Source organism: Streptomyces sp. PKA51, from assembly GCF_057552455.1.
Window position 1 is genome coordinate 171,918 of the sequence record NZ_BAAJPZ010000003.1, and the last position, 230,686, is coordinate 402,603.

The following is a 230,686-nucleotide window of genomic DNA, read 5'->3' on the forward strand; positions in this document are numbered from 1 at the left end:
ACCGTCCGCAGCACCGTCGAGGCATGGGCGGGGGAGACGGCCACCCGCACCGCCCGCATCAAGGTGCGCGCCGGCCACGGTTACCCGCTGCGCGAGCGCGCCACCGCCACCCGTGAGCTGGGCGACGGCTGGGACGAGCTGGAGATCCCCTACGGGCACGGCCTGGACGCCTGGCTGGTGGAGTTCGGGCCCGACGTGATCGTGCTGGAACCCGCCGAGCTGCGCTCGGACGTGATCGACCGGCTGCGCGCCGTCGCCAAGGGCTGAGAGGAACGGGACGAACCCTGATGGCCGGAAACGCCATTGACCAGACACGCCGGATGCTGTCCCTGGTCACCTACCTGAGGGAACGCCCCGGCGCCCGCGTCGCCGACGTGGCCCGCGCCTTCGGCATCACCGAGGACGAGCTGATCGGCGACCTGGACGTGCTGCCCATGTGCGGCACCAGCTTCCGCGGCGGCGACCTGCTGGACATCGACACCGACGGCGACCGCATCTGGTGGCACAACCCCGACGCCTCGGGCACCTCCGCCGGCGAGCCGCTGCGGCTGGCCGCCGACGAGGCCACCGCGCTGCTGGTGGCCGCCCGGGCCGTGGCCACCCTGCCGGGGCTGCGCGAGAGCGACCGGCAGGCGCTGCTGCGGGCCACCGCCAAGGTGGAGGCCGCCGCCGGCGAGGCGGCGGGCGCCAGCTCCCGGCTGTCGGTGAGCTTCGAGTCCGAGGGCGGCGTCTTCGCCGACCTGGACCGGGCCATCTCCGAGCGCCGCCGGGTGTGGATCCGCTACTACTCGCCGGCGCGCGACGAGCTGACCGAGCGCGAGGTCGACCCGATCCGGCTGTTCGTGGTGGGCCACACCTATATGGAGGCGTGGTGCCGGCTGTCCGAGGCCAGGCGCACCTTCCGCCTCGACCGGGTGGCGGAGATCCGGCTGCTCGACGAGCCCTCCGACCCGCCGCCGGTGGAGCTGCGCGACCTGTCCGAGGGGCTGGTCCAGCCGGCCGCGGAGGACCCCGAGGTCATCGTCGAGGTCGGTCCGGGCGGCCGCTGGGTCGCCGAGTACTACCCGCACGACAGCGCCGAGGAGCTGCCCGACGGCGGTCTGCGGATCACACTGCGCACCCCCGACCCTGCCTCCCTGCGGCGCCTGGCGCTGCGCCTGGGCCGGGACGGGCGGATCGTCTCGCCGGAGGCGCTGGCCGGCAGCGCCCGCGAGGCCGCCCGCGAGGCGCTGGTGGCATACGGAGAGTGACGGTGAGCCGGACTGTGCCGGGGACAGCTCTGCCAGGGGAAGGAACAGGTCAGATGAGGGACGCGACGGTACCGGCCGCGGTCTTCAAGGCGGCGTGCCCCGACTGCCGGGGCCGGTTCGAGCTGGGCGCGGGCGCGCTGCGGCTGGCGATCGGGGCCAGCGACCGGACCACGTTCTACTCCTTCACCTGCCCCGAGTGCGGCTCCGCGGTCCGCAAGCCCGCCGGCGAGCGGATCGTCGAGCTGCTCGTGGGCGGCGGGGTGCGGACGCTGCGGCTGCACGTCACCGCGTGACCGCTTTCCGGCCGTTTCCGTCTGTTCCCGATTCCCCTCGATAGGCTCGTTCCATGTTCTGGCCCATGCTCGCCATCGCCCTCGGCTTCTGCGGACTCGCCGTGCTGGCGGTCCTCACCGCCCGCGTCTTCGTGGAGACCCGGCGGCTCGCCCGGCAGGTGGCGCAGGCCACACGGAACATCACCCGGGCCGCGGAGGAGCTGGAGCGATCGGCCGCGCCCCTGGCCGCGCAGGGCGCCCGCGGCGTGCCCGGTGAGTAGCCGGTGAGCAGCCGCAGAGCCGGGTCGCGGCCGGCCGCCGGTACGCTGGTCGGACCGGCCCTGTGGAGAGGCGGAGGGCCGCGACCGGGAGTATGCACAGGGATTGCCGAGCGTTTACCCCTGCGCGTTACGATCCCTGCCGTACGACTGAGCGACAAATGTCCGATCAGTCGGCCGGCCCCACCACCAATATCCCGCTTCGGTGAGAAGGTACACGCTTATGTTCGGACGGCTCGGAGCGCCCGAGATCATCCTTCTGCTCGTCGTCATCGTCCTGCTGTTCGGTGCGAAGAAGCTCCCCGACATGGCGCGCTCGCTCGGCAAGTCGGCCCGCATCCTCAAGAGCGAGGCCAAGGCGATGAAGGCCGAGAGCACGGACACCGCCGCCGCCCCCGCCGACCCGCCGGCCGGTGAGTCCGCCCCCCGTACGATCAAGGCGGCCCCCGGTGACGTCACCTCCCGCCCGGTGAACGAGCCCACCGACCGTACGACCCAGCGCTGACCCAGGACAGACCCGAGACGGACGCCGCCGGCGCCCGTCGGCCGCACGAGATAGGGACGTGGGTTGCTCAAGTCTGCCCGCAAGAAGGAGAAGGACCCCGAGGGGCGGATGCCGCTCGCGGAGCACCTGCGCGAGCTGCGCAACCGGCTGGCCAAGGCCGTGCTGGGCATCGTCGTGGTCGCCGTCGTCGCGGCGTTCTACAACAAGCAGATCATGGACTTCCTGGCGAGCCCCGTGCCCCAGTGCCCCAGTCGTGATCTGTCCCAGAGCCACGGCGGCAACTGCGCCGTGCTCCTGTTCGGCAACCTGATGTCGCCCTTCACGACCATCGTGAAGGTCTGCCTCCTGGTGGGCGTCACCTTCTCCGCCCCCATCTGGCTCTACCAGCTGTGGGCGTTCCTCGCCCCCGGCCTGCACAAGAACGAGAAGAAGTACACGGTCGCCTTCGTCTCGACGGCGGTCCCGCTCTTCCTCGCCGGCGCCTACCTGGCGTACCTGATCATGCCCACCAGCATGAAGGTGCTGCTGAGCGTCACGCCCGAATCCGCGGCCAACACGCTGGCGCTCGACGACATCCTGGACTTCAGCGTCCGCATGATCCTCGTCTTCGGCCTGGCCTTCGAGCTGCCGCTGCTGCTGGTCATGCTGAACCTCGTCGGCATACTGAGCGGCCGGAGCATGGCCAAGGCCTGGCGCGGCGTCGTCATGGGCGTCTTCGTCTTCGGCGCGGTCGCCACCCCCAGCACCGACCCCTTCGGGATGTGCATCCTGGCCGTCCCGATCATCATCCTGTACTTCGGTGCGGTCGGCTTCGCCCTGCTCAACGACAAGCGCCGCGAGGCCCGCAACCCCGACCGGCTGCTCTCCGACGACGAGGCGGCCCCGCTCGACCTGACCCCGCACTCCATCGAGTCCGAGCCGACGGAGAGCCTGCCGGGCCAGTCCAAGCAGCACGCGGGCTACGACGACGCCACCTGAGCGCACCCGACGAGGTGATCCCTCCGGTCACCCGGCGGACCCTACCTACCGGTAGGGTCCGCCGGGTGACCAGCGACATCACGCTCTTCGTCAACCCCACCGCCGGCCGCGGCCGCGGCGCCCGCGCCGCCCTGCCCGCCGCCCGGGCCCTGCGCGAGGCCGGCTTCCGCGTGCGCACCCTCGTCGGCCACGACGCCCCCGACGCCCTGGCCCGGGCCAAGGAAGCGGTCCACGGCGGAACCGGCGCACTGATCGCCGTCGGCGGGGACGGCATGGTCTCCCTCGCCCTGCAGGCCGTCGCCGGCACCCCCACCCCGCTCGGCGTCGTCGCCGTCGGCACCGGCAACGACTTCGCCCGCGCCGCCGGCCTGCCCGTCCGCGACCCGGCCGCCGCCGGCCGCCTCGTCGCCGCCTCCCTCAAGGGCGACGGCGGCCGCCCCGTCGACCTCGGCCGGGTCGGCGCCACCTGGTTCGGCACCGTCCTCGCCTCCGGCTTCGACTCCCGCGTCAACGACCGCGGCAACCGCATGCGCTTCCCCACCGGCCGGCTGCGCTACGACGCCGCCCTGCTCGCCGAGCTCGCCGCGCTGCGCCCCATCCCGTACCGCATCCGCCTCGACGACGGCCCCGAGCAGCAGCTGGAGGCCACCCTGATCGCCGTGGGCAACGGCGCCTCCTACGGCGGCGGCATGCGCATCTGCGCCGGCGCCCGCATCGACGACGGCCTCTTCGACGTCACCGTCGTCGGCCCCTGCAGCCGCTCCACGCTGCTGCGGGTCTTCCCCCGGGTCTACCGCGGCACCCACCTCGTCCACCGCAGCGTCACCGTCCACCGGGCCTCGCGCGTGACCCTGACCGCCGAGGGCATCACCGGCTACGCCGACGGCGAACCCCTCGGCCCGCTGCCGCTGACCGCGACGATCGTCCCGGCCGCCGTACGCCTGCTGGGAGCCCGCTAAAGATCGGTGGCTGTCACAGGCGGCCGGTAGGCTCGTCATCAAGATGACCGAGGACCTCTCCCCTGCTGAGCGCTACGCCCTCTCCCGGCAGCGCGCCGCCGAGCAGGCCACCGCACTCGCCCCCTTCCGCGAGATGTACGACTTCGAGCTGGACCCCTTCCAGATAGAGGCCTGCAAGGCCCTCGAAGCCGGCAAGGGGGTGCTGGTCGCGGCGCCGACCGGCTCCGGCAAGACCATCGTCGGCGAATTCGCCGTCCACCTGGCCCTGACCCAGGGCCGCAAGTGCTTCTACACGACGCCGATCAAGGCCCTGTCGAACCAGAAGTACAACGACCTCGTGGCCCGCTACGGGCCCGCCAAGGTCGGCCTGCTCACCGGCGACAACAGCGTCAACCCCGACGCGCCGGTGATCGTGATGACCACCGAGGTCCTGCGCAACATGCTCTACGCGGGATCCCAGACCCTCGTCGGCCTCGGCTACGTGGTCATGGACGAGGTGCACTACCTCTCCGACCGCTTCCGCGGCGCGGTGTGGGAGGAGGTCATCATCCACCTCCCCGAATCCGTCACCCTGGTCTCCCTGTCCGCCACCGTCTCCAACGCCGAGGAGTTCGGCGACTGGCTCGACACCGTGCGCGGCGACACCGAGGTGATCGTCTCCGAGCACCGGCCCGTGCCGCTGTGGCAGCACGTCCTCGCCGGCCGCCGGATGTACGACCTGTTCCAGGAGAAGACCGGCCCCGACGGCGGCCGCGGCCGCCGCGAGGTCAACCCCGACCTCGTGCGCCTCGCCCGCATGGAGAACGGCCGCCCCTTCGCCGCCGGCCGCCGGGCCCGCGCCCTGCGCGACGCCGACCGCGAACGCGAGCGCCGCCAGCGCACCCGCATCTGGACGCCCAGCCGCGTCGAGGTCATCGAGCGGCTCGACGCCGAGGGCCTGCTGCCCGCCATCACCTTCATCTTCAGCCGCGCCGGCTGCGAGGCCGCCGTCCAGCAGTGCCTGTACGCCGGGCTGCGCCTGAACGACACCGAGGCCCGCGCCAAGGTGCGCGCCATCGTCGAGGAACGCACCGCCGCCATCCCCGACGAGGACCTGCACGTCCTCGGCTACTTCGAGTGGCTGGAGGGCCTGGAGCGCGGCATCGCCGCCCACCACGCGGGCATGCTGCCGACCTTCAAGGAGGTCGTCGAGGAGCTCTTCGTCAAGGGCCTCGTCAAGGCCGTCTTCGCCACCGAGACCCTCGCCCTCGGCATCAACATGCCCGCGCGCTCGGTCGTGCTGGAAAAGCTCGTGAAGTGGAACGGCGAGCAGCACGCCGACATCACCCCCGGCGAATACACCCAGCTCACCGGCCGCGCCGGGCGGCGCGGCATCGACGTCGAGGGCCACGCCGTCGTCCTGTGGCAGCGCGCCATGGACCCCGCCGCCCTCGCCGGCCTCGCCGGCACCCGCACCTACCCGCTGCGCTCCAGCTTCAAGCCGTCCTACAACATGGCGGTCAACCTCGTCTCCCAGTACGGCCGGCACCGCTCCCGGGAGCTGCTGGAGACCTCCTTCGCCCAGTTCCAGGCCGACAAGTCGGTCGTGGGCATCTCCCGGCAGGTGCAGCGCAACGAGGAGGGCCTCGCCGGCTACCGCGAAGCCGTCGAATGCCACCTCGGCGACTTCCACGAGTACGCCCGGCTGCGCCGCGAGCTGAAGGAACGCGAGAACGAGCTCGCCAAGCAGGGCGCCGCCCAGCGCCGCGCCCAGGCGGCCGCCGCACTGGAGCGCCTCAAGCCCGGCGACGTCATCCACGTGCCCACCGGCAAGTACGCCGGCCTCGCCCTCGTGCTCGACCCCGGGGTCGCCCCCGGCCGCACCGACCGCCAGCGCGGCTTCGACCACTACGACGGGCCCCGCCCCCTGGTCCTGACCGCCGAACGCCAGGTCAAGCGGCTCGCGCCCATCGACTTCCCGGTCCCCGTCGAACCCGTCGAGCGCATGCGCATCCCGCGCTCCTTCAACGCCCGCAGCCCCCAGTCGCGCCGCGACCTCGCCTCCGCCCTGCGCACCAAGGCCGGGCACATCGTCCCCGACCGGCACCGCAAGCAGCGCGCCGCGGCCGCCGACGACACCGAGATCACCCGGCTGCGCGCCGAGATCCGGCGCCACCCCTGCCACGGCTGCGACGAGCGCGAGGACCACGCCCGCTGGGCCGAGCGCTACCAGCGGCTGCAGCGCGACACCCAGCAGCTGCAGCGACGCATCGAAGGCCGCACCAACACCATCGCGCGCACCTTCGACCGGATCTGCGCGCTCCTGACCGAACTGGGCTACCTGCGCGGCGACGAAGTCACCCAGGACGGCCGCCGCCTCGCCCGCCTCTACGGCGAACTCGACCTGCTCGCCTCCGAATGCCTGCGCGAAGGCGTCTGGGAGGGCCTGCAGCCCGCCGAACTCGCCGCCTGCGCCTCCGCCCTGGTCTACGAGGCGCGCGTCGCCGACGACGCGGCCCCGCCCAAGCTCCCCGGCGGGCCCGCCAAGGACGCCCTCGGCGAAATGGTCCGCATCTGGGGCCGGCTCGACGCGCTGGAAGAGGCACACCGCATCAACCAGGCCGAAGGCGTCGGCCAGCGCGAACCCGACCTCGGCTTCGCCTGGCCCGCCTACCGGTGGGCCTCCGGCCACGGCCTCGACGAGGTCCTGCGCGAAATCGACATGCCGGCGGGCGACTTCGTGCGGTGGTCCAAGCAGCTCATCGACGTGCTCGGACAGATCGCGGCGGCGGCGCCGGAGGGCAGCGGGGTGGCGCGCAACGCGCGCAAGGCCGTTGACGGGTTGCTGCGGGGTGTCGTGGCGTACTCGTCGGTGGGCTGAGGCCGTTGGCCCTGCGGGCGGACCGGGCTTCGCCCGGTGTCCTCAATCGCCGGACGGGCTGACTTTGTCAGCCCGTCCGGCGATTGAGGACACCGGGGTCCGGGGCGGAGCCCCGGGATATGGGGAGAGGGCGGGGCCGGGGATCACCTCCGGCGGCGCACCACGAGGTACGTCGCCGTCGCTGCCAGGGCCGCCGACAGGGCGGCCGTGGCAGCGATGGCGACGGCCAGTTGGGCCGTCGTCACGCCCCCGTCGGCCTCCTCGCCGTCGTCCTCGTCGTCCGGCGCCGTCTCGCTCGTGCGGTCCACCGCTTCCCCGTACCCGCGCGGGCTCGCGCAGAACTCGCGGTTGCCGGGGTCCATTTCGGGCACGACCGTCAGGTCCAGCGAGTCCACAGGCTCCTTCTCGCCGTCCCGTTTCAGTTCCACCACGTACGTGCCCGGCGCGATGTCGCACAGGACCATGCCGGCCACGTCCGTGTAGCGCGAGCCGTCCTTGCCCTCGTGGAAGCGTTTCGGCTTCAGCAGCAGCGGTTTGGCGAACGCCGGTGATGCGACCGTGAGGGGGCCGTCGACCTCCTCCAGGGTCACGTGCAGGACCGTCTCACGGCCCCGCTGGGCGGGGCCGTCGGTCGAGAGGGCGGGGCCCGGGGCGAGGGCTGCCACGGCGGCGAGGGCTACCGGTACGGTCGGCATCGCCCGTCAGGCCGCGGCTTCCTGCTCGGCCTCCACCTGCTGGTTCCAGGCGCGCTTGGAGGCCTGCCAGCCGTCCTCGTCGTGGCCGCGCCGCCAGTAGCCGGAGATGGACAGCCGTTCGCGCGGGACGCCGCGCTCCGTGCGCAGGTGCCGGCGCAGTTCCTTGACGAATCCGGCCTCGCCGTGGACGAAGACGTGGGCGTCGCCCGCGGGGAAGTCCATCGTGCGCACCGCCTGCACCAGGGCGTCGCCCACCGGTGCGCCGTCGCGGTGCAGCCAGGTGATCGCGATGCCGTCGGGCAGGTCGAGGGGCTGCTCCTCGGCGGCGTCGGCGACCTCCACCAGGGCCCGGACGCGGGCTCCGGCCGGCATGCGTTCCAGCGTGGCGGCGATCGCCGGCAGGGCGCTCTCGTCGCCGGCCAGCAGGTGCCAGTCGGCGGCGGGGTCGGGGGCGTAGGCGCCGCCGGGGCCGAGGAAGAGCACCTCCTCGCCCGGCTGTGCCCGCAGCGCCCAGGGGCCGGCCAGGCCCTCGTCGCCGTGGACGACGAAGTCGATCACCAGCTCGCGCGCCGTGGCGTCGAAGGAGCGCACGGTGTAGGTGCGGGTGCGCGGCCACTGCTCGCGCGGGAAGTCGCGGCGCACGGCCTCGATGTCGAGCGGTTCGGGGTAGGCGACCCCGGGGACGGGGAAGAGCAGCTTGACGTAGTGGTCGGTGTATTCGCCGGCGCCGAAGCCGGCGAGGGCCTCGCCGCCCAGGACGACGCGGACCATGTGCGGCGTCAGCCGCTCGGTGCGCACCACCTGGGCCCGGTGGACGTGGGTTTTCCTGCGTGCGGGACGCTCTGCCACGGCTGTCTCCCCTGATCCCCTGAATAGCCGGAAATAAGTTAGGTCTACCTAACCTAACACTGTTCGAGTGTGGTCAGCAGTCGCTGCAGCGAGCCCCCCAGCCCCCAGCGCTCCGCCAGCTCGCCCACGGCCCGCCCGTCGCGCGGCGCGGCCGGCAGCGCCGCGTCGAAGGGCGCCAGCGGCACGTCCGAGGCCACCCGCACCACCTTCGGCGCCACCGCGAGGTACGGCGCGGCCTCCGTCAGCCGCTTGCGCTGCGCCGGGGTCAGCTTCGCCGCGGGGTCGCCGGCCGCGGCGACGATGCCCGCCAGGTCGCCGAAGGAGGCCAGCAGCTTGGCCGCCGTCTTCTCGCCGATGCCGGGCACGCCCGGCAGGCCGTCGCTGGGGTCGCCGCGCAGCAGGGCGAGGTCGGCGTAGCCGGGGCCGTCCACGCCGTACTTCTCGCGCAGCAGCGCCTCGTCCACCGTCTGCAGGGTGCCCACGCCCTTGACCGGATAGAGCACCCGCACGCCGCGCCGGTCGTCGACGAGCTGGAAGAGGTCGCGGTCGCCGGTGACGATGTCGACCGGCCCGGCGGCCCGTGCCGCGAGGGTGCCGATCACGTCGTCCGCCTCGTAGCCCACCGCCCCCACGCGCGCGATGCCGATCGCGTCCAGCACGGCCTCGATGACCGGGACCTGCGGGGAGAGCGTGTCGGGCGTCTCCTCCTCGTCCGGGCCGCCCTCGATCTCCTCCGCCACGCGGTGCGCCTTGTACGAGGGGATCAGCTCGACCCGCCACTGGGGGCGCCAGTCGAAGTCCATGCAGGCGACGAGGTCGTCGGGCCGGTGGTCGGCCACCAGGCGGGCGATGAAGTCGAGCAGGCCGCGCACCGCGTTCACGGGCGTGCCGTCGGGGGCCTTCACGGACTCCGGCACGCCGAAGTAGGCGCGGAAGTACAGCGAGGCGGTGTCCAGGAGCATCAGGCGTCGCGTCACGGATCGATGATGCCGCACGCCACCGACAAGCGGAGTGCGGTGTGTGAGGTGGCTCACTGTTCCGTTTGCCCTGAATGGCCCGGGGCAGGCGCGAGGCCGGAGTGGCTCGTGCGACCGGGGGGACCGCTGGAGTCTGAGTTCGATCCGAGAGGTTTATGTGTCCAGGCTGAAGGCCGAGCATCTGTACAAGGTGTTCGGCAGACGACCCGAAGCCGCCGTCCGCCGACTCGAGGGCGGCGCCGACCGGGACGAGCTGCGTGCCGACGGCGCCACCGCAGCCGTCATCGACGCGTCCTTGGAGGTCGAGGCCGGCCAGATCTTCGTGGTGATGGGGCTCTCCGGCTCCGGCAAGTCCACGCTGCTGCGCATGCTCAACGGCCTGCTCGACCCGACGGCCGGCAGCGTCCTGTACGACGGCCAGGACCTGACCTCGCTCTCCCCGCGCGAACTGCGCGAGGTGCGCTCGCGCCACATCAGCATGGTCTTCCAGCACTTCGCCCTCTTCCCGCACCGCAGCGTGCTGGAGAACGCCGCCTACGGCCTGGAGGTGCGCGGCGTGGCCCGCGAGGAGCGCGAGGCCCGCGCCGCCGAGGCGCTGGAGCTGGCCGGCCTCAAGGGCTGGGAGAGCTCCTGGCCCGACGAGCTGTCCGGCGGCATGCAGCAGCGCGTGGGCCTGGCCCGTGCGCTGGCCACCGACGCCGACCTGCTGCTGATGGACGAGTCCTTCAGCGCCCTGGACCCCCTCATCCGCCGCGACATGCAGGACCAGCTGCTGGACCTGCAGAAGCGGCTGAAGAAGACCATCGTCTTCATCACCCACGACCTCAACGAGGCCATGCGCCTCGGCGACCGCATCGCGGTGATGCGCGACGGGCGCATCGTGCAGAACGGCACGGCCGAGGACATCCTCGTGCGGCCCGCCAACGACTACGTGGCCTCCTTCATCCAGGACGTCGACCGCTCCCGGGTGCTGACCGCCGGCTCCATCATGGAGCCGCCCGCCGGCCGGTCCGCCGGGGCGGCCGCCACCGTCACCGCCGGTACACCCGTCGCCGAGCTGTTCACCGCTCTCTCCCACGGTGAGGCGCCCGTCGCCGTCACCGGCGAGGACGGCACGCCCGCCGGCGTCGTCACGCGCGACGGCCTGCTGGCCGCCCTGGGCGAGCAGCCGCGGCCGCAGCCGGGGGCCGCCACGCCTGCCGCGCCCCGCAAGCAGCAGGAGGTGACGGCCGGTGCCTAGGCTCCCTCTCGGCAGCTGGGCGGAGAGCGCCGTCGGCTGGCTGCAGAACCACCTCTCCTGGCTCTTCGACGCCGTCAACACCGTGCTGACCGGCATGTACGACGGGGTCAACGCTGTACTCGGCGCCCCCCAGCCCCTGCTGACGGCCGGCATCCTCGCCGTCCTCGCCTGGTGGCTGCGCGGTCTGCTCGCCGCCGTCCTCGCCTTCGCCGGACTCGCCCTGATCGACTCCTTCGGCCTGTGGCACGAGGCGACCGCCACCCTCTCGCTCGTGCTCGTCGCCAGTGTCATCACGCTGGCCGTGGCCGTGCCGCTGGGCATCTGGGCGGCCCGCGACCGCCGGGTCGGCGGGGTGCTGCGGCCCGTCCTGGACGTCATGCAGACGATGCCCGCCTTCGTCTACCTGATCCCGGGCGTGATGTTCTTCTCCATCGGGCCGATCCCCGGCCTGATCGCCACCATCGTCTTCTCCATGCCGCCGGGCGTGCGGATGACGGAGCTGGGCATCCGCCAGGTCGACGGCGAACTCGTCGAGGCGGCCACGGCGTTCGGCACCACGCCGCGCCACACGCTCCTGCGCGTCCAGCTGCCGCTGGCCGTGCCCACCATCATGGCGGGCGTCAACCAGGTCATCATGCTGGCCCTGTCCATGGTCGTCATCGCCGGTATGGCGGGCGCCGGCGGCCTGGGCGAGGCCGTGTACGCGGCCGTGACCCAGGTCGACATCGGCGGCGGCGTCGAATCCGGTCTGGCCGTCGTGGTCCTGGCCATGTACCTGGACCGGATGACGGGCGCGCTGGGCACCCGGGTCTCCCGCCTGGGCCGCCGCGCCTCCGCCAAGGCCGCCGCCACCGCGCGCGGCCCGGTCGCCTCCCGCGTCCTGGCCCACCGCCCGGCCACCGCCGTCGCGGCCGTCGGCGTCGTCGTCCTCGCGCTCGTCGCGGGCGGTATGCGCCTCGTCGACGGCGGCGACAAGCAGGCCGTGGCCGCCGGCGCGAACGTCGGCCGGGGCCAGCAGGTCCGGCTCGGCTACTTCCCCTGGGACGAGGCGGTCGCCGCCACCTACCTGTGGCAGAACGTCCTGGAGGCGCGCGGCTACAAGCCCGAGGTCAAGCAGCTCGACCCGGGCCCGCTCTACACCGCCCTCGCGCAGGGTCAGATGGACGTGCAGTTCGACTCCTGGCTGCCCACCACGCACCAGCAGTACATGGAGCGCTACGGCGACAAGCTCAGCGACCTCGGCACCTGGTACGGGCCCACGTCGCTGGAGCTGACCGTGCCCTCCTACGTCAAGGACGTGAACTCCCTGGCCGATCTGAAGGGCCGCAGCAAGGAGTTCGGCGGGAAGATCGTGGGCATCGAGTCCAGCGCCGGCATGATGGGCAAGCTGAACGACAAGGTGCTGAAGGAGTACGGCCTGGACGGCGAGTACAAGGTCGTCTCGTCCTCCACCTCCACGATGCTCGCCGAGCTCGACCGGGCCCTGAAGAAGAAGGAGCCCATCGTCACCACCCTGTGGTCGCCGCACTGGGCCTACGGCACCTACGACCTGAAGAAGCTCAAGGACCCCAAGGGCGCCTGGGGCCAGGGCGAGCAGATCCACGCCGTCGGCAAGAAGGACTTCGCCAAGGACTTCCCGCGCATCGCGCAGTGGGTGAAGGACTTCAAGATGTCCGAGAAGGACCTCTCCTCCCTGGAGGCCGAGATCCAAAAGGGCGGCAAGGGCAAGGAGAAGCAGTCCGCGGGCCGCTGGCTCGACGCCCACCCGGGCCTGCTGGACAAGATGGCACCGGCCGGCGCCTGACGCACCGGGCGAACGGGCGTACGGTGGGGCGGTGAGCTCGTCGAGCGGCCGCCCCGCCGTACGCCGCGTCGTGTCCCTGGTGCCCTCGCTGACCGAGGCCGTGGCCACCACGGCCCCCGGGCTGCTCGTGGGCGCCACCGACTGGTGCGAACACCCCGCCGGCCTGGACGTGGTGCGCGTCGGCGGCACCAAGAACCCCGACGTCGCCCGCATCATCGCGCTCGCCCCCGACCTCGTCCTCGCCAACGAGGAGGAGAACCGCGCCCCCGACCTCGGCGCGCTGCGGGCCGCCGGCCTCGATGTGCTGGTCACCGAGATCCGCACGCTGGAGCAGGCGTTCACCGAGCTGGAGCGGGTCCTGGTGCGCGGCTGCGGGCTCGCCCGGCCCGCCTGGCTGGAGGAGGCCCGCGACGCCTGGCACGGCCTGCGCCCCACCGGGCCGCCGACGCCGGCCGTCGTCCCCGTCTGGCGCCGCCCGTGGATGGTGCTGGGCCGCGACACCTTCGCCGGCGACGTCCTCGCCCGTCTCGGCGTCGCGAACGTCCACGCCGGGCACGCCGAGCGCTACCCGCGCATGCCCCTGGACGAGCTCAACGCCTGCGGCGCCGAGCTCGTCGTCCTGCCCGACGAGCCGTACCGCTTCGGCGCCGACGACGGCCCGGAGTGCTTCCCCGGGCTGCCGTCGGCGCTCGTCAGCGGCCGTCACCTCACGTGGTACGGGCCATCTCTCGCAGCGGCGCCGCGGGTGCTGGGCGCGGCGCTGCGAGCAGCCGCCCGCTGACCAGCCCGGCCGCGGTACGGACCCCGGCGACCGCCCAGGCGCCCACCAGCAGCGCGTACAGCCCCACCGCCAGCCAGGTCAGGGCGGTCAGCCCGGTGCGGTGGGCCAGCGCGGCGCTGCCCGTCACGCAGGTGCCGACGGGGAAGGTGAAGGCCCACCACGTCATCGCGAAGCCCATGCCCCGGCGGGCGGCCCGGACGACCATGGCGGTGGCCAGGGCCAGCCACAGCAGGGCGAACCCGAGGACGGGCATGCCGTAGAGCACGGCGAAGCCGGCCATGGCGTGCGCGTACGGCTCGGCGACGACGCCCGGCGCGGCGGCGGCGACGGCGTTCACGGCGGTCGTGGACTGGCCCAGCGGGCCCAGGACCAGGAACAGGGTGGGCGTCAGCGCGAGCGGCAGCGGGCCGTGGTGGACGAGCCGGGCGAAGAGCAGCGGCAGGATCAGCAGCGTCGCCAGCAGGCTCATGCCGAACAGCCCGTAGCAGCCCAGCAGCAGCGCCTCGCGCCACTGGCCGGCGGGCAGGTGTGCCACGAGCGCGGGGCCCAGAGCGGCGGAGACCATGGGCGCGACGACCGGCAGCAGCCACACGGGGGAGGCGTCCCCGGCGGCGATCCTGTGCCGGGTCACCATCAGGTACGGGATCGCGGCCGCGGCACCGAGGCCGACGACGGTGCCGGCCGTCCACAGCACGGCGTCCGCGGCGACGGCCGCGCTCTCGCCGACGACGGCCGTGCCCACCGACAGCGTGCTGCCGCCGACCGCCAGCAGGGCCATCGCCAGACAGCCGTAGAAGGGCGCGACGGCCGGGTCGCCCAGGTGCCGCCTGGCCTGGTCGGGGTGGTGCGCCCAGTGCAGGGCGCGGGCGGTCAGGAGGGCGAGCAGCAGCAGCGCGGCCAGGGCCCACACCGCCTCGCACGCGCCCCGCAGCCCGGGCACGGTCACCGGCAGGGCCGCACCGGCCGAGGCGACGATCGCCGTGCCCATGACGGTGGCGTACCAGTTGGGGCCGAGGTGACGTATGGGGCTGGTCGGGCTGGCGGAGGCTTCGGTGCTCATGGTTCCACGATGATCGGTGCGAGAAGGTGCCGGTAGAGAGTACGCGGCTATGAGCTCATAAACTGGATTTATGAGCTCGACGCCGCCGACACCGCTCTCGCACCGGGTCCCCGACCTGGCCGCCCTGGAGCTGCTGCTGGCCGTCGCCCGCCTCGGCAGCCTGGGCCGGGCGGCCCGCGAGCTCGGCATCACCCAGCCCGCGGCGAGCGGCCGGGTGCGCGCCCTCGAACGCCTCCTCGGCGTCGCCCTCGTCGACCGCTCCCCGCGCGGCTCGCGCCTGACCGAGGCGGGCGTCCTGGTCACCGACTGGGCCCGGCGCATCGTCGAGGCCGCCGAGGCCTTCGACGCCGGCGCCCGCGCCCTGCGCGAGCGCCGCGACGCCCGGCTGCGCGTCGCGGCCAGCATGACGATCGCCGAGTACCTGCTGCCCGGCTGGCTGATAGCGCTGCGCGCCCGGCGCCCGGACACGGCCGTCTCCCTGCACACCGGCAACTCCGCGGCCGTCGCCGAGCGCCTGCTGGCGGGCGAGGCCGACCTCGGCTTCGTCGAGGGCCTGGACCTGCCGCCCGGCCTGGACGGCGCGGTGGTGGCCCGCGACCGGCTGGTCGTCGTCACCGCGCCCGACCACCCCTGGGCCCGCCGCCGCGCCCCCCTGCCGGTCGCCGAACTGGCCGCGGCGCCGCTGATCCTGCGCGAGCGCGGCTCGGGCACCCGCCAGGTCCTCGACGCGGCCCTCGCCGCCCACGACGGCGCCACCGCGCCCCTGCTCGAACTGGCCTCCACCACCGCCGTCAAGGCCGCCGTGGTCAGCGGCGCGGGCCCCTCCGTCCTCAGCGAGCTCGCGGTGACCGAGGAGCTCGCCGCCCACCGCCTGGTCGAGGTGCCGGTGTCCGGCGTCCGCCTGCACCGCACGCTGCGCGCGGTCTGGCCCGCGGGCCACCGTCCGGCCGGGCCGGCCCGGGAGCTGCTGGGGCTGACCGCCGGTCAGGACTGACCGGCCGCCGCCCTGACCAGTGCCTTCGCCAGCCGCAGGTCGTCGCGGGCCTCCGGGTGCCACTGGACGCCGAGCGCGAAGGCACGGCCTTGGTACTCGACGGCCTCCACCGTGCCGTCGTCGGCATGGGCCGAGACCACGAGGTCCTTGCCGACGTCGGCGACCGACTGGTGGTGATGCGTGGCCACCTCCAGGCGCGTGGGCAGCAGGGAGGCGGTGAGGGTGCCGGGGACGGGGACGACGGCATGGTCGTGGAAGACGCCGGGGCCCGGGTTGTGACCGGTGTGGCCGACCTCGTCCGGCAGGTGCTGGCACAGGGTGCCGCCCGCCCGGACGTTCATCAGCTGCATGCCCCGGCAGACGCCCAGCACGGGCACGCCGCCTTCCAGGGCCGCCTCCAGCAGGGCCAGCTCCCAGCGGTCGCGCTCGGGCACCGGTGCGCCCGTGCGCGGGTGCGGCAGCGCGTCGTACAGGGCCGGATCCAGGTCGTCGCCGCCCGCCAGGACCAGGCCGTCCACCGCGCCGAGGAGGTCCGCGGCGTGCGCGGGATCGTCGGGCGGCAGCATGAGCACCGCACCGCCGGCACGCTGGACGTGCGCGGTGTACAGGGCCGGGAGCAGGGCCGCGGGGCAGTCCCAGGCTCCCCAGCGGGCACGGGTGAGATAGGTGGTGATGCCGATCAGGGGGCGCGTCCGGCGCATCAGTCGTCCTTTCGCTCCAGTTCCGCCTCCGCCGCCGCGAGCGCGGCGAACTCCTCCTCCGGTGCGCTCGCCACCAGGTGGTGCCGGCTGTAGAGGCCGAAGTACGCGGCGGCGACCGTGTAGACGGCCAGCGCGATCAGCGCCGCGGTCACGTCCACCAGGAACGTCGCCACCAGGGCCGCACACGCCAGGACCAGCGCGACCGAGGAGGTGAGCGTCCCGCCGGGGGTACGGTACGGCCGCGCGAGCCCGGGTTCACGGCGGCGCAGCACGATGTGCGACAGCGACATCAGCGCGTAGGAGATGGTGGCGCCGAAGACGGCCACGTTGAGCATGCGCGCCCCGTCGCCCGTGGCCGCCGCGAGAGTGAAGCCGATCGCACCGGGCACCAGCAGCCCCAGCCAGGGGGCCTTGCGGCGGCTGGTGAGGGACAAAAAGCGCGGCAGGTAGCCGGCGCGGGAGAGGGCGAAGAGCTGGCGGGAGCCGGCGTAGATGAGGGAGAAGAAGGACGCCACGAGGCCCGCGAGACCGGCGTAGTTGACGATCCGGCCGAGCACGGTGGCGTGCCCGTCCGGCTGCACGGCGGCGACCAGGGGGTTGCCGGCGTCCCGCAGGGCGTCGGCGCCGCCCGCGCCGGTGGCGGCGAGGAAGGCGAGAAGGGCCAGGAGCAGCAGGATGCCCATCGAGGTGGCCATCGCCCTCGGCAGCGTCCTGGCCGGGTCACGGGTCTCCTCGGCGGCCAGCGGCACGCCCTCGACGCCGAGGAAGAACCACATGCCGAAGGGGAACGCCGCCCAGATGCCCAGCAGCCCGAACGGCAGCCAGGAGGAGGACGCGAAGGCGTGCGGGTCGGCCGGGATGTCGTTCAGGCGACCGGCGTCGAAGCGGGCGAACGCGCCGACGGCGAAGACGAGCAGCGCCGCCACCGCCACCCCGGTGACCACGAAGCTGAAGCGCAGGGCCTCGCCCACGCCCCACAGGTGGATGCCGATGAAGACGACGAAGCACGCCAGGTACACCGGCCAGGAGGAGGTGAGCCCGAACAGGTGCAGCGAGGCGACGTAGTCGCCGATGAACAGGGAGATCGCCGCGGGGGCGAGGACGTACTCGATGAGGATCGCGGTGCCCGTCAGGAAGCCGCCCCAGGGGCCCAGCGCCCGCCGGGCGAAGCCGTAGCCGCCGCCCGCCGTGGGCAGGACGGCGGCGAGTTCGGCGAGGGAGAAGACCATGCACGTGTACATCAGGCCCATCAGGGCCGCGGCCGCGGCGAGCCCGCCGAACCCGCCCTCGGCCAGGCCGAAGTTCCAGCCGGAGTAGTCGCCGGAGACGACGTAGGCCACCCCCAGGCCGGTCAGCAGGAGGGGGCCCGCGCTGCCCCGGCGCAGCGAGCGCTTCTCCAGATAGGAATCGTCGGGGCCGGCGGAGGCCGGTGGTGCGCCGGGGGACTGGGTGCGTTCGGGCATGGGCCGCTCCTGCCTGCCGCGGGCGAGGTAAAGGTAATGCGCCATACCTTTGCCCCGCCGATGGTCGCAGGGCAACCCCCCGGCCGGTTAAACCCGCGTAACCACAGGCGCGTTATGCCAGAAACCCCCGCAACAGGGCCGCCGTTCCGCAGCAGTGCTCGCGCATCACCTCGCGCGCCCCGTCCGCATCGCCGTCCAGCACCGCCTCGACGAGGGTCGTGTGCTGCTGCTGCGAGTGCTCCAAGTTGCGCACGAGCAGCGGGATGCAGTCGAGCAGGTCGTTGACCGAGGCGCGGACGGCGGCGTACTGCGCGGCCAGTGACGGGGAGCCCGACAGCTCGGCCAGCGTCAGGTGCAGGAGCGTGTCACGGCGCCGGTAGTCCGCCAGCGGCGCGTCGTGCGTGGCGGCGAGCGCCGCGCGCAGCCGCTCGGCGTGCTCCCCGGACAGGCCGTGCGCGGCGCACAGCCCGGCGGCCCCCACTTCGAGCACCTCGCGGAAGCGCAGCGTGTCCTCCAGGTCGGTGCCCGCAAGGCGGCGCCGCAGCTCCTCCTCGCCCGCCGTCGCGGGCCTGGCCAGCACGAACGTACCGCCGTAGCGGCCGCGCCGGCTCTCCACCAGGCCCTGCTCCTGCAGCACCTTCAGCACCTCGCGCAGCGTCACCCGGCTCACGCGCAGCCGGTCGGCCAACTCCCGCTCGGCGGGCAGCCGTTCGCCCTGGGCGACCAGGCCCAGGCGCATGACCTGGAGTATCTGCTCCAGGGCCTCCTCGAAGCCGTTGCCGGCCCGTACCGGGCGCAGCACGGGCGACAGCCGGTCCGCAGCCGAAGATCCCTGCGGTGCGCTTCCGTTCATCCCTCCCCCTTCCCAATCAATGGTCTGCACCCCTACCTTAAGACCTCCGGTCGTACCCGACAGGAGGCCCCGCTGTGGCAGACCGCATACCCCCGCTCCCGGTCGACGAGCTGCGCCGGCTCGTGGACTCGGGGGAGATCGACACCGTCGTGCTCGCCTTCACGGACATGCAGGGGCGGCTGCAGGGCAAGCGGTTCGCCGCCCGGTTCTTCCTCGACGACGTCCTCGCACACGGCACCGAGGGCTGCAACTACCTCCTCGCCGTGGACGTCGACCTCAACACCGTGGACGGCTACGCCATGTCGTCCTGGGAGCGCGGCTACGGCGACTTCGCCCTGCACGGCGATGCGGCCACCTTGCGCCGCACCCCCTGGAACCCCGGCACCGCGATGATGACCGCCGACCTCGCCTGGCACGACGGCTCGCCCGTGCTCGCCTCCCCGCGGCAGATCCTGCGCCGCCAGCTGGACCGGCTGGCCGAGCACGGCTGGAGCGCGTACGTGGGGACGGAGCTGGAGTTCATCGTCTTCCGCGACACCTACGAGGCCGCCTGGAACCGCGGCTACCGCGACCTGACCCCCGCCAACCAGTACAACTGCGACTACTCCGTCCTCGGCACCGGCCGCGTCGAACCCCTGCTGCGCCGCATCCGCAACGAGATGGGCGCCGCCGGCATGACGGTGGAGTCGGCCAAGGGCGAGTGCAACCTCGGCCAGCACGAGATCGCCTTCCGCTACGACGAGGCCCTCGCCACCTGCGACCAGCACGTCGTCTACAAGACGGGCGCCAAGGAGATCGCCGCCCAGGAGGGCATGGCCCTGACCTTCATGGCGAAGTTCAACGAGCGCGAGGGCAACTCCTGCCACATCCACCTCTCGCTGCGCGACGAGGCCGGCCGCCCCGTGCTCGCCGACGCCTCCGACCCGTACGGCATGTCCCCGGTGATGCGGCACTTCCTGGCCGGACAGCTCGCCGCCCTGCGCGACTTCACCCTCCTGTACGCCCCCAACATCAACTCCTACAAGCGCTTCCGGCCCGGATCCTTCGCCCCCACCGCCGTCGCCTGGGGACCGGACAACCGCACCTGCGCCCTGCGGGTGGTGGGCCACGGCCCCTCGCACCGCTTCGAGAACCGCCTTCCCGGCGGCGACGTCAACCCCTATCTCGCCGTCGCCGGCATGGTCGCCGCCGGGCTGTACGGCGTCGAGCACGAGCTGGAGCTGCCCCGCCCCAGCACCGGCAACGCCTACGCCGGCGACGCCCCGCACGTGCCCGGCACGCTGCGCGAGGCCGCCGAGCTGTGGGAGGCCAGCCCCCTGGCCCGGGCCGCCTTCGGCGACGAGGTGGTCGAGCACTACCTGAACATGGCCCGTGTCGAGCAGCAGGCGTACGACACGGCCGTCACGGACTGGGAGCGCTTCCGCTCCTTCGAGCGCATGTGAGGCTGCACGTGCACGAGTACGGACACGCATCCGACGACACCCACCCGCACCGGCACGACGTCGTCAACCCCGCCACCGAGGAGGTCCTCGCCACCGTGCCGGCCACCTCGCGGCCGGAGGTCGACGCCGCGGTCCGGCGGGCCGCCGCCGCCCAGCAGCGCTGGGCGGCCCTGGCCCCCGGCGACCGGGCCCGCCAGCTGCGCCGCTTCGCCGCCGCCGTCGACGAGCACCTGGAGGAGCTCGCCCGGCTGGAGGTGCGCGAGGCAGGCCACCCCATCGGCAACGCCCGCTGGGAGGCGGGCAACGCCCGCGACCTGCTGGAGTACGCCGCCGGCGGCATCGAACGGCTCACCGGCAGCCAGATCCCCGTCGCCGGCGGCCTCGACGTCACCTTCCACGAACCCCTCGGCGTCGTCGCGGTCATCGCCCCCTGGAACTTCCCGATGCCCATCGCCGCCTGGGGCCTGGCCCCCGCCCTCGCCGCCGGCAACGCCGTCGTCGTCAAACCCGCCGAGACCACTCCGCTGACCGCCCTGCGCCTGGCGGAGCTGGCCCTGGCGGCCGGCCTGCCGGAGGGCCTGTTCCAGGTGCTGCCGGGGGCCGGGCCCGTGGCGGGCGACGCCCTGGTGCGCCACCCGGGCGTGGCCAAGGTCGTCTTCACCGGCTCCACCGCCGTCGGCAAGCGCATCATGGCCGCCTGCGCGGACGACGTGAAACGCGTGACCCTCGAACTCGGCGGCAAGAGCCCCAACATCGTCTTCGCCGACGCCGACCTGGAGCGCGCAGCGGCCGCCGCACCGGGCTCCTTCCTCGACAACACCGGCCAGGACTGCTGCGCCCGCAGCCGCATCTTCGTCCAGCGGGACGTGTACGACCGCTTCCTTCAGCTGCTGGAGCCGGCGGTGAAGTCCTTCGTCGTGGGCGACCCCGCCGACCCCGCGACGCAGATGGGCCCGCTGATCTCCGCCGCGCACCGCGAGCGCGTCCGCTCCTACGTGCCGGAGTCCGCGCCCGCGGCCATCCGCGGCGAAGCACCCACCGGCAAGGGCTACTGGTACCCCGCGACCGTGCTGGAGGCCGACCCCCGGGACCGCGTCGCCCGCGAGGAGGTCTTCGGCCCCGTCGCCGTCGTCATCCCCTTCGAGGACGAGGACGAGGCCGTACGGCTGGCGAACGACACCGCCTACGGGCTCGCCGGCTCGCTGTGGACCCGCGACGTCTCCCGCGCCCTGCGGATGTCCCGGGCCGTCGCCGCCGGCAACCTCTCCGTCAACTCCCACTCCAGCGTCCGCTACTGGACCCCCTTCGGCGGCTTCAAGCAGTCCGGCCTCGGCCGCGAGCTGGGCCCGGGGGCGCTGGCCGCCTTCACCGAGACCAAGAACGTCTTCATCAGCACCCAGGAGGACTGAGTGACCGACCGGACCGCAGTGTGCCGCCGCCTGGTGGGCCGTACCGCCGTCGTCACCGGAGCCGGCAGCGGCATCGGCCTGGCCACGGCGCGACGGCTCGCCGCCGAGGGCGCCCACGTCGTGTGCGCCGACATCGACGAGAGCGCCGGCAAGGCCGCCGCACAGGAGACCGGGGGACTGTTCGTCCAGGTCGACGTCACCGACCCCGAGCAGGTGGAGGCGCTGTTCCGGGCCGCCCACGACACCTACGGCTCGGTCGACGTCGCCTTCAACAACGCCGGCATCTCCCCGCCCGACGACGACTCGATCCTGGAGACCGGACTGGAGGCGTGGAAGCGCGTCCAGGAGGTCAACCTCACCTCCGTCTACCTGTGCTGCAAGGCCGTCCTGCCCTACATGCGCCGCCAGGGCAGGGGTTCCATCATCAACACCGCCTCCTTCGTCGCCGTGATGGGCGCGGCCACCTCCCAGATCAGCTACACCGCCTCCAAGGGCGGCGTGCTCGCGATGTCGCGGGAGCTGGGCGTGCAGTTCGCCCGCGAGGGCATCCGCGTCAACGCCCTGTGCCCGGGGCCGGTGAACACCCCGCTGCTGAAGGAGCTGTTCGCCAAGGACCCCGAGCGGGCCGCGCGCCGCCTGGTGCACGTGCCGGTGGGCCGGTTCGCCGAGCCGGAGGAGATCGCCGCGGCGGTCGCGTTCCTCGCCAGCGACGACGCGTCCTTCGTCAACGCCGCCGAATTCCTCGTCGACGGAGGCATCGCGGGGGCGTACGTCACCCCGCTGTAAGGTCCATGATCACAGAGCCGGGACCGGAAGGCCGCAGCCGTCGCCTGCCGGTCCCGGCGCGGAACCGCCGTCCATGCACCGAAGAGAGCACATGCGCAAGAAGTCCGCCATAGCCGCCGGTCTCGCCGTCGCCGCCGCCCTCATGGCCCCCGTCCCCGCCACCGCCGCGCCCGCCCGCCACACGCCGCGCGCCACCTGCCCGCAGCTGGACGCGAACCTCCCCTGGGCCGGCGACAACCGCGCCCGGCTGCAGAAGATGATCGACGAGCGCGGCACCTGCTCCGGCAAGGGCGGCCCCCGCCCCGTCGCCGCCTTCGACTGGGACAACACCGTCGTCAAGAACGACATCACCGACGCCACGCTCGCCTGGGCGCTCCAGCACGACAAGATCCTGCGGCCGAAGCGCTGGACCGACACCAGCGCCTGGCTCACCCCCGCCGCCGACAAGGCGCTGACCAAGGCGTGCGGCACCGCCGTGCCCGCCGGCCGGCCGCTGCCGACCTCGAAGAACACCGCCTGCACGGACGAGATCTTCGAGATCCGGGAGAAGTCGCAGACCATGGCCGGCGAGCCGGCCTTCGCCGGCGAGTGGAACCACCGCCGCACCGTCCCCGCCTACGCCTGGATCCCGCAGCTCTTCGCCGGCCACACCCCGGCCGCCCTGACCTCCTTCGCCCGCTGGGCGCGCGCCGAGCAGCTCGCGGCCCCCGTCGGCGCCAAGCAGACGGTCGGCACCCACACCATCGCCGGCTACATCCGCTACTACGACCAGCAGAAGAACCTCATCGGCACGCTCAAGAAGGCCGGCTTCGACGTCTACATCGTCTCCGCCTCCTCCGAGCCCATCGCCGAGGCGTGGTCGAGCGGCGTCGGCCTGGACCGCAAGCACACCATCGGCATCCGCACCATCACCGAGCACGGCAGGCTCACCACCCGCATCAAGGGCTGCGGCGGCGTCGAGACCGGCCGCGGCGACGCCCTGCCGTACATGGACGGCAAGCGCTGCATGATCAACCAGGAGATCTTCAAGATCAAGGGCGCCGCCGCCTGGCAGCAGCAGGACGCCGACCACCGCATCGCGCTCGGCGCCGGCGACGCCGACACCGACGTGACGTTCGTGAACGACGCCACCGGCGCCCACGTGGCCATCAACCGCAACAAGTCCGAGCTGATGTGCCGCGCGTACGACGACGCCGACGGCCGCTGGGTCGCCAACCCCATGTTCATCGACCCGATGCCGCGCAAGTCCGGCACCTACCCCTGCTCCACGACCGGTGCCACGGCCGAGGACGGCACGCACGTGCCCGTACGGCGCGCCGACGGCAGCGTGATCCCCGACCAGGTGGACAAGGCGTTCTGACGTCTCATCGGTCCGACGCCCCATTGATGTGACATCCCGTCAGCCGGGGCCGGTGGACATCGGTACCACCGGCCCCGGCGCCCCCTTGCGTCACGGCGCCGGGCTCGGCGAAGCTCCGCTCATGACCGACACCATGCAGGCCGCACGACTCGACCTGAGAACCGGCACCTTCGCCGTCGAGGACGTCCCCGTGCCCGAGCCCGGCCCCGGCCAGGTCCGGATCGAGGTCAAGGCCGCCGGCATCTGCCTGTCCGACGTCCACCTCATCGACGGCAGCCTCACCCCGGTGCACGCCACGGCGGACAAGGTCACCCTCGGACACGAGACCGCCGGCGTCATCGACGCCCTCGGCCCCGACGTGCCCGGCCCCTGGACCGTGGGCCAACGCGTCCTGCTGCAGGCCGGCGAGCGCTGCGGCTCCTGCGCCGCCTGCGCCCGCTTCGAGCCCTGCCCCGCCGTCCGCACCCGCGGCGTCGACTACGACGGCGGCTGGGCCCACTACGCCCTCGCCTCCGCCCACACCCTCGTCGCCCTGCCCGACGACCTGCCCTTCGCCCAGGCCGCCGTCATCCCCGACGCCGTCTCCACCCCCTGGGCCGCCATCACCACCACCGGACAGGTGCGCCCCGGCCGCCCGGCCGGCGTCTGGGGCATCGGCGGGCTCGGCACCCACGCCGTCCAACTCCTGCGCCTCGCCGGCGCCGCACCCGTCGTCGCCGTCGACCCGCTGCCCTCCGCCCGCGACCGCGCCCTCGCCGCCGGCGCCGACCTCGCCCTCGACCCCGCCGACCCCGCCCTGCGCGACCACGTCCTGGCGGCCACCGCCGGCCGCGGCCTGGACCTCGCCCTCGACTTCGCCGGCGTCGCCGCCGTCCGCGACCAGGCCGTGCGCTGCCTGAACCACGGCGGCCGGCTCGTCCTCGTCGGCCTGGGCCGCGAACCGCTGACCGTTACCAACAGCATCGCCTTCAGCTACCGCGAACAACACGTCCTCGGCCACTACGGCTCCGCCCCCGGACACGTCGAGGAACTCGTCGCCCTCGCCCGCCTGCACCGGCTGGACCTGCGCGACTCCATCAGCGCCACCCTGCCGCTCGCCGAAGCGGCGCAGGGCGTGGAGCGGCTGCGGACGAAGACGGGCGACCCGGTACGCATCGTCCTGGTGCCGTAAGGCCCTCCAACACAAGGCCCTCCCACATAAGGCCCTACAAGAAGGTGTGGCCCTCGCCCCGGTACGTGGGCACCGTCCGCACCACCCGGTCGCCGTCCACCAGGTGCAGGGCGGCGAACCGCTCGCACAACTCGCCCGCCTTCGCGTGCCGGAACCACACCTTGTCACCGATCAGCAGGTCGTCGGCGGGCGCCCCCAGCAACGGGGTCTGCACCTCGCCCGCCCCCTCCCGCCCCACCAGCCGCAGTCCCTCGGGCAGGTACGGCACCGGCAACCGGTCCCGGCCCGCCGCCCCCGACGCCGGATAGCCCCCGCCCAGCACCGTCACCACGCCCACCCCGGGGCGGCGCACCACCGGCAGGGCGAACAGGGCGGCCGGGCGGCCGCGGAAGGAGGAGAAGTCGTCGAACAGCCGCGGCATATACAGGCCGGACCCCGCGGCGACCTCCGTCACCACGGCCTCCGCCGCCGTGTACTGCACGCTGCCCGTACCGCCACCGTTGACGAACTCCAGCTCCGCGACCTCCCGCACCGCCCGCACCGCCCGCGCCCGCAAGGACGCCAGCCGGTCACGCGCCACGGACTGCATCCACCGCACCGCCCGCGACCGCAGCGGATGCCCCGCCACCGCATCCCCCACGCCGGCCACGTGCGCCTCATAGGCCATCAGCCCCACCAGACGGAACCCCGGCCGGCGGGCCACCGCCCCCGCCAGCTCCGCCAGCCGCTCCGCACTCGCCACCGGCGACCGCAGCGCACCGACACGCACCCGCCCGCCCAGCAGCCGCAGCGAGGTGTCCAACTCCAGGCACACCCGCACCTCTTCGCCCCCCGTACGGGCCGCCTCCATCCACGCCAGCTGCGCCGGATCGTCCACCATCACCGTCACCGCACCCGCCAGCTTCGCATCGCCCGTCAGCTCCGCGAACCCGGCGCGATCGGCCGACGGATAGGCCACCAGCACGTCCTCCACCCCCGAACGCGCCAGCCACAGCGCCTCCGCGAGCGTGTAGGCCATCACCCCGGCGAACCCCTCGCGCGCCAGCACCCGCTCCAAGAGCGCCCGGCAGCGCACCGACTTGCTCGCCACCCGCACCGGCTTCCCACCGGCCCGGCGCACCAGATCGGCGGCATTCGCGTCGAACGCCCGCAGATCCACCACCGCGAGCGGAGCGTCCAGATGTGCGGTGGCCTTGTCGAGACGTGCTCGCTCGGACGACATGGCGCGCAGCCTGCCAGAGCGTGCCGAGCCTGGGTAGAGGCGGCGCCTCGGGTGAATGGCAGGCCCCGTACCGGGCACCGTAAAGTGGCGCGCACGCCGCGGCCTTGCCAGGCCGGGGCGCATGTCCGGCATAGGGCGGTTCCGTACTCATTTCAGGGGTTGCGACGAGCCGGCTGACGAGGGGAAGCGCAGGGTGAGCACCGAAGCGGAGCCGTCTGCCGTGCCGTCTGCCCCCGGGCTTCCCGTACGACCGGCACCGGCGGCGCCGGTGGCACCGTCCCCGGGGCGTCCCCTCGGTGCCGTTCAGGCGGTTGCCCCACCTTCGGCGCGCACGGCCGCACCCGAGGCGGTTCCCCACGCTGCGGCGCCGCCCGCCGCCATGGCCGCGCGGCCGGTGCACCCCGCAGGGATGCCCGCTGTCGCCGGAGTCGCGGTGCCGCCGCAGCCCACCGTCGCGCCCGCGGTGTACGGGCAGCCGCACCCCGCCCCCGCCCAGCCCCCCGCAGGGGAGCGGCGGCGCGGGGCTCTCGGGGTCGCCTTGTGCCTCGTCCTCGGACTGGGCCTCATCGCCGGGGCCGTCGCCGGGAGTTGCCTCGCCGCCGACGACGTGGGCGGCTCGGCCGAGGAGCAGGCGTACGCACGAGGCGCCACCGTCTGGCGCGACGTGCCCGTCGACCGGCTCTTCCCGCCCGCCGTGCACGCCGAGGCGGCCGGGCCCGGCGGCGCCCCGCGCGACTGGAACCGCGTGGGAGTCGCCCCCGACAGCGGCTGCGCCAAGGTCTTCGACCCCCTGCTCGCCAAGGCCCTCGCGCCCGTCGGCTGCAAACGGCTGCTGCGCGCGACCTACACCGACGCCACGTCGTCGACCGTCACCACGGTCGGCGTGCTGGTCACCGAGGCCGACGCGCCGGCCATGAACGCGCTGCGCGACCGCTTCGCCGGCGAGCACCTCGACCGGCGCGCGGACCTGATGCCCCGCCCGTACGCCGTACCGGGCACGCCGGCCGCCGGCTTCGCGGACGCCCAGCGGGCCAGCTGGCACATCAGCGTCCTGACGGACGTCCCGGCCGTCGTCTACGCCGTCTCCGGCTTCGCCGACGCCCGCACGGGCGTGGTCCCCCAGCCGGCGTCCGGGGCCGTCGAACCCGGTGCCACCGAGGTCCCCGCCCAGGCGGGCCTGGGACACGACGCACGCGCCCTGGCCGACGCGGCCGAACGCGCCTTCCGCGACGCGGCCCACGGACGCGAGCCGGAGAACCCGTGACCGCCCGCCGCCGCGCCCTCGCGGCCCTCGCCGGCACCCTCGCCGTGGCCGTACTGGCCGCACCCCCCGCGCGGGCCGACGCCATACGCACCCAGGAGTGGGCCCTGGACGCGCTGCGCGTGCAGGACGCGTGGCGCACCACCAAGGGCGCCGGCGTCACCGTGGCCGTCCTCGACACCGGCGTCGACGAGACCCACCCCGACCTGCGCGGCCGGGTACTGCCCGGCAAGGACCTGGTCGGCTTCGGCGCCGAACCCGGCGAGCGGGCCTGGGCCCGGCACGGCACGGCCATGGCCGGCATCATCGCCGGCCGCGGGCACGGCGACGCGGACGCCGACGGCGTCGTCGGAGTGGCGCCGCAGGCCAGGATCCTGCCGGTGCGCGTCATCCTGGAGGACGGCGACCCGGCCCGCTCACGGGCCCGCGGGGCCCGCGGCAGCGCCCTCGCCGACGGCATCCGCTGGGCCGCCGACCACGGCGCCGACGTCATCAACCTCTCCCTCGGCGACGACAGCGACACCGCCCACCCCGAGCCGCGCGAGGACGCCGCCGTGCAGTACGCCCTGCGCAAGGGCGCCGTGGTCGTCGCCTCGGCGGGCAACGGCGGCGAGAACGGCGACCACGTCTCCTACCCGGCGGCCTACCCCGGCGTGATCGCGGTGGCCGCCGTCGACCGCTACGGCAACCGCGCCCCCTTCTCCACCCGCCGCTGGTACGCCACCGTCAGCGCCCCCGGCGTCGACGTCGTGATCGCCGACCCGGACCGCCGCTACTACGAGGGATGGGGCACGAGCGCGGCGGCCGCGTTCGTCTCCGGCACGGTGGCCCTGCTCAAGGCGGCACGCCCCGGACTGACGGCGGCGCAGGTGCGGCGCGTCCTGACGGCGACGGCCAAGAACGCCCCCGACGGAGGCCGCAGCGACGACCTGGGGGCGGGCCTGATCGACCCGGCCGCCGCCCTGGCGCGCGCCCGCGCCCTGCCGGCGGATCCGCCCCCGCCGCCCGCACCCCGCTACTTCGCCGACGGCCCCCACGCCGGCGGCCCCGCGACCTCGGCGTTCCGCCTCACGGCGCCGGCACTCGCGGCCGGCACGGCGGGCGTGCTCCTGCTCTGCACGGCGGCCCTGCTCCGGCGCCGCCGCGCCTAGGGCCCGCCCGGCGGGTGCAGTGTCCCGTCAGGGGCGCGGGGAACTGCGCGCTCAGCCACCGGCGGCCCGCAGACGAGGTGCTACCCCGGGCCCCGGGCGCAGCACGGCAGCCACCTGCGGGTGCGTGGTGGCTTGTCGCGCAGTTCCCCGCGCCCCTGACGGGGCCGCCGTCGAGCAGCGGTTGCGCCCCGTAGGGGCGCGGGGCAGTGTTGATCTGCGGCTGCCGCCGCGTGGGCGCGCTCAGCCACTGCCGGCCCGCAGTCGAACGCGGCACGGCAGCCGCCTGCGGGTGCCCTGCTGGCTTGCCGCGCCCACGCGGCGGCGGTAGCCGCAAGCGCACCGGATACCCTCGGGGCGTGGCGCTCAAGAACATTCCCGATCCCGGTTTCTCCGACGACGACGGCTCCGCCGATCCCGCACTGGCCGCGGCGCTGGCCGCGTGGGGGGCCGAGCGGGGGGCGGGGGCCGAACGGCGGGTGCTGGGGGCGTTGCGCGGGGCGCGGCTGCTGGTGCCCGTGGTGGCGGTGCTCGGGGAGGTCGAGGAGGGCCCGGACGGGCTGAAGCGGGAGAAGACCAGCGACATGGCCGTGCCGACGCTGCAGGCGCCGGACGGCCGGCGGGCGCTGCCCGCGTTCACCTCGATGGAGACGCTCCGGCGGTGGCGCGCGGACGCGCGCCCCGTGGCGGTGCCGCTGCACCAGGCGCTGCAGGCCGCCGCGCACGAGAAGGCGGACACGATCGTCCTCGACCTGGCCGGCCCCGTCGCCTACCCGCTGACCGGCCCGGCGCTGCTGGCGCTGGCGGAGGGCCGGGAGAGTGCCGATCCGCTGGCGGATCCGGCCGTGACGGAGGCGCTGCGGGCGGTGCTGGCGGGGTGTCCGGGGGTGCTGCGTGCGTTCCTGGTGGCCTCGGCGGAGGCGGACGGCACGCTGGCCGTCGAGGCGGATCCGCAGGCCGCCGCCCAGGAGGTGCTGCGGGCGGTCGCCGAGGGGCTGGCGGGGGACGAGGTGCTGCGCGCCCGGCTCGTACGGGGCCTGGATCTGGCGCTGCTGCCGCCGGGGGCCGGTGCGGCCGGCGGGGCCGGGGAGGCGTTCTACCGCCGCTGACCGGCAAGGGCTCGGCAGGCGCCCGGAGGGGGATCGTCCGACAATGCGAGGTGGACGGTCCACGAGATCCTCGGGAGGACGCCATGGACGCCCTGAAGAACGTGAAACCGGCCTTTGAGCGCCTCGACCCGGTCACGACCCGTACGATCGGCGCCGAGTTCCTCGGTACGGCGCTGCTGGTCTTCTTCGCCGTCGGATCGGTGGTCCTCGCCGCCGACTACATCGGCGTGCTCGGTATCGCGCTGGCCTTCGGCTTCACTCTTCTGGCCCTCGCGTACGCCGTCGGCCCGGTCTCGGGCTGTCATCTCAATCCGTCCGTGACGCTGGGGATGCTGCTGCAGCGCCGGATCTCCCTGCACACGGCGATCGAGTACTGGATCGCGCAGCTGGTGGGCGGGATCGTGGGCGCGGCGGTGCTCTTCCTGCTGGCCAAGCAGGTGCCGGGGCTCAAGACGGACGGCGCCTTCGGCAGCAACGGCTACGGGGACCGCTCGGCGGTGCACCTGGGGGCCGGGGGCGCGTTCCTGGCGGAGGTCGTGATGACTTTCCTGTTCGTCTTCGTGTGGCTGTCGGTGACCCACCGGGTGGCCATGGTCGGCTTCGACGGGCTGGCCGTCGGCCTGGCGCTGGGCGTGGTGCACATCGTGGGCGTGCCGCTGACGGGCACCTCGGTGAACCTGGCCCGCAGCCTGGGGCCGGCGCTCTTCGCGGGTGGCGCGGCGCTCTCGCAGCTGTGGCTGTTCATCGTCGCCCCGCTGATCGGTGCCGCGCTGGCCGCGGGCGCGAACCGGGTGACGCACCCGCCGCACGGCCGGGCCAATGTGGCGGACGACGTCGCCGAGCCGGAGCCGCTGGCCGGCCCGGGCGAGGGGCGGCCGGACCGCCCGCACTTCGGCGGGCGGGCCAATGACGAGGGCGGCCCGGCGACCGGGTCCGGGGGCGACCGCGGTCAGGCGTAGACCGGGCCGGTGAACTTCTCGCCGGGGCCCTGGCCCGGCTCGTCCGGGACGACGGAGGCCTCGCGGAAGGCCAGCTGCAGCGACTTCAGGCCGTCGCGCAGCGGGGCCGCGTGGAAGTTGCTGACCTCGGTGGCGCTGGCGGTGACCAGCCCGGCGAGGGCGGTGATCAGCTTGCGGGCCTCGTCGAGGTCCTTGTGCTCCTCGCCCTCCTCGGCGAGTCCGAGGTTGACCGCCGCCGCGCTCATCAGGTGCACGGCGACCGTGGTGATCACCTCGACGGCGGGCACGTCCGCGATGTCGCGGGTCATGGCGTCGAAGTCGGGGGCCGTGTCCTGGGCCGGGGGCTCGTCGTGGTTGCCCGTGGGGCCGGTGGGCGTCGTGTCGCTCATGGGCGACACGATACGTCCCGTAGCCGTATCGGTTCGCCACTGGTTCGCATGCCCGCTCACCAGCTGATAGAGTTGTGCAACGACCGGCTGGACACGTGTGTGACCCACACGGGCCCGGCCCACAAGTGGAGCTCCGATCTCCCACCTCGCCGACCACGGGTCGGCAGGTCTTCCGGTCAGACGGCCGCCATCGTTCCGTACGGACGATGGAGCCGTCCGATGCGCCCCGCGGCATGCCGTGGCGGTGTTCCGGTTTCATGGAGCCCCGCCTGTGCCCGTCGGGGCATTTTTGTTGTGCCGGCGCGGTTGGTCTACGTAAAGACGTGACGTGGCTCCCGCGAGGGCGCCGCGTGGTGCTACCGAGGAGGCCCCATCAGCGCCGAGCCCCGCATCAACGACCGGATCCGCGTCCCCGAGGTGCGACTTGTCGGTCCCAGTGGCGAGCAGGTCGGCATCGTGCCGCTTGCCAAGGCACTGGAGCTTGCGCAGGAGTACGACCTCGACCTGGTCGAGGTGGCGGCGAACGCACGCCCGCCGGTCTGCAAGCTCATGGACTACGGGAAGTTCAAGTACGAGTCGGCCATGAAGGCCCGTGAGGCGCGCAAGAACCAGGCGCACACGGTCATCAAGGAGATGAAGCTCCGGCCGAAGATCGACCCGCACGACTATGACACCAAGAAGGGTCACGTCGTCCGGTTCCTCAAGCAGGGCGACAAGGTCAAGATCACGATCATGTTCCGTGGCCGTGAGCAGTCCCGCCCCGAGCTGGGCTACCGACTGCTGCAGCGCCTCGCGGAGGACGTCCAGGAGCTGGGTTTCGTCGAGTCGAACCCCAAGCAGGACGGCCGCAACATGATCATGGTTCTCGGTCCGCACAAGAAGAAGACCGAGGCGATGGCCGAGGCCCGCGAGGCGCAGGCCGCCCGCAAGGCGGAGCGCCAGGGCGGTTCCGCCGCCGAGGAGCCCGCAGACGCAGAGGCGTGATCCCGGGGCCGGTTTTCGGCCCCGGATCGCCCCGGGGCGGTAACGCTCCGGGAAGCAACCCGAACAAGATGACGCTCCAGTGCGCCCCCACCCGGGCCCGGGAGTGCCACCGACGAGGAGAGAACGGCGCTATGCCGAAGAACAAGACGCACAGCGGTGCCAAGAAGCGCTTCAAGGTCACCGGCTCCGGCAAGGTGCTGCGTGAGCGCGCTGGCAAGCGCCACCTGCTCGAGCACAAGTCGTCCCGCCTGACGCGTCGCCTCACCGGCAACGCCGAGATGGCCCCGGCCGACGCCGCGAAGATCAAGAAGCTTCTCGGCAAGTGACGTCCGGCGCCACGGCGCCTGAACGACACACCGGGACCCAATCGTTTCCGGGCCGTGTGAGAACGCACCACGGCCCCGCTACAAGGAGTTAATCAAGTGGCACGCGTCAAGCGCGCAGTCAACGCGCACAAGAAGCGCCGGGCGATCCTCGAGCAGGCCAGCGGCTACCGCGGTCAGCGCTCCCGCCTGTACCGCAAGGCCAAGGAGCAGGTCACCCACTCGCTGGTCTACAACTACAACGACCGCAAGAAGCGCAAGGGCGACTTCCGTCAGCTGTGGATCCAGCGCATCAACGCCGCTGCCCGCCAGAACGGCATGACGTACAACCGCCTCATCCAGGGTCTGAAGGCCGCCAACATCGAGATCGACCGCAAGATGCTGGCCGAGCTCGCTGTCAACGACATGAACGCGTTCGCCGCGCTCGTCGAGGTGGCCCAGAAGGCGCTGCCGGCCGACGTCAACGCCCCGAAGGCCGCCGCCTGATCCGGCGCCCGCGAGGCGTCCAGCGGACCCGCAGGCCCCCGCGGCCTGCGGGTCCGCTGGCGTTTGGCCCCTCCCCGGGCCCCCTCCCCGTACCCGTTCGTCCCAGTGAAGTGAGCCGCCGCCCATGGGCACCCCCGAGCTGATCTCCCCGCGCTCCCCCCGCGTCGTCGCCGCGCGCAAGCTGGCCAAGCGCAGTTCCCGGGTCAAGGAGCGCCGGTTCATCGCCGAGGGCCCGCAGGCGGTGCGCGAGGCCATCGCCCACACCAGCGGCGGCGAGCCGACCCTCGTCGAGCTCTTCGCCACCGTCGAGGCCGCCGAGCGCCACACCGAGATCGTCGAGGCCGCCCGCGCCGCCGGGGTGCGCTTCCACCTCGCCTGCGACGACGTGATCGCCGACCTGTCGCAGACCGTCACCCCCCAGGGCCTGGTCGGCGTCTGCCGCTTCCTGGACTCGCCCTTCGACGAGATCCTCGCCGCCCGCCCCCGCCTGGTGGCCGTCCTGGCCCATGTGCGCGACCCCGGCAACGCCGGCACCGTGCTGCGCTGCGCGGATGCCGCCGGCGCCGACGCCGTCGTGCTCACCGACGCCTCGGTCGACCTGTACAACCCCAAGTCGGTACGGGCCTCCGTCGGCTCCCTCTTCCACCTGCCGGTGGCCGTCGGCGTCCCCGTCGAGCAGGCCGTGCGCGGGCTGAAGGCCGCGGGCGTGCGCATCCTGGCCGCCGACGGCGCCGGCGACCGCGACCTGGACGCCGAGCTCGACCGCGGCGCCATGGGCGACGCCACCGCCTGGATCTTCGGCAACGAGGCCTGGGGCCTGCCCGAGGAGACCCGGGCGCTGGCCGACGCGGTGGTGCGGGTGCCGATCCACGGCAAGGCCGAGTCTCTGAACCTCGCCACCGCCGCCGCGGTGTGCCTGTACGCCTCCGCCCGTGCGCAGCGCGCGTCCGGAGGGTGCCGCTCCGTGACCTCCAGCTAGTAGGGTGGCGCTCCGGGGGCTCGGGAGGGGGTGCGGTATGAGGAACGTCAGGACTTCCGGGAGCGCGGTGGTCGGCACCTGTCCGACCGCCTCGTCCGGCGCTCACGGGTCCCTCACGCCTGCCGTCGTCAGCGCCGACGACCTGCCCGACGGGCTGGTCGTCGCCGACGCCGCCGGCCGCGTGACCTGCTTCAACGCCGCCGCCGCGCGGATCACCGCGGTGCGCGCCGCCGACGCGGTCGGCCGGCAGCTGGAGGCCGTGCTGCCCCTGGAGGACCTCGACGGCCGCCGCTGGTGGGCGCTGACCGACCCGTACGGGGGCCTGGCCACCCGCACCGGCCAGCCCGAGCGCAATCTGCTGCTGCCCGGCGGCCGGCAGGTGCTCGTCTCCGCCCGCTACGTGCGCGAGCACCCCGGCGGCCCCGTCGTCCGGCTCGTGGTCCAGCTGCGCGGCACCGAGGCACGCCGGCGCACCGAGCGCAGCCACGCCGAGCTGATCGCCACCGTCGCGCACGAGCTGCGCTCGCCCCTGACCTCCGTCAAGGGCTTCACGGCCACGCTGCTGGCGAAGTGGGAGCGCTTCACCGACGATCAGAAGCAGCTGATGCTGCAGACCGTCGACGCCGACGCCGACCGCGTCACCCGGCTCATCGCCGAGCTGCTCGACATCTCCCGCATCGACTCCGGGCGCCTGGAGGTGCGCCGGCAGCCCGTGGACATGGCCGCCGCCGTGCGCCGGCACGTCGAGGCCTACACCCGCGCCGGGCTGCGCCCCGACCGCTTCCGGATCGAGGTCACCGAGCCGCTGCCCGAGCTGTGGGCCGACCCCGACAAGGTCGACCAGGTCCTCGGCAACCTCCTGGAAAACGCCGTGCGCCACGGCGAGGGAGTCGTCACCATAGAGGTGTCACCAGCACAGCTGAAGGCCCGCGCCGCAGGGACGGCGGTCACCGTGAGCGACGAGGGCCCCGGCATTCCGGAGGAAGCCATGGCCCGCGTCTTCACCCGCTTCTGGCGCGGGTCCAAACGCGGCGGCACCGGCCTCGGGCTGTACATCGTCAAGGGCATCGTGGAGGCCCACGGCGGCACGATCACGGTGGGGCGGGCCGCCCGGGGCGGCGCCCAGTTCCGCTTCACGCTGCCCGTGGCCGCCCCGGCGTTCTTCACCCAGGCCTGAGCGGAGGCGCGGGCGGGGCCGCGAGCGACGGCCCGCGGGCCCGCCCCACCGCATGGGACCCTTAGACTCGACCTTTGGCACCTTTGGCACCACCTTTGGCCAAGGAAGGGCCGAGCCGCGCAGCGCAGCCAAGCTCCACGCCAGCTAATCGGAAGCACGGGAAGAGATGTCGGCACCCAATAAGTCGTACGACCCTGTCGAGGTCGAGGCACTGAAACCGGAAGAGATCGAGCGCATGCGGGACGAGGCGCTCGCCGCCTTCGCCGCGGCCGCCGACCTCGAAGCCCTCAAGGAGGCCAAGGCCGCCCACATGGGCGACCGGTCCCCGCTCGCCCTCGCCAACCGCGAGATCGGCGCCCTGCCCCCGCAGGCCAAGGCCGACGCCGGCAAGCGCGTGGGCATGGCCCGCGGTGCCGTCACCAAGGCCCTCGCCGCCCGGCAGGCGGAGCTGGAGGCGGAGCGCGACGCGCGCGTCCTGGTCGAGGAGGCGGTGGACGTCACCCTGCCGTACGACCGCCTGCCCACCGGCGCCCGGCACCCGATCACCACGCTCTGCGAGCGCATCGAGGACATCTTCGTGGCCATGGGCTACGAGGTCGCCGAGGGCCCCGAGGTCGAGGCGGAGTGGTTCAACTTCGACGCCCTGAACTTCGAGCCGGACCACCCGGCCCGCGCCATGCAGGACACCTTCTTCGTCCAGGGCAAGGACGCTCGTGCCGATAGCGGCTCCGCCGCGGGGGCGGAATCCGGCGTGGTCATGCGCACCCACACCTCCCCGGTGCAGGTCCGCTCCATGCTCGACCGCGAGCCGCCCGTGTACGTGGTGTGCCCGGGCCGCGTCTACCGCACCGACGAGCTGGACGCCACCCACACCCCCGTCTTCACCCAGGTCGAGCTCCTCGCCATCGACGAGGGCCTGACCATGGCCGACCTCAAGGGCACCATCGAGCACATGGTGCGCTCGCTGTTCGGCGAGGGGCTGACCACGCGGCTGCGCCCGAACTACTTCCCCTTCACCGAGCCGTCGGCCGAGCTCGACATGCAGTGCTACGTCTGCCGCGGCGAGTCGGTGGGCAACCCCGGGCGCCCCTGCCGCACCTGCTCCAGCGAGGGCTGGATCGAGCTGGGCGGCTGCGGCATGGTCAACCCGCGCGTGCTCATCGCCGCGGGCATCGACCCGGAGAAGTACAGCGGCTTCGCCTTCGGGTTCGGCATCGAGCGGATGCTGATGTTCCGCCACAACGTCGAGGACATGCGAGACATGGTCGAGGGTGACGTGCGCTTCACCCGGCCGTTCGGGATGGAGATCTGATGCGCGCCCCGCTTTCCTGGCTGCGGGAATACGTCGACCTGCCGGCGGGCGAGACCGGCCGCGACGTGCAGGCCAAGCTCATCGCCGCCGGCCTGGAGGTCGAGCGCGTCGAGCAGCTCGGCTCCGACATCACCGGCCCCCTCGTCGTCGGCAAGGTCGCCACCATCGAGGAGCTGGAGGGCTTCCGCAAGCCCATCCGCTTCTGCACCGTCGACGTCGGGCAGGCCAACGGCACCGGCGAGCCGCAGGAGATCGTCTGCGGCGCCCGCAACTTCACCGTCGGCGACAAGGTCGTCGTGGCGCTGCCCGGCGCCGTGCTGCCCGGTGACTTCGCCATCGCCGAGCGCAAGACCTACGGCAAGGTCTCGCGCGGCATGATCTGCTCCGGCGACGAGCTGGGCATGGGCGACGACGGCACCCACGGCATCATCGTGCTCTCCCCGGAGCACGAGGTCGGCACCGACGCCATCGAGCTGCTGCAGCTCGTCGACGAGGTCCTCGACATCGCCGTCACCCCCGACCGCGGCTACTGCCTGTCCCTGCGCGGCATCGCCCGCGAGGCCGCCACCGCCTACGGCCTGCCGCTGCGCGACCCGGCCCTGCTGGACGTGCCCGCGCCCAACAGCTACGGCCACCCGGTCACCGTCGCCGACCCCTCCGGCTGCGACCGCTTCACCGCCCGCACGGTCACCGGCATCGACCCCGAGGCCCGCTCCCCGATCTGGCTGCAGCGCCGCCTGCAGAAGGCCGGCATGCGCCCGGTCTCCCTCGCCGTCGACATCACCAACTACGTGATGCTCGAACTGGGCCAGCCGCTGCACGCCTACGACCGCTCCCGCCTGGACGGGGCGATCGGCGTGCGCCGCGCCGAGGCCGGCGAGAAGCTCACCACCCTCGACGGCACCAAGCGCGTGCTGGACGCCGAGGACCTGGTCATCACCGACCAGCGCGGCCCCATCGGCCTCGCCGGCATCATGGGCGGCGCCGACACCGAGATCGCCGACCACGGCGCGACCCAGGGCTCCACCGAGGTCGTCATCGAGGCCGCGCACTTCGACCCGGTCGCCATCGCCCGGGCCGCCCGCCGGCACAAGCTCTCCACCGAGGCATCCCGCCGCTTCGAGCGCGGCGTCGACCCGCAGGCGACCTCCGCGGCCGCCCAGCGCGCCGTCGACCTGCTGGTGCTGCTCGCCGGCGGCACCGCCGAGGCCGGCGTCACCGAGGTCGTCGCGCCCAGCGGCCCCCGTACGATCCCGATGCGCGCCGACCACCCCGACCGCGTCGCCGGCGTCGAGTACGGCCGCGAGACCGTGGTGCGCCGCCTGCAGGAGGTCGGCTGCGACGTCTACGGGCAGGACGAGCTGATCGTCACCGTGCCCAGCTGGCGCCCGGACCTCACCGACCCCAACGACCTCGCCGAGGAGGTCATCCGGCTGGAGGGCTACGCCGCCCTGCCGGCCACCCTGCCCAAGCCCCCTGCGGGCCGCGGCCTGACCCACCGCCAGCGGCTGCACCGCCGCACCGGCCGGGCGCTGGCCGGCGCGGGCTACACCGAGGTGCTCAACTACCCCTTCATCGGGGACTGGGCCCTGGACCACCTGGGCCTGGAGGCCGACGACGCGCGCCGGTCCACCGTGCGCCTGGCCAACCCGCTCTCCGAGGCCGAGCCGGCGCTGCGCACCACGCTGCTGCCGGGGCTGTTCGCCGCCCTGCGCCGCAACGACAGCCGCGGCGAGCACGACCTCGCGCTCTTCGAGACCGGCCTGGTCTTCCTGCCCACCGGCGAGGAGGGCGCCGCCGTCCGGCTGCCCGTCGACCGCCGGCCCACCGACGAGGAGGTCGCGGGGCTGAACGCCGCGCTGCCCCGGCAGCCGCGCCACGCGGCCGTCGTCCTCGCCGGCGCCGGTGAGCGCGACGGCTGGTGGGGCAAGGGCCGCCCGGCCACCTGGGCGGAGGCGATCGAGGCCGCCCGCATCGTCGCCCGCGAGGCCGGTGTCGAGCTGATCGTCCGCCAGGACCAGCAGGCGCCGTTCCACCCGGGCCGCTGCGCCGCGCTGTTCGTCGCCACCGGCGGCGAGGAGGTGCGCGTCGGCGGCGCCGGCGAGCTGCACCCGCGCGTCGTGAAGGCCTTCGGCCTGCCGGAGCGCACCTGCGCGATGGAGATCGACCTGGATGTGCTGGAGCGCGCCGGCACCGGTGCGGTGCAGGCGCCGAAGGTGTCGGCCTTCCCCGTCGCCACCCAGGACGTCGCGCTCGTCGTCGACGCGTCCGTCGCCGCCCGGGACGTCGAGGCCGCCCTGCGGGCCGGCGCCGGCGAGCTGCTGGAGTCGCTGCGCCTGTTCGACGTCTTCACCGGCGCCCAGCTCGGCGCCGGCAAGAAGTCGCTGGCCTACGCGCTGCGCTTCCGCGCCGCGGACCGCACGCTGACCGCCGACGAGGCCAGCGCGGCCCGTGAGGCGGCCGTGCAGGCCGCGGTCGAGCGCACCGGCGCGGTGCTGCGCGGCGCGTAACCGCCGCACCCACCGCCCGAGGGGCGCCCCGGATTCCCGGGGCGCCCCTCGGCGTCTCACACCCCATCAGCGAGGCAGCGACAGGGCATCACTCAATGGGGTGGAATCGCTCCCTCAGGTCGTTACTTCCTCCCGCCCCCTCCGCAAGAATCGGGCGCGTCATTGCTGCTTTGGGGGGCCGCCGGCATGATCCGTACGGGAGCACATCGCTGCTGGCGGGGCCTGGTGTTCGCCCTGCCCGGCCTGTGGGTGCTCGGCGTCGTCGCCTGGGAGCTCGCCAGCCCCCTCGGGGCCCGCTTCCTCCAGCTCCTCGCCGCAGCCCCCGCCATCGCCTGCGCCGGCACCGGCCGCCGGCAGTGCGTCGTCCTCGGCGGCGGCTGCGCCCTGTTCGCCCTCGTGCCGCTCGGCCCCACCGGCCGGGCCGACGGCGGCAGCCGGCTCGGCACCTGCTGCGCCATCCTCGCCGTCATCGCCGCCAGCTACCTCACCACCGGCCGCAGCCGCCGCCTGGCCCAGGAGCTGGAGCGCGTCCGCGAGGTCGCCGCCACCGCCCAGCACGCCCTGCTGCGCCCGCTGCCGCCTCACCTGGAGGGCATCGCCCTGGCCGGCGGCCACCTCTCCGCCAGCCGCGGTGCCCTGATGGGCGGCGACCTGTACGAGGTGCAGGCCACCGCCCACGGGCTGCGGGTGGTGATGGGCGACGTCCGCGGGCACGGCCTGCCCGCCCTGGCCACCGTGGCCGCGCTGCTCGGCAGCTTCCGCGAGGCCGCCCACGACGAGAGCTCCCTGCGCGGGGTGCTGCGCCGCCTGGAGCGCGCCCTGCACCGTCACCTGCGCGACCGGGCCCGTACGGAGCAGGCCGCCGCCGACGCGCACCCGGCCGAGGACTTCGTCACCGTCCTGCTGCTGGAGGTCCGCGAGGACGGCGGGCTCGCGCTGCTCAACTGCGGCCACCCCTGGCCGTACCGGCTGACCCCCGCCCCGCCCCGGGCGGTCGCCCTCGCCCCCGGCGACCCGCTGCCCCCGCTGGGCATGTTCCCGCTGCCCGCCGAGCCGCCGGTGCACGCCGCCGAGCGGTTGCTGCCGGGCGAGGTGCTGGTGCTGCACACCGACGGCGCCGAGGACGCCCGCGACGCCACCGGCGCCTTCTTCCCGCTGCCCGACGCGCTCGCCGAGGCCGCCCGGGGCACGCCGGCCGCCCCGGCCGCGGTCGTCGACCACGTCCAGGGCGCCCTGCTGCGGCACACCGGCGGCCTGCTCGCCGACGACTTCGCCCTGCTGGCCCTGCGCAACGACCGCGAGCCCGTGCCCGCGTACGAGCCCGTGCCGCTCGGCCACGAGCCGCCGGCCCGGCCCTGCCTGCGCGGCTGAGCCGCGGGCCCGCACGGGCCCCTGGCCTGTTCACACCCCGTGCGAACCGATCAGCACTACGCTGATCCCATCGAGCGCACCGGAGGGCAAGCATGGAGCCCAACACACTCCTCGACGCCGTCCTCGACGAGGCGGGAATCTCCCACGCCGGCCTGGCCGCCCACATCAACGCGGCCGGCCGGGCCCGGGGCCTGGCGTTGCGGTACGAGCACACGGCGGTGGCCCGCTGGCTCAAGGGACAGCGGCCCCGCGGCCAGGTGCCCGACCTGATCTGCGAGGTGCTCTCCGAGCGGGTGCACCGCCCCCTGACGCTCGACGACATAGGGCTGGGCACCCCCGGCACCCCGCGCCCCTCCGGCACCCCGCTCTCCGGCTTCGTCGACCGCGCCACCGCCCTGTGGCGCTCCGACGAGCAGCAGCGCGAACACGTCGTCCGGGCCCGGGCCGTGACCGGCACCCCCGCCGTCATCCCCGTGTGGGAGTGGGAGAACCCGCCCGAGGACGCCGACGTCTCGCGCCGCGGACCGACCCGCGTCTCCATGGAGGACATCGAGATGCTCCGGGCGGCCCGCACCCACTACGAGCAGATGTACCGCAAGGCCGGTGGCGTCGCGACCCGTTCGCGCGTCGTCGGCTTCCTCAACGCCGAGGCGGCGCCCCTGCTGCGCGGCAGCTACTCCGACCCGATGGGCCGTCAGCTGCACCGGGCCACCGGCGGGCTGGTGGCCGTCGCCGGCATCTGCGCCTACGACTCCGATGCGCACGGCCTGGCCCAGCGCTACTTCCACCAGGCCCTGCGGCTGGCCAAGGCCAGCGGCGACCGGGGCCTGGGGGCCTATGTGATCGCGCTGCTGGTCAACCAGTCGCTGTTCATGGGGGAGTACCGGCAGGCGGTCGCCTTCGCCGAGTCGGCGGTGCGCGCCGCCGGCTCCTGTCTGACCCCGGCGCTGGCCGCCGACCTCTTCGCCATGCAGGCCAAGGCCTACGCCCGGCTCGGCGACGGCGCCGGCGCGCTGGCCTGCATCCGGCGGGCCGAGACGGCCGCCGAGCGCATCCACCGCGGCCGGGAACCCGCCGAGACCGGCTACGTCCAGCCCGGCCTGGTGAACGTACAGGTCGCCGAGGCCCTGCTGAGCCTCGGCGACCTCGGGCCCGCCCGTGAGCACGCGGACCGGGCCGTCGACACCCCCGCCCACGACCGGGGCCGTGTCCACCGGCTCGCCATGCTCACGCACATCGAGCTGCGTCAGGGAGACGCGGACAAGGCGGTGGCCACCGCACGGGAGATGACCGAGCAGGCGAGAGGCATGGAATCGCAGCGCTTACGGGACCGGCTCCGTGCGGTGCGCGAGCACCTGGTCGAAAGCGGGTGCGCTGCCACGGCCGAGGCCGCCGAACTGATCGACGGAGCGTTGCGCGTGCCGTTGTGAGAGGTGCTGTTCGAGACAGCGCCCGGACGGTGGCCACCTCGGCGGAAGGTGGCACACACGTGCGTTGGAAGAATCTCAAGGAGCTGACCGTCTACGAGAACCGCTGGTTCCAGGTCAATCTCGCCGACGTCGAGCTCCCCGACGGCCGCCATCTCGACCACTTCCTCATCCGGCTGCGGCCCGTCGCCGTGGCCACCGTGGTCAACGCGGCCAACGAGGTCCTGCTGCTGTGGCGGCACCGGTTCATCACCGACAACTGGGGCTGGGAGCTCGCGGCCGGCGTGGTCGAGGACGGCGAGGACGTCGCGTGCGCCGCGGCCCGGGAGATGGAGGAGGAGACCGGCTGGCGGCCGGGGCCGCTCAGGCACCTCATGTCCGTGGAGCCGTCGAACGGGCTCACCGATGCCCGGCACCACATCTACTGGGCCGACGAGGCGGAGTACATCGGTGACCCGGAGGACGGCTTCGAGTCGGACCGCCGCGAGTGGGTGCCGCTGAAACTGGTGCCGGACCTGATCGCTCGTGGCGAGGTGCCCGCCGCCAACATGGCGGCGGCACTGTTGCTGCTGCACCACATCCGGCTGGGCTGATCCATCGCCCGCGGGCCGTCCGTGGCCGAATCGCGCAGTTCCCCGCGGCCCTTGTGGCTACCGCCCGACGGCGGCCTGCCAGACGGCCAGGGCCAGCGCGGCGACGCCCGTCAGCGCCGCCAGCGACGGCAGGGGCCACCGGGCATGCTCCAGGGCGCGGACGCGCTCCGTCACGTCGGTGAGGTCACGTTCCGCCTGTTCGCTGCGCTGTGTGAGGAGAGCCAGATGGCCGTCGATGCGCATGACGCCGACATCGAGGCTGCGGCGGAGCTCCGCGAGCTCTGCCGACCTGGCGGCGTGCCCGGGATCGATGGTCACGGTGCGTACCCCTTCCGAAGAGTCCGTGCGTGGTGCCGATGAGGCGAGTCAACCGCGCGGAGCGACGGAACGGGAGCGTGTGCGGGTGGAATGTGCGGGTCACCGGTGCACACCCCGTGTGAAGGCGGGGGTGCGCCGGTGACCCGGTGTGTCCGGCGCGGACGGCTCAGTAGGTGTAGAAGCCGGAACCGGTCTTGCGGCCGAGGCGGCCGGCGTCGACCATGCGCTGCAGCAGCGGGGGAGCGGCGTACAGCGGCTCCTTGTACTCCGTGTACATGCTGTCGGCCACCGAGGCGACCGTGTCGAGGCCGATGAGGTCGGCCAGCTTGAGCGGGCCCATGGGGTGGGCGCAGCCCAGCTCCATGCCGTTGTCGATGTCCTCGCGGCTGGCCATGCCCGACTCGAACATCCGGATCGCGGACAGCAGGTAGGGGATGAGCAGGGCGTTGACGACGAAGCCCGAGCGGTCCTGGGCGCGGATGGCGTGCTTGCCCAGCACCTTGCCGACCAGGGCCTCGGCGCGCCGCAGGGTCTCCTCGCCGGTGGTCAGGGCGGGGATCAGCTCGACGAGCTGCTGCACGGGGGCGGGGTTGAAGAAGTGGATGCCGAGCACCTGGTCGGGGCGGGAGGTGGCCACGGCCAGCTTGACGAGCGGGATGGAGGAGGTGTTCGAGGCCAGGATGGCGTCCGGCCGGGTGACCACCTGGTCGAGGACCTGGAAGATCTCCGTCTTGACCTGCTCGTTCTCCACGACGGCCTCGATGACGAGGTCGCGGTCGGCGAATTCGCCGAGGTCGGTGGTGAAGCTCAGGCGGCCCAGGGCGGCGTCGCGCTCCTCCTCGGTGATCTTGCCGCGTTCGGCGGCCCGGCTCAGGGAGGTGGTCAGGCGGGTCCGGCCCAGCTCCAGCGCCTCGCCGGTGGTCTCCGCGACCTTGACCTCCAGCCCGGCGCGGGCGCACACCTCCGCGATGCCCGCGCCCATCTGGCCGCAGCCCACCACTCCGACGCGTTCGATGTCGGTCACCACATCGTGCCTTTCGCTGATCTTGTCGACCGGCGGGTGGCCGAAGGTCGTCCGGCAGCCGCCTTTGGAAAAGACGTTACTCCGCGGGGCGCGGTGCGCAGGGTGCCGGGTCGGGCATGCTCTGTTCGAACCGATGTGACTCACATGACAACGACCGGAGAGGACGTGGCCGCATATGGGGCGTATGAGCCGAAGAGGGTTCACGGTGGCCGCCGCGACCGCGATGACGGCGATGCTGGCGAGCGGTGAGGCGGCCGCGCTCGGCGCCCCGGAGGGGAGCGGACGTACGGCGCCGCGGCGGGAGTTCCGCGGGATGTGGGCGGCGACGGTCGTCAACGTCGACTGGCCCTCCAGTCCCGGCCTGCCGCCCGAACGACAACGGGCCGAGCTGCTGGCCCTGTTCGACGCGGCGGTGGCCCGGCGGCTGAACGCGGTCCTGCTGCAGATCCGCCCGACGGCCGACGCCTTCTGGCCCTCGCGCTACGAGCCCTGGTCGGAGTACCTGACCGGCACTCAGGGCCGCTCGCCCGGCTGGGACCCGCTGGCCTTCGCGGTGCGCGAGGCGCACAAGCGCCGCCTGGAGCTGCACGGTTGGTTCAACCCGTACCGCATCGCCAACCACACCGACCCCAGCCGCCTGGTGCCCGCCCATCCGGCCCGGGTGCACCCCGAGTGGGTGGTGCGCTACGGCGGCAAGCTCTACTACAACCCCGGCCTGCCCGAGGTGCGCCGCTTCGTGCAGGACGCGATCCTCGACGCCGTGTGGCGCTACGACCTCGACGGCGTGCACTTCGACGACTACTTCTACCCCTATCCCGTGGCCGGGCAGACCTTCGACGACACCGCCGCCTGGCAGCGCTACGGCCACGGCTTCCCCGACCGGGCCGCCTGGCGCCGCGACAACATCGACCGCCTGATCCGGGAGACCGGCCGCCGCATCAAGCAGCGCAAGCGGCACGTGCGCTTCGGTGTCAGCCCCTTCGCCGTCTGGCGCAACCGCACCACCGACCCGCGCGGCTCGGACACCCGGGCGGGCGTGCAGACCTACGACGACCTGCATGCGGACACGCGCACCTGGGTCCGCGAGGGCTGGATCGACTACATCGTGCCCCAGTGCTACTGGCACATCGGCTTTCCGGCCGCCGACTACGCCCGCCTCGTGCCGTGGTGGGCCGAGACGGTGCGCGGCACCGGCGTGCAGCTGTACATCGGCGAGGCGCTGTACCGGGCGGGCGATCCGGCGCAGCCGGCCCCCTGGCAGGACGCGGCCGAGCTCTCCCGGCACCTGACGCTGGCCCGCAAGCACCCCGAGGTGCTCGGCAACGTCTACTTCTCCGCCAAGAACGTGGTCGCGGACCCCATCGGCGCGATGGCGCGCGTGGTGCGGGACCACTACCCGCACCGCGCGCGGCCACCGCGCTGAGCGGCTGCCCGTGCGGCCGCTACTTCTCGGAGTGCTTGCGGTGGTCCACCACGCAGTCGGGTCCCGGCGTCATGATCGTCTCGTGCCCGTTCTCCGCGCGGACGCGGTAGGGCGGATTGCCGTTGGTGCCCAGCACCTCGACGACCTCCACGATGTGGTCGTGCTCGCCGACCACCCTGCCGTGCCTGACCAACCGGTCGCCCTTGCTCGCATGCATCGGCGGTGCCCCTTCCGTGAGACACGTCCTCTCGGTCTCTCCCCAGCCTAGGGCGACCGGCGGTGCGCGGCGCGTCCGCGGACGGGCGCAATCCTCACGAATCCGCGCGCTGGGTCACCACGATGCACACCAGCACCGCCACCGCGGCCAGCGGCGCGGCCGGCGTCAGATGCTCGCCCAGCAGGGTGACGGACCACAGCAGGGTCAGCAGCGGCTGGGCCAGCTGCAGCTGCCCCGCCCGGGCCACCCCGATCATGGCCATGCCGCGGTACCAGACGGCCATGCCCAGCAGCGTGGAGCCGCCGACGGCCCACAGCAGCCCGGCCACGCTGCGCCCGGTCAGGTGCACCGGCTCGGTCCACAGCGCCGCACCCGCGCCCACGGCGGCCAGGGGCAGGCAGGCCGCCGCCGCCCAGCACACCACCTGCCAGCCCGGCATCGTCCGGGCCAGCCGCCCGCCCTCGGCGTAGCCGGCCGCGCACACCACCAGGGCCAGCAGGAGGTAGAGGTCGGCGGTGCTGGGCGCGCCGCCGCTCTGCTGCAGGGCGAAGCCGGCCACGACGGCGGCCCCCGCCAGGGCCGCCGCCCAGAACGTCCGCGAGTGCCGGGTGCGAAAGCGCACCGCCGCGTACGCCGCCGTGGTCAGCGGCAGCAGGCCCACCACCACGGCCGCGTGCGCGGTGGAGGAGGTGTGCAGCGCGAGCGAGGTCAGCAGGGGATAGCCGAGGAACACCCCGCCGGCGACCACCGCGAACGGCCCCCACAGCCGGCGGTCGGGCACCGGCGGGCGGGTGACGAGCAGGACGACGGCCGAGGCCGCGCCGGCCAGCGCGGCGCGCCAGGCCGCCGCCGACCAGGGGCCGAGGCCCTCCATGGCCCAGGAGATGGAGGGGAAGGTGAAGGAGAACGCGACCACGCCGAGCGCGGCCAGCAGCGTGCCGGCCCGCACTCCGGGGGCGGCGGGGCTGCGCACCGCTATCGCATCGGGGAGAGTAGCGCTATCTTGTGCTGTCATGCGAGACAGTAGCACCGTGGCGGAGCTGGCAGACATCCTGCGAAAAGAGCTCGACCGCTACTCGGTGGGCGAGAAGCTTCCGTCCAGCCGGGCCCTCGTCGAACGCTTCCGGGCGAGCCCGGTCACCGTCTCCCGGGCCCTGGCCGTCCTCGCCGGCGAGGGCCTGGTCGTCACCCGCCCCGGCGCCGGGGCCTTCCGCGCCGCACCCCGCCCGGCCGCCGTGCGCCCCGCCGACACCCAGTGGCAGCATGTCGCCCTCAGCGCCGAGCCGGGGGAGGAGGTGGTGCCGCGGTCCGTGGACTCCTCCGGGGTCCGGCCCTTCCTCGCCGAACCGCCGGCCGGCGTCATCGAGCTCAGCGGCGGCTACCTCCACCCCGGCCTGCAGCCCGAGCGCGAGCTGGCCGCCGCCCTCGCCCGCGCCGGCCGCCGCCCCGGCGCCTGGGGCCGCCCGCCCCTGGAGGGCCTGCACGACCTGCGGGCCTGGTTCGCCCGCGAGATCGGTGGCCCCGGCGGCACCCTCGCCCCCTCCGACGTACTGATCACCGCCGGCGGCCAGAGCGCCCTCACCGTCGCCCTGCGCGCCCTCGCCCCACCCGGCGCCCCCGTCCTGGTGGAGTCGCCCACCTACCCCGGCATGCTCGCCGCCGCCCGCGCCTTCGGACTGCGCCCGGTGCCCGTGCCCACGGACGGCCACGGGGTGCGCCCCGACCTGCTCGACGAGGCGTTCCGCGCCAGCGGCGCCCGGGTCTTCGTCTGCCAGCCCCTCTACCAGAACCCCACCGGCACCGTGCTCGCCGCCGACCGCCGCCGCGAGGTCCTGCGCATCGCCCGCGCCGCGGGCGCCTTCGTCGTCGAGGACGACTTCGCCCGCCGCCTCGCCCACGAGGACGCCCCGCCGCTGCCCGCACCGCTGGCCGCCGAGGACCCCGAGGGCGTCGTCGTCCACGTCTGCTCGCTGACCAAGTTCACCTCGCCCAGCCTGCGCGTCGGCGCCCTCGCCGCCCGCGGGCCGGTCCTGGAGCGCCTGAAGGCCATCCAGGTCGTCGACAGCTTCTTCGTCGCCCGCCCCCTGCAGGAGGCCGCCCTCGAACTCGTCGGCTCGCCCTCCTGGGCCCGGCACCGGCGCGCCCTCGCCACCGAACTGCGCTCCCGCCGGGAGACACTGCTCGCCGAACTGGCCCGGCAGCTCCCTGCTTTCACGCCCGAATTCGTGCCACCGGGCGGCTTCCACGTCTGGATCCGGCTGCCCGACGGCACCGACGAGGTCGCCCTGGCCGCCGCCGCGCTGCGCGCCGGCGTCGCCGTCACGGCGGGCCGCCCCTTCTACGCCGCCGAATCCCCCGCCCCCCACCTGCGCCTGTGCTTCGCGGCGGCGGCGGGCGCCGCCGAACTGGTGGAGGGGGTACGCCGGCTGGCGCTGGCCCACGCGGGCCGGTGACACCCGGCCGGTGCCGCCCGACCCCGTACCCGTAGTACCAGGGAGCCACCCGCAAGATGGCTCCCCGGCGGGGCGCCGGCCGCACGGCCTGCTTCCTACCTTCCGTACCGCACTCGAACGTCCGGTACGGAAAGGACCCCGCCGTGCACGCACTCGTCCGGCACATCGACGCCGCCACCCCGCCCGGCCGCGACCGGGCCCTGGACGCCGTGCGCGCGTGGGGCATCCTCGGCGTGGTGCTCGGCCACTGGCTGGTCACCGCCCTGGTCGCCGACGGCGGCACGCTGCACGGCGCCAGCCCCCTGCAACACCAGCCGTACCTGGTGCCGCTCTCCTGGATCTTCCAGACCCTCGCCCTGTTCTTCCTCGTCAGCGGCCAGGTCGCCGCGACCGGACACGCCCGCGCCCGCGAGCGCGGCCTGTCCTACCGGCAGTGGCTGGGAGCCCGCACGGCCCGCCTGGCGCGGCCGGTCGGCGTGCTGGCGGCGGTCTGGGGCGTCGCCGCGGCGGCCATGACGGCCGGCGGGGTGGATGCGGAGACCCTACGGACCCTGCTGCAGCTGGTCCTCTCGCCGCTGTGGTTCCTACTGGTTCTGACGGGCCTGACCGCGGCGACGCCCCTGGTGGCCCGGCTGCACCCGGTGTGGCCCCTGCTCGTCGTGGCACTCGTGGACCTGGTGCGGTTCGGGCTCGGTGGCCCGGCGTGGCCCGGCTGGCTCACCGTGGCGGCCGGCTGGCTCGTGCCGTACTGCCTGGGCGCCGCCCGCGCCCGGGGCCGGCTGTCCGGGCGGGCGACCGGCTGGACGCTGCTGATCGGCGGCACCGCCACCACCGTGGCGCTGGTGCTGTGGGCCGGCTACCCGGCCTCCATGGTGGGCGTGCCGGGCGCGGCCGTCTCCAACCTCAACCCGCCCACCCTGGCGGCCGTCGCCTTCGGTGCGGCCCAGTGCGGGGCCGCCCTGCTGCTGCTCGGCCCGCTGCGCCGCGCCCTGCGCCGGCCCGCCGTCTGGGCGGCGGTGGCCCTGCCCAATCTGCGCGCGATGACGATCTTCCTGTGGCATCAGACGGCCATGATGGCCGTCACCCTCCTCGGCCTCCTCGCCGCCGGGCCGCTGCCCGGACTGCACACCGCGCCGGACGGCGCCGCCTGGGTGCTCGCCCGTCTGCTCTGGCTGCCGGTGTTCGCCCTCGCCCTGCTGGCCTGCTGGGCCGTCTTCCGTTCGTACGAGGTCCGCGGCGCCCTGCGCGGCCTCCGTTTGTGGCGGCGCCGGGTGGGTTCCGAAAAGCTGATTGCATAGATCTGCTGCTACTTGTATATTCATGCCATCACGGAGGAGGACACCGATGACGGCGATACGGGCGGCAGTGGCCGGTGCGAGCGGATACGCGGGCGGCGAGGTGCTGCGCCTGCTGCTGGGACACCCCCGGGTCCGCATCGGCGCGCTCACCGGCAACTCCCAGGCCGGCCAGGCGCTCGGCACGCTCCAGCCCCACCTGCCGGCGCTCGCCGACCGGATCCTGGAGCCGACCGACACCGCGGCGCTCGCCGGGCACGACGTCGTCTTCCTCGCCCTCCCGCACGGCCACTCCGCGGCCGTCGCCGCCGAACTCGGCGACGACGTGCTCGTCGTCGACTGCGGCGCGGACTTCCGGCTGAAGGACGCCGGCCAGTGGGAGCGCTTCTACGGCACCCCGCACGCCGGCACCTGGCCCTACGGGCTGCCCGAGCTGCCCGGCGCGCGCGCCGCCCTGCGCGGCGCCCGGCGCATCGCCGTGCCCGGCTGCTACCCCACCGCCGTCACCCTCGCGCTCTTTCCCGCGTACGCCGCCGGCCTCGCCGAGCCCGAGGCCGTGATCGTCGCCGCGTCCGGCACCTCCGGAGCCGGCAAGGCCGCCAAGACGCACCTGCTCGGCAGCGAGGTCATGGGCTCCATGAGCCCCTACGGCGTCGGCGGGGGCCACCGCCACACCCCGGAGATGGGCCAGAACCTCACCGCCGTCGCCGGCGAGGAGGTCACCGTCTCCTTCACCCCCACCCTGGCCCCCATGTCCCGCGGCATCCTCGCCACCTGCAGCGCCAAGGCCCGGCCCGGCGTGAGCGCCGACGACGTACGGCAGGCGTACGCCAAGGCGTACGGGGACGAGCCGTTCGTCCACCTGCTGCCCGAGGGCCGCTGGCCCGCCACCGCCGCCGTCCAGGGCGCCAACACCGCCCTGGTCCAGGTGGCGCTCGACGAGGCCGCCGGCCGCATCGTCGCCGTCAGCGCCATCGACAACCTCACCAAGGGCACCGCCGGCGGCGCGGTGCAGAGCATGAACATCGCCCTCGGCCTCCCGGAGGAGCTGGGACTGCCGGCGAACGGGGTGGCGCCATGACCGTGCGCCGGGCACTCGCCACCCTCCTGGCACGGCTCGCGCCGTGCCCGGCCCCCCAGGACACGACGACGGACAAGGAGCATCACCAGTGAGCGTCACGGCAGCCAAGGGCTTCACGGCGGCGGGCATCGCCGCCGGGATCAAGGACAGCGGCAGCCCCGACCTGGCCCTCGTGGTCAACCAGGGCCCCCGCCTGGCCGCCGCGGGCGTCTTCACCGCCAACCGCGTCAAGGCCGCGCCCGTCCTGTGGTCCCAGCAGGTGCTCAAGGGGGGCCGGGTCTCCGCCGTCGTCCTCAACTCCGGCGGCGCCAACGCCTGCACCGGCCCCGCGGGCTTCCAGGACACCCACGCCACCGCCGAGAAGGCCGCGGCCGTCCTGGGGCACAGCGCCGCGGAGATCGCCGTCGCCTCCACCGGACTGATCGGCGTCCGGCTGCCCATGGACGCCCTCCTGCCCGGCATCGAGAAGGCCGCCGCCGAACTGTCCGCCCACGGCGGCGAGAAGGCCGCCATCGCCATCAAGACCACCGACACCGTGCACAAGACCGCCGTCGCCGAGGGCGAGGGATGGACGGTCGGCGGCATGGCCAAGGGCGCGGGCATGCTCGCACCGGGCCTCGCCACCATGCTCGTCGTCCTGACCACCGACGCCGACGTCGATGCCGCCGGACTGGACACCGCCCTGCGCGCCGCCACCCGCACCACCTTCGACCGCGTCGACTCCGACGGCTGCATGTCCACCAACGACACCGTCCTGCTGCTGGCCTCCGGCGCCTCCGGCGTCGCCCCCGAGCCCGGCGCCTTCGCCGAGGCCGTACGCACCGTGTGCGACGACCTGGCCCGCCAGCTGATCGGCGACGCCGAGGGCGCCACCAAGGACATCCGCATCGAGGTCGTCGGCGCCGCCACCGAGGACGACGCGGTCGAGGTCGGCCGCTCCATCGCCCGCAACAACCTCCTCAAGTGCGCCCTGCACGGCGAGGACCCCAACTGGGGCCGGGTGCTGTCCGCCATCGGCACCACCTCCGCCGCGTTCGACCCCGACAAGCTCAACGTCGCCATCAACGGCGTGTGGGTCTGCCGCGACGGCGCCGCCGGTGAGGACCGCGACCTGGTCGACATGCGCTACCGGGAAGTGCGCATCACCGCCGACCTGGCCGAGGGCACCGAGTCCGCCGTCATCTGGGCCAACGACCTGACCGCCGACTACGTCCACGAGAACAGCGCCTACTCCTCATGACCACGACCGACGCGACCACGACCGACGCGACCCCCACCGACGCGGCGGGCACGACCCGCAAGCACACCGCCCTGCCCAAGGCGCGCACCCTCGTCGAGGCCCTGCCCTGGCTCACCCGGCACCACGGCAAGACCGTCGTCATCAAGTTCGGCGGCAACGCCATGGTCGACGAGGAGCTCAAGGCCGCCTTCGCCCAGGACGTCGTCTTCCTGCGGCATGCCGGCCTCAAGCCCGTCGTCGTGCACGGCGGCGGCCCCCAGATCAGCGCCCACCTCGACCGGCTGGGCATCCCCTCCGAGTTCAAGGCCGGGCTGCGGGTGACCACACCCGAGGCGATGGACGCCGTGCGCATGGTGCTCGCCGGCCAGGTGCAGCGCGAACTCGTCGGACTGCTCAACCGGCACGGCCCCCTCGCCGTCGGTCTCACCGGCGAGGACGCCCAGCTGATGACGGCCGTCCAGCACTACGCCCACGTCGACGGCGAACGCGTCGACATCGGGCGGGTCGGCGAGATCAGCGCCATCGACACCGGAGCGGTCACCGCGCTCCTCGACGACGGCCGCATCCCCGTCATCTCCTCCATCGCGGGCGGCGCCGACGGCGTCTACAACGTCAACGCCGACACCGCCGCCGCCGCGCTCGCCGCCGCCCTCGGCGCCGAGACCCTCATGGTCCTCACCGACGTCGAGGGCCTGTACGCCGACTGGCCGCACAGCGACGAGGTCATCAGCCAGCTCACCGCCGGCGAACTCGAGCGGCTGCTGCCCGAGCTGTCCAGCGGCATGGTGCCCAAGATGCAGGGCTGCCTGCACGCCGTACGCAACGGCGTCACCACCGCGCGCGTGATAGACGGACGGGTCCAGCACGCGATCCTTCTGGAGATCTTCACCGACGAAGGAATCGGCACGATGGTCGTGCCGGACCCGAAGCCGGACCCGCAGAAGCCGGACCCGGAAAAGGGGGACGCATGAACAACGCCGACCTGACCGCGCGCTGGCAGGGCGCGCTCATGGACAACTACGGCACCCCGCGCCTCCCGCTCGTGCGAGGCGAGGGCAGCACCGTGTGGGACGCCGACGGCAAGCGCTACCTCGACTTCGTCGGCGGCATCGCCGTCAACGCCCTCGGCCACGCCCACCCCGCGATCGTCCGGGCCGTCTCCGACCAGATCGCCACCCTCGGCCACGTCTCCAACCTCTTCTCCGCCGAACCCACCGTCCGCCTCGCCGAACGCCTGCTGGAACTCGCCGGCCGCCCCGGCCGCGTCTACTTCGCCAACTCCGGCGCCGAGGCGATCGAGGCCGCCTTCAAGATCGGCCGGCGCACGGGCCGCACCCACATGGTGGCCGCGAGCGGCGGCTTCCACGGCCGTACGCTCGGCGCCCTCGCCCTGACCGGCCAGCCCGCCAAGCAGGAGCCCTTCCTGCCGCTGCCCGGCGACGTCACTCACGTGCCGTACGGCGACGCCGACGCGCTGCGCGCCGCCGTCACCACCGACACCGCGCTGGTCGTCCTGGAACCGGTGCAGGGCGAGAACGGCGTCGTCGTCCCCCCGGCGGGCTACCTGGCCGCCGCCCGCGAGATCACCACGCGGACGGGGACGCTGCTGGTCCTGGACGAGATCCAGACAGGTGTGGGCCGCACCGGACACTGGTTCGAACACCTCGCCCAGGGCGTGCAGCCCGACGTCGTCACCCTCGCCAAGGGCCTCGGCGGCGGCCTGCCCATCGGCGCCGCCCTCGCCTTCGGGCCCGCCGCCGACCTGCTGACGCCTGGTCAGCACGGGTCGACCTTCGGCGGCAACCCCGTCGCCTGCGCCGCCGCTCTCGCCGTCCTCGACACCCTCGCCGCCGACGGCGTCCTCGACCACGTCAAGCGCGTGGGCGCGCTCCTGCGTGACGGAATCACGGCCCTCGGCCACCCGCTGGTCGACCACGTCCGTGGTACGGGCCTGCTGCTGGGTATTGTCCTTGACGAGCCCCTCGCACCGCAGGTGCAGCAGGCGGCCCAGGAAGCCGGCCTGCTGGTGAACGCGGTCGCGCCCGACGTGGTGCGGCTGGCCCCGCCGCTGATCCTCACCGAGGACGAGGCGGAGACGTTCTGCCGGGCGCTGCCGGGCGTCCTGGACGCCGCCGGGGGAGGGGCACACGGGGAACGACGATCCGGAGACTGACGAAAAAGATGACCGAGGCGCAGGAGACCGAGCCGGTCCACGGCGGACAGGCCGTGCCGCAGACCCGCACCGCACGCCACCGCCGGATCGTGGACATCCTCGGCCGGCAGGCCGTCCGGTCGCAGAGCCAGCTCGCCCGGCTGCTCGCCGAGGACGGGCTGTCCGTCACCCAGGCCACCCTCTCCCGCGACCTCGACGAACTGGGCGCCGTCAAGATCCGCAACACCGGCGGCGAGCTGATCTACGCGGTCCCCTCCGAGGGCGGCGACCGCACCCCGCGCGCCCCCCTCGGCGAATCCGCCACCGAGGCCCGCATGGCCCGCCTGGCCGGCGAGCTCCTCATCTCCGCGGAGGCCTCGGCCAACCTCGTGGTCCTGCGCACGCCCCCGGGCGCCGCCCAGTTCTTCGCCTCGGCCATCGACCAGGCGGGCGTGCACGAGATCATCGGCACCATCGCCGGCGACGACACCGTCCTGCTCATCAGCCGCGACCCGGTCGGCGGCCAGGCCCTGGCGGACCACCTGCTGCGTCTGGCCCAGAAGGAACGCTGAACCCCACCGAGGGCTCCGGACCGCGAAGTGCGGACCGGAGCCCTCGGCGCATGGTCCCCGTCAACGGAAAGAAGCCCCTGACCTGTGGTTTCCCATAGGTCAGGGGCTTCTTTCGCACCGTGTCGGGACGGCGGGATTTGAACCCACGACCCCTTGACCCCCAGTCAAGTGCGCTACCAAGCTGCGCCACGTCCCGGTGCCGCGTCCCTCCGGGCGTTTCTTCCCGGTGGGGCGTGCAGGAAGAAAATATCCTGTCCGGCGCCGTGATCCAAATCGGGGGGTCCGGTGGGGGTCAGCTGCGGCGCTTGAAGGTGTCCGTCGGGATGGTGATCTCGCGACCGTTGGCCAGGTGGAGGGTGATGGTGTCGCCGTACTTGTACGTCTCGCGGGAGGCGTAGGCGTCGTTCCGGGGGTTGGTGAGCAGGTCGCACTCGCCGCGGAACGGGTCGATGATCAGGTAGAGGGGGACGCCGAAATGGGCGTACTGCCGCACCTTGATCGCATAGTCGTTCTTGTCGTTCTTCGACGAGACGATTTCGATCGCCGCCAGAAGGTCCTCGTAGGTGAACGGGTCCGTGGCGTCGTCCTCGACGATCGACACGTCCGGGCAACGGTCGGGTTCTCCGGGGAAGGCGAACTCCACGTCGGAGAAGACGCGGTCTCGCCGCACGCCGGACGCCACGGCGGCGTCGCGGACGTCGAAGATGGTCAGGCTCTGGACGCTGCTCTGCGGCGTCATGATGATCCGGTCCCCCACTGCTTCGATCTTGAAGCCCTTTATCACCGACGCCGCGCGGTCGATGGCGTTGTGCAGCCGTTCGGTCTGCGCGGTCATGGACAACCTCCCTGGCTGGGCCCATCGATAGTCGCATCGTAGTCCGGCCTGCCGCCATCCACTCCTGACCGATTCACTCTCACGCGCTATTGACGAAACATACGGCAGAGCGCATAGTCATACCCATCAGCGCATGACAGCACCAGCGCAGCGCACACGCACCGCACCGTGAGGAGAACCCCGTGACCGAGCGCGTCGTACTCGCCTACTCCGGCGGCCTTGACACCTCCGTCGCCATCGGCTGGATCGCCGAGGAGACGGGCGCCGAGGTCATCGCCGTCGCCGTGGACGTCGGCCAGGGCGGCGAGGACCTCGACGTCATCCGCAAGCGCGCGCTCGCCTGCGGTGCGGTCGAGGCCGAGGTCGCGGACGCCAAGGACGAGTTCGCCGAGGAGTACTGCCTGCCGGCGATCAAGGCCAACGCCCTGTACATGGACCGGTACCCGCTGGTCTCCGCCCTCTCGCGGCCCACCATCGTCAAGCACCTGGTCGCCGCCGCGCACAAGCACGGTGCGAGCACCGTGGCGCACGGCTGCACCGGCAAGGGCAACGACCAGGTGCGGTTCGAGGCGGGCATCTCCTCGCTGGCGCCGGAGCTGAAGTGCATCGCCCCCGTCCGGGACTACGCCATGACCCGGGACAAGGCGATCGCCTTCTGCGAGGCCAAGGGCCTGCCGATCGCCACGACCAAGAAGTCGCCGTACTCCATCGACCAGAACGTCTTCGGGCGGGCGGTGGAGACCGGCTTCCTGGAGGACATCTGGAACGCCCCGATCGAGGACGTCTACGACTACACCGCCAACCCCGCCACCCCCCGCGACCCCGACGAGGTGGTCATCACCTTCGACAAGGGCGTGCCCGTGGCGATCGACGGCAAGGCCGTCACCGTCCTGCAGGCCATCCAGCAGCTCAACGACCGGGCCGGTGCCCAGGGCGTCGGGCGGATCGACATGGTCGAGGACCGGCTGGTGGGCATCAAGTCCCGGGAGATCTACGAGGCGCCCGGCGCCATCGCGCTGATCACCGCGCACCAGGAGCTGGAGAGCGTCACGGTCGAGCGCGAGCTCGCCCGCTTCAAGCGGCAGGTCGAGCAGCGGTGGAGCGAGCTGGTCTACGACGGCCTGTGGTTCTCCCCGCTCAAGCGGGCCCTCGACGGCTTCATCGCCGAGGCCAACGAGCACGTCAGCGGTGACATCCGGATGACGCTGCACGGCGGCCGGGCCACGGTGACGGGCCGGAAGTCGGCGCAGTCGCTGTACGACTTCAACCTCGCCACCTACGACACGGGCGACACCTTCGACCAGTCCATGTCCAAGGGCTTCATCGAGATCTTCGGCCTGTCGTCGAAGATCGCGGCCAAGCGGGACCTGGCGTGAGCGAGCAGCAGGACGTACGCCTGTGGGGTGGCCGGTTCGCCGACGGGCCGGCCGAGGCCCTGGCGAAGCTGTCGGCCTCCGTCCACTTCGACTGGCGGCTCGCCCCGTACGACATCGCCGGCTCCCGGGCCCACGCCCGGGTGCTGCACAAGGCCGGGCTGCTGACGGACGACGAGCTCACCCGCATGATCGAGGGTCTGGGGCTGCTGGAGGCCGACGTGGCCGCCGGCACGTTCACCGGCACCGTCGCCGACGAGGACGTGCACACCGCCCTGGAGCGCGGTCTGCTGGAGCGGCTGGGCCCGGAGCTGGGCGGCAAGCTGCGGGCGGGGCGTTCGCGCAACGACCAGGTGGCCACGCTCTTCCGGATGTACCTGCGCGACCACGCCCGCATCATCGGCGGTCTGATCGCCGACCTGCAGGAGGCGCTGGTGGGCCTGGCCCAGGCGCACGCGGACGTGGCCATGCCCGGGCGCACGCACCTGCAGCACGCCCAGCCGGTCCTCTTCGCGCACCACGTGCTGGCGCACGTGCAGGCGCTGTCGCGGGACGCCGAGCGGCTGCGGCAGTGGGACGAGCGCACGGCGGTCTCGCCGTACGGCTCCGGTGCGCTGGCGGGCAGCAGCCTGGGCCTGGACCCGGAGGCGGTCGCCGCCGACCTCGGCTTCGAGCGCGGCAGCGCGGGCAACTCGATCGACGGCACGGCCGCGCGCGACTTCGTGGCCGAGTTCGCCTTCATCACGGCGATGATCGGCGTCGACCTGTCGCGGATCGCGGAGGAGGTCATCATCTGGAACACGAAGGAGTTCTCCTTCGTGACCCTGCACGACGCCTTCTCCACCGGCTCGTCGATCATGCCGCAGAAGAAGAACCCCGACATCGCCGAGCTGGCGCGCGGCAAGTCGGGCCGGCTGATCGGCAACCTCACCGGGCTGCTGGCCACCCTCAAGGCCCTGCCGCTGGCGTACAACCGGGACCTGCAGGAGGACAAGGAGCCGGTCTTCGACTCCTGCGACCAGCTGGAGGTCCTGCTGCCGGCCTTCACCGGGATGATGGCGACCCTCACCGTCCACCGCGAGCGCATGGAGGAGCTGGCCCCGGCCGGTTTCTCGCTGGCCACCGACATCGCCGAGTGGCTGGTGCGCCGGGGTGTGCCGTTCCGGGTGGCGCACGAGGTCGCCGGTGCCTGCGTCAAGGAGTGCGAGGCGCGCGGCATCGAGCTGGACGAGCTCACCGACGAGCAGTTCGCGGCGATCTCCCCGCACCTGACGCCCGAGGTCCGCTCCGTGCTGAACGTGCCGGGCGCGCTCGCCTCCCGCAGCGGCCGCGGCGGCACGGCGCCCTCGGCGGTGGCGGTGCAGCTGCAGGAGGTCAAGGCGGACCTCGCGGTGCAGCGCGCGTGGGCGGAGGCCCGCCGGGGCTGACCCCCGACCGTGTGACATCGATGACCCGTTTGAGACATTCGTGTCTCATTCGGGTTATCGTTGTTGCATGAGCCTCGACAGAGCACGCGTACTGAAGGAGGCTGCCGCCCTGCTCAGCCGCAAGGGCACCGCCTCCATGGACGAGATCGCCAAGGCGGCCGGAATCAGCCGGGCCACCCTCCACCGCCACTTCGCCGGGCGCGACGCGCTCGTACGGGCCCTGGAGCAGCTGGGCATCGAGCAGTTCGAGCAGGCCCTGGAGCGGGCGCGGCTGGAGGAGGGGGACGCCGCCGAGGCGCTGCGCCGCCTGGTGGTGTGCGCCGAGCCCGTCGCGGGGCTGCTGTCCTTCCTCTACACCGAGAACCAGCTCTTCGAGCTCGACGTCAACGAGGGCTGGAACCGCCTGGACGCCCGGGTCCAGGCGCTGTTCCTGCGCGGCCAGGAGGAGGGCGCCTTCCGGGTGGACCTCTCACCCGCCTGGCTCACCGACGCGCTGTACGGGCTGATCGCCTCGGGCGCGTGGGCCGTGCACGATGGGCGGGTGGCCGCCAAGGACCTCACGCGCGTGATCTGCGAGCTGCTGCTGGGCGGCGCTCGGCGGAGGGCGGAGCGATGAGCGGCGAGACCGGCACCGCCGCCCGCGGCGAGCGCCACGACGCCCCCGAGCGCCGGCCGGGGCGCTGGCTGGCCCTGGCCGTCCTGGCCCTGGCCGTGCTGCTGGTCGCGGTCGACGCCACCGTCCTGGGCCTGGCCACCCCCTTCCTCAGCGAGGACCTGCGCCCCTCGGGCACGCAGCTGCTGTGGATCGGCGACGTGTACTCCTTCGTGATCGCCGGTCTGCTGGTCTCCATGGGCAGCCTCGGCGACCGCATCGGCCGCAAGCGGCTGCTGCTGTGCGGCGCGGTGGCCTTCGGCGCGGTCTCCGTGCTGAACGCCTACGCCTCCAGCCCCGAGATGATGATCGCCGCCCGGGCCCTGCTGGGCGTGGCGGGCGCGACGCTGATGCCCTCGACCCTGGCCCTGATCCGCAACATCTTCACCGACCCGCAGGAGCGCAGCCTCGCCATCGGCATCTGGGGCGCCATGGCCTCCGCGGGCGCGGCTGTCGGCCCGGTGGTGGGCGGCTTCCTGCTGGAGAACTTCTGGTGGGGCTCGGTCTTCCTGATCAACCTGCCGGTGATGGCCGTGCTCGTCCTCGTCGGCATCAAGCTCCTGCCGGAGTCGAAGGACCCCGCGCCGGGGCCGTGGGACCTGCCGAGCGTGCTGCTGTCCATGACCGGCATCGTGGCCGTGGTCTACGCGATCAAGGAGGGTGCCACGCACGGGGTGTCGTGGCAGGTCGCCGGCACGGCCGCGTGCGGCGTGCTGGCCCTGACCGGCTTCGTCCGCCGGCAGCTCTCGCTGGACGCGCCGCTGCTGGACATGCGGCTCTTCCACCACCGGGGCTTCTCCGCCGCGGTCCTGGCGGACCTGCTGACGGTGCTGGGGCTGTCCGGGATGGTCTTCTTCCTCTCCCAGTTCCTGCAGCTCGTGCAGGACCGCAGTCCGCTGGAGGCCGGCCTGGCCGAGCTGCCGGCGGCCATCGGCGCGGTGACGGCCGGCCTGCTCGCGGGCCAGGCCGCCCGCCGGTGGTCGGTGCGCTCGGTGGTGGCCGGCGGGCTGGGCGCGATCGGGCTGGCGCTGGCGGCGCTGATGTGGCTGAGCGCGGACACCGACTACCCGGTGCTCGGGGCGGTGCTGCTCGTCGTCGGCGTCGGGGCGGGCCTGTCGTTCACCGTCACCGCCGACGTCATCCTCTCCAGCGTGCCCAAGCAGCAGGCCGGTTCGGCCGCGGCGGTCTCCGAGACGGCGTACGAGCTGGGCGCGGCGCTCGGCATCGCGGTGCTCGGCTCGATCGTCACCGGGGTGTACCGGGACTTCACGGTGCCCGCCGGCATCCCGTCGGCCTCGGCCGCCGAGGCCCGCGAGTCCCTGGGCGGCGCCGTGGAGTCGGCGGGCGCCCTGCCGGCCGACCTGGGCGACGCACTGCTGGGCTCGGCGCGCGACGCCTTCGTCGACGGCCTGCAGATCGCCTCCGGCGTGGGCGCGCTGGTGCTGCTGGCGACGGCCGTCGCGGCCTGGTTCCTGCTGCGTGGGCAGCGGCTGGAGGAAGGGTACGGCGGCTGAGCCGACCGCGATGAGCGGCGCTCGGCTCAGCTGAGCAAACACCACAGGGGCCGGGGTGGGCAACCCCCGGTCCCTGTGACGTTTACCAGCCGGTAACTCTCTTGACGCGATCCTGACGACCCGGAGAGCATCACGTCCACCGGTCGACAATGTCGAACGCGGTTCGTGACCACTCGTCCCCACTCGTGGCCCGTCCACGCGCCCGAAGGAATCCCCCATGCGTCTGCGCACCACAGCCCGGCTCCTGGTCGCCGCGGCGGCGGCCGCCGCCCTGAGCCTGCTGGGCCCCACCGCCGCCCCCGCCTCCGCCTCCGTCCTGGACGTGCCGCCCTCGGGCGCCAACGACTGGTCCTGCAAGCCCGACTCCGCGCACCCGCAGCCCGTCGTCCTGGTCAACGGCACCTTCAAGCTCATGGCCGAGAACTGGGCGAAGCTCTCCCCGAAGCTCAAGGAGGCGGGCTACTGCGTCTTCGCCTTCAACTACGGCCACCTGGAGACCGACCCCGTCCCGCAGTCCGCCGCCGAACTGCGCGACTTCGTCGAGGCCGTGCGCGGCGCGACCGGCGCCGCGAAGGTCGACATCGTCGGCCACAGCCAGGGCGGCATGATGCCCCGCTACTACGTGAAGTTCCTCGGCGGCGCCGACAAGGTCGACGACCTCATCGGCATCGTGCCCTCCAACCACGGCACCAAGAATCCGCTGGCCGTCCCCACCGGCTACACCTTCTGCCCCGCCTGCCTCGACCAGCGCTGGGGCTCGGGCCTGCTCGCCGAGCTCAACGAGGGCACCGAGACGCCGGCCGGCCCCGACTACACCGTCGTCACCACCCGCCACGACGAGGTCGTCATCCCCTACACCAGCGCCCTGCTGACCGGTCCCGCCGAGCACCTGACCAACGTCGTGCTCCAGGACGCCTGCCCGCTCGACCCCTTCATGCACGACCAGGCCACCAAGGACCCGGTCGTCGCCCAGTGGGTCCTCCACGCTCTCGGACGCAAGGGCCCCGCCGACCCGGGCTTTCGGCCTCGGTGCTTCGGCGGGGCGTGACGCGGACTGCCGCGCGGCGCGTCAGGCGGCCTTGGCCTGGCGCGCCTTGGTGGCGTACATGTCGACGTACTCCTGACCCGACAGGCGCATGACCTCGCTCATCACCTCGTCGGTGACGGCCCGCAGCACGTAGCGGTCGCGGTCCATGCCCTCGTAGCGGGCGAAGTCCAGCGGCTCGCCGAAGCGCACCGTCACCGGCGCGATGCGCGGCACGCCCTTGCCCGAGGGCTGCACCTTGTCGGTGCCGATCATCGCGAACGGCACCACGGGCGCCCCCGTCATCAGCGCCAGGCGCGCGATGCCCGTCCGGCCGCGGTACAGACGGCCGTCGGGGGAGCGGGTGCCCTCCGGGTAGATGCCGAAGACCTTGCCCTCCTCCAGCACCCGGCGGCCCGTCATGAGCGCGGCCACACCGCCGCTGCCGCCGTCCCGGTCGACCGGGATCATGCCGGAGGTCGTGAAGAACCAGGCCATCAGCCGGCCCTTGAGGCCCGTGCCCTTGACGTACTCGTCCTTGCCGATGAAGTACACCTGCCGCTCGACGATGAGCGAGAGGAACAGCGAGTCGATGAACGTCGTGTGGTTGCCCGCGAGGATGACCGGCCCGCTGCCGGGGATGTGCCGGGCCCCCTCCACCGTGGGGCGGTACAGGACGCGCATCAGCAGTCCGAGGAAAGCCTTGAGCAGGATGCGGGACAACGGACCCTCCGGTCGTGGTGTTCGGTCGGGCGCACACGGGCGCGGTCGAAGACGATACTCGCGGGTACCGTCGGTGCGCACACCTGGTTGACCGACTTGAAACGCAGTGTTGACGTGAGTTTTCACTCCGTTCCGTTTCTCGTCCCCTGAGAAGAAGCCGTACGTACATACGATCAGCCGGCGATGGCAACGGCTGGACAAGGAGAGTTCATGCATCAGGAGCAGCGGCCGGGCAGGCGCACGGTGCTGGGGGCCGCGGCGGCCCTGGGCGCGGGAGCGATGACCCTGGGCGGCGGGGTGGCCCCGGCAGCGGCAGCGGCGCCGGCCCCGGCGTCCACAGGCGGTGGCGGTTCGTACAAGGACCTGCCCGTGCCCACCGTCATCGGCCATCGCGGCGCCTGCGGCTACCGGCCCGAGCACACCCTCGGCTCGTACGAGTACGCCCTCGCCATGGGGGCCGACGTCATAGAACAGGACGTCGTGCCCACCAAGGACGGGCACCTCGTCTGCCGCCACGAGAACGACATCACCGCCACCACCGACGTCGCCTCCCGCCCGGAATTCGCCTCCCGCAAGACCACCAAGACCGTGGACGGCGAGCAGCACACCGGCTGGTTCACCGAGGACTTCACGCTCGCCGAGCTCAAGACGCTCCGGGCCAAGGAGCGCATTCCCGGCAACCGGCAGCACAACACCCTCTACGACGGGTACTGGCAGGTACCCACGTTCGAAGAGGTGCTGAAGTGGGCCGAGGAACAGGGCCGCAGGCGCGGCCGCCGCATCTGGCTGCACGTCGAGACCAAGCACCCCACCTACTTCCGCAAGGCCGGCCTCGGCCTCGAGGAGCGCCTCGCCAAGCTGCTGCGCCGCTACAACCGCTCCGGCCGGGGCGGCTACACCTTCCTGCAGTCCTTCGAGCCCAGCAGCCTCCAGCGCCTGGGCCGGCTCGGCATCGACTGCCCCAAGATCCTCCTCCTCGACGACCTGCCCACCCGCCCCTGGGACTTCGTCGAGTCCAAGGACCCGCGCACCGTGGCCGACCTCGTCACCCCCGCCGGCCTGAAGTGGGTCTCCGGCTTCGCCCAGGGCATCGGCCCCTGGCTCAACCTCGTCATCCCGCGCGACGCGGCCGGCAAGCTCACCAAGCCCACCACCCTGGTGCGCGACGCCCACGCGGCGGGGCTGATCCTCCACCCGTACACGATGCGCAACGAGAACTCCTTCCTCCCGGCGGACTTCCGGCGCGGAACGGACCCCAACGCGTACGGCGATGCGTTCGGGGCGTTCACGACGTACTTCGCGACGGGCATCGACGGCATCTTCTCCGACAACCCCGACACGGCGGCACTGGCGCGCGACGCGCACCGGCGCGGCTGAGCAGCCGGGGGTGCCCCTTCGGTTCGGCACCCCGAACGGGTGAACCCGGTGGCCGGTGGAAACCGGCCACCGGCCGGCCGCGTCACCGCCCCCGTGAACGCCCAAGATCTTCTGACCCGCTACGGCCCGCTGCTCAAGGCGGAGTGCGCCGCCGAAGCCCCCGCGGCCGGCGTCGACGCCGCCGACCTGGAGCACGACGTCTGGGTGCGGCTCCTGGACGCGAAGGCCGCCGTCTCGGCGCACGGTTTACGGGCCACCGTCCGCGCCGTCGCCCGCCGCGCCCGGCGCCGGGCACGGCGCGAGGTGCCGTATCCCGTTCCCGATGCCGCCGCGCCCGGGGTGGAGCAGGCGGTGCTGGACGCCGAGTCCGGCCGGGAGCTGCGGGCGGCCGTGCGCCGGCTGCCCGGCCGCTGTGCGGGTTTGCTGTCTGCGATGTTGTCCCGGAAGGACCCGACCTACCGCGAAATCGCAGGGAAGTTGGGAATCTCACAAGGCTCTTTGGGGCCCATCCGTTCCCGTTGCCTGGGATGCCTGCGCAGAATGCTCATCGCGGAGATTGCCGCTCCTGGCCCTTGGGGAAAGGAGCGTTAACGAACCGAAACAGGGGAGGCAGGCGCACATGGGCATGAGCGTGACCATCTCGGCCGCGGCCGAGGCCGATGCCGAGCGGATCCTCAAACTCCAGTACTTGTGCTACCAGAGCGAGGCGGAGCTCTACGGGGACTATTCGATCGAGCCCCTGACCCAGTCCCTCGACGACCTGCGCGCCGAACTGGGCCGCGGCTGCGTGCTCGTGGCCCGGCTCGGCGAGGAGGTCGTCGGTTCGGTGCGTGCCTCGGTGGGCGCGGACGGCACCGCGGACATCACCGGTCTCATCGTGCACCCGCGGATGCAGCGGCACGGCCTGGGCGGCCGGCTGCTGTCGGCGATCGAGGAGCGGCTGGCGGGGGAGTGGTCCGCCAAGCGCTACCGCCTGGCCACGGGGCAGCGCAGCGAGGGCCATCTGCGGCTGTACCGCCGGTGGGGTTACGAGCGCACCGGCGCCGAGCAGGTCTCCGGGGCGCTGACGCGCATCACCCTGGAGAAGGACGCCCCGGCCGCCCTTGCCACCACGGCCTGATCCTCAGCGCGGCGCCCGGCGCAGCCAGATCATGGCGGTCACCGGCAGGATGACGGGGATGAAGAGGTACCCCATGCCGTAGTCGGACCAGACGGTGGCGTCGGGGAAGGACGCGGGGGCCAGCAGGGTCCACGTCCCCACGATCAGCACTCCGGCCAGCTCGGCGGCGCAGCACACCAGCGCCGCCCTGCGGGCCCGCCGTCCGCCGCGCACCAGCGAGTAGGTGATGAAGGCGTAGACGACGGCGGCCGCCGCCGACAGGACGTAGGCCAGCGGCGCCCGCCCGAAGTCCAGGATCATCTGGACGACGGAGCGGGAGGCGGCCGCCACGGTGAAGACGCCGTAGAGCCAGACCAGCAGCCGGCCGGGGCCGTGCCCGAGGTCGAATCCGGTGTTCTCGGCGGCCTCGCCGGCGCGTACGGGCTCTGCCATGTCAGCCTCCCCAGATGTCGTAGAGCCGCACTTCGAGCACGGCGAGGACCACGGCGCCCGCGGCCACGGTGGCCGAGCCCCAGCGGGTGCGCTCGGCGAGCGACATGAAGCCGGCGGCCGGTACGGCGGCGGCCGCGCCCAGCAGGTAGGCCACGAAGATCGTGGTGCCCTGGGCCGGCCGGTCGCCGCCGGCGAGGCGGACGACGCCTATGACGAGCTGCACCAGGGCGAGCACGGCCACCACGGCCATGCCGATGAAGTGCCAGTCCTTGGTGGGTTCGTCGCGCGCGAAGGCGAAGCCGCACCAGGCGGCCAGTGCGAGGGCGGCCAGGCCGGCCGCGAGAGTCAGCGCGTCGATCACCGCGGCCCCCCGGCGGCGCGGGCGTGCGAATGGGGCATGACAGGCATGGGACGACTGTAATGGCCCGGTGCGCCCGGTCCGCGCGCGGGCCCGCGCGTGCCCGTGGTGTTCAGGAGGTGAGCAGTGTGGTGTCCATGAGGTGAGCAGTACTGTCCGGTATTCGGACAGGCGTGGCCTGTTCGCACACGCTTCTGTTTTACTTGCCCGCATGACCGCGACGAGCACCCGCATGATTGCGACCGAGGCGAAGACGACGCCCGGCGCTGCGCGTCGCATGTGTCGAATGTGTGACTGCTGAGGGCCCCTGTGCCTCGCGCCCCGAAGCGAGACCCCGTCGATCCCGCCCGGCGACACCCCGGACCCGGATCGCACCGCCCCGCGTCACACGGACCCCCGAGCCCGCGCCCCCGGCGCCCGCAGGGACCGCCCGATGTCGCGTTCCGCAATGCATGCCCGTGCCGGCGCCGTCGTCGCCGCGCACTCGAACAGTGACGGAATCCCTCTGTGATCACCACACAAGGCCTGAGCAAGGTCTACCGCTCACGCGGCCGCGAGGTCACCGCCCTCGACGGCGTCGACCTCCACGTGCGCGAGGGCGAGGTGTACGGCGTCATCGGCCAGAGCGGCGCCGGCAAGTCGACCCTCATCCGCTGCGTCAACCTCCTGGAGCGCCCCACCTCCGGCACGGTCACCGTCGCCGGCCAGGACCTCACCGCGCTCGCCGGCCGCGGCCAGCGCGCCAACGCCGCACTGCGCACGGCCCGCAGCCGCATCGGCATGGTCTTCCAGCACTTCAACCTGCTCTCCTCGCGCACCGTGCAGGCCAACGTCGAGCTGCCGCTGGAGATCCTCGGCCTCGACCGCCGCGAGCGCGAGCGCAAGGCCGTGGAGCTGCTCGACCTCGTCGGCCTCGCCGACAAGGCCCGGGCCTACCCCGGCCAGCTCTCCGGCGGCCAGAAGCAGCGCGTCGGCATCGCCCGCGCCCTGGCCGGCGACCCCAAGGTGCTGCTCTCCGACGAGTCGACCTCCGCGCTCGACCCGGAGACCACCCGCTCCATCCTCCAGCTGCTGCGCGACCTCAACCAGCAGCTCGGCCTGACGATCATGCTCATCACCCACGAGATGGACGTCGTCAAGACGATCTGCGACTCCGCCGCCCTGATGAAGGCCGGCCGCGTCGTGGAGTCGGGCACCGTCTCCGAGCTGCTCGCCACCCCCGGCTCCGAGCTCGCCGCCGAGCTGTTCCCCGTCGGCGGCGAGCCCTCCGGGCCCGACCGCACCGTCGTGGACGTCACCTTCCACGGCGAGGCCGCCACCCAGCCGGTCATCTCCCAGCTGTCCCGCACGTACAACATCGACATCTCGATCCTGGGCGCCGCGATGGACACCGTCGCCGGCAAGCAGATCGGCCGGATGCGCATCGAGCTGCCCGGCCGCTTCGAGGAGAACGTCGTCCCCATCGGCTTCCTGCGCGAGCAGGGCCTGCAGGTGGACGTGGCGGACGTGCAGAGCCCGCCCCCCGCCGCCCCGCTCCTGAAGGAAGGTGCCAAGTGACCTGGGCCGAGATGCAGCCCCTGCTGCGCGACGCATGTCTGGACACCCTCTTCATGGTGGGGTGGTCCACCGTCTACGCCGTCATCGGCGGCCTGCCCCTGGGCCTGCTGCTCGTGCTGACCGACCGGGGCGCGCTGCTGCAGAACGCCGCCGTCAACAAGGTGCTCGGCGCGATCCTCAACCTCGGGCGCTCGCTGCCGTTCATCATCCTCATCGTCTGGCTGATCCCCTTCAGCCGGCTGGTCGTCGGCACCTCCATCGGCCCCAGCGCCGCCGTGGTCGCCCTCGCCATCGGCGCGATCCCCTTCTTCGCCCGCCTGGTCGAGACCGCGGTCCGCGAGGTCGACCACGGACTGGTCGAGGCCGTCCAGTCGATGGGCGGCGGCACCTGGACGATCATCTTCAAGGTGCTGCTCCCGCAGGCCCTGCCCTCCCTGATCGCCGGCCTGACCACCACCGTCATCACCCTCATCGGCTACTCGGCCATGGCCGGCGCCGTCGGCGGCGGCGGCCTGGGCAACCTCGCCATCACCTACGGCTACCAGCGCCGCGAGGACGCCCTGATGAACATCACCATCGTGCTGCTCATCGTCATCGTCACCGTCGTCCAGATCGCCGGCGACCTCGCCGTACGCCGCCTGGCCTCCCGCGGCGGCCGTCAGGCCGCCCCCGTGGGCCTGCGCCGGCTGCTGCCCGCCCAGCGCACGGCGACGACCACCCCGGACCAGGCCGCCCCCGAGGCCGCGACCGCCCCCACCGAGGCGGCCTGACCGGACCCACCCCCCACAGACCCGCGAGAGCCCGGACCCTTTGCCGGGCGCACACACCTCCGGAACACCAGAAACACCAGCAAGGAAGGCACTCTTCGTGCGTACCACCGCCAAGCTCACCGCCGCCCTCGCGGCCGCCGCCGCCCTCACCCTGGGCGTCACCGCCTGCAGCGCCCCCTCCGACACCTCCTCCGGCTCGTCCAAGAAGGGCAAGGACGCCGACCCCGCGGCCAAGCTCGTCGTGGCCGCCAGCCCCACCCCGCACGGCGACATCCTCAACTTCGTCCGCGACCACCTCGCCGCGAAGGCCGGCCTCAAGCTGGAGGTCAAGGAGTTCAACGACTACGTCCTGCCGAACACCGCCACGCAGAACGGCGAGGTCGACGCGAACTTCTTCCAGCACAAGCCGTACCTCGACGACTTCAACAAGAAGAACAAGACGGACATCGTGCCCGTCGTCAACGTCGAGATCGAGCCGCTCGGCCTGTACTCCAAGAAGGGGAAGAAGGTCGCCGACCTCGGCTCCGGCTCCACCATCGCCGTCCCCAACGACGCCACCAACGAGGGACGCGCCCTGAAGCTCCTCGCCGACAACGGCGTCATCAAGCTCAAGGACGGCGTTGGCGCCGCGGCCCGGCTCTCCGACGTCGAGGACAAGAAGGGCGTCGAGTTCACCGAGCTCGAAGCCGCCCAGATCCCCTCCCGCCTCGCCGACGTGGACGCCGCCGTCATCAACGGCAACTTCGCCATCGGCGCCAAGCTCAGCCCCGCCAAGGACGCCATCGCCCTGGAGAAGGCCGACGGCAACCCCTACGCCAACTTCCTCGCCGTGAAGAAGGGCAACGAGGCCGACCCCCGCATCGCCAAGCTCGCCCAGCTGCTGAACTCCGACGAGGTGAAGAAGTTCATCCAGGAGAAGTTCAGCAACGGCGCCGTCATCCCCGCCTTCGGCCCCGTCAAGAGCTGACACCTTGTAACCTCGGCCCTCCGTACGGTCGTAAGGCCCCGCGCACACAACACCCCGTGCGCGGGGCCCTGCGCTTGGCGCACCCGCCCGCCGATGCTGCATGCTGGTGCACCCGGGCCCCACCCGTACACCCCGAGCCCACCCGCCCCCGGCGTTGGAGCAGCGCATGACATCCACCTTTCCGGACATCTCCATCAGTACGGACCGGCTGGTGCTGCGCCCGTTCGAGGCAGGCGACGTCCCCGCGCTCGCCGAGATGATGAACGACGAGCTCATCACCGCCTGGACCGCCGCCCCCCACCCCTACACCACCGCCGACGCCCGCGACTGGGCCCTGCGCCGCGCCCCCGCCGAACGCTCCACCGGGCGCGGAATCGTCTTTGCGGTCACCGAGTTCCTCACCCACCGCCTCGTGGGCACCCTCCACCTGCGCAACACCGACTGGCGCACCCTGACCACCGAGGTCTCCTACGTCACCGCCCCCTGGGCCCGCGGCGAGGGCTACGCCTGCGAATCCCTCCTCGCCGTCGCCGAATGGCTCTTCCGCGACCAGCGCTTCCAGCGCCTGGAACTGCGCACCGCCGCCGACAACACCGCCGCCCAGCAGGTCGCCCAGAAGGCCGGCTGCGTCAGCGAGGGCGTCCTGCGCAACGCCTGGATAGGCCGCAGCCGCACCGAGGGTGCCGGCTGGACCGAGATCCGCACCGACCTCATCCTGTGGAGCCTGCTGCCGGAGGACCTCGACGACGGCGAGGACCACCACCCCGCCGACTGGGACCGCTCCGGCCACCCCTCCCACGCCGCACCCGCCTTCCCCGTCTGGCGCTGACCGGCACCCACGCCGCGCAGCCCCGGCCGCCACCGGCCGGGGTACGCTCGGTGCTGCCCGCCCCCACGGGGGCCCGACCTGCGACAAGCCCAGGAGACAGACGACGATGGCCGACCGGGTCACGGTGATCGGCTGGGACGGCTCACCGCTGACGGCCGGGGCCCGTTCGGCCCTCGCCGCCGCCACCCTCGTCGCCGGCGCACCCCACCACCTGGCCCTGCCCGAGGTGCCCGCCGACGCCGAGCGCATCCGCCTCGGCAGCCTCGACCTCGCCGCCCGCCGCATCGCCGCCCACCGCGGCTCCGCCGTCGTCCTCGCCGACGGCGACCCCGGCTTCTTCGGCGTCGTGCGCACCCTGCGCGCCCCCGACTACGGCCTGGAGATCGAGGTCGTCCCCGCCGTCTCCTCCGTCGCCACCGCCTTCGCCCGGGCCGGCATGCCCTGGGACGACGCCCAGGTCGTCGTCGCCCACGCCCGCGACCTGCGCCGCGCCGTCAACGTCTGCCGCGCCCACCCCAAGGTCGCCGTCCTCACCTCCCCCGGCGCCGGCCCCGCCGAACTCGCCCTGCTGCTCGGCGACGTCCACCGCACCTTCGTCATCTGCGAGGAACTGGGCACCGCCCGCGAACAGGTCACCGTCGTCACCTCCGACCGGGCCGCCGACCACGCCTGGCGCGACCCCAACGTCGTCATCGTCATCGGCGGCTCCGGCACCCCCCTCGGCCGCGGCGGCACCTGGATCGCCGGCCGCGACCCCGGCCAGCCCCCGGCCGTACGCGGCTGGGCCCTGCCCGCCGCCGCCTACGACACCACCCTCGGCGAGGGCGAGAGCACCGAACTGCGCGCCGCCCAACTCGCACGCCTCGGCCCCCGCGTCGGCGACCTCGTCTGGGACATCGGCTCCGGCAGCGGCGCCGCCGCCGTCGAGGCCGCCCGCTTCGGCGCCGCCGTCATCGCCGTCGACCGCGACCCCGACGCCTGCCGCCGCGCCGCCTCCCTCGCCCGCCGCTACGGCACCCAGCTGCACGTCGTCCACGGCACCGCCCCGCAGATCCTGGAGGAACTCCCCGAACCCGACGTCGTCCGCGTCGGAGGCGGCGGCCCCGACGTCGTCGCCGCCTGCGCCGACCGCCGCCCCGAACGCATCGTCACCCACGCCGCCACGCGCGACGACGCCGAAGCCGTCGGCCGCGTCCTCGCCGAAGGCGGCTACACGGTGCACTGCACACTGCTCCAGGCAGTGGACTTGGACACAGGCGACTGGACGGAGCGCGAGCGCGCCGTAGCCTTCCTCCTGAGTGGCCGTCGCACCCACCCCTGAGGGCCCCCGGGCCCGGTCGGGGTAGGCTGGCGGATCGTTGTGCCGCCGGTCAGCGGTGTCCGACACCACACCCGTCAATGCCCCGAACGCCTCACCCTTTTGGCGCGTACAGGGCAGGGTGGCATCGGTGGCACACAACGTGCCGCGAGGCATGGACGCTCGTTGTTGTCTGTGGGCGGCAGCGGTTGGAAGGAGCACTACCGATGGGCGAGGGGTACGCATGACCGACACCGGCCGGTTCCCGGGCGAGGGACAGCCGGAGAACGCAGGCGCACTGCCCGGGCACACCGCAGACCCTGCCGACACCGCAGCCCCAGGCCCCTACGCCTACCTCGACACGGACGCCACGGACGAGGACGACCTGCTGCTCATGCCCGGCGCCCAGGGCGCCTGGAGCGAACAGCCCCCCGCCCAGGGCGGCACCCACGAGACCGGCGGCCGCGACACCGGCTCCGTCGACTTCACCGAGGTCCGCACCCCCCCGGCCGCCGCCCCGCCGCGCCGCCCCCTCCACATGGGCCCGCCCGTCCCGGAGCCCAACAGCGGCGTCGTCCGCTCCCTCGCCGACCGCGGCCCCGCCGCCCCGCAGCAGCCCGTCGGCACCCCCGCCCCGCCCGTCGGCGGCGTCGAGTACGCCGAGCCCGGCGCGGAGGCGTTCGTACCGCCGCAGCACGCGGGCGACACGCCCGGCGCCCCCGCCGACGCCACGGCCGGAGCCGGCCTGCCCGCCCAGCGCGCCGCCGAGGTCCCCACCGTCGCCCCGGGCGCCGCCCAGGCCCTCGTCGACCGCGTCCTGCCCACGGTGGCCCAAGCCGCACCCGCCCCCGGGCCGGATGACGCCCCGTCGGCCGACACCTTCGCCGCCCCCGCCGAACCGGCCGCAGCCCTGCCCCAGGAGGACCCCACCCCGGCGGCGCCCCCCGCCGCCTCCGTCGCCCGGGGCATGGGCGTGGGCGCCTTCCTGGACGACCCCGTCGAGCCCGCGGCTGTGCACGCTGCGCCCCCTGCGGAGGCTGTCGCCGCCCCGACCCCCGCCCCGACCCCGGCCGAGCCCGCCGTTGTTACGGCCGCCGAACCCCAGGCCGCAGCCGCGCCGCAAACCGAGCCCGTCGCCGTCGAGGCCGCTCAGCCGGCCGAGCCGCAGGCGCCGGCCGAGCCCGTCGAGCCGCAGGCAGCGGCCCCCGCGCCGGCGGAGGCGCAGCCGGCAGCGCCGGTACCGGCACCGGCCGAGCCGGTTGAGTCCGTTGCCGCGGAGCCGCAGGCGGTGGCCCCGGCCGAGGCGCAGGCTGCAGTCCCGGCTCCGGCGGAGCCGGTCGACTCCGTCGCGTCCGCCGAGGCGCAGGCTGCGGTTCCGGCTCCGGCCGAACCGCAGGCCGCGGCCCCGGCCGAGGCCCAGGCTGCCGTCGCGGCCCCGGCCGAGCCCGTCGAGGTTGCTGCCGTTGCTGCGGCGGAGCCGCAGACCGCTGCCGCCGCCGCGCCCGTCGAGCCGCAGGCCGTGGCCCAGGCCGAGGGCACTGTCGCCGAGCCGCAGGTCGCGGCCGCTGCGGAGGCCCCTGTCGCACCCGCCGTGTCCGACCCGGCGTCGGCAGACGCTGCCCCGGCGGACGTGCCCGCCCCGGTCGCCGCTCCCGCCCCGGCGGAGGTGCCTGCCCCGGACGCTGTTGCCGCACCGGCGGACGCGTCTACCCCGGTCACCGACCCCGCGTCGGCAGACGCGGGTGTCCCGGCGGACGTGCCCGCCCCGGAGGCCGTTCCCGCAACGGCGGAGGCGCCCGCGCCGGTCACCGACCTGGCGTCGGCAGACGCAGTTGTGCCGGCGGAGGTGCCCGCCCCGGACGCTGTTGCCGCACCGGCGGAGGCGCCCGCGCCGGTCACCATCCCCGCGTCGGCGGACGCAGCCGTACCGGCGGAGGTACCCGCCGCGGACGCCGCTCCCGCACCGGTTGCCGAGGCCACCCCGGCCATTGACACTGCGTCGGCAGAGGCACCCGTGCCGGCCGAGGCGCCCGCGCTGGTCGCCGAGGACGCTCCGGTCACCGACCCCGCGTCGGCAGACGCAGCTGCCCCGGCCGCCGAGGCTCCGGCCGACGTGCCCGCCACGGGTGCCGCTCCCGCCCCGGCGGAGGCGTCCGCACCGGTCGTCGAGGCCGCTCCGGCCTCCGACCTTGCGTCGGCAGACGCACCTGCCCCGGCCGCCGAGGCCCCGGCCGACGCGCCCGCCCCGGCCGCCATGCCCGCCCCCGCCACTGACCTCGCGTCGGCAGACGCCTCCGCACCGGTCGCCGAGGCCGCGGTCGATGTGCCTGCCGCGGCTGTCGAGCCCGCCCCGGCCGTCGTCCCCGCGTCGGCAGACGCCCCCGCTCCGGCCGCCGAGGCCGCGGTCGATGTGCCTGCCGCGGCTGTCGAGCCCGTCCCGGCCGTCGACCCCGCGTCGGCAGACGCCCCCGCCCCCGGGGCCGAGCCGTCCATGCCGGCCGCCGAAGGCCCCCGCGTGCGGCTCATCGACGAGCCGGACGCCGACGTCACCGCCCAAGCCGGGCCGGAGGCCACAGCCGCCGAACCCGCGCCGGAGGCGGCACCGCCTGCCGGCCCGCCGGCCGAAGGGTTCGGGGACGCCGAGCGTGCGGCCGTGCACCGGGTGATGCGCGAGCGGCGCGACATCCGCAACGGCTTCCGTCCCGACCCCATCCCGCACGAGGTGCTGCTGCGGGTGCTGGAGGCCGCGCACACCGCGCCCAGCGTCGGGCACTCCCAGCCGTGGGACTTCGTCGTCATCCGTTCGGCGGAGACCCGCCGGGCGATGCACGAGCTGGCGACCCGTCAGCGCGAGGCGTACGCCAAGTCGCTGCCCAAGGGCCGGGCCAAGCAGTTCAAGGAAATGAAGATCGAGGCGATCCTCGAGACGCCCGTCAACATCGTCGTCACCGCCGACCCCACCCGGGGCGGCCGGCACACGCTGGGCCGGCACACCCAGCCGCAGATGGCGCCGTACTCCTCCGCGCTGGCCGTCGAGAATCTGTGGCTCGCCGCCCGTGCCGAGGGCCTCGGCGTGGGGTGGGTCAGCTTCTTCGACGAGCGCGAGATGGTGCGCGCCCTCGGTCTGCCCGAGCATCTGGAGGTCGTCGCCTACCTGTGCGTCGGGTACGTCGACGAGTTCCCCGACGAGCCGGAGCTGATGCAGGCCGGCTGGTCGAAGCGGCGCCCGCTGTCGTGGGTGGTGCACGAGGAGGAGTACGGGCGCCGGGCCCTGCCCGGCGAGGAGCCGCACGACCTGCTGGCCGAGACCCTGCGCGGCATCCGTCCGCTGGACGCCAAGGCGCTCGGCGAGGCGTGGGAGCGGCAGAAGCGCATGACGAAGCCGTCGGGCGCGCTCGGCATGCTGGAGATCATTTCGGCGCAGCTGTGCGGCCTGTCCCGCAAGTGCCCGCCGCCGATCCCCGAGCCCGCGGCCGTCGCGATCTTCGCCGGTGACCACGGCGTGCACCACCAGGGCGTCACGGCCTGGCCGCAGGAGGTCACCTCGCAGATGGTGGCCAACTTCCTGGGCGGCGGCGCGGTGTGCAACGCCTTCGCCAACCAGGTGGGGGCCGAGGTGTGCGTGGTCGACGTCGGTGTCGCCTCGGAGCTGCCGACGACGCCGGGGCTGCTGCCGCGCAAGGTCCGGGCCGGTACGAACGACTTCACCACCGGCCCCGCGATGACCCGCGAGGAGGCGCTGCGCGCGGTCGAGGTGGGCATCGAGACCGCCCGCGACCTCGTCACGGCCGGCAACAAGGCGCTGCTCACCGGTGAGATGGGCATTGCCAACACCACGGTGTCCGCCGCGCTCATCTCCGTCTACACGGGCGCCGACCCGGCGGAGATCACCGGGCGGGGCACCGGCATCAACGACGAGATGCACGCCCGCAAGATCGACGTGGTGCGCCGGGCCCTGGAGCTGCACCGGCCCGACCCGGCGGACCCCATCGGCGTCCTCGCGGCCATCGGCGGCCTGGAGCACGCGGCGCTGGTCGGCCTCATCCTCGGCGGCGCGTCGCTGCGTACGCCGGTGATCCTCGACGGCGTCAGCGCCGGTGCCGCGGCCCTCGTGGCGCGGGCCGTCGCGCCGGAGGCGCTGGCCGCGTGCATCGCGGGCCACCGCAGTGCGGAGCCGGGGCACGTGGCGGCGCTGACGAAGCTGGGCCTGCGCCCGCTGGTGGACCTGGACCTGCGCCTCGGCGAGGGAACGGGTGCGCTGCTGGCGCTGCCGGTCGTGCAGAGCGCTGCGCGGGCGATGCACGAGGTGGCGACGTTCGACAAGGCCGGGGTCAGCGAGAAGGGCTGACGCCGGGGCACCGGCCGGTGGGCGGTCGTTCTGTCGTGCCGTTCCGGCACACGGAACGATTGCCCACCAGCGCGCCGGGCCCTTTAGGGTGTCCCCACCAGCGCATTTGTCAGAGGAGCCCGCACCATGGCAGAGCCTTTGCCCTATCCCGTCGGACTGCGTCTCGCCGGTCGCCGCGTCGTCGTGCTCGGCGGCGGTCAGGTCGCCCAGCGCAGGGTGCCGGGCCTGGTGGCCGCCGGAGCCGACGTGCTCCTCGTCTCGCCCTCCGTCACCCCCTCCGTCGAGGCCATGGTCACGGCGGGCGAGGTGCGTTGGGAGCGCCGCCGGTACCGCGAGGGCGACCTGGACGGCGCCTGGTACGCGCTGATCAGCACCGACGACGCCGACGCCAACGCGGCGGCCTCCGCCGAGGCCGAGGCCCGCCGGGTGTGGGCCGTGCGCAGCGACGACGCCGAGGCGGCCACGGCCTGGACGCCCGCCACCGGGCGCGCCGCCGGGGTCACCGTCGCCGTCCTCACCGGGCAGGACCCGCGCCGTTCCGCCGCCGTGCGGGACGCCGTCGTCGAGGGCCTGCGCGACGGAACGCTCGCCGCCCCGCACCACCGGGCCCGGGCCAAGGGTGTCGCCCTGGTCGGCGGCGGTCCCGGCGACCCCGACCTGATCACCGTGCGCGGCCGCCGGCTGCTGGCGGAGGCGGATGTCGTCATCGCCGACCGGCTCGGCCCGCGCGACCTGCTCGACGAACTGCCCCCGCACGTCCTGGTCATCGACGCCGCCAAGATCCCCTACGGCCGCTCCATGGCCCAGGAGGCCATCAACGAGGCGCTGATCGAGCACGCCAAGGCGGGCAAGGCCGTGGTGCGCCTCAAGGGCGGCGACCCGTTCGTCTTCGGCCGCGGCATGGAAGAGGTGCAGGCGCTCGCCGAGCACGGCATCCCCTGCACCGTCGTGCCCGGCATCTCCAGCTCCATCAGCGTGCCCGCCGCGGCCGGGATCTCCGTCACGCACCGGGGCCTGGCGCAGGAGTTCACCGTGGTCAGCGGCCACGTGGCCCCCGACGACCCGCGCTCGCGCGTGGACTGGGCCGCGCTGGCCCGGCTCACGGGCACGCTCGTGCTGCTGATGTCCGTCGAGAACATCCCCGCCATCGCCGACACCCTCATCGGCCACGGCCGCCCCGCCGGCACGCCCGTCGCCGTCGTCCAGGAAGGCACCACCGCCGCCCAGCGCCGGGTGGACGCCACCCTCGCGACGGTGGGGGAGCGGGTACGGACCGAGGGCATACGCCCGCCCGCCGTCATCGTCATCGGCGAGGTGACGGCGGTCGGCCCGGACGGACCGCACAGCTGATCTCCCCCCATCACCCCACGGACAGACCGGGAAAGCACCACAGCATGGCCGAGCTCATCACCATCGACGACCCCGACGACCCCCGCCTGCACGACTACACCGGCCTGACCGACGTCGAACTGCGCCGCCGCCGCGAGCCCGCCGAGGGCCTGTTCATCGCCGAGGGCGAGAAGGTCGTCCGGCGCGCCCTGCAGGCGGGGTACGCCATGCGGTCGATGCTGCTGTCGGCCAAGTGGGTCGAGGTGATGCAGGACGTCATCGAGGAGTCCGAGGCCCCGGTCTACGTCGTCACGCCCCGGCTGGCCGAGCAGGTGACGGGCTATCACGTCCATCGCGGTGCCCTGGCCTCGATGCAGCGCAGGACCCTGCCGGCCGCCGGCGACCTGCTCACCACCGCGCGCCGCGTGGTGGTGATGGAACGCGTCAACGACCACACCAACATCGGCGCCATCTTCCGCAGCGCCGCAGCCCTCGGCATGGACGCCGTGCTGCTCTCCCCGGACTGCGCCGACCCCCTCTACCGGCGCTCGGTGAAGGTCTCCATGGGCGCCGTCTTCTCCGTCCCCTACGCCCGGCTGGAGGACTGGCCGCGCGACCTGGAGGCCGTGCGCGAGGCGGGCTTCAAGGTCCTGGCCCTGACCCCCGACGAGCGGGCCACCTCCATGGACGACGCCGCCCCGCACCGCCTGGAGCGGGTGGCCCTGATGCTGGGCGCCGAGGGCGACGGCCTGACCCCCCGCGCGCTGCGCGCGGCGGACGAATGGGTGCGCATCCCGATGGCCCACGGCGTGGACTCCCTCAACGTGGGCGCCGCGGCGGCGGTGGCCTTCTACGCGGTCACAGCGGGCCGCGCCCCGGCCTGACGGCGCCCGTAGGGGCGCGGGGAACTGCGCGATCGGCCACGGACGGCCTGCAGCCGACACCGCACCTGCGGGAGCGTCGTGGCTTGTCGCGCCCACGCGGCGGTAGCCGCAGATCGATACCGCCCCGCGCCCCTGACGGGGCGCCCCGCATGACGGAGGTCCGCCGGAAGGCGCGGGCTACGGCGTGCCGGCGACCGCCGTCCGGTGGGGCTTGCCCTGGGAGTGGGAGGGGCCCTGGCAGCCCTGGGCCGCCGCGATGCCCAGCGCCACCAGCAGTGTGACCACCACGAAGACGATCAGCCGCTGGCGCAGCAGGCCCCGGTCCGGGCCCGGGCGGCGGGGCCCCGCGCCCGTCCGGGATCCGGCGCGGTCGGCGCCGCGGCGCGGCATGGGGCGCGTGGGTACCGGCCGGCCGCGGCCGGCCGGGGCCGCCTGCGGTGCCGGGCGGCCCGCCGCCGGGCCGGGGCGGGGCGTCGGCGAGCTGCCGGGGCGGCGCTCGGTGCGCTGGCGCTCGTAATCCGCCGCCCGGCGGGCCGAGGGCCGGTCGGGTTCGCGGCGCGGCGACGGCGGCCGGCCCTCGCCGATGCCGTGCGCCTCGCGGGCGGCGATCTCCTTCAGCCGCAGGGACAGCTGCAGTGTGCTCGGCCGCTCCTCGGGGTCCTTGGCCAGGCAGGCGTGGATGAGCGGGGCGAGCGCGTCGGGGACGGCCATGAGCTGGGGTTCCTCGTGGACCACCCGGTAGAGCATGACCTCGGAACTGCCCTGCCCGAAGGGGGAGTCGGCGGTCGCCGCGTAGGCGAGCGTGGCGCCCAGGGCGAAGACGTCGGTGGCCGGGGTCACCGCGGCGCCCCGGACCTGCTCGGGCGCGAGGAAGCCCGGCGAGCCGACCGCCGTGCCCACGTGCGTGAGCGTGCTGGCCCCGGTGGCCCAGGCGATGCCGAAGTCGATGATCCGCGGGCCCTTGGGGGACAGCAGGATGTTGGAGGGCTTGAGGTCGCGGTGGACGACGCCCGCGTCGTGCACGGCCAGCAGTCCCTCGGCCAACGCGGCGCCGATGGAGGCGGTCTGAGCGGCCGACAGGGGCCCCTCCTCGTTGACCTTGTCGTGCAGCGAGGGCCCGGGCACGTACTGCGTCGCGAACCACGGACGGTCGGCCTCCAGATCCGCGGCCACCAGCCGCGCCGTGCAGCCGCCGCGAATCCGCCGGGCGGCGGAGACCTCGCGGGCGAAGCGGGAGCGGAACTCCTGGTCCTCCGCCAGGTCGGGGCGGATCACCTTCAGCGCCACGCGCTGTCCGCGCCGGTCGGATCCCAGGTAGACCACGCCCATGCCGCCCGCGCCGAGCCGGCGGTGCAGCCGGAAATTGCCGACGACACGCGGGTCCTCGCGCCGGAGCCGCATCATCGTCATCTTCGTCCCCTACCTCCGGTGGGGCTGCCCCACACAGCTGCCCGGCCTCTGACGTGGCACAGCTTACGGATTGACGGACGGTCGTGCTGCGAGGCCGCGCATGCGTCGGCGACCGGATTGCCCGCCACCGGCCGGTGGCGGCCACGGCCGCGCCCGGCCCCGTCCGGGTCGTCGCGCCGGGAACGGCCGGGCCGGGGCGGTCCGGTGTTCAAGCGCCCGGCGGGCCAAGGGTTTTGGCCGGTTCCGGCCCCTGCGCGGGGCCGTCCGGCCGGGCGGCCGGCCGGGGGAGTCGAACGTATGACGCGAGCAGGTACGGGCCCGGCCCGGCACCACCGCACGGGCGGCCGCCGGTGCGGCCGGGAAGTGATCGAATTCACCGGGGGAGGGGCCTCTCCACCCCTGGGAGTACCTCGCCGGGCCGCTGTCATCCTCTCGGAGAACGCCGAGGGGTACGCGGGCATGACGCCGGGCCGGGGCGCTCGCGCCTAGGGTGAGGGCAAGCGACGGGCACGCACACTCGTCCCCCGAGGTCAGGTGCCCGTCGCCCCACACGACGTACGGGAGACGGAAGGAGCGGAGGATGCCGGACGTGGCGGGGCGCGGGAGCGCCCGGGCGCACGGCCAGCGGGCCGTGGACGCCCTCGGCGACGGCTTCCCCCCGCCTTCCGCCCCGACCCGGCACCCGCTCGTCGCGGCCGCCATGGTGCTGCCGCTCGCGGCACTGCTCGCGGTCGTCTTCGGCGGCTGGGACGCCGTGGTCGCACAGGCGTCGTCCGTGGCCGGATTGCTGGGGCGCTGAGCGCCCCGCGGCCCGGGAAGAGCGGCCCGGGCCGGGCAATGCGGCCGGACCCCGTGGGGACGGGGGTGCGGCGGACGGCACGACGGGCCGGGTACCTGGGGAGGTACCCGGCCGTCGAGTTTCCATGGGCTCATCGGATACGCAAAAGGCCCGGGCCGGAGCATGGATGCTCCGGCCCGGGCCGAGGATGGTGCGCGATACTGGGATTGAACCAGTGACCTCTTCCGTGTCAGGGAAGCGCTCTCCCGCTGAGCTAATCGCGCGGGGAGGCCGGTGAGGGCCTCGGTGGACGATACTGGGATTGAACCAGTGACCTCTTCCGTGTCAGGGAAGCGCTCTCCCGCTGAGCTAATCGTCCGGGATGCTGCTGGTGCCGCGTGCGCGATACTGGGATTGAACCAGTGACCTCTTCCGTGTCAGGGAAGCGCTCTCCCGCTGAGCTAATCGCGCGGGTAGATCCATTACGGACCTGGTGGACGATACTGGGATTGAACCAGTGACCTCTTCCGTGTCAGGGAAGCGCTCTCCCGCTGAGCTAATCGTCCTTGGAGGTGGAGACGGGATTTGAACCCGTGTAGACGGCTTTGCAGGCCGTTGCCTCGCCTCTCGGCCACTCCACCAACGGAGTGGGGGTTCGGGAAGATCCCCCACATCGAGCGGACAACGAGACTCGAACTCGCGACATCCACCTTGGCAAGGTGGTGCTCTACCAACTGAGCTATGTCCGCAGGTCTTGCATCTCCGGAGCGCTTCCGCGTCCCGGCGACGTGTTGAACTTTAGCGGATTCCGGCGCCAGCTCAAATTCCGTTTGCCCAGCATGCTGCGCTGATCCTTCCCGGAACGCTCCCCACGGCCCCCGCGCTGCGCCGCCCGGACCCGCCCCAGGGGTGCCCCATAGACTCGATGACGTGCACAGCCTCCCTACTGCGCTCTCCCAGGCGGCCTCCCCGATGGCCCGCTTCGGCGGCCTGCTCGCCACCGATCTGCGCGACGTCACCAGCGACCCGGCGGCCCTGGAATCCAGCGGCTGGTGGGCCGTGGTCGCCGACTTCGAGGGCGGACTGCGCTGCGCCCGCTTCGGCGACGTGCGCCCCGCCCCGCCCCTGCCCGACGCGCGGGCCTGGCACGGACCCGCGCCCGAGCAGTGGACCAGCTCCCTGGACCGGGACGGCTACGTCGCGGGCGTCCGCCGCATCCGCGAGCACATAGCCGCCGGCGAGGTCTACCAGGCCAACCTCTGCCGCGTGCTGAGCGCGCCCCTGCCCGACCCCGACCGCGCCGACGTCGACGCCCTGACCGCGCTCCTGGCCCACGGCAACCCCGCCCCGTACGCGGGCACCGTGCGGCTGCCCGCCCACGGCATCGAGATCGCCACCGCCTCGCCCGAGCTGTACCTGCGCCGCACCGGCCGCACGGTGGAGTCCGGCCCCATCAAGGGCACCGGTCGCACCGCCGCGGACCTGCTGGAGAAGGACCACGCCGAGAACGTGATGATCGTCGACCTGGTCCGCAACGACCTCGGCCGCGTCTGCGCCACCGGCTCGGTGACCGTGCCCGAGCTGTGCGCCGTCGAACCGCACCCGGGCCTGGTCCACCTCGTCTCCACCGTCCGCGGCGAGCTCGCCGACGGCGCCGGCTGGCCCGAGCTGCTGGCCGGCACCTTCCCGCCCGGCTCCGTCACCGGCGCACCCAAGGCCAGCGCCCTCGACATCATCGAGGCCCTGGAGACCGCCCCCCGCGGCCCCTACTGCGGCGGCATCGGCTGGGTCGACGCCGACCGGGGCACCGGCGAGCTGGCGGTGGGCATCCGCACCTTCTGGATCGAGCGCACCGCCCCCGGCGGCCCCGTCCTGCGCTTCGGCACCGGCGCCGGCATCACCTGGGGCTCCGACCCCGAGCGCGAGTGGGCCGAGACGGAGCTGAAGGCCGCCCGCCTGCTCGCGATAGCGTCGGGCCGACACCAGCCGGCAGGAGGGACGACACGGTGATGATCTGGTACGACGGCCAGCTCCGCGACGCGGACAGCGCCCATGTCTCGGTCTTCGACCACGGGCTCACGGTGGGCGACGGCGTCTTCGAGACGCTCAAGGCCACCGACGGCCGCGCTTTCGCGATGACCCGCCACCTCGACCGGCTCGCCGCCTCGGCCCGGCTGCTGGGCCTGCCCGAGCCCGACCGCGACGAGATCCGCCGGGCCGCCGACGCCGTCCTCGCCGCCAACCCCATGCCGCTCGGCCGGCTGCGGATCACCTACACCGGCGGCGTCGCCCCGCTCGGCTCCGACCGCGGCACCCTGCGCCCCACCCTCGTCGTCGCCCTCGCCGAGCACACCCCCCGGCCGGGCAGCACCGCGGTCGTCACCGTCCCCTGGACCCGCAACGAGCGCGGCGCCCTGGCGGGGGCCAAGTCCACCTCGTACGCCGAGAACGTCGTCGCCCTGGCCCAGGCCCACCGGCACGCCGCCAGCGAGGCCCTGTTCGCCAACACCGTCGGCGCCCTGTGCGAGGGCACCGGCTCCAACGTCTTCGTCGTCCTCGACGGCGAGCTGCACACCCCGCCGCTGTCCTCCGGCTGCCTGCCCGGCATCACCCGCGCCCTGCTGCTGGAGTGGACCGGCGCCAAGGAGACCGACCTGCCCTTCGACGTCCTGGAGCGGGCCGAGGAGATCCTGCTGACCTCCTCCCTGCGCGACGTCCAGGCCGTGCACACCGTCGACGGCCGCCACCTGCCCGGCACTCCGGGGCCGGTGACCGCCAAGGCCGTGCGGACCTTCGCCGAACGCTCGGCCGCGGACATCGATCCGTAAATCCCCATGACGCGCAGCCCCCGGGCCGGTACAACACCAGCGTGACCACCACGCTGCGCCCCACCGCCCCGGAACTGCGCACCGAGGACGGCGGCAGGTCCCGCCCCTACGAGGTGTGCGTCAACAGCCGGCCCGTCGGCAGCCTCACCATCGCCACCGACCCGTGCTTCGGCCCCCGCTTCGGCCGCATAACGGGGCTCGTCATCGACGAGCGCGACCGGCACCGGGGGCGCGGCACCGTCGCCGCGCTGGCCGCGGAGGAGGTGCTGCGCGGCTGGGGCTGCACCCAGATCTCGATCGACGTCCCGGCGCCCGCCACCACCGCCCTGGGCCTGGCGGGCGCCCTCGGCTACGTCGAGCGCAGCCGCTCGCTGAACAAGCCGCTCGCCGCCCCGCCCGCCCTGCCGCCCGGCAGCACCGCCCGGCCCCTGGCCGAGGAGGAGTTCGCCGCCTGGCAGGCGGCGGGCCGGGCGCAGTGCGCGGCGGAGTGGGCCGGGCGCGGGGTGCCCGCGGAGCAGGCCGCGGCCAAGGCCGAGCGCGAGCAGGCGCTGCTCCTGCCGCACGGGAGCACCACGCCCGGCGTCGTCCTGCGCGTCCTGCGCCACGAGGGCACCGACGTGGGCACGCTGTGGCTGGCCCTGCGGGAGGAGGAGGCGTACGTCCACGAGGTCCGGGTGCCCGCGGAGCACCGCGGCCGGGGTCACGGGCGCACGCTGATGCACCTCGCCGAGCGCGAGGCCCTGGCGGCGGGCGGCCGTGCGATCGCGCTCAGCGTCTTCGCCGGCAACACCCCGGCCCTGCGGCTGTACGAGTCGCTCGGCTACCGGGCGACCCGGTTCCACCTGTACAAGATCCTGCACTGACGGCCCGGGGCCGCCTGGGGCTCAGCCCTGCGCCAGCAGCCGGTCGGCGATCTCCTCGACGCGCTCGCGCAGGCCATCCTGGCTCTGCCCGCCGTCCAGCCGCTCGTCGCCGATGACGTACGTCGGCGTCCCCGTCACCCCGATCGCCTTGCCCTCGGCGTGGTCGGCGTCCACGGTCAGCGTGTGCCGGCCGTCGATCAGCGCCGTGTCGATCTCCTCGGCGTCCAGGCCCAGCTCCCGGGCCACCTCCAGCAGCACCTTCTCGCCGTGCGAGGCCAGGTCGGCGGTGCGGGCCAGCACCGCCTCCGCGTACGCCCAGCCCTTGCCCTGCTCGGCCGCCTCCTCCGCGGCCTGCGCGGCGGCGTAGGAGTGCTTGTGCTTCTCCAGCGGGAAGTGCCGCAGCCGGATCTCCAGCCGGTCGCCGTAGCGGGCGCGCAGCGCGCGGATGTCCTCCAGGGCCTGGTGGCAGTCGGGGCACTGCAGCTCGCACCAGACGTCCAGGACGACGGGGGAGGTGTGGGTTTCGCTCATGGGGCCAGTCTTCCAGCCCCCACCGGCCGTCGCCGCCGCGGCCTGCGCGGCCGCTCGGCCCCGGTGCGCCCCTTAAGGGTCCGACGGATATTTCCCCGGCTCGCCCGCGCATCGTGGCCCCCCGGCCGGCGGCAGGTGCACGATGGAAGGACAGCGCCCCCGGGCAGGAGGAGAGACGATGCTGACCTCGACCGTATGCGCCGCGATCTCCGCGGCCGGCCTGGGCATCGCCCTGCTGACCGCCTACCGCCGGCGCTTCCTGGCCGCCACCCGCATCGCGGCCTGGGCCCTGATCCCCGTCGGGCTCGTGCTGACCGGGATCACCGACTGGCTCACCGACCTGGTGCTCAAGCCGACCGTCTGGGCCGGCTTCGGCGTCCTCGCGCTGTCGGCCGCGCTGTTCGCGATCAGCCGGGCCGCAGGTCGCCGGCGCTCCCGCCGGGCCGCGGCCACCGGTGCGCAGCCGCCCGCCGTACCGCCCGCCGCCTCCGCGCCCGCCGTCTCCGCACCCCGCGGCACACGGCAGTCCGGGGCCGCTCCCGCCGAGGACTTCTCGGACATCGAAGCGATCCTCAAGAAGCACGGAATCTGACGAACTCCTCCTCACGAGTGACACGTTGGGCCTGCGCCCGACGTGGCTGCGTCATGATCTGGCGGCGATGAACGACGACCCCGCACCGATCGACGACCCTGCACAGCACCTCACCGACGAGCCCCGCGGCTGCCTGTTCGCCCTCTCCCAGCCACCGCTGATGTTCTTCCTGACCTTCATCGCGACGCTGATCCTGCTGACCGCCGTGCACGACCTCTACCGCTGGTGACGCCGACCCGCCCGGGCTTCAGTCCCGGCCGGCCTCGCGGCGGCGCGCCCGGTAGGCGGCCACGTGCAGGCGGTTGCCGCAGGTGCGGCCGTCGCAGTAGCGGCGCGAGCGGTTGCGCGAGAAGTCGACGAAGGCCCGCCCGCAGCCCGGGGCCACGCACCGCCGCAGCCGCTCCCGCTCGCCCTCCACCAGCAGGAACGCCAGCGCCATGCCGCCGTCCGCCGCCAGGTGCTCGGCGAGCGAGGCGCCGGGGGCGAAGTAGTGCACGTGCCAGGGGTGACCGTCGTGGTCGGTGAGCCGGGGGGTGGTGCCCGCCCCGGCCACCAGGGCGTTGAGCTGCTCGGCCACCGCGGCGTCGTCCGGCGCGTCGAACGCGCGGGCGAAGCGTTCCTGCACGGCCCGTACGGCCGCCAGCTCCGCCTCGCCGAACGCGTCGATGCCGTCGATCCCGTGCCGGGCGACGAACTCCCGCAGCACGGCCGGGCTGTCCGGGCCGGGGCCGGGCTCCGCACCGAGGTCGGTGTTGAGCAGGTCGACGACGCAGTCGAGCGTGCGCCGGGTGTCGTGGTTGACGATCACGGATCGTTCGCTCCCCTGGCCGGTCCGAGACGGGGCGGCAAATGTTCGACCGCGGGGAGCAGACTCTAGCGGCTCCACAGCGCCACGGCGCCGCCCTCACGCTCTTCGCGTGACGACGGCGCCGTGGCGGGCCGTGAAGCGATGTCCTCCGGCGGAATCCGCCGGCTTCCTCTCACGTCCTGCGCGCGGCCTCCCCGAGTGGGCCGGCGCGCCCTCGATCAGCTCCTGCCCGGCATCAGCTCTCGGCCAGGATGTGCGAGAGCTCGGTGTCCAGGTCGAAGTGACGGTGCTCGGTGCCCGGCGGGACGGCGGCGTCGGTCCGCTTCAGGAACGACTCCAGGGCCCGCGCCGGGGCTTCCAGGAGCGCCTCGCCCTCCGGGGAGCTCAGCGCGATGCAGACGACGCCCTGGCCGTGGCTGCGGGACGGCCAGACCCGGACGTCTCCGGTGCCCGTGGGCCGGTGCAGGCCCTCCGCGAGGAGGTCCCGGGCGAAGACCCACTCGACGGTCTCCTCGGCTCCGGTGTGGAAGGTGGCGTGCACGGCATACGGATCGGCCGTGTCGTACCGCAGGCCTGCGGGGACAGGCAGTGACGATTCGCTCGACACAACGAGGCGCAGGTGCAGCTCGCAGCTGACCGTGGTGTTCATAAGCGCCATGGCCTTTCGCTCAGTGTGCGCTCGGGGATTCGCACGTCGGCGAAATCGACATGCCACCTACGGTGCCGTTGTAAACCCCTCTGACCGTTTTGAGGCTGTTCGGATACCTCGGACGGCCCAGTCGCCGCGACGCCGGTACCGCCGATCCGGTGAGATCCGGCACGTCCGGGTACGTTGGGCGCCATGAACGCGGAGAGTGACCAGCATCAGGCCCCCGCCCCCGAGGGCCCCGGGGAGCCCGCCCGGGGGCTCGGCTCCCGTGCCCCGCACTTCGTCAGGAGTTCCCGGCCCCTGCACCTGAGCTGGCAGGTCGGCGTCTTCGTCGTCGGCCTCGCCGTCGTCGTCGCCGGCGTGATCATGCTGCCGCTGCCGGGCCCCGGCTGGCTGGTGATCTTCGCCGGCATGGCCATCTGGGCGACCGAGTTCGTCTGGGCCCAGCTCGTGCTGCGCTGGACCAAGCGCAAGGTCACCGAGGCGGCCCAGCGCGCCCTCGACCCCCGGGTGCGCCGCCGCAACATCATCCTGACCGTCTGCGGCCTGGTCGTCGTCGGCGTCCTGGCCGGCTTCTACATCGCCGCCTACGGCCTGCAGCCGCCCTGGCGCGCGATGCGCTGACCGCGCAGGGGCGGTTCTGTGCACCCTCTGACATGCGGTAATGTTTGCGGTGCGCCCGGGCGATTAGCTCAGCGGGAGAGCGCTTCGTTCACACCGAAGAGGTCACTGGTTCGATCCCAGTATCGCCCACCACCGACCGAGGGTCCGCAAGGGGAAGACACCCCCTTGCGGACCCTCGGTCCATTGGTGTGCCCTGGCGTCATGCCGCCCCCGCGCCGCCTGCCCTCACCCCACCACTACCGCTTCCGCGGCCGGTGGATCCTGCCCGCACCCCCCGACGCGGTCTACGCCGCCCTCGAAGACGCCGACGGCTACCCCGCCTGGTGGCCCCAGGTCCGCGAGGTCCGCCGCCTCGACGCCGTCACCGGCATCCTGCGCATCCGCTCCGTCCTGCCCTACGACCTCGTCCTCACCGCCCGCGAGACCCGCCGCGACCCCGGCGAGCGCGCCCTGGAGATCGTCATGTGCGGCGACCTCGACGGCTGGGCCGCCTGGAGCGTCGTCCCGCACGGCACCGGCGGCAGCGCCGCCCGCTTCGAGGAGGACGTCGAGGTGCGCAAACCCTCGCTGCGCCGCCTCGCCGTGCCCTGCCGCCCCCTGTTCACCGCCAATCACGCCTGGATGATGCGCGCCGGACACCGCGGCCTGCGCGCCCTGCTGGCGGGCCCGGGCCGGGGGATTTGATGATCGGCCGCCGCGACCTGTATTGTTCACTGCGTTGCCGGGGGAGACCACGGCAGCGGATCCCGGGCGATTAGCTCAGCGGGAGAGCGCTTCGTTCACACCGAAGAGGTCACTGGTTCGATCCCAGTATCGCCCACCGCCACAAGGCCGGTCCGTCAACCGACGGACCGGCCTTGCGCGTTGTCCCACTCCACAAGATCTGCTCCGGGCAGCCCCGCTCAGGCCGCGGCCGGCATCAGCGGACGCAGCGGCCACGCCGGATCGCACTCCTCCTCCGAACCGTTGCGGGCGAACCACGCCTGCAGCCCCCGCGCCTGCGCCGCATGCCACACCGCCTGCCGCGCGTGCAGCTCCGCCGGGCTCAGCCGCTCCAGCCGTGAGGCGAAGCGCCGCCCCACCGTCCGCACCACCTCCAGCGCGGCCAGCGCGTCGGCCGCCGCGTCGTGCGCCCCGTGCAGCTCCACCCCGTAATGGGCGCACAGATCCGTCAGCGTACGGCGGCCCTTGCGGTAGCGGTCCAGGTGGCGGTCCAGCACCCACGGGTCCAGCACGCACAGCGGCGCACCCCCCAGATACCCCGCCAGCGACGACGCCCGGTGCCGGCGCAACTCCCGGTCCAGCAGCGTCAGGTCGAACGGCGCGTTCATCACCACCAGGGGTATGCCCCGGGCCGCGTGCGCCGCCAGCCCCCGGGCGACCTCCTCCATCACCGGCGCCGGCCAGCGCCCGTGGTGCTGCAGGTGCTCCTCGCTCAACCCGTGTATCGCCGTGGCCTCCTCCGGCACCGGCACCCCCGGGTTCACCAGCCACCGCGTGGTCACCGGAGCGGCCCCGGCCTGCGACTGCGTGACGAACGCCGCCGAGACGATCCGGTCCCGTTCCACGTCCACACCGGTCGTCTCGGTGTCGAAGGCGGCGAGCGGCCCCTCGAACCAGCACGGCATGACCCAACTCCTCGCATCTGTACCGAACATGGCGTGATTCCCCCTCCCCGCCAGGTGATACCCGGCCGCCACGCCCGGCGAACCGCCGCCGTTTGCCGGGGAGTTCGTCTGGAGACAACACAGATGTACGACCTGCACGAGACAAGGACCGGCGAGCCCGGAAGGCTTTTCGGACATGGCGCTCGCTCAGCCCGACCCCGCCCCCGACCGGGCGGCCCCCGGGCACCCCGACGTCCCCCGCGGCAGCCTCGCCACCACCGCCTGCATGGAGATCCTCCAGGTCGGCTACCTGCACGCCGTGGCGGCCGCCGCCGGCTGCTCACTCGCCCAGCCCTACCCCGACAACGGCATCGACTGGCACGTCAGCCACAGCGCCCCCGGGCACACCACCGACGACGAGGTCACCATCAAGGTGCAGCTCAAGAGCACCTACCAGGTGCCGCCCCGGCCCGGCCGCACCTTCCCGCTGACCCTGGACAACGACCACCTGGCCAAGCTCGCCCGCACCCCGGTCTCCGTCCACAAGATCCTCGTCGTGATGATCGTGCCCCGCGCCCGCCACGACTGGCTGCACGCCGGCCACGACCACCTCGAACTGCGCCACTGCTGCTACTGGATCAACCTCGCCGGCCACCCCGTCACCGGCCGGCGCAGGACCACCGTGCGGATCCCGACCACGCGCGTCTTCGACGACCGCGCCCTGTGCGAGATCATGACCCGGGTCGGGGCGGGAGGGAGACCCTGATGCGCCCCAGCGACGACGCCCGTCCCCGCCCCCCGGACCCCGCGGTCCTCGCCGCCCTCCTCGCCCGGCACGGCTGGCACCGGCGCGGCGGGCAGCCCGGGCGCTACACCCGCTGGACGCCGCCCGCCGGACCCGGCGCCGGCACCAGCCTCCTCGTACCGGACGGCCGCGCCTACCCCGACAGCGCCGACCTGCTCACCGAGGCCCTGGCCGCCCTGGAGCACAGCGCCGCACCCTCCGCCCGCGCCGTCCTCGCCGCCCTGCACCGCACCGCCGACGAGATCCACTGGTGGCGCGAGATCCCCGGGACCCGCGCCCCCGCCACGGCCTGGAGCGCCCAGGAGGAGCTGCGCACCGGCGCCCGCGCCCTGCTGCTCGCCGCGGCCCGCACCGCCGCCGCCCGCGCCGCCGGCACCCGCACCGGCTTCCACGGCGCCCGCCACCGCCGCCGCGCCGAGGCCGTCCTCGCCGGCCTGCTGACCGGCCCCGTCGACGACGGCCGCGAGCTCGTCGTCCACGTCCCCCTCGCCGACGCCCCGCCCGAGGGCGGCCGGACCCTGGCCACCACCGTGCTGCGCGCCCTGCAGGCCGCCCGGGACGCCACCGACTACCGCCGCGCCACCGGCCGCGGCGACGCCTTCGACGCCGCCGTCGAGGCGGGCGTGTGCCGCGAGCTCACCGACGCTCTCGTCACCCTGGTCAGCGGCACCCAGGGGGTGCGCATCGCCGTCGAGTGGGCCCCGGCCGCCGGCCCGCCCCCCGGCTTCGCCGCCCGCCCCGAACCCGTCGAGTTCTCCCCCGGCGACCTGCCCGCCCTGCGCGAGGCCGGCGCCCGCTACGTCCGCGCCGAACCCCCGCTGCCCGTCCACCTGACCGCCGCGGTCGTCAGGCTGCGCCGGGAGGGCCCGGACGGCGCCGGCACCGTACGCCTGCGCGTCCTGGCCGGCGCCGAGGTCGACCGGGTGCGGGCCACCCTCGGCGAGGACGACTACCGCCTCGCCGGCCACGCCCACCTCGCCGGGGTCCCCATCACCGTCCGCGGCCGCCTGGAGAGCCGCGGCGGCTTCCGCCGCCTGGCCGACGCCCACGACCTGCTGCCCGCCCGGGTCGACGCGGCCGAGCGGGACCGGCTGCTGAAGTCCCTGCACTCCCTCCACGACAACCTCGACGCCGACTGACCCCGCGGATCCCCGCCGGGCCACCCCGTAACCGTTTAGCGACCACGGCGCCGGGCTCGGTACGATTCAGGCGCGCAGCGACCGCTGCCGCGCCTCATACGTCAGGAGAGTCCGGTGTCAGACGTCCGTGTGATCATCCAACGCGATTCCGAGCGGGAAGAGCGCGTGGTGACGACGGGCACTACGGCCGCCGACCTCTTCGCCGGCGAGCGCACCGTCGTGGCCGCGCGGGTCGCGGGCGAGCTGAAGGACCTCACCTACGTCGTCGCCGACGGCGAGGAGGTCGAGCCCGTCGAGGTCTCCTCCGAGGACGGCCTGAACATCCTGCGCCACTCGACCGCCCACGTCATGGCCCAGGCCGTGCAGGAGCTCTTCCCCGAGGCCAAGCTGGGCATCGGCCCGCCGGTCAAGGACGGCTTCTACTACGACTTCGACGTCGAGAAGCCCTTCACCCCCGACGATCTCAAGCTCATCGAGAAGAAGATGCAGGAGATCGTCAAGCGCGGCCAGAAGTTCGCCCGCCGCGCCGTGACCGACGAGGCCGCCCGCGAGGAGCTGGCCGACGAGCCGTACAAGCTGGAGCTGATCGGCCTCAAGGGCTCCGCCGCCCAGGAAGAGGGCGCGAACGTCGAGGTGGGCGCCGGCGAGCTCACCATCTACGACAACCTCGACCCGAAGACGGGCGAGCTGTGCTGGAAGGACCTCTGCCGCGGTCCGCACCTGCCCACCACCCGCCTGATCCCGGCGTTCAAGCTGATGCGCAACGCCGCCGCGTACTGGCGCGGCAGCGAGAAGAACCCGATGCTCCAGCGCATCTACGGCACCGCCTGGCCGTCGAAGGACGAGCTCAAGGCGTACCTGGAGTTCCTCGCCGAGGCCGAGAAGCGCGACCACCGCAAGCTCGGCTCCGAGCTCGACCTCTTCTCCGTCCCCGAGCAGATCGGCTCGGGCCTCGCGGTCTTCCACCCCAAGGGCGGCATCGTCCGCCGGGTCATGGAGGACTACAGCCGCAAGCGGCACGAGGAGGAGGGCTACGAGTTCGTCTACACCCCGCACGCGACCAAGGGCGCGCTGTTCGAGACCTCGGGCCACCTGGACTGGTACGCCGACGGCATGTACCCGCCCATGCAGCTCGACGAGGGCGTGGACTACTACCTCAAGCCCATGAACTGCCCCATGCACAACCTGATCTTCGACGCGCGGGGGCGTTCGTACCGTGAGCTGCCGCTGCGGTTCTTCGAGTTCGGCACGGTCTACCGGTACGAGAAGTCGGGCGTCGTGCACGGCCTGACCCGGGCCCGCGGCTTCACCCAGGACGACGCGCACATCTACTGCACCCGCGAGCAGATGGGCGAGGAGCTCGACCGCACCCTCACCTTCGTGCTGGACCTGCTGCGCGACTACGGCCTGAACGACTTCTACCTGGAGCTGTCCACCAAGGACCCGGAGAAGTTCGTCGGCTCGGACGAGGCGTGGGAGGAAGCCACCGAGACGCTGCGCAAGGTGGCCGAGAAGCAGGGCCTGGAGCTCGTCGCCGACCCGGGCGGCGCGGCGTTCTACGGCCCGAAGATCTCGGTGCAGGCGAAGGACGCCATCGGCCGCACCTGGCAGATGTCGACCATCCAGCTCGACTTCAACCTCCCCGAGCGCTTCGACCTGGAGTACACGGCGGCGGACGGCAGCAAGCAGCGGCCGGTCATGATCCACCGCGCGCTGTTCGGCTCGATCGAGCGCTTCTTCGCGGTGCTCCTGGAGCACTACGCGGGCGCCTTCCCGGCATGGCTGGCCCCGGTGCAGGCGATGGGCATCCCGGTCGGCGACGCCCACGTCGAGTACCTGCAGGAGTTCGCCGCCGAGGCGAAGAAGCAGGGCCTGCGCGTGGAGGTCGACGCGTCCTCGGATCGCATGCAGAAGAAGATCAGGAACGCGCAGAAGTCCAAGGTGCCGTTCATGATCATCGTCGGTGACGACGACATGAACGCGGGCACGGTCTCCTTCCGCTACCGCGACGGTTCGCAGGAGAACGGCGTCCCGCGTGACCAGGCGCTGGCGAAGCTTGTCGACGTGGTGGAGCGTCGCACGCAGGTGTGACCCGATCCCCGCGCCCGCGGGGCTCTGAGGGGCGGTCCATTCGGGCCGCCCCTCGCCGCTGTGCGCCCGCCGCCGGGGCATATGCTTCCCCCATGACGAGTGAGCCGGAGCAGCAGTTCGGAGTCGGGGCGCCCGATGCGTTCCAGCGCCTGTGGACCCCCCACCGGATGGCGTACATCCAAGGGGAGAACAAGCCCACCGGTCCCGGCGCCGGGGACGGATGCCCGTTCTGCTCGATCCCGGCCAAGAGCGACGAGGACGGGCTCGTCGTCGCCCGTGGCGAGCGCGTCTACGCGGTGCTCAACCTCTACCCGTACAACGGCGGGCACATGATGATCGTGCCGTTCCGTCATGTCGCCGACTACACCGAGCTGGACGACGACGAGACCGTCGAGCTCGCCGACTTCACCAAGCGCGCGATGCAGGCGCTCCGAACGGCTTCCGGGGCCCACGGCTTCAACATCGGCATGAACCAGGGGACGACCGCCGGCGCCGGCATCGCCGCCCACCTCCACCAGCACATCGTTCCCCGTTGGGGCGGCGACACCAATTTCATGCCCGTCGTCGGCCACACCAAGGTGCTGCCCCAGCTCCTCGCCGACACCCGCAAGATGCTCGCCGACGTCTGGCCGAGCGCGTAGACGGGCAGGAATCGGTCATGGCCCCGACGGGACAGGACACGCCCTACCCAAAAACGGGCAAATCGCACTGATTATTTTTAAAAGGGCTCTAATGGGACGGTGACCTTCCTCCACCGTCGCACCGTGCTGCGCGCGGCCATGGGCAGTGCCCTGGCCGGGGCCGCCGGGGCCGCTGCCGCGGGATGCGGCGGTGACCGTCCGGCCGCCGGCCACCGGCCGGGCGTGCCGGCGCCCTCCGGTTCGAAGGCCGGCGGCACGGGGGCCGCCGCGCTGCCGGGAGCGCCGCTGACGCTGCCCCGGCTGCCGCCGGGGCTGCCCGCGCAGATCGACCATGGCCCGCGCGGGGCGCGGGCCGTGGCGCTCACCTTCCACGGTGCGGGTGACGCGAAGGCGGCGACGGCCGTGCTGTCGGAGGTCGAACGGGCCGGCGCGCGGATCACCGTGCTGGCCGTGGGCACCTGGCTCGACGCCGAACCGCAGCTGGCCCGGCGGGTGCTGGACGGTGGGCACGAGCTCGGCAACCACACCATGCGCCACCTGAGCATCTGTTCGATGTCGGAGAAGGCCGCCTACGCCGAGATCACCGAGTGCGCCGAGCGGCTGCGCAGGCTCACGGGGGGCATCGGCCGCTGGTTCCGGCCGTCGCGCGCCCGGCGGGCGACCGATCAGGTGGTCCGGCTGGCCCGCCGGGCCGGGTATTCGCACGTCCTGTCGTACGACGTGGACTCGCTCGACTTCACCGACCCGGGCGCCGAGGCGGTCCGGCGTACCGTGTTGAACGCGGTGCGGCCGGGTTCGGTGGTCAGTCTGCACTTCGGGCACGCCGGCACCCTCGCCGCACTGCCCGCGATCCTCGACGGCCTGCACCGCCGCGGCCTGCGTGCGGTGACGACTACGGAGCTGCTGACCCGATGATCCAGTTCTCGCATCACCGCACAGGACGCCTCCGTCCCGGTTACTCTTCCCGCTCCCGCCGCGTCCGCGGGGCCGTGCTGCTCGCGACCGTGTGCGCCCTCCTGGCGGCGGGCTGCGGCAGCGGGGACGACGGGCCGCCGGCGGGGGAGCGGCGGGGCTCGCGCGGCCAGGGCGCGGCCCGGGGCGTCGCCCAGGGGCTGCCGGGCATGCCGCCGCTGCTCGACCCCAACGACCTGTACGCGGCGGACCGGCCGAATGCGCTGTCGCCCGTGGTGAAGGACTTCCCGTCGCGGGTGTACGTGCCGAACACCGAGTCCGACACGGTCAGCGTCATCGACCCCAAGACGTACAAGGTCATCGAGACGATCCCGGTGGGCAACCAGCCGCAGCACGTGGTGCCCTCGTGGGACCTGAAGACGCTGTGGGTCAACAACGACCGGGGCCACACGCTCACGCCGATCGATCCGGCCACCGGCAAGGCGGGCAAGACGGTCGAGGTGCACGACCCGTACAACCTCTACTTCACTCCCGACGGGAAGTACGCCGTGGTGATGGCGTCGATGGACCGGGAGCTGGTCTTCCGCGACGCGCACACCATGAAGCGGGTCCGCACGGAACACGTCAACTGCCTCGGGGTCAACCACGCGGACTTCTCGCCCGACGGGCGGTACTTCATCGTCTCCTGCGAGTTCTCCGGTGAACTCCTGAAGGTCGACACGGCGAAGATGAAGGTGATCGACCAGCAGAAGCTGCCCTTCGACGGGGCCATGCCGCAGGACGTGAAGATCTCGTCCGACGGAAAGACCTGGTACATCGCGGACATGATGGCCGACGGGGTCTGGGTGCTGGACGGGGACAAGTTCGGCGAGCCGTGGCTGATGCCCACCGGCAAGGGCGCGCACGGGCTGTACGTCAGCCGCGACTCGAAGTCGATGTACATCTCCAACCGCGGCGAGGGCTCCATCTCGGTGCTCGACCTGCCCAGCCGCAAGCTGGTGAAGAAGTGGGAGCTGCCGGACGGCGGCAGCCCCGACATGGGCGGCGTCTCCGCGGACGGCAAGGTGCTGTGGCTGTCGGGCCGTTACAACAGCGAGGTGTACGCCATCGACACCACCGACGGGCATCAGATCGCCCGCATCAAGGTGGGCGACGGCCCGCACGGCCTTGCCGTCTATCCGCAGCCGGGCCGCTATTCGCTCGGCCACACGGGCATCTTCCGCTAGCCGTACGCCCGTTGCGGGCTCGCCCCTTACGGGGCGCTACGCGTTGTAGACGTCCGCCCGGCGCGGCGTCGGGTCCTGGACGGCGCCGCTGAGCGTGCCGGCGCGGTTGACGAAGCGCTCGGTGTTCACGCCGTGGTCGGCCAGGACGCGCAGCGCCGCCTGGTGCACGACGCGCAGGACGGGGGTGGCGGCGCGCAGCGCGTCGTCGGCCATGAAGCGGTGCCGCCAGGGCTGGTCCGCCCAGGCGTGGCGCAGCCCGAACGGCTCGGGCAGCACCAGCTTGCCGCCCCAGTACTCCAGCAGCGGCGGGTACCAGGTGAGGGGGGCGCGGGCGGCGAGCCGTACGACTTCCTTGGGCGGGACGACGGCGAGCGTGCGGGTGCGGCTCTCCCAGAACTTCAGCACCTTGCGGTAGGTCTGGGTGCGGTTCTTGGGCCCGCTGTTGAAGAGCGAGTGGGTGGGGCCGAGGGCGTGGCCGGTGACCTCGATGCGCAGCGTCTTGTGCAGGACGGTGACGTTGACCAGCAGGGTGATGACGAGCTGGCCGTCCCACAGGACGAACTGCACGCCCAGGTAGTGCCGGTCGCCGCTGCCGAAGTGCTGCTTGTCGCAGATGTCCTGCAGCTGGGTGCCGCGTATCTGGTAGGCGGCGTCGGTGCCGGCGGGCCGGGAGACGGCGCCGGCGCCCTCGCCGATGGGGACGACGACCCAGTGCTCGACCTGCGGGGCGGTCAGGCCGCCGCTGTTGATGGGGGTGCGCTCCAGGAGCTTGAGGTCGTCGTGGACGGCGCGGACGATGTCCCAGCTGCGGAAGGGGGTGATGTCCTTGCCGGGGGTGGCGGGGACGAGGTCCTCGGCGAGCTGCCAGCTGCCCCAGCGGGTGCCCATGCCGAGGATGCCCTTGGGGCCGGCGTAGAAGGCGACGTTGCTGCGCTGTTCGGCGGAGAGCTTGACCAGGTTCTGGCGCAGGGTCTCGGCGGTGCTGTGGCCGGGGTCGCGGGGCACGGCCTCGGGGATCTTGGCGGCGACGGCGCTGCCGCCGACGAGGCCGCTCCAGCGGTCGCGCAGGTCCCTGGCGGTGCGCTCGCACACCGTCTTGGCCAGGTAGCCGCCGATGACGGGCACGATCACCATGGCGCGTACGTACAGGTTGAGCAGGCCCCCGAAGGGCAGCTTGATCAGCAGGACTGCGACGACGATGCCCAGCAGGGTGAGCACGGCGGTGCCCAGCGCGCCGGCGCGCTTGTCCTGGGCGCCGGCGAGGCTGCGGCGCAGCTGGAAGGCGCCGAGCCAGAGCAGGACGCCGGGCAGGAAGAGCAGCCCGCAGACGACCATGATGATCGTCAGCCGGGTGTCGCGCTCCTTGCGGATGCGGTTGGCCGCCAGGCAGTGCTCGACGATGACCTGTGGCTCCAGTCCGAAGGACTGGATGAGCGGTTTCCGGCCGCCGCCCAGCATGCGGGTCTGCACGGCGCGGGCGAATGCCTCGCCGAAGTTGGGCTCGAAGAGGGAGATGCGGGCCTTCTTCACTTCCGAGGAGGCCCAGTCGGAGTTGGCCTTCAGCAGCTCGTCGACGGGGCCGTCGCGGTAGGCGGCCGAGGCCAGGGCGAAGGTCGCCGCGGTCTGGCCGGCCCCGCCGGACACCGGGACCTGTGCACCCGGGCTGAAGTCGAACGCGTCCCCTGCTGCCACTGCCGCCCCCAATACCGTGCGCTCCGGTTGCGCCGGTCTTCTCCCGACTGCGGCCCAGGTGTTGCGTCATGGGCCGCACGCTCAGCGTAACCGGGCCGGGCGGTGCGTGTCGTGGAGATCCCGAAGCAGTCCGGAAGCCGCCCGCCCCGACAGGGGAGTTGGAGCGGGCGGCCGGCGCCTTTCTCCGGTGGCGCCGGCGAACTACGCGCTGTCGTCGGCCTGTTCGCGCACGCGCTCGGCGACCTGCGGCGGCATGGGCTCGTGCCGGGCGTAGGAGCGGCTGAAACGGCCCGTGCCGTGCGACAGCGAGCGCAGGTCCACCGCGTACCGGCCGATCTCGATCTCGGGCACCTCGGCGCGTACCAGGGTGCGGCCGGAACCGGACTGCTCCGTGCCCACGACGCGGCCGCGGCGGCCCGACAGATCGCTCATGACCGGGCCGACGTACTCGTCCGCGACGAGGACCTGGAGCTCGGCGACGGGCTCCAGCAGGTGGATGCGTGCCTCGGCCGCCGCCTCGCGCAGCGCGAGCGCGCCCGCGGTCTGGAACGCGGCGTCGGAGGAGTCCACGGAGTGCGCCTTGCCGTCGAGGAGGGTGACGCGGACGTCGACCAGGGGGTAGCCGGCGGCCACGCCCTTGGCGGCCTGGGCGCGCACGCCCTTCTCGACGGAGGGGATGAACTGCCGGGGCACGGCCCCGCCGACGACCTTGTCGACGAACTCGATGCCGGAGCCGCCGGGCAGGGGCTCCACCTCGATCTCGCAGATCGCGTACTGGCCGTGGCCGCCGGACTGCTTGACGTGCCGGCCGCGGCCGGCCGCCTTGGTGGCGAAGGTCTCCCGCAGCGAGACCTTGTGCGCGACGACGTCGACCTGGACGCCGTAGCGCGAGCGCAGCCGCTCCAGGGCGACGTCGCGGTGCGCCTCGCCCAGGCACCACAGGACGACCTGGTGGGTGCCCGGGTTCTGCTCCAGCCGCATCGTGGGGTCCTCGGCGGCGAGGCGGGCCAGGCCCTGGGAGAGCTTGTCCTCGTCCGCCTTGCTGTGCGCCTGGATGGCGACGGGCAGCAGGGGGTCGGGCATCAGCCAGGGCTCCATCAGCAGCGGCTCGTCGCGGCCGGAGAGGGTGTCGCCGGTCTCGGCGCGGGTGAGCTTGGCGACGCAGGCGATGTCGCCGGCGACGGCCTGGCTCAGCTGGCGCTGCTGCTTGCCGAAGGGGGAGGACAGCGCGCCGACCCGCTCGTCGACGTCGTGGCTCTCGTGGCCGCGCTCCTCCAGGCCGTGGCCGGAGACGTGCACGGTCTCGTCGGGCCGCAGGGTGCCGGAGAAGACGCGCACGAGGGAGATGCGGCCGACGTAGGGGTCGGAGGCGGTCTTGACGACCTCGGCGGCCAGCGGGCCGGCCGGGTCGCAGGTCAGCCGCGGGCGCGCCCGGCCGTCGGGGGTGGTGACGTCGGGGGCGGTGCGCTCCAGGGGGGTGGGGAAGCCGCCGGTGATCAGCTCCAGCAGCTCGACGGTGCCCAGGCCGTGGCGGGCGCCCTCGGCGGCGGGGGCGGCGGCGAGCACGGGGTGGAAGCTGCCGCGGGCGACCGCGCGCTCCAGGTCCTCGATGAGCGTCTTGACGTCGATGTCCTCGCCGCCGAGGTAGCGGTCCATGAGGGTCTCGTCCTCGCTCTCGGCGATGATGCCCTCGATGAGCCGGTTGCGGGCCTCCTCGATGCGCGGCTGTTCCTCGGGGCCGGGCCCGGACTCGGTCCGGGTGCCGGTGGAGTAGTCGAAGACGCGGCCGGTCAGCAGCCCGATGAGGCCGGTGACCGGGCGGTGGCCGTCGGGGCCCTCGGGCCCGTGCACGGGCAGGTACAGCGGCAGCACGCTCTCGGCGGACTCGCCGCCGAACGCGGTGCGGCAGGCCTCGGTCATCTCCTCGAAGCCGGCGCGGGCCGTCTCCAGGTGGGTGACGACGATGGCGCGCGGCATGCCCACGGCCGCGCACTCCTCCCACACCATGCGGGTGGGGCCGGAGATGCCCTCGGTGCCCTCGGCGGCGGAGACCACGAAGAGGGCGGCGTCCGCCGCGCGCAGCCCGGCGCGCAGTTCGCCGACGAAGTCGGCGTAACCGGGCGTGTCCAGCAGGTTGATCTTGATGCCCTCCCACTCCACGGGCACCAGGGAGAGCTGTACCGAGCGCTGCTGACGGTGTTCGATCTCGTCGTAGTCGGAGAGCGCCGAGCCGTCCTCGACCCGGCCGGCCCGGTTGACCGCGCCGGTGGTCAGGGCCAGCGCCTCGACCAGTGTGGTCTTGCCGGAGCCACTGTGGCCGACCAGCACCACGTTGCGGATGCTGCCGGGCCGGTCGGCCGTCACCGCCCTGCCGGCGGCCCCTGGATGCGTACTCGTCTTCTCGCCCATGTGTCTCGCCTTCCGGTCGACACCTGCGGTCCTTCGAGCTTTCCACCGTGGTCACGCTGCGTCCATACGTCGCACGTGGCGCGGCAACCGGGTGTGCACCGGTGCGGTGTCCCGGGGGCGCGTGTGACCTGGGAGGAACGGCGGGGGAGCGACGTGTGCGCGGCGGGGACCGGCCTGCTGGCTACGATGGGCCAGCCGGTGGCCCTCAAGACCACTTGGCCCGCACACGACCCTCCGGGAAGGCCATGCTGAACAAGTACGCGCGTGCGTTCTTCACGCGTGTTCTCACGCCGTTCGCCGCACTGCTCATCCGCCTCGGCGTCAGCCCCGACGCGGTGACCCTCATCGGCACCGGTGGAGTGGTGGCGGGCGCGCTGGCGTTCTATCCCCGGGGCGAGTTCTTCTGGGGCACGGTCGTCATCACGCTGTTCGTCTTCTCCGACCTGGTCGACGGCAACATGGCCCGGCAGCTGGGCCGCTCCAGCCGGTGGGGCGCCTTCCTGGACTCGACCCTGGACCGGGTGGCCGACTCGGCCATCTTCGGCGGCCTGGCCCTGTGGTACGCCGGGCGCGGGGACAGCCTCACGCTGTGCGCGGTGGCGATCTTCTGCCTGGCCAGCGGACAGGTCGTGTCGTACACCAAGGCGCGCGGCGAGAGCATCGGTCTGCCGGTGAACGTCAACGGCCTGGTCGAGCGGGCCGAACGCCTGGTGATCTCCCTGGTGGCCTGCGGCTTCTCCGGTCTGCACGCGTTCGGCGTGCCCTACATCGACAAGCTGCTGCCCATCGCCCTGTGGATCGTGGCCGTCGGCAGCCTCGTCACGCTGATCCAGCGCGTGGTGACCGTGCGCCGCGAGTCCGCCGAGGCGGACGCCGTCACCGCGGCGGCCGGCGGGGGCGAGGGCGTGTGAAGGAGGAGCTGACCGACGCGCTGTACGGACTGGGCTGGGCGACGGTCAAACGGCTGCCCGAGCCGGCGGTCGCCGCCCTGGGCCGGCAGATCGCCGACACGGCCTGGCGTCGGCGCGGGCGGGGCGTGCTGCGCCTGGAGGCCAATCTGGCCCGGGTGGTCCCCGACGCGGGGCCCGAGCGGCTCGCCGAGCTCTCCCGGGCGGGCATGCGCTCGTACATGCGGTACTGGATGGAGTCCTTCCGGCTGCCGGTGTGGAGCCCCGAGCGCATCCGCGCCGGGATCTCCGTCCAGGGCGTCGAGCGGCTCGAAGAGGCCGTGGCCGCCGGCCGCGGCGTGGTGCTGGCCCTGCCGCACATGGGCAACTACGACCTCGCCGGGGCCTGGCTGACCACCGCCATGGGCATTCCCTTCACCACCGTCGCCGAGCGGCTCAAGCCCGAGAAGCTCTACGACCGCTTCGTGGCCTATCGCGAGGGCCTGGGCATGGAGGTCCTGCCGCACGCCGGGGCCGGGGCCTTCGGCACCCTGGCCCGGCGGCTGCGGGCGGGCGGGGCGGTGTGCCTGGTGGCCGACCGCGACCTGTCCTCCTCGGGCATCGAGGTCGACTTCTTCAAGGAGCGGGCGAAGATGCCGGCCGGACCGGCCGCCCTCGCCGTGCAGACCGGCGCCGTCCTGCTGCCAGTCACCCTCTGGTACGACCGCTCGCCGGTCATGCGCGCCCGGATACACGAGGCCGTCGAGGTGCCGGCCACGGGCGGCCGGGGCGAGAAGGTCGCCGCGATGACCCAGCGGCTGGCCGACGCCTTCGCCTCCGGTATCGCCGAGCACCCGCAGGACTGGCACATGCTCCAGCGGCTCTGGCTCGCCGACCTGGAGCCGCGCCCCCGCACCGACGAGAGCTCCGGAACGGAGAAGCCGTGAGGATCGGGATCGTCTGCCCCTACGCCTGGGACGTGCCCGGCGGCGTCCAGTTCCACATCCGCGACCTGGCCGAGCACCTGATCCGGCTCGGTCACGAGGTGTCGGTGCTGGCGCCCGCCGACGACGACACGCCCGTGCCCCCCTTCGTGGTGCCCGCCGGCCGTGCCGTGCCCGTGCCCTACAACGGCTCGGTGGCCCGCCTGAACTTCGGCTTCCTCTCCGCCGCCCGGGTGCGCCGCTGGCTGCACGAGGGCAACTTCGACGTCATCCACATCCACGAGCCCACCTCCCCCTCGCTGGGACTGCTGGCCTGCTGGGCCGCCCAGGGCCCCATCGTGGCGACCTTCCACACCTCCAACCCGCGCTCGCGCGCCATGATCGCGGCCTATCCCATCCTCCAGCCCGCCCTGGAAAAGATCAGCGCCCGGATCGCGGTGAGCGAGTACGCCCGCCGGACCCTGGTCGAGCACCTGGGCGGTGACGCGGTCGTCATCCCCAACGGCGTCGACGTCGACTTCTTCGCCCGGGCCGAGCCCCGCCCCGAGTGGCAGGGCGGGACGATCGGCTTCATCGGCCGCATCGACGAACCCCGCAAGGGCCTGCCCGTCCTCATGCGCGCCCTGCCGGCGATCCTCGCCGCCCGCCCCGGCACCCGGCTGCTGGTCGCCGGCCGCGGCGACGAGGAGGAGGCGGTCGCCGCCCTGCCCCCGCAGATGCGCGACAGCGTCGAGTTCCTCGGCATGGTCAGCGACGAGGACAAGGCCCGCCTGCTGCGCAGCGTCGATCTGTATGTCGCGCCCAACACCGGTGGCGAGTCCTTCGGCATCATCCTCGTCGAGGCGCTCTCGGCCGGGGCACCCGTCCTCGCCAGCGACCTGGACGCCTTCGCCCAGGTGCTCGACCACGGCTCGGCCGGGGAACTGTTCGCCAACGAGGACGCCCAGGCCCTGGCCGACGCCGCGGTGCGGCTGCTGGGCGACGCGGACCGGCGCGCCGAGCTGAGCGAGCGGGGCAGCCGGCACGTACGCCGCTTCGACTGGGCGACCGTGGGCGCCGACATCCTCGCCGTCTACGAGACGGTCACCGCCGGGGCGGCCTCCGTGGCCACCGACGAGCGCTCGACCCTGCGGTCCCGCTTCGGCCTGGCCCGCGACTAGCGCCCGCCGGCGGATCAGGCCGCGCCCCTGACGGGGCCCTAGCCGCTGGTGGTTGGGTGGGCGGCGAACAGGGATATCCCGTGCCGCGCCCGGAACGCCTTGCTGCTGCGCACGGTCACGACCACGACCACGGCCAGCAGCGTCAGCGACTGGAACCTGCCGATGACCGGCACCGCGTCCACGGGCAGGGTCAGCGCCTCCAGGGTGCTCAGCACCGCGTCCAGGAGCTGGCCCGCGGCCCACAGCAGCGTCAGCCGACGCAGCGCGGAACGGAACTCCGGGCGCTCCTGCCAGGCCAGCTCCGCGGCGCAGGCGCCGTCCGGCCCGCGCAACCGCTCCCCGAACCGGTAGGCGAAGGGGCGCGCCGCCCACAGGGTGCCCAGGATCCACAGGCCCAGCACGGCGGGCAGACCGGCGTCCTTCAGCAGCAGCACCCGTGGGCTGCCGCTGATCAGCGACGTGCCCGCGGAGACCAGCAGCAGGGCCACGATCAGCAGGTCGAAGACCTCCGCGCGGCGTGTGCGCACGGCCTGCGCCACCGCGTGCCCGGCCGGCACGACACTGCTGAGCAGCAGGGCCTGCCACTGGGCCATGCCGCCGGCGCGCAGGACGTAGTACAGGGCGAGCGGCAGCGCGATGCTGATCGCCAGCGGGGCGAGCAGCGGACGCAGCGTGCGCGTCAGGGAGCCCGGCGCCGCACCCGGCGAGGTGCCCGGGGCGGTGCGCGGCGCGGTGCCATCCGGCGTGGTGTCGTCCGGTGTGGTGCGGGGCGTGATGGGCGGTGACATGAGTGCCTCCCGGCGGTCCGGCGTCCTGCCCACGACGCTAGGTGCCGGGCGGGTGGAGCCGGATCGGCGCACGGGTGGAGCACAGGGTGGAGACCGCCGCCCCGCCCCTGTCCACCCCTCTCCGTCCCCGGGTGGAGCACCGCGCCCGGAGGGTAACGTGACCCGCCGTGACCACAATGATCTGGATCGCGGTGGCCCTCGTCGTCATCGGCATCTACCTGAGCTGGACCGCCGGCCGGCTCGACCGGCTGCACAGCCGTATCGACGCCGCGCGGGCCGCCCTGGACGCGCAGCTCCTGCGGCGTGCCTCGGTCGCCCAGGAGCTCGCCACCGCCGGCGTCCTCGATCCGGCCGCCTCCATCGTGCTCTACCAGGCCTCGCACGCCGCCCGGCAGGCCGAGGAGGAGCACCGCGAGGTCGCCGAGAGCGAGCTCAGCCAGGCCCTGCGCGCGGTGTTCGCCGAGGCCCAGCAGGTCGACGAGGTGCAGCGGACGCCCGGCGGCGACGAGTCGCTGCAGGAGCTGACGCAGGCGGTGCGCAGGGTGCCCATGGCCCGCCGGTTCCACAACGACGCGGTCCGCGCGGCCCGGGCGCTGCGCCGCCACCGCAAGGTCCGCTGGTTCCGCCTGGCCGGTCACGCGCCGTTCCCGATGGCCTTCGAGATGGACGACGAGCCGCCTCTGGCGCTGACCGACCGGACCGGTCGCTGAGCCGGGCCGGGCGCCCGGGGAGCCACCGACCTCGAATTGGCCCTTTTTCCCCGGTCGAGCAGGCCGCTTTCATGAGGCTGCAGCATTAACGGCCCTTGAGTAGCGAGGTCACATCGTGTCCACCACCAGCACGTCGTCCATTGCCCCCGGCGCCCCGGAGACCGGCACCGCGCGCGTCAAGCGCGGCATGGCCGAGCAGCTCAAGGGCGGCGTGATCATGGACGTCGTCACGCCGGAGCAGGCGAAGATCGCCGAGGACGCCGGCGCGGTCGCGGTCATGGCCCTGGAGCGGGTCCCCGCCGACATCCGCAAGGACGGCGGCGTCGCCCGCATGTCCGACCCGGACATGATCGAAGGCATCATCGACGCCGTCTCGATCCCGGTCATGGCCAAGTCCCGCATCGGCCACTTCGTCGAGGCCCAGGTCCTGCAGTCCCTCGGCGTCGACTACATCGACGAGTCCGAGGTCCTCACCCCGGCGGACGAGGTCAACCACTCCGACAAGTGGGCGTTCACCACCCCCTTCGTCTGCGGTGCCACCAACCTGGGCGAGGCCCTGCGCCGCATCGCCGAGGGCGCGGCCATGATCCGCTCCAAGGGCGAGGCCGGCACCGGCAACGTCGTCGAGGCCGTCCGCCACCTGCGCCAGATCAAGAACGAGATCGCCAAGCTGCGCGGCTTCGACAACCACGAGCTGTACGCGGCCGCCAAGGAGCTGCGCGCCCCCTACGAGCTCGTCAAGGAGGTCGCCGAGCTCGGCAAGCTGCCGGTCGTGCTGTTCTCCGCGGGCGGCGTGGCCACCCCGGCCGACGCGGCGCTGATGCGCCAGCTCGGTGCCGAGGGCGTCTTCGTCGGCTCCGGCATCTTCAAGTCCGGCGACCCGGCCAAGCGTGCCGCCGCCATCGTGAAGGCCACCACCTTCTACGACGACCCGAAGGTCATCGCGGACGCCTCCCGCAACCTGGGCGAGGCCATGGTCGGCATCAACTGCGACACCCTCCCCGAGGCCGAGCGGTACGCCAAGCGCGGCTGGTGACACAGCTCTTCCTCCGGTGGGCGGTCCGCGGCACGTCGCGGGCCGCCCACGGTCCGTACCACCGGCGCGTAGCCGTCCCCATGTGAGAGGTAGCCCCACCGTGTCCACCCCCACCATCGGTGTCCTCGCCCTGCAGGGCGACGTCCGCGAGCACCTGGTCGCCCTCGCCGCCGCCGACGCGGTGGCCCGGCCGGTGCGCCGTCCCGAGGAACTCGCCGAGGTCGACGGCCTGGTGATCCCCGGTGGCGAGTCCACCACGATGTCCAAGCTCGCCGTGATCTTCGGCATGCTCCAGCCGCTGCGCGAGCGGGTGCAGGCGGGCATGCCCGTCTACGGCACCTGCGCCGGCATGATCATGCTCGCCGACAAGATCCTCGACGGCCGCGAGGACCAGGAGACCCTCGGCGGCATCGACATGATCGTGCGCCGCAACGCCTTCGGCCGCCAGAACGAGTCCTTCGAGGCGTCCATCGAGATGGACGGCATCGAGGGCGGCCCCGTGGAGGGCGTCTTCATCCGCGCCCCCTGGGTCGAGTCCACCGGCGCCCGCACCGAGGTCCTCGCCACCTACGACGGCCACACCGTCGCCGTCCGGCAGGGAAACGTGCTGGCCACCTCCTTCCACCCGGAACTCACCGGCGACCACCGGGTGCACGGGCTCTTCGTGGAGATGGTGCGCGCGGCCCAGTCCTGAGATCCCGGTAGGATCTCTGTCATTCGTTACGCAATCGGTTACGCGAAGAAGGAGACAGGCGGATGTCCGGCCACTCTAAATGGGCTACGACGAAGCACAAGAAGGCCGTGATCGATGCCAAGCGCGGCAAGCTCTTCGCGAAGCTGATCAAGAACATCGAGGTCGCGGCCCGCATGGGCGGCGTCGACCTCGACGGCAACCCGACGCTCTACGACGCCGTCCAGAAGGCGAAGAAGCAGTCGGTCCCGAACAAGAACATCGACTCCGCGATCAAGCGCGGTGGCGGTCTCGAGGCCGGCGGCGCCGACTACGAGACGATCATGTACGAGGGTTACGGCCCCAACGGCGTCGCGGTGCTCATCGAGTGCCTCACCGACAACCGCAACCGCGCCGCCTCCGACGTGCGCGTCGCCATGACCCGCAACGGCGGTTCCATGGCCGACCCGGGCTCGGTCTCCTACCTGTTCAACCGCAAGGGCGTCATCATCGTCCCCAAGGGCGAGCTCACCGAGGACGACGTCCTCGGCGCCGTCCTCGACGCCGGTGCCGAGGAGGTCAACGACCTCGGCGAGAACTTCGAGATCCTCAGCGAGGCCACCGACCTCGTCGCGGTGCGCACCGCGCTGCAGGAGGCCGGCATCGACTACGACTCCGCCGAGGCCAACTTCGTCCCCACCATGCAGGTGGAGCTCGACGAGGACGCCGCGCGCAAGATCTTCAAGCTGATCGACGCGCTCGAGGACAGCGACGACGTCCAGAACGTCTTCGCCAACTTCGACGTCTCCGACGAGGTCATGGCGAAGGTCGACGCCTGATCCGGCCGACACGGCCGGCTGCGACGGGCCGACGGGACACCCCCGTCGGCCCGTCGCTTTGTCAGTGCCGGCCGATAGCCTGCTCCCGCAGGTGAACGGCCAATCGGAGGGAGGGGCACGATGAGGGTGCTGGGCGTGGACCCGGGCCTGACACGATGCGGCATCGGCGTCGTCGAGGGCACGGCCGGCCGGCCGCTGCGCATGCTCGGCGTCGGCGTCGTGCGCACCGACGCCGACGCGGACACCGCCGAGCGCCTCGTCCTCATCGAGCGCGGCATCGAGGAATGGCTCGATACCCACCGGCCCGAATACGTCGCCGTGGAGCGGGTCTTCAGCCAGCACAACGTCCGTACGGTCATGGGCACCGCCCAGGCCAGCGCGGTCGCCATGCTGTGCGCCGCCCGGCGCGGACTGCCCGTCGCCCTGCACACCCCCAGCGAGGTCAAGGCCGCCGTCACCGGCTCCGGCCGGGCCGACAAGGCCCAGGTCGGCTCCATGGTCACCCGCCTGCTGCGGCTCGACGCGCCCCCGAAGCCCGCCGACGCCGCCGACGCCCTGGCCCTGGCCATCTGCCACATCTGGCGGGCCCCCGCGGCCGGCCGCCTCCAGCAGCTCGCCGCCGCCCAGCGCCGCGCCGGCGCCCCCGTACGACTCCCGAAGGGCACCCGATGATCGCTTTCGTCACCGGGCCGGTCGCGGCCCTCGCCCCCGACACCGCCGTCGTCGAGGTCGGCGGCATCGGCATGGCCGTCCAGTGCACCCCCGGCACGCTCGCCCAGCTGCGCATCGGCGAACCGGCCCGGCTCGCCACGTCCCTCGTCGTCCGCGAGGACTCGCTGACGCTGTACGGCTTCGCCGACGACGACGAACGCCAGACGTTCGAGCTGCTGCAGACCGCGAGCGGGGTCGGGCCGCGGCTCGCGCAGGCCATGCTGGCCGTCCACAGCCCCGACGCACTGCGGCGCGCCGTGGCGAGCGGGGACGAGAAGGCGCTGACCGCTGTGCCGGGCATCGGGAAGAAGGGTGCGCAGAAGCTGCTGCTGGAGCTGAAGGACCGGCTGGGGGCGCCGGTGGGGACGGCGCCGTCCGCCGCTGCGGCGACCGCCGCGAGCGGTTGGCGGGAGCAGCTCCATGCGGCGCTCGTGGGCCTGGGTTACGCGGCGCGCGAGGCGGACGAGGCGGTGGACGCCGTGGCGCCGCAGGCGGAGGCGGCGCAGGGCACGCCGCAGGTGGGGCAGCTTCTGCGAGCGGCCCTTCAGACGCTGAACCGGGCGCGCTGACCGGGGCACCGGCCCACCGCAGGCGCACCCTCCGCCCACCCGCACCCGCACCCCTGACCAAGCAACCGTGAGGAACCTCGTGAACTGGGACGACGATCGTCTCGTCGGCACCGTCGCCGACGGGGAGGACCGGGCCGTCGAGGCCGCGCTGCGGCCGAAGGACCTGGGGGAGTTCGTCGGGCAGGAGCGCGTGCGCGAGCAGCTCGACCTGGTCCTCAAGGCCGCCCGAGCGCGCGGGGCCACTGCCGACCACGTCCTGCTCTCCGGCGCGCCGGGCCTGGGCAAGACCACCCTCTCCATGATCATTGCGGCCGAGATGGGGGCGCCCATCCGCATCACGTCCGGCCCCGCCATCCAGCACGCCGGCGATCTGGCCGCGATCCTGTCCTCGCTCACCGAGGGCGAGGTCCTCTTCCTGGACGAGATCCACCGCATGTCCCGGCCCGCCGAGGAGATGCTGTACATGGCCATGGAGGACTTCCGCGTCGACGTCATCGTGGGCAAGGGCCCGGGCGCCACGGCCATCCCCCTGGAGCTGCCGCCCTTCACCCTGGTGGGTGCCACCACGCGGGCCGGGCTGCTGCCGCCGCCGCTGCGGGACCGTTTCGGGTTCACCGGGCACATGGAGTTCTACGCTCCCGCCGAGCTGGAGCGCGTCGTGCACCGCTCGGCCCGGCTGCTGGACGTGGAGATAGAGGGTGAGGGCGCCGCCGAGATCGCCGGCCGCTCCCGCGGCACGCCCCGCATCGCCAACCGGCTGCTGCGCCGGGTGCGCGACTACGCCCAGGTCAAGGGCGACGGTGTGATCACGCAGCGGACGGCCGCCCAGGCGCTGGAGGTGTACGAGGTCGACGCCCGCGGTCTGGACCGGCTGGACCGTGCCGTGCTGACCGCGCTGCTCAAGCTGTTCGGCGGCGGCCCGGTGGGCCTGTCCACCCTGGCCGTGGCCGTGGGGGAGGAGCGCGAGACGGTGGAGGAGGTCGCCGAGCCGTTCCTGGTGCGGGAGGGGCTGCTGGCCCGTACGCCCCGTGGCCGCATCGCCACACCGGCGGCCTGGGAGCACATGGGGATGACGCCGCCGCAGCAGTCCGGCCCCGGCGGAGGCGGCGCGGGGCAGCAGGGCCTCTTCGGGGAGTGACGGCGCGGGGGCTGGTCCGGTCAGGAACCGGGGTGCCATGCTGGGCGTTGTTCCATTCGTGCGGACTCGCTTAGACTCCGCCGATGCCGTCCGAATGGGCACGGCATTACCACCCCCGTAGACCAGGCCGCACCCCCAAAGCGGTCGTGTGAAGGAAACCCCGTCCCGTGAATATCGTGAGTCTCCTGCCGTTCATCGTGCTCATCGGGGCCATGTTCCTGATGACCCGGTCGGCCAAGAACAAGCAGCGCCAGGCCCAGCAGATGCGCAACCAGATGCAGCCCGGCACCGGTGTCCGGACGATCGGCGGGATGTACGCCACCGTCAAGGAGATCCACGAGGACACCGTCCTCCTCGAGGTCGCCCCGGGCGTCCACGCCATCTACGCGAAGAACGCCATCGGCGCCGTCCTCGAGGACGCCGAGTACAACCGCATCGTCCACGGCCTGGAGCCGGAGGACACCCCGGTCGTGCCCGACGACGCCTCCTCGCTGACCGAGGCCGTCGAGACCGGCGAGCCCCAGGTCGAGGGGAAGATCGACCTGCACAAGGGCGCCGAGGAGAAGGCCGAGGGCAAGGCCGTCGAGAAGCCCGGCGACGCCGGCGAGGCGGAGAAGAAGGACACCAAGGGCGACGGCGACGCCAAGTAACCCCTTTCCGGAACCGCGGAGCACCTCCCCGACGGTGCGCCGCGGTTCCGTTACGGTCTAGGCTCCGGCGGGGGGCAGGTCCCCACAACATTTCGTGGCCGCCCGGCGAAACCCGACGCCGGGCGGTTGGACAGGGAGAAACGACAAGGTGGCAGCACCGAAGAAGGGCCGTAGGTCCCCGGGCGGCCAGGGCAGGCCGGGCAGAGTCCTGGCCTTCATCCTGATTGTCATGGTGGCGCTCACCGGGGGGATGTTCGCCTCCGGGCACACCACGCCGCGCCTGGGCATCGACCTGGCGGGTGGTACCAGCTTCACGCTGGAGGCCAAGAACCAGCCGGGCAAGCCCAACGCGATCAACGAGACCAACCTGAACACCGCCGTCGGCATCATCGAGCGGCGTGTCAACGGTCTCGGCGTCTCGGAGTCCGAGGTGCAGCGGCAGGGCAGCAAGCACATCATCGTGAACATCCCGCGAGGGACGAACGCGAAGCAGGCCCGTCAGCAGGTCGGCACCACCGCCCAGCTCGGCTTCCGGCCCGTGGTGACCACGGCCCCCGGCATCAAGGTGCCCACGCCCACGCCCAGCCCCAGCGCCTCCGGCAACGGCAAGGCCAAGGACAAGGCGGCCGACAAGACCGGCGACAAGGCGGCCGACAAGGCCGGTGACGACGCCGCGTCCGACGACAAGACCAAGTCGTCCGGCAAGCCCTCCGCCCCGGCGAGCCCGCAGGGCCGCCCCGTGACCGACGCCCTCAAGGCCGACGGCACCCCGTCGCCCAAGGTCACCGCCACCGCCACGGACGGCAAGAAGGCCGACGACGGCAAGAAGGCCGGCGACGCCCCGAAGGACGCCAAGCAGACCCCGGCGCCCACGCCCGCCCCGGCCACGGGTGACATGGCCACCCTGCAGAAGAAGCTCGACGCCCTGGACTGCTCCACCAAGGAGAGCCGCGCCCTGGCGAACGAGGCCGCTTCCGGTGCCAAGCCCACCGACTCGATCGTCGCCTGCCGCAAGGACGGCACCGTCAAGGAGATCCTCGGCCCGGTGGCCGTGGAGGGCGTCACCGTCGACAGCGCCAGCGCCGTCTTCGACAGCCAGAGCGGCAAGGGCTGGATCGTCCAGCTGAAGTTCAACTCCACCGGTGCCAAGAAGTTCGCGCAGGTCACCGGCCAGCTGGCCGCCAAGCCGGCGCCGCAGAACCAGTTCGCGATCGTCCTGGACGGCGAGGTCGTCTCCGACCCGTCCGTCAGCACCTCCATCGGTGGCGGCCAGGCCGAGATCTCCGGCGGCTTCACCCAGCAGAGCGCCCAGGACCTGGCCAACGTGCTGTCCTACGGTGCCCTGCCGCTGTCCTTCGACGTCGTCACCGAGACCACGGTCTCCCCGGCGCTCGGCGGCGAGCAGCTGCGCGCGGGCCTGATCGCCGGTGCGATCGGCCTCGCCCTGGTCATCGTCTACCTGGTGGCCTACTACCGCGGCCTGGCCATCGTGGCCCTGGCGAGCCTCGCGTGCTCCGCGGTGCTCACCTACACGATCATGGTCCTGCTGGGCTCGGCCATCGGCTTCGCGCTGAACCTGCCGGCCGTCTGCGGTGCCATCGTGGCCATCGGTATCACCGCCGACTCCTTCATCGTCTACTTCGAACGCATCCGGGACGAGATCCGCGAGGGCCGCACGCTGCGCCCGGCGGTGGAGCGGGGCTGGCCGCGCGCCCGCCGCACCATCCTGGTCTCCGACTTCGTCTCCTTCCTCGCCGCCGCGGTGCTCTTCATCGTCACCGTCGGCAAGGTGCAGGGCTTCGCGTTCACCCTCGGCCTGACCACGCTGCTCGACGTCGTCGTGGTCTTCCTCTTCACCAAGCCGCTCATGACGCTCCTCGCCCGCCGCAAGTTCTTCGCCAGCGGCCACCCCTGGTCCGGTCTCGACCCCAAGCGGCTCGGCGCCAAGCCGCCGCTGCGGGCCTCCCGCCGCCGCCCCTCCGCCACCGTCGACCCGAAGGAGGCGTGAGATGTCGCGACTCGGCACTCTCGGCGCCCGGCTGTACCGCGGCGAGGTCGGCTACGACTTCGTCGGCAAGCGGAAGATCTGGTACGGCATCTCGATCCTCATCACCATCACGGCCATCGTCGGCCTGGCGGTGCGCGGCCTGAACATGGGCATCGAGTTCTCCGGTGGCGCGGTCTTCACCACGCCCAAGACCTCGGTGAGCGAGGTCCAGGCCCGGCACACGGCGGAGGAGGCCTCCGGCCACACCGCGGTGGTCCAGAAGCTCGGCGACGGCACCCTGCGCGTCCAGGTCAGCGAGCTCAGCACCGACCAGTCGCGCAAGACCCAGGACGCCCTGGCCAAGAAGCTGGGCATCTCCACCAACAAGGTCAACACCGACATCGTCGGCCCCAGCTGGGGTGAGCAGATCGCCAACAAGGCCTGGTGGGGCCTGGGGATCTTCATGATCCTTGTGGTCGTCTACCTCGCCATCGCCTTCGAGTGGCGCATGGCGCTCGCCGCCCTGGTCGCCCTGATCCACGACCTCACCATCACCGTCGGCATCTACGCGCTCGTCGGCTTCGAGGTCACCCCGGGCACCGTGATCGGTCTGCTGACGATCCTCGGTTACTCGCTCTACGACACCGTCGTCGTCTTCGACGGCCTGAAGGAGAGCGCGAAGGACATCACCAAGCAGACCCGCTTCACCTACAGCGAGATCGCCAACCGCAGCCTCAACAGCACCCTGGTGCGCTCCATCAACACCACCGTGGTGGCGCTGCTGCCGGTCGCCGGCCTGCTGTTCATCGGCGGCGGCTTCCTCGGCGCGGGCATGCTCAACGACATCTCCCTCGCCCTCTTCGTCGGCCTCGCCGCCGGCGCCTACTCCTCGATCTTCATCGCCACCCCGCTGGTCGCCGACCTCAAGGAACGCGACCCGCAGATGAAGGCGCTCACCAAGCGCGTGCGCGCCCGCCGCGCCGCCGACGCCGCCAAGGCCGAGGCCGCTACGGGGAGTGCCGAGGGCGGCGAGGGCGGCGACGAGGAGCCGCAGGACGTCGCCGGCCTCGTCGGCCAGCGCCAGGACTCCGCCGGCCGGGGCCGCGGCGGTCGCGGTCGTCCGTCGGGCAAGCGCCGATGAGCGCCGCGCCCGCCGAGCAGGGCCTGCGGGAGCTGCTGCTCGGCCACATCCGCGACGTGCCCGACTACCCGAAGCCGGGCGTGGTCTTCAAGGACATCGCCCCGCTGCTCGCCGACGCCCCGGCCTTCGCCGCGCTCACCGACGCGCTCGCCGAGCTGTGCGAGCACTACGCGGTGGACAAGGTCATGGGCCTGGAGGCCCGCGGCTTCATCCTCGGCGCCCCCGTGGCCGTCCGCGCCGGCCGCGGCTTCGTGCCCGTCCGCAAGGCGGGCAAGCTGCCGGGCGAGACGCTGTCCCAGACCTACGACCTGGAGTACGGCAGCGCCGAGATCGAGATACAGGCCGACGCGCTGGCCGCCGGCGACCGGGTGCTGGTCATCGACGACGTGCTGGCCACCGGCGGCACCGCCGAGGCCTCGCTGGAGCTGATCCGCCGCGCCGGCGCCGAGGTGGCGGGCGTGGCCGTGCTGATGGAGCTCGGCTTCCTGGCCGGCCGGCAGCGGCTGGAGCGGTCCCTGGCCGGAGCCCCGCTGCACGCGCTGATCACGGTCTAGACCCGCACGCGCGGGCAGGTGTGCACGCCCAGGGCGGGCACCGGGAAACAACCGGTGCCCGCCCGGTGTTTTTCCGGGCAGACCCCTTGCGGTCCCCTGTCAGACCCCTTGCAGGAACCCGGCCGCAGCCCGGCGCGGAGCGCCGTGGTGGCCGGGATCGATACCATGGCAGTCCGGACCTGATCGGGGGGCCGGAACGCTTGAGGGAGTGCTCTTGCCAGACGAGGTCCAGCCGCTCACCGCCGCCCAGCCGGACAAGCCGAGCCCCGACGCCGCGGCGTCCGGCGGCACGCCCCCGGCCCGCCCGGACGCCGCCGCAGGCGGCACGGCCGCCCGGGGCGAGCACACGAGCGCGGGCACCCCGCAGTACCGGACCGCGCCGCAGCCGCCCGCCGGTGCCCCGGCCCGGCCCTCGGCCACGCCCGGCCCCGCGCCCCGCACCGGCTCCTCCAGCCGGGTGCGCGCCCGCCTCGCCCGCCTGGGCGTCCAGCGGCAGAGCCCGTACAACCCCGTCCTCGAGCCGCTGCTGCGCATCGTGCGCGGCAACGACCCCAAGGCGGACGCCGGCACGCTGCGCCAGATCGAGCGCGCCTACCAGGTCGCCGAGCGCTGGCACCGCGGCCAGAAGCGCAAGAGCGGCGACCCGTACATCACCCACCCGCTGGCCGTCACCACGATCCTCGCCGAGCTCGGCATGGACCCGGCCACCTTGATGGCCGGCCTGCTGCACGACACCGTCGAGGACACCGAGTACGGCCTGGAGGACCTGCGCCGCGACTTCGGCGACCAGGTCGCCCTGCTCGTCGACGGCGTCACCAAGCTGGACCGGGTGCAGTTCGGCGAGGCCGCCCAGGCCGAGACCGTGCGCAAGATGGTCGTCGCCATGGCCAAGGACCCGCGCGTCCTGGTCATCAAGCTCGCCGACCGCCTGCACAACATGCGCACCATGCGCTACCTCAAGCGGGAGAAGCAGGAGAAGAAGGCCCGCGAGACGCTGGAGATCTACGCCCCGCTGGCGCACCGGCTGGGCATGAACACCATCAAGTGGGAGCTGGAGGACCTCGCCTTCGCGATCCTCTACCCCAAGATGTACGACGAGATCGTGCGCCTGGTCGCCGAGCGGGCCCCCAAGCGCGACGAGTACCTCGCCACCGTCATCGACGAGGTCCAGGCCGACCTGCGCGCCGCCCGCATCAAGGCCACCGTCACCGGCCGGCCGAAGCACTACTACAGCGTCTACCAGAAGATGATCGTGCGGGGCCGCGACTTCGCCGAGATCTACGACCTGGTGGGCATCCGCGTCCTCGTCGACACCGTCCGCGACTGCTACGCGGCGCTGGGCACCGTCCACGCCCGGTGGAACCCGGTGCCCGGGCGGTTCAAGGACTACATCGCGATGCCCAAGTTCAACATGTACCAGTCGTTGCACACGACGGTCATAGGACCTTCGGGCAAGCCCGTCGAGCTGCAGATCCGCACCTTCGACATGCACCGCCGCGCCGAGTACGGCATCGCCGCGCACTGGAAGTACAAGCAGGAGGCCGTCGCCGGCGCCTCCAAGATCCGTACCGATGTGCCGCGCACGTCCGGCAAGGACAAGGACGCCATCAACGACATGGCGTGGCTGCGGCAGCTGCTGGACTGGCAGAAGGAGACCGAGGACCCGGGCGAGTTCCTGGAGTCGCTGCGCTTCGACCTCTCGCGCAACGAGGTCTTCGTCTTCACGCCCAAGGGTGACGTCATAGCGCTCCCCGCGGGTGCCACGCCCGTCGACTTCGCCTACGCCGTCCACACCGAGGTCGGCCACCGCACGATAGGCGCGCGGGTCAACGGCCGCCTCGTACCGCTGGAGTCGACCCTCGACAACGGCGACCTGGTGGAGGTCTTCACCTCCAAGGCCCCCGGCGCGGGCCCCTCCCGCGACTGGCTGGGCTTCGTGAAGTCCCCGCGGGCCCGCAACAAGATCCGTGCCTGGTTCTCCAAGGAACGCCGGGACGAGGCGATCGAGCAGGGCAAGGACGCCATCGCCCGGGCCATGCGCAAGCAGAACCTGCCGATCCAGCGCATCCTCACCGGCGACTCCCTGGTCACCCTCGCGCACGAGATGCGCTACCCCGACATCTCCTCCCTGTACGCCGCGATCGGCGAGGGGCACGTCGCGGCCCAGGGCGTGGTGCAAAAGCTCGTCCAGGCGCTCGGCGGCGAGGACGCGGCCACCGAGGACATCGAGGAGACCGCCCCCATCCGCGGCCGCTCCAAGCGGCGCACCAGCGCCGACCCGGGCGTGGTGGTCAAGGGCGTGGACGACGTGTGGGTCAAGCTGGCCCGCTGCTGCACCCCGGTGCCCGGGGATCCGATCATCGGCTTCGTCACCCGCGGCAACGGCATCTCGGTGCACCGCGCGGACTGCGTCAACGTCGACTCGCTCTCGCAGCAGCCGGAGCGGATCCTCGACGTGGAGTGGGCGCCCACCCAGTCGTCCGTGTTCCTGGTTGCCATCCAGGTCGAGGCCCTCGACCGCTCCCGGCTGCTGTCGGACGTCACCCGGGTCCTGTCCGACCAGCACGTCAACATCCTCTCGGCAGCCGTGCAGACCTCCCGCGACCGGGTGGCCACCTCGCGCTTCACCTTCGAGATGGGCGACCCCAAGCACCTCGGGCACGTGCTCAAGGCCGTGCGCGGCGTGGAGGGCGTCTACGACGTCTACCGCGTGACGTCGGCCCGCAGGCCGTAGCGCCGCAGCAGCGGGAACGAGTAAGGGGCTCCGGCTACTGCCGGAGCCCCTTACTCATGCGTGGCTTCTCAGCCGCCGAACTCCTCAAGACCCTTCAGGGCCTGGTCCAGCAGCGCCTTGCGGCCCTCCAGCTCCTGCGCGAGCTTGTTGGCCTTGGCCTCGTTGCCCGCCGCACGCGCCTTGTCGACCTGCTCCTGCAGCTTGTCGACGGCCGCCTGCAGCTGGCCCGTCAGCCCCGCCGCACGCGCCCGTGCCTCGGGGTTGGTGCGCCGCCACTCGGCCTCCTCGGCCTCCTGGATCGCACGCTCCACCGCGTGCATCCGGCCCTCGATCCGCGGCCGGGCGTCCCGCGGCACATGGCCGATGGCCTCCCAGCGCTCGTTGATCGACCGGAACGCCGCCCGCGCCGCCTTCAGGTCCGTCACCGGGAGCAGCTTCTCGGCCTCGACGACCAGCTCCTCCTTCAGCGACAGGTTGCCCTGCTGCTCGGCGTCCCGCTCGGCGAAGACCTTGCTGCGGGCCTGGAAGAAGACGTCCTGCGCGCCCCGGAAGCGGGCCCACAGCTCGTCCTCGGCCTCCCGCTGCGCCCGCCCGGCCGCCTTCCAGTCCGCCATCAGCTCGCGGTAGCGCGCGGCCGTCGGACCCCAGTCCGTCGAGCCGGAGAGCGCCTCGGCCTCGGCGACCAGCTTCTCCTTGATCTTGCGGGCGTCCTCGCGCTGCGCGTCCAGCGAGGCGAAGTGGGCCTTGCGGCGCTTGGAGAACGCCGAGCGGGCGTGCGAGAAGCGGTGCCACAGCTCGTCGTCGGTCTTGCGGTCCAGCCGCGGCAGGCCCTTCCACGTGTCGACCAGGGAGCGCAGCCGCTCGCCGGCCGACCGCCACTGCTCGCTCGCCGCCAGCTCCTCGGCCTCGGCGACCAGCGCCTCCTTGGCCGTACGGGCCTCCTCGGTCGCCTTGGCCTTGGCCGCCTTGCGCTCCTCGCGGCGCGACTCGACGGCGGCGACCAGCTTGTCCAGCCGCTCCCGCAGCGCGTCGAGGTCGCCCACCGCGTGGTGCTCGTCGACCTGGGTGCGCAGATGATCGATGGCGGTCATCGCGTCCTTGGACGACAGATCGGTGGTCCTGATCCGGCGCTCGAGGAGGCCGATCTCGACGACCAGGCCCTCGTACTTGCGCTCGAAGTAGGCCAACGCCTCCTCGGGAGACCCCGCCTGCCACGAGCCGACGACCTGCTCACCGTCGGCAGTACGCACGTACACGGTCCCCGTCTCGTCGACGCGGCCCCACGGGTCGCTGCTCACAGCGCCTCCTCCACATGATGCCGGGGCCGTGTGCGGCCCGCGCGCATCGTCCACAGTTGTTCCGGGCAGAGCCGCGCCCTGGCCGGTCCGACGGCTTGATCATCCGGGTGCGCAAAGGCCGTCGGAGCAGGCACCCTACACAACGCCAACATAGGCGAACGGCGGCCCGGCTGTCCGTATCCCGCGCGACCGAAATTTCGCCGTCCGGGCGTCAGCTTCTCGTCACCGTCGCCTTGTCGATCACCACGGTGGCGTTCGGCGCACCGTCACCGGCGCCCGAGTTCTCACCCGCGTCGGCGATCTTCTTCAGCGTCTTCATGCCCTCGGGGCCGATCGTGCCGAACGGCGTGTACTGCGGCGGCAGCTGGCTGTCCTGGTACACGAGGAAGAACTGGCTGCCACCGGTGTGCGGCTGGCCGGTGTTCGCCATCGCGACGGTGCCCGCGGGGTAGACGTTGCCCTTGAGCTTGGAGTCCTTGAGGTTCTCGTCCTCGATGGTGTAGCCCGGGCCGCCCATGCCGGTGCCCTTCGGGTCACCGCACTGCAGCACGTAGATGCCGGCCGTGGTCAGGCGGTGGCACTTGGAGTGGTCGAAGAAGCCCTCCTTCGCCAGGAAGTCGAAGGAGTTGACCGTATGCGGGGCGTTGGCGGCGTCCAGCTTGAGGTCGATCGTGCCGCAGGTCGTCTTCAGCTCCATCGCGTACGACGCGGACTTGTCGACCGTCATCTCCGGCTCCGACTTCCATGTCTTCGCCGACGGCGAACCCGGCGCCGGCTTGGCGCACGGGTCCGGGCCCTTCTTCGCGGACGGCAGGGCGTCGGGGGAGGCGTCGGCGGCCGTGTTCTTCTTGCCGTCGCCGGAGAACGCCCCGGCCGCGTACGCCCCCGCGCCCGCGGCCAGCACCGCGGCGAGTCCGCCGGCGATCACCGCGTTCCGGCGGCGGGCCTTGCGCCGCGCCGCCTCGCGGCGCTGCTGCTGCCGCTCGAACTTCTCCCGGGCGAGCTGGCGCCGCCGCTGCTCGTTAGTGACCACCGGGTCCTCTCCTCGTGCCGTCTCGTCGCATGTCATGAGCCGCGAATCGCGAGTGTCGCCCGTACCGTATACGGGTTCGCGGCGGCAGGAGTGCCGCCGGTAGGCTGCATCCACGACGATCCGGACCGATGGTCCCCGCGCACGGGGGCCGCGGACCGGACCACCGCCTGTCAGACTTGCCGATCATTAAGGACGAACGTGCTCATTGCCGGGTTCCCCGCCGGAGCCTGGGGGACCAACTGCTACCTGGTCGCCCCGGCCGCCGGCGAGGAGTGCGTGATCATCGACCCGGGCCACCAGGCGGCCCCCGGCGTCGAGGAAGCACTGAAGAAGCATCGGCTCAAGCCCGTCGCCGTCGTCCTCACCCACGGCCACATCGACCACGTCGCCTCGGTCGTCCCGGTGTGCGGCGCCCACGACGTCCCGGCCTGGATCCACCCCGACGACCGCTACATGATGAGCGACCCGGAGAAGGCCCTGGGCCGCGCCATCGGGCAGCCGCTCATGGGCGAGCTGACCGTCGGGGAGCCGGACGACCTCAGGGAGCTGTCCGACGGCAGCACGCTGCAGCTCGCCGGCATGGAGCTCACCGTCGCGCACGCGCCCGGCCATACCAAGGGGTCGGTGACCTTCAGGCTGCCGGAGACCTCCGAGATCCCCTCGGTGTTCTTCTCCGGCGACCTGCTGTTCGCCGGCTCCGTCGGACGCACCGACCTGCCCGGCGGTGACCACGGCGAGATGCTCCGGTCGCTGGCACGCGTGTGCCTGCCCCTGGACGACTCGACCGTGGTGCTGTCCGGCCACGGCCCCCAGACGACCATCGGCCGTGAGCGCGCCACCAACCCTTACCTGCGTGAGGTGGCCGCCGGCCTCGGAGCCGGATCCCCGGCTCCGCGACGAGGAATGTGACGAGACTTCCGTGAGCACCTTCAAGGCCCCCAAGGGCACCTACGACCTCCTTCCCCCCGACTCGGCGACCTACCTCGCCGTGCGCGAGGCGATCTCCGCGCCGCTCAAGCGGGCCGGCTACGGCTACGTGGAGACCCCCGGCTTCGAGCAGGTCGAGCTGTTCTCCCGCGGCGTCGGCGAGTCCACCGACATCGTGACCAAGGAGATGTACACCCTCACCACCCGCGGCGGCGACCAGCTCGCCCTGCGCCCCGAGGGCACCGCCTCCGTCCTGCGCGCCGCGCTGGAGGCCAACCTGCACAAGGCCGGCAACCTGCCGGTCAAGCTCTGGTACTCCGGCTCGTACTACCGCTACGAGCGCCCCCAGGCCGGCCGCTACCGCCACTTCTCCCAGGTCGGCGCGGAGGCCATCGGCGCGGAGGACCCCGCGCTCGACGCCGAGCTGATCATCCTGGCCGTCGACGCCTACCGCTCGCTCGGCCTGAAGAACTTCCGCCTGCTGCTGAACTCGCTCGGCGACAAGGAATGCCGCCCCGCCTACCGGACCGCCCTGCAGGACTTCCTGCGCGGCCTGGACCTGGACGAGGACACCCGCCGCCGCATCGACATCAACCCCCTGCGCGTCCTCGACGACAAGCGCGACGCCGTCCAGAAGCAGCTCGTCGGCGCCCCCATGCTGCGCGACCACCTGTGCGAGGCGTGCAAGGAGTACCACGAGCAGGTCCGCGAGCTGCTGACCGCCGCCGGTGTGGCCTTCGAGGACGACCCCAAGCTGGTCCGCGGCCTGGACTACTACACCCGTACCACCTTCGAGTTCGTCCACGACGGCCTCGGCTCGCAGTCCGCGGTCGGCGGCGGCGGCCGCTACGACGGCCTCTCCGAGATGATCGGCGGCCCCGCCCTGCCGTCCGTCGGCTGGGCGCTCGGCGTGGACCGCACGGTGCTGGCCCTCAAGGCCGAGGGCATCGAGCTCGAACTGCCCGCGGCCACGCAGGTCTTCGCCGTGCCGCTGGGCGAGGAGGCCCGCCGGGTGCTCTTCGGCACGGTCACCGAGCTGCGCCGGGCCGGCGTCGCCACCGACTTCGCCTTCGGCGGCAAGGGCCTGAAGAACGCCATGAAGTCCGCCAACCGCTCGGGTGCCCGCTTCGCGCTCGTCGCCGGCGAACGGGACCTGGCCGAGGGCGTGGTGCAGCTGAAGGACCTGGAGAGCGGCGAGCAGAAGGCCGTGCCCCTCGACACCGTTGTGAGTGAAGTCCTTTCGGCCCAAGGCTGATTCACAGGCTGCTGGTGCAGAATGGGCGGCAACGGCCTACTGATGGGATCGACAGCACTATGACCACTTCGGCACTCGACCGCTCCGACACCGACGACGCGGGGCCGGACGTCCCCGCCACCGGAGCGGTGGGCGCCAGCCGTGCGTTCGCGTGGTTGCTGGTGATCACCGGTGCCGCCGGGCTGCTGGCCTCGTGGGTCATCACGATCGACAAGCTCAAGATCCTCGAGGCCAAGGTCGCCGGCACCACCTTCACCCCCGGCTGCAGCCTCAACCCCATCGTCTCCTGCGGCAACATCATGGAGAGCGAGCAGGCCAAGGCGTTCGGCTTCCCGAACCCGATGATCGGCCTGGTCGCCTACTCCGTGATCATCGCGGTGGGCATGGGGCTGCTCGCCGGGGCCCGCTACCGCCGCTGGTACTGGCTGGGCATGGAGGCCGGCTGCCTCTTCGGCGTCGGCTTCGTCACATGGCTGCAGTACCAGTCGCTGTACGTCATCGGCTCGCTGTGCCTGTGGTGCTGCCTGGCCTGGGTCGCCACCATCGTCATGTTCTGGTACGTCACGCTGCAGAACGTCCGGCACCGCTTCATCCGGGTGCCCGAGGGCCTGCGCCGCGGCCTGCTGGAGTTCCACTGGGTCGTGCCGGTGCTGTGGATCGGCGTGATCGGCATGCTGATCCTCACCAAGTGGTGGTGGTTCTGGACGGGCGGCACCGCCTGATCCCCGGGCGCCCGACGCCGCCGAGCGGCGGTGTCACAGGCAGGGCTTAGGGTTTCGGTGTGGAGCCCGACCTGTTCACCGCAGCCGCAGAGGACCGCCAGGAGAAGGACCCGGCGGCCAGTCCGCTGGCCGTCCGCATGCGCCCCCGCAACCTCGACGAGGTCGTCGGGCAGGGGCATCTCCTGCGGCCCGGCTCGCCGCTGCGCCGCCTCGTCGGAGAGGGCGGCGGCGGGCCCGCAGGCCCCTCCTCGGTGATCCTGTGGGGCCCGCCCGGCACCGGCAAGACGACCCTGGCCTACGTCGTCAGCCAGGCCACCAACAAGCGCTTCGTGGAGCTCTCCGCGATCACCGCGGGCGTCAAGGAGGTCCGGGCCGTCATCGACGGCGCCCGCCGCGCCTCGGGCGGCTACGGCAAGGAGACCGTCCTCTTCCTCGACGAGATCCACCGCTTCAGCAAGGCCCAGCAGGATTCCCTGCTGCCGGCCGTGGAGAACCGCTGGGTCACCCTCATCGCGGCCACCACGGAGAACCCCTACTTCTCGATCATCTCGCCGCTGCTCTCGCGCTCCCTGCTGCTGACCCTGCAGGCCCTGACCGACGACGACCTGCGCCGCCTGATCCACCGCGCCCTGACCGACGAGCGGGGGCTGGGCGGGGCGGTCACGCTCCCCGAGGACACCGAGGCCCACCTGCTGCGCATCGCCGGCGGGGACGCGCGCCGGGCGCTGACCGCCCTGGAGGCGGGCGCCGGCTCGGCCCTCGCCCAGGGCGAGACGGTGATCACCCTGGAGACGCTGGAGGCCGCGGTCGACCGCGCGGCGGTGAAGTACGACCGCGCCGGTGACCAGCACTACGACGTGGCCAGCGCGCTGATCAAGTCCATCCGCGGCTCCGACGTCGACGCCACGCTGCACTACCTGGCACGCATGATCGAGGCGGGGGAGGACCCGCGGTTCATCGCCCGCCGGCTGATGATCTCCGCCAGCGAGGACATCGGGCTGGCCGACCCCACCGCGCTGCAGACGGCCGTCGCCGGGGCCCAGGCCGTGGCCATGATCGGCTTCCCAGAGGCGCGGATCACCCTGAGCCAGGTCGCGGTGGCGCTGGCCCTGGCCCCGAAGTCCAACGCCGCGTACCTGGCGATCGACGCGGCGCTGGCGGACGTACGGGCGGGCCTGGCCGGCCCCGTCCCCGCGCACCTGCGCGACAGCCACTACAAGGGCGCGCAGAAGCTGGGGCACGGGCAGGGGTACGTCTACCCGCACGACGTGCCGGGCGGGATCGCCGCCCAGCAGTACGCGCCGGATGCGGTGCACGGCAAGCGGTACTACGAGCCGACGCGGTACGGGGCGGAGGCGCGCTACGCGGACGTGGTGGAGCGGGTGCGCTCGCGCCTGCGGGGGGAGCCGCAGGGGGAGTAGCCCCCGCCCCGGCCGCCCCCGCCCCGCCCGCCGGCGTCCCTACAGGCCGGCGGAGGCGAAGAGGCGGTGCATCTCGGTGCGCAGGGCGCGGATGTCGCCCACCGGGTGGGGGAACTCGAAGCGGGCGTCCACGTGGCCGCTGCCGCCCGCGAAGGTGAAGCGCACCCGCAGGCCGAATCGGTCCAGCGCCAGCGGCACCGCCGAGGTGCACCCGGGCATGTCCAGCAGGACGGCCAGCGCCCGTACCTGGTCGTCGTGGCCCACGTGCAGGTGCTGCAGCAGTTCGGCCTCGTACGAGGCCAGCGGGTCGGCCGAGGCGCGGGCGAAGTCCTCGGGGGCGACGGACTGCGCACCCCACAGGTCGTCGACGTACGCTGCGGTCGGCTCCAGCCGCAGGACGCCGTCGGCGCGGGTGAGCCGGCCGGTGATGCGGGCCCGGCCGCGGATGCGGTCGCGTACGGCGACCGGGGCGACGTCGACGAGTTCGAGCACCGCGGTGGTCGCCTCGAGGTGGCCGCCGCCCAGCAGGATCTCGCCGTCCCGGCCCACCGAGCGCGGCTCCAGCACGTGCAGCGGCTCCGCCGCGGGGGCCCCTGGAATCAGCAGGGCCGCGGAGCATGTACTCTGTACGAGAGTTCGTGTGCGTTCGGCTGCTGACGGCATCCGGGCGATCTCAAGTCCGCTGGGACGCGGCTGACCACGATCTGATCGGACCTCCGTCACGTCGACGCCCTCTGGAGCGTCGGATCCCTCTGTGGATCCTTTCGTGCTGTCCGTGATGTGACTGGTGTTCCCCGGACGAGACATGCGATCTCCTTGAGTAAGGTAAGCCTAACCTAACTTATCAACGGAGGTCTGGAGAACGTGCCTAACCAGTCGCGTCCCAAGGTCAAGAAGTCTCGTGCGCTCGGCATTGCGCTGACCCCGAAGGCCGTCAAGTACTTCGAGGCCCGCCCCTACCCGCCGGGCGAGCACGGCCGTGGCCGCAAGCAGAACTCGGACTACAAGGTCCGTCTGCTCGAGAAGCAGCGTCTGCGCGCTCAGTACGACATCAGCGAGAAGCAGATGGCGCGCGCCTACGACCGTGCCAAGAAGGCCGAGGGCAAGACCGGCGAGGCGCTGGTCGTCGAGCTCGAGCGTCGTCTCGACGCCCTGGTCCTGCGTTCGGGCATCGCCCGCACCATCTACCAGGCCCGCCAGATGGTCGTCCACGGCCACCTCGAGGTCAACGGCAAGAAGGTCGACAAGCCGTCCTTCCGCGTCCGTCCGAACGACGTCGTGATGGTCCGCGAGCGCAGCCGCTCCAAGGCCCTCTTCGAGACGGCCCGCGCCGGTGGCTTCGCCGCCGACGGCGAGACCCCGCGCTACCTCCAGGTCAACCTGGCTGCGCTGGCCTTCCGCCTGGACCGCGAGCCGAACCGCAAGGAGATCCCGGTCATCTGCGACGAGCAGCTGGTCGTCGAGTACTACGCCCGCTGACGCGGACGTAGGGACTGCCTTCTTCGCCCTGCCCGCCGACTTCGCCCGCCCCTGTGGCGGCGAGCCGGCGGGCTTGCGCGTTCACGGAGCCGGACGCGTGCGTACGGCCCGGTAATGCGGTACGGGCCGGTGCGCCCGGCGCGATAAGGTCGGTACGACCAGTAGTGACGTGCAACAGCTAGGGAGCGGTGCAGCGTGTCCGGTGGAGAGGTGGCCGGGATCCTCGTGGCCGTCTTCTGGGCGATCCTGGTGTCGTTCATCGCGCTGGCCCTGGTGCGGCTCGCGCAGACGCTGAAGGCCGCCACCCGGCTGGTCTCCGACATCTCCGAGCAGGCCGTACCGCTGCTCGCCGACGCCTCCGCGACCGTCCGCTCGGCGAACCACCAGCTCGCCCGCGTCGACTCGATCACCGCGGACGTCCAGGAGGTCACCGCGAACGCCTCCGCGTTGTCCTCCACCGTCTCCACCGCCTTCGGCGGGCCCCTGGTCAAGGTCGCCGCGTTCAGCTACGGCGTGCGCCGCGCGATCGGCCGCAAGGCCGCGCCCCAGGCACAGCAGCAGAGCACCGTTGTCGCCGGCCGGACGCTCCCGTCCGCCCGGCGCGGCGGCCGCCGTACCCGTGGGAAGGGCTGACCCAGAAATGTTCCGCCGCGCCTTCTGGTTCACCACCGGTGTAGCAGCCGGTGTGTGGGCCACCACCAAGGTCAACCGCAAGCTGGCCAAGCTCACTCCGGAGAGCCTCGCCCTGCAGGCGGCGGACCGGGCGGTCGTCGCCGGCCGCAAGGTCAAGCTCTTCGCACTCGACGTGCGCGACGGCATGGCACACCGTGAAGAGGCGCTCAAGGAGGCGCTCGGCCTGAACGCCGCGCCCCCCGAGCCCCGTGCACTTCCCGAGCAGCGCCGCCTGGTCGCGCTCGAACCGCCCCACCCCCACCACACGCTCACCCGGAAAGAGGACCACTGATGGAGTCGGCTGAAATCCGCAGGCGCTGGCTGCGCTTCTTCGAGGAGCGCGGGCACACCGTCGTGCCGTCGGCGTCGCTCATCGCGGACGACCCGACCCTGCTGCTGGTCAACGCGGGCATGGTGCCCTTCAAGCCGTACTTCCTCGGCGAGGTGAAGCCCTCCTTCAGCCGCGCCACCAGCGTGCAGAAGTGCGTGCGCACGCCGGACATCGAGGAGGTCGGCAAGACCACCCGGCACGGCACGTTCTTCCAGATGTGCGGCAACTTCTCCTTCGGCGACTACTTCAAGGAAGGCGCGATCAAGTACGCCTGGGAGCTGCTGACGACTCCCGTGGCGGACGGCGGCTACGGGCTCGACCCCGAGCGCCTGTGGATCACCGTCTACCTGGACGACGACGAGGCCGAGCGCATCTGGCGCGACGTCGTCGGCGTGCCCGCCCAGCGCATCCAGCGCCTGGGCAAGAAGGAGAACTTCTGGTCCATGGGCGTGCCCGGCCCGTGCGGCCCGTGCTCCGAGATCAACTACGACCGGGGCCCGGAGTTCGGCATCGAGGGCGGCCCGGCCGTCAACGACGAGCGCTACGTGGAGATCTGGAACCTGGTCTTCATGCAGTACGAGCGCGGCGCCGGCGAGGGCAAGGAGGACTTCCCGATCCTCGGCGACCTGCCCGCCCAGAACATCGACACGGGCCTCGGCCTCGAGCGCCTGGCGATGATCCTGCAGGGCGTGCAGAACATGTACGAGACCGACACCCTGCGCGTCGTGATCGACAAGGCCACCGAGCTGACCGGCGTCCGCTACGGCGCCACCAAGGACACCGACGTCTCCCTGCGCGTGGTCGCCGACCACCTGCGCACCTCGACGATGCTCATCGGCGACGGCGTCACCCCCGGCAACGAGGGCCGCGGCTACGTGCTGCGCCGCATCATGCGCCGCGCCATCCGCAACATGCGCATGCTGGGCGCCACCGGCCCGGTCGTCGCCGAGCTGCTCGACGTCGTCATCCGCACGATGGGCCAGCAGTACCCGGAGCTGATCACCGACCGCTCGCGCATCGAGACCGTCGCGCTCGCGGAGGAGGCCGCCTTCCTCAAGACGCTGAAGGCCGGCACCAACATCCTCGACACCGCCGTCACCGAGACCAAGGCCGCCGGCGGCACGGTCCTCGCCGGCGACAAGGCGTTCCTGCTCCACGACACCTGGGGCTTCCCGATCGACCTCACCCTCGAGATGGCCGCCGAGCAGGGCCTGAAGGTGGACGAGGACGGCTTCCGCCGCCTGATGAAGGAGCAGCGGGAGCGGGCCAAGGCCGACGCCAAGGCCAAGAAGACCGGCCACGCCGACCTGTCCGCCTACCGTGAGGTGGCCGACACCGCCGGCGCCACCGACTTCACCGGCTACACCCTCACCGAGGGCGAGTCGACCGTCGTCGGGCTGCTCGTCGACGGCCTGCCCTCGCCGGCCGCCTCCGAGGGCGACGAGGTCGAGGTCGTCCTCGACCGCACCCCCTTCTACGCCGAGGGCGGCGGCCAGCTCGCCGACACCGGCCGCATCAAGCTGGACAACGGCGCCGTCATCGAGGTCCGCGACGTGCAGAAGCCCGTCCCGGGCGTCCACGTCCACAAGGGTGTCGTCCAGGTCGGCGAGGTCACCGTCGGTGCCTCCGCCCACGCCGCGATCGACGTCCGGCGTCGCCGCGCCATCGCCCGCGCCCACAGCGCCACCCACCTCACCCACCAGGCGCTGCGCGACGCGCTGGGCCCGACGGCCGCCCAGGCCGGTTCGGAGAACTCCCCGGGCCGCTTCCGCTTCGACTTCGGCTCGCCGACCGCCGTGCCCGGCAGCGTGCTGACCGACGTCGAGCAGCGCATCAACGAGGTCCTCTCCCGCGAGCTGGACGTCCAGGCCGAGGTGATGAGCCTGGAGGACGCCAAGAAGCAGGGCGCCATCGCCGAGTTCGGCGAGAAGTACGGCGAGCGCGTGCGCGTGGTGACCATCGGCGACTTCTCCAAGGAGCTGTGCGGCGGCACGCACGTGCACAACACCGCCCAGCTGGGTCTGGTCAAGCTGCTGGGCGAGTCCTCCATCGGCTCCGGCGTGCGCCGTGTCGAGGCCCTCGTCGGTGCCGACGCCTACAACTTCCTGGCCAAGGAGCACACGGTCGTCGCCCAGCTCACCGAGCTGGTCAAGGGCCGCCCGGAGGAGCTGCCGGAGAAGATCTCGGGCATGCTCGCCAAGCTCAAGGAGGCCGAGAAGGAGATCGAGCGCTTCCGCGCCGAGAAGGTCCTGCAGGCCGCGGCCGGCCTGGCCGAGGGCGCCAAGGACATCCACGGCATCGCCTTCGTCGCGGGCAGGGTGCCGGACGGCACGGGCGCCGACGACCTGCGCAAGCTGGTGCTGGACGTGCGCGGACGCATCACCGGCGGCCGCCCGGCCGTCGTGGCCCTGTTCACTGTGGCGAACGGCCGTCCGCTGACCGTCATCGCCACCAACGAGGTCGCTCGCGAGCGCGGCCTGAAGGCCGGCGAGCTGGTCCGCACCGCGGCCAAGACCCTCGGCGGCGGTGGCGGCGGCAAGCCGGACGTCGCCCAGGGCGGCGGTCAGAACCCCGAGGCCGTCGACGAGGCGATCGCCGCCGTCGAGCGCCTCGTCGCGGAAGCGGCCTGAGGCCGTGCGACGCGGCAGGCGCATCGCCGTGGACGTCGGGGACGCCCGGATCGGGGTCGCCTCGTGCGACCCCGACGGGATCCTCGCCACCCCGGTCGAGACCGTGCCCGGACGCGACATCCCGCAGGCCCACAAGCGGCTGGTGGCGATCGTCGCGGAGTACGAGCCCCTTGAGGTCGTCGTCGGTCTGCCCCGCTCCCTCAAGGGGGGAGAGGGGCCGGCCGCGGCCAAGGTCCGCACGTTCGCCAAGGAGATGGCCCGGCGCATCGCGCCGGTGCCCGTCCGGCTGGTCGACGAGCGGATGACGACGGTCACCGCGACCCAGGGGCTGCGTGCCTCGGGCGTCAGCTCGAAGAAGGGGCGCTCGGTCGTCGACCAGGCGGCCGCCGTGGTGATCCTGCAGAACGCCCTGGAGACCGAGAAGGTCTCCGGGCGTCCGCCGGGGGAGACCGTCGAAGTGGTCATCTGATCGCAATACGGTAACGTTCCGCGCGACATGGCAGCTGTTCGAATGTCTTCCGGGCAGGACCAGGCATCGGACTCTCGCGCTCACCGAGCGCTCAACGGCTGCCGCTGTGCGGCTCTAGGGGACAGATGACTGAGTACGGCCGGGGTTCCGGCTCCCAACCGTGGCACCCCGAGGATCCCCTGTACGGGGACCAGGGGTACCACGGGCAGCAGTACGGGCAGCAGCCGGCGCAGCCCCACCACCCCGGCCCGCAGCAGCAGTACGGCGGCTGGGACTCCTCGCACGGCGCGGGGGGTCCCTACCCCGCCGGCCACGGCGACCCGTACGCGAGCCACGGCGGCAACACCACCACCTACGGCGGCCAGCAGGGCGCCTATTACGACCAGGCGAACCCGGGCGGGCAGCCCGGCGGTTACCCCCAGCAGCACATGCCTCAGCAGCACATCCCCCAGCAGCCGCACGCCCCCCAGCAGGCCCACGCGCCCCAGCAGGGCCATGCGCCCCAGCAGCCGTACGCCGGGGAACAGCACGGCCCGCACGACACCGGGGCGCACCCGGCGCCGGTCCCGCCCGCGCAGGAGCCCTGGCACACCGAGCCCGGCGAGGAGCGGATCTCCCTCTTCGACGACCCCGTCGACGAGCCGGCGCCCGGCGACGAGCCGGAGCCCGCCGCCGAGGAGCGCGGCCGCGAGCGCCGCGGCAAGGGCAAGGGACGCGACAAGGGGCGCGAGAAGAAGAACAAGCGCCGCAGCGGTACCGCCTGCCTGCTGGTCGCCGTGGTCCTCGTCGGTGGCGTGGGCGGTGGCGGCTACCTCGCCTACGACTACTGGCAGACCCACTACGGCGCCGCGCCCGACTACGACGGCGAGGGCACCGGCCAGGTCCAGGTCGAGATCCCCAAGGGCGCCTCCCTGACCCAGATGGGCCAGGTCCTTCAGAAGGCCGGCGTGGTCAAGAGCGTCGGCGCCTTCACCGAGGCGGCGGCCAAGGCGTCCATCCAGCCGGGCACGTACAGCCTGCACAAGGAGATGTCCGGCAAGGCGGCCGTCGCGATGATGACGAACTCCGCCAACTTCCTCGTCATCGCCGAGGGCCTGCGCGCCGGCGAGGTCTACGCGACGATCGACAAGAAGCTGGGAATCCCGGCGGGCACCACCAAGAACGTCGCCCGCAGCCAGGCGAAGAACCTCGGCCTGCCCGACTGGGCGGGCAGCGGCGGCGAGTCCAGTATCAAGGACCCCCTGGAGGGCTTCCTCTTCCCCTCGCAGTACAGCGCGGGCAAGGGCACCAAGCCGGAGGACGTCCTGCGCCAGATGGTCGCCCGGGCCAAGGAGAACTACGACAAGCAGGACGTCGTCGGCAAGGCCCAGCAGCTCGGCCTGAAGTCGCCGCTGCAGGTGATCACCGTCGCCAGCCTCGTCCAGGCCGAGGGCCGCTACAAGCACGACTTCGACAAGGTCTCCCGCGTCATCTACAACCGGCTCAAGCCGGACAACAAGGAGACCTACGGCCTGCTCGACTTCGACTCCACGGTCAACTACGCCAAGAACACCAGCACGCTGGACACCGGCGCCGTCAGCGACCTGCGGAAGTTCAACGACCCGTACAACACGTACAAGATCAAGGGCCTGCCCCCCGGCCCCATCGACAACCCGGGCCTGGAGGCGCTGACGTCCGCCCTCAACCCGGCGGCCGGCCCCTGGTACTACTTCGTGTCGATCAACGAGAACGAGACGCTGTTCGCCGTGACCAACGAGGAGCACAACAAGAACCGGCAGCGCTACGAGCAGGAGAGCAAGCAGAAGAAGGCGGCCGGCCGATGACCGCCCGGCGCCGGGCCGCCGTTCTCGGCTCGCCCATCGCGCACTCGCTCTCGCCCGTGCTGCACCGCGCCGCCTACGCGGAGCTGGGCCTGACGCAGTGGACGTACGACCGGTTCGAGGTGGACGAGGCCGCCCTGCCCTGCTTCGTCGAGACGCTCGACGACAGCTGGGCCGGGCTGTCGCTGACCATGCCCCTCAAGCGGGCCGTCATCCCCCTGCTCGACGAGATCAGCCCCACCGCCGAGGCCGTCGAGGCGGTCAACACCCTGGTGCTGACCGGTGACGGCCGGCGTCTGGGCGAGAACACCGACATCCCCGGCCTGATCGCGGCCCTGCGCGAGCGGGGCGTGGAGAAGGTGGAGTCCGCCGCCGTCCTCGGCGCCGGCGCCACCGCCTCCTCCGCGCTCGCCGCCCTCGCCCGCATCTGCACCGGCGAGGTCACCGCGTACGTCCGCAGCCCCGAGCGCGCCGCCGAGATGCGGCACTGGGGCGAGCGGCTCGGCGTGCCCGTCCGCACGGCGGACTGGTCCCGCGCCGCCGAGGCCCTGGGCGCCCCGCTGGTCGTCTCCACCACGCCGGCCGGGGCCACCGACGCCCTGGCCGCGGCCGTGCCCGAGCGGCCCGGGACGCTCTTCGACGTGCTGTACGAGCCCTGGCCCACCCCGCTGGCCGCCGCCTGGAGCGCCCGCGGCGGCGCCGTCCTGGGCGGCCTGGACCTCCTGGTGCACCAGGCCGTGCTGCAGGTCGAGCTCATGACCGGCCGCGCCCCGGCCCCCCTGGCCGCCATGCGCGCCGCCGGCGAGGCGGCGCTGGCCGCCCGCGGGACCTGACGGATCCTGCTGCGGACGCCCGCATTCCGTACCGATCCGTCCGTACCGTGGACCTGTGCCGGGACCACCGGCGGCTCGTGGGAGGATCGGAGCGAGCATTTCGCATGGCCATGGCTACTGAGGAGCACCGTTGAGCAGGATGCGCTGGCTGACCGCGGGGGAGTCGCACGGCCCCGCACTGGTTGCGACGCTGGAGGGTCTGCCCGCCGGCGTGCCGATCACCACGGAGATGGTGGCGGACCACCTGGCGCGGCGGCGACTGGGCTATGGCCGCGGTGCCCGGATGAAGTTCGAGCGCGACGAGGTCACCTTCCTCGGCGGCGTCCGGCACGGCCTGTCCATGGGCTCGCCCGTCGCGGTCATGGTGGGCAACACCGAGTGGCCCAAGTGGGAACAGGTCATGGCCGCCGACCCGGTGGACCCGGCCGAGCTCGCCGAGCTCGCCCGCAACGCCCCGCTGACGCGCCCCCGCCCCGGCCACGCCGACCTCGCCGGCATGCAGAAGTACGGTTTCGACGAGGCCCGCCCCGTCCTGGAGCGCGCCTCCGCCCGGGAGACCGCCGCCCGCGTCGCGCTCGGCGCCGTGGCCCGCTCCTTCCTGAAGGAGACGGCCGGCATCGAGATCGTCTCCCACGTCGTCGAGCTCGCCTCCGCCAAGGCCCCCTACGGCGTGTACCCCACGCCCGCCGACGTCGAGCGGCTGGACGCCGACCCGGTGCGCTGCCTCGACCAGGACGCGAGCAAGGCGATGGTCGCCGAGATCGACCAGGCCCACAAGGACGGCGACACCCTCGGTGGCGTCGTCGAGGTCCTCGCCTACGGCGTCCCCGTGGGCCTGGGTTCGCACGTCCACTGGGACCGCCGCCTGGACGCGCGCCTCGCGGCCGCGCTGATGGGCATTCAGGCGATCAAGGGCGTCGAGGTCGGCGACGGCTTCGAGCTGGCCCGCGTGCCCGGGTCCAAGGCGCACGACGAGATCGTCCCCACCGAGGACGGCATCCGCCGCGCCTCCGGCCGCTCCGGCGGCACCGAGGGCGGTCTGACCACGGGCGAGCTGCTGCGCGTCCGCGCCGCCATGAAGCCCATCGCCACCGTCCCGCGCGCCCTGCGCACCGTGGACGTCACCACCGGCGAGCCGGCCGCGGCCCACCACCAGCGCTCCGACGTGTGCGCCGTGCCGGCCGCGGGCATCGTCGCCGAGGCCATGGTCGCGCTCGTCCTGGCCGACGCGGTGGTCGAGAAGTTCGGCGGCGACTCCGTCGCCGAGACCCGCCGCAACATCCGCGGCTACCTCGAGAACCTGGCCATCAAGTGACCCCGCCCCTCGTCGTCCTGGTGGGCCCGCCCGGCGCGGGCAAGTCCACCATCGGCGCCCTGCTCGCCGAGCGGCTGGGCACCGGCTACCGGGACACCGACGCCGACATCGAGGCAGCCGCGGGCAAGCCCATCCCGGAGATCTTCATCGACGAGGGCGAGCCGCACTTTCGCGCACTGGAGCGGCAGGCCGTGCGCGCCGCCGTGGCCGAGCACCCCGGCGTGCTCGCCCTCGGCGGCGGCGCCGTCATGGACGAGGGAACCCGGGCCCTGCTCAAGGGCCTGCCCGTGGTCTTCCTCGACGTCGACCTGGCCGACGCGGTGCGCCGCGTCGGCCTGGACGCGCCGCGCCCGCTGCTGGCCGTCAACCCGCGCAAGCGCTGGCGCGAGCTGATGGAGCAGCGCCGGCCGCTGTACACCGAGGTGGCCGCCGCCGTCGTCACCACCGGCGGCCGCACCCCGGACGAGGTCGCCGACGCCGTCACCGAGGCGCTGGCGCTGCGGCCCGCGCCCACCACCGACACCACTGACTCCCCGCAGTGAGGAACGCATGACCGACGCCCCCACCCGCATCCAGGTCGCCGGCAGCGCGGGCACCGACCCGTACGAGGTCCTGGTCGGCCACCAGCTCCTCGGTGAGCTGCCCGGGCTGATCGGGCCGCAGGCCAGGCGCGTGGCCGTGCTGCACCCCGAGGCCCTCGCCGCCACCGGCGAGGCGCTGCGCGAGGACCTTGCCGCGCAGGGCTACGAGACGATCGCGATCCAGCTGCCCAACGCCGAGGAGGCCAAGACCGCCGAGGTCGCCGCCTACTGCTGGAAGGCGCTGGGCCAGTCCACGTTCACCCGCACCGACGTCATCGTCGGCGTGGGCGGCGGCGCCACCACCGACCTCGCCGGCTTCGTGGCCGCCACCTGGCTGCGGGGCGTGCGCTGGATCGCGGTGCCGACGACCGTTCTGGGCATGGTCGACGCCGCCGTCGGCGGCAAGACCGGCATCAACACCGCCGAGGGCAAGAACCTCGTCGGCGCCTTCCACCCGCCCGCCGGCGTGCTGTGCGACCTGGCCGCGCTGGAGTCGCTGCCCGTCAACGACTACGTCAGCGGCCTCGCCGAGATCATCAAGGCCGGCTTCATCGCCGACCCGGTCATCCTCGACCTCGTCGAGGCCGACCCGCAGGCCGCCCGCACGCCGCACGGCCCGCACACCGCCGAGCTCATCGAGCGGGCGATCCGGGTCAAGGCCGAGGTCGTCTCGGGCGACCTCAAGGAGTCCGGCCGCCGCGAGATCCTCAACTACGGCCACACCCTCGCCCACGCCATCGAGAAGAACGAGCGCTACAACTGGCGCCACGGCGCAGCCGTGGCCGTCGGCATGGTCTTCGCCGCCGAACTCGGCCGCATCGCCGGGCGCCTGGACGACGCGACCGCCGACCGGCACCGGGCCGTCCTCGCATCCGTCGGCCTGCCGGTGACCTACCGCGGCGACCAGTGGCCCCGGCTGCTGGAGACCATGAAGGTCGACAAGAAGTCGCGCGGCGACCGCCTGCGCTTCATCGTCCTCGACGGCCTGGCCAAGCCCACCGTGCTGGAGGGGCCGGACCCGGCCATGCTGCTGGCCGCGCACGCGGAGATCGCGGCGTGAGCGCGCGCCGTGTTCTCGTCCTCAACGGCCCCAACCTCGGGCGCCTCGGCTCCCGCGAGCCGGACGTCTACGGCTCGACGTCCTACAAGGGACTGGTCGAGGAGTGCGCCCGGCTCGGCGCCGAGCTCGGCTTCGAGGTCGAGGTGCGCGAGACCAACGACGAGGGCGAGCTGGTGCGCTGGCTCCACGAGGCGGCCGACGGCCGCCTGCCGGTCGTCATCAACCCCGGGGCGTTCACGCACTATTCGTACGCGATGCGGGACGCCGCGGCGCAGCGCACGGCACCGCTGATCGAGGTGCACATCTCGAACCCCTACGCCCGGGAGGAGTTCCGTCACACGTCGGTGATCGCGGCGGTGGCGAGCGGTACGGTGGCGGGATTCGGGATCGGCTCCTACCGGCTCGCGCTGCGCGCGCTGGCGGAGGAACTCGCCGCCTGACGCACTCGTTGTCCTCGAACGCCGGACGGGCTGAATTCAGCACGTCCGGCGTTTTGAGGACCGGGTCCGGGGCGGAGCCCCGGGAAACGAACCACCCGCACGAAAACGGAGCGTGCCACAGAGATGCAGCAGCCCGTGGGGCCGCCGTTGCCTCCCGCCCATCCTCCGATGCCGGCCGTGCCGCCGGCGGACGCGACCACCGCCGCCGTGGCGGTGCTGCTCATCGGGCCCGCCGGAGCGGGCAAGACGACCGTCGCCCGGTACTGGGCGGACACCCGCCGGGTGCCGACGGCCCACATCAGCCTGGACGACGTCCGCGAGTGGGTGCGCTCCGGCTTCGCCGACCCGCAGTCGGGCTGGAACGAGCACTCCGAGGCGCAGTACCGCCTGGCCCGCCGCACCTGCGGCTTCGCCGCCCGCAATTTCCTCGCCAACGGCATCTCCTGCATCATCGACGACGCCGTCTTCCCCGACTGGCCGGCCGTCGGCCTCGGTGGCTGGAAGCGGCACGTGGGCCCGGGCCTGCTGCCGGTGGTGCTGCTGCCGGGTCTGGAGGTCGTGCTGGAGCGCAATGCGGAGCGCAGCGGCAATCGCCGCCTCGGCGACGAGGAGGTCGCCCGGATCCACGGCCGCATGGCCGGCTGGTACGGCTCGGGGCTGCCGATCATCGACAATTCGCAGCAGGACGTCGCCACCACGGCCCGGCTGATCGACGAGGTCGTGGCCCGGGCGCTGACCACCTGGTAACCGCTCGTCCGGAGGCGCTGGAGGAGCCGGAAGGCGCCGCCGAACGTACGCTCGGAGGCATGTCCGAGGTGTACGCGGCCCGGCGCGCCCGGCTGCGCGAGCGGTGTGCCGCGGGCGGCAGCGAGGCCGCCCTGGTCACCGGCGGCGCCAATGTCCGGTATCTGACGGGCGGCGCTCCGCCCGGTGCCGCGCTGCTCCTCGTTCCCGGCCACGACGTGCTGGTGTGCGCGGGGGACCCGTTCGCCGACGTCACGGGTGCCGGCAGGCCCGCCGACGACCTGCCCGTCCTGGTGCTGCCCTCGCCGGAGGGCGATCCGGCGGTGGCCGCCGCCGAGCGCGCGGTGGAGACCGGGGTGCGGTCGCTGGCCGTTGAGGAGCATCACCTGACCGTCTCCCGGCATCGCGCCGTGGTCTCCGTGGCGGCCCGGACGCGCCTGGTGGACCTGGGGCCGGCCGTGGAGCAGCAGCGGGTGGTCAAGGACGACGAGGAGATCTCCTCCCTGCGCATCGCGGCGGAGATCGCCGACCAGGCGCTCGGTGAGCTGCTGGAGTCGATCCTGGTGGGCCGCACGGAGCGGCACCTGGCCCTGGAGCTGGAGCGCCGGCTGATCGACCACGGTGCGGACGGGGCGGCCTTCGCCACCTCGGTGGGCAGCGGCCCGCACTCCGGGCGGTGCGGCCACGTGCCCACCGACCGCAGGGTGGAGGAGGGGGATTTCCTGAGCGTCTGCCTGGGGGCGGACTATCGTGGATACCGGAGCGAGATCGCTCGTACGTTCGTCATCGGCGCCTCGCCGGCGGACTGGCAGATCGAGCTGTACGAGCAGGTCTTCGCCGCCCAGCGCGCGGGCCGCGAGGCCCTGGTGCCGGGCGCGGCCTACCGGGATGTGGACCGCGCGGCGCGTACCGTGCTGGAGGCCGCGGGCCACGGGGAGCGCGTGGGGCCCCGCATCGGCCACGGCGTGGGACTCGAAAACGACGAGGACCCTCGGCTGGCACCGTCGGCCATGGGTAAACTGGACGCTTGCGTGCCGGTCACCGTAGATCCGGGAGTCCACCTCCCGGGGCGGGGCGGCGTCCGGATCGATGACACGCTCGTCGTCCGCCCCGAGGCGGACGGCGGACCCGAGCTACTCACCATCACGACCAAAGAGCTGCTCGCGCTCTAGCGGGGCGCACCGCACTTTCTGGTTCCACCAGTCCAGGAGATTCCGCAACCGTGGCATCCACGAACGACCTCAAGAACGGCATGGTGCTCAAGCTCGAAGGCGGCCAGCTCTGGTCCGTCGTCGAGTTCCAGCACGTCAAGCCCGGCAAGGGCCCCGCCTTCGTCCGTACGAAGCTGAAGAACGTGCTCTCCGGCAAGGTCGTCGACAAGACCTTCAACGCCGGCGTCAAGGTCGAGACGGCCAACGTCGACAAGCGCGGTATGCAGTTCTCGTACATGGACGGCGACTACTTCGTGTTCATGGACATGGACACGTACGACCAGCTGCACATCGACCGCAAGACCGTCGGTGACGCCGCCAACTTCCTGATCGAGGGCTTCGAGGCCGTCGTCGCGCAGAACGAGGGCTCCGTCCTCTACGTCGAGCTCCCCGCCGCGGTCGAGCTGACCATCCAGCACACCGAGCCGGGCGTCCAGGGCGACCGCTCCACCGGTGGCTCGAAGCCCGCCACGCTGGAGACCGGCTACGAGATCCAGGTTCCGCTCTTCATCACCACGGGTGAGAAGATCAAGGTCGACACCCGTACCGGTGATTACCTCGGCCGGGTGAACAGCTAACCGTGTCCGCCCGTAGCAAGGCCCGTAAGCGCGCCTTCCAGATCCTCTTCGAGGCCGACCAGCGGGGCAGCGCCGTGCGGGACGTCCTCGCGGACTGGATCCGGCACGCGCGGTCCGACGAGCGCCAGCCGCCGGTGAACCCGTACACGATGCAGCTGGTCGAGGGGTACGCCGAGCGCGCCGCCCGCATCGACGAGCTGATCGCCACCTACGCGATCGACTGGGACCTGGACCGGATGCCGGCCGCGGACCGCAGCATCGTGCGGCTCGGCGCGTACGAGCTGATCTGGGAGGACGAGACCCCGGACGCGGTGGCGATCGACGAGGCCGTGCAGCTCGCCAAGGAGTTCTCGACCGACGAATCGCCCGCCTTCGTCAACGGTCTCCTCGGCCGCTTCAAGGAGCTCAAGCCGAGCCTGCGGCGCGAGGGCAGCTGACCTTCGCGCGCACGTCGCACACAGACCAACGCCGTGGGGCGGGAAACCGGATGGTTTCCCGCCCCACGGCGTTGGTGTGTCCTATGAGAAGCCGGAAATCAGGCGTCCTCGTGCTGGACGGCGCGACGCGCGTCGGCGTCGAGCACACCCCAGCTGATCAGCTGCTCGGTGAGCACCGAGGGCGACTGGTCGTAGATCACGGCAAGGGTGCGCAGGTCGTCCTGGCGGATCGAGAGCACCTTGCCGTTGTAGTCGCCGCGCTGGCTCTGGATCGTGGCGGCGTAACGCTGCAGGGGGCCCGCCTTCTCGGCCGGGACGTGGGCGAGCCGCTCCAGGTCCAGGACCAGCTTCGGCGGGGGCTCGGCGGCGCCGCCGGGCGTGGTGCCGGGCAGCAGCTCCTGCACGGGCACGCCGTAGAAGTCGGCCAGCTCGGCAAGACGCTGCACGGTCACGGCACGGTCGCCGCGCTCGTACGAGCCCACTACCACGGCCTTCCAGCGACCCTGGGACTTCTCCTCGACGCCATGGAGGGAGAGGCCCTGCTGGGTGCGGATGGCGCGGAGCTTGGCCCCGAGCTGTTTGGCGTATTCGCTGGACATAAAGCTCCCCGGACGCTGTATCGACGAGCGGCGCATCCTCTGCGACTGCCGCGTGTCTGGTAACTCACTGTGAGGTTACGCAGCGTAATCTCGGTTCGTCAAGCCGAATGAGGCATACCCTCGGCCGTCAGGGGGTGGGTCGGTCGCCCGCCGCTACTCCTGGTACGGTGAATCCGTAAACCCGACGTCCTTTAAAGTCCGTCCCGTGAGGCGGAGAAGGAGGTCCGTTTCGCATGGACGCAATGAACAGCGCACGTCCCGTGCTGGAAGCACCGGACATCGCACGGGTCCTCACCCGTATCGCGCACGAGATCGTCGAACGCGCCAAGGGCGCCGACGACGTCGTACTCCTCGGCATTCCCACCCGCGGCGTCTCCCTCGCCCGCCGGCTGGCCGCCAAGCTCGAGGACATCACCGGATCCAAGATCCCGGTCGGCTCCCTCGACATCACCATGTACCGCGACGACCTGCGGCTGCGCCCCGCCCGTGCGCTCGCGCGCACCGAGATCCCCGGTGAGGGCATCGACGGCCGCCTGGTGATCCTCGTCGACGACGTGCTCTTCTCCGGACGCACCATCCGTGCCGCCCTCGACGCGATGAACGACATCGGCCGCCCCCGCGCGGTCCAGCTCGCCGTCCTCGTCGACCGCGGCCACCGCGAGCTGCCCATCCGTGCCGACTACGTCGGCAAGAACCTCCCCACCTCGCTGCGGGAGACGGTCAAGGTCCAGCTCACCGAGGAGGACGGCCGCGACAGCGTGCTCCTCGGCGCCGGCCCGGAACAGCCCGCCGACGGGCAGTGACGCCGCACCTCCACGGTCCCGTGCACCCCTGTGCCCGGGCCCGTCGCCGCGGCATGCCCGTCCGCACCCCCGCACACCTCCCCACCCACGGAGCACCCGGATGCAGCGCCATCTGACCTCGGCCGCCGACCTCACCCGTGACGACGCCGTCCTGATCCTCGACACCGCCGAGGAGATGGCCCGGGTCGCCGACCGGCCCATCAAGAAGCTGCCGACCCTGCGCGGCCGCACCGTCGTCAACCTCTTCTTCGAGGACTCCACCCGCACCCGCATCTCGTTCGAGGCGGCCGCCAAGCGGCTGTCCGCCGACGTCATCAACTTCTCCGCCAAGGGCTCCTCGGTCTCCAAGGGCGAGTCCCTGAAGGACACCGCCCTGACGCTGGAGGCCATGGGCGCCGACGCCGTCGTCATCCGCCACCACGACTCCGGCGCCCCGCACCGCCTGGCCACCTCCGGCTGGATCGGCGGCTCGGTCGTCAACGCCGGCGACGGCACCCACGAGCACCCCACCCAGGCCCTGCTGGACGCCTTCACCATGCGCCGCCGCCTGGTCGGCCCGGACGCCGGCATGGGCCGCGACCTGGCCGGGCGCCGGATCACGATCGTCGGCGACGTGCTGCACAGCCGCGTGGCCCGCTCCAACGTCCACCTGCTGCACACCCTCGGCGCCGAGGTCACCCTGGTCGCCCCGCCCACCCTCGTGCCCATCGGCGTCGAGACCTGGCCCTGCGAGGTCTCCTACGACCTGGACGCGGTGCTGCCGAAGTCGGACGCCGTGATGATGCTGCGCGTCCAGCGCGAGCGCATGAACGCCGCGTTCTTCCCCACCGAGCGCGAGTACGCCCGCCGCTACGGGCTGGACGGCGACCGGATGGCGCGGATGCCCGAGACGGCCATCGTCATGCACCCCGGCCCGATGAACCGCGGCATGGAGATCACCGCCGAGGTCGCCGACTCCCCGCGCTGCACCGCCGTCGAGCAGGTCGCCAACGGCGTCAGCATCCGCATGGCCGTCCTGTACCTGCTGCTGGGCGGCTCCGAGCCCGCCGTCACCACGAACCACCGCACCGAGGAGAACAAGTAATGACCAAGATCCTGATCCGCGGTGCGAAGGTCCTCGGCGGTGAGCCGCAGGACGTGCTGATCGACGGCGAGACCATCGCCGAGGTGGGCACCGGCCTGGTGGCCCCCGACGGCGCCCAGGTGATCGAGGCCGACGGCCGGATCCTGCTGCCCGGCCTGGTCGACCTGCACACCCACCTGCGCGAGCCCGGCCGCGAGGACTCCGAGACCGTCCTGACCGGCACCCGCGCCGCCGCGTCCGGCGGCTACACCGCCGTCTTCGCCATGGCCAACACCTTCCCCGTCGCCGACACCGCCGGCGTCGTCGAGCAGGTCTGGCGCCTGGGCAAGGAGTCCGGCTACTGCGACGTCCAGCCGATCGGCGCCGTCACCGTCGGCCTGGAGGGCAAGAAGCTCGCCGAGCTCGGTGCCATGCACGACTCCGCCGCCGGGGTGAAGGTCTTCTCCGACGACGGCAAGTGCGTCGACGACGCCGTGATCATGCGCCGGGCGCTGGAGTACGTGAAGGCCTTCGGCGGCGTCGTCGCCCAGCACGCCCAGGAGCCCCGCCTGACCGAGGGCGCCCAGATGAACGAGGGCGTCGTCTCCGCGGAGCTGGGCCTGGGCGGCTGGCCCGCCGTCGCCGAGGAGTCGATCATCGCCCGCGACGTCCTGCTCGCCGAGCACGTCGGCTCCCGGGTGCACATCTGCCACCTGTCCACGGCCGGCTCGGTGGAGATCGTCCGCTGGGCCAAGTCCCGCGGCATCGACGTCACCGCCGAGGTCACCCCGCACCACCTGCTCCTGACCGACGAGCTCGTGCGCTCCTACAACCCGGTCTACAAGGTCAACCCGCCGCTGCGCACCGAGCGCGACGTGCTGGCCCTGCGCGAGGCCCTGGCCGACGGCACGATCGACATCGTCGCCACCGACCACGCCCCGCACCCGCACGAGGACAAGGACTGCGAGTGGGGCGCGGCCGCCATGGGCATGGTGGGCCTGGAGACCGCGCTGTCGGTCGTCCAGCACACCATGGTCGACACCGGCCTGCTGGACTGGGCCGGCGTCGCCGAGCGCATGTCCGCCAAGCCCGCGGCCATCGGCCGGCTGGCCGGCCACGGTCGGCCGATCGCCGCCGGTGAGCCTGCGAACCTCACCCTGGTCGACTCCGCTTACCGTGGAGTCGTGGACCCCGCGGGCTTCGCCTCCCGCAGCCGCAACACCCCCTACGAGGGTCGCGAGCTGCCGGGTCGCGTCACCCACACCTTCCTGCGGGGCCGGGCGACGGTCATGGACGGGAACCTCACGTGACATCTGCACTGATCAATCTGGCGGCCGAGGAGAAGTCTGCCGCCGTCACCGACTGGGCCGCGCGCATCGGCTGGGTCGTCGGGCTGCTGCTCTTCATCGCGCTGGTCTACTGGCTGATGCGCGAGGGCTGGAAGTGGCGCGGCACGCTCCAGGGCGGCCTGCCCGAGCTGCCGGCCGCCCCCGCCGAGCAGGGCGAGCCCGAGCTGCGGATGAGCGGCCGCTACCACGGCTCGACCACCGCCGGCCAGTGGCTCGACCGCATCGTGGCGCACGGCCTGGGCACCCGCAGCCGGGCCGAGCTCACCCTCACCGAGCAGGGCGTGACGGTCCTGCGGCCGGGCGCGACGGACTTCTTCATCCCCGCGACCGCCCTGCGCGGCGCCCGCCTGGACAAGGGCATCGCCGGCAAGGTCCTCACCGAGGGCGGCCTGCTGGTGATCACCTGGGAGCACGGCGGCACGACCCTCGACTCCGGCTTCCGCTCCGACCATGCGGCCGAGCACGCCGCCTGGGTCGAGGCGATCAGCACCAAGAACAGCACTACGGAAGGCGCACGATGACGACCTCCACCAGGGGGACCGGCAAGATCCCCGCCGTACTCGTCCTGGAGGACGGCCGTACGTTCCGCGGCCGCGCCTACGGCGCCGTCGGCGCCACCTTCGGCGAGGCGGTGTTCTCCACCGGCATGACCGGCTACCAGGAGACCCTGACCGACCCCTCCTACCACCGTCAGGTCGTCGTCATGACGGCCCCGCACGTCGGCAACACCGGCGTCAACGACGAGGACCCCGAGTCCGCCCGCATCTGGGTGGCCGGCTACGTGGTGCGCGACCCCGCCCGCCTGCCGTCCAACTGGCGCTCGCGCCGCTCCCTGGACGAGGAGCTCGAGCGCCAGGGCGTCGTCGGCATCAGCGGCATCGACACCCGCGCCCTGACCCGCCACCTGCGCGAGCGCGGTGCGATGCGGGTGGGCATCTTCTCCGGCGACGCGGTCGCCGACCAGGCCGCGATGCTCGCCCAGGTGCAGGCCGCCCCGCAGATGAAGGGCGCCGACCTGTCGGCGGAGGTCGCCACCAAGGAGACCTACGTGGTCCCCGCGATCGGGGAGAAGCGTTTCACCGTCGCCGCCGTCGACCTCGGCATCAAGGGCATGACCCCGCAGCGGATGGCCGAGCGCGGCATAGAGGTGCACGTCCTGCCCGCCACCGCCACCGTCGAGGACGTCTACGCGGTGAACCCGGACGGCGTGTTCTTCTCCAACGGCCCCGGCGACCCCTCCACCGCCGACCACCCCGTCTCCGTGATGCGCGAGGTCCTCTCCCGGAAGACCCCGCTGTTCGGCATCTGCTTCGGCAACCAGATCCTCGGGCGCGCGCTCGGCTTCGGCACCTACAAGCTGAAGTACGGCCACCGCGGCATCAACCAGCCCGTGCAGGACCGCACGACCGGCAAGGTCGAGGTCACCGCCCACAACCACGGCTTCGCCGTCGATGCCCCGCTCGAGGGCGCGACCGACACGCCGTACGGCCGCGTCGAGGTCTCCCACGTCTGTCTCAACGACAACGTGGTCGAGGGCCTGCAGCTCCTCGACCAGCCGGCATTCAGCGTCCAGTACCACCCCGAGGCAGCAGCCGGTCCGCACGACGCCGCGTACCTGTTCGACCGCTTCGTGACCCTGATGGAGGGCCAGCGTGCCTAAGCGCACCGACATCCAGTCCGTTCTGGTCATCGGCTCCGGCCCGATCGTCATCGGCCAGGCAGCGGAGTTCGACTACTCCGGCACCCAGGCCTGCCGCGTCCTGAAGTCCGAGGGCCTGCGGGTCATCCTCGTCAACTCCAACCCGGCCACGATCATGACCGACCCGGAGATCGCCGACGCCACCTACGTCGAGCCGATCACCCCGGAGTTCGTCGAGAAGATCATCGCCAAGGAGCGCCCCGACGCCCTCCTGCCCACCCTCGGCGGCCAGACCGCGTTGAACACCGCCATCTCCATGCACGAGAACGGCGTGCTGGAGAAGTACGGCGTGGAGCTGATCGGCGCCAACGTCGAGGCCATCCACAAGGGCGAGGACCGCGACCTGTTCAAGGGCGTCGTCGAGGCCGTCAACGCCAAGATCGGCCACGGCGAGTCCGCCCGCTCGGTCATCTGCCACACCATGGACGAGGTCCTCGCGGGCGTCGAGACGCTCGGCGGCTACCCGGTCGTGGTCCGTCCCTCCTTCACCATGGGCGGCGCCGGCTCCGGCTTCGCCCACGACGAGGAGGAGCTGCGCCGCATCGCCGGCCAGGGCCTGACGCTCTCCCCGACCACCGAGGTGCTCCTGGAGGAGTCCATCCTCGGCTGGAAGGAGTACGAGCTGGAGCTGATGCGCGACAAGAACGACAACGTCGTGGTCGTCTGCTCCATCGAGAACTTCGACCCCATGGGCGTGCACACCGGTGACTCCATCACCGTCGCCCCGGCGATGACGCTCACCGACCGCGAGTACCAGATCCTGCGGGACGTCGGCATCGCGATCATCCGCGAGGTCGGCGTCGACACCGGCGGCTGCAACATCCAGTTCGCCGTCAACCCCGTCGACGGCCGGGTCATCGTCATCGAGATGAACCCGCGCGTCTCGCGCTCCTCCGCGCTGGCCTCCAAGGCCACCGGCTTCCCGATCGCGAAGATCGCTGCCCGGCTGGCCGTCGGCTACACGCTCGACGAGATCCCCAACGACATCACCGAGCAGACCCCGGCGTCCTTCGAGCCCACGCTCGACTACGTCGTGGTCAAGGCCCCTCGCTTCGCGTTCGAGAAGTTCCCGGCCGCCGACGCCACCCTCACGACGACCATGAAGTCCGTCGGCGAGGCCATGGCCATCGGCCGCAACTTCACCGAGGCCCTGCAGAAGGCCCTGCGCTCGCTGGAGAAGAAGGGTTCCCAGTTCGACTTCGTCACCCCCGTCGGCGACAAGGACGAGCTGCTGGCCAAGGCCGTGCGCCCCACCGACGGCCGCATCAACACCGTCATGGACGCCATCCGCGCCGGCGCCACGCCGCAGGAGGTCTTCGAGGCGACGAAGATCGACCCCTGGTTCGTCGACCAGCTCTTCCTGATCAAGGAGATCGCCGACGAGCTCGCCGCCGCCGAGCGCCTGGAGCCCGAGCTGCTGGCCGAGGCCAAGCGCCACGGCTTCTCCGACGCCCAGATCGGCGCCATTCGCGGCCTGCGCGAGGACGTCGTGCGCGAGGTCCGCCGCTCCCTCGGCGTGCGCCCGGTCTACAAGACCGTCGACACCTGCGCCGCCGAGTTCGCCGCGAAGACGCCGTACTTCTACTCCTCCTACGACGAGGAGAGCGAGGTCGCGCCCCGCGAGAAGCCCGCGGTGATCATCCTGGGCTCCGGCCCGAACCGCATCGGCCAGGGCATCGAGTTCGACTACTCCTGCGTCCACGCCTCCTTCGCCCTGAGCGACGCCGGCTACGAGACCGTGATGGTCAACTGCAACCCGGAGACCGTCTCCACCGACTACGACACCTCCGACCGGCTCTACTTCGAGCCGCTCACCCTCGAGGACGTCCTGGAGATCGTCCACGCCGAGATGCAGGCCGGCCCCGTCGCCGGTGTCATCGTCCAGCTCGGCGGCCAGACCCCGCTGGGCCTGGCCCAGGCCCTGAAGGACAACGGCGTGCCGATCGTCGGCACCTCGCCCGAGGCCATCGACCTCGCCGAGGAGCGCGGCGCCTTCGGCCGCGTGCTGACCGAGGCCGGCCTGCCCGCGCCCAAGTACGGCACCGCCTTCTCCTTCGACGAGGCCAAGGCCATCGCCGCCGAGATCGGCTACCCGGTCATGGTGCGTCCCTCCTACGTCCTCGGCGGCCGCGGCATGGAGATCGTCTACGACGAGCCCTCCCTCGCCGGCTACCTGGAGCGCCACGCCGGTCTGATCTCCGAGCACCCGGTGCTCATCGACCGCTTCCTCGACGACGCCATCGAGATCGACGTCGACGCGCTCTACGACGGCCAGGAGCTCTACCTCGGCGGCGTCATGGAGCACATCGAGGAGGCCGGCATCCACTCCGGCGACTCCGCGTGCGCCCTGCCGCCGATGACCCTGGGCGGCTACGACATCAAGCGCCTGCGCGCCTCCACCGAGGCCATCGCCAAGGGCGTGGGCGTCCGCGGCCTGATCAACATCCAGTTCGCCATGGCCGGGGACATCCTCTACGTCCTGGAGGCCAACCCGCGCGCCTCGCGCACCGTCCCCTTCACCTCCAAGGCGACCGCGGTGCCGCTGGCCAAGGCCGCCGCCCGCATCTCGCTCGGCGCGACCGTCGCCGAGCTGCGCGCCGAGGGCATGCTGCCCAAGGAGGGCGACGGCGGCACCCTGCCGCTGGATGCGCCGATCTCCGTCAAGGAGGCCGTGATGCCGTGGTCGCGCTTCCGCGACACCGCCGGCCGCGGCGTGGACACCGTCCTCGGCCCGGAGATGCGCTCCACCGGCGAGGTCATGGGCATCGACGACGTCTTCGGCACCGCCTACGCCAAGTCGCAGGCCGGCGCCTACGGCGCGCTGCCCACCAAGGGCCGGGCCTTCGTCTCGGTCGCCAACCGCGACAAGCGCTCGATCATCTTCCCGGCCCGCGAGCTGGTCGCCCACGGCTTCGAGCTGCTCGCCACCTCCGGCACCGCCGAGGTGCTGCGCCGCAACGGCATCAACGCCACCGTGGTGCGCAAGCAGTCCGAGGGCGAGGGCCCCGGCGGCGAGCGGACGATCGTCCAGCTCATCCACGACGGCGAGGTCGACCTCATCGTCAACACGCCCTACGGCACCGGCGGCCGCCTCGACGGCTACGAGATCCGCACCGCCGCCGTCGCCCGGGCGGTGCCCTGCCTGACCACGGTCCAGGCGGCCGCGGCCGCCGTCCAGGGCATCGACGCCCTGACCCGCGGCGAGGTGGGCGTCCGCTCGCTGCAGGAGCACGCGCAGCGGCTGACCGCCGCACGCGAGGCGTAAGCCGCCCGGCCGAGGGGGACACCGCAGGCGGTGTCCCCCTCGGCATGCGCCCCGCCCGCACCCCGCCCAGGAAGCGTCACGCGCCACGGAAGGCCCGCCATGTACCGCCTCTTCTTCGACCTGATCTTCAAGCGCATGGACCCCGAGCGGGCCCACCACCTCGCCTTCGGCTGGATCCGGGCGCTGGCCCGCATCCCCGTCCTGCGCACCTTCGCCGCCGCCGTCCTCGCCCCCCGCCACAAGAGCCTGCGCACCGAGGCCCTCGGCCTGCGCATGCACGGCCCCTTCGGCCTGGCCGCCGGCTTCGACAAGAACGCCGCCGCCGTCGACGGCATGGCCATGCTCGGCTTCGACCACGTCGAGATCGGCACCGTCACCGCCCAGCCGCAGCCCGGCAACCCCAAGAAGCGCCTCTTCCGGCTGGTCGCCGACCGGGCGCTGATCAACCGCATGGGCTTCAACAACGACGGCTCGGCGGCCGTCGCCGAGCGCCTGGCGGCCCGCAAGGCCGTCTTCCGCACCACCGTCGGCGTCAACATCGGCAAGACCAAGATCGTGCCGGAGGCCGAGGCCGTCGCCGACTACGTCGCCTCCACCGAGCGCCTGGCCGCCCACGCCGACTACCTCGTCGTCAACGTCTCCTCGCCCAACACGCCCGGGCTGCGCAACCTGCAGGCCGTCGACCACCTGCGCCCGCTGCTCGCGGCCGTCCGCGAGGCCGCCGACCGCACGGTCACCGCCCGCCGCGTCCCGCTCCTGGTCAAGATCGCCCCCGACCTGGCCGACGAGGACGTCGACGCCGTCGCCGACCTCGCCGTCGAGCTCGGCCTCGACGGCATCATCGCCACCAACACCACCATCGCCCGCGAGGGCCTGGGCCTCGCCACCCCCAAGCGCACCGTCGAGGCCATCGGCGCGGGCGGCCTGTCCGGCGCGCCCCTGAAGGAGCGCTCGCTGGAGGTCCTGCGCCGTCTGTACGCCCGTGTGGGCGACCGGATCACCCTCATCGGCGTGGGCGGCATCACCACCGCCGACGACGCCTGGGAGCGCATCCTGGCGGGCGCCACGCTGGTGCAGGGCTACAGCGCCTTCGTCTACGAGGGCCCCTTCTGGTGCCGCAGGATCCACAAGGGCCTGGCCGAGCGCCTGGCCGCCAGCCCCTACGCCACCCTCGCCGAGGCCGTGGGCGCCGACCACAAGAAGGTGACCGCATGACCACCCCCGAACCCTTCGGCGCCCGCCTGCGCCGCGCCATGGACGAGCGCGGGCCGCTGTGCGTCGGCATCGACCCCCACGCCTCCCTCCTGGCCGACTGGGGCCTGAACGACGACATCGCCGGCCTGGAGCGCTTCACCCGCACCGTGGTGGAGGCCCTGGCCGACCGGGTCGCCGTCCTCAAGCCGCAGTCCGCGTTCTTCGAGCGCTTCGGCTCCCGCGGCATCGCCGTCCTGGAGCGCGCCGTGGCCGACTCCCGGGCCGCCGGCGCCCTGGTGCTGATGGACGCCAAGCGCGGCGACATCGGCTCCACGATGGCCGCCTACGCCGCCACCTACCTCGACCCCGCCTCCCCGCTGTTCTCCGACGCCGTCACCGTCAGCCCCTACCTCGGCTACGGCTCGCTGCGCCCGGCGCTGGACCTGGCGCGCGAGAGCGGCACGGGTGTCTTCGTGCTCGCGCTGACCTCCAACCCGGAGGGCGCCGAGGTGCAGCACGCGGTGCGCGAGGACGGCACCACGATCGCCGCGACGATGCTGGAGCACCTGCGGGCCGAGAACGCCGGTGCGGCGCCCATGGGCTCGTACGGGGCCGTCGTGGGGGCCACCCTGGGCTCCTCGGCCGGGGCCGCCCGTGCGGATCTGGCCATCAACGGGCCGCTCCTGGCCCCCGGCATCGGTGCGCAGGGCGCCACCGCGGCGGATCTGCCCAAGGTCTTCGGGGCGGCCGTGCGGGACGTCGTGCCCAACGTCAGCCGGGGGGTGCTGCGGCACGGCCCGGCCGTGGGGGCACTGCGCGACAGCGCCGCCCGGTTCGCCGCCGAGGTGCGCGAGGCGGTGGGCTCCTGAGGCGTCCGCGGGGGGAGCGCGCGGGCGCCACCTGCGGAAAAAGTCGGTCATTATGTCCGGAAAAGTCCCGGTCGAGCGACTCTGACCTGGACTTTTCGCTTGTTCTCGCTGACTGGAGCGGCAACGGCCGCTAGTCTCCGACGAGAGCGAACGTGCAAGCGCGTTGCTCGTTGCTCCCCAGGTGTGGGCCGACTAGGTTCCTCACCGGTCCGTATCCGACAGTTCGACATCCGAGGTGACGTAGGCGTGGCTCTTCCGCCCCTTACCCCTGAACAGCGCGCAGCCGCGCTCGAAAAGGCCGCCGCGGCTCGCCGGGAGCGCGCCGAGGTCAAGAATCGACTCAAGCACTCCGGCGCCTCGCTGCACGAGGTCATCGAGCAGGGCCAGAAGAACGAAGTCATCGGCAAGATGAAGGTCAGCGCCCTGCTGGAGTCCCTGCCCGGCGTGGGCAAGGTCCGGGCCAAGCAGATCATGGAGCGACTGGGCATCTCCGAGAGCCGCCGGGTGCGCGGCCTCGGTTCGAACCAGATCGCCTCCCTGGAGCGGGAGTTCGGCTCCAAGGCCTGATCATCACTCGCCGCCGGGCGGCCCGGCGTTCCCAGGCACTCCCGGGAACCGGGATAATCGCTGCATGAGTACTGCAGTCTCCCGGGGGTCCTCCCCGGTGCCCCCGGCCAGACGACCGCGGCTGACCGTGCTCTCCGGCCCCTCCGGGGTCGGTAAGAGCACGGTCGTCGCCCACATGCGCAAGGCCCACCCCGAGGTCTGGCTCTCGGTGTCGTGCACCACCCGCAAGCCGCGGCCCGGCGAGCAGGACGGGGTCCAGTACTTCTTCGTCGACGACGAGCAGTTCGACAAGCTCATCGCCAATGGCGAGCTGCTGGAGTGGGCCGAGTTCGCCGGCAACCGCTACGGCACTCCGCGGGGGGCCGTGCTCGACCGTCTGGAGGCGGGCGAGCCGGTGCTGCTGGAGATCGACCTGCAGGGCGCCCGGCAGGTCCGCGAGACCATGCCCGAGGCCCAGCTGGTCTTCCTCGCCCCGCCGAGCTGGGACGAGCTGGTGCGCCGGCTCACCGGCCGGGGCACCGAGTCGCCCGAGGTGATCGAGCGCCGGCTGGCCGCGGCCCGCATCGAGCTGGCGGCGGAGTCGGAGTTCGACACCACGCTCGTCAACACCTCGGTCGAGGATGTCGCACGCGAGCTGCTAGCCTTGCTGCGCTGAACATCTTTCTTCACCCCCCCTTCGGAAGGCAGAGAGTGTCCTCTTCCATCACCGCGCCCGAGGGCATCATCAACCCGCCGATTGATGAGCTGCTCGAGGCGACCGACTCGAAGTACAGCCTCGTGATCTACGCCGCCAAGCGCGCGCGCCAGATCAACGCGTACTACTCGCAGCTCGGCGAGGGCCTGCTGGAGTACGTCGGCCCGCTGGTGGACACCCACGTCCACGAGAAGCCGCTCTCCATCGCGCTCCGCGAGATCAACGCGGGCCTGCTGACCTCCGAGGCCGTCGACACCCCGGCGGCCTGAGGAACGAGAGTTTCCGTATCAAGGGCCCGGCAGCGCGACTGCCGGGCCCTTGGTGTGTCATGGGTCTGCACGGTTTGCGTACGCGAGCGCGGGGAGAAGCGAGAGCGATGGAGAAGCCCAAGGTCGTCCTGGGGGTCAGCGGCGGCATCGCCGCCTACAAGGCGTGCGAGCTGCTGCGGCGGCTGACCGAGTCCGGGCACGACGTCCGCGTCGTGCCCACCGAGTCGGCCCTGCACTTCGTCGGCGAGGCCACCTGGGCGGCGCTGTCCGGGCACCCGGCCGGCACCCGGGTGTGGGAGAGCGTCCACGAGGTGCCGCACGTGCGGATCGGGCAGCAGGCCGACCTCGTCGTCGTCGCGCCCGCCACCGCCGACATGCTGGCCAAGGCCGCCCACGGCCTGGCCGACGACCTGCTCACCAACACGCTGCTCACCGCCCGCTGCCCCGTCGTCTTCGCCCCGGCCATGCACACCGAGATGTGGGAGAACGCGGCCACCCAGGAGAACGTGGCGACCCTGCGCCGGCGCGGCGCGATCGTCGTCGAGCCCGCCGTCGGCCGGCTGACCGGCGTCGACACCGGCAAGGGCCGGCTGCCCGATCCCGAGGAGATCTTCGAGGTCTGCCGCCGGGTGCTGGCCCGCGGCGCCGCCGCCCCCGCCGATCTCGCGGGGCGGCACGTCGTGGTGAGCGCCGGCGGCACCCGCGAGCCGCTGGACCCCGTCCGCTTCCTGGGGAACCGTTCCTCCGGCAAGCAGGGCTACGCCCTCGCCCGCACCGCCGTGGCCCGCGGCGCCCGGGTCACCCTCGTGGCCGCCAACAGCGAGCTGCCCGACCCCGCCGGCGCCGAGGTGGTGCACGTGGGCACCGCCGTCCAGCTGCGGGAGGCCGTCCTGAAGGCCGCCGCCGACGCGGACGCCGTGGTCATGGCCGCCGCCGTGGCCGACTTCCGGCCGGCCCGGTACGCCGAGGGCAAGATCAAGAAGCGGGAGGGGCAGGAGCCCGAGCCCGTCGCCCTGGTGCGCAACCCCGACGTCCTCGCCGAGCTCTCCACCGAGCGGGCCCGCCCCGGCCAGGTCGTCGTCGGCTTCGCCGCCGAGACCGACGACGTGCTCGCCAACGGTCGCGCCAAGCTCGCCCGCAAGGGCTGCGACCTGCTGGTCGTCAACGAAGTGGGGGAGCGCAAGACCTTCGGCTCGGAGACCAACGAGGCCGTCGTCCTCGCCTCCGACGGCACGGAGACCCCCGTCCCCTACGGCCCGAAGGAAGCCCTCGCGGACGTCGTCTGGGACCTGGTCGCCCCTCGTCTCGCCTGACTCCCGTATGACGCTTCGGTGACGGGAGTCACAGCCTGCGGCGTTCACCATGCGGCAGGGGAGGCCCGCAGGACGAGAACGCCGGATAAACTGGCACCGGATCCGAGTCGAGCGCAGCTCTCGGCCGGATCCGTCAATGATCAGCCAGCAGCCGCTGCAACCCCAGGGAGCGATGTGTCCCGCCGCCTGTTCACCTCGGAGTCCGTGACCGAGGGTCACCCCGACAAGATCGCCGACCAGATCAGCGATTCCATTCTCGACGCCCTCCTCAAGGAGGACCCGACCTCGCGTGTCGCCGTCGAGACCCTGATCACCACCGGCCTGGTGCACGTGGCCGGCGAGGTGACCACCAAGGCCTACGCGCCGATCGCCTCGCTCGTGCGCAACAAGATCCTCGAGATCGGTTACGACTCCTCCAAGAAGGGCTTCGACGGCGCTTCCTGCGGCGTCTCCGTCTCCATCGGCGCCCAGTCGCCCGACATCGCCCAGGGCGTCGACACGGCGTACGAGACCCGCGTCGAGGGCGACGAGGACGAGCTCGACCGCCAGGGCGCGGGCGACCAGGGCCTGATGTTCGGCTTCGCCTGCGACGAGACGCCGAACCTCATGCCGCTGCCCATCGAGCTGGCCCACCGCCTCTCGCGCCGCCTGACCGAGGTCCGCAAGAACGGGACCATCCCCTACCTGCGCCCCGACGGCAAGACCCAGGTGACCATCGAGTACGACGGCCACAAGGCCGTCCGCCTGGACACCGTGGTCGTCTCCTCCCAGCACGCGTCCGACATCGACCTGGACTCGCTGCTGGCCCCCGACATCCGCGAGTACGTCGTCGAGCACGTCCTCAAGGAGCTCGTCGAGGACGGCATCAAGCTGGACACCGACGGCTACCGCCTGCTGGTCAACCCCACCGGCCGCTTCGAGATCGGCGGCCCGATGGGCGACGCCGGCCTGACCGGCCGCAAGATCATCATCGACACCTACGGCGGCATGTCCCGCCACGGCGGCGGCGCCTTCTCCGGCAAGGACCCGTCCAAGGTCGACCGCTCGGCCGCCTACGCCATGCGCTGGGTCGCCAAGAACGTCGTCGCAGCGGGCCTGGCCGCCCGCTGCGAGGTCCAGGTCGCCTACGCCATCGGCAAGGCCGAGCCCGTCGGTCTGTTCGTCGAGACCTTCGGCACCAACACCGTCGACACCGAGAAGATCGAGAACGCCGTCGCCGAGGTCTTCGACCTCCGCCCGGCCGCGATCATCCGCGACCTCGACCTGCTCCGCCCGATCTACGCCCAGACCGCCGCCTACGGCCACTTCGGCCGCGAGCTGCCGGACTTCACCTGGGAGCGCACCGACCGCGTGGACGCCCTGAAGAAGGCCGTGGGCCTGTAGGGCTCCCGGGTTCGCACACCGGCCCCCGGACCGCACGAGCGGTCCGGGGGCCGGTGCGTTGCCGGTCCTGCACGGCCCCCGGGCCCGGGCGCGGCACGTACGCGGCGCCGGGCGCGGACGACGGCACGCGCACGGCCGCCCGTGTCCGGGCGCGGCACTCCTTCTGCGGGCTCGTTGTGGCTGGTCGCGCAGTTCCCCGCGCCCCTGACGGGGCGCCGTGGTCCCACCAGTGCGCAGTGCCCCGTGTCCCTGGCGGGGCGCCGTGGTTCTCGCGGCGACGGCACCGCCCTGCACTGTCGGTGCCCTCTGGTAGGACTTGAACCGTGAGCAGCAAGAACGGGCGACCGGAGGGCGCGGGGGAGAGCGGGGACGCCCCCGTGGCGGAGCAGCTCGCCTTCATCCGGGAGAGCGTGCGCAAGGCCAAGGCGCCGCGCGCCAGGCCGCGCACGTGGCGGGGGGCCGAGCTGGCGGCGGAGCTGCCCGTGGCGCGGGTGCTCGTCGACAAGGGGCCCGTGCACCTCGACCGGCTGTGGGACTACGCCGTGCCCGCCGAGCTGGACGGTCTTGCCCGGCCCGGGGTGCGGGTGCGGGTGCGCTTCGGCGCCGGCACGCGCAATGTGCGCGGCGGGCGGCGGGAAGGCGGCGGGCTGCTCGACGGGTTCATCGTCGAGCGGGTCGCCGCGTCCGACTACAGCGGGCCGCTCGCCGCCCTCGCCCAGGTGCTCTCGCCCGAGCCGGTGCTCTCGCCCGCGCTGCTGGCGCTGTGCCGCTCCGTCGCCGACCGGTACGCCGGCTCCCTCGCCGACGTGCTGCAGCTCGCCGTGCCGCCCCGGCACGCCCGCATCGAGGCCGAGCCCTCGCCGGCGCCCCTGGCGCCGCCCGCGGCGCCGGACGCCGGCAGCTGGGCGCGGTATGCGACGGGACCGGCGTTCCTGCAGGCCCTCGCCCGCGGCGACTGCCCGCGCGCGGTGTGGACGGCCCTGCCCGGGCCGCACTGGCCCGGCGAGCTGGCCCGGGCCGCCGCCGCCACGCTCGCCTCCGGGCGCGGCGCCCTGCTCGTCGTGCCGGACGGCCGGGCCGCCGCCCGCGTCGACGACGCGCTCACCGAGCTGCTCGGCACCGGCCGGCACGTCCTGCTGACCGCCGACACCGGGCCGGAGGAGCGCTACCGCCGCTGGCTGGCGGTCAACCGTGGCTCGGTGCGGGTCGTGGTCGGCACCCGGGCCGCCATGTTCGCCCCCGTGCGCGACCTCGGTCTCGCGGCCGTGTGGGACGACGGCGACTCCAGCCACAGCGAGCCCCACGCCCCCCAGCCGCACGCCCGGGAGGTCCTGCTGCTGCGGGCCGCCCACGAGAAGGCCGGCTTCCTGCTCGGCGGCTTCGGGTGCACCGTCGAGGCCGCCCAGCTGGTCGACACCGGCTGGGCCCGGCCGCTGGCCGCCGATCGCGAGACGGTACGGAATGTGGCGCCGCGCGTGCGGACCGTCGGCGAGAGCGACGAGGCGCGCGACGCGGCCGCCCGCACCGCCCGCCTGCCCTCCGTAGCCTGGGAAGTCGCCCGCGAAGGGCTCACCCGCGGCCCCGTGCTCGTCCAGGTGCCCCGGCGCGGCTATGTGCCGCGGCTGGCCTGCGAACGCTGCCGCGAGCCCGCCCGCTGCGCCCACTGCGCCGGACCGCTGGAGGCCCGCGGCGCCGACGGCGGCCTGCTGCACTGCGGCTGGTGCGGGCAGGAGGCGCGCGACTGGCACTGCGCCGAGTGCGGCGGCGCACGGCTGCGCGCCAGCGTCGTCGGCGCCGGGCGTACGGCCGAGGAGCTGGGCCGGGCCTTCCCGTCGGTGCCGGTGCGCACCTCCGGACGCGACCATGTGCTCGACACCGTGCCCGACCGGCCCGCGCTCGTCGTGTGCACCCCGGGCGCCGAGCCCGTCGCCGACGGCGGCTACGCCGCGGCCCTGCTCCTCGACGGCTGGGCCCTCCTGGGCCGCCCCGACCTGCGGGCGGGGGAGGAAGCACTGCGCCGCTGGCTGGACGCCGCCGCGCTCGTGCGGGGGCGCGAGGCCGGCGGCACGGTCGTCGTCGTGGCCGAGCCGACGCTGCGACCGGTGCAGGCGCTCGTGCGCTGGGATCCGGCCGGGCACGCGGTGCGCGAGCTCGCCGACCGGGCCGAGCTGGGCTTCCCGCCCGTCTCCCGGATGGCGGCCGTCTCCGGGCCACCGGACGCCGTGGCGGAGCTGATCGCCGCGGCCGAACTGCCCCCGGGCACGGAGGTCCTCGGGCCGGTGCCCGTGCCGCCCACCCTGCCGGGGCGGCCGCGCCGACAGGGCGGGCCGCCGCCGGGCGAGCACTGGGAGCGGGCACTGCTGCGGGTACGGCCGGGGCAGGGGGCGGCGCTGGCGGCGGCGCTCAAGGCGGCGCAGGCCGTGCGCCTGGCGCGGCGCGAGGGGGAGCCGGTGCGGTTGCGGGTGGACCCGCCGGACATCGGCTGACGGGTGCGGCGTCGGGGGCGCCGATCGGCTGCCGCCGCGGCGTGGCCCCTCTGCGGGCGCGTTGTGGCTGGTCGCGCAGTTCCCCGCGCCCCTACGGGGCGCTGTGGTGCCGCGCGACGATGATCCGCACGGCAGGTGGTCGGCACCGAGGCGCCCCGTGAGGGGCGCGGGGAACTGCGCGATCGACCACCGACGGCCCGCAGCCGAACGCGTCACGCGGCGGCAGCCGATCGGCGCTGCCCCGCGTCCCTGCGGGGCGCCTGGGCCGCGGAGCGGCCGCCCGCGGGCCCCGGCCGGGGGCGCGTCAGCCGTTGCGGGGGCCCGGGAAGGCCGTGGCGCGCTGCTCCTCGCGGTGGACGGCCTGGCCCGGCACCGTGCGGGCGGCCGGGACGACCGGGACGGCGGCCGGCTCCGCGGTGCGCACCGGCTCCGGCGTCTCGGCCGTGCCCTGCGCACCGGCCCGGCGCGCGCCGTAACGCCGGTGGACCGCCTGCTTGGTGACGCCCAGTGCGGAGCCCACCGCGTCCCAGGAGAAGCCCAGCGAGCGGTCGAAGTCGACCGCGGCGGTGACCAGTGTCTCGACGCTGTCGCGCAGTTCCTGCGCGAGGCGCACGGTGGGGGCGGGGGCGCGGCCGTAGACGACGAAGCCCGCGGAGGGGCCGGTGCGGCGCGGCCGGTAGACGTTGCCCAGCTGGGCGGTGAGGGTGCGCAGGGCGTCCACCTGGCGACGGACCCTCTCGATGTCCCGGACCAGGAGATGCAGGCTGGCCCGTGCCTGGGCGTCGTGGGTTGCGTGGTCGGGCATGAACAAGCCTCTCGGACCGGCGGTTGAAGTGACGTCAATACGGGGTGAGGACTGACGGCCGCTCGACGAGCAACGGAACGGAAGCGGGCCGCCGTTGCGGCCCGTTTCGGTCAATCTCTCTTGACCCAACGCGCCAGAAGCCGCTGGGTCACGGTATGGGGGCGTGCAACCGCCGGAATGAGGCGCGCACCATCCCGCACGCCCCCCGGTGTGCGCTCGCCTCTAGACTGAGGCGCCGTTTCACCCCGTACGCAGAGAGGTGGTCAGCCGACCATGAGGCTCGTCTTCGCCGGGACCCCCGAGGTCGCCGTCCCCGCCCTGGACGCCCTGATCGCCTCCGACCGGCACGAGGTCGTCGCCGTCGTCACCCGGCCCGACGCGCCGGCCGGGCGCGGCCGCCGGCTCGTCGCCAGCCCGGTGGCCGAGCGCGCCCAGGAGGCGGGCATCGAGGTGCTCAAGCCCGCCCGCCCCCGGGACGAGGACTTCCTCGCCCGGCTGCGCGAGATCGCGCCCGACTGCTGCCCCGTCGTCGCCTACGGCGCCCTGCTGCCCAAGGCCGCCCTCGACATCCCCGCCCACGGCTGGGTGAACCTGCACTTCTCCCTGCTGCCGGCCTGGCGCGGCGCCGCCCCCGTCCAGCACTCCATCCTCGCGGGCGACGAGATGACCGGCGCCTCGACCTTCCTCATCGAGGAGGGCCTGGACTCCGGGCCCGTCTACGGCGTGCTCACCGAGAAGATCCGCCCCACCGACACCAGCGGCGACCTGCTGACCCGCCTCGCCTTCGCCGGCGCCGGGCTGCTCGCGGCCACCATGGACGGCATCGAGGACGGCACTCTGCAGGCCGTGCCCCAGCCCGCCGACGGCGTCTCCCTGGCCCCGAAGATCTCCGTCGAGGACGCCCGCGTCGACTGGGCCGCCCCCGCCCTGCGCGTCGATCGCGTCGTGCGCGGCTGCGCCCCCGCCCCCGGCGCCTGGACGACCTTCCGCGGCGAACGCCTGAAGATCATGTCCCTGGCCCTGGATCCCGCCCGCACCGACCTCGCCCCCGGCGAGATCGCCACCACCAAGAACTCCGTCCACGTGGGCACCGGCTCGCACGCCGTCCGGCTGCAGTGGGTCCAGCCGCAGGGCAAGAAGCCCATGCAGGCCGCCGACTGGGCGCGCGGCGTGCGCATCGCCGCGGGCGAACGGCTCGGCCAGGACGGACCGGCGTAGGCTGGTCGTCATCATCACCCCAGCTCCGGAGCACCTTTCGTGAACGATCAGGCGTCCCGCCGGAAGCCCGGCCGCCCCGCCAAGCCCTACCGCAGGCCCCAGAAGGACCCCGTCCGGATACTCGCCTTCGAGGCGCTGCGGGCCGTCGACGAGCGGGACGCCTACGCCAACCTCGTGCTGCCCCCGCTGCTGCGCAAGGCCCGCGAGAAGGACGGCTTCCAGGCCCGCGACGCGGCCCTGGCCACCGAGCTGGTCTACGGCACCCTGCGCCGCCAGGGCACCTACGACGCGATCATCGCCGCCTGCGTCGACCGGCCCCTGCGCGAGGTCGACCCGCCGGTGCTGGACGTCCTCGGCCTCGGCACCCACCAGCTGCTCGGCACCCGCATCCCCAGCCACGCCGCCGTCTCCGCCACCGTCGAGCTGGCCCGGGTCGTCCTCGGCGACGGCCGGGCGAAGTTCGTCAACGCCGTGCTGCGCCGCATCGCCGCGCACGACCTCGACGGCTGGCTGGAACGGGTCGCCCCGCCGTACGAGGACGACCCCGAGGAGCACCTCGCCGTCGTCCACTCCCACCCCCGCTGGGTCGTCTCCGCCCTGTGGGACGCCCTCGGCGGCAGCCGGGCCGGCATCGAGGACCTCCTGGAGGCGGACAACGAGCGCCCCGAGGTCACCCTGGTCGCCCGCCCCGGACGCGCCACCACCGACGAACTCCTCACCGCCCTCGGCGCCGACTCCGCCCTGCCCGGCCGCTGGTCGCCGCACGCCGTACGGCTCGCCGAGGGCGGCGAGCCGGGAGCCCTGGAAGCCGTCCGCGAGGGCCGCGCCGGGGTCCAGGACGAAGGCAGCCAGCTCGTCGCCCTCGCCCTGGCCGAGGCGCCCCTGGAGGGGCCCGACGCGCGCTGGCTCGACGGCTGCGCCGGGCCGGGCGGCAAGGCCGCCCTCCTGGGCGCCCTGGCCGCCCAGCGCGGTGCCGCCCTGCTCGCCTCCGAGAAGCAGCCGCACCGCGCCCGGCTCGTGGCGCGCGCCCTGGCCGGCAACCCCGGCCCGTACGAGGTCATCGCCGCGGACGGCACGCGGCCGCCGTGGCGCGAGGGCTCCTTCGACCGCGTGCTCGTCGACGTGCCCTGCTCGGGCCTGGGCGCCCTGCGCCGCCGCCCCGAGGCCCGCTGGCGCCGCCGTCCCGAGGACCTCGCCGGCTTCGCGCCCCTGCAGCGCGGCCTGCTCCGCGAGGCCCTGCGGGCCGTGCGCGTCGGAGGCGTCGTGGGGTACGCGACGTGCTCGCCGCACCTGGCCGAGACGCGGGCCGTCGTCGACGACGTGCTGCGCGGGCGCGGCGGGGAGGCACCGGAGGCGGAGTGGATCGACGCGCGTCCCCTGATGCAGGGCGTGCCCGGCCTGGGCGAGGGCCCGGACGTGCAGCTGTGGCCGCACCTGCACGGCACGGACGCGATGTACCTGGCACTTCTGCGCCGCACGGGCTGAGGCCCGGCCCCCGGACCGGACCGGGCCGGGCCCGGTCCGGGGGCGGAGCCCCCGCAGGGAGCGCGGCATGGCAGGCTAAAGGCATGGCAGCGCAGATCAATCCCAGCATTCTGTCCGCGGACTTCGCCCGGCTCGCCGAGGAGGCGCGGGCCGTCGAGGGCGCCGACTGGCTTCACGTCGACGTGATGGACAACCACTTCGTCCCGAACCTCACCCTCGGCGTCCCCGTCGTGGAGTCGCTGCGGAAGGCCACGGACATCCCGCTGGACTGCCATCTGATGATCGAGGACCCCGACCGCTGGGCCCCGCAGTACGCGGAGGCCGGTGCCGGATCGGTGACCTTCCACGCGGAGGCCGCCGCGGCGCCGGTGCGGCTGGCGCGGGAGATCCGGGCCAAGGGGGCGCGGGCGTCGATGGCGCTCAAGCCCGCCACTCCCATCGAGCCGTTCGAGGACCTGCTTCCCGAGCTGGACATGCTGCTGATCATGACCGTGGAGCCGGGCTTCGGCGGCCAGGCGTTCCTGGACATCATGCTGCCCAAGATCCGCCGCACCCGGGAGCTGATCTCGCGGCACAACCTGCAGCTGTGGCTGCAGGTCGACGGCGGCGTCTCGGCCGCGACGATCGAGCGCTGCGCCGAGGCCGGCGCGGACGTGTTCGTGGCCGGCTCCGCCGTCTACGGTACGGACGACCCGGCGGCGGCCGTACGCTCGCTGCGCGCACAGGCGGAGGAGACCATGGCGCGGGCGCCCTGGGCCTGTGCCCACTAACGCGCCCCGCGCCGCTCGCCCGAATTGCTGAGGGCTAAGGTCAAGGTCTGATCAAGGACCGCCGAATCTGACAGGATGAGGCCGAGTCCTTGGAGCTCCACAGCAACACGCAGCAGCAGTACACAAGCTCGACCACAGTAGTGAGGAGATCGCGGTGTCGACGGGCCGTTCGACCACGCCTATGGGGCCCGCCGAGCTGGTGCAGGCGGCGGCGATGGCCCGCCGCTTCTACCTCGAGGGCAAGTCGAAGATCCAGATCGCCGAGGAGTTCGGCGTGAGCCGCTTCAAGGTGGCACGGGTGCTGGAGACGGCACTGGAGCGCGACCTGGTGCGGATCGAGATCCGGGTGCCGGCCGAGCTGGACGCGGAGCGCTCCGACGCGCTGCGCGCCCGCTACGGGCTGCGGCACGCGGTCGTCGTGGAGTCCCCGGCCGACGCGGCCGACGACGCGCCCGACCCCGAGAACCTCGGCGAGGTGGCAGCCGGCCTGCTCGGCGAGCTGGTCCACGAAGGCGACGTGCTCGGCCTCGCCTGGGGCCGGTCCACCATCCACATGGCCGCCGCCCTGCACCGGCTGCCGCCGTGCACCGTCGTCCAGCTCACGGGCGTGTACGACGCGGGCACGGCCGAGCGCGGTTCGGTGGAGGCCGTCCGCCGGGCCGCCCAGGTCTCCGGCGGCGAGGCCCACCCGATCTACGCGCCGATGCTGCTGCCGGACACGGCCACCGCGGCCGCGCTGCGCGGCCAGACGGGCATCGCCCGGGCCTTCGAGTACTTCGACAAGGTCACCGTCGCCGCGGTGTCCATCGGCTCCTGGGAGCCGGGCATCTCCACGGTCTACGACATGCTCACCGACGCCGAGCGCGCCCACTACGCCTCGCTGGGGGCGGCCGCCGAGATGTCGGCGCACCTGTTCGACGCCGAGGGCCGGCGCATCGGCCGCGACCTGGGCGAGCGCTGCATCACCGTCGAGGCCGACCGGCTGCGCCGGATCCCGGAGGTCGTGGCGATCGCCGGCGGCCAGCGCAAGGCGGCGGCGATCGGCGCCGTGCTGCGCTCGGGCCTGGTGACGAGCCTGGTCACGGATACCGCCGCGGCCGACTACCTGCTGCACGAGACCGGCCCGGGCCCCCGCCCGGCCCTCGACCGGGCCGACCCCGACCAGGGCTGAAGCCACCTCTGCGCCGCGCCCGCCCCACCCGGGGCGGGCGCCGAGGCATATCCGACCCATATCCGTACGCCGACCCATATCCGTACGCCGGCCTATCCGTATGCCGACATATCCGTACGCCGGCCCCGTGCAATCGGACGAGCCGGCCGCTTGGTGGAAGCCACAAAAGGCCCCCCGAACCCGCTGGCCGAAGTCACAGAATGTGACCCGGGGTCGCCACGAACGGGCGAAATCATGGATGATGGGTCCAGGAACCTCAGCCCGATCCGGGTCTGGTTCGGTGCTGACTCCCCACCCGCTCTGTACGTAAAACCGCAGGTGAGAGAGCCAGTATGCGATTCCTCAACGACCAGAAGCCGGCGTACGACCTGACGTACGACGACGTGTTCATGGTGCCGAGCCGTTCCGCCGTCGGTTCCCGTCAGGCCGTCGATCTGACCGCCCCGGACGGCACGGGCACCACCATCCCGCTCGTGGTGGCCAACATGACCGCCATCGCCGGCCGCCGCATGGCCGAGACCGTCGCCCGCCGCGGTGGCCTAGTGGTCATCCCGCAGGACATCCCGATCGAGGTCGTCACCGAGGTCATCTCCTGGGTCAAGGACCGCCACCTGGTTCTGGACACCCCCATCGTCCTCGCCCCCACCCAGACGGTCGCCGACGCGCTGTCGCTGCTGCCCAAGCGCGCCCACGGCGCCGGTGTGGTCGTCGACGCCGACCACCGTCCCGTCGGTGTCGTCACCGAGCACGACCTGACCGGTGTGGACCGCTTCACCCAGCTGTCCGAGGTCATGTCCAAGGAGCTGCTGCTCCTGGACGCCGACATCGACCCGCGCGAGGCCTTCAACCAGCTGGACGCCGCCCACCGCAAGCTGGCGCCCGCCGTCGACAAGGACGGCAAGCTGGCCGGCATCCTCACCCGCAAGGGCGCCCTGCGCGCCACGCTGTACACCCCCGCCACCGACAAGGACGGCAGGCTGCGCATCGCGGCGGCCGTGGGCATCAACGGCGACGTGGCCGGCAAGGCCAAGGCGCTGCTGGACGCCGGTGCGGACACCATCGTCGTGGACACCGCCCACGGTCACCAGGAGACGATGATCGCGGCGATCAAGGCCGTGCGCGCCCTGGACCCGCAGGTCCCGATCGTCGCCGGCAACATCGTCGCCGCCGAGGGCGTGCGCGACCTGATCGAGGCCGGCGCGGACATCATCAAGGTCGGTGTGGGCCCGGGCGCCATGTGCACCACCCGCATGATGACCGGCGTGGGCCGCCCGCAGTTCTCCGCGGTGCTCGAGTGCGCCGCCGAGGCGAAGAAGTACGGCAAGCACGTCTGGGCCGACGGTGGCGTCCGTCACCCGCGCGACGTCGCCATGGCGCTCGCCGCCGGTGCCTCCAACGTCATGATCGGCTCCTGGTTCGCCGGCACCTTCGAGTCCCCGGGCGACCTGCAGCAGTCCGCCGACGGCCGGCTGTACAAGGAGAGCTTCGGCATGGCCTCCGCCCGCGCCGTGCGCAACCGCACGTCCGAGGAGTCCGCGTACGACCGGGCGCGCAAGGGCCTGTTCGAGGAGGGCATCTCCACCTCCCGCATGTTCCTCGACCCGGCCCGCCCGGGCGTCGAGGACCTGATCGACTCGATCATCGCGGGTGTCCGCTCCTCCTGCACCTACGCCGGTGCCGCCTCCCTGGAGGAGTTCGCCGAGCGGGCCGTCGTCGGCGTCCAGAGCGCCGCGGGCTACGCCGAGGGCAAGCCGCTGCACGCCAGCTGGCAGTAATCCGCCACCAGCGCCGAGGGGCGCGTCCCGGTTCGCCGGGGCGCGCCCCTTTCGCATGCCCGCACGCGGGCGTTCCCGGCCCGTCGGTACGTCGATTTCCGGCCGTCTTCGGCGCCTTCGGCCGGACCCCGTCCGACGTGCCCTTTTCCGCCCCCTGTACCGATTCATTACCCGACGTGCAACGATCATCCGCTCTTGCGCCGCGCACGCAATGATCGAACGCGCATACGCAATAATGGTGCATTACGAGCGCAGACCCTCACCTCGTAGGGTCTGCGCAGAACGTGGAGTGGCGGATACCGCTTGCTCGGCGGTACCCCCTCGCAAACGGGTTTGCTCTGCCATGCCGGCGCGCCCGCGGGTCACCGCCGCGGCCGCCGCCCGACGACCGACCGGTACCCCCCGACCGGCAGTCCTGAACGGAGCGACCCAGTGTTGGACCAAGGCACAGCGCCCCCCGCCACCGGTGAGAAGCAGCGCACCCCGCTGCCGACCGCCGGCTTCGGTGCCCGCATGATGCGGCGCAAGCCCGTCGAGCGCCTGGTCGCCGAAGGCGGCCAGGGCGAGGGCGGCACCCTGCGCCGCTCGCTCGGCATGTGGCAGCTGACGATGATCAGCATCGGCGCCACGCTGGGCACCGGCATCTTCGTCGTCCTCGGCAACGCCGTTCCCGACGCCGGCCCGGCCGTCGTGATCTCGTTCGTCCTGGCGGGCCTGACCGCGCTGTTCTCGGCCCTGTCCTACGCCGAGCTCGCCGGCACCATCCCGGTCTCCGGCTCCTCGTACTCCTACGCCTACGCCACCCTCGGCGAGATCATCGCCTGGGTCTGCGGCTGGTGCCTGATCCTGGAGTACGGCGTCTCCGTGGCGGCCGTCGCCGTCGGCTGGGGCCAGTACCTCAACGAGCTCCTCGAGGGCACCATCGGCGTCACCATCCCGGCGTGGATGGCCAACCCGCCCGGTGTCGACGGTGGCGTCTTCAACCTGCCCGCCCTGCTCGTCGTGCTGCTGTGCATGGCGTTCCTGCTGGGCGGCGCCAAGGAGAGCGCCCGCGCCAACACCATCATGGTCGGCGTGAAGATCGCGGCCCTGCTGCTGTTCTGCGCCGTGGCCTTCACCGGCATCAAGGCCGGCAACTACAGCCCCTTCATGCCGCTCGGCCTGGGCGGTGTGAGCGCCGCCGGCGCCACGCTGTTCTTCAGCTACATCGGCTTCGACGCCGCCTCCACGGCGGGCGAGGAGGCCAAGGACCCCAAGCGGGACCTGCCCAAGGCCATCATGCTCTCGCTGCTGATCGTCACCGCGCTGTACGTGCTGGTGGCGGCCATCGCGGTCGGCGCCATGCCGTGGAACCAGTTCAAGGACTCCGAGGCCGCGCTCGCCGGCATCATGAAGGACGTCACCGGCCACGGCTACTGGGCCGTCTTCCTCGCCGCCGGCGCCGTCATCGCCATCGCCAGCGTGGTGCTGACCGTCCTCTACGGTCAGACCCGCATCCTGTTCGCGATGTCCCGCGACGGCCTGGTGCCGCGGACGTTCGCCAAGGTCAGCCGCAACGGCGTGCCGGTGTCGAACACCGTGATCGTCTCCGCCTTCTGCGGCATCCTCGCCGCGGTGGTCCCGCTCGGCCAGCTGGCGGACGCGACCAGCATCGGCACCCTCTTCGCCTTCGGCCTGGTCAACATCGCCGTCATCGTGCTCCGCTTCACCCGCCCCGGAATGAAGCGCAGCTTCCAGGTACCGCTTTCGGGTAGGCGTGTGAAGCTGTTCGGCCTGTCGCTGCCGCTGGCGCCGGTCTTCCCGGCGATCGGCTTCGCGATGTGCGTCTACATGATGTTCAGCCTGGACGTCGTGACGTGGGAGGTCTTCCTCGGCTGGATGGCCGTCGGCCTGGTGATCTACTTCGCCTACGGCATGCGCAACTCCCGCCTGGTCAAGGCCGCCGCCGAGGCGGACGGCACGGCCGAGCGGACGGCCGACGCGGCGGAGCCGGTCGAGGCCGGCGAAAAGGAGCAGGTCACGGCTGCCTCCAAGGCTGGCGACACCGCAGGGGCGAAGGCCGGTGCGAAGGCCGGCACCGCCGGCAGGCCCGCTGCCAAGAAGGCCGCCGCCCGCAAGCCGGCCGCCCGGTCGACCGGGTCGGCCGCCCGCAAGGGAACGCGCAAGACCGCACAGAAGACTGCGCAGAAGTCCGCACAGAAGACCGCGCAGAAGTCCTCCCGGACAGCCGCGAAGCCGGCGGCCGGGAAGGCCGGGAGCAAGACGGCGAAGCGCCCCGAAAAGGGTGCCGGGGCCGCCGACGCGGGGAAGTGATCTCCGCCGGGTCACCCCTATGATCGCGTGCTGCCGGGTCCGCCGTACGGGCCCGGCAGCACGCATATCGGGAGGGGATCCGATGAGCACCAGCCAGCTCCTGCTGACCGGCGACCGCCTGGCCCTGGGCCTGCCCCGGGACGAGATGCTCACCGAGTACCACAGATGGGAGACCGACCCCGGCACCGTCCTCGGCCGAGGTGCCCGCTTCCCCCGCACCTGGGAGGCCCGGGCGGAGGAGTGGGATCGCGAGCTGGACGACCGCGACCATGTGCGCTTCGAGGTCGTGCGGCTGAAGGACAAACAGCCGGTCGGGCTGACCGCCCTGCGGGTGGACGCCCGGGAGCACCGGGCGGAGTTCACGATCCTGCTGGCCCCCTCCTCCCGCGGCAAGCGCTTCGCCGAGGAGGCCACCCGCCTCACCCTGGACTGGGCCTTCCACCTGGGCGCCCTGCGCGCGGTCTGGCTGCGGGTGCTGGAGCCCAATCGGGCCGCGATCACGGCCTTCGAAAAGGCCGGATTCCGGCCGACCGGCCGCTTCCGCAAATCGGGCCACTGGCTGGGGCAGTACGTCGACGAAGTGCTGATGGACGCCCTGCCCGACGAGTTTCCCGGGCCCTCGGCCATGGTCAGCGCCCTCGGCAGCTGAAGGCCGGCCGGCCGCTCTCGGGTCGGGCACCCGGTCGGGTACGTGATCTACTGCTCGTAGCAGCAGAGGTTACCCGGAGAAAAGTGATCCACCCGCCGTGCGATTGAACGAGCTCGACGAACGCATCGTGCATGCCCTGGCCGAGGACGCCAGGCGCTCCTACGCCGACATCGGCGCGGAGATCGGCCTGTCGGCACCCGCCGTCAAGCGGCGCGTGGACAGGCTGCGCGCCGAGGGTGCCATCACCGGCTTCACCGTCCGCGTCGACCCCGCCGCCCTGGGCTGGGAGACGGAGGGCTTCATCGAGCTGTACTGCCGCCGCAACACCTCGCCCGACGCCATCCACCGGGGCCTGTCGCGCTACCCGGAGGTGGCCTCGGCCTCCACCGTCACCGGTGAGGCCGACGCCCTCGTCCAGATCTTCGCCTCCGACATGCGGCACTTCGAACGGGTGCTGGAGCGGATCGCCGGGGAGCCGTTCGTGGAGCGCACCAAGTCGGTGCTGGTGCTCTCGCCCCTGCTGCGCCGCTTCAGCTCGGGCGCACCGTCCTAGGCCGTGTCCGGCGGATCGTGCGGTGCCCCGTAGGGGCGCGGCGGGGCGGGCGGTGTCGATCTGCGGGCGCGCGGTGGCTTGTCGCGCAGTTCCCCGCGCCCCTACAGGGCGCCGTGGGCTGATGCAGTGCCCCGTCAGGGGCGCGGGGAACTGCGCGATCGGCCACCGACGGCCCGCAGTCGACGCGCAACCCGGGGCCCGGGCGGATCGGCACTGCCCCGCGCCCCTGACGGGGCGCTGCACCAGCCGCCGGGCGCGGCCCGGCACCGCTCCCGGGCGGTGCTCACCCGGTGAAGCGTGAGACGCCGCCGCCGTCGTCCAGGCGCTTGATGCGCTGCTGGGCGGCGTACGCGGCGGCCGGGTAGCGGGGGTCGGGCCGCAGGGCGTACTCCCGCAGGCACGCCTCGGTGAACTTCACGACGTGCTCGTCGCCGTGCTCCACGGCCCGGGCGCCCAGCTCGTCGATCGGCGGCAGGTCCGCCGCCTCGGCGCGCCAGGCGTCGGTGCCCTCGCCGCGCCGGTCGGTCGTCATGCACAGCAGGAAGCCGACCTGGACCTGCCACAGGACGGCCAGCGTGGGCTCGTACAGCTCGTGCGGCAGGTGCGGCAGCACGAGGCGGGCGGCGGCGGGCGCGGTGACACCGTGGACCAGCGGTACGGGGAAGACCTCGGGGTGTCCGAGGTAGACGTCGGCGAACTGCACCGTCATCTCGCTCAGCAGCCGCGGCGCCTGCTGCGGGGCGAGCCGGTCCAGCGCCTCGGTGTAGCCGTCGAGGTCGCCGAGCGTGGCGAAGCGCCGCCGGAACATGTCGGGCCCCGGGGTGCCGTCCGCCGGGGTGCGGGGGAGGGCGGCGACGGCCGACGGCAGGTCGTGCGTGCCGCCCAGCCGCGGCCGGCCCGGCAGCTCGGTGTAGCGCGCGGCCCAGTACGCCAGCCCCCGCGCCAGCTCGTCCAGCTGCAGCCGGGTGGGCTCGCCGGCCGCGTACAGGCCGCGCACGGCGTGCGCGGTGCGGATCAGGCCGTGGGTCAGGCCGGCGAAGAGCCCGGGCAGCAGGCGCGGCCACCAGCGCACCAGCACCTCGCGCCAGGGGGCCTCGGCCAGCTCTCGGGCGAACAGGAGCTCCCAGTCGCCGGCCCGCTCGAAGGCACCCAGGGCCGGGCGCCAGGACGCCTCGTCGGCCGGGTCCAGGGCGAAGCGGGCGGCGGGCGGCTCGTGGTGCTCCATGGCGCGGCGGTAGCGCTCGACCCAGCGGCCCACCTCGTCGCCGTGGCCGAGCACGGCGACCGCCTCGGCGCCCATGGGGCCGTGGTTGGCCAGGTCGGTGCCCTGGCCCCGCTCGTACCCGAGATCGTCCAAGCGTTCCAGGGCCTCGTTGACCGCATCGGTGTAGCTGATCGGCGGCATGGGATGCACCTTTCGGAGAGCCGAACTGTTTGGATTTCCGAACCATCTAGACTCGCAGTATGCCGCACCGCAACGACACGGGGGAAGCGCCCCGGACACCGAGCCCCGCCGAGCTCGAAGTCATCGCCCTCGTACCGCAGTTGGAGCCCTTCTTCCGGAAGTCCGTGGTGCACGGGCAGATGCCCCCGAAGCTGCTGGAGGCGATGGAGTCGGGCGGCCTGACCGCCCGGCACGGGGCCGTGCTGCCCCACCTGCTGGCCGGAACGCCGCTGACGGTCGGCGAGATCGCCGGGCGGCTGAAGGTCTCGCTGCCCACCGCGAGCGAACTCGTGGGAGCGCTGAGCCGGGCCGGTATCGTGCGGCGCGCGGAGGACCCGGCGAACCGGCGGCGCATCCTGGTCACCCTCGCCGAGGAGTACCGGGGGGCGGTCGAGACGTTCCTCGGCCGGCGCATGGAACCGCTGCTGAGAGTGCTGGACGAGCTCGGCGACCGGGAGCGGGCCGGCTTCCTGGCCGGCATGGAGGCATGGGTGCGCGCGGTGCGCAGCACCCCGTAGCGGCGCCGCCCGGGCCGCCGCCGGGCAAAAGGAGGGAAAAGCGCGCGCAACGAATCGCCGCCGGGGCGGGAAAACGCGCAACGAATCGCGCGGTTGCGCGCAACGTCGATGCCTTGTACCGGCCGGTTACCGGACCGTACCGTCTTCTCAATTCGCCCATCCGCCCCGGAGAGGACCGCATGACGCCGCTGCGCATCGCGCTGTACCAAGGCCCCAGCGGCGTTCCCTCCGCCCTTGCCGACAGCCTCGACGCCCTGTCCGCCGCCGCCCGGCGGGCCGCCGCCGCCGGCGCCCGGCTGCTGCTGACGAACGAGCTGTTCCTGACCGGGTACGCCCTCGGTCCCGCCGTCCGCGACCTGGCCGAGCCCGCCGACGGGCCGTCCGCCCGGGCCGTGGCCCGCATCGCGGCCGAGCACGGCATCGCCATCGGCTACGGCTACCCCGAGCGCGACGGCGAGGCGGTCTTCAACACCCTGGGCCTGGTGGGCCCCGACGGCGCCCCGCTCGCCACGTACCGCAAGACGCACCTGTTCGGCGAGTACGAGACGTCCTGCTTCACCCCCGGCCGGGACCTCGTCGTCCAGGCCGACCTCGACGGCGTCCGCCTCGGCCTGCTGATCTGCTACGACGTGGAGTTCCCCGAGACCGTACGGGCCCATGCGCTGGCCGGCACCGAGCTGCTGCTCGTGCCCACCGCCCTGATGCGGCCCTACGAGATCGTCCCGCAGACGATCGTCCCGGCCCGGGCCTGGGAGAGCCAGCTCTACATCGCCTATGTCAACCGCTGCGGCGACGAGGGCGGGTTCGCCTTCGCGGGGCTGTCCTGCCTCGCCGCCCCGGACGGGACCGTGCGCGCCCGCGCGGGTGCCGGCGAGGACCTGCTCCTCGCCGACGTGGACCCGCGGCTGCTCGCCGCCTCCCGCGCCGAGAACACCTACCTGAGCGACCGCCGCCCCGGCCTGTACGCCTCGCTCACCTGAAGCCCCACCGAACCCCAGCCGAAGCCGGCGGCGTCCCCCCCGCCGCCCCTCGACACCCCCTGCCAGTAGGAGAGTCCAGCCGATGACGTCCACGGTGCCCCCCGCCGCCCACGACGAGCACGAGCAGGCCCAGCCCGCCCTGCCGCCGATCACCATGTTCGGCCCGGACTTCCCGTTCGCGTACGACGACTTCCTCGCCCACCCGGCGGGCCTGGGCCAGGTGCCGGCCACCGAGCACGGCACCGAGGTCGCGGTCATCGGCGGTGGCCTGTCCGGCATCGTCGCCGCCTACGAGCTGATGAAGATGGGCCTCAAGCCCGTCGTCTACGAGGCGGACCGGATCGGCGGGCGGCTGCGCACCGTCGGCTTCGAAGGCTGCGACGAGGAGCTGACGGCCGAGATGGGCGCGATGCGCTTCCCGCCGTCCTCCACCGCCTTCCAGCACTACATCGACCTGGTGGGCCTGGAGACCAAGCCGTTCCCCAACCCGCTCGCGCCCGACACCCCCTCGACCGTCGTCGACCTCAAGGGCGAGTCGCACTACGCGGAGACCATCGACGACCTGCCGCAGGTCTACCGCGACGTGGCCACCGCGTGGAACGCCTGCCTGGAGGAGGGCGCCGACTTCTCCGACATGAACCGGGCCATGCGCGAGCGCGACGTGCCGCGCATCCGCGAGATCTGGGCCAAGCTGGTCGAGAAGCTCGACAACCAGACCTTCTACGGCTTCCTGTGCGAGTCGGAGGCCTTCAAGTCCTTCCGGCACCGCGAGATCTTCGGCCAGGTCGGCTTCGGCACCGGCGGCTGGGACACCGACTTCCCCAACTCCATCCTGGAGATCCTGCGCGTCGTCTACACCGAGGCCGACGACCACCACCGCGGCATCGTCGGCGGCAGCCAGCAGCTGCCGCTGCGCCTGTGGGAGCGCGAGCCGGAGAAGATCGTCCACTGGGCGCAGGGCACCTCGCTGTCCTCGCTGCACGGCGGCGCGCCGCGCCCGGCCGTGACCCGGCTGCACCGCACCGCCGGCAACCGCATCACGGTGACCGACGCCGGCGGCGACATCCGCACCTACCGGGCGGCCATCTTCACCGCCCAGTCCTGGATGCTGCTGTCGAAGATCGAGTGCGACGACTCGCTCTTCCCGATCGACCACTGGACGGCGATCGAGCGCACCCACTACATGGAGTCCTCCAAGCTCTTCGTGCCCGTGGACCGGCCGTTCTGGCTGGACAAGGACGAGGAGACCGGCCGGGACGTCATGTCGATGACGCTCACCGACCGCATGACCCGCGGCACCTACCTGCTGGACAACGGCCCCGACAAGCCCGCCGTGATCTGCCTGTCGTACACCTGGTGCGACGACAGCCTCAAGTGGCTGCCGCTGTCGGCGAACGAGCGCCTGGAGGTCATGCTCAAGTCGCTCGGCGAGATATACCCGAAGGTCGACATCCGCAAGCACATCATCGGCAACCCGGTGACGGTCTCCTGGGAGAACGAGCCCTACTTCATGGGTGCGTTCAAGGCCAACCTGCCCGGCCACTACCGCTACCAGCGGCGCCTGTACACCCACTTCATGCAGGACCGGCTGCCCGAGGACAAGCGGGGCATCTTCCTCGCGGGCGACGACATCTCCTGGACGGCCGGCTGGGCCGAGGGCGCGGTGCAGACGGCGCTCAACGCGGTGTGGGGCGTGATGCACCAGCTCGGCGGCGCCACCGACCCGACCAACCCCGGCCCCGGTGACGTCTACGACGAGATCGCCCCGGTCGAGCTGCCGGAGGACTGACAAGCCGCAGGTGCCTGCTCAGCCCAGGGGGGTGAGCAGGCACCTGCCCACCATGCCCACGCTGGCGTCCACCCGGTCGGTGAACTCCTCCACCACGTCCGGCAGGTGGCGCACCGCCCACAGCGTGCGGAAGGACGCCCACGCCGCGCCGCGCGCGGCCTCCAGCGTCCAGGAGCCGACCAGGTGGGTGAGCGGATCGGCGACGTCCAGCAGGTCGGGGCCGGGCATCAGCTCCTCGCGGATCCGCTCCTCCATCGCCACCAGCATCGCGCCGATACGGCGGAAGTCCGGCTGCAGGGCGCGCGGCTCGGTGTCCAGCACCCGGCAGGTCTCCAGCAGGGCCAGGGCCAGGTCGTGCCCGATGTGGGCGTTGATCCCCGCCAGGGCGAACTGCAGGGGCTGCACGGCCGGGTGGCCGCGCAGCTGGAACAGCGGCTGCCAGCAGGCGGGCTGCCGCCGGCCGAGGGACGCCTGGTCGACGGCGTGCAGATAGCGCTTGGCGAAGCGGACGTCCAGCTCGGCCGCCGCCCGCCCGTCGCCGAACTCCCCGGCCGCGGCCCGGTGGCCGATCTCCTCGGTGACCGACAGGTACACCCGGTTGAACACGGCCACGCCGTCCCGCGGCGGCAGCGCGGCCCGCAGCCCGCGCATGCGCTCCAGCACCCCGTCGATGCCGGTCGGCGGTGCCGGCTGTGCCCGCATGATCGTCATAAGCACAGAGTGACAGCTGAACACGGAGCGTAGGCGATCGGGCCCCGGAATTAATCAGAAGGGGTGACCGCCCCCCGTTCCTCCCCGACCGGGTCGTAGCTGCTCGTGCCCTCGTCCAGCAGCGGCTCCTGCTCCTTCATGTGGGCCGGGGCCAGGGCGCGCAGCACGTGGTAGCCGGAGAGCACCACGACGGTGCCGAGCGCGATGCCGCCCAGCTCGAAGGAGCTGGAGAACTTCAGGCTCACCCCGCCGATGCCGATGATGATGCCCGCCGCGACCGGCACCAGGTTCAGCGGGTTGCGCAGGTCGACCTTGTTGTGCACCCAGATCTGCGCGCCCAGCAGGCCGATCATGCCGTACAGGATGACGGTGATCCCGCCGAGCACACCGCCCGGCACGGCCGCCACGACCGCGCCGAACTTGGGGCAGATGCCGAAGAGCAGCGCGAAGAGGGCCGCGGCCCAGTAGGCGGCGGTGGAGTAGACGCGGGTGGCGGCCATGACGCCGATGTTCTCCGAGTACGTCGTGTTGGCCGGGCCGCCGACCGCCGTGGAGAGCATCGTCGCCGCGCCGTCCGCGGCGATCGCCACGCCCAGCTGGTCGTCCAGCCGGTCGCCGGTCATCTCGCCGACGGCCTTGACGTGCCCGGCGTTCTCCGCGATCAGGGCGATGACCACCGGCAGTGCCACCAGCGCCGCGGACCAGCCGAAGGCGGGCGCGTGCAGGGAGGGCAGGCCGATCCAGTCCGCCTTGCCCACGCCCGACAGGTCCAGGCGCCAGTGGTCGACGGCTTCCGTGCCGCCGTTGACCGAGTGGATCTTTCCGAAGATCCGGTCGAGCGCCCAGGAGAGCGCGTAGCCGAAGAGCAGGCCCAGGAAGATGGCGATGCGCGACCAGAAGCCGCGCAGGCACACCACCGCCAGCCCGGTGACCAGCATGGTCAGCAGCGCCGTCCACTGGTCCTGCGGCCAGTACGTGCGCGCCGTGACCGGGGCGAGGTTGAAGCCGATCAACATCACCACGGCACCGGTGACCACCGGCGGCATCGCCGCGTGGATGATGCGCGCGCCGAACCGGTGCACCACCAGCCCGCTGAGCAAGAGCGCGCCGCCGACCACGAAGATCGCCCCGGTGACGGCCGCGCTGCCGCCGCCCTGGGCCCGGATGATGGCCGCCACGCCGACGAAGGACAGGCTGCAGCCCAGGTAGCTGGGCACCCGGCCGCGCGTCGCCAGCAGGAAGAGGATCGTGGCGACGCCCGACATCATGATGGCGAGATTCGGGTCGAGACCCATCAGAACCGGCGAGACGAACGATGCGCCGAACATGGCGACCACGTGCTGGGCGCCCAGGCCCGCCGTGCGCGGCCAGGAGAGCCGTTCATCCGGTCGGACGACGGCTCCGGGGGCGGGGGTGCGCCCGTCGCCGTGCAGGGTCCAGCGCACGCCCAGGCCCATGTCTTGCTCCCATTGTTCGAGGTGGTGGGGGTGATGATCCGCATCATGCTACGGCCGGGCCGCGACCCGGCCGGCCGGACCGGCTGCCGGAGCCGGCCACGGCCCGCCAGGCGTGTTGCTGCGATCGGCTCAGAAAACACCTCGTAGGGCTGTATGACCGCGAGGGGCGGCTGTTTCCCGCTTTCCGGGAGGTATGAGTCTCATTGTCCGATTTCCTGCAATTCAGGAGACACACATGCGCAAGCACGTCGGCCGCACTGCGGCCGCTGCGATCATCGCCGCCGCAACCGTTGTTCCGGTCGCCGGTATCGCTCAGGCCGCGCCCCAGATCGCGTCCGGCAACCAGACCTGGGCCTGGGACGACGACCACGACGGCGACCGGGACCGTGACCACGGCCGCAAGGACCGCGACCGCGACAAGGGCCGTGACCGGGACAAGGGCCGCGACCGGGACAAGGGCCGCGACCGCGACCGCGACTGCGACCACGGCCGCAAGGACCGTGACCGCGACCGCGACAAGGGCCGCGACCGCGACCGGGACCGCGACAACTGCGACCACGGCCGCCGCGACCGCGACCGGGACCGGGACAACTGCGACCACGGCCGCCGTCACCACGACGACTGCGACCACGGCCGCCGCCATGGTGGCTGGAGCAGCTGGACCCGCACCTACGACCGCTGGGGCTGGGGCGGCTGGGGCGGCTGGGGCGGCCTCTGGAGCGGCAGCTGGAACAAGCACCACGGCGGCCACGGCGGTCACGGCGGCCACGGCGGCTGGGGCGGCTGGGGCAGCTGGGGTGGCTGGGGCGGCCACGACGACGACTGCGACCGTCACGGCGGTCACGGCGGGCATGGCGGCCACGGCGGCTGGGGCGGCTGGGGCGACCACAACCGCTGGGGCGGCGGCCACGACGACTGCGACCGCTGGGGCGGTGGCGGGCGTCACCACCGCAAGGACGACTGCGACGACGACAAGTGGGGCGACCACCACCGCCGCCACGGTGGCGACTGCAACCGCAGCAGCTGGCGCAGCAGCAGCTGGCACAACTGGGGCATCGTGAAGTAATGCGACCCCGGCGCGCCTGAAAGTCCCCCTCCACCGCGGGCCGTGGCCGCACCCTCCGGGGTACGGCTCACGGCCCGCGGCGGTGCGCGCACACCGCCGGGGCGGGACGCCCGGCCGTCAGCGGCGGACGGCCGGGCCGGTACGGTGCGCCGTGGCACGGCGGGCGGGGGCGCGCAGGACGCCCGCGCCCGCCACCAGCCCTGCACCGCACGCCGTCACCACGGCGAAGGACACCACCAACGACGTCGCACCGGCGATCTGGCCGATGACGGCCGGGGCCACCAGGCCCGAGGCGTAGGTGACGGTCGCCACGCCCGCTATCGCCCGGCTGGGATCGGGCCCGCTGTGGCCCGCCGCGGCGAAGGCCAGCGGCACCACGACCGCGATGCCCAGGCCGATGAGGCCGAAACCGGCGAAGGCCGGCACGGGCGAGCCGGCCGCCACGACCAGCAGGCCGCCCAGCGTCGCCAGCGCGCCCCCGCCCCGTACGGTCCGTACGGGCCCGAAGCGGCGCACCGCCGCGTCCCCCGCGAGCCGAGCCGCGGCCATCGTGCAGGCGAAGGCGGTGGTGCAGCCCGCCGCGACGCCGGCGTCGGTGCCCACGACGTCGCGCAGGTAGACCGCGGCCCAGTCCAGGCCGGCGCCCTCGGCGAAGACCGCGCAGAAGCCGACCGCCCCGATCGCGAGCGCCGAGCGCGGCGGCAGCGCGAACCGGGGCGGCGCCGGCTCGTGCTTCGCGGCGCGCACGTCCGGCACCCCGTGGCAGGCGACCAGGCCCGCCGCGGCCAGCACCGCGGCCGCCAGGGCGAGATGCACCCGCGCGTCCGTGCCGGCGTGCGCGGCGACGGTGCCCACCGCCGAGCCGGCCAGCGCACCCGCGCTCCACATGCCGTGCAGCCCCGACATGATGGAGCGGCCCAGCCGCTCCTCGGTGTGCACCCCGAGCGCGTTCATCGCCACGTCCGCCGTCCCGGACGTCGCCCCGTACACCGCCAGCGCCCCGCACAGGGCGGGGACGCCGGGGGAGAGGGCCGGCAGCGCGAGGGAGGCGCACCACAGGAAGAGCAGGGCGCGCAGCGCTGTCCGCGAGCCGTAGCGGTGGCTGACCCGCCCCGCGAGCGGCATCGCGAGCGAGGCGCCGATCGCGGGGAAGGCGAGCGCCAGCCCGAGCGCCCCGGCGCCGGCCCCGGTGTGCTCCTGCAGCCAGGGGATGCGGGTGGCGAAGCTGCCGGTGACCGCGCCGTGGACGGCGAAGACGGCGGCCATGGCGATGCGGGCGCGCTGCGCGCTGCTGCTGTCCATGCGGCTCCTCCCCGGCCCGGCGCACCGGGCCCCGCGCTAGCGGCAGGTTCCCAGGTCCTGCCACACCCCCCACTCGCCGGTGGTGCCGGGCTCCTCGCCCTGCGTCCACCATTTCGCCTTCCAGGTACGGGACTTCCAGGAGACCGTGGCACCGCCACTGTAGGCGCTCGCCCGGTCCCAGGAGGGCGCGGTGCAGCTTCCGCCGGTGGGCGTGGCCGTCGGCGTCGCCGTGGGAGTCGCCGTGGGGGTCGCCGTGGGGCTCGCGGTGGGTGTCGGCGTCGGGCCGCCCGGGTCGACCACGGTGGTGCCGCGGGCGAGGTCGCCGGCCAGGGCGTACGTGCTGCCGCCGAAGGTCACGCTCCAGTTGGAGGGCGTGGTGACCGGCAGGTAGTACGTCAGGTCCACGACGGCGGTGGCACCGGGGGCGATCGACTGGTACGCGGGCAGGGTCACCGACACCCGGTGGTAGTCGCCCTTGAGGCCGCCGATGTTGTGGGGAGCGGTGTGGTCGCTGCGGACGACCTTCAGCCCCCAGCCCGACTGGTCCTTGGCGTTCCCGGGCGCCGAGGTGCCGTAGTCGAAGCGGAACTCCGCACCGCCCGGGACCGTCGCCTTGGTGCGGTTGGTGATGCGCAGCTTGGGCGTGATGGGGTAGTTGGAGTCGCCGAGCGGGAAGTCGGTGAGGGCCACGTCGATCTCCAGCGCCTTGTCCGGCAGGTCGGTGGTGGCCCGCCGGGCGCCGTAGCCGGGCGCGGCCTTGAAGGCGTCGTACAGGGCGCCGGTCAGGGTGGAGCCGGGCTCGTACTGGCCCTTGGCCGCGTTCCAGCCGTAGTCGCCGGCCAGTTCCCAGATCATCGTGCCGCCCAGGCCCTTGTCGACGACGTAGCGCGCCTTGGCCTGCACCGACTGCTCGTCCTCGGTGGACAGGAACACCTTCTTGTCGGCGTTCCACAGCCAGGGAGCGGTCAGGGTGGCGTCGTAGTGGCGGGCGTAGCTGCCGGTGAGCTTGGTGCCGGCGGGGAAGCCGAAGCGGGTCAGGTAGTCGCCCGCGATGCCCTTCTCCAGGTTCTTGGCGTGCCACATCGGGTTGGAGCCGGCCGGCGACTCCTTGCCGTCGTCGTCCTTGTCGTTCCAGATGTTGTCGATGCCCACCGCGCCGTCCCCGCAGGACGTCAGCCCCGAGCCGGCCGGACACGAGGCGGCCTTGGCCGTTCCCCACAGCCCGTCCGTGCCGCCGGTGACGTTCTTCCAGCCGCGTGTGTAGTACGGCAGCCCGAGGTTGATGCGCCCGGGTGGCAGGGCGCCGCGGAAGTAGTGGTAGGCCCAGTCGCCGTTGAGGTAGCCGATGCCGCCGTACTGTGCGGTGCCGTAGACGCCCCACTTGGCGAGCTCGGCGTCCTTGCCGTCGTCGTACAACGCCGCGTTGGGGCCGACGAACTCGTTCCAGGCGCCGTGCAGGTCGTAGGACATGACGTTGACGTAGTCGAGGTACTTCGTGGCCTGGTACGTCTCCATGCCGCGCAGCAGGTAGCCGGAGGACGGCGCGGCCACCGACAGCAGATAGTGCCGGCCGTCGGCGGCACCCGCCCGGTCGAGCTTCTCGCGCAGGGACTTCAGCAGGGCCGTGTAGCCCTGGTTGAGGCCCCCGCGGCGGGCGTTGGCCAGTGCCCAGTCCTTCGGGTGGCCGGCGTCCTTCATCGAGGTGGGGTACTCGTAGTCGATGTCGACGCCGTTGAAGCCGTAGGCGCGGACGAAGGCGACGGCGGAGTCGGCGAAGGTGTCGATGCCCTTCTGGTTGACCGAGCCGTCGGCGTTCGTCGCGGTCTTGTAGAAGCCGCCGGAGGCGACGCGCTTGCCGTTCTCGTCGATGTAGCCGCCGGTCTCCGCCCAGCCGCCCACGGAGATGAGCGTCTTCACCTGGGGGTGGAGCTTCTTGTACTTGGTCAGCAGGTTGAAGTGGCCCTGATAGGGCAGGGCCGGGTCCATCTCGGCGCCCGGCACTCCCGGCCAGGTCATGCCGGTGGCGGGATTGCCCGGACCGTCGGCGCCGACCGATATCCGGTCGTCCGGGCCGACGTGCGCGAAGGCGTAGTTGAGGTGGGTGACCTTGTCCCAGGGGATGTCGGGGGCGAGGTAGGCGGGGGTGCCGTCCTTGCCGGTGCGCCACCCGGTGAAGTAGCCGATGACGCGGCGCTGGTGGTCGGTGCCCATCTTTTCGCGGCCGGCCGTGTCGTAGACCGAACAGTAGGGGACGTCGACGCCGGGGGTGCTGTAGAGGCCGTCGGGGCGGCAGGAGGACTGGTCCTCCGCCTGCGAGGCGGTCGCCGGCAGGGCGGCGACGATCAGTCCGGCGAGTGCGGCGCCGGCCGACGCGAGGGCGGCGGTGCGTCTGCGGCGCCGGCCGGTGGTGCTCTTTCGGGACAACACGAGCGTTCCTCCAGTGGGGGGCTCTTGCCAGAGCTGTGCGTGGGGGGCTTGCGACGTGCTGTGGCCCGTGGTGTGCGCGCACCGCCGGGCCGTACTCCTCGGAGGTGTGGCAGAGGTTAAGAGGACTAGACCAGTGCGTCAATAGGTCTGGACCAGAATGGGGAGGGGGCAGGGCCCGGAGTGTGAGTCCGCGCACGCTGTCAAGCCCCCATGGACATCGCGGCGCAGCTCGGCGTACGCTCGATGGCAGTCGGACCCGCATCGGAAGTCGCAGGTCAGGCGCCATGTACCCTTAATTGATCCATCACACGCAGCGCACTCCGGGGTCGGTGAAAGTCCGAACCGGCGGTTACAGTCCGCGACCCGGCCGCAGCCAGCGGCCGGTTGACCAGGTGAAATTCCTGGACCGACGGTTAAAGTCCGGATGGGAGGCAGTGCGCGGCGGGCATGCGACGGCACACCGCCACCGGTGACCGCGCGGGCACCCCCTTCTGCGGGGACCGCGTGTGTCCTCTCCCGGCGTGCGACCTGCCGTCGTCGTGTACCCGCTTCTTCGTCGTCCCGTACGACAGCCCCGGAGTCCGTTGCCCGACGAGGCAGGAGGACCCCGGTGGCCACCGCTACCGAAGCCGAGGCGATGCGGCGCGCCATCGCGCTCGCCTCCCGCGCCCTCGGTTCCACCAGCCCCAACCCCGTCGTCGGCTGCGTCGTCCTCGACGCCCACGGCCGCACGGCCGGCGAGGGCTGGCACCGACGGGCCGGCGGCCCGCACGCGGAGGTGGCCGCCCTGCACGCCGCCGCCGAGGCCGGCCACGACGTCCGCGGCGGCACCGCCGTCGTCACCCTGGAGCCCTGCAACCACACCGGCCGCACCGGCCCGTGCGCCCGGGCGCTCGTCGACGCCGGCATCGCCCGCGTCGTCTACGCCGTCGCCGACCCCAACCCCACCGCCTCCGGCGGCGCCGCCACCCTGGCCGCCGCCGGCGTGCGCACCGAGGGCGGGCTGCTCGCCGACGAGGCCGCCGCCGGCAACGCCGCCTGGCTCACCTCCGTCCTGCACGGTCGCCCCTTCGTCACCTGGAAGTACGCCGCCACCCTCGACGGGCGCAGCGCCGCCGCCGACGGCACCAGCCGCTGGATCACCTCGGCCGCCTCCCGCGCCGACGTGCACCGGCTGCGCGCCGAGGCCGACGCCGTCGTCGTCGGCTCCGGCACGCTGCGCGCCGACGACCCGCACCTGGCCGTGCGCGGCGGCGTCCTCGACGAGCGCGAGGTCACCCAGCCGCTGCGGGTCGTCGTCACCAGCGACGGCGCCGTCGCCCCCGGCGCCCGCGTGCTCGACGACGCCGCCCCCACCCTGATCGCCGTGGCCGAGGACGCCGACGCCCGGCACCTGGCCGGCACCGGCACCGTGCGCCTGCCGCGCGCCGCCGACGGCACCGGGCTGGACGTCCGCGCCCTGCTCGCGGCCCTGCACGCCCGCGGCGTGTGCTCGGTCCTGCTGGAGGGCGGCCCGACGCTCGCCGGCGCCTTCCTGGCCGCCGGCGCCGTCGACCGCGTCGTCGGCTACCTCGCCCCCGCCCTGCTCGGCGCCGGACCGGCCGCCCTCGGCAAGGCCGGCATCGGCACCGTCGCCGAGACCCTGCGGCTCGACGTCACCGACGTCACCCGGCTCGGCCCCGACCTGCGCATCACCGCCACACCCCGCACCACCGCACCCGCTCCCGCACCTGCTCCCACCGCCACCGCCACCGAGGAGATCTGACGTGTTCACCGGAATCGTCGAGGAACTGGGCGAGGTCGTCGCCGTCGAGAAGCTGGGCGACTCCTCCCGGTTCCGCCTGCGCGGCCCGCTCGTCACCGATGGCGCCGCGCACGGCGACTCGATCGCCGTCAACGGCGTGTGCCTGACCGTCGTCGAGAACGCCGACGGCGAGTTCACCGCCGACGTCATGGCCGAGACCCTGACCCGCTCCAGCCTCGGCGCCCTCGTCCCCGGCTCCCGCGTCAACCTGGAGCGGCCCATGGCGCTCGGCGGACGCCTCGGCGGCCACCTCGTCCAGGGCCACGTCGACGGCACCGGCACCATCACCGCGCGGGTGCCCGGCGAGCACTGGGAGATCGTGAGGATCGCGCTGCCCGCCGGCCTGGCGCGCTACGTCGTGGAGAAGGGCTCCATCACCGTCGACGGCGTGAGCCTGACCGTCGTCGAGGCCGGTGACGACTACTTCACCGTCAGCCTCATCCCCACCACCCTGCAGCTGACCACCCTCGGCATCAAGCAGCCCGGCGACCCCGTCAACCTGGAGGTCGACGTCCTCGCCAAGTACGTCGAGCGGCTGCTCGGCGGCCGCGGCACCGCGGAGGCGAACGCATGAGCGCCCTCGACTGGCTCAACAGTGAGGCGTTCGCGCTCTTCGGCCAGCACGTCATCTGGTCCGACATGATCGGCAACACCATCGGCCTCGCCGCCCTCGCCCTCGGCTGGCGGCGCTCCATATGGACCTGGCCCGCCCAGTTCCTCTCCGGCCTCATCCTCGTCGCCGCCTATGCCTCCGCCCACCTCAGCGGCGGCGTCGGCAAGCAGCTCCTGGTCATCGGCGTCGCCCTGTGGGGCTGGCGGCAGTGGACCCGCGGCAGGCGGCAGGCCCAGGACGGCACCATCGCCGTGCGCTTCGCCACCTGGCGCGAGCGCGCCCTGCTGCTCGCCGGCACCGCCGTCGGTACCCTCGCCGTCGGCACCCTGTTCACCGCCGTGCCGGAACTGTCCTGGAACCCCTGGCCGGACGCGTACATCTTCGTCGGCACCCTCGCCGCGATGGTCGCCCAGGCCCGCGGGCTCGTGGAGTTCTGGTTCGCCTGGCTCCTCGTCGACGTCGTCGGCGTCCCGCTCGCCTTCGACAGCGGCCTCGCCTTCTCCGGCCTCGTCTACATCGTCTACTTCGCCCTCGTCCTGTGGGGCCTGCGCGACTGGTGGCTGCGCTCGCGGATCACCGGCACGGTTACGGAAGGAGCACTGCTGTGAGCGACGCACGTGCGGCCGCCGGGCCGCAGGTGACGACGAGAGGTGTACCTCTGCGCCGAACGGGCGGAGAAGCGAACGAAGGAGTCAGCGCATGACCGCCCTGCAGAGCTGGTACGCGAGCGACGAGATCGTCCTCGACCCCGTCGAGCGCGCCATCGCCGACATCGCCGCCGGCCGGCCCGTCGTGGTCGTCGACGACGCCGACCGCGAGAACGAGGGCGACCTCGTCGTGGCCGCCGAGAAGGTCACCACCGAGATCGTCGCCTTCATGATGAGCGAGTGCCGCGGGCTGATCTGCGTCCCCCTGGAGGAGCAGGACGTCGACCGGCTCGACCTGCCGCAGATGGTCGAGCGCAACACCGAGTCCATGCGCACCGCCTTCACCGTCTCCGTCGACGCCACCCGGGCCCACGGCACCGACACCGGCATCTCCGCCGCCGACCGCGCCACCACCATCCGCCTGCTGGCCGACCCCGCCGCCATCCCCGGCGACTTCGTCCGCCCCGGCCACGTCTTCCCGCTGCGCGCCAAGCCCGGCGGCGTGCTGGCCCGCAACGGCCACACCGAGGCCGGCGTCGACCTCGCCCGCCTCGCCGGGCTGCGGCCGGCCGCAGCCATCGTGGAGATCGCCGGCGAGGACGGCGCCATGCTCCGCCTGCCCGAGCTGGTGCCCTTCGCCCGCAAGCACGGACTGTCCATCATCTCCATCGAGGACCTGATCGCCTACCGCCGCGCCGCCGAGCCCACCGTCCGCCGCGAGGCCGTCACCTCCCTGCCCACCGCCCACGGCGAGTTCCGGGCGTACGGCTACCGCTCCACCCTCGACGGCGTCGAGCACATCGCGTTGGTCGCCGGCGACCTCGGCGACGGCGAGGACGTCCTGGTGCGGGTGCACTCCGAGTGCCTGACCGGCGACGTCTTCGGCTCGCTGCGCTGCGACTGCGGCCCCCAGCTGCAGGCATCCCTCGAACGGATCGCCACCGAGGGCCGCGGCGTCGTGCTCTACCTGCGCGGCCACGAGGGCCGCGGCATCGGCCTGCTGCCCAAGCTGCGCGCCTACCAGCTGCAGGAGGACGGCCGCGACACCCTCGACGCCAACCTCGAACTGGGCCTGCCCGCCGACGCCCGCGACTACGCCGCCGGCGCCCGCATCCTCACCGACCTCGGAGTGCGCTCCCTGCGGCTGATGACCAACAACCCCGACAAGACCGCGGCCCTGGTCCGGCACGGGCTGACGGTCACCGGCCGCGAGCCCATGCCCGTCCAGGCCGGCGAGCACAACCTGCGCTACCTGCGCACCAAGCGCGACCGTATGGGCCACGACCTGCCCTGGCTGGACGGCGGGCACGTCTCCGCCTGCGGCAACCAGTGACCGACCGGACCACACACACATCCACGAGGGAAGAAGAGGGAAGAACGTGAGCGGTAAGGGCGCCCCCCAGCTGAGCGTGCGCAACTGCCAGGACCTGCGCGTCGCGGTCGTCGCGGCCCAGTGGCACGAGAAGGTCATGGACGGCCTCGTCGACGGTGCCCTGCGGGCCCTGCACGAGCTCGGCATCGACGAGCCGACGCTGCTGCGCGTCCCCGGCAGCTGGGAGCTGCCCGTCGCGGCCAAGGTCCTCGCCGGCCGCGGCTACGACGCGGTCATCGCCCTGGGCGTCGTCATCCGCGGCGGCACGCCCCACTTCGACTACGTGTGCCAGGGCGTCACCCAGGGCCTGACCCAGGTCTCCGTCGACACCGGCGTCCCCGTCGGCTTCGGCGTGCTCACCTGCGACACCGACGAGCAGGCCCTGGACCGGGCGGGCCTGGAGGGCTCGACCGAGGACAAGGGCCACGAGGCGGTCACCGCGGCCGTCGCCACGGCCGTCACGCTGCGCTCGGTGGCCGAGCCCTGGCACTGATGCGGGGCGGGGGCGGCGTAGGGTAGGACCACCATGTCCAAGAAGACGTTCGAGGAGCTCTTCGCCGAGCTCCAGCAGAAGGCCACCGGCGACCCCGCCACCTCCCGCACCGCCGAGCTGGTGGGCAAGGGCGTCCATGCCATCGGCAAGAAGGTCGTCGAGGAGGCCGCCGAGGTGTGGATGGCCGCCGAGTACGAGGGCGCCGAGGCCACGGCCGAGGAGATCTCCCAGCTGCTGTACCACCTTCAGGTGATGATGGTGGCCCGGGGCATCTCCCTGGACGACGTATACGCTCATCTCTGATCCCCTGGATCACAGCGAACCCCCGCACTTTTTCCGTTTCTCGCACGAAGGACACCCCCTCATGCTGCGCATCGCCGTTCCCAACAAGGGTTCTCTCTCCGAGCCTGCGTCGGCGATGCTCCATGAGGCCGGCTACCGCCAGCGCAAGGACCGCAGGGAGCTGGTCCTCGTCGACGCCGCCAACGACGTCGAGTTCTTCTTCCTGCGCCCGCGCGACATCGCGGTCTACGTCGGCTCCGGCAAGCTCGACATCGGCATCACCGGCCGCGACCTGCTGCTGGACTCCGGCTCCCGGGCCGAGGAGATCATGCAGCTCGGCTTCGCCGGCTCCACCTTCCGCTACGCCACCCGGCCCGGCACGGCCAAGGACGTCGGCGACTTCGGCGGCATGACGATCGCCACCTCCTTCTCCGGCCTGGTCACCAAGCACCTGGCCGACAACGGCGTCGACGCCTCCGTCGTCCACCTCGACGGCGCCGTCGAGACCGCCATCCAGCTCGGCGTCGCCGAGATCATCGCCGACGTCGTCGAGACCGGCACCACCCTGCGCAACGCCGGCCTGGAGATCATCGGCGAGCCGATCCTGCACTCCGAGGCCGTCGTCATCCGCCGCACCGGCGCCCCCGCCGACGACCCCAAGGTGCAGCAGTTCCTGCGCCGCATGCAGGGCGTCCTGGTGGCCCGCCGCTACGTGATGATGGACTACGACATCCGCGTCGAGCACGTCGAGCGCGCCGTCGCCCTCACCCCCGGCCTGGAGTCGCCCACCGTCTCCCCGCTGCACCACGAGGGCTGGGTCGCCGTCCGCTCGATGGTCCCCGCCACCGACGCCCAGCGCATCATGGACGAGCTCTACGACCTGGGCGCCCGCGCCATCCTCACCACCGGCATCCACGCCTGCCGCCTCTGACGGACCGCCCGCGCCCGAGGAAGACCACCGAAGTGACCACCCCCGCACCGGCTGCCGGCCTGCCCGCGCTGCCCGTCACCTTCCGCCCCACCCGCACCCGCGTCGTCCTGCTCGGCACCGGCCTCGCGCTGCTCGTGGTGCTCACCGTGATGTCGTTCATGCTGCAGACCCTCACCACGGGGGACCGGGTCACCTTCATCTGCACCGGGCTCCTCGGGCTGGCGGTCCTCGCCCTGCTCAGCCGCCCCAAGGTCGTGGCCACCGAGGACGGCGTCGTCGTCACCAACCTCACCACGACCCGGCGGCTGGCCTGGGCCCAGATCGTCCGCGTGAACCTGCGCTCCGGCGACTCCTGGGTCCACCTCGACCTCTCCGACGGCACCAGCCTGCCCGCCATGGGCATCCAGACCGGCATCGCCAGGCAGCAGGCCATCGCCGACGCCCGGGCCCTGCGCGCCCTGGTCGACGCCCACGGCACGGGCCGCTCCGAGACCTGAAACCGCGTCGTCCACGGTTCCTTGATTACTCTGGTGCCACGGGCACACACGTGCCCCGCCCCGCACCCGGGGCACCTGCGAACCGAGGAGTGACGTACTCCGGCAATGGACGGATCGTCCTGTAGTACCTGCGCCGCCCCCAGCGAGGCGGCGCCATGAGCATCACCGTGTCCCTGCTGCTGCTCGCGGCGGCCCTGCTCCTCATCCTGGCGAACGGCTTCTTCGTCGCCGCCGAATTCGGCCTGGTGACCGTCGAGAAGCCCGAGGCCGAACGGGCCGCGGCCGACGGCGACGCACGCGCCCGCACCGTCGTCGCCTCCCTGCGCGAGCTGTCCTTCCAGCTCTCCGGCACCCAACTGGGCATCACCATCACCTCCTTGGTGGTCGGCATGCTCGCCGAGCCCGCGCTCGGCCGGCTGCTCGCCGGGCCGCTGGCGGCCCTCGGCGTACCGGCCGGCGCCGCACCCGGCACCGCCGTCGTCGCCGGCATGCTGCTGGCCTCCGCCGTGCAAATGGTGATCGGCGAACTCGTGCCCAAGAACTGGGCCGTCTCCCGGCCCCTGCAGGTCGCCCGGTTCGTGGCCGGCCCGCAGACCCTCTTCTCGCACCTCTTCCGGCCCATGATCACCCTGCTCAACACGGTCGCCAACCGGCTCGTACGCGCCCTGGGCGTCGAGCCCGCCGAGGAGCTGGCCTCCGCCCGCACCCCCGGCGAACTGGTCTCCCTCGCCCGGCACTCCGCCCGGGCCGGCGCCCTGGAACAGGACACCGCCGACCTGTTCGTGCGCACCCTCTCCCTCGGCGGCCTGACCGCCCAGCACGTGATGACCCCCCGGGTGAAGGTCAGCGCCCTGCAGTCCACCGCGACCGCCGAGGACGTCCTGAACCTCACCCGCGCCACCGGCCTGTCCCGCTTCCCCGTCTACCGCGAACGCCTCGACGAGGTCGTCGGCATGGTCCACCTCAAGGACGCCCTCGCCGTCCCCGGCCCCGAACGGCTGCGCACCACCGTCGGCCGCATCGCCGTCGCCCCCCTGCTCGTCCCCGGCTCCCTGCCCGTGCAGCCCCTCCTGGAGCGGCTGCGCAGCGAACAGCCCATAGCCGTGGTCGTCGACGAGTACGGCGGCACGGCCGGCGTCGTCACCCTCGAGGACATCGTCGAGGAACTCGTCGGCGAGGTCCGCGACGAGCACGACGCCGCCGACGCCGGCCGCCCCGACCTCACGCCGGTGCCCTGCGAGGACGGCCGCCAGGCCTGGGACGCCGACGGCGGCAGCCGCCTCGACACCCTGCGCCGCATCGGCCTCGAAGCCCCCGACGGCCCCTACGAGACCGTCGCCGGACTCGTCGCCGACCTGCTCGGCCGCATCCCGGTCCCCGGCGACCGCGCGGAGCTGCCCGGCTGGCGGCTGACCGTACGCCGCGTGGGCCACCACCGCGCCGAACGCGTACGACTCGTGCGCACCGAGACCGCCGCGGCGGTGCAGCGATGAACCTGCTGCAACTCCTCTTCGCCCTGCTGCTGGTCCTCGCCAACGGCTTCTTCGTCGGCGCCGAGTTCGCCCTGGTCTCCGTGCGCCGCAGCCAGATCGAGCCCAGGGCCGCGGCCGGCTCCGGCCGCGCCCGCACGGTCCTGACCGGCCTGGAGAACCTGCCGCAGATGATGGCGGCCGCCCAGTTCGGCATCACCCTGTGCTCGCTGACCCTCGGCGCCGTCGCCGAACCCACCGTCGCGCGCGTCCTGGAACCCGCCTTCCACGCGATCCGGCTGCCCGACGGGCTCGTCCACCCCCTCGGCTACGTCATCGCCCTCGCCCTCGTGGTCTTCCTCCACCTCGTCATCGGCGAGATGGTGCCCAAGAACCTCGCCATGTCGGCCCCCGACCGGGCCGCCCTGTGGCTCGGCCCCGGACTGGTCACCTTCGCCCGGCTGTGCCGGCCCGTCACCCGCCTGCTCGGCGCCTGCGCCCACGCGGTGCTGCGCCTCTTCCGCGTCGAACCCAAGGACGAGGTCGAGGCCGTCTTCACCAGCGAACAGCTCAACCGGCTCGTCGAGGACTCCCGGCAGGCCGGCCTCCTCGAACCCGAACAGCAGGAACGCCTGGAGGACGCGCTCGGGCTCGGCAGCCGGCGCGTCACGGAGGTCCTGCTGGACCCGGCCTCCCTCGTGACCGTCGACCCCTCGGTCACCCCCCGGCAGGTCGAGGAGCTCACGGTGCGCACCGGCTACTCCCGCTTCCCCATATGCGCCGCACCCGGCGGCACCGTGATGGGCTACCTGCACGTCAAGGACGTCCTCGACCTGGAGGACCGGGAACGGGCCGTGCCGCAGCACGTGTGGCGGCGCGTCGAGACGCTGCGGGCCGAACTGCCGCTCGACGACGCGCTGACCGTGATGCGGCGGGCGGCGGCGCACCTGGCCGCCGTCGCGGATGCGTCGGGCAGGATCCTGGGGCTCGTCGCCCTGGAGGACGTCCTGGAGATGCTGGTCGGCGAGGTCCGCGACCCGGCCCACCGCGAAGTTCCGGCGGAGCCGGTGCCGGATCCCCGGGTGCCCGAGTCCCGCGGCGTCATGGCCGGCTGAGCCTGCCCTGCGGGCGGCCGGCCCCGGTCCCTCCCTTCCACCGTTCCCCGGGGGCTCCGCCCCCGGACCCCCGGTCGGGCGAGCTCGGCCCCGGGGTGCTAGGGGGCGCAGCCCCGCTAGGAGACGGGGAGAGGGCGGGACCGGGGCACAAGCCGCCCGCAGGGCCTACGGCGCCGGGTCCTGGGGGTCGCGGGGGTCCGCCGCGCCGCGGCGCCTCGTGCTCCAGCCGGGACCCGAGAGCACCTCGCCGTACGCCTGCATCAGATCCGCCAGCCGCAGCGTCGCGAGGTCCTCCCGCGTCGGTGTCCCCCCGTACCCGGACAGCCGCAGATCCCGGTACGCGCAGCTCTTCTCGTACAGCGTCCGCAGGAAGCGTCCGTTGCCGAGCTCGTCGATCCAGCCCTGTTCGACCACGTGTGCGCTGATGCTGCGCAATTCGTCCAGGGCCTCCTCGTCCCAGCAGTCGCCGTTCTCGTCGGCGAGGACTTCGCCGATGCTGGTGAGTTCGGCGGGGCGGTAGCTGGGGAAGTCGACGCGGGTGGTGAAACGGGAGGACAGGCCGGGGTTGGCGGCCAGGAGGCGGTCCATGCCCTCGGGGTAGCCGGCGAGGATGACGACGAGGCGGTCGCGGTTGTCCTCGGCGCGTTTGAGCAGGACCTGCAGGGCCTCGTCGCCGTACGCGTCGCCCTTGCTGTAGCCGGAGTTGGACAGGCTGTACGCCTCGTCGACGAAGAGCACTCCGCCGAGCGCGGAGTCGATGAGGTCGTTGGCCTTGACGGCGGTCTGTCCGAGGAACTCCCCGACGAGGTCGGCGCGCTGGGCCTCGACGAGGTGGTCGCCGCCGAGCAGTCCGAGGGCGTAGAAGACGCGGCCCAGAATGCGGGCGACGGTGGTCTTGCCGGTGCCGGAGGGGCCGGAGAAGACGAAGTGCCGTTTGGGGGGCTGGACGGGCAGGCCCTGGCCGGCCCGCAGCCGGGCCATGTGCAGCTGGGCGGACAGGGCGCGCACCTGCCGCTTGACGGGTTCGAGGCCGACCATGCGCTCCAGTTCGGCCAGGGCCCTGGCCAGCAGCACCGGGTCCGGGCGGCCGGGCAGCGCGTGGGGGCCGGCCTGGGTGGGAACGCGGAACTTCTCGCGGATGCCGTCGGCCTCGACGGGCGCACTGCCGGCGGGCTCGGGGCCGCTGTCGGTGAGCAGGTCGAGGGTGTCGACGGGCTGGGCCTCCGGCTCGCCGCCGCCCTCCGTGCCGTCCGCGGGCCCGCCGCCGACGGGGACGGCGGCCAGGTCGATGGGGTCCTCGCCGCCGAGGGTGTCGCCGTCGGCGATGGTGGTGAGCCGGGCGGAGGTGTCCATGAAGGAGGGGTCCACGCGGTGGACGGCCCGGTACAGCGGCAGGGCGGCGGCGCTGCGCCCGGTGCCCTCGTGGGCGCGGGCGAGCCAGTAGCGCAGCTCCTTGCGCTGCGGCTGCTCGCTGCGGCAGCGCATGAGCGCGGCGGACAGCAGGGGTTCGGCCTGGCCGTACATCTCCAGGCGCACCCGGGCCATGCCGCCGAACAGGCCGGCCTCGATGCCCAGCAGCGCATCGTCCAGCAGCGGGTCGGTGTGCCGGACGAGCTGCTCCCAGTCCTTGACGAGGTAGGCGCGGCAGGCGTGCAGGAAGCGCACCTGGGGATCGGTCTCCACCGGCGGGCAGCCGGCCAGGGCCCGGTCGAGCTCGGGGACGTGGCGCCCGTCGAGCCAGTGGGAGGCGTGGGCGAGCAGCAGGTCCCGGTGGCTTTCGAGGACCGGCTGGACCCACCAGCCCAGCCAGTACCAGGAGTTGAGCGGTCGACGGTGCCGGGAGCGCTGCTCGCCGAACCGGTCGCGGTGGCGGTACATGCGCAGCAGTGCGGTGGTGGTCTCCGCGCGCAGCGCGTGCAGCCCGAGCCAGGCGTCGGCCATGCCCGGGTCGATGCGGACGGCGGTGCGGAACTCCTTCTCCGCCTCCGTGTAGGCGCCCATGGTGTAGGCCTCGACGGCGCGCAGCCAGGCGAGGTCGGCCGGGGCGGGCGGGCCCTGCATGCCGAGATCCATCACGTCCCCCACAAACCTGCCCCCGTAGCGTCCCGTGCCGCCGGGCGAGTGCCTTGGCCGCGCCTTGTTACGAACCGCTGTGCTGTGGACGGGAGTTGACCAGCAGTGCCGGCGCCTCCGCCGAGGTGCCCGGGGGCAGTCCGCCGGTGGGGTGCGCCGCCTCGCATCGTACCTGCGCGCTCGGGGTCGGCCGAAGGGTGCGGGGGCGCAGTTCGCGGCGTGGGCGTGCACCGGGGGCGGTCGGGAAAGCGACCCGCAGAGCGATCACTGTGGGTGATGCGGGGGTGTGGTGCGCGCGGACAAAGGCGACGAATCACCGGCCCGGGGGCAGTACGAAGCCCCCGATCACGGGGGAACAACCGGGGGCTTCGCGACTGCAAGCGGCCTTGGGCGGCCGCACATTGAGAACGTAAGTCCTGTACGCCCCCCGGGTCAAGCGCAGTTGGGCCACTCGGTGTGATCGTTCGCGGACCAGGCCGGGACGCGACGGCCGCCCCTCACGCAGCGTGAGCAGGAGTCCTCGTCAGTCGGTTTTCCGGGGCATCTCCAGCACCTCGTACCCCTCCTTGCGCTGGAGTACCAGGAGTTCGGCAAAGGGGCGGGTGGGGTCGGTCAGGAAATGCGCCTCCTCCGCACGCTTCCAGCCGTCCCAGAATTCGGTCAGCCCCGGACCGTCGCGGAGTTGACCCCTGGCCCAGGAGTCCTCATGAGGCAACTCCATCCACAACAGGCACGCCAGGTAGGGGCGTACGTCCCGGCGCCCCGCCCCGACGCCCTCCACCAGGACCACCGGGGCGGCCGGCAGTTCCCGCTCGGGCCCGAAGCGCCGGGCCACCCAGTCGTAGGCCCGGTAGCGGCCGCTCTCGCCCCGCAGGAACGGCTCCAGCACCCATGTGCGCAGCCGTCCGGTCCACTCGAAGAGCTCCTCGTGGGTGGCCAGGTCGTCCAGGTGCAGCACCGGCGCCCCGCCCAGGGCCCTGGCCAGGCGCCCGGCGAAGGTGGTCTTGCCCGAGCCCGCGTGCCCGTCCACGGCGACCAGCCGCACCGGACCGGCGGAGGGCGGCAGCGCCGCGAGATGCCGGGCGAGGTCCTCGACGGCGGCCGGATGCCGCGCCGGGCCCCCGGCCCGTCCGTTTCGTTCGTTCACCGCACCACCCTAGGTCGTGCCCTTCGGGCGGACCGGGCGGCTTCGAGGGCGCGCCGCGCGGGAATCAGTGGACCGGGCCGCCCGAACGGCGATAGTGGTCCGGCCCGGCACCGGGCCGGTCCCGTCCGTACCGCCCGTCCACCCGTCGACTGGGGGAGCACCGTCATGTCCAGCAGACCCACTCCGCGCCGCACCGTGCTCGCCGCCCTCGCCGTCGCCGCGGCCGCGGCGCCGCTGTCCGCGGCGGCGTCCGCGGTCGCGGCCACCGCCGACCCGGCCGGCTGCATCGACCACCGCTCCTGGACGACCTTCCCGCAGTGGGCCGGCGGCAAGGGCGCCGGCACCCGCGTCCTGGGCGGCGAGCGCCCCGGGCTGGTGCTGGAGCGGCCGATCGGCACCCTGGAGTACGCCAACCCGCACACCGGCACCTCGGCGCGCTGGGAGTACGCCAGCTGGAGCTCGCCGGTCCATGTGCCGGCCGCGCCGGCCACCGAGATCGTCGTCTCCTGGAACGCCCGCACCCCCGCCGGCACCTGGCTGCAGGTGGAGCTGCGCGCGGCCTACACCGACGGGGCGCACAGCCCCTGGTACGTCATGGGCCGCTGGACGTCCGGCGACGGCCCCGGCGACATCCGGCGCACCTCGCTCGACGGCCAGGGCGACGGCAGGAGCGCGGTGTCCACCGACACCCTGGCCGTCTCGGACAAGGCGAGCGGGGTGCGCCTGGCCTCCTACGAGGTGCGGCTCACCCTCCTGCGGCGCCCGGGCACCGCGCTGAGCCCCGTCGTGTGGCGGCTGGGGGCGATGGCCTCGGACATCCCCGACCGGTTCACCGTGCCGGCCTCCCGGCCGGGGGAGGGCGCGGGCCACCGGCTGCGGGTGCCGCGCTACTCGCAGGAGATCCACAAGGGGCAGTACCCCCAGTACGACAACGGCGGCGAGGCCTGGTGCAGCCCGACCTCCTCGCAGATGGTCATCGAGTACTGGGGCCGCAGGCCCTCCCGCGAGGACCTCGCCTGGGTCGACCCCTCCTACGCCGACCCCCAGGTCTGCCACGCCGCCCGCCACACCTACGACTACCAGTACCAGGGCTGCGGCAACTGGCCGTTCAACGCCGCCTACGCCGCCACCTACCCCGACCTGCAGTCCGTGGTCACCCGGCTGCGCTCGCTGACCGACGCCGAGCGGCTGATCCGGGCCGGGATCCCGCTCATCACCTCGCAGTCGTTCCTGGCCTCCGAGCTCGACGGCGCCGGGTACGGCACGGCCGGGCACCTGATGTGCATCACGGGCTTCACCGAGGGCGGCGACGTGGTCGCCCACGACCCGGCCAGCCCCTCGGACGCCGCGGTCGAGCGGGTCTACCGGCGCCGGCAGTTCGAGAACATCTGGCTGCGCACCCTGCGCCGCAACGCACAGGGCGAGGTCAGGACCGGCTCCGGAGGCGTGTGCTACCTCTACTTCCCCGTGCGTCCCACGGCCCGTCAGGCCAGGGCGCTGGCCTCGGTCGGGGTGCGCTGAGGCGCCGGTCGCGGGGCGGTGCCGGGCGCTCCGCCCCGCCGCGGGACCCCCACAGTTCCGTACATACTTCCTCCATGTGATCATTTGCTGTGCGATCAAGGAGTGGTCACCGCTCGATCACCGAAGCGTCTCGACGACGGCCCCCGGGGCCGTGAGGGGCGCCGGGAGAGACGGATGTCACGCGATCGGATGGTTTCGGATCGGCAGGACGGGTCAGTCCGGGGACAGTGGAGGCGCGGGGCGGGTGGCTGAATGCGGATGACCGTTTTCCGTTTGCTGCTTCCCTTCGAACGAACGATCAGTAGCCTCTGCTCAGCACTCCCATCCGCCCCAACCCCCTCGTGACCGAGCTGGAGACACAGTCTGATGGAGCGTCCCGTCCGGGCCCCTCAGGGCATCGACCTGTCGCGCGACCTCGACCGCGCGGTTTGTTCTGCGCCGCTGACGACCCCTCAACAGGACGCCCGGACCGCCCGGCGCGCCACCACGCCGGACGGAAATCCCGTACGGTCGGGGGAGCCGGGGGTGGGGTGGCGGCCGTGACCCGAGCGTTCGGTGGCAGAATGCTGCCCGTGAAGCAAACCGTCGCCCCGGTTTCGTACGCAGCCATGGATTCGGCCATGGGAACCACCGGCCGTTCCGCCGTCCGCGACGACCGGCTGCAGCGGTTCGCCGCGATCTGGAGCCGGGCGGTCCACCCCACGGTGACGGCCGCCGTCTCCCGCGCCGAATTCGAGCGCTCCCTCGTGCCGCTGGCCGGCGTCCTGCGTGACGCCCTGCACGCCCGCCCCTTCGATCCCCGCCCCGCCCACGACGTCGGCGCCGCCCTCGTGGGCGCCCACTGCACCGACCCTGCGGCCCTGCCCCTGATCCTCGGCGTCATCGACGCCTACCTCGTGCTCTACCTGCCGCCCGAGCACCCCATGCCCGCCGAGGAGAGCCGCGCCCGCTGCTCCCGCCTGCAGCACGCCGTCGCCGCCGGCTTCGCCCGCGCCCTCGGCGAGCGCACCCGCGCCGAGCAGCAGGCCCTCACCGGCGCCGCCCGCGCCGCCCAGGCCGAGGCCGAACGCGCCCTGCACGCCAGCGAGACCGGCTTTCGCGCCGTCTTCGAGAAGTCCCCCGTCGGCGTGGGCATCGCCGACACCGAGGGCCGCATCCTGGACGTCAACGAGGCACTGGTGCGCATGTTCGGCAGCCCCGAGGGCACCCGCGCCACCGGGCGCAACGCCGGCGAGTTCGTCCACCCCGAGGACGCACCCGAGTTCTGGACCCTCTACCGCGAACTCGTGCGCGGCGACCGCGACCACTACCGCATCGAGAAGCCGTACTACCGCAGCGACGGCACCGTCCTGTGGACCGAGATGTCCGTCACCCTGCTGCGGGACGCCGCCGGCCGGCCGCAGTACCAGCTCGCCATCATGGAGGACATCACCGAGCGCCGCCGCCTGCACGAGCGCCTGCGCTACCAGGCCACCCACGACCCCCTGACCGAACTGCCCAACCGCACCCTGTTCTTCGAGCGCCTCGACGGCGCCCTGCGGCCCTCTCCGCAGACCGGCACCCCCGGCCGGTTCGGCCTGTGCTACCTCGACCTCGACGGCTTCAAGGCCGTCAACGACAGCCTCGGCCACACGGTCGGGGACCGCCTGCTCGTCGCCGTCGCCGACCGGCTGCGCGCCTGCGCCGCCTCCCCCCCGCGAACTCGTCGCCCGGCTCGGCGGCGACGAGTTCGTCGCCCTCGTCCACGACCCGGCCCCCGGCGAGGCCCCGGCCCTGGCCCGGCGCATGCTCACCGCCCTCGCCGACCCCGTCCGCCTCGACGACCGCGACCTGTCGGTGCGCGCGAGCATAGGCGTCGTCGAGGGCGCCGCCGGCGAACTCGAAGCGGCGGAGGTCCTGCGCAGCGCCGACATCACCATGTACCGGGCCAAGGCGGCCGGAGGCAACCGCTACGAGCTGGCCGACGCCGACTCCGACGCCCGCGTCATCGTCCGGCACGGCCTGACCACCCGGCTGCCCGCCGCCCTCGACAACGGCGAGTTCTTCATCGAGTACCAGCCGCTCGTCCGGCTCGACGACGGCACCGTACGCGGCGCCGAGGCGCTGGTGCGCTGGCTGCACCCCGTCCACGGGGTCCTCGGCCCCGACCGCTTCATACCCCTGGCCGAGAGCACCGGGCTCATCGTCCCGCTCGGCCGCTGGGTGCTGGAACAGGCCGTCCGCCAGGCCCGCGCCTGGCACGCCGCCGACCACCCCTTCCGCGTCAACGTCAACCTCTCGCCGTCCCAGTTGCGCCATCCCGCCCTCGTCGCCGACACCGTCGCCGTCCTCTCCGGAGCCGGCCTCGACCCCTCCGCCCTGTGCCTGGAGGTCACCGAGAACGCCCTCATCGGCGCCGACGAGGCGGAACTGCGCCCCTTGCGCCAACTCGCCGACCTCGGCGTCGACATCGCCCTCGACGACTTCGGCACGGGCTACTCCAACCTCTCCTACCTGCGCCGGCTCCCGGTCAGCACGCTCAAGCTCGACCGCTCCTTCACCCGCGGCATGCAGTGCGCCCCCGCCGACCCCGTCGACGTCAAGATCGTGGAGGGCATCGTCTCCCTCGCGCACACGCTCGACCTGTCGGTCACCGTCGAGGGCGTGGAGACCGGTACCCAGGCCGACCACCTGCGGTTACTCGGCTGCGACACGGCCCAGGGCTGGTACTACGCCCGCCCCGGCCCGCCCGACCGGCTGCACGCCCTCGCGCTGGCCGACGCCGCCACCTGCCCGGCCGGCGCCCCGCCGGCCGCGCCCTGACGGGCAGGTCAGCCGGCGCCTTCGGGCAGCTTGTCCAGCACGCGCGCCTCGGCGTCCGTGAGCAACCGCGAACGGATCAGGAAGCGCACGCCCTCGGGCGCCTCCAGCGAGAAGCCGCTGCCGCGGCCGGGCACCACATCCACCGTCAGGTGGGTGTGGCGCCACAGCTCGAACTGCTCGGCCGCCATCCAGAACCCGACGCGCTCGGGCACCCCCTCGACGGCCAGCTCCGCCAGCAGCACGTCCGAGCCGCCGGTGCGGAACTCCCCGAGCGGGTAGCACATGGGCGAACTGCCGTCGCAGCAGCCGCCGGACTGGTGGAACATCAGCGGCCCGTGCCGCTCCCGCAGCCGGCGGACCAGCCGGGCTGCGGCGGGCGTCAGGGCGATGCGGGAGACGGCGGTTACCTGCCGGCCTAAGTGGGGGGCCATCGGCTCATCCTCCTCGACCTACCGAGAGGGGACAGCCTGCCCGGGAGTGCAACTGATCGCCAGGTCGCCGGCGTTGGTCAGGCCCGGGTCCGTGCCGGTGCCCGGGCCTGGGTCTGGCTCTGGCTCTCGTCCTCCTCGCCGTCCTCGGCCGGGGCGCTCGGCGACGGCTTGGGGGCGGTGGCGGTATGGCCGACCCCGGTGAGATAGGCCGAGACCACGACGTTGGCGGTGTACTCGTGCTTGGTGCGGTTGTAGTCGCCGCCGCAGGTGATCAGGCGCAGTTCGGCGCGCTCGGGGTCCTTGGGGGCGTACACCTTCTCGTCGTCCCAGTGGTCCTTGTCGACGACCGTGACGTCCTCGACCGTGAACTCGGCGACGGTGCCGTCCTTGCGCGTGACGGTGATCTTCACGCCGCGCTTGATGGTGCTCAGTTCGTAGAAGACGGCCGGGGACTGCTGGGTGTCCACGTGCCCCACGAGGACGGCGGCACCCGTGCTGCCGGGGGCGGGCCCGTCCTGGTACCAGGAGACGGCGTTGGGCCTGCTGTACGGCGGCGTCTCGACGCCGCCGCGGGGGTCGAGGCCGTGGGCCTCGATCGGGGCCTCCAGGCCCATGGCCTTGATGGCGAGCCCTTGGGGGCCCGCCCCCGGCAACGGATCGATCGCCGGGGGCAGGCCGCGCGCATGGGTACGGCGTGGTGCGCTCGTGGCACCGGTCTGCGGAGCCGAGGTCGTCGACTCGTCGACGGTGTGGTGACCGCACAGCCACAGGGCGAGCAGCAGAGCCGCCCAGGCCGTTCCCGTCAGCAGGCGGCGATTCCTGCCGCCCGTGCGCGCTGGTGACATGACGCAGGTCAGCCTCCTGTTACCGCTTCGCCGCGTTCACGCGACGGCGGTACCAGATCAGGCCACCGGCCATGCCCACCGTGGCGCCCGCCAGGGCGAGTGCCGGGGTGCTCACGGTCGAGGACTCCTCGGCCGCGACGGTCGCCGTGGCACCGCCACCCGCGTGGTTGCGGCCGTGCGGACGGCCGTGGTCGTGGTCGCGACCGTGGTCGTGGTCCCGGCCGTGCTCGTGCCCGTGGTCGTGGTCACGCCCGTGGTCGTGGTCACGTCCGTGCTCGTGGTCGCGACCGTGGTCGTGGTCCCGGCCGTGGTCACGCCCGTGGTCGTGGTCGCGACCGTGGTCGCGGCCGTGGTCGTCGCGGTCGTGGTCACGTCCGTGGTCGCGACCGTGGTCGTCCCAGTCGTGGTCACGCCCGTGGTCGCGGCCGTGGTCGTCGTCGCAGTCCCGGTCACGGTCGTGGCGACCGTGGTCGTGGTCGTCGTCGCAGTCCCAGTCGGAGTGACCGGCCACGAGACGGCTCTCGACCTGACCGGCCTTCACGGCGGCCGAGCTGTCGAGGGCGAATGCGGCGGCGGGTGCGGCGACGACGGCGGCTGCCGTCAGAGCGCCGCAGAGAGCGGTACGAATTGACTTCATTGGGTGTACCTCCTTCGAATCCGAGATTCACCCGGCAATCCGGACGGAGCATCTGCACGGTAGTCGTATTGCTCCATTCGGTAGTGGATCAGGTCCGGACGGGGGAGGCCGGCCCGGGTTTTCCGGGGGAAAACCGGCCCCGCCCGGCGTGGCCCGCCCGCTGTCCGCCGCTTGCCGCAGTAAAGGGGCGGCGTGTCGTCCGGTAGCCGGCATCAGGTCGTTGACCTGCAGTGATGTCGCGATCTACACTGATCGACATGACTGCCGGGTCGGCCTTGGGCCGCGAGCGAAAGAGTTGCCCGGCCTCCGAGTGAGGTCGGGGCGGGCCAGGAGCCCGCCACTGCCGGGGCCCTTCCGCACCTTCTTTCCGTCCTTACGTTCATGACGAGGAACCCCATGGCAGTCCAGCTCAACCACACCGTCGTCCACGCCACCGACAAACGCGCCTCGGCCGACTTCCTCGCCGGCATCCTCGGCGTACGGGCCGGCGCCCCCTTCGGGCCGTTCGTCCCGGTCGACCTGAGCAACGACGTCACGCTCGACTTCTACGAGAACACCGAACTGACGCTGACCCCGAGCCACTTCGCCTTCCTCGTGCCCGAGGAGGACTTCGACGCCATGATCGACCGTCTCGAGGCCGCCGGAGTGACCTACTACGCCGACCCCCATCACGGACAACCGGGCAGGGTCAACACGCTCTTCGGCGGCAGGGGCGCGTACTTCGCCGACCCCGACGGCCACAACATGGAGATCATGACCCGCCCCTACATCCGACCCGCGTAGCCGCACCCTGTCGATCCATCGGCATGGCGCTATGACGCCATGAAGATTTGTCGCCTTTTCCGATCCCCGGCCCCCGCTCGCCACCAGCAAGCCGCGCCGTAGGCAAGACATGAACCGGACAGGTGCATCGCACTGTTCGGGGACGTTTCGGCAGGCTTGACACGCGGGCGGGGACGGCGATCAGAATGTTGCAGTTCTTGATTCGTTCCGTTCTTGATTCGTTCTGTTCGTTTTGGGTCGAGCAAGTGGATCCGGCGGAGTCGGCCGTCGAACGCGGCCTGCCGGTCGGGGGGATGCGTGTACAGAACCGACACTTCCTGCACTTGTCCCGTACCCGACCGATGAGTGGCCTCCCCAAAGACGGGCGATTTTCCCGGCCGTCGGGAACGGCCGCTTTCTCTTTTTGCCCGGCGGATCCTGGCGCGGCAGCGCCTGCCATGACGCGATCACCGCATTTTTCTGACTGCAGAAGTGGACAGACCTCCGGCGCTCCGCCGGGGACGACAGACATGCAGCCGAGAGGGTCGATCGATGATCAAGAACCTGGAGATGGGGCGCAGCCTGCGCCCCGAAGGGCCCACCGGCCCCGAGCAGCGCCCCCTGACGCACAGCGCACACCTGGTGGAACGGGTGCCGGTCGACGCCCTGAAGCTCGCGGACTCCCCGCGCACGGCCGGGGAGGACGCCGAACACATCCGCACGCTGGCCGAGATGGACGTCGACCTGCCACCGCTGGTCGTGCACCGCTCCACCCTCAACGTCATCGACGGCGCCCACCGGCTGCGCGCCGCCGTCCTGCGCGGCGACGACTTCGTCGACGTGTGCTTCTTCGACGGCAGTACGGCCGATGCCTTCGTCCTGGCCGTCGAGTTGAACGGCACCCACGGGCTCCCGCTGTCGCTGGCCGACCGCAAGGCGGCCGCCGAGCGGATCGTCGCCTCGCACGGGCAATGGTCGGACCGCCGCATCGCCAAGGTCGTGGGCCTGGCCGCCAACACCGTCGGCGCCATACGCCGATGTTCAACTGCTCATGACGAGCAGTCGAACACCACCGTCGGCCAGGACGGTCGCATCAGGCCGCGCAACTCCGCCGAGGGACGCCGCCGGGCCGAGGTCTACCTCAAGGAACACCCCGAGGCGTCCCTGCGGGAGGTCGCCAAGGCCGCCGGCATCTCACCGGCCACCGCCAGCGACGTACGCCGGCGCATCCACCGCACCGCTGCGCACGACGGGCCGCCGCCGGACGCCTTACCCGCGGCGCGGCCCGCCCCCGGCAAGCCCGCGCCACTGCGCCGCACCGGCTACCGCGCCCCCAAGAGGATCAGCGCCGACGTCCTCACCAGCCTCACCAAGGACCCCTCCCTGCGCTTCACCGCCGCCGGGAAGATCCTGCTGCGCTCGCTGCGCATCTGCGCCGTCGACGCCGAACAATGGGCCCGCATCGTCGACGCCGTGCCGACCCACCGGCAGGAGACCATCGCCTCGCTCGCCCGGGAATGCGCCGTGATGTGGCAGAACCTCGCCGACCGGCTCGCCGAGCGCGTCGGCGCCACGGCCCCCTGAAAAGCCCCGAAGTCCCCTGAGAAGCCCCGAAGTCCCCGGGAAGGACCCGGGAGGCACCGAAAAGGATCAGGCCGCCTGCAGGAAAGCGGTCGCGTCGCGGAAGAAATCGGCCCTGGAGACGACGGAGTGACCCGCCCTTTGATACTCGATCCCCCTCGCCCCCGGAATCGCCTCGGCGGTCTGCCGGAACATCTCCGCGGGCCACAGATGATCCCGTGCCCCCCACACCACCAGCACGGGCACCGCGACCCGGTGCAAGCGGTCGTGGACGTCGAAGGCGTCCTCGGCCAGCAGCATCGCCTTCATGTCCGAGTGATCCGCCGGCGGCCTGTCGAAACGGCCCGCGACCCACAGCGGTACGACGAGGAGCGCGCGCAGCAGCGGATCGCGGGTGAGGGCCGGGGCCGCCCGGTGCATGGCCGACCTGCCGCGCTCCGCCGCCGCGAGCATGTCGCGGTGGAACCGCCGCCCGACGGGCCCCAGCGCATGGGCGGCGCCGGCCAGCACCAGCCGGCTGATCACCCCCGTCGGGTGGTCGACCGCCAGCTGCAAGGCGACGGAACCCCCCGTGCCGTGCGCCACGACGGGCACGGGCCGCCCGAATTCCTCGCGCAGGGCGGTCGCATGCTCGCCGGCTATCTCGCCCATGGTCGTACCCGGCACCATGCCCGGCCGCCGATTCGTCCAGAAAACCCGGTACCCGGCGGCGACGAAAGGCCGCACCAATCGCGCGGCGGCCGCCCGTTGGGCACCGGGACGCGGCACCGTGTGCGTCATCGTGAAATCCGAGAGGTACACCAGTGGCGTGCCCGTTCCGAACGCCAGGTAGGGAAGTCCGGTGCTGAAGAACCCCTGTTCCATCGGCATGTTCACGGACACACCCTCCATGGGCTGACAGCGGCGAGAAGGCTAGAGTGCATTTCGTTCCCGACAGAAAACTTAGCCACAGGTCACCTCTGGAAAGGAACCGGGAGTGCTGCACACCGACTTACTGGGGCCGCTGCCGGAGCTGTTGACCACGGGCGACACGACCGCGCCCACCCGGGTGCGCACCCCCACCGGTGACGACATGTGGCTGGTGAGCGACTACGCGCTGGCGCGCACCGTCCTCACCGATCCGCGCTTCAGCCGGGCCGCGGCCGCCGCGCCGCAGGCCCCCAGGCTCAACACGGCCGGCCCCTCCCCGTCCTCGATCATGAGCATGGACGGCCACGACCACGCCCGCCTGCGGCGCGTCACCGCGGCCGCCTTCACCACCGGCAGGGTCGCCCGCCTGGCACCCATGGTGCAGAAGGTGAGCGACGGCCTCCTGGCGGACATGGCCCGCCAGGGCCCGCCGGCCGACATCGTCGCCGCCTTCGCCGCACCCCTGCCCGTCGCCGTGCTCGGCGCCCTGCTCGGCGTCCCGCCGGAGGACCGGCCCGTCTTCGACGCCTCGGTGGAAGTCCTCTTCGACATCACCGCCAGCAGCGACGAGCAGAAGGCCCGCCACCGCCTCCTGCTCGTCGACTACATGGCCGCGCTCATCGACCGCAAGCGCCGCGGTACGGACGACGACCTGCTCACCGAACTCATCCGCGCCCACGACGACGGCGTGCTGTCCCGGCCCGAACTCGTCAGCCTGGGCCTGGCCCTGCTCACGGCCGGATACGAGACGACCGTCGGCCAGATCGCGCTGGCCGCCCTCGCCGTCCTCCAGGGCGTCCTGCCCGCCGCCGCCCTCACCGACCCGGCCCGGGCCGAGGGCACCGTCGAGGAACTCCTGCGCGCCACCCCCTCGACCCCGCTCAGCTTCCCCCGCGTCGCCACCGAGGACGTCGACCTGGCCGGCGTCGTCGTCCGCGCCGGCGAAGGCGTCGTCGTCTCCTTCCTGCACGGCAACCGCGACGCCGCCGTCTTCGCCGACCCCGAGGCGATCCGCCCCGGCAGAACCACCCCCCACCTCGCCTTCGGCCACGGCATCCACCGCTGCCTGGGCGCCCCCCTGGCACGCCTGCAGATCCGCACCGCTCTCGCCGGACTCTTCACCCGCTTCCCGGACCTGACCCCCGCCCTGACCCCCGCCGCGACCCCCGGCGGTATTAACGGCGTCAACGAAGCTGTGGTGTGGAAGGACGGCCTCGTCACCCGCGGCCTGGCACGGCTCGTCGTCACCTGGTGACCACCGCACCGGTGGGACGCGCCCGGGCCCACCGCTCCCCACGCAGCAGTCGAGCAAAGGAGCTGAACGCCCCATGGCCGCACCCCGCACCGGTGACAGCACCGACGAACGGCAACCGGCCACGCAGGCGACGCCCGGGGAGGCGGCCGCGGGAGGTGGGGCGGTCGCGGGAGGTGGGGCGGCCGAGCCCATCGCCGTCGTCGGGCTCTCCTGCCGCTTCCCCGGCGCCGCCTCGCCGGCCGCGTTCTGGCGCCTGCTGTGCGACGGCACCTCCGCGGTCACCGAGCTCCCCGGCACCGGCCGGCGCGAGGGCCGCCTCGCCGGCGCCGACCTCTTCGACGCCGACTTCTTCGGCATCTCGCCCCGCGAGGCCGACGCCATGGACCCCCAGCAGCGCATCGTCCTCGAACTGAGCTGGGAGGCCCTGGAGGACGCCGGCGTGCTCCCCGCCCGCCTGCGCGGCACCAGGACCGGCGTCTTCATCGGGGCCGACTCCCACGACTACGCCTTCGTCCTGCACCGCGACGGCGCCGCACCACCCTCCCACCACGCCGCCCCGGGCACCCAGCGCAGCCTCATCGCGGGCCGCGTCTCCCACGCCCTGGACCTGCGCGGCCCCAGCGAGACCCTCGACACCGGCCAGTCCTCCTCCCTGACCGCGGTGCACGCCGCCTGCGCCGCCCTGCACGCCGGGGAGAGCGATCTCGCGCTCGCCGGCGGCGTCCACCTCAACCTCGCCGAGCAGAGCGCCCGTCTCGCCGAGGCATCCGGCGCGCTGTCCCCCGACGGCCACTGCCGCACCTTCGACGCCCGCGCCAACGGCTACGTCCGGGGCGAGGGCGCCGGCCTCGTCGTCCTCAAACCCCTCTCCCGCGCGCTCGCCGACGGCGACCGCGTCTACGCGGTGATCGCCGGCAGCGCCGTCACCCACGGCGGCCGGAGCGACGGTCCGACCGTCCCCAGCGCCCCCGCCCAGGCCGCCGCGGTGCGCGGCGCCTGCGAACGGGCCGGCATCGCCCCGGGCGACGTCCAGTACGTCGAACTGCACGGCACCGGAACCACCGTGGGCGACCCCGTCGAAGCCGCCGCCCTCGGCACCGCCCTCGGCGCCGGCCGGCCCCCGGGGGACCCGCTGCGCGTCGGCTCCGTCAAACCCGGCATCGGCCACCTGGAGGCCGCGGCGGGCGTCGCGGGCCTGATCAAGGTCGCCCTCGCCGTCGCCCACGACGCCCTGCCGCCGACCCTGAACTTCACCGCACCCGGCCCTGCCATCGACCTCGACGCCCTGGGCCTGCGCGTCCAGACCGACCTCGGCCCCTGGCCCCGCCCCGGGCGCCGCAAGGTGGCGGGCGTCTCGTCGTTCGGCATGGGCGGCACCAACTGCCACGTCGTGCTCGTTGCGCCCCCGGCCGCCGCGAGCCGGTACGCGTCCGCGGACCCCCGCGAGGCGGAGGCGCCCGCTGCACCGGGCGGGCTGCCCTGGGTGCTGTCCGCCCGCAGCGAGGCGGCCCTGCGGGCCCAGGCCCGGCGCCTGCACCGGCACCTCGACCAGCACCCGGCCCTGCGCCCCGCCGACGCCGCCCACACCCTCGCCACCACCCGCACCGCCTTCTCCCACCGGGCCGTCCTGCCGGCCGTATCCGGCCGGGAGGAGGCCCTGGCCGGCCTGGCCGGCATCGCGAGCGGCCGGACGCCGTCCACGGCGGTCACGGGAGTCGTACGGGAGAACAGGGACGTGGTCTTCGTGCTGCCCGACGGCGAGGACGACGCCTGGGCGGAGCGGGCGCACGAACTGTTCGGGGGCGTCGAGGCGTTCCGCATCCGCAGGGAGCAGTGTGCGCAGGCGTTCGCACCCGCCGAGCCGCCCCGGCGCTTCGCGCTGCTGGTCTGCCTCGCGGCCGTGTGGGCGGCGTACGGCATCGAACCCGCCGCAGTCGTCGGCGCCCCGCACGACGCGACGGCCGCCGCAGTCCTCACCGGCACCCTGCCCCTGCCCGAGGCGGCGCGCCTTCTCACCGAGGGGGACGCAGGGCAGGACGCGGGGGATGACTGGATCACGCCCCCGGAGCGCACGGACGACCTGCCCGCGAACGCGCTCCGGACCGACATCACCGCCGCCGACGCACCCTGCCTCCTGACGGCACTGGCACGGCTCCACGTCGCCGGAGCGGACGTCGACTGGACGGCAGCCTTCCCCCACGGCTCCGCGCGGGTGACCGATCTGCCCACGTACGCCTTCCAGCGCACCCGCCACTGGTGGCCCGCCGCCGACGCCCCCGACCACCGCTCCCCGGCTCGCCCCGCCCGCCCCCGGACCGGACGCCGCCTGGTGCTCGCGACGGTCGCGGACGTCCTGGGCCGCAGCACGTTCGACGCACAGGCGTCCTTCCGCGAGCTGGGTCTGGATTCCCTGATGGGGGTGGAGCTGCGGAACCAGCTGTCGGCGGAGACGGGTTTGGCGTTGCCGTCGACCGTCGTCTTCGACTACCCGACGCCCGAGGCGCTGGCGGGACATGTGGAGTCGCTGACAGGCAATCCCGGCACCTCGGACGCCTTGATAAGCGTCGAAACTGCTTCCACTTCCCGGGAATTACTGGTTGACGATCCTGTGGTGGTTGTGGGTATGGGGTGTCGTTTTCCGGGTGGGGTGGTGTCTCCGGAGGGTTTGTGGGGTGTGGTGGGGGGTGGGTTGGATGTGGTGTCGGGGTTTCCGGTGGATCGGGGGTGGGATGTTGGTGGTTTGAGTTATGTGGGTGAGGGTGGGTTTGTTTCGGGGGTGGGGTTGTTTGATGCGGGGTTTTTTGGTGTGTCGCCGCGTGAGGCGTTGGCGATGGTGCCGGAGCAGCGGTTGTTGTTGGAGGTGGTGTGGGAGGCGTTGGAGCGTGCGGGGGTGGCGCCGGGGGGTTTGCGGGGGAGTGGGGTGGGGGTTTTTGTCGGGGGGATGTCGTATGAGTACGGTCCTCGGTTGTTCGAGGGTGGTGGGGAGTCCGGTGGTTATTTGTTGACGGGTTCGTCGGGTGGGGTGTTGTCGGGTCGGGTGGCGTATGTGTTGGGGGTCGAGGGTCCGGCGGTGACGGTGGACACGGCGTGTTCGTCGTCGTTGGTGGCGTTGCATTGGGCTGTGCGGTCGGTGGTGTCGGGGGAGTGTTCTCTGGCGTTGGCGTGTGGTGCGACGGTGATGTCGACGCCGGGTGCCTTTGTGGAGTTCTCCCGTCAACAAGGCTTGTCGCCTGACGGCAGGTGCCACTCCTACTCCGCCGACGCGTCCGGCACCGGTTGGGCCGAAGGCGTGGGCGCACTGGTGGTGGAGCGCCTGTCGCGTGCCCGACGTTTGGGGCATCCGGTCCTTGCGGTGATTCGTGGAAGTGCGGTGAACCAGGACGGCGCGAGCAATGGCCTGACCGCTCCCAACGGCCTCGCCCAGCAACGCGTCATCGCCACCGCTCTCGCCAACGCCGGATTACGGCCCTCGGACATTGATCTCGTGGAAGGCCACGGCACCGGCACCCGCCTGGGCGACCCGATCGAAGCACGCGCTCTCATCGAGGTCTACGGAAAGCACCGCCGGGCCGATCGTCCCCTGTGGCTCGGCTCGCTGAAGTCCAACATCGGCCATGCGCAGGCCGCTTCCGGTGTCGGCGGCATCATCAAGACCGTCCTGGCCATGCAGCACGGTCTGATGCCTCGCACGCTCCATGTCACCGAGCCCACGCCCGAGATCGACTGGGACGGCGCAGGCGTTGCCCTCCTGACCGAGGCCCGCCCCTGGACCGCGGAGCCCGGCCGCCCACGGCGCGCGGGCGTCTCGTCCTTCGGGATCTCCGGCACCAACGCCCACGTCATCCTCGAAGAACCCCCGGCGCCCGCCCCCCAACAGCCCCGCGCCGGCACCCCGCTCCCGCTCATCCTGTCGGCCAAGACCCCCACCGCCCTGCAGACCCTCGCCCGCACCCTCCACGATCACCTCACCACCACGACTACCGACCCCGCCGACGTCACCCACACCCTGGCGGTACGCGACTCGGGTTTCCCGTACCGTGCCGCATTCCCCGCCGGCGACCGGGACGCGCTGCTGGCCGGACTCGACGAACTGGCCGGAGCCGATCCGGCCGACCGCGACGACAAGGCCCCCACCGGCAGGCGGCTGTTCATGTTCGCCGGACAGGGCACCCAACGCCCCGGGATGGGACGGCAGTTGTACGCCGCCTTTCCCGTCTACGCCGATGCCTTCGACGAGGCGTGCGCCGCCCTCGACGTGCACCTGGAGCGCCCTCTGCGCTCCGTCGTGCATGCGCATCCCGCCACCGCCGAGGCGCTGCTGCTCGACCGCACCGAGTACGCGCAGCCCGCGTTGTTCGCCGTCGAGCTGGCGCTGTACCGCCTGGTGCGGTCCTGGGGCGTGGTGCCGGACCTGGTGCTGGGGCACTCCGTCGGCGAGCTGGTCGCGGCCCATGTCGCCGGCGTGTTCTCGCTGGAGGACGCCGCGACGCTGGTGGCCGCGCGCGGCCGGTTGATGCAGGCGCTGCCCGCCGGCGGGACCATGGTCTCCGTGCGGGCGCCGGCGGCGGAGGTCGAGCCGCTGCTGGCCGGCCGCGCGGACCGGGCCGGGATCGCGGCCGTCAACGCGAGCACCGCCGTCGTCGTCTCCGGGGAGGCCGGCACCGTCGCGGACATCACCGCCGAGCTGGCCTCCCGCGGTCACAAGGCCGTGCCGCTCACGGTGAGCCACGCCTTCCACTCCCCGCTGATGGAACCGGTCCTGGAGCCCTTCCGGGACGTCGCGGAGAAGATCACCTACCATCCGCCGCTGCTGCCCGTGCTGTCCCATGTGACCGGCGGCCCGGCCGACCCCGCCGAACTGGCCACCCCGCAGTACTGGGTGGAGCACATCCGTCGCCCGGTTCTCTTCGCCGAGGGGGTGCGCGCCGCGCGGGCCGCCGGAGCCGGCCACTTCGTGGAGATCGGCCCCGGCAGCACCCTGGCGGCACTCGCGTCGGCCGTCCTGGCCGAGGCGGACGCGGAGCCCGATCGCCCCGGCCGCCCGGACCGCCCCGGCCGCCCCCGCCGTGACGTCGTCGCGCTCCAGCGCGGCGCCCGCGACGAGGCGGTGACGCTGGTCGAGGGTCTGGCCGCCGGCTACGCCCGCGGCCTCGCCGTCGACTGGACCGCGGTCGCGGGCGCGTGGGGCACCGGCCGCACGACGCCCCTGCCCACGTACCCCTTCGAGCACCGCCGGTACTGGCTCGACCCCGGCCCGGCGACCCCTGCGGCCGGCGCCGGCGGCCATCCGTTCCTCGGCGCCGGGCTGGAGGATCCCGAGGGCGGAAGCGTGGTGTGGTCCGGGCGGCTCTCGTCCCGCGACCACCCGTGGCTGACCGAGCACGTGGTCGGGGGCCGGCCGCTGCTGCCGGGGGCCGTGCTCGCCGAACTGGTCTGCAGGGCCGGGCGCGAGGCCGGGTACGACCGGCTGGAGGAGCTGGTCCTGGAGGAGGCCCTGCCCCTGGCGGACGGCACCGACGTCGAGCTGCGCCTGGTCCTCAAGGCGCCGGACGGGGCGGACCGGCGGCCCTTCGCCCTGCACTCCCGCCCGGCCCCGCCCCCCGGCGACGTGTCGCGGGCCCCTGCCGCCGCATGGACACGCCACGCGGGCGGCGCGCTGACCAGGCAGCCCGCGACCGGTGCGCCACCGGACGGCCTTGCCGCCTGGCCGCCCGACGACGCCGAGCCCCTCCCGCTCGACCCCGCCGACGCCTACGCCGCACTCGCCGCGCGCGGGCTGGCCTACGGGCCGGCGTTGCGGGGCCTGAAGGCGCTGTGGCGCACGGAAGCGGACGGCGCCCTCCACGCGGAGGTCGAACTGCCTGCCACCACGGGCCCGGTGGCCGGGCGCTTCGTCCTGTACCCCGCCCTCCTCGACGCCGCCCTCCACGCCGTCGAGCACCGCACCACCGCACAGGACGACAAGGCCCGCATCCCGTTCCTGTGGAGCGGGGTGAGCGTGCACGGCACGGGCGCCACCGCCCTGCGCGTACGGATCCTGCCGCTCGGCACCGACCGGGTCGGGCTGGAGCTGTTCGACGACAAGGGCGCGCCGGTGATGAGCGTGGCCTCCCTGACCCTGCGCCGGCCCCCGACGCCCCCCGGCCTCCCGGAGCTGTGGCGTCCGGCGTGGACGCCGTACCCGCTGACCGCGGCGCAGGAGCCCGTCCGCGTCGCCGTCCTCGCCCCGGCGTCGGGCGCGTCCCCGCTCCTGCCCGGTGCCGCGCGGTACGCCGACCCGGCGGCGCTCGCCCGGGCCCTTGCCGCCGGCGGTGAGGCGCCCGGGGTGGTCGTCGTGCCGTGCACGACGCCGACCGACGGCGCCGAGGCGATCCGGCGTACCGTGCGGCGCGTCCTGGCCGTCGTCCAGCAGGTGTCGGCCGAGCCGTCCCTGGCCGGGTGCCGGACGGCCGTCGTCACCGGCGGCGCCGTGGGCGTGGCGGACGGCGAGGCGCCGACGGACCTGGCCGGCCGGGCCGTCTGGGGCCTGCTGCGGGCCGCGCAGGCGGAGGAGCCCGGCCGGTTCGCGCTGCTCGACCAGGACGGTACGCCGCCCTCCCGCGCCCTCCTGCCCGCCGCCCTCGGCGCGGGCGCACCGCAGCTGGCCCTGCGCGACGGCCGGGCGTACGCCCCCGCCCGTACGGCCGCGGGCACCGGCGCGGTCCTGCGGCCCCCGGCCGGCCCCTGGCGCCTGGACCACGTGGGCCGGGGCGCCCCGGAGAAGGCGGCACTGGTGCCCTGGCCGGAGGCCGCGGCGCCTTTGGGCACCGGCGAGATACGGGTCGCACTGCACGCCGCGGGCGTCAACTTCCGTGACGTGCTGCTGACGTTGGGCGTGATCGGCCCCCGGGACGGGGTCGGGGCATCCGCCGTCGAGCAGAGCGCCGAGGGCGCCGGCGTGGTCACCGAGGTCGGGCCGGGCGTCGCGGGGCTCGCGGTGGGGGACCGGGTGGCCGGGCTGTTCGCAGCCGCGGGCCCGGTCTCCGTCACCGACCACCGCCTGGTGGCCCGCATGCCGCGGGGCTGGTCGTTCCCGCAGGCCGCCGCGGTGCCGGTGGCGTATCTGACCGCGTACCACGGTCTGGTGGAGCTGGCCGGGCTGCGGGCCGGCGAGACGGTGCTGGTGCACACGGCCACCGGGGCGGTGGGCATGGCGGCGGTCGGGCTGGCCCGGCACCTGGGCGCGGAGGTCTACGCGACGGCGAGCCCCGGCAAGCACGCGACCCTGCGCGCGATGGGAATCCCGGACGACCACATCGCCTCCTCGCGCGACGCCGCCTTCGCCACGGCCTTCCGCCGCGCCACCGGGGACAGGGGCGTCGACGTGGTCCTCAACTCCCTCGCCGGGGAGCTCACCGACGCCTCCCTGCGCCTGCTGGCCGACGGCGGCCGCTTCCTGGAGATGGGCAAGACCGACGTCCGTGACCCGGCCGCCGTCGCCCGCGCACACCGGGGCGCCCGCTACACGCGGTTCGACATCAGGGAGGCGGGCCCCGGGCGCATCGGCGGCATGCTCGCCACGATCACCCGCCTCCTCGAACGCGGGGCGCTCCCACCCCTCCCGGTGGACGTGCGGCACGCGACCCGCGCCCCGGAGGCGTTGCGGTACGTCGCCGAGGCGCGCCACACCGGCAAGGTCGTCCTGGCCCTGCGCACCTGGGAGACGGACCGGCCCGTGCTGGTCACGGGCGGCCTGGGCACCCTGGGCGGGCTCGTGGCCCGGCACCTGGTGCGGGAGCACGGCGTACGGCGGCTGGTCCTGACCGGCCGCCGGGGCGCGGACACCCCCGGCTGCGCGGAACTGACCGCCGAACTGCAGGACGCGGGCGCCGACGTCACCGTCGCCGCCTGCGACGCCGGGGACCGGCAGGCCCTCGCCGGACTCCTCGCCGACCTCGGCCGCCGGGGCATCGCGCCGGGGGCCGTGGTGCACGCGGCGGGCGTGACGCACGACGCGGCGGTGGCCACCATGACGCAGGACTCCGTGGACGAGGTGCTGCGGCCCAAGGCGGACGCCGCCGTGCACCTGGACGAGCTGACCCGGGACGCCGGCCTGTCCGCCTTCGTCCTGTTCTCCTCGGTGGCCGGGACGACCGGCTCGGCGGGGCAGGCCAACTACGCGGCGGCCAATGCCGTCCTCGACGGCCTGGCCGAGCGCCGGCACGCGAGTGGGCTGCCGGGGCTGTCCATCGCCTGGGGTCTGTGGGAGCCGCCGAGCACCCTCACCGGGGGGCTGAGCGCCCTCGACCGGCAGCGGCTCGCGCGGCAGGGCATCGGGGCCCTGTCGGCCGAGGAGGGGCTCGCCCTGTTCGACGAGGCGCTACGGGCGGGCGCCCCCACGGTCGTGGCGGCACGGCTCACACAACCGGAGGCCACCGTCCTGCCGCCCCCCGGCTCCCGCGGCGACGCGGCACGGCAGCCGGCTCGCCAGCCCGGCCGGCCGCCGCTGCTGGAGCTGGTGCGGGCGCAGACGGCGGCCGTACTGGGGCACGACGGGCCACGGGCCGTGGCCCCCGATGCGCTCTTCCCCCAGATGGGGCTCGATTCCCTCGGCGCCATCGAATTGCGCAACAGGATTTCGGCCGCCACGTCCGTCCCGCTGCCCCCGACCCTGATATTCGACTATCCCAGCCCCCGGGAGCTCGCGGACCATCTGGGCCGTGCCTGCCCCGACTGGGAGAAAGGGACGGAAGCATGAGGGAAGCATGAGGGAAGCATGAGGGAAGCATGAGGGAAGCATGAGGCGAAAATGAGGGCAAAAAATCGCTGGTTGATGTCCTTCCGCAGCGGACCGGCCGCATGTCCCCTGCGCCTGGTGTGTTTTCCGCACGCCGGCGGATCGGCGGGTTCCGTCTTCCCGCTCTCCGCCGCGGCACCACCGGAACTGGACGTGGTGGCCGTGCAGTACCCGGGCCGGCAGTGGCGCCGATCCGAGGCGGCCGAGCACGACCTGCACGGCCTGGCGCGGGGCGCCGCCGAGGCCGTGGCGGCGCTGCCGCCGGCCCCCACCGCCCTCCTCGGGCACAGCATGGGGGCGCTCGTCGCCTTCGAGACCGCGCGCCTGCTGGAGAGCCGCCACCCGGGCGGCGTGCTGCACCTGTTCGCCTCCGGCAGCCGGGCCCCCGCCCACCCGCGCGCCGAGGCCCGGCGCGGGACGTGGAGCGACGAGCAGATCGCCGCGGAAGTGCGGCACCTGGGCGGCACGGACGCGGGGATGCTCCCGGACGACGAGGCCCTGCGGATGAACCTGCCCGCCCTGCGGGACGACTACCGGGCCCTGGCCGCGTACGCCTGCGCGCCCGGCGCGGCCACCGGCATCCCCCTCACCGCGCTGGTCGGCCGCGAGGACCCCACCACCGACCCCGAGGACGCCGCGCGGTGGCGGGAGCACACCACGGCCGCGTTCGGCGGCGTGCACGTATTTCCCGGCGGCCATTTCTATCTCGCCGCGCAGGCGGACGCCGTTGTGCGCCTGGTGATTGAACGCCTTGCCGCCGTACCGCGGCCGTGACAATGTCGGCCGTGACCGTCCCGTACGTGCGGCATGCGGCCGGAACCGAGAATTGGGAGGGACGATGGCCAACCCGTTCGAGGACGAGAACGCGTCCTACGTGGTGCTGATCAACGACGAACTCCAGCATTCCCTGTGGCCGAATTCGCTGGAGGTGCCCGGCGGCTGGCGCGTGGTGTTCGGCGAGGCGAGCCGGGCGGACTGCCTGGAATACGTCAACAAGAACTGGACCGACATGCGGCCCAAGAGCCTCGTCGACGCCATGGACGCCGCCGCGGCCGAGGCCGCCGACCGGCCGGGCACATGACGTGCCCGGTCAGGCGCGCACCCTGAGCCTGCTGAGCCTGTTCGGCCCCGAGTGGGGCACCGACCCCTACCCGCTGTACCGCACCCTGCGCGAGCAGGGTCCCGTCCACTGGGACCGGTGGATGCGCAGCTGGCTGGTGCTGGGGCACGAGGAGATCACCCGCCTCTCCCGGGACGAACGGCTCACCGGCGCCCGCATCGAGGCGTTCTACGAGCAGCTGCCGGCCTCGGCGAAGTCGGAGATGTCGGCACTGAGGGACGTGCTCTCGCGCATGATGCTCTTCAACGAGCCGCCCGGGCACACCCGGCTGCGCCGGCTGATCAAACCCGGACTGACCCCCCGCTTCATCCACGACATGCGACCGCTGATCGAGGAAAAGGCCGACGCACTGCTCGACCGCGCGCTCACCGGCGGCACCCTGGACGTGATCCACGACTACTCCGAGCCGCTGACGCGGGAGGTCGTCGCACGGCTGGCCGGCGTGCCCGGGCACGGCATGCCGCTGCTGGAGAACTGGCAGGGTCTGCTGTTCGAGTTCTACACCCAGTCCGCCCGGCAGGTCCCGCGCATCCGGGCCCTGCGCGAGCTGTTCGACGAGGGCGCCCGGGCCCGGCGCGAGGGCAGCGGCGCGGACCTGTTCAGCCGTCTGATCGCCGACCAGCTGCAGGGCGAGCAGTACACCGACGACGAGGTCTTCGCCAACTTCCTGCTGCTCATCGACGCCGGGCAGGCCACCACCACCCACCTCATCGGCAACGCCGTCCTGGCGCTGCTGCGCCACCCCGACCAGCTGCGCCTCCTGCGGGACAAGCCCGAACTGGCCGCGAACGCCGCGCACGAGTTCCTGCGGTACGACAGCTCGGTGCAGTTCACCAGCCGGGTCGCGCTGGCCGACATCGAGCTGGCCGGCCACCGCATCGCGGCGGGCGACTCGGTGGCGCTGGTGCTGGGGGCGGGCAACCGCGACCCCCGCCGCTACGCCGACCCCGAGCGGCTGGACGTGACGCGCAGGGCGAGCGACCACCTGTCCTTCGGTCACGGCATCCATTACTGCCTGGGCGCGGCCCTGGCGCTGGCCGAGACCGAGATCGCCGTCGCCCGGCTGCTGGCGCGCACCGCGGACCTGCGCCTGACCGAGGAGCCGGTATGGATCGAGAACGTCAACTTCCGCTTCCTCTCCCGGCTTCCGGTCCTGTGCACGCCCCTCGTGTGACCGTGCGAGGGCGCGTCACTCGAAACGGTATCTTCAATTCCGCGTTTTCAACGTCCCGTTGACAACGCGATGTTGGCAGCGCCACGATGCCGGACGTGGACAACCGCGAATCGACGAACACCCCGTTCCGGCCCGAGGATCCGGACCAGGCCCGGGCCCGCCGCGAACAGCTGGCACTGGCCCGCATCCGGGAGCGCTTCGGCGGCCCCGCGGAGGGCGGACAGGACCCCGGAGCGGGCCCCGGCCCGACCGCACAGGAAGCGGTCGCCCTGGTCAGCGCCCTGGCGGGCGGCAGGCCCGGCCCCGGCGGGGCACCGGCGGTGGACACCACCGACCTGCTGGCCGCCCTGACCCTGCTGCCACGTGCCCGCGCCGAGCTGGACGCCCTGGAGGCGGGCCTGATGTTCCTCGCCCGCGAGGCCGGCATGACCTGGGCCGAGATCGCCTTCGGCCTGGGCCTGCGCTCCGCCCAGGCCGCCCAGCAGCGCTGCGGCCGCTCCCTGGGCCGCAAGGACGACAGCCGCAAGGACGACAGCCGTGACGACAGCCGAACCCGAGGGTGACCGTGCGTACTGACCTTGCAGTGGAGACCGACGGGCTGGTCAAGTCCTTCGGAAAGACGCGCGCCGTCGACGGGCTCGACCTGTCGGTGCCCGCCGGCGCCGTCTACGGGGTGCTGGGACCCAACGGCGCGGGCAAGACCACCACGCTGCGGATCCTGGCCACCCTGCTGGCCCCCGACGCCGGCTCCGCCCGCGTCTTCGGCCACGACGTCGTGCGCGAGGCCGACGACGTGCGCCGCCGGGTGAGCCTGACCGGGCAGTTCGCCAGCGTCGACAACGAACTCACCGGCGAGGAGAACCTCGTCCTGCTCGCCCGACTGCTGGGCCACTCCGCCCAGGCCGCCCGGGCCCGCGCCCGCGACCTGCTGGAGGCCTTCGACCTCGCCGAATCCGCCGACCGCCCCGCCCGCACCTACTCCGGCGGCATGCGCCGCCGGCTGGACGTGGCCGCCGGCCTGGTGGTGCGCCCCGAGCTGATGTTCCTCGACGAGCCCACCACCGGACTGGACCCGCGCAGCCGCAACCAGGTCTGGGAGATCATCCGGGCCGTCGTCCGGCGCGGCACCACCGTCCTGCTCACCACCCAGTACCTGGAGGAGGCCGACCACCTCGCCGACCGCGTCGCCGTCATCGACCACGGCAAGCTGGTCGCCGAAGGCGCCCCCGAGGAGCTGAAGAAGTCCGCCGGCAACGGCTCCCTGCGCGTCGAACTGCGCGACCCGCAGGACCTTCAGGACGCCACCCGCATCCTCACCTCCGCCCTCGGCGTGCCCGCCCACCCCGGCGGCCCCACCCAGATCTCCGCCCGCGGCGCCGATGCGCACACCGTCGCCCGCGCCCTCGGCGTGCTGACCCAGTCCATCGACGTCGAGGACTTCTCCATGGACCGCCCCAGCCTCGACGAGGTCTTCCTCGCCCTGACCGGGCGCCCCGCGACGACCGACGTCCCGCAGCAGCCGGGCACCCCCCGCAACGGCAAGCACCGCACAGCACCCAGGGAGCCCCGATGACGACGGCCGCTCACCCCGCACCGGCACGGCACACGCTCGAGCAGGTCCTGGGCGAGGACGTGCGCCCCGCCCGCCCCGGAGCGCTGTCCTCCACGCTCACCCTGGGCTGGCGCGCCATGACCAAGATCAAGCGGTCGCCGGGGCAGATGTTCAACGCCACCGTCACCCCGGTGATGTTCACCCTGATCTTCACCTACCTCTTCGGCGGGGCACTCGGCGGCAGCACCGGGGACTACCTGCAGTTCCTGCTGCCCGGCGTGCTGGTCCAGGGCGTGCTGTTCATCTCCACCCAGACCGGCGTCGCTCTGACCACCGACCTGCAGCAGGGCATCTTCGACCGCTTCAAGTCCCTGCCGATCTGGCGGCCCTCCCCGCTCACCGGCGCCCTCCTCGGCGACGTCGTGCGCTACCTGATCTCCTCCGTGGTCGTGGTGGCCGTCGGGCTCGCCCTGGGCTTCCGGCCGCACGGCGGATTCACGGGCGTCGTCGCCGGCATCCTGCTCGTGGTGCTCTTCGGCTTCTGCGTCTCGTGGATCTGGACCCTGCTGGGCCTGGCCCTGCGCACCCCCCAGGGCGTCTCCGCCCTCGGCATGCTGATCCTGTCCCTGCTCACCTTCGCCAGCAACATCTTCGTCCGCCCCGGCACCATGCCCGGCTGGCTCAAGGCATTCGTGGACATCAACCCCGTCGGATTCGTCGTCACCGCCGCACGCCAGCTGATGAACGGCGACCACCCCGGCGAACTCGGCCCCGCGCTGATTTCCTGCGCCGTCCTGCTCCTGGTCTTCGTGCCCCTCAGCCTCCTGCGCTACCGCAAGAGCTGAGAAACCCGCGCAGCAGTCGCACGGCATTCCCCCGAACATTGCCGCCCTTTCACGGGCCGGATAGCCTCGTCGGCGAGCAGGAAATCCGCACCACCCGACCGAGAGGCACCGGCCCACGGGCCGGACATCGATGGGGGAATGCCGTGCTCCACAGCGCACCAGCCGGGAGCGGAATCCCGGAAATCTCCATGACCGACGCCGAGGTGCTGCGCGATCCCATCGCCGCCTACGCAAAAGCCCGGGAGGAATCCCCGGTGGTGCGGCTCGTGGCACCCGGCTTCGGCGGCATCTGGGCGGTCACCCGCCACCACGACGCCAAGGCGCTCCTGAACGACCCGCGGTTCGCCATGACCGCCGACAGCTGGAACCAGCGCATACCCGACGACATCCGGCCCTACATGCTGACCATGTCCCACATGGACGGCCCCGAGCACACCCGGCTGCGCCGACTGGCCCTGCCCGCCTTCGGCACCCGCCGCGCCGCCGAGCGCAGGGCCCTGATCGAGCGCATCACCGACCGCCTCCTCGACGACCTGCCCGGCCACGCCGAGAACGGCACCGTCGACCTGCTGCACCACTACGCCCGCCCGCTGCCCACCGCCGTCGTCGGCGCCGTCGTCGGCATCCCCGAGGACGAACGCCCCCGCTGGCGCGAGCACATCGCCGAGATCGGCGCCGGCGGAGCCCGCTACGACGCCGCCCTGCGCGCCGTCGTCGACGGCGCCCGCGCCGTCATCGCCCTGCGCCGCGAGCAACCCGGCGACGACCTCGTCTCCGACCTGCTGCGCGCCCAGGCCGAGGACCCCGGCCGGATCACCGACACCGAGATGATCACCATGGTCTGGCACACCGTCCTCGCCGGCCAGGACAACCTCGCCAACTTCATCGCCAACTCCGTCGTCGGCCTGCTCTCCCACCCCGACCAGCTCGCCGCCGTGCGTGCCGACCCCGGCCTGATGCCGCGCGCCGTCGAGGAACTCATGCGCTGGCGCCCCCCACTGCTGCTCACCGCCATCCGCTACGCCCGCGAGGACGCCGACCTGTGCGGCGTGCCGGTGGCCAAGGGCGACTCCGTCGTCGCCGTCATCGCCAGCGCCAACCGCGACCCCAGGGCCTTCACCGACCCCGACCGCCTCGACGTCACCCGGCCGGCCGGAACGGCCGTCCACTACGGCTTCGGCTACGGCCCGCACTACTGCATCGGCGGCTCCCTGGCCCTGCTGGAGGCCGAGGTCGCCCTCACCGCCCTGCTGCGCCGCCATCCCGGCCTCGCCCTCGCCGTGCCCCCGCAGGACGTACCGCGCCTGCCCAACCCCGGCAGCTGGCACCTGACGGCCCTGCCCGTCACCCTGTGAACCACCCCGGTGCGGCCGGGAATTCTTCACCGTAAAACAATGCCCCTGGTGCGGTCGGGGTGTTCAGGAAGCGGTGTTCGGAAAGCGGTGTTCAGAAACATTCTTTGACACCCCGGAAAGCACGGTCCTAGATTTGTGCGGCGCCGGGCGGTCCGACGGTCTTTCCACGGCGCGAAGCGTCCGGCATGAACGCGGACGAGGCGGAGGAGGTGAACCGCCATGCGCTACCTGCACTGATTCCGCGAGAAATGATGCGTCGCCGTGGCCCGGCACGTTCGTGCCGGGCCACGGCTCCTCTCCTGGGGGTCGATCCGCATGACCAGGCCGCCCGGCAACGGGAATTCGGACGTCGAGGCACAGGCCGAGGAATTCCTCCGGCTGTTCCACGCCGAGAACACCGTCCGCCGGCCCCTGGCCGACCGCCTGCGGCAGATCCGCGCCGAGATCGGCCGGCACGGCACCTACGCCCACACCCCCCGCGAACTCGCCTTCGGCGCCCGCGTCGCCTGGCGCAACAGCAACCGCTGCATCGGCCGGCTGTACTGGCGCAGCCTGGTCGTCCGCGACCGCCGGCACCTGAGCACCCCCGACGCCCTGCACCACGCCTGCGTCGAACACCTGCACACCGCCTACAACGGCGGCCGCATCAGGCCGACCATCACCGTCTTCGCCCCCCAGCACCCCGACGGCAGCGGCCCGCGCATCCACAACCCCCAACTCGTCCGCTACGCAGGCCACCACCACCCCGACGGGCACGTCACCGGCGACCGGGCCCACACCCTGCTCACCGACCACGCCCGCGCCCTGGGCTGGACCGGCGGGGACGGCACCCCCTTCGACGTCCTGCCCCTGATCCTCCAGGGCCCCACCGGACCGCCCGCGCTGTACGAACTGCCCGCCGACGCCGTCCACGAAGTGCCCCTCGCCCACCCCGACCTCGCCTGGTTCGCCGACCTGCACCTGCGCTGGCACGCCCTGCCCGTCGTCTCCGACATGACCCTCGACATCGGCGGCGTCCGCTACCCCGCCGCCCCCTTCAACGGCTGGTACATGGGCACCGAGATCGGCGCCCGCAACCTCGTCGACGCCCACCGCTACGACCTGCTGCCGCTGATCGCCGACCGCATGGGCCTGGACACCACCGCCCCCCACACCCTCTGGAAGGACCGGGCCCTGGTCGAACTCAACGTCGCCGTCCTGTGGTCCTTCCGGCGCGCCGGCGTCACCATCAGCGACCACCACACCGAATCCGAGCGCTTCCTGCGCCACCTCGCCCGCGAGGAGAAGGCCGGCCGGCAGGTCCCCGCCGACTGGTCGTGGATCGTGCCACCGCTCTCCGGCGGCATCACCCCCGTCTTCCACCGCTACTACGACGACGGCGCCCCCCTGCCCGGCTTCACCCGCCCCGACAGCCGGCACCCACCCGCCGGCTGCCCCGCCACCGCCCCCGCCACCACCGGCGGCACGCCCCCGCCCCGGCGGGCGGCACCCGTGCCCGTACCCGCCGCCGTGGGCACCACCGACCGAGACGACGGAGACAGCCGTGACCACGACGCCCGGCCTTGAGACGGCCGACCCGCTGTTCAACCCCCTCGACCCGGCGGTGCTCGCCGACCCCTACCCGGTCTACCGCACCCTGCGCGAGACCGACCCCGTCCACTGGCACGAGCAGATCGACTCCTGGATCCTGACCCGCTACGCCGACTGCGCCACCGTCCTGCGCGACACCGACCTGTTCACCGCCGACTTCCGCCGCATCGGCATCCCCACCCCCGAGACCCTGCTCAGCCTGCAGACCCTCGACCCGCCCGACCAGACCCCGCTGCGCCACCTCGCCCTCGGCGCCGTCCGCGCCCAGGACCTCGACGCCCTGGGCACCGAACTGGCCGCCCACGCCGACGCCCTCCTGCACACCCTGACCCCGCGCGGAAGCTTCGACTTCGTCCGCGACTTCGCCGACCCCTTCACCCTCACCGCCATCACCCGCTTCCTGGGCACCGAACCCCCTTCCTTCGACGAGGAGTTCGCCCGCCGCAACGACGACCTCGACCACAGCATGGACGAGAGCCTCGACCCCGACGCCGCCGAACCCGGCCGGCGCGCCCGCGCCCACTTCAACGACCTCGTACGCTCCTGGCTCGCCGACCCCGGCCCCGACGGCGTCCTGGCCCACGTCGTCGCCCACCTGCCCGGCTCCGGCGTCGCCGCCGACGACGTCCTCGTCAACTCCGTGCGCGCCTTCTTCCACGCCGGCTTCGAAGTGCCCAGCCGCTTCCTCGGCAACGCCGTCGCCGCCCTGCTCGCCACCCCCGGCGCCTGGCAGGCCCTGCGCGCCGGCGACATCCCGCTGGAGAGCGCCGTCGAGGAACTCATCCGCCACGTCGGCCCCGTCCAGGCCCTCGCCCGCGCCTGCACCGCCGACACCGACATCGGCGGCCGCACCGTCCGCAAGGGCCAGGTCGTCACCGCCCTCATCGGCGCCGCCAACCGCGACCCGCAGCAGTTCACCGACCCCGACACCCTCCGGCTCGACCGCACCCCCAACCCGCACCTCGGCTTCGGCCGCGGCTCCCACTCCTGCCTCGGCCTCGGCCTCGCCCGCCTGGAGGCCCGCGTCGTCCTCGCCGCCCTGCTGCGCCGCGGCACCTGGCGCCCGGCCGGAGAACCCGTCGTGCGCCCCAACGGCACCCTGCGCGGCCTCGCCGCACTGCCCGTCGCCCTGGAGCACTGACCCGACGCGCACGCCCACCGGAGGGCGGCGCACCGAAGAGGGGGAGGACACGTGGACCGCTCACCAACGGCCCGGGCCGTCTGCACGGCCCGCCTGGTGAGGCTGCTGCGCGCGCTCGGCCTGGCGGACCGGGCCGCGAGCTGCACCGCCGCCCTGCGGGCGATGACCGGATCCTGGGGCACCGCGACCATCGCCGGGCTCGGCGAGTCCGACGTCTCCTCCGACGGCTCCCCCCTGGAGCTCGCCGTCGGCTTCGACGACACCCACCCCTCCCTGCAGTTCGCCGTCGAACCCCTCGCGCCCGGCGGCACCCCCGCCGACCGCGCGGCCGCCGCCCGGCACACCATGGCCGCCCTGGCCCGCCACCACGGCGCCGGCGCCGACCGCCACGCGGCCGTCGCCGACCTCTTCCTGCCCGCCGAACCCGCCACCGACCACGTCGCCATGTACGGAGCCGAGGTCACCCACGGCCGGCCCGTGCAGTTCAAGGTCTGGTTCTACCTCGCCGCCGACCACCCCCTCGAACGCTGCGCCCGGGCACTGGACCGCCTCGGCCTGGGCGCCGCGCACCCCGCCGTCACCGCCCACGTCCAGCGCGACGAACGCCGCGACCGGCCCTTCCTGTTCTCCCTCGACCTCGCCCCCGGCGCCGCCGCCCGCGTCAAGGTCTACTTCCGCCACTACGAGGCCGACACCAAATACATGGCCACCCTCATGGAGCCCTACCCCGGCTTCTCCGCCGAGCCCGTCACCGACTTCTGCACCACCCTCACCGACGGTCGCGACAGCCTCGCCGAACAGGCCCCCGCCACCTGCCTGACCTTCACCGGCACCGGCGGCCCCGCGATCGCCGCCACCCTCTACCTGCCGATGTGGACCTACGCCCCCCACGACGAGGCCGTCCGGCAGCGCTTCCACCACGTCCTGGCCACCACCGGACGGACCCCCGCGCTGTACGACCGCGTCCTGCGCGAGGCCGCCGCCCGGCCCCTGGACAGCGCCCGCGGCATCCACAACTACATCGCCTGGCGCCCCGGCCGGCTGCGGCCCCGCCTGAAGGTCTACCTCTCGCCCGAACTGCGCCACACCGACCCCGCCGCCCGCTACGCCCTCGAACAGCGGGCCGGGACCTGCCATACTCGGCCGGATGTATGAGCCCGTCGTCGAAGCGTGGATGCGCTACTCGGTTCTGCTGACCGGCACGGCCGCGGGCCAGAGCCCCGACGCCGGCGCCGTCGCCGAGATCCACACCCGGTTCGGCCAGCTGGACATGCTCCTCGCCAAGGTCGTCGACGCCCTCGACCCCGCCTCCTGGGGCGACGAACCCACCGGCCACAAACGCTTCCTGGACGCCTGGGACTGGGCCGCGGTCTACACCGACGCCTTCTACTTCTTCGCCTGGCGCACCCTCGACCTGCTCAACGGCGCCGACGGCGCCTGCTTCCCCCACCTGCCGCCCGTCGAGCCCGCGGGCCTGACGGCCGTACGCGACGCCATGCTCCGCCACCCCGAACGGCAGGCGGACTACTACCGCCACGCGATGGAACTGCGCGACGAGACCCTCGCATGCATCCGTGCCGCGATCACCGCCCTGGAGGACGGCGACCGCGGCACACAGTGAGCCCGCTCCCGGCCCCTACCGGAGCCGCTCGATCACCGAGGCGAACGCCTCCATCCACGGCTCCAGCACCACGATGTAGCTGAACCCGAACCGCTTGCGGTGCTCCACCAACTGCCCGGCGATCTCCTCCGCCGTCCCCAGCAGCCAGCTCGGCGACGCCAGCAACTGTTCCGGGCTGAAGTGCGCCAGCGGATGCCGCGACCACTCCTCGGCCGCCGCCCGCCGGTCCCCGGTCAGCACCACCTGCTGCACCAGCAGGTTCAATTCCACCCTCGCCGCCCGCTCACCCAGGTGCCCGCGGACGAAGTCCACCCGCGCCGCCAGCTCCTCCGGGCTCGCCAACTGCGGATTGCCCTGGCGCCGCTGCACGATGCCGGTGAAACCGATGACGTCCGCGTGCTGCGCCGCCAGCCGCAGCACCCGGTCCCCGTTGCCCGCCACCAGCAGCGGCGGACCGCCCTGCTGCACCGGACGCGGGCCGAACTCCGGGTCGGCGAACAGCCGGCGCAACTCCCGTACGGTGCCCTCCAGCTGATCCACCCGCTCCCGCGCCGGCGGGAACGGCACCCGGCCCGGGACCGTACCCTCCCGGATCGCCCCGGCCGACAGACCGATCTCCAGCCGGCCGTCGGTCAGCAGATCCGTCGTGGCCACCTCGCGGGCGAGCAGCGCCGGGTTGTGGAAGGCGGCGTTGAGGACGAACGAGGCCACGCGCACGTGCCGCGTCGCCTCGGCCGCCGCCACCAGGGCGGGAAAGGGAGCCGGCGCGCCCAGGTGATCGGGCACCGCCACGACGTCGAAGCCGAGGTCCTCGGCCTTGCGTGCTTTCGCGGCCCATTCGCCCCGCGCAGCGGGGGAGACCAGGGCGACACCGAATCGGAATGAACGGTTCTCGAAAGCGGTCATGGCACCGGACGTTAGCACCGAAGCAGAGCCGTGACTGCCCCGGCATTCAAGGAAAAATTCCGCCTCCATTTCGCTTGCGGAGGCGTCGTGAGTACGGGACTTGTACGGGACTTGTACGGGACTTGACACCCGGCGACGTCTGATCGAGGCTCGATTCCGCATGCCCACGGCCGGTTCCACCGCCCACCGCGAAAAAACGCGCTGCCGGCGACCCGGACCGTCACGGATGGCCCGTCGTCATGTGCAGAGGGGACCCTCGTGCAACCTGATCACGGAAACACCGGCAACACCGGCAACACCGGCAACACCGGCAATGTCGGAATCTCCATGGAACCCCTGCCGTCCTACGCACTGGACGGCGGCACCTCCCTGCTCGCCCGGCTGCGCACCCTGCGCGACCGGCACCCCGTCCACCAGGACCCCGCCACCGGCGCCTGGTCCGTCCTGCGGTACGAGGACGTCGTCGCCGCCGCCTCCGACTGGAGCACCTACTCCGCCGAACTGTGGCGCGCCTACCCCGAGGAATGGGGCAAGGGCGACGCCTGGAGTCAGGGCCGGCTCACGGAGACGGACCCGCCCCGCCACCGCCTGCTGCGCACCCTCATCGGCAAGGCCTTCACCGCCCGCACCGTCGCCGCCCTGGCCCTCGGCATCGAGCGCACCGTCACCGACCTCCTCGACGCCGTCGCCGACCGCGACGCGTTCGACCTCGCCCGCGACCTCGCCGACCCCTTGGCCGTCACCGTCATCGCCGCCCTCATCGGCCTCCCGCCGCAGGACCATGCGCTCTTCCGCGGCTGGGCCGACGGCCTGCTCTCCTTCGAGGCCGGCGACCTGCAGGGCGAGGACCTCGTCAAGGCCATCGACGCCGCCGGCGCCGAACTGATCGCCTACCTGCGCGAGCACTACCGCAGGCGTCGCGCGCACCCCCGCGACGACCTCTTCGGCCGCCTCGCCACCGCGGAGGTGGAGGGCCGCACCCTCACCGAGGACGAAGTCGTCAACCTCGGCAAACTCCTCCTCATCGGCGGCCATGTCACCACCGCCTGCTCCCTCGGCAGCCTGGTGCAGTCCCTGCTGGAACACCCCACCGCACTCGCCGAGGTGCGCGCCGACCCGGCCCTCGTCCCCGCCGCCGTCGAGGAAGCCGTCCGCCACCGCCCCGCCGTCGTCACCAGCCTGCGCCTGACCACCCGCGAGACCACGCTGGGCGGAGTCACCATTCCCGCCCGCCAGTTCGTCTCCCTCTCCCTGCTCTCCGCCAACCACGACGAACGCCGGTTCGCCGACCCCGAACGCTTCGACATCCACCGCACACCCAACCAGCACCTCGGATTCGGCCAGGGAATTCACTACTGCCTCGGCGCACCCCTGGCCCGCCTGGAGATCGCCACCGCCCTCACCGCGCTCCTGCGGCTATTCCCCTTCATCGAACGCACCGACGCCCCGCTGCGCTATTACCGGAATCCGAGCATTGCCGGACTCAAGGAGTTCCCGGTCGCCGTACGACGGGCCTGACCGGTCCGCCTTCCCGGGCGCCGCCCCGCATTTCCCGTCCCACGCCCACGCATTCCACATCCACGCGTTCCACGTCATGTGTTTCCCACCAGGGGAGTGAATTCTTCATGAGCCATGCCGACGCGCCGGCCGCAGCCCACCCCCCGCTGACCCTCCCCGAGGTCTTCGAGGCCCAGGCCGCCGTCACGCCCGACGCGCCGGCCCTCACCGACGGGCCCACGACGTGGACGTACGCCGAACTCGACGCACACGCCAACCGCATCGCCCACTGGCTCATCGCCCGCGGCACCGGCCCGGAGGACGTCGTCGGCCTCGCCCTGCCCCGCGGCACCACCCACACCGCGGCGCTCCTCGGCATCCTGAAGGCCGGCGCCGCCTACCTCCCCCTGGACCCGCGGCAACCCGCCGAACGCCTCGCCCACCTCCTCGACGACGCCGCACCCGCCCTCGTCCTCACCCACTCGACGGCACCGCTGCAGGTGCCGCCCGGCACCCCCGCCGTCCACGTCGACGACCCCGAAGTGACCGGCGCCCGTACCGCCCCCCGCGACGAGGACCGCCGCTCACCGCTGCAGCACCGCAACCTCGCGTACCTGATGTACACCTCCGGCTCCACCGGCCGCCCCAAGCCCGTCGGCGTCCCCCACACCGGCCTCGCGAGCCTGGTCACCACCATCGTGCGCCACTACACCGCCCACCCTCCCGCGCGCGTCCTGCAGTTCGCCCCCGCCACCTTCGACGTCGCCGTCTGGGAACTGCTCACCGCCTTCGCCACCGGCGGCACCCTCGTCGTCCCGCACGACGAACACGACGAGGGCCTCCTCGGCACCGACCTCGCCGACGCCCTCGCCCGCCACCGCATCACCCACGTCACCCTGCCCGTCCCCGTCCTGGCCACCCTGCCCCCCGACGCCCCCGACCGGCTGCCCGACCTCACCACCGTCAACACCGGCGGCGAAACCTGCCCGCCCGACCTCGTCGCACGATGGGCGGAACGGGTACGGCTCATCAACGGCTACGGCGCCACCGAATGCTCGGTCGCCACCACCCTCAGCACCCCCCTGCGCCCCGACGACGGCCCGGTCCCCATCGGCACGCCCGTCGCCGACGCCCGCGTGTACGTCCTGGACGGCGCCCTGCGCCCCGTCACCGCCGGCCGGGCCGGCGAACTCTACGTCGCCGGCCCCGGCGTGGCCCGCGGCTACCCCGGCCACCACGACCTGACCGCCGAGCGCTTCGTCGCCGACCCCTTCCGGGCCGACGGCACCCGCATGTACCGCACCGGCGACCTCGGCCGCCTGACCGACGACGGCCGGATCGTCTTCCTCGGCCGCACCGACGACCAGGTGCGCATCCGCGGCATCCGCACCGAGCCCGGCGAGCTGGAGGCCGCCCTCGCCCGCCTCCCCGGCGTGGCCCGGGCCGCCGTCACCACCCGCCCCGCCGACACCGACGGCGGGGACCTGCGCCTGATCGGCTACGCCGTCCCCCAACCCGACGCCACCCTCACCCCTGGCGCCCTCCGCGAGCAGCTCCGGGCCCTGCTGCCCGACCACCTCGTCCCCGCCGCGGTCGTCGTCCTGCCCGCCCTCCCGCTCACCGCCCACGGCAAGATCGACCGCACGGCCCTGCCCGACCCCGACTCCCGCGCCCCGGGCGCCCTTTCCGCAGCCGCCCGGCCCCGCACCCCGCGCGAGGAGACGCTGTGCGCCCTCTTCGCGGACGTGCTGGGGCTGGCGGAGGTGGGGACCGACGACAACTTCTTCGACCTCGGCGGCCACTCCCTCCTCGCCACCCGGCTCGTCGGCCGCATCCGCAGCACCTTCGACACCGACCTGCCCCTGCGCACCCTCTTCGAGACGCCCACGGTGGCCGGCCTGGCCGCACTGCTCGACACCACGCCGCGTGCCGGCCGACCCCCGCTGACCGTACGGCCGCGGCCGGAGCGGCTGCCGCTGTCGTACGCGCAGCAGCGGTTGTGGTTCCTGCACCGCCTCGAAGGCCCCTCGGCGACCTACAACATGCCCCTCGCGCTATGGCTGAAAGGCGACCTCGACACGGCCGCCCTGGAGGCCGCCCTCAACGACGTCGTCGCCCGCCACGAGCCTCTGCGCACCCTGTTCACGGAGACCGCCAACGGCGTCCACCAGCACATCCTGCCGCCGGAACAGGCCACGGTGGAGCTGCGCCACCGCACCCTGCCGGAGGACGAACTCGAGGAGGCGCTGCACAGCGCCGCCCGCCACCCTTTCGATCCGGCCACCGGCATTCCCCTGCGCGCCTGGCTGCTGACCGTGGGGCCGCAGGAGTCGGTGCTGCTGCTGGTCATTCACCACATCGCGGGTGACGGCTGGTCCTCGGGGCCGCTGGCGCGGGACGTGGTGGCGGCGTACGGGGCGCGGCGGGCGGGCAGTGCCGAGCCGCAGTGGTCGGCGTTGCCGGTGCAGTACGCGGATTACACGATGTGGCAGCGCGAAGTACTGGGCGAGGAGTCGGATCCGGGGAGTCTGCTGGGGCAGCAGTTCCGGTACTGGGAGGAACGGCTGGCCGGCCTGCCCGAGACCATCACCCTGCCGTCCGACCATCCCCGCCCGGAAGAGGCAAGCTGGGCCGGCGACCGGCTCCACTTGTCCCTGGACGCCACCACCCACGCGGACCTGCAGGCACTGGCCAGGGCCTCGGGCACGACGCTGTTCATGGTGCTGCACGCGGGGCTGGCCGCGCTGCTGACCCGGCTGGGCGCGGGCACCGACATCGCGGTCGGTTCCCCGGTGGCGGGACGCACCGACGAACGCCTCGACGATCTCGTCGGGCTGTTCGTGAACACGGTGGTGCTGCGGACGGACACCGCGGGAGATCCGTCGTTCGGTGAGCTGTTGGAGCGGGTGCGGGAGTCGACTCTGGCGGCGTTGGCGCATCAGGAGGTGCCGTTCGAGTACTTGGTGGAGCGCCTCAATCCGCAGCGGTCGGCGGGTCGGCATCCGCTGTTCCAGGTGGCGCTGGTGCTGCAGAACAACGAGCAGGGCCGCTTCGACCTGCCGGACCTGCAGGTGCACACGGAGGAAATCGGCACCGGCACGGCGAAGTTCGACCTGACGCTGAGCCTCTCGGAGACCTTCGACGACGCGGGCACCCCGGCGGGCCTCGAAGGGTACGTGGAGTTCTCGACGGACCTGTACGAGCGGGCGACGGCGGAGGCGTTCACGGCCCGGTGGACGCGCCTGCTGGCGGAAGCCGCGGCGGAGCCGGGGCGGGCGATCGGCGAGTTGCCGATCCTTGCCGAGAACGAGCGGGAGCGTCTGCTCGGTGAGTGGGGCGTTGGTGTTGGTGGAGATGCCGGGCCGCAGCAGACGTGGCCGGGGTTGTTCGAGGAGCGGGTGCGGGCCGATGGCGGCGCGGTTGCTGTGGTGGACGGGGGCACCACGTGGACGTACGCCGAGCTCGATGCGCGGGCGAATCGTGTGGCGTGGTGGTTGGTGGAGCGTGGGGTCGGTCCGGAGGATGTGGTGGCGGTGTCGGTGCCTGCGGGTGCCGGGCAGGTGGCCGCGGTGCTGGGCGTGCTGAAGGCGGGGGCGGCGTATCTGCCGGTGGATGTGGAGTATCCGGCGGAACGTATCCGGCAGGTGCTGGATGACGCGGGGGCTCGGGTGGTTCTTGATGCTTCTGCTTTGGCTGAGGCGTTGGGGAGGGAGTGCGGTTCGGGGCCTGTGGTGCGGTTGTTGCCGCAGCATCCGGCGTATGTGATCTATACGTCGGGTTCGACGGGCGCGCCGAAGGGTGTCGTGGTTTCGCACGAGGGTTTGGCGGGGCTGGCTGCCGGTTTGCGGGAGCGGGCCGGGATCCGGCCGGGTGCTCGGGTGCTCCGGGCGGCCTCGCTGAGTTTCGATGCGTCGGTTCTCGAAATGCTGCTGGCGTTGTCGTCGGGTGCGGCGTTGGTGGTGGCTGCGGATCGTGGGCAGTTGGCTGGGGAGGAGCTGGAGTCGCTGCTGTCCGACAACGAGATCACGCATGCGTTCTTGCCGCCGTCGGTGTTGATGTCGCTGCCTGCGGGCGCGTCGGAGCGGTTGTCGCGGCTGGAAACGCTGATGGTCGGGGCGGAAGCATGCCCTCCTGAGGCCGTAGCCGCCTGGTCCGCGGGTCGTCGCATGGTCAACGCCTACGGCCCCACGGAAGCCACCGTGGCCGTGGCGATGAGCCGCCCGCTGTCCGGCACCCGAGCACCGGTAGGCGGTCCCGTCCCCGGCGTGCGGCTCCTCGTCCTCGACGAGCGCCTCGGCCTTGTCCCGCCCGGCGTGCCCGGTGAGTTGTACGTTGCCGGGCCCGGCCTCGCCCGCGGGTACGGGGGGCGTCCCGACCTGACCGCTGAACGCTTCGTGGCATGCCCCTATGCCTCGGGCGAGCGGATGTACCGCACCGGCGACCTCGTGCGGTGGGCGGCCGACGGGCAGCTGGAGTTCCTGGGGCGGACCGACGATCAGGTGAAGATCCGGGGTTTCCGTATCGAGCCCGGCGAGGTGGAAGCCGTCCTGCGCGCCCAGCCCGGCGTCGCCCAGGCCGTCGTCGTGGCGCACCGGTACCAGGACCACGACACCCGCCTCGTCGCCTACGTCGTCCCCACCGCCGAACCCGCTGCCGAGCAGGTGGGGGAGTGGCAGGAGATCTACGAGTCGGTGTATGCCCGGCCGGATTCGGAGGTGCTGGGCGAGGATTTCGCCGGCTGGAACAGCTCCTACACCGGTGAACCGATACCGCTGGGCGAGATGCGGGAATGGCGCGATGCTGCCGTCGCCCGCATCCGTGAGCGGCAGCCGCGGCGGGTGCTCGAAATCGGAGTCGGGTCCGGCCTGCTGCTGGGGCATGTGGCGGGTGAGGTGGAGTCCTACTGGGCCACCGACTTCTCCTCGGCCGTCATCGACCGGCTGAGCGCGCAGATCGCCGCAGCCGGTTGGGATCACGTGCAGTTGTTGTGCCGTCCTGCCGACGATTTCACCGGCCTTCCGGCGGGTTTCTTCGACACGATCGTGCTCAACTCGGTCGTCCAGTACTTCCCCGACCACGGTTACCTGCAGCGTGTTCTCGACCAGGCATGGCAGCTCCTTGCCGACGGTGGCCGGATCCTGGTCGGTGACGTCCGCCACCGTGGTTCGGTCCGTGCTTTCCACACCGCCATCCATGCCCCCCACGCCCCCGACACCGGTCACCTGCGTGCCGCGGTCGAGCAGGCAGTGGTCACCGAGAAGGAACTCCTCCTCGACCCCGGCTTCTTCACCACCTGGGCCACCACCCGGAACATCCCCGTCGACATTCGCCTCAAGCGCGGCACCGCCCACAACGAACTCACCCGCCACCGCTACGAAGTCACCCTCCACAAAGCCGCAACAGCAACCGACGTGTCGGCTTTCCCTGCCCTCGCCTGGGGTCAGGACATCACCTCCCTGGCCGACGCCACCGCCCCCGGCCCCGTCCGCATCACCGGCATCCCCAACCCCCGCCTGACCGGCGAGGTCGCCGCCGCCGAAGCGTTGGCAGCCGGCCTGCCCATACCCGCCCTGCAGCGCCGCCTGGCGGAGGGCAGCCGGCAGGACGGCGTCGATCCCGAGGCGCTGGTGCGCTGGGCCGAGGAGCGCGGCCTCCGGGCAGCCGTCACCTGGAACCCGCAGCGAGTGGACGCAGTCGACCTGGTGCTCCTGCCCGGCGATGCCCCCACCACCCTCACCGGTACCCACGTCCCGTCGCCCACCGACCGGCCGCTCGCGGCCTATGCCAACTCTCCCGCCCGGGCCCGTTCCGCCGGCGAGCTGGTGACCACGCTGCGGGCCGCGCTCTCCTCCCGGCTTCCCGCCCATCTCGTACCGTCGGCAATCGTCGCCCTCGACGCGCTGCCCCTCGCCCCCAGCGGCAAGGTCGACAAGTCGGCCCTGCCGGACCCGGCCCACGCCGTGGCGACCCCGGGCCCGCGGCGTGCTCCGCGTACCCCGCAGGAGGAGATCCTGTGCACCCTCTTCGCGGGCGTGCTGGGCGTGCCCGAGGTGGGGATCGACGACGACTTCTTCGACCTCGGCGGCCACTCCCTCCTCGCCACCAAGCTCATCAACAGGATCCGTTCCGCCCTCGGTGCCGAGGTTCCTCTGCGCACCCTCTTCGACGCCCCCACCGTGGCGCGTCTGGCCCGGGAGCTGCGCACCGGCGGGGCGGCCCGTACGGCGCCCGTCGCACGTCCGCGGCCCGCCGTCCTGCCCTTGTCGTTCGCGCAGCAGCGGCTGTGGTTCCTGCACCAGCTGGAAGGGCCGTCGGCGATGTACAACATCCCGCTCGCCCTCCGGCTGAGCGGGAACCTCGACATCGCCGCCCTCGCCGCCGCCCTCGACGACGTCGTGGCCCGGCACGAGCCGTTGCGCACCCTGTACCCGGACGTCGACGGCAGGCCGCACCAGCGCGTCCTGCCGCCGGACGAGGCTCACCCGCCCCTGCCCGTCGAGGACGTCGGGGCGTCCGGCGCCCGCCTGGACGCACGCATCCGCGAGCTGGCCCACCACACCTTCGCGCTCGACCGGGACCTGCCCGTACGGGCCACGCTGCTCGGCGCCGGGCCGGCCGCCTGGGTGCTGGTGCTCGTCGTCCACCACATCGCCAGTGACGGCTGGTCGATGACCCCGCTGGCGGAGGATCTCGCCACCGCGTACACGGCCCGGCTCCAGGGCGGGGCGCCGCAGTGGGCGCCGTTGCCCGTGCAGTACGCGGACTACACGCTCTGGCAGCACGAATTGCTGGGCGACGACAGCGATCCCGACAGCGTCTTCGCCCGCCAGGCCCGCTACTGGACCGATCATCTCGCCGCTCTCCCCGAGCTGGTGACCGTCCCCGCCGACCGGCCGCGGCCGCCCGTCGCCTCGTACGACAGCGCCATGCTGCCCTTCGCCCTCGACGCCCGCACCCACGCCGCCCTGAAGGAACTCGCCCGGGCCACCGACACCACCCTCTTCATGGTGCTGCACGCCGGTCTGGCCGCCCTTCTGACCCGGCTGGGCGCGGGCACCGACATCACCGTCGGCTCACCGATCGCCGGGCGCACGGACGAGCAGCTCGACGATCTCGTCGGCTTCTTCGTCAACACCCTCGTGCTGCGCACCGACACCTCCGGCGACCCCACCTTCACCGACCTTCTGCAGCAGGTCAGGGAGACGAGTCTCGCCGCCTTCACCCACCAGGACGTGCCCTTCGAGTACCTCGTGGAGAAGCTCAACCCGCAGCGCACCACCGCCCACCACCCCCTCGTCCAAGTCATGCTCACTCTTCAGAACACCGACGACGTCCGTTTCGACCTTCCTGGGTTGCGGGCGCGGCTGGAGAACCCCGGTCAGAGCGGTCTGCAGTTCGACCTGCTCGTCAACATCGGCGAGACCTTCGACGAGGACGGCGGCCCGGCGGGGGTGAGCGGGTTCGTCGAGTACGCCACCGACCTGTACGAACCGGCCACCGTCGAGGCATTCGGCGAGCGCTTCGTCCGGCTGCTCGCCGCCGCTGCCCGGCAGCCCGGGCTTCCCGTCGGGGCGCTGGACATCCTCTCCCGCGCCGAACGCGCCCGGCTGAGGGAGTGGTCGGGCGGGCCGGGCACCGCCGGAAGGACGGGGACGCCGTCGCCCCTCACCCTGCCGCAGCTGTTCGGCCGGGCCGTCCGCAGCACCCCGGACGCGGTCGCGCTCGTCGCCGGCGACCGCGAGATCCCGTACGCCGGTCTGGACCGCTGGTCGAACCGCATCGCCCACTGCCTCCTTCAGCGGGGTATCGGCCCCGGGCACCGCGTGGCCCTGCTGATGCGACGCGGACCCGCGCTGGTCGCCGCCCTCCTCGGCGTGCTCAAGACCGGCGCCGCCTACGTACCGGTCGACCCCGACTACCCGGCCGAGCGCCGGGCGCACATGCTCGGCGACTGCGCTCCCTCCGTCGTGCTCGACGACGCCTGGGCGCAGGAGGACCTCGGCCGCTTCCCCGCCACCGATCCCGGCGTCGTCGTCGACCCGGCGCAGGCCGCGTACGTCATCTACACCTCCGGTTCCACCGGCCGGCCGAAGGGCGTCGAGGTCACCCACCTGGGCATCGCCGGGCTGGCCGCCGCCAAGCGACAGGCGTTCGGGCTGGGAACGGGGGACCGCGTGCTGCAGTTCTCCCCGTCCAGCTTCGACGCGATGGTCTCCGAACTCGTCACCACCTTCTCCGGCGGCGCCACCCTCGTGCTGCCCGAGCGCACCGGGCTGGCCGGCCCCGAACTCGCCGAGGCGATCCGCCGGCAGCGGGTGACGAACGCGACGCTGCCGCCCTCCGTCCTGGCCACCCTGGAGCTCGCCGACCGGGCCGCGGGCCATGCCGCCGCCGGGGACGGGACCGGCGTCCTGCCCGGCCTGCGCACCCTCGCGGTGGCGGGTGAGGCATGCCCGCCCGACCTGGCCGCGCGCTGGGCCCCCGGCCGCCGGATGATCAACGCCTACGGGCCGACGGAATCCACGGTCGGCGCCGCGATGCACGTCCTCACCGGCCACGACACCGCGCCGGTGCCCATCGGGCGCCCGCTGCCCGGCCTGTCCGCGTACGTCCTGGACGACCGGCTCGACCTGCTGCCGCCGGGCGTGCCCGGCGAGCTGTACGTGGCCGGACCCGGCCTGGCCCGCGGCTACCTCGGCCGCCCCGACCTGACCGCCGAACGGTTCCTCGCGTGCCCCCATGCCCCGGGCGAGCGCATGTACCGAACCGGCGACCTCGTCCGCTGGAACGCCCACGGCCGGCTGGAGTACCTGGGCCGGTCCGACGACCAGGTCAAGGTGCGCGGCTTCCGCGTAGAACCCGGCGAGATCGAGGCCGCACTGCGCCGCGCGCCCGGCGTCGTCCAGGCCCTGGTCACCGCCCACGAGCACCAGGACGGCGACAACCGCCTGATCGCCTACCTCGTACCGGAGGACGCAGCCCGGTTCTCGCAGGCGGCGGTGCGCGAGGCGCTGCGCGAGCGGCTGCCCGGCTACATGGTGCCGTCGGCGATCGTGGTGCTGGACGCCTTCCCCCTCACCCCCAGCGGCAAGGTGGACCGCGCAGCCCTGCCCGCGCCGGACTACGGCTCGGGCGCGCGGCGGGCGCCGCGCACGCCGCAGGAGGAGATCCTGTGCGCCCTGTTCGCCGAGGTGCTGGGTCTGGCGGAGGTGGGGATCGACGACGACTTCTTCGACCTGGGCGGGCACTCCCTCCTCGCCACTCGCCTCGTCAGTCGCATCCGCAGCGTGCTGGGCGCGGATGTGGCCCTGCGGACGCTGTTCGACGTACCGACGGTGGCCGGCCTGGCCCGGCACGTCGGCGGCGGGTCGGACACCGCCCGTACCGCCCTTGCTCCTCGTCCGCGCCCGGACGCGCTGCCGTTGTCGTTCGCGCAGCAGCGGTTGTGGTTCCTGTACAAGTTCGAGGGGCCGTCCTCGACGTACAACATGCCGCTCGCCCTGCGGCTCACCGGTCGGCTGGACGTGGCGGCGCTGGAGGCCGCTCTCAACGACGTGATCAGGCGGCACGAGCCGTTGCGGACGGTCTTCCCCGACACCGACGGCCGTCCGCGGCAGCACGTGCTCAGCCCGCAGGAGGCGCGGCTGCGGCTGCCCGTCGAGGACGTCCCGGAGCAGGAGCTCGCGGCCCGCATGGACGAGGTCGCCCGCCATCACTTCGCGCTCGACCGGGAGATGCCCGTCCACGCCCGGCTGCTCGCCCCCGCTCCCGGCGTTGCCGTGCTCGTCCTCGTCCTGCACCACATCGCGGGCGACGGCTGGTCGATGGGACCGCTGGCACGCGATCTGGCCGTTGCGTATGCGGCGCGTGTGGCGGGCGATGCGCCGCAGTGGTCACCGTTGCCCGTGCAGTATGCGGACTACACCCTCTGGCAGCACGAACTGCTCGGCGATGACAGCGATCCCGACAGCGTCTTTGCCCGCCAGGCCCGCTACTGGACCGACCACCTCGCTGCTCTGCCCGAACTGGT

General features: G+C 73.1%; 198 protein-coding genes, 9 tRNA genes, 2 pseudogenes and 1 riboswitch (2 of these 210 only partly in view). Of the genes and pseudogenes, 160 read left to right on the forward strand and 49 right to left on the reverse strand.

Annotated elements, in window-relative coordinates:
• The 8 genes from AC27L3_RS05825 to AC27L3_RS05860 form a co-directional block, all read left to right on the forward strand.
• Window positions 1–267: the 3' portion of a helix-turn-helix transcriptional regulator gene (locus AC27L3_RS05825; RefSeq protein ID WP_487232938.1), read on the forward strand. It extends 711 nt beyond the left edge of the window; the window shows 267 of its 978 coding nt (coding positions 712–978); its start codon lies beyond the left edge, outside the window; its stop codon occupies window positions 265–267.
• A 20-nt stretch (window positions 268–287) separates the two neighbouring features.
• Complete coding sequence (locus tag AC27L3_RS05830; protein ID WP_487232939.1) at window positions 288–1,250, forward strand: helix-turn-helix transcriptional regulator; 963 nt, start codon at window positions 288–290, stop codon at window positions 1,248–1,250.
• Window positions 1,251–1,303: 53 nt separating this feature from the next.
• Complete coding sequence (locus AC27L3_RS05835) at window positions 1,304–1,543, forward strand: hypothetical protein (RefSeq protein ID WP_487232940.1); 240 nt, start codon at window positions 1,304–1,306, stop codon at window positions 1,541–1,543.
• A 53-nt stretch (window positions 1,544–1,596) separates the two neighbouring features.
• Window positions 1,597–1,803 (forward strand): hypothetical protein, encoded by a 207-nt coding sequence (locus AC27L3_RS05840; protein WP_487232941.1) that lies wholly within the window; start codon window positions 1,597–1,599, stop codon window positions 1,801–1,803.
• A gap of 220 nt (window positions 1,804–2,023) precedes the next feature.
• Window positions 2,024–2,305, forward strand: coding sequence for a Sec-independent protein translocase subunit TatA (gene tatA / locus AC27L3_RS05845; RefSeq protein ID WP_487232942.1), 282 nt, complete (start codon window positions 2,024–2,026; stop codon window positions 2,303–2,305).
• Window positions 2,306–2,368: 63 nt separating this feature from the next.
• Window positions 2,369–3,283 carry a twin-arginine translocase subunit TatC gene (tatC, locus tag AC27L3_RS05850; protein WP_487232943.1) on the forward strand — a complete coding sequence of 305 codons (915 nt, stop codon included), beginning with the start codon at window positions 2,369–2,371 and terminating at the stop codon, window positions 3,281–3,283.
• Window positions 3,284–3,348: 65 nt separating this feature from the next.
• Window positions 3,349–4,242 carry a diacylglycerol kinase gene (locus AC27L3_RS05855; RefSeq protein ID WP_487232944.1) on the forward strand — a complete coding sequence of 298 codons (894 nt, stop codon included), beginning with the start codon at window positions 3,349–3,351 and terminating at the stop codon, window positions 4,240–4,242.
• Between the two features lie 43 nt (window positions 4,243–4,285).
• Window positions 4,286–7,102 (forward strand): DEAD/DEAH box helicase, encoded by a 2,817-nt coding sequence (locus AC27L3_RS05860; protein ID WP_487232945.1) that lies wholly within the window; start codon window positions 4,286–4,288, stop codon window positions 7,100–7,102.
• A gap of 143 nt (window positions 7,103–7,245) precedes the next feature.
• On the opposite strand, the gene AC27L3_RS05865 is transcribed toward AC27L3_RS05860, so the two are convergent.
• The 3 genes from AC27L3_RS05865 to AC27L3_RS05875 are packed head-to-tail and all read right to left on the reverse strand — an operon-like array spanning window position 7,246 to window position 9,623.
• Complete coding sequence (locus AC27L3_RS05865; RefSeq protein WP_487232946.1) at window positions 7,246–7,797, reverse strand: hypothetical protein; 552 nt, start codon at window positions 7,795–7,797, stop codon at window positions 7,246–7,248.
• 6 nt (window positions 7,798–7,803) lie between these two features.
• A complete protein-coding gene (locus AC27L3_RS05870) occupies window positions 7,804–8,646 on the reverse strand; it encodes a siderophore-interacting protein (protein ID WP_487232947.1) in 843 nt (280 codons plus the stop codon).
• Window positions 8,647–8,699: 53 nt separating this feature from the next.
• A complete protein-coding gene (locus AC27L3_RS05875) occupies window positions 8,700–9,623 on the reverse strand; it encodes a 5'-3' exonuclease (RefSeq protein ID WP_487232948.1) in 924 nt (307 codons plus the stop codon).
• Window positions 9,624–9,780: 157 nt separating this feature from the next.
• On the opposite strand from AC27L3_RS05875, the gene AC27L3_RS05880 reads away from it, so the two are divergent.
• The 3 genes from AC27L3_RS05880 to AC27L3_RS05890 are packed head-to-tail and all read left to right on the forward strand — an operon-like array spanning window position 9,781 to window position 13,448.
• On the forward strand, window positions 9,781–10,863 hold the full coding sequence (locus tag AC27L3_RS05880; protein WP_487232949.1) for a quaternary amine ABC transporter ATP-binding protein: 1,083 nt from the start codon (window positions 9,781–9,783) through the stop codon (window positions 10,861–10,863).
• Window positions 10,856–12,667: an ABC transporter permease/substrate binding protein gene (locus AC27L3_RS05885; protein ID WP_487232950.1), complete on the forward strand. Its 1,812-nt coding sequence runs from the start codon at window positions 10,856–10,858 to the stop codon at window positions 12,665–12,667. Before AC27L3_RS05880 ends, AC27L3_RS05885 begins: the two co-directional genes overlap by 8 nt.
• A 31-nt stretch (window positions 12,668–12,698) precedes the next feature.
• Window positions 12,699–13,448: a helical backbone metal receptor gene (locus tag AC27L3_RS05890; protein ID WP_487232951.1), complete on the forward strand. Its 750-nt coding sequence runs from the start codon at window positions 12,699–12,701 to the stop codon at window positions 13,446–13,448.
• Here AC27L3_RS05890 and AC27L3_RS05895 read toward each other — a convergent pair.
• Window positions 13,375–14,508, reverse strand: a complete 1,134-nt coding sequence (locus AC27L3_RS05895; RefSeq protein WP_487232952.1) for a TDT family transporter — start codon at window positions 14,506–14,508, stop codon at window positions 13,375–13,377. The genes AC27L3_RS05890 and AC27L3_RS05895 overlap by 74 nt on opposite strands.
• Before the next feature lie 70 nt (window positions 14,509–14,578).
• Between AC27L3_RS05895 and AC27L3_RS05900 the strand changes: the two genes are divergently transcribed.
• Entirely contained in the window at window positions 14,579–15,502 is a 924-nt protein-coding gene (locus tag AC27L3_RS05900) for a LysR family transcriptional regulator (protein WP_487232953.1), read from the forward strand.
• Here the strand turns inward: AC27L3_RS05900 and AC27L3_RS05905 are convergent.
• The 3 genes from AC27L3_RS05905 to AC27L3_RS05915 all read right to left on the reverse strand — a co-directional run bounded on the left by AC27L3_RS05905 (window position 15,493) and on the right by AC27L3_RS05915 (window position 18,519).
• Window positions 15,493–16,203 (reverse strand): gamma-glutamyl-gamma-aminobutyrate hydrolase family protein, encoded by a 711-nt coding sequence (locus AC27L3_RS05905; protein ID WP_487232954.1) that lies wholly within the window; start codon window positions 16,201–16,203, stop codon window positions 15,493–15,495. The genes AC27L3_RS05900 and AC27L3_RS05905 overlap by 10 nt on opposite strands.
• Window positions 16,203–17,666 carry an ethanolamine permease gene (eat, locus tag AC27L3_RS05910; protein ID WP_487232955.1) on the reverse strand — a complete coding sequence of 488 codons (1,464 nt, stop codon included), beginning with the start codon at window positions 17,664–17,666 and terminating at the stop codon, window positions 16,203–16,205. The genes AC27L3_RS05905 and eat overlap by 1 nt, the downstream gene beginning before the upstream one ends.
• A 112-nt stretch (window positions 17,667–17,778) precedes the next feature.
• Window positions 17,779–18,519 (reverse strand): FadR/GntR family transcriptional regulator, encoded by a 741-nt coding sequence (locus AC27L3_RS05915; protein WP_487232956.1) that lies wholly within the window; start codon window positions 18,517–18,519, stop codon window positions 17,779–17,781.
• Window positions 18,520–18,593: 74 nt separating this feature from the next.
• On the opposite strand from AC27L3_RS05915, the gene AC27L3_RS05920 reads away from it, so the two are divergent.
• The 5 genes from AC27L3_RS05920 (at window position 18,594) to AC27L3_RS05940 (ending at window position 24,687) form a co-directional block, all read left to right on the forward strand.
• The gene (locus AC27L3_RS05920) at window positions 18,594–19,961 is read left to right on the forward strand and encodes a glutamine synthetase family protein (protein WP_487232957.1); all 1,368 of its coding nucleotides are present in this window, start codon (window positions 18,594–18,596) and stop codon (window positions 19,959–19,961) included.
• An 8-nt stretch (window positions 19,962–19,969) separates the two neighbouring features.
• Complete coding sequence (locus AC27L3_RS05925) at window positions 19,970–21,370, forward strand: aldehyde dehydrogenase family protein (RefSeq protein ID WP_487232958.1); 1,401 nt, start codon at window positions 19,970–19,972, stop codon at window positions 21,368–21,370.
• The gene (locus AC27L3_RS05930) at window positions 21,371–22,156 is read left to right on the forward strand and encodes a 3-oxoacyl-ACP reductase (RefSeq protein WP_487232959.1); all 786 of its coding nucleotides are present in this window, start codon (window positions 21,371–21,373) and stop codon (window positions 22,154–22,156) included. It begins immediately after the preceding gene.
• Between the two features lie 91 nt (window positions 22,157–22,247).
• Window positions 22,248–23,516 carry an HAD family hydrolase gene (locus AC27L3_RS05935; RefSeq protein ID WP_487232960.1) on the forward strand — a complete coding sequence of 423 codons (1,269 nt, stop codon included), beginning with the start codon at window positions 22,248–22,250 and terminating at the stop codon, window positions 23,514–23,516.
• 121 nt (window positions 23,517–23,637) lie between these two features.
• Window positions 23,638–24,687 carry a zinc-binding dehydrogenase gene (locus AC27L3_RS05940; protein WP_487232961.1) on the forward strand — a complete coding sequence of 350 codons (1,050 nt, stop codon included), beginning with the start codon at window positions 23,638–23,640 and terminating at the stop codon, window positions 24,685–24,687.
• Window positions 24,688–24,721: 34 nt separating this feature from the next.
• Here the strand turns inward: AC27L3_RS05940 and AC27L3_RS05945 are convergent, their stop codons facing one another.
• Complete coding sequence (locus AC27L3_RS05945) at window positions 24,722–25,909, reverse strand: alanine racemase (RefSeq protein ID WP_487232962.1); 1,188 nt, start codon at window positions 25,907–25,909, stop codon at window positions 24,722–24,724.
• A gap of 409 nt (window positions 25,910–26,318) precedes the next feature.
• On the opposite strand from AC27L3_RS05945, the gene AC27L3_RS05950 reads away from it, so the two are divergent.
• The 4 genes from AC27L3_RS05950 (at window position 26,319) to AC27L3_RS05965 (ending at window position 30,386) form a co-directional block, all read left to right on the forward strand.
• Window positions 26,319–27,173 carry a hypothetical protein gene (locus AC27L3_RS05950; protein WP_487232963.1) on the forward strand — a complete coding sequence of 285 codons (855 nt, stop codon included), beginning with the start codon at window positions 26,319–26,321 and terminating at the stop codon, window positions 27,171–27,173.
• On the forward strand, window positions 27,170–28,321 hold the full coding sequence (gene mycP, locus AC27L3_RS05955; protein WP_487232964.1) for a type VII secretion-associated serine protease mycosin: 1,152 nt from the start codon (window positions 27,170–27,172) through the stop codon (window positions 28,319–28,321). The genes AC27L3_RS05950 and mycP overlap by 4 nt, the downstream gene beginning before the upstream one ends.
• Window positions 28,322–28,677: 356 nt before the next feature.
• A complete protein-coding gene (locus AC27L3_RS05960) occupies window positions 28,678–29,427 on the forward strand; it encodes an SseB family protein (RefSeq protein ID WP_487232965.1) in 750 nt (249 codons plus the stop codon).
• A gap of 83 nt (window positions 29,428–29,510) precedes the next feature.
• The gene (locus AC27L3_RS05965; RefSeq protein WP_487232966.1) at window positions 29,511–30,386 is read left to right on the forward strand and encodes an aquaporin; all 876 of its coding nucleotides are present in this window, start codon (window positions 29,511–29,513) and stop codon (window positions 30,384–30,386) included.
• Here the strand turns inward: AC27L3_RS05965 and AC27L3_RS05970 are convergent.
• Window positions 30,377–30,775, reverse strand: a complete 399-nt coding sequence (locus tag AC27L3_RS05970; RefSeq protein WP_487232967.1) for a DUF1844 domain-containing protein — start codon at window positions 30,773–30,775, stop codon at window positions 30,377–30,379. The genes AC27L3_RS05965 and AC27L3_RS05970 overlap by 10 nt on opposite strands.
• A 372-nt stretch (window positions 30,776–31,147) precedes the next feature.
• Here AC27L3_RS05970 and infC point away from each other — a divergent pair, with 372 nt between their 5' ends.
• The 10 genes from infC (at window position 31,148) to AC27L3_RS06020 (ending at window position 41,937) form a co-directional block, all read left to right on the forward strand.
• Window positions 31,148–31,759, forward strand: a complete 612-nt coding sequence (gene infC / locus AC27L3_RS05975; RefSeq protein ID WP_344434286.1) for a translation initiation factor IF-3 — start codon at window positions 31,148–31,150, stop codon at window positions 31,757–31,759.
• Window positions 31,760–31,890: 131 nt separating this feature from the next.
• Window positions 31,891–32,085: a 50S ribosomal protein L35 gene (gene rpmI / locus AC27L3_RS05980; protein WP_099202169.1), complete on the forward strand. Its 195-nt coding sequence runs from the start codon at window positions 31,891–31,893 to the stop codon at window positions 32,083–32,085.
• Window positions 32,086–32,181: 96 nt separating this feature from the next.
• Window positions 32,182–32,568 carry a 50S ribosomal protein L20 gene (rplT, locus tag AC27L3_RS05985; protein WP_344434214.1) on the forward strand — a complete coding sequence of 129 codons (387 nt, stop codon included), beginning with the start codon at window positions 32,182–32,184 and terminating at the stop codon, window positions 32,566–32,568.
• Window positions 32,569–32,692: 124 nt separating this feature from the next.
• Window positions 32,693–33,547, forward strand: coding sequence for a TrmH family RNA methyltransferase (locus tag AC27L3_RS05990; protein ID WP_344434213.1), 855 nt, complete (start codon window positions 32,693–32,695; stop codon window positions 33,545–33,547).
• A 37-nt stretch (window positions 33,548–33,584) separates the two neighbouring features.
• Complete coding sequence (locus AC27L3_RS05995) at window positions 33,585–34,724, forward strand: sensor histidine kinase (protein ID WP_487232968.1); 1,140 nt, start codon at window positions 33,585–33,587, stop codon at window positions 34,722–34,724.
• A gap of 166 nt (window positions 34,725–34,890) precedes the next feature.
• On the forward strand, window positions 34,891–36,036 hold the full coding sequence (gene pheS / locus AC27L3_RS06000; RefSeq protein ID WP_487232969.1) for a phenylalanine--tRNA ligase subunit alpha: 1,146 nt from the start codon (window positions 34,891–34,893) through the stop codon (window positions 36,034–36,036).
• On the forward strand, window positions 36,036–38,546 hold the full coding sequence (gene pheT / locus AC27L3_RS06005; RefSeq protein ID WP_487232970.1) for a phenylalanine--tRNA ligase subunit beta: 2,511 nt from the start codon (window positions 36,036–36,038) through the stop codon (window positions 38,544–38,546). Before pheS ends, pheT begins: the two co-directional genes overlap by 1 nt.
• Window positions 38,547–38,732: 186 nt before the next feature.
• A complete protein-coding gene (locus tag AC27L3_RS06010) occupies window positions 38,733–39,917 on the forward strand; it encodes a PP2C family protein-serine/threonine phosphatase (protein ID WP_487232971.1) in 1,185 nt (394 codons plus the stop codon).
• A 92-nt stretch (window positions 39,918–40,009) separates the two neighbouring features.
• The gene (locus tag AC27L3_RS06015) at window positions 40,010–41,347 is read left to right on the forward strand and encodes a tetratricopeptide repeat protein (protein ID WP_487232972.1); all 1,338 of its coding nucleotides are present in this window, start codon (window positions 40,010–40,012) and stop codon (window positions 41,345–41,347) included.
• A gap of 59 nt (window positions 41,348–41,406) precedes the next feature.
• Window positions 41,407–41,937, forward strand: coding sequence for an NUDIX hydrolase (locus AC27L3_RS06020; RefSeq protein WP_487232973.1), 531 nt, complete (start codon window positions 41,407–41,409; stop codon window positions 41,935–41,937).
• A gap of 57 nt (window positions 41,938–41,994) precedes the next feature.
• Here AC27L3_RS06020 and AC27L3_RS06025 read toward each other — a convergent pair whose 3' ends face one another.
• Together AC27L3_RS06025 and AC27L3_RS06030 are read right to left on the reverse strand one after the other, a co-directional pair.
• Window positions 41,995–42,255, reverse strand: coding sequence for a hypothetical protein (locus AC27L3_RS06025; protein WP_487232974.1), 261 nt, complete (start codon window positions 42,253–42,255; stop codon window positions 41,995–41,997).
• Window positions 42,256–42,421: 166 nt separating this feature from the next.
• The gene (locus AC27L3_RS06030; RefSeq protein ID WP_487232975.1) at window positions 42,422–43,279 is read right to left on the reverse strand and encodes a 3-hydroxybutyryl-CoA dehydrogenase; all 858 of its coding nucleotides are present in this window, start codon (window positions 43,277–43,279) and stop codon (window positions 42,422–42,424) included.
• Window positions 43,280–43,454: 175 nt separating this feature from the next.
• Between AC27L3_RS06030 and AC27L3_RS06035 the strand changes: the two genes are divergently transcribed.
• Window positions 43,455–44,702: a glycoside hydrolase family 10-like protein gene (locus AC27L3_RS06035; protein ID WP_487232976.1), complete on the forward strand. Its 1,248-nt coding sequence runs from the start codon at window positions 43,455–43,457 to the stop codon at window positions 44,700–44,702.
• A 19-nt stretch (window positions 44,703–44,721) separates the two neighbouring features.
• Here the strand turns inward: AC27L3_RS06035 and AC27L3_RS06040 are convergent, their stop codons facing one another.
• Both AC27L3_RS06040 and AC27L3_RS06045 read right to left on the reverse strand, forming a co-directional pair.
• Window positions 44,722–44,919, reverse strand: a complete 198-nt coding sequence (locus tag AC27L3_RS06040; protein ID WP_487232977.1) for a DUF1918 domain-containing protein — start codon at window positions 44,917–44,919, stop codon at window positions 44,722–44,724.
• A gap of 94 nt (window positions 44,920–45,013) precedes the next feature.
• Window positions 45,014–45,934 carry a DMT family transporter gene (locus AC27L3_RS06045; RefSeq protein WP_487232978.1) on the reverse strand — a complete coding sequence of 307 codons (921 nt, stop codon included), beginning with the start codon at window positions 45,932–45,934 and terminating at the stop codon, window positions 45,014–45,016.
• Here AC27L3_RS06045 and AC27L3_RS06050 point away from each other — a divergent pair.
• The 7 genes from AC27L3_RS06050 (at window position 45,933) to AC27L3_RS06080 (ending at window position 53,712) form a co-directional block, all read left to right on the forward strand.
• Window positions 45,933–47,372, forward strand: coding sequence for an aminotransferase-like domain-containing protein (locus tag AC27L3_RS06050; RefSeq protein WP_487232979.1), 1,440 nt, complete (start codon window positions 45,933–45,935; stop codon window positions 47,370–47,372). The genes AC27L3_RS06045 and AC27L3_RS06050 overlap by 2 nt on opposite strands.
• 143 nt (window positions 47,373–47,515) lie before the next feature.
• Entirely contained in the window at window positions 47,516–48,670 is a 1,155-nt protein-coding gene (locus AC27L3_RS06055) for an acyltransferase family protein (RefSeq protein WP_487232980.1), read from the forward strand.
• A gap of 46 nt (window positions 48,671–48,716) precedes the next feature.
• A complete protein-coding gene (gene argC, locus AC27L3_RS06060; RefSeq protein WP_487232981.1) occupies window positions 48,717–49,748 on the forward strand; it encodes an N-acetyl-gamma-glutamyl-phosphate reductase in 1,032 nt (343 codons plus the stop codon).
• An 88-nt stretch (window positions 49,749–49,836) separates the two neighbouring features.
• The gene (gene argJ / locus AC27L3_RS06065) at window positions 49,837–50,988 is read left to right on the forward strand and encodes a bifunctional glutamate N-acetyltransferase/amino-acid acetyltransferase ArgJ (protein WP_487232982.1); all 1,152 of its coding nucleotides are present in this window, start codon (window positions 49,837–49,839) and stop codon (window positions 50,986–50,988) included.
• Window positions 50,985–51,959 (forward strand): acetylglutamate kinase, encoded by a 975-nt coding sequence (argB, locus tag AC27L3_RS06070; protein WP_487232983.1) that lies wholly within the window; start codon window positions 50,985–50,987, stop codon window positions 51,957–51,959. Before argJ ends, argB begins: the two co-directional genes overlap by 4 nt.
• On the forward strand, window positions 51,956–53,161 hold the full coding sequence (locus tag AC27L3_RS06075; protein WP_487232984.1) for an acetylornithine transaminase: 1,206 nt from the start codon (window positions 51,956–51,958) through the stop codon (window positions 53,159–53,161). Before argB ends, AC27L3_RS06075 begins: the two co-directional genes overlap by 4 nt.
• Window positions 53,162–53,169: 8 nt before the next feature.
• Window positions 53,170–53,712, forward strand: a complete 543-nt coding sequence (locus AC27L3_RS06080) for an arginine repressor (RefSeq protein WP_487232985.1) — start codon at window positions 53,170–53,172, stop codon at window positions 53,710–53,712.
• 122 nt (window positions 53,713–53,834) lie between these two features.
• On the opposite strand, the gene AC27L3_RS06085 is transcribed toward AC27L3_RS06080, so the two are convergent.
• Together AC27L3_RS06085 and AC27L3_RS06090 are read right to left on the reverse strand one after the other, a co-directional pair.
• Window positions 53,835–53,908, reverse strand: a tRNA-Pro gene (locus tag AC27L3_RS06085).
• Between the two features lie 96 nt (window positions 53,909–54,004).
• Window positions 54,005–54,547: a Uma2 family endonuclease gene (locus tag AC27L3_RS06090; RefSeq protein ID WP_487232986.1), complete on the reverse strand. Its 543-nt coding sequence runs from the start codon at window positions 54,545–54,547 to the stop codon at window positions 54,005–54,007.
• A 182-nt stretch (window positions 54,548–54,729) separates the two neighbouring features.
• Between AC27L3_RS06090 and AC27L3_RS06095 the strand changes: the two genes are divergently transcribed.
• The 5 genes from AC27L3_RS06095 (at window position 54,730) to AC27L3_RS06115 (ending at window position 60,561) form a co-directional block, all read left to right on the forward strand.
• A complete protein-coding gene (locus AC27L3_RS06095) occupies window positions 54,730–55,923 on the forward strand; it encodes an argininosuccinate synthase (protein WP_487232987.1) in 1,194 nt (397 codons plus the stop codon).
• The gene (gene argH / locus AC27L3_RS06100) at window positions 55,920–57,347 is read left to right on the forward strand and encodes an argininosuccinate lyase (RefSeq protein ID WP_487232988.1); all 1,428 of its coding nucleotides are present in this window, start codon (window positions 55,920–55,922) and stop codon (window positions 57,345–57,347) included. Before AC27L3_RS06095 ends, argH begins: the two co-directional genes overlap by 4 nt.
• 67 nt (window positions 57,348–57,414) lie before the next feature.
• The gene (locus AC27L3_RS06105; protein WP_487232989.1) at window positions 57,415–57,963 is read left to right on the forward strand and encodes a TetR/AcrR family transcriptional regulator; all 549 of its coding nucleotides are present in this window, start codon (window positions 57,415–57,417) and stop codon (window positions 57,961–57,963) included.
• Entirely contained in the window at window positions 57,960–59,513 is a 1,554-nt protein-coding gene (locus AC27L3_RS06110) for an MFS transporter (RefSeq protein WP_487232990.1), read from the forward strand. The genes AC27L3_RS06105 and AC27L3_RS06110 overlap by 4 nt, the downstream gene beginning before the upstream one ends.
• A 217-nt stretch (window positions 59,514–59,730) precedes the next feature.
• On the forward strand, window positions 59,731–60,561 hold the full coding sequence (locus AC27L3_RS06115) for an alpha/beta fold hydrolase (RefSeq protein WP_487232991.1): 831 nt from the start codon (window positions 59,731–59,733) through the stop codon (window positions 60,559–60,561).
• Window positions 60,562–60,582: 21 nt separating this feature from the next.
• On the opposite strand, the gene AC27L3_RS06120 is transcribed toward AC27L3_RS06115, so the two are convergent.
• The gene (locus tag AC27L3_RS06120; protein WP_487232992.1) at window positions 60,583–61,260 is read right to left on the reverse strand and encodes a lysophospholipid acyltransferase family protein; all 678 of its coding nucleotides are present in this window, start codon (window positions 61,258–61,260) and stop codon (window positions 60,583–60,585) included.
• A 210-nt stretch (window positions 61,261–61,470) separates the two neighbouring features.
• On the opposite strand from AC27L3_RS06120, the gene AC27L3_RS06125 reads away from it, so the two are divergent.
• The 3 genes from AC27L3_RS06125 to AC27L3_RS06135 are packed head-to-tail and all read left to right on the forward strand — an operon-like array spanning window position 61,471 to window position 63,757.
• Window positions 61,471–62,637 carry a glycerophosphodiester phosphodiesterase gene (locus tag AC27L3_RS06125; RefSeq protein ID WP_487232993.1) on the forward strand — a complete coding sequence of 389 codons (1,167 nt, stop codon included), beginning with the start codon at window positions 61,471–61,473 and terminating at the stop codon, window positions 62,635–62,637.
• 48 nt (window positions 62,638–62,685) lie between these two features.
• A complete protein-coding gene (locus AC27L3_RS06130) occupies window positions 62,686–63,228 on the forward strand; it encodes a sigma-70 family RNA polymerase sigma factor (protein ID WP_487233173.1) in 543 nt (180 codons plus the stop codon).
• A gap of 28 nt (window positions 63,229–63,256) precedes the next feature.
• Window positions 63,257–63,757 carry a GNAT family N-acetyltransferase gene (locus AC27L3_RS06135; protein WP_487232994.1) on the forward strand — a complete coding sequence of 167 codons (501 nt, stop codon included), beginning with the start codon at window positions 63,257–63,259 and terminating at the stop codon, window positions 63,755–63,757.
• 3 nt (window positions 63,758–63,760) lie between these two features.
• Here the strand turns inward: AC27L3_RS06135 and AC27L3_RS06140 are convergent, their stop codons facing one another.
• Window positions 63,761–64,189 (reverse strand): hypothetical protein, encoded by a 429-nt coding sequence (locus tag AC27L3_RS06140; protein ID WP_487232995.1) that lies wholly within the window; start codon window positions 64,187–64,189, stop codon window positions 63,761–63,763.
• Between the two features lies 1 nt (window position 64,190).
• Complete coding sequence (locus tag AC27L3_RS06145) at window positions 64,191–64,550, reverse strand: hypothetical protein (RefSeq protein WP_344434178.1); 360 nt, start codon at window positions 64,548–64,550, stop codon at window positions 64,191–64,193.
• Between the two features lie 504 nt (window positions 64,551–65,054).
• Here AC27L3_RS06145 and AC27L3_RS06150 point away from each other — a divergent pair.
• The 8 genes from AC27L3_RS06150 (at window position 65,055) to AC27L3_RS06185 (ending at window position 76,528) form a co-directional block, all read left to right on the forward strand.
• Window positions 65,055–66,104, forward strand: coding sequence for a methionine ABC transporter ATP-binding protein (locus tag AC27L3_RS06150; protein WP_487232996.1), 1,050 nt, complete (start codon window positions 65,055–65,057; stop codon window positions 66,102–66,104).
• Entirely contained in the window at window positions 66,101–66,874 is a 774-nt protein-coding gene (locus tag AC27L3_RS06155) for a methionine ABC transporter permease (protein WP_487232997.1), read from the forward strand. The genes AC27L3_RS06150 and AC27L3_RS06155 overlap by 4 nt, the downstream gene beginning before the upstream one ends.
• 97 nt (window positions 66,875–66,971) lie before the next feature.
• Entirely contained in the window at window positions 66,972–67,841 is an 870-nt protein-coding gene (locus AC27L3_RS06160; protein WP_487232998.1) for a MetQ/NlpA family ABC transporter substrate-binding protein, read from the forward strand.
• A 166-nt stretch (window positions 67,842–68,007) separates the two neighbouring features.
• Window positions 68,008–68,670, forward strand: coding sequence for a GNAT family N-acetyltransferase (locus AC27L3_RS06165; protein ID WP_487232999.1), 663 nt, complete (start codon window positions 68,008–68,010; stop codon window positions 68,668–68,670).
• Window positions 68,671–68,776: 106 nt separating this feature from the next.
• Window positions 68,777–69,991 (forward strand): precorrin-6y C5,15-methyltransferase (decarboxylating) subunit CbiE, encoded by a 1,215-nt coding sequence (cbiE, locus tag AC27L3_RS06170; RefSeq protein ID WP_487233000.1) that lies wholly within the window; start codon window positions 68,777–68,779, stop codon window positions 69,989–69,991.
• 220 nt (window positions 69,992–70,211) lie between these two features.
• Window positions 70,212–74,315, forward strand: coding sequence for a nicotinate-nucleotide--dimethylbenzimidazole phosphoribosyltransferase (gene cobT, locus AC27L3_RS06175; RefSeq protein WP_487233001.1), 4,104 nt, complete (start codon window positions 70,212–70,214; stop codon window positions 74,313–74,315).
• Between the two features lie 126 nt (window positions 74,316–74,441).
• Entirely contained in the window at window positions 74,442–75,665 is a 1,224-nt protein-coding gene (gene cobA / locus AC27L3_RS06180; protein WP_487233002.1) for a uroporphyrinogen-III C-methyltransferase, read from the forward strand.
• 44 nt (window positions 75,666–75,709) lie between these two features.
• On the forward strand, window positions 75,710–76,528 hold the full coding sequence (locus tag AC27L3_RS06185; RefSeq protein WP_487233003.1) for a TrmH family RNA methyltransferase: 819 nt from the start codon (window positions 75,710–75,712) through the stop codon (window positions 76,526–76,528).
• Window positions 76,529–76,705: 177 nt separating this feature from the next.
• Here AC27L3_RS06185 and AC27L3_RS06190 read toward each other — a convergent pair whose 3' ends face one another.
• Window positions 76,706–77,938 carry a serine/threonine-protein kinase gene (locus AC27L3_RS06190; protein ID WP_487233004.1) on the reverse strand — a complete coding sequence of 411 codons (1,233 nt, stop codon included), beginning with the start codon at window positions 77,936–77,938 and terminating at the stop codon, window positions 76,706–76,708.
• Between the two features lie 580 nt (window positions 77,939–78,518).
• Here AC27L3_RS06190 and AC27L3_RS06195 point away from each other — a divergent pair.
• A complete protein-coding gene (locus tag AC27L3_RS06195; protein WP_487233005.1) occupies window positions 78,519–78,737 on the forward strand; it encodes a hypothetical protein in 219 nt (72 codons plus the stop codon).
• A gap of 188 nt (window positions 78,738–78,925) precedes the next feature.
• On the opposite strand, the gene AC27L3_RS06200 is transcribed toward AC27L3_RS06195, so the two are convergent.
• The 6 genes from AC27L3_RS06200 to AC27L3_RS06225 form a co-directional block, all read right to left on the reverse strand.
• Window positions 78,926–79,000, reverse strand: a tRNA-Val gene (locus AC27L3_RS06200).
• A gap of 23 nt (window positions 79,001–79,023) precedes the next feature.
• Window positions 79,024–79,095, reverse strand: a tRNA-Val gene (locus AC27L3_RS06205).
• A gap of 20 nt (window positions 79,096–79,115) precedes the next feature.
• A tRNA-Val gene (locus AC27L3_RS06210) sits at window positions 79,116–79,187 on the reverse strand.
• A 20-nt stretch (window positions 79,188–79,207) separates the two neighbouring features.
• Window positions 79,208–79,282, reverse strand: a tRNA-Val gene (locus AC27L3_RS06215).
• Between the two features lies 1 nt (window position 79,283).
• Window positions 79,284–79,357: transfer RNA gene (locus AC27L3_RS06220), tRNA-Cys, on the reverse strand.
• 35 nt (window positions 79,358–79,392) lie between these two features.
• A tRNA-Gly gene (locus AC27L3_RS06225) sits at window positions 79,393–79,465 on the reverse strand.
• A gap of 223 nt (window positions 79,466–79,688) precedes the next feature.
• On the opposite strand from AC27L3_RS06225, the gene AC27L3_RS06230 reads away from it, so the two are divergent.
• Genes AC27L3_RS06230 through AC27L3_RS06240 form a run of 3 tightly spaced genes read left to right on the forward strand, consistent with a single transcriptional unit; the run spans window position 79,689 to window position 82,407 of the window.
• Window positions 79,689–80,726: a chorismate-binding protein gene (locus tag AC27L3_RS06230; RefSeq protein WP_487233174.1), complete on the forward strand. Its 1,038-nt coding sequence runs from the start codon at window positions 79,689–79,691 to the stop codon at window positions 80,724–80,726.
• Window positions 80,723–81,544 (forward strand): aminotransferase class IV, encoded by an 822-nt coding sequence (locus tag AC27L3_RS06235; RefSeq protein WP_487233006.1) that lies wholly within the window; start codon window positions 80,723–80,725, stop codon window positions 81,542–81,544. The genes AC27L3_RS06230 and AC27L3_RS06235 overlap by 4 nt, the downstream gene beginning before the upstream one ends.
• 41 nt (window positions 81,545–81,585) lie before the next feature.
• On the forward strand, window positions 81,586–82,407 hold the full coding sequence (locus tag AC27L3_RS06240; protein WP_487233007.1) for a GNAT family N-acetyltransferase: 822 nt from the start codon (window positions 81,586–81,588) through the stop codon (window positions 82,405–82,407).
• Between the two features lie 21 nt (window positions 82,408–82,428).
• Here the strand turns inward: AC27L3_RS06240 and AC27L3_RS06245 are convergent, their stop codons facing one another.
• Window positions 82,429–82,938, reverse strand: a complete 510-nt coding sequence (locus tag AC27L3_RS06245; RefSeq protein WP_487233008.1) for a DsbA family protein — start codon at window positions 82,936–82,938, stop codon at window positions 82,429–82,431.
• 178 nt (window positions 82,939–83,116) lie between these two features.
• On the opposite strand from AC27L3_RS06245, the gene AC27L3_RS06250 reads away from it, so the two are divergent.
• Together AC27L3_RS06250 and AC27L3_RS06255 are read left to right on the forward strand one after the other, a co-directional pair.
• Window positions 83,117–83,530: a hypothetical protein gene (locus AC27L3_RS06250; protein WP_487233009.1), complete on the forward strand. Its 414-nt coding sequence runs from the start codon at window positions 83,117–83,119 to the stop codon at window positions 83,528–83,530.
• Between the two features lie 67 nt (window positions 83,531–83,597).
• On the forward strand, window positions 83,598–83,759 hold the full coding sequence (locus AC27L3_RS06255; RefSeq protein WP_487233010.1) for a hypothetical protein: 162 nt from the start codon (window positions 83,598–83,600) through the stop codon (window positions 83,757–83,759).
• An 18-nt stretch (window positions 83,760–83,777) separates the two neighbouring features.
• Here the strand turns inward: AC27L3_RS06255 and AC27L3_RS06260 are convergent, their stop codons facing one another.
• Together AC27L3_RS06260 and AC27L3_RS06265 are read right to left on the reverse strand one after the other, a co-directional pair.
• Complete coding sequence (locus AC27L3_RS06260; protein WP_487233011.1) at window positions 83,778–84,338, reverse strand: CGNR zinc finger domain-containing protein; 561 nt, start codon at window positions 84,336–84,338, stop codon at window positions 83,778–83,780.
• Between the two features lie 235 nt (window positions 84,339–84,573).
• Window positions 84,574–84,987, reverse strand: a complete 414-nt coding sequence (locus AC27L3_RS06265) for an SsgA family sporulation/cell division regulator (RefSeq protein ID WP_003959770.1) — start codon at window positions 84,985–84,987, stop codon at window positions 84,574–84,576.
• Between the two features lie 192 nt (window positions 84,988–85,179).
• On the opposite strand from AC27L3_RS06265, the gene AC27L3_RS06270 reads away from it, so the two are divergent.
• From AC27L3_RS06270 to AC27L3_RS06285, 4 genes are all read left to right on the forward strand, one after another.
• A complete protein-coding gene (locus AC27L3_RS06270; RefSeq protein WP_487233012.1) occupies window positions 85,180–85,611 on the forward strand; it encodes a TIGR02611 family protein in 432 nt (143 codons plus the stop codon).
• Between the two features lie 57 nt (window positions 85,612–85,668).
• Window positions 85,669–85,743, forward strand: a tRNA-Val gene (locus AC27L3_RS06275).
• A 69-nt stretch (window positions 85,744–85,812) separates the two neighbouring features.
• Window positions 85,813–86,295 (forward strand): SRPBCC family protein, encoded by a 483-nt coding sequence (locus AC27L3_RS06280; protein WP_487233013.1) that lies wholly within the window; start codon window positions 85,813–85,815, stop codon window positions 86,293–86,295.
• 64 nt (window positions 86,296–86,359) lie between these two features.
• Window positions 86,360–86,431 (forward strand) — tRNA-Val (locus AC27L3_RS06285).
• A gap of 82 nt (window positions 86,432–86,513) precedes the next feature.
• Here AC27L3_RS06285 and AC27L3_RS06290 read toward each other — a convergent pair.
• Window positions 86,514–87,239 (reverse strand): exonuclease domain-containing protein, encoded by a 726-nt coding sequence (locus AC27L3_RS06290; protein ID WP_487233014.1) that lies wholly within the window; start codon window positions 87,237–87,239, stop codon window positions 86,514–86,516.
• A gap of 175 nt (window positions 87,240–87,414) precedes the next feature.
• Between AC27L3_RS06290 and AC27L3_RS06295 the strand changes: the two genes are divergently transcribed.
• The 6 genes from AC27L3_RS06295 (at window position 87,415) to AC27L3_RS06320 (ending at window position 94,032) form a co-directional block, all read left to right on the forward strand.
• A complete protein-coding gene (locus AC27L3_RS06295; RefSeq protein WP_487233015.1) occupies window positions 87,415–87,984 on the forward strand; it encodes a DUF4365 domain-containing protein in 570 nt (189 codons plus the stop codon).
• Entirely contained in the window at window positions 87,984–89,162 is a 1,179-nt protein-coding gene (locus AC27L3_RS06300; RefSeq protein ID WP_487233016.1) for a hypothetical protein, read from the forward strand. Before AC27L3_RS06295 ends, AC27L3_RS06300 begins: the two co-directional genes overlap by 1 nt.
• Window positions 89,163–89,276: 114 nt before the next feature.
• The gene (gene thrS, locus AC27L3_RS06305) at window positions 89,277–91,253 is read left to right on the forward strand and encodes a threonine--tRNA ligase (RefSeq protein ID WP_487233017.1); all 1,977 of its coding nucleotides are present in this window, start codon (window positions 89,277–89,279) and stop codon (window positions 91,251–91,253) included.
• Between the two features lie 92 nt (window positions 91,254–91,345).
• Window positions 91,346–91,894, forward strand: a complete 549-nt coding sequence (locus AC27L3_RS06310) for an HIT family protein (RefSeq protein ID WP_487233018.1) — start codon at window positions 91,346–91,348, stop codon at window positions 91,892–91,894.
• A gap of 99 nt (window positions 91,895–91,993) precedes the next feature.
• Complete coding sequence (locus AC27L3_RS06315; protein ID WP_487233019.1) at window positions 91,994–92,809, forward strand: polysaccharide deacetylase family protein; 816 nt, start codon at window positions 91,994–91,996, stop codon at window positions 92,807–92,809.
• The gene (locus tag AC27L3_RS06320; RefSeq protein ID WP_487233020.1) at window positions 92,806–94,032 is read left to right on the forward strand and encodes a YncE family protein; all 1,227 of its coding nucleotides are present in this window, start codon (window positions 92,806–92,808) and stop codon (window positions 94,030–94,032) included. The genes AC27L3_RS06315 and AC27L3_RS06320 overlap by 4 nt, the downstream gene beginning before the upstream one ends.
• Before the next feature lie 36 nt (window positions 94,033–94,068).
• On the opposite strand, the gene AC27L3_RS06325 is transcribed toward AC27L3_RS06320, so the two are convergent.
• Together AC27L3_RS06325 and AC27L3_RS06330 are read right to left on the reverse strand one after the other, a co-directional pair.
• On the reverse strand, window positions 94,069–95,724 hold the full coding sequence (locus AC27L3_RS06325; protein ID WP_487233021.1) for a hypothetical protein: 1,656 nt from the start codon (window positions 95,722–95,724) through the stop codon (window positions 94,069–94,071).
• A 201-nt stretch (window positions 95,725–95,925) separates the two neighbouring features.
• The gene (locus AC27L3_RS06330) at window positions 95,926–98,133 is read right to left on the reverse strand and encodes an elongation factor G-like protein EF-G2 (RefSeq protein ID WP_487233022.1); all 2,208 of its coding nucleotides are present in this window, start codon (window positions 98,131–98,133) and stop codon (window positions 95,926–95,928) included.
• A 245-nt stretch (window positions 98,134–98,378) separates the two neighbouring features.
• On the opposite strand from AC27L3_RS06330, the gene pgsA reads away from it, so the two are divergent.
• The 3 genes from pgsA to AC27L3_RS06345 are packed head-to-tail and all read left to right on the forward strand — an operon-like array spanning window position 98,379 to window position 101,124.
• Window positions 98,379–99,044 (forward strand): phosphatidylinositol phosphate synthase, encoded by a 666-nt coding sequence (gene pgsA, locus AC27L3_RS06335; RefSeq protein WP_487233023.1) that lies wholly within the window; start codon window positions 98,379–98,381, stop codon window positions 99,042–99,044.
• Complete coding sequence (locus tag AC27L3_RS06340; protein WP_487233024.1) at window positions 99,041–99,967, forward strand: phosphatidylinositol mannoside acyltransferase; 927 nt, start codon at window positions 99,041–99,043, stop codon at window positions 99,965–99,967. Before pgsA ends, AC27L3_RS06340 begins: the two co-directional genes overlap by 4 nt.
• Window positions 99,964–101,124 (forward strand): glycosyltransferase family 4 protein, encoded by a 1,161-nt coding sequence (locus AC27L3_RS06345; protein WP_487233025.1) that lies wholly within the window; start codon window positions 99,964–99,966, stop codon window positions 101,122–101,124. The genes AC27L3_RS06340 and AC27L3_RS06345 overlap by 4 nt, the downstream gene beginning before the upstream one ends.
• Window positions 101,125–101,162: 38 nt before the next feature.
• Here the strand turns inward: AC27L3_RS06345 and AC27L3_RS06350 are convergent, their stop codons facing one another.
• Window positions 101,163–101,912, reverse strand: a complete 750-nt coding sequence (locus tag AC27L3_RS06350; RefSeq protein ID WP_487233026.1) for a VC0807 family protein — start codon at window positions 101,910–101,912, stop codon at window positions 101,163–101,165.
• A 176-nt stretch (window positions 101,913–102,088) separates the two neighbouring features.
• Between AC27L3_RS06350 and AC27L3_RS06355 the strand changes: the two genes are divergently transcribed.
• From AC27L3_RS06355 to AC27L3_RS06410, 12 genes are all read left to right on the forward strand, one after another.
• A complete protein-coding gene (locus AC27L3_RS06355) occupies window positions 102,089–102,622 on the forward strand; it encodes a LemA family protein (protein ID WP_487233175.1) in 534 nt (177 codons plus the stop codon).
• Window positions 102,623–102,737: 115 nt separating this feature from the next.
• Complete coding sequence (gene pdxS / locus AC27L3_RS06360; RefSeq protein WP_365968226.1) at window positions 102,738–103,658, forward strand: pyridoxal 5'-phosphate synthase lyase subunit PdxS; 921 nt, start codon at window positions 102,738–102,740, stop codon at window positions 103,656–103,658.
• Window positions 103,659–103,758: 100 nt separating this feature from the next.
• Entirely contained in the window at window positions 103,759–104,352 is a 594-nt protein-coding gene (gene pdxT / locus AC27L3_RS06365; RefSeq protein WP_365968225.1) for a pyridoxal 5'-phosphate synthase glutaminase subunit PdxT, read from the forward strand.
• 62 nt (window positions 104,353–104,414) lie between these two features.
• Window positions 104,415–105,167, forward strand: a complete 753-nt coding sequence (locus tag AC27L3_RS06370) for a YebC/PmpR family DNA-binding transcriptional regulator (protein ID WP_344434140.1) — start codon at window positions 104,415–104,417, stop codon at window positions 105,165–105,167.
• Window positions 105,168–105,287: 120 nt separating this feature from the next.
• Entirely contained in the window at window positions 105,288–105,839 is a 552-nt protein-coding gene (gene ruvC / locus AC27L3_RS06375; protein WP_365968224.1) for a crossover junction endodeoxyribonuclease RuvC, read from the forward strand.
• Window positions 105,836–106,447 carry a Holliday junction branch migration protein RuvA gene (ruvA, locus tag AC27L3_RS06380; protein WP_487233027.1) on the forward strand — a complete coding sequence of 204 codons (612 nt, stop codon included), beginning with the start codon at window positions 105,836–105,838 and terminating at the stop codon, window positions 106,445–106,447. Before ruvC ends, ruvA begins: the two co-directional genes overlap by 4 nt.
• Window positions 106,448–106,514: 67 nt before the next feature.
• Window positions 106,515–107,585, forward strand: a complete 1,071-nt coding sequence (gene ruvB / locus AC27L3_RS06385; protein ID WP_487233028.1) for a Holliday junction branch migration DNA helicase RuvB — start codon at window positions 106,515–106,517, stop codon at window positions 107,583–107,585.
• Between the two features lie 167 nt (window positions 107,586–107,752).
• On the forward strand, window positions 107,753–108,235 hold the full coding sequence (yajC, locus tag AC27L3_RS06390; RefSeq protein ID WP_487233029.1) for a preprotein translocase subunit YajC: 483 nt from the start codon (window positions 107,753–107,755) through the stop codon (window positions 108,233–108,235).
• 148 nt (window positions 108,236–108,383) lie between these two features.
• Entirely contained in the window at window positions 108,384–110,243 is a 1,860-nt protein-coding gene (gene secD / locus AC27L3_RS06395; protein WP_487233030.1) for a protein translocase subunit SecD, read from the forward strand.
• A 1-nt stretch (window position 110,244) separates the two neighbouring features.
• Window positions 110,245–111,363: a protein translocase subunit SecF gene (gene secF / locus AC27L3_RS06400; protein WP_487233031.1), complete on the forward strand. Its 1,119-nt coding sequence runs from the start codon at window positions 110,245–110,247 to the stop codon at window positions 111,361–111,363.
• Complete coding sequence (locus AC27L3_RS06405; protein ID WP_487233032.1) at window positions 111,360–111,917, forward strand: adenine phosphoribosyltransferase; 558 nt, start codon at window positions 111,360–111,362, stop codon at window positions 111,915–111,917. Before secF ends, AC27L3_RS06405 begins: the two co-directional genes overlap by 4 nt.
• Window positions 111,918–112,131: 214 nt before the next feature.
• Entirely contained in the window at window positions 112,132–114,651 is a 2,520-nt protein-coding gene (locus tag AC27L3_RS06410; protein ID WP_365968217.1) for a RelA/SpoT family protein, read from the forward strand.
• Window positions 114,652–114,719: 68 nt separating this feature from the next.
• Here AC27L3_RS06410 and AC27L3_RS06415 read toward each other — a convergent pair whose 3' ends face one another.
• Both AC27L3_RS06415 and AC27L3_RS06420 read right to left on the reverse strand, forming a co-directional pair.
• Window positions 114,720–115,949, reverse strand: a complete 1,230-nt coding sequence (locus AC27L3_RS06415) for a DUF349 domain-containing protein (protein WP_487233033.1) — start codon at window positions 115,947–115,949, stop codon at window positions 114,720–114,722.
• Between the two features lie 211 nt (window positions 115,950–116,160).
• Window positions 116,161–116,982 (reverse strand): peptidylprolyl isomerase, encoded by an 822-nt coding sequence (locus AC27L3_RS06420; RefSeq protein WP_487233034.1) that lies wholly within the window; start codon window positions 116,980–116,982, stop codon window positions 116,161–116,163.
• A gap of 198 nt (window positions 116,983–117,180) precedes the next feature.
• On the opposite strand from AC27L3_RS06420, the gene AC27L3_RS06425 reads away from it, so the two are divergent.
• The 4 genes from AC27L3_RS06425 to AC27L3_RS06440 are packed head-to-tail and all read left to right on the forward strand — an operon-like array spanning window position 117,181 to window position 121,307.
• Window positions 117,181–117,891, forward strand: coding sequence for an MBL fold metallo-hydrolase (locus AC27L3_RS06425; RefSeq protein ID WP_487233035.1), 711 nt, complete (start codon window positions 117,181–117,183; stop codon window positions 117,889–117,891).
• A 10-nt stretch (window positions 117,892–117,901) separates the two neighbouring features.
• Window positions 117,902–119,164, forward strand: coding sequence for a histidine--tRNA ligase (hisS, locus tag AC27L3_RS06430; RefSeq protein WP_487233036.1), 1,263 nt, complete (start codon window positions 117,902–117,904; stop codon window positions 119,162–119,164).
• A 59-nt stretch (window positions 119,165–119,223) separates the two neighbouring features.
• Window positions 119,224–119,886: a vitamin K epoxide reductase family protein gene (locus tag AC27L3_RS06435; RefSeq protein WP_487233037.1), complete on the forward strand. Its 663-nt coding sequence runs from the start codon at window positions 119,224–119,226 to the stop codon at window positions 119,884–119,886.
• 59 nt (window positions 119,887–119,945) lie between these two features.
• The gene (locus AC27L3_RS06440; protein ID WP_487233038.1) at window positions 119,946–121,307 is read left to right on the forward strand and encodes a replication-associated recombination protein A; all 1,362 of its coding nucleotides are present in this window, start codon (window positions 119,946–119,948) and stop codon (window positions 121,305–121,307) included.
• A gap of 39 nt (window positions 121,308–121,346) precedes the next feature.
• On the opposite strand, the gene AC27L3_RS06445 is transcribed toward AC27L3_RS06440, so the two are convergent.
• Window positions 121,347–121,970, reverse strand: a complete 624-nt coding sequence (locus AC27L3_RS06445; protein ID WP_487233039.1) for a DUF2470 domain-containing protein — start codon at window positions 121,968–121,970, stop codon at window positions 121,347–121,349.
• 201 nt (window positions 121,971–122,171) lie between these two features.
• Here AC27L3_RS06445 and rpsD point away from each other — a divergent pair, with 201 nt between their 5' ends.
• From rpsD to nusB, 15 genes are all read left to right on the forward strand, one after another.
• Window positions 122,172–122,786: a 30S ribosomal protein S4 gene (rpsD, locus tag AC27L3_RS06450; protein WP_344434122.1), complete on the forward strand. Its 615-nt coding sequence runs from the start codon at window positions 122,172–122,174 to the stop codon at window positions 122,784–122,786.
• A gap of 195 nt (window positions 122,787–122,981) precedes the next feature.
• Entirely contained in the window at window positions 122,982–123,419 is a 438-nt protein-coding gene (locus tag AC27L3_RS06455; protein ID WP_487233040.1) for a DUF948 domain-containing protein, read from the forward strand.
• A gap of 7 nt (window positions 123,420–123,426) precedes the next feature.
• Entirely contained in the window at window positions 123,427–123,750 is a 324-nt protein-coding gene (locus AC27L3_RS06460; RefSeq protein WP_344434120.1) for a DUF6167 family protein, read from the forward strand.
• Window positions 123,750–126,419, forward strand: a complete 2,670-nt coding sequence (gene alaS, locus AC27L3_RS06465) for an alanine--tRNA ligase (RefSeq protein WP_487233041.1) — start codon at window positions 123,750–123,752, stop codon at window positions 126,417–126,419. The genes AC27L3_RS06460 and alaS overlap by 1 nt, the downstream gene beginning before the upstream one ends.
• A 4-nt stretch (window positions 126,420–126,423) precedes the next feature.
• Window positions 126,424–126,888: a Holliday junction resolvase RuvX gene (ruvX, locus tag AC27L3_RS06470; RefSeq protein ID WP_344434118.1), complete on the forward strand. Its 465-nt coding sequence runs from the start codon at window positions 126,424–126,426 to the stop codon at window positions 126,886–126,888.
• A 125-nt stretch (window positions 126,889–127,013) separates the two neighbouring features.
• Window positions 127,014–128,711: an endolytic transglycosylase MltG gene (gene mltG, locus AC27L3_RS06475; RefSeq protein ID WP_487233042.1), complete on the forward strand. Its 1,698-nt coding sequence runs from the start codon at window positions 127,014–127,016 to the stop codon at window positions 128,709–128,711.
• A complete protein-coding gene (locus tag AC27L3_RS06480; RefSeq protein ID WP_487233043.1) occupies window positions 128,708–129,541 on the forward strand; it encodes a shikimate dehydrogenase in 834 nt (277 codons plus the stop codon). Before mltG ends, AC27L3_RS06480 begins: the two co-directional genes overlap by 4 nt.
• A 130-nt stretch (window positions 129,542–129,671) precedes the next feature.
• On the forward strand, window positions 129,672–130,856 hold the full coding sequence (aroC, locus tag AC27L3_RS06485; RefSeq protein ID WP_487233044.1) for a chorismate synthase: 1,185 nt from the start codon (window positions 129,672–129,674) through the stop codon (window positions 130,854–130,856).
• Window positions 130,853–131,398, forward strand: a complete 546-nt coding sequence (locus AC27L3_RS06490; protein ID WP_487233045.1) for a shikimate kinase — start codon at window positions 130,853–130,855, stop codon at window positions 131,396–131,398. Before aroC ends, AC27L3_RS06490 begins: the two co-directional genes overlap by 4 nt.
• Window positions 131,399–131,405: 7 nt before the next feature.
• Window positions 131,406–132,497: a 3-dehydroquinate synthase gene (aroB, locus tag AC27L3_RS06495; protein ID WP_487233046.1), complete on the forward strand. Its 1,092-nt coding sequence runs from the start codon at window positions 131,406–131,408 to the stop codon at window positions 132,495–132,497.
• A complete protein-coding gene (gene aroQ, locus AC27L3_RS06500; RefSeq protein ID WP_487233047.1) occupies window positions 132,494–132,937 on the forward strand; it encodes a type II 3-dehydroquinate dehydratase in 444 nt (147 codons plus the stop codon). The genes aroB and aroQ overlap by 4 nt, the downstream gene beginning before the upstream one ends.
• Before the next feature lie 123 nt (window positions 132,938–133,060).
• The gene (locus tag AC27L3_RS06505) at window positions 133,061–133,684 is read left to right on the forward strand and encodes an AAA family ATPase (RefSeq protein ID WP_344434110.1); all 624 of its coding nucleotides are present in this window, start codon (window positions 133,061–133,063) and stop codon (window positions 133,682–133,684) included.
• Between the two features lie 59 nt (window positions 133,685–133,743).
• Complete coding sequence (locus AC27L3_RS06510; RefSeq protein ID WP_487233048.1) at window positions 133,744–134,853, forward strand: M24 family metallopeptidase; 1,110 nt, start codon at window positions 133,744–133,746, stop codon at window positions 134,851–134,853.
• Window positions 134,854–134,903: 50 nt separating this feature from the next.
• Window positions 134,904–135,470, forward strand: coding sequence for an elongation factor P (gene efp / locus AC27L3_RS06515; protein WP_487233049.1), 567 nt, complete (start codon window positions 134,904–134,906; stop codon window positions 135,468–135,470).
• Between the two features lie 2 nt (window positions 135,471–135,472).
• Complete coding sequence (gene nusB, locus AC27L3_RS06520) at window positions 135,473–135,907, forward strand: transcription antitermination factor NusB (RefSeq protein ID WP_487233050.1); 435 nt, start codon at window positions 135,473–135,475, stop codon at window positions 135,905–135,907.
• Window positions 135,908–136,005: 98 nt separating this feature from the next.
• Here nusB and bldD read toward each other — a convergent pair whose 3' ends face one another.
• A complete protein-coding gene (gene bldD, locus AC27L3_RS06525) occupies window positions 136,006–136,506 on the reverse strand; it encodes a transcriptional regulator BldD (RefSeq protein ID WP_004948690.1) in 501 nt (166 codons plus the stop codon).
• A gap of 233 nt (window positions 136,507–136,739) precedes the next feature.
• On the opposite strand from bldD, the gene pyrR reads away from it, so the two are divergent.
• From pyrR to AC27L3_RS06595, 14 genes are all read left to right on the forward strand, one after another.
• Complete coding sequence (gene pyrR, locus AC27L3_RS06530; protein WP_344434105.1) at window positions 136,740–137,309, forward strand: bifunctional pyr operon transcriptional regulator/uracil phosphoribosyltransferase PyrR; 570 nt, start codon at window positions 136,740–136,742, stop codon at window positions 137,307–137,309.
• 100 nt (window positions 137,310–137,409) lie between these two features.
• Entirely contained in the window at window positions 137,410–138,393 is a 984-nt protein-coding gene (locus AC27L3_RS06535; protein ID WP_487233051.1) for an aspartate carbamoyltransferase catalytic subunit, read from the forward strand.
• The gene (locus AC27L3_RS06540) at window positions 138,393–139,682 is read left to right on the forward strand and encodes a dihydroorotase (protein WP_487233052.1); all 1,290 of its coding nucleotides are present in this window, start codon (window positions 138,393–138,395) and stop codon (window positions 139,680–139,682) included. The genes AC27L3_RS06535 and AC27L3_RS06540 overlap by 1 nt, the downstream gene beginning before the upstream one ends.
• On the forward strand, window positions 139,679–140,242 hold the full coding sequence (locus AC27L3_RS06545; protein ID WP_487233053.1) for a PH-like domain-containing protein: 564 nt from the start codon (window positions 139,679–139,681) through the stop codon (window positions 140,240–140,242). Before AC27L3_RS06540 ends, AC27L3_RS06545 begins: the two co-directional genes overlap by 4 nt.
• Window positions 140,239–141,381 (forward strand): glutamine-hydrolyzing carbamoyl-phosphate synthase small subunit, encoded by a 1,143-nt coding sequence (gene carA / locus AC27L3_RS06550; protein WP_487233054.1) that lies wholly within the window; start codon window positions 140,239–140,241, stop codon window positions 141,379–141,381. Before AC27L3_RS06545 ends, carA begins: the two co-directional genes overlap by 4 nt.
• Window positions 141,374–144,685, forward strand: a complete 3,312-nt coding sequence (carB, locus tag AC27L3_RS06555; protein ID WP_487233055.1) for a carbamoyl-phosphate synthase large subunit — start codon at window positions 141,374–141,376, stop codon at window positions 144,683–144,685. The genes carA and carB overlap by 8 nt, the downstream gene beginning before the upstream one ends.
• Before the next feature lie 99 nt (window positions 144,686–144,784).
• Window positions 144,785–145,900, forward strand: coding sequence for a quinone-dependent dihydroorotate dehydrogenase (locus tag AC27L3_RS06560; protein WP_487233056.1), 1,116 nt, complete (start codon window positions 144,785–144,787; stop codon window positions 145,898–145,900).
• Entirely contained in the window at window positions 145,897–146,748 is an 852-nt protein-coding gene (gene pyrF, locus AC27L3_RS06565; protein ID WP_487233057.1) for an orotidine-5'-phosphate decarboxylase, read from the forward strand. The genes AC27L3_RS06560 and pyrF overlap by 4 nt, the downstream gene beginning before the upstream one ends.
• Before the next feature lie 246 nt (window positions 146,749–146,994).
• Window positions 146,995–147,315: an integration host factor gene (locus AC27L3_RS06570; protein ID WP_344434097.1), complete on the forward strand. Its 321-nt coding sequence runs from the start codon at window positions 146,995–146,997 to the stop codon at window positions 147,313–147,315.
• Between the two features lie 64 nt (window positions 147,316–147,379).
• Complete coding sequence (gmk, locus tag AC27L3_RS06575; protein WP_487233058.1) at window positions 147,380–147,970, forward strand: guanylate kinase; 591 nt, start codon at window positions 147,380–147,382, stop codon at window positions 147,968–147,970.
• A 35-nt stretch (window positions 147,971–148,005) separates the two neighbouring features.
• The gene (gene rpoZ, locus AC27L3_RS06580) at window positions 148,006–148,278 is read left to right on the forward strand and encodes a DNA-directed RNA polymerase subunit omega (protein WP_344434095.1); all 273 of its coding nucleotides are present in this window, start codon (window positions 148,006–148,008) and stop codon (window positions 148,276–148,278) included.
• Window positions 148,279–148,385: 107 nt separating this feature from the next.
• Window positions 148,386–149,591 (forward strand): bifunctional phosphopantothenoylcysteine decarboxylase/phosphopantothenate--cysteine ligase CoaBC, encoded by a 1,206-nt coding sequence (gene coaBC, locus AC27L3_RS06585; RefSeq protein WP_487233059.1) that lies wholly within the window; start codon window positions 148,386–148,388, stop codon window positions 149,589–149,591.
• A 174-nt stretch (window positions 149,592–149,765) separates the two neighbouring features.
• On the forward strand, window positions 149,766–150,974 hold the full coding sequence (gene metK / locus AC27L3_RS06590) for a methionine adenosyltransferase (protein ID WP_344434093.1): 1,209 nt from the start codon (window positions 149,766–149,768) through the stop codon (window positions 150,972–150,974).
• 323 nt (window positions 150,975–151,297) lie between these two features.
• Window positions 151,298–153,460 carry a primosomal protein N' gene (locus AC27L3_RS06595; RefSeq protein ID WP_487233060.1) on the forward strand — a complete coding sequence of 721 codons (2,163 nt, stop codon included), beginning with the start codon at window positions 151,298–151,300 and terminating at the stop codon, window positions 153,458–153,460.
• Window positions 153,461–153,764: 304 nt separating this feature from the next.
• Here AC27L3_RS06595 and AC27L3_RS06600 read toward each other — a convergent pair whose 3' ends face one another.
• Window positions 153,765–154,265 (reverse strand): hypothetical protein, encoded by a 501-nt coding sequence (locus AC27L3_RS06600; RefSeq protein WP_487233061.1) that lies wholly within the window; start codon window positions 154,263–154,265, stop codon window positions 153,765–153,767.
• 273 nt (window positions 154,266–154,538) lie between these two features.
• Here AC27L3_RS06600 and fmt point away from each other — a divergent pair, with 273 nt between their 5' ends.
• From fmt to AC27L3_RS06640, 8 genes and pseudogenes are all read left to right on the forward strand, one after another.
• On the forward strand, window positions 154,539–155,483 hold the full coding sequence (gene fmt, locus AC27L3_RS06605; protein ID WP_487233062.1) for a methionyl-tRNA formyltransferase: 945 nt from the start codon (window positions 154,539–154,541) through the stop codon (window positions 155,481–155,483).
• A 39-nt stretch (window positions 155,484–155,522) separates the two neighbouring features.
• Window positions 155,523–156,968, forward strand: a complete 1,446-nt coding sequence (locus tag AC27L3_RS06610; protein WP_487233063.1) for an RsmB/NOP family class I SAM-dependent RNA methyltransferase — start codon at window positions 155,523–155,525, stop codon at window positions 156,966–156,968.
• 83 nt (window positions 156,969–157,051) lie between these two features.
• Window positions 157,052–157,738: a ribulose-phosphate 3-epimerase gene (rpe, locus tag AC27L3_RS06615; RefSeq protein WP_344434088.1), complete on the forward strand. Its 687-nt coding sequence runs from the start codon at window positions 157,052–157,054 to the stop codon at window positions 157,736–157,738.
• Between the two features lie 181 nt (window positions 157,739–157,919).
• Entirely contained in the window at window positions 157,920–158,909 is a 990-nt protein-coding gene (locus AC27L3_RS06620) for a sugar-binding transcriptional regulator (RefSeq protein WP_344434282.1), read from the forward strand.
• A gap of 332 nt (window positions 158,910–159,241) precedes the next feature.
• Window positions 159,242–160,684: a GuaB1 family IMP dehydrogenase-related protein gene (locus AC27L3_RS06625; RefSeq protein ID WP_487233064.1), complete on the forward strand. Its 1,443-nt coding sequence runs from the start codon at window positions 159,242–159,244 to the stop codon at window positions 160,682–160,684.
• A 432-nt stretch (window positions 160,685–161,116) separates the two neighbouring features.
• Window positions 161,117–162,628, forward strand: a pseudogene (locus AC27L3_RS06630) (amino acid permease); the annotation flags it as partial.
• Between the two features lie 451 nt (window positions 162,629–163,079).
• Complete coding sequence (locus AC27L3_RS06635; protein ID WP_487233065.1) at window positions 163,080–163,646, forward strand: GNAT family N-acetyltransferase; 567 nt, start codon at window positions 163,080–163,082, stop codon at window positions 163,644–163,646.
• Window positions 163,647–163,743: 97 nt separating this feature from the next.
• A complete protein-coding gene (locus AC27L3_RS06640; RefSeq protein WP_344434085.1) occupies window positions 163,744–164,199 on the forward strand; it encodes an Lrp/AsnC family transcriptional regulator in 456 nt (151 codons plus the stop codon).
• Window positions 164,200–164,482: 283 nt separating this feature from the next.
• On the opposite strand, the gene AC27L3_RS06645 is transcribed toward AC27L3_RS06640, so the two are convergent.
• On the reverse strand, window positions 164,483–165,604 hold the full coding sequence (locus AC27L3_RS06645; RefSeq protein WP_487233066.1) for a questin oxidase family protein: 1,122 nt from the start codon (window positions 165,602–165,604) through the stop codon (window positions 164,483–164,485).
• 59 nt (window positions 165,605–165,663) lie between these two features.
• Between AC27L3_RS06645 and AC27L3_RS06650 the strand changes: the two genes are divergently transcribed.
• From AC27L3_RS06650 to AC27L3_RS06660, 3 genes are all read left to right on the forward strand, one after another.
• Complete coding sequence (locus tag AC27L3_RS06650; protein ID WP_487233067.1) at window positions 165,664–166,161, forward strand: MarR family winged helix-turn-helix transcriptional regulator; 498 nt, start codon at window positions 165,664–165,666, stop codon at window positions 166,159–166,161.
• A 179-nt stretch (window positions 166,162–166,340) separates the two neighbouring features.
• Window positions 166,341–167,141, forward strand: coding sequence for a carbon-nitrogen hydrolase family protein (locus AC27L3_RS06655; protein WP_487233068.1), 801 nt, complete (start codon window positions 166,341–166,343; stop codon window positions 167,139–167,141).
• Between the two features lie 82 nt (window positions 167,142–167,223).
• Window positions 167,224–168,930 carry a flavin monoamine oxidase family protein gene (locus AC27L3_RS06660; RefSeq protein WP_487233069.1) on the forward strand — a complete coding sequence of 569 codons (1,707 nt, stop codon included), beginning with the start codon at window positions 167,224–167,226 and terminating at the stop codon, window positions 168,928–168,930.
• A gap of 18 nt (window positions 168,931–168,948) precedes the next feature.
• On the opposite strand, the gene AC27L3_RS06665 is transcribed toward AC27L3_RS06660, so the two are convergent.
• Together AC27L3_RS06665 and AC27L3_RS06670 are read right to left on the reverse strand one after the other, a co-directional pair.
• Entirely contained in the window at window positions 168,949–169,641 is a 693-nt protein-coding gene (locus tag AC27L3_RS06665) for a DUF5995 family protein (protein WP_487233070.1), read from the reverse strand.
• Between the two features lie 50 nt (window positions 169,642–169,691).
• A complete protein-coding gene (locus tag AC27L3_RS06670; RefSeq protein WP_487233071.1) occupies window positions 169,692–171,098 on the reverse strand; it encodes a uracil-xanthine permease family protein in 1,407 nt (468 codons plus the stop codon).
• Between the two features lie 235 nt (window positions 171,099–171,333).
• Between AC27L3_RS06670 and AC27L3_RS06675 the strand changes: the two genes are divergently transcribed.
• On the forward strand, window positions 171,334–172,164 hold the full coding sequence (locus tag AC27L3_RS06675; protein WP_487233072.1) for a hypothetical protein: 831 nt from the start codon (window positions 171,334–171,336) through the stop codon (window positions 172,162–172,164).
• Between the two features lie 117 nt (window positions 172,165–172,281).
• On the opposite strand, the gene AC27L3_RS06680 is transcribed toward AC27L3_RS06675, so the two are convergent.
• Both AC27L3_RS06680 and AC27L3_RS06685 read right to left on the reverse strand, forming a co-directional pair.
• Entirely contained in the window at window positions 172,282–173,466 is a 1,185-nt protein-coding gene (locus AC27L3_RS06680; RefSeq protein WP_487233073.1) for an MFS transporter, read from the reverse strand.
• A 36-nt stretch (window positions 173,467–173,502) separates the two neighbouring features.
• A complete protein-coding gene (locus tag AC27L3_RS06685; RefSeq protein ID WP_487233074.1) occupies window positions 173,503–175,890 on the reverse strand; it encodes a chitinase C-terminal domain-containing protein in 2,388 nt (795 codons plus the stop codon).
• Window positions 175,891–176,204: 314 nt separating this feature from the next.
• Window positions 176,205–176,335, forward strand: a riboswitch (FMN riboswitch).
• A 168-nt stretch (window positions 176,336–176,503) separates the two neighbouring features.
• Between AC27L3_RS06685 and ribD the strand changes: the two genes are divergently transcribed.
• The 10 genes from ribD (at window position 176,504) to AC27L3_RS06735 (ending at window position 185,116) form a co-directional block, all read left to right on the forward strand.
• Window positions 176,504–177,658 carry a bifunctional diaminohydroxyphosphoribosylaminopyrimidine deaminase/5-amino-6-(5-phosphoribosylamino)uracil reductase RibD gene (gene ribD, locus AC27L3_RS06690; protein WP_487233075.1) on the forward strand — a complete coding sequence of 385 codons (1,155 nt, stop codon included), beginning with the start codon at window positions 176,504–176,506 and terminating at the stop codon, window positions 177,656–177,658.
• 1 nt (window position 177,659) lies between these two features.
• Entirely contained in the window at window positions 177,660–178,271 is a 612-nt protein-coding gene (locus AC27L3_RS06695) for a riboflavin synthase (protein WP_487233076.1), read from the forward strand.
• Window positions 178,268–178,918, forward strand: a complete 651-nt coding sequence (locus AC27L3_RS06700; RefSeq protein ID WP_487233077.1) for a nicotinamide mononucleotide transporter family protein — start codon at window positions 178,268–178,270, stop codon at window positions 178,916–178,918. Before AC27L3_RS06695 ends, AC27L3_RS06700 begins: the two co-directional genes overlap by 4 nt.
• 91 nt (window positions 178,919–179,009) lie before the next feature.
• On the forward strand, window positions 179,010–180,290 hold the full coding sequence (locus AC27L3_RS06705; RefSeq protein ID WP_487233078.1) for a bifunctional 3,4-dihydroxy-2-butanone-4-phosphate synthase/GTP cyclohydrolase II: 1,281 nt from the start codon (window positions 179,010–179,012) through the stop codon (window positions 180,288–180,290).
• 46 nt (window positions 180,291–180,336) lie between these two features.
• The gene (ribH, locus tag AC27L3_RS06710; RefSeq protein WP_487233079.1) at window positions 180,337–180,822 is read left to right on the forward strand and encodes a 6,7-dimethyl-8-ribityllumazine synthase; all 486 of its coding nucleotides are present in this window, start codon (window positions 180,337–180,339) and stop codon (window positions 180,820–180,822) included.
• A gap of 33 nt (window positions 180,823–180,855) precedes the next feature.
• Window positions 180,856–181,125 (forward strand): phosphoribosyl-ATP diphosphatase, encoded by a 270-nt coding sequence (locus AC27L3_RS06715; RefSeq protein ID WP_109278790.1) that lies wholly within the window; start codon window positions 180,856–180,858, stop codon window positions 181,123–181,125.
• Window positions 181,126–181,186: 61 nt separating this feature from the next.
• Window positions 181,187–182,035: an ATP phosphoribosyltransferase gene (gene hisG, locus AC27L3_RS06720; RefSeq protein ID WP_344434068.1), complete on the forward strand. Its 849-nt coding sequence runs from the start codon at window positions 181,187–181,189 to the stop codon at window positions 182,033–182,035.
• 32 nt (window positions 182,036–182,067) lie between these two features.
• Window positions 182,068–182,532, forward strand: coding sequence for a PH domain-containing protein (locus tag AC27L3_RS06725; protein WP_487233080.1), 465 nt, complete (start codon window positions 182,068–182,070; stop codon window positions 182,530–182,532).
• 161 nt (window positions 182,533–182,693) lie between these two features.
• A complete protein-coding gene (locus tag AC27L3_RS06730; RefSeq protein WP_487233176.1) occupies window positions 182,694–184,025 on the forward strand; it encodes a hemolysin family protein in 1,332 nt (443 codons plus the stop codon).
• Window positions 184,022–185,116: a hemolysin family protein gene (locus AC27L3_RS06735; protein WP_487233081.1), complete on the forward strand. Its 1,095-nt coding sequence runs from the start codon at window positions 184,022–184,024 to the stop codon at window positions 185,114–185,116. Before AC27L3_RS06730 ends, AC27L3_RS06735 begins: the two co-directional genes overlap by 4 nt.
• A 165-nt stretch (window positions 185,117–185,281) precedes the next feature.
• Here the strand turns inward: AC27L3_RS06735 and AC27L3_RS06740 are convergent, their stop codons facing one another.
• Both AC27L3_RS06740 and AC27L3_RS06745 read right to left on the reverse strand, forming a co-directional pair.
• Entirely contained in the window at window positions 185,282–187,189 is a 1,908-nt protein-coding gene (locus AC27L3_RS06740; protein WP_487233082.1) for an AAA family ATPase, read from the reverse strand.
• Between the two features lie 523 nt (window positions 187,190–187,712).
• The gene (locus AC27L3_RS06745) at window positions 187,713–188,336 is read right to left on the reverse strand and encodes a uridine kinase family protein (protein ID WP_487233083.1); all 624 of its coding nucleotides are present in this window, start codon (window positions 188,334–188,336) and stop codon (window positions 187,713–187,715) included.
• 165 nt (window positions 188,337–188,501) lie between these two features.
• On the opposite strand from AC27L3_RS06745, the gene AC27L3_RS06750 reads away from it, so the two are divergent.
• Window positions 188,502–189,857 carry a C39 family peptidase gene (locus AC27L3_RS06750; RefSeq protein ID WP_487233084.1) on the forward strand — a complete coding sequence of 452 codons (1,356 nt, stop codon included), beginning with the start codon at window positions 188,502–188,504 and terminating at the stop codon, window positions 189,855–189,857.
• A gap of 608 nt (window positions 189,858–190,465) precedes the next feature.
• A pseudogene (locus AC27L3_RS06755) lies at window positions 190,466–192,659 on the forward strand (putative bifunctional diguanylate cyclase/phosphodiesterase).
• 8 nt (window positions 192,660–192,667) lie between these two features.
• On the opposite strand, the gene AC27L3_RS06760 reads toward AC27L3_RS06755, so the two are convergent.
• The 3 genes from AC27L3_RS06760 to AC27L3_RS06770 all read right to left on the reverse strand — a co-directional run bounded on the left by AC27L3_RS06760 (window position 192,668) and on the right by AC27L3_RS06770 (window position 194,572).
• Window positions 192,668–193,090 (reverse strand): DUF779 domain-containing protein, encoded by a 423-nt coding sequence (locus tag AC27L3_RS06760; RefSeq protein ID WP_487233085.1) that lies wholly within the window; start codon window positions 193,088–193,090, stop codon window positions 192,668–192,670.
• A gap of 77 nt (window positions 193,091–193,167) precedes the next feature.
• Complete coding sequence (locus tag AC27L3_RS06765; protein ID WP_487233086.1) at window positions 193,168–193,935, reverse strand: class F sortase; 768 nt, start codon at window positions 193,933–193,935, stop codon at window positions 193,168–193,170.
• Window positions 193,936–193,954: 19 nt separating this feature from the next.
• Complete coding sequence (locus tag AC27L3_RS06770; protein ID WP_487233087.1) at window positions 193,955–194,572, reverse strand: hypothetical protein; 618 nt, start codon at window positions 194,570–194,572, stop codon at window positions 193,955–193,957.
• A gap of 396 nt (window positions 194,573–194,968) precedes the next feature.
• Here AC27L3_RS06770 and AC27L3_RS06775 point away from each other — a divergent pair, with 396 nt between their 5' ends.
• On the forward strand, window positions 194,969–195,355 hold the full coding sequence (locus tag AC27L3_RS06775; protein ID WP_487233088.1) for a VOC family protein: 387 nt from the start codon (window positions 194,969–194,971) through the stop codon (window positions 195,353–195,355).
• Window positions 195,356–195,886: 531 nt separating this feature from the next.
• Window positions 195,887–196,918: a ParB/RepB/Spo0J family partition protein gene (locus AC27L3_RS06780; protein WP_487233089.1), complete on the forward strand. Its 1,032-nt coding sequence runs from the start codon at window positions 195,887–195,889 to the stop codon at window positions 196,916–196,918.
• A gap of 66 nt (window positions 196,919–196,984) precedes the next feature.
• Here AC27L3_RS06780 and AC27L3_RS06785 read toward each other — a convergent pair whose 3' ends face one another.
• A complete protein-coding gene (locus tag AC27L3_RS06785) occupies window positions 196,985–197,566 on the reverse strand; it encodes an alpha/beta fold hydrolase (RefSeq protein ID WP_487233090.1) in 582 nt (193 codons plus the stop codon).
• Between the two features lie 325 nt (window positions 197,567–197,891).
• Between AC27L3_RS06785 and AC27L3_RS06790 the strand changes: the two genes are divergently transcribed.
• The 13 genes from AC27L3_RS06790 to AC27L3_RS06850 all read left to right on the forward strand — a co-directional run bounded on the left by AC27L3_RS06790 (window position 197,892) and on the right by AC27L3_RS06850 (window position 218,253).
• Window positions 197,892–199,079 carry a cytochrome P450 gene (locus tag AC27L3_RS06790; RefSeq protein WP_487233091.1) on the forward strand — a complete coding sequence of 396 codons (1,188 nt, stop codon included), beginning with the start codon at window positions 197,892–197,894 and terminating at the stop codon, window positions 199,077–199,079.
• 73 nt (window positions 199,080–199,152) lie between these two features.
• On the forward strand, window positions 199,153–207,816 hold the full coding sequence (locus AC27L3_RS06795) for a type I polyketide synthase (RefSeq protein WP_487233092.1): 8,664 nt from the start codon (window positions 199,153–199,155) through the stop codon (window positions 207,814–207,816).
• A 75-nt stretch (window positions 207,817–207,891) separates the two neighbouring features.
• Window positions 207,892–208,629 (forward strand): thioesterase II family protein, encoded by a 738-nt coding sequence (locus AC27L3_RS06800; RefSeq protein WP_487233093.1) that lies wholly within the window; start codon window positions 207,892–207,894, stop codon window positions 208,627–208,629.
• A 64-nt stretch (window positions 208,630–208,693) separates the two neighbouring features.
• Window positions 208,694–208,936, forward strand: a complete 243-nt coding sequence (locus AC27L3_RS06805; RefSeq protein ID WP_365970193.1) for an MbtH family protein — start codon at window positions 208,694–208,696, stop codon at window positions 208,934–208,936.
• Between the two features lies 1 nt (window position 208,937).
• Window positions 208,938–210,149, forward strand: a complete 1,212-nt coding sequence (locus tag AC27L3_RS06810) for a cytochrome P450 (protein ID WP_487233094.1) — start codon at window positions 208,938–208,940, stop codon at window positions 210,147–210,149.
• Between the two features lie 95 nt (window positions 210,150–210,244).
• A complete protein-coding gene (locus AC27L3_RS06815; RefSeq protein WP_487233095.1) occupies window positions 210,245–210,712 on the forward strand; it encodes a DNA-binding protein in 468 nt (155 codons plus the stop codon).
• A complete protein-coding gene (locus AC27L3_RS06820; RefSeq protein ID WP_487233096.1) occupies window positions 210,709–211,722 on the forward strand; it encodes an ATP-binding cassette domain-containing protein in 1,014 nt (337 codons plus the stop codon). The genes AC27L3_RS06815 and AC27L3_RS06820 overlap by 4 nt, the downstream gene beginning before the upstream one ends.
• Window positions 211,719–212,546: an ABC transporter permease gene (locus AC27L3_RS06825; RefSeq protein ID WP_487233097.1), complete on the forward strand. Its 828-nt coding sequence runs from the start codon at window positions 211,719–211,721 to the stop codon at window positions 212,544–212,546. The genes AC27L3_RS06820 and AC27L3_RS06825 overlap by 4 nt, the downstream gene beginning before the upstream one ends.
• Before the next feature lie 188 nt (window positions 212,547–212,734).
• Complete coding sequence (locus AC27L3_RS06830; protein WP_487233098.1) at window positions 212,735–213,901, forward strand: cytochrome P450 family protein; 1,167 nt, start codon at window positions 212,735–212,737, stop codon at window positions 213,899–213,901.
• A gap of 315 nt (window positions 213,902–214,216) precedes the next feature.
• Window positions 214,217–215,467: a nitric oxide synthase oxygenase gene (locus tag AC27L3_RS06835; protein WP_487233099.1), complete on the forward strand. Its 1,251-nt coding sequence runs from the start codon at window positions 214,217–214,219 to the stop codon at window positions 215,465–215,467.
• Window positions 215,445–216,632: a cytochrome P450 gene (locus AC27L3_RS06840; protein WP_487233100.1), complete on the forward strand. Its 1,188-nt coding sequence runs from the start codon at window positions 215,445–215,447 to the stop codon at window positions 216,630–216,632. Before AC27L3_RS06835 ends, AC27L3_RS06840 begins: the two co-directional genes overlap by 23 nt.
• A 51-nt stretch (window positions 216,633–216,683) precedes the next feature.
• Window positions 216,684–217,787 carry a tryptophan dimethylallyltransferase family protein gene (locus AC27L3_RS06845; RefSeq protein WP_487233101.1) on the forward strand — a complete coding sequence of 368 codons (1,104 nt, stop codon included), beginning with the start codon at window positions 216,684–216,686 and terminating at the stop codon, window positions 217,785–217,787.
• Window positions 217,780–218,253, forward strand: coding sequence for a hypothetical protein (locus AC27L3_RS06850; protein ID WP_487233102.1), 474 nt, complete (start codon window positions 217,780–217,782; stop codon window positions 218,251–218,253). Before AC27L3_RS06845 ends, AC27L3_RS06850 begins: the two co-directional genes overlap by 8 nt.
• 15 nt (window positions 218,254–218,268) lie before the next feature.
• On the opposite strand, the gene AC27L3_RS06855 is transcribed toward AC27L3_RS06850, so the two are convergent.
• Window positions 218,269–219,159 carry an LLM class F420-dependent oxidoreductase gene (locus AC27L3_RS06855; RefSeq protein WP_487233103.1) on the reverse strand — a complete coding sequence of 297 codons (891 nt, stop codon included), beginning with the start codon at window positions 219,157–219,159 and terminating at the stop codon, window positions 218,269–218,271.
• A gap of 258 nt (window positions 219,160–219,417) precedes the next feature.
• Here AC27L3_RS06855 and AC27L3_RS06860 point away from each other — a divergent pair, with 258 nt between their 5' ends.
• Both AC27L3_RS06860 and AC27L3_RS06865 read left to right on the forward strand, forming a co-directional pair.
• The gene (locus tag AC27L3_RS06860) at window positions 219,418–220,677 is read left to right on the forward strand and encodes a cytochrome P450 (RefSeq protein WP_487233104.1); all 1,260 of its coding nucleotides are present in this window, start codon (window positions 219,418–219,420) and stop codon (window positions 220,675–220,677) included.
• A gap of 107 nt (window positions 220,678–220,784) precedes the next feature.
• Window positions 220,785–230,686: the 5' end (the start) of a non-ribosomal peptide synthase/polyketide synthase gene (locus AC27L3_RS06865; RefSeq protein ID WP_487233105.1), read on the forward strand. The gene runs 13,900 nt beyond the window's last position; 9,902 of the gene's 23,802 nt are visible here — the first part of the coding sequence; its start codon is at window positions 220,785–220,787; the stop codon falls past the right edge of the window.

Bases quoted from the DNA above. Each gene is read 5' to 3' on its own strand.
- cobA (WP_487233002.1), top strand. From the start codon at position 74,442: ATGGCAGAGCCTTTGCCCTATCCCGTCGGACTGCGTCTCGCCGGTCGC.
- AC27L3_RS06035 (WP_487232976.1), top strand. From the start codon at position 43,455: ATGGGGCGTATGAGCCGAAGAGGGTTCACGGTGGCCGCCGCGACCGCG.
- AC27L3_RS06675 (WP_487233072.1), top strand. From the start codon at position 171,334: ATGCGCAAGCACGTCGGCCGCACTGCGGCCGCTGCGATCATCGCCGCC.
- ruvA (WP_487233027.1), top strand. From the start codon at position 105,836: ATGATCGCTTTCGTCACCGGGCCGGTCGCGGCCCTCGCCCCCGACACC.
- AC27L3_RS05940 (WP_487232961.1), top strand. From the start codon at position 23,638: ATGACCGACACCATGCAGGCCGCACGACTCGACCTGAGAACCGGCACC.
- AC27L3_RS06600 (WP_487233061.1), bottom strand. From the start codon at position 154,265: ATGCCCGACCACGCAACCCACGACGCCCAGGCACGGGCCAGCCTGCAT.
- alaS (WP_487233041.1), top strand. From the start codon at position 123,750: ATGGAGTCGGCTGAAATCCGCAGGCGCTGGCTGCGCTTCTTCGAGGAG.
- AC27L3_RS06635 (WP_487233065.1), top strand. From the start codon at position 163,080: ATGAGCACCAGCCAGCTCCTGCTGACCGGCGACCGCCTGGCCCTGGGC.
- mltG (WP_487233042.1), top strand. From the start codon at position 127,014: ATGACTGAGTACGGCCGGGGTTCCGGCTCCCAACCGTGGCACCCCGAG.
- AC27L3_RS05830 (WP_487232939.1), top strand. From the start codon at position 288: ATGGCCGGAAACGCCATTGACCAGACACGCCGGATGCTGTCCCTGGTC.
- AC27L3_RS06830 (WP_487233098.1), top strand. From the start codon at position 212,735: ATGACCGACGCCGAGGTGCTGCGCGATCCCATCGCCGCCTACGCAAAA.
- tatA (WP_487232942.1), top strand. From the start codon at position 2,024: ATGTTCGGACGGCTCGGAGCGCCCGAGATCATCCTTCTGCTCGTCGTC.
- AC27L3_RS06620 (WP_344434282.1), top strand. From the start codon at position 157,920: ATGGGGCCCGCCGAGCTGGTGCAGGCGGCGGCGATGGCCCGCCGCTTC.
- AC27L3_RS06835 (WP_487233099.1), top strand. From the start codon at position 214,217: ATGACCAGGCCGCCCGGCAACGGGAATTCGGACGTCGAGGCACAGGCC.
- aroB (WP_487233046.1), top strand. From the start codon at position 131,406: ATGACCGACGCCCCCACCCGCATCCAGGTCGCCGGCAGCGCGGGCACC.
- AC27L3_RS05995 (WP_487232968.1), top strand. From the start codon at position 33,585: ATGAGGAACGTCAGGACTTCCGGGAGCGCGGTGGTCGGCACCTGTCCG.
- AC27L3_RS06350 (WP_487233026.1), bottom strand. From the start codon at position 101,912: ATGTCACCGCCCATCACGCCCCGCACCACACCGGACGACACCACGCCG.
- AC27L3_RS06040 (WP_487232977.1), bottom strand. From the start codon at position 44,919: ATGCATGCGAGCAAGGGCGACCGGTTGGTCAGGCACGGCAGGGTGGTC.
- AC27L3_RS06765 (WP_487233086.1), bottom strand. From the start codon at position 193,935: ATGTCACCAGCGCGCACGGGCGGCAGGAATCGCCGCCTGCTGACGGGA.
- AC27L3_RS06435 (WP_487233037.1), top strand. From the start codon at position 119,224: ATGACCACTTCGGCACTCGACCGCTCCGACACCGACGACGCGGGGCCG.
- AC27L3_RS06165 (WP_487232999.1), top strand. From the start codon at position 68,008: ATGACATCCACCTTTCCGGACATCTCCATCAGTACGGACCGGCTGGTG.
- AC27L3_RS06300 (WP_487233016.1), top strand. From the start codon at position 87,984: ATGCGCCCCAGCGACGACGCCCGTCCCCGCCCCCCGGACCCCGCGGTC.
- coaBC (WP_487233059.1), top strand. From the start codon at position 148,386: ATGGAGAAGCCCAAGGTCGTCCTGGGGGTCAGCGGCGGCATCGCCGCC.
- AC27L3_RS06010 (WP_487232971.1), top strand. From the start codon at position 38,733: ATGATCCGTACGGGAGCACATCGCTGCTGGCGGGGCCTGGTGTTCGCC.
- AC27L3_RS06715 (WP_109278790.1), top strand. From the start codon at position 180,856: ATGTCCAAGAAGACGTTCGAGGAGCTCTTCGCCGAGCTCCAGCAGAAG.
- AC27L3_RS05860 (WP_487232945.1), top strand. From the start codon at position 4,286: ATGACCGAGGACCTCTCCCCTGCTGAGCGCTACGCCCTCTCCCGGCAG.
- pgsA (WP_487233023.1), top strand. From the start codon at position 98,379: ATGCTGAACAAGTACGCGCGTGCGTTCTTCACGCGTGTTCTCACGCCG.
- AC27L3_RS06760 (WP_487233085.1), bottom strand. From the start codon at position 193,090: ATGGCCCCCCACTTAGGCCGGCAGGTAACCGCCGTCTCCCGCATCGCC.
- AC27L3_RS06735 (WP_487233081.1), top strand. From the start codon at position 184,022: ATGAACCTGCTGCAACTCCTCTTCGCCCTGCTGCTGGTCCTCGCCAAC.
- AC27L3_RS06330 (WP_487233022.1), bottom strand. From the start codon at position 98,133: ATGGGCGAGAAGACGAGTACGCATCCAGGGGCCGCCGGCAGGGCGGTG.
- AC27L3_RS06510 (WP_487233048.1), top strand. From the start codon at position 133,744: ATGTCCGAGGTGTACGCGGCCCGGCGCGCCCGGCTGCGCGAGCGGTGT.
- AC27L3_RS06705 (WP_487233078.1), top strand. From the start codon at position 179,010: ATGACCGCCCTGCAGAGCTGGTACGCGAGCGACGAGATCGTCCTCGAC.
- AC27L3_RS05935 (WP_487232960.1), top strand. From the start codon at position 22,248: ATGCGCAAGAAGTCCGCCATAGCCGCCGGTCTCGCCGTCGCCGCCGCC.
- AC27L3_RS06800 (WP_487233093.1), top strand. From the start codon at position 207,892: ATGTCCTTCCGCAGCGGACCGGCCGCATGTCCCCTGCGCCTGGTGTGT.
- AC27L3_RS06270 (WP_487233012.1), top strand. From the start codon at position 85,180: ATGAACGCGGAGAGTGACCAGCATCAGGCCCCCGCCCCCGAGGGCCCC.
- AC27L3_RS06265 (WP_003959770.1), bottom strand. From the start codon at position 84,987: ATGAACACCACGGTCAGCTGCGAGCTGCACCTGCGCCTCGTTGTGTCG.
- AC27L3_RS05945 (WP_487232962.1), bottom strand. From the start codon at position 25,909: ATGTCGTCCGAGCGAGCACGTCTCGACAAGGCCACCGCACATCTGGAC.
- AC27L3_RS05835 (WP_487232940.1), top strand. From the start codon at position 1,304: ATGAGGGACGCGACGGTACCGGCCGCGGTCTTCAAGGCGGCGTGCCCC.
- eat (WP_487232955.1), bottom strand. From the start codon at position 17,666: ATGCCCGAACGCACCCAGTCCCCCGGCGCACCACCGGCCTCCGCCGGC.
- AC27L3_RS06505 (WP_344434110.1), top strand. From the start codon at position 133,061: ATGCAGCAGCCCGTGGGGCCGCCGTTGCCTCCCGCCCATCCTCCGATG.
- AC27L3_RS06195 (WP_487233005.1), top strand. From the start codon at position 78,519: ATGCCGGACGTGGCGGGGCGCGGGAGCGCCCGGGCGCACGGCCAGCGG.
- pheT (WP_487232970.1), top strand. From the start codon at position 36,036: ATGCGCGCCCCGCTTTCCTGGCTGCGGGAATACGTCGACCTGCCGGCG.
- AC27L3_RS06355 (WP_487233175.1), top strand. From the start codon at position 102,089: ATGATCTGGATCGCGGTGGCCCTCGTCGTCATCGGCATCTACCTGAGC.
- rpe (WP_344434088.1), top strand. From the start codon at position 157,052: ATGGCAGCGCAGATCAATCCCAGCATTCTGTCCGCGGACTTCGCCCGG.
- AC27L3_RS06140 (WP_487232995.1), bottom strand. From the start codon at position 64,189: ATGGCAGAGCCCGTACGCGCCGGCGAGGCCGCCGAGAACACCGGATTC.
- AC27L3_RS06665 (WP_487233070.1), bottom strand. From the start codon at position 169,641: ATGACGATCATGCGGGCACAGCCGGCACCGCCGACCGGCATCGACGGG.
- AC27L3_RS06700 (WP_487233077.1), top strand. From the start codon at position 178,268: ATGAGCGCCCTCGACTGGCTCAACAGTGAGGCGTTCGCGCTCTTCGGC.
- AC27L3_RS06680 (WP_487233073.1), bottom strand. From the start codon at position 173,466: ATGGACAGCAGCAGCGCGCAGCGCGCCCGCATCGCCATGGCCGCCGTC.
- AC27L3_RS06075 (WP_487232984.1), top strand. From the start codon at position 51,956: ATGAACAACGCCGACCTGACCGCGCGCTGGCAGGGCGCGCTCATGGAC.
- AC27L3_RS06645 (WP_487233066.1), bottom strand. From the start codon at position 165,604: ATGCCGCCGATCAGCTACACCGATGCGGTCAACGAGGCCCTGGAACGC.
- AC27L3_RS06125 (WP_487232993.1), top strand. From the start codon at position 61,471: ATGCATCAGGAGCAGCGGCCGGGCAGGCGCACGGTGCTGGGGGCCGCG.
- AC27L3_RS06855 (WP_487233103.1), bottom strand. From the start codon at position 219,159: ATGACCGCTTTCGAGAACCGTTCATTCCGATTCGGTGTCGCCCTGGTC.
- AC27L3_RS05840 (WP_487232941.1), top strand. From the start codon at position 1,597: ATGTTCTGGCCCATGCTCGCCATCGCCCTCGGCTTCTGCGGACTCGCC.
- cbiE (WP_487233000.1), top strand. From the start codon at position 68,777: ATGGCCGACCGGGTCACGGTGATCGGCTGGGACGGCTCACCGCTGACG.
- AC27L3_RS06290 (WP_487233014.1), bottom strand. From the start codon at position 87,239: ATGCCGTGCTGGTTCGAGGGGCCGCTCGCCGCCTTCGACACCGAGACG.
- carA (WP_487233054.1), top strand. From the start codon at position 140,239: ATGACGACCTCCACCAGGGGGACCGGCAAGATCCCCGCCGTACTCGTC.
- pyrF (WP_487233057.1), top strand. From the start codon at position 145,897: ATGACCACCCCCGAACCCTTCGGCGCCCGCCTGCGCCGCGCCATGGAC.
- AC27L3_RS06245 (WP_487233008.1), bottom strand. From the start codon at position 82,938: ATGAGCGAAACCCACACCTCCCCCGTCGTCCTGGACGTCTGGTGCGAG.
- ruvC (WP_365968224.1), top strand. From the start codon at position 105,288: ATGAGGGTGCTGGGCGTGGACCCGGGCCTGACACGATGCGGCATCGGC.
- AC27L3_RS06650 (WP_487233067.1), top strand. From the start codon at position 165,664: ATGCCGCACCGCAACGACACGGGGGAAGCGCCCCGGACACCGAGCCCC.
- AC27L3_RS06185 (WP_487233003.1), top strand. From the start codon at position 75,710: ATGGCCGAGCTCATCACCATCGACGACCCCGACGACCCCCGCCTGCAC.
- pyrR (WP_344434105.1), top strand. From the start codon at position 136,740: ATGGACGCAATGAACAGCGCACGTCCCGTGCTGGAAGCACCGGACATC.
- rpmI (WP_099202169.1), top strand. From the start codon at position 31,891: ATGCCGAAGAACAAGACGCACAGCGGTGCCAAGAAGCGCTTCAAGGTC.
- AC27L3_RS05950 (WP_487232963.1), top strand. From the start codon at position 26,319: ATGCCCGCTGTCGCCGGAGTCGCGGTGCCGCCGCAGCCCACCGTCGCG.
- bldD (WP_004948690.1), bottom strand. From the start codon at position 136,506: ATGTCCAGCGAATACGCCAAACAGCTCGGGGCCAAGCTCCGCGCCATC.
- AC27L3_RS06080 (WP_487232985.1), top strand. From the start codon at position 53,170: ATGACCGAGGCGCAGGAGACCGAGCCGGTCCACGGCGGACAGGCCGTG.
- AC27L3_RS06280 (WP_487233013.1), top strand. From the start codon at position 85,813: ATGCCGCCCCCGCGCCGCCTGCCCTCACCCCACCACTACCGCTTCCGC.
- AC27L3_RS06050 (WP_487232979.1), top strand. From the start codon at position 45,933: ATGCGAGACAGTAGCACCGTGGCGGAGCTGGCAGACATCCTGCGAAAA.
- AC27L3_RS06255 (WP_487233010.1), top strand. From the start codon at position 83,598: ATGAACGACGACCCCGCACCGATCGACGACCCTGCACAGCACCTCACC.
- AC27L3_RS06295 (WP_487233015.1), top strand. From the start codon at position 87,415: ATGGCGCTCGCTCAGCCCGACCCCGCCCCCGACCGGGCGGCCCCCGGG.
- AC27L3_RS05970 (WP_487232967.1), bottom strand. From the start codon at position 30,775: ATGAGCGACACGACGCCCACCGGCCCCACGGGCAACCACGACGAGCCC.
- AC27L3_RS06540 (WP_487233052.1), top strand. From the start codon at position 138,393: ATGACCAAGATCCTGATCCGCGGTGCGAAGGTCCTCGGCGGTGAGCCG.
- pheS (WP_487232969.1), top strand. From the start codon at position 34,891: ATGTCGGCACCCAATAAGTCGTACGACCCTGTCGAGGTCGAGGCACTG.
- AC27L3_RS06405 (WP_487233032.1), top strand. From the start codon at position 111,360: ATGAGCGCCGCGCCCGCCGAGCAGGGCCTGCGGGAGCTGCTGCTCGGC.
- AC27L3_RS06740 (WP_487233082.1), bottom strand. From the start codon at position 187,189: ATGGATCTCGGCATGCAGGGCCCGCCCGCCCCGGCCGACCTCGCCTGG.
- AC27L3_RS06770 (WP_487233087.1), bottom strand. From the start codon at position 194,572: ATGAAGTCAATTCGTACCGCTCTCTGCGGCGCTCTGACGGCAGCCGCC.
- AC27L3_RS06825 (WP_487233097.1), top strand. From the start codon at position 211,719: ATGACGACGGCCGCTCACCCCGCACCGGCACGGCACACGCTCGAGCAG.
- AC27L3_RS06795 (WP_487233092.1), top strand. From the start codon at position 199,153: ATGGCCGCACCCCGCACCGGTGACAGCACCGACGAACGGCAACCGGCC.
- AC27L3_RS05990 (WP_344434213.1), top strand. From the start codon at position 32,693: ATGGGCACCCCCGAGCTGATCTCCCCGCGCTCCCCCCGCGTCGTCGCC.
- AC27L3_RS06660 (WP_487233069.1), top strand. From the start codon at position 167,224: ATGACGTCCACGGTGCCCCCCGCCGCCCACGACGAGCACGAGCAGGCC.
- AC27L3_RS05905 (WP_487232954.1), bottom strand. From the start codon at position 16,203: ATGCGCCGGACGCGCCCCCTGATCGGCATCACCACCTATCTCACCCGT.
- AC27L3_RS06850 (WP_487233102.1), top strand. From the start codon at position 217,780: ATGTATGAGCCCGTCGTCGAAGCGTGGATGCGCTACTCGGTTCTGCTG.
- AC27L3_RS06775 (WP_487233088.1), top strand. From the start codon at position 194,969: ATGGCAGTCCAGCTCAACCACACCGTCGTCCACGCCACCGACAAACGC.
- AC27L3_RS06625 (WP_487233064.1), top strand. From the start codon at position 159,242: ATGCGATTCCTCAACGACCAGAAGCCGGCGTACGACCTGACGTACGAC.
- AC27L3_RS06190 (WP_487233004.1), bottom strand. From the start codon at position 77,938: ATGACGATGATGCGGCTCCGGCGCGAGGACCCGCGTGTCGTCGGCAAT.
- AC27L3_RS06655 (WP_487233068.1), top strand. From the start codon at position 166,341: ATGACGCCGCTGCGCATCGCGCTGTACCAAGGCCCCAGCGGCGTTCCC.
- AC27L3_RS06750 (WP_487233084.1), top strand. From the start codon at position 188,502: ATGTCCAGCAGACCCACTCCGCGCCGCACCGTGCTCGCCGCCCTCGCC.
- AC27L3_RS06480 (WP_487233043.1), top strand. From the start codon at position 128,708: ATGACCGCCCGGCGCCGGGCCGCCGTTCTCGGCTCGCCCATCGCGCAC.
- AC27L3_RS06045 (WP_487232978.1), bottom strand. From the start codon at position 45,934: ATGACAGCACAAGATAGCGCTACTCTCCCCGATGCGATAGCGGTGCGC.
- argB (WP_487232983.1), top strand. From the start codon at position 50,985: ATGACCACGACCGACGCGACCACGACCGACGCGACCCCCACCGACGCG.
- secF (WP_487233031.1), top strand. From the start codon at position 110,245: ATGTCGCGACTCGGCACTCTCGGCGCCCGGCTGTACCGCGGCGAGGTC.
- AC27L3_RS06460 (WP_344434120.1), top strand. From the start codon at position 123,427: ATGTTCCGCCGCGCCTTCTGGTTCACCACCGGTGTAGCAGCCGGTGTG.
- AC27L3_RS05900 (WP_487232953.1), top strand. From the start codon at position 14,579: ATGAGCTCGACGCCGCCGACACCGCTCTCGCACCGGGTCCCCGACCTG.
- AC27L3_RS05865 (WP_487232946.1), bottom strand. From the start codon at position 7,797: ATGCCGACCGTACCGGTAGCCCTCGCCGCCGTGGCAGCCCTCGCCCCG.
- AC27L3_RS05895 (WP_487232952.1), bottom strand. From the start codon at position 14,508: ATGAGCACCGAAGCCTCCGCCAGCCCGACCAGCCCCATACGTCACCTC.
- AC27L3_RS06090 (WP_487232986.1), bottom strand. From the start codon at position 54,547: ATGACCGCGCAGACCGAACGGCTGCACAACGCCATCGACCGCGCGGCG.
- AC27L3_RS06110 (WP_487232990.1), top strand. From the start codon at position 57,960: ATGAGCGGCGAGACCGGCACCGCCGCCCGCGGCGAGCGCCACGACGCC.
- AC27L3_RS06015 (WP_487232972.1), top strand. From the start codon at position 40,010: ATGGAGCCCAACACACTCCTCGACGCCGTCCTCGACGAGGCGGGAATC.
- AC27L3_RS06250 (WP_487233009.1), top strand. From the start codon at position 83,117: ATGCTGACCTCGACCGTATGCGCCGCGATCTCCGCGGCCGGCCTGGGC.
- AC27L3_RS06310 (WP_487233018.1), top strand. From the start codon at position 91,346: ATGACGAGTGAGCCGGAGCAGCAGTTCGGAGTCGGGGCGCCCGATGCG.
- AC27L3_RS06230 (WP_487233174.1), top strand. From the start codon at position 79,689: ATGGCCCGCTTCGGCGGCCTGCTCGCCACCGATCTGCGCGACGTCACC.
- AC27L3_RS06370 (WP_344434140.1), top strand. From the start codon at position 104,415: ATGTCCGGCCACTCTAAATGGGCTACGACGAAGCACAAGAAGGCCGTG.
- fmt (WP_487233062.1), top strand. From the start codon at position 154,539: ATGAGGCTCGTCTTCGCCGGGACCCCCGAGGTCGCCGTCCCCGCCCTG.
- hisG (WP_344434068.1), top strand. From the start codon at position 181,187: ATGCTGCGCATCGCCGTTCCCAACAAGGGTTCTCTCTCCGAGCCTGCG.
- AC27L3_RS06780 (WP_487233089.1), top strand. From the start codon at position 195,887: ATGATCAAGAACCTGGAGATGGGGCGCAGCCTGCGCCCCGAAGGGCCC.
- gmk (WP_487233058.1), top strand. From the start codon at position 147,380: ATGAGTACTGCAGTCTCCCGGGGGTCCTCCCCGGTGCCCCCGGCCAGA.
- cobT (WP_487233001.1), top strand. From the start codon at position 70,212: ATGACCGACACCGGCCGGTTCCCGGGCGAGGGACAGCCGGAGAACGCA.
- AC27L3_RS06115 (WP_487232991.1), top strand. From the start codon at position 59,731: ATGCGTCTGCGCACCACAGCCCGGCTCCTGGTCGCCGCGGCGGCGGCC.
- AC27L3_RS06670 (WP_487233071.1), bottom strand. From the start codon at position 171,098: ATGGGCCTGGGCGTGCGCTGGACCCTGCACGGCGACGGGCGCACCCCC.
- AC27L3_RS06560 (WP_487233056.1), top strand. From the start codon at position 144,785: ATGTACCGCCTCTTCTTCGACCTGATCTTCAAGCGCATGGACCCCGAG.
- AC27L3_RS06105 (WP_487232989.1), top strand. From the start codon at position 57,415: ATGAGCCTCGACAGAGCACGCGTACTGAAGGAGGCTGCCGCCCTGCTC.
- AC27L3_RS05965 (WP_487232966.1), top strand. From the start codon at position 29,511: ATGGACGCCCTGAAGAACGTGAAACCGGCCTTTGAGCGCCTCGACCCG.
- AC27L3_RS06535 (WP_487233051.1), top strand. From the start codon at position 137,410: ATGCAGCGCCATCTGACCTCGGCCGCCGACCTCACCCGTGACGACGCC.
- AC27L3_RS06320 (WP_487233020.1), top strand. From the start codon at position 92,806: ATGATCCAGTTCTCGCATCACCGCACAGGACGCCTCCGTCCCGGTTAC.
- AC27L3_RS06445 (WP_487233039.1), bottom strand. From the start codon at position 121,970: ATGCCGTCAGCAGCCGAACGCACACGAACTCTCGTACAGAGTACATGC.
- AC27L3_RS06135 (WP_487232994.1), top strand. From the start codon at position 63,257: ATGGGCATGAGCGTGACCATCTCGGCCGCGGCCGAGGCCGATGCCGAG.
- AC27L3_RS05915 (WP_487232956.1), bottom strand. From the start codon at position 18,519: ATGAACGGAAGCGCACCGCAGGGATCTTCGGCTGCGGACCGGCTGTCG.
- argC (WP_487232981.1), top strand. From the start codon at position 48,717: ATGACGGCGATACGGGCGGCAGTGGCCGGTGCGAGCGGATACGCGGGC.
- AC27L3_RS06805 (WP_365970193.1), top strand. From the start codon at position 208,694: ATGGCCAACCCGTTCGAGGACGAGAACGCGTCCTACGTGGTGCTGATC.
- AC27L3_RS06785 (WP_487233090.1), bottom strand. From the start codon at position 197,566: ATGGGCGAGATAGCCGGCGAGCATGCGACCGCCCTGCGCGAGGAATTC.